Below are 228,300 nucleotides of genomic sequence, written 5' to 3' on the forward strand. Positions count from 1 at the left end.
AACTCTATGATCCAACCGAATGCTGGAACTACTTCAAGGCTGCCGGGTATGCCTCAAGTTAATTTAGAAACGCTTTAAATTTTTGCCGATTAACTGTGGCGGCGCAAAGGCGGATCGGTGAAAAAAGCTTGGAAAATCGCGAATCTAGGCGTGCTACAGGAAATCCGGTTGGGGCATGCCAAGGATGTGATACCCGCCGTCCACGCGGATAATCTCGCCTGTCGTGCAGGCACCTGCATCGGAAGCCAGATAGACTGCGGTACCGCCGACGGCCTCGAGCGTTGCGTTGCTGCGCAGGGGGGCATTCTGATCAGTATGCTTGTAGGTCTTGCGCGCCCCGCCAATGGCGGCGCCGGCGAGAGTTTTCATCGGGCCGGGGCTGATGGCGTTGACGCGAATGCCTTCTGGGCCGAGATCGTTCGCGAGATAACGTGTCGCCGCCTCAAGAGCGGCCTTGGCGACCCCCATCACGTTATAGTTCGGGACGACGCGGTTCGACCCTTGGTAGGTCAGGGTCATCAGCGTGCCGCCATTGTCCTTCATGAGAGGATAGGCGCGGCGCGCAACCTCGATGAAGGAATAGGCCGAGATATCCATCGAATTCTTGAAGTTAGCGCGGCTGGTGTTGAGGAACCGCCCGGTCAGCTCCGACTTGTCGGAGAAGGCGATAGCGTGGACAAGAAAGTCAATGGTCGGCCATTTGCTGGCAAGCTGTTCAAAGGCCGCATCAAGCGAAGCGTCATCGGTCACATCGACATCGACCATAAAGTCCGAGCCGACGCTTTGCGCCAGTGGTTCCAGCCGTTTGCCGAATGCCTCTCCCTGATAGGAAAAGGCCAGTTCAGCGCCTGCTTCGGCCATGGCCTTTGCGATGCCCCAAGCGATTGAGCGGTCATTAGCGACCCCCATGACCAGACCGCGTTTTCCCGACAATTGCTTTGACATTCTCAGCTCACCCAACCGTTTATCGTTTTTTATCCATTGTACCTGGAGAGGATCATCGACCCGTTCGTGCCGCCGAACCCGAATGAGTTGGTCATCACGCTGTCCAAGCCGGCATTTTCCACCAGTTCCGTCGCGATTTCCCGGGCATTCAGCTTGGGATCGAGCGTTTCGACATTGATCGAGCGGGCAATAAAGTCATTTTCCAGCATAAGCAGGCTGAAAATCGCTTCAAGAGCCCCGGCGGCGCCCTGTGCGTGGCCCGTCATCGACTTGGTCGAGCTGATCGGGGGCGTGGTGCCTTCGCCAAACACACGTCGCACCGCTTCGACTTCGCCGACGTCGCCGACCGGGGTCGAGGTGCCGTGGGCATTGATGTAGCCGACTTTCCGGTCCTCCGGGAGCGTTTGCAACGCAAGACGCATGGCCCGTTCGCCGCCTTCACCCGAGGGTGCCACCATGTCGTGCCCGTCGCTGGTTGCCGCGAAACCGGTCACTTCGGCATAGATCTTGGCGCCACGCGCCTTGGCATGTTCGAGCTCTTCCAGAACGACGATGCCACCGCCGCCGGTAATCACGAAACCGTCGCGATTTGCATCGAAAGCGCGCGAGGCCTTTTCAGGTGTGTCGTTGAACTTGGAAGACATCGCGCCCATTGCGTCGAACAGGCAGGACAGGGTCCAGTCGAGTTCTTCGCCGCCACCAGCAAACATGACGTCTTGCTTGCCCATCATGATCTGTTCAGACGCGCTGCCAATGCAATGCAGCGAGGTCGAGCAGGCGGAGGTGATCGAGTAGTTAATGCCCTTGATCTTGTAGGCCGTCGACAGATTGGCGCTGATCGTTGAGGACATGCATTTCGGCACGGCGAAGGGACCAATGCGCTTGGTCGCGCCGGATTTCAGCACGGTCTGGTGCGCGCTCAGCATGGCCGAAGTGCTCGGCCCGCCAGAGCCTGCGATAAGGCCCGTGCGCGGATTGACGATGTCGCCTTCTTCCAGTCCCGCGTCGGCAATGGCCTCGGCCATCGCTATATGCGCATAGGCGGCACCCGGCCCCATGAAACGCAATGTACGCTTGTCCACATGTTCGGACACATCGATTTTCAGCGTCCCGGCGATCTGGCTGCGAAAGCCATGTTCGGCCATTTCCGCACTGGATTCGATCCCGCTTTTCCCGGATTTCAGGGCGGCGAGAACCTCGTCCCGATTGTTTCCGATGGACGAGACGATGCCCAGCCCTGTGACGACGACGCGGCGCATTGGCGGTCTCCTTTTTGGTGATGTCCCGTACAGGAACTCAGGCCTGGGCTGTCGCCAGACCCACCTTCATATCTGTTACGGAATAAATCTCTTCCCCGTCCGCGACAACCCGTCCATTGGCGACGCCAATCTTGAGCTTGCGGTCGATGACGCGGGTCATATCCACGTAATATGTCAGCATCTTGCGATCGGGCTTGACCATGCCGGTCAGCTTGACCTCACCGACACCAAGCGCCATGCCCTGACCCTGCATGCCGCGCCAGCCAAGGTTGAACCCGGTGAGCTGCCACAGGCCATCGAGGCCAAGACAACCGGGCATGATCGGGTTGCCGGGGAAATGGCAGTCAAAGAACCAGAGGTCCGGGGTGATGTCGAATTCGGCGATCACATGGCCTTTACCCGCACTGCCGCCATCATCGCTGATCTCGGTAATCCGGTCCATCATCAGCATCGGCGGAAGCGGCAATTGAGCGTTCCCGGGGCCGAAGAGTTCGCCACGGGCGCATTTCAGTAAGCCTTCTTTGTCAAAGCTGCTTGGGTATTGGGCCATTCTGGCGCGTCTCCTGCTCCTTGTATGGTGAACCCTCTAGCACCCGTCCCGCCGGTCCTGCAAGCCTGCGGCATAGTCGCCTCTGGCCGGGTCGCAAACGGCGGTTGCAAGGAATTTTGTTTGAATGTTCACCTCTGCGACCCTTATATATCATGTAAATCTGTGAGACGAGGATTGGGATGACACCGGACGTTACGGAAACCGCAACCAAATGGTTGGGCACCGCAGGTCTGAGACCGACGCGGCAGCGCGTGGCGCTGGCCGAGTTGCTGATTGGCGACGGCAAGCATCGCCATGTGACCGCCGAAAGCCTCTTTGAATCCGCACGCGCATCCGAGGCACCGGTATCCTTGGCGACCGTGTACAACACGCTGCGGGCCTTTTGTGACGCGGGTTTGCTACAGGAAGTTACCGTGGACGGATCGAAGAGCTATTTCGACACGAATACGATAGATCACCCGCATTTCTTCTGGGAAGACGAAGGTCACCTGACTGACGCGCCCTCGGATCAGCTTGTCATCTCACGGGTGCCCGATGCGCCCGAAGGTGCCGAAATCGCTTCAGTTGATGTGGTGATCCGTCTCCGCCGCCGTTAGGTCGGCAGGTATCCACAGTTCCACAGTGATTCGCCTTTGGCGGGGTAGTTCTGCGGTAGGAACCTACCAAGTGGTTCACAGGCCGCAACTTCAAAGAGACAAAGATGCGCCCGATGAATTTCTGAGCATTTGCTGAAATTTCATCGAACAGCCTGCGTTCATGACGCTCAATCAGCGCCACGGTAAAGGTGGACACCGGTAATGCCCAGCGGGTGGTTGCAATCCTCCCTCGATAGGGCGCATCCAGAACCTGCACTGTTTGCGGTCGACACTGCCCGCGCACGGGTATTTGTGGTAAGTACCCGACGCGACGCTTCTCACGGCGTCGCAGCGGCGGGCCGAGGAAAACGTCAGTGCTGCCGCTTCAAGAGAGCTAGGATAGGATATGAAGAAAGACATTCGCCCCGACCACATGACAGAGATCGAGTGGAAGACGCGTCAGGATCTGGCGGCTTGCTACCGCCTTGCTGCGCTGCACCGCATGACCGACCTGATCTATACCCATATCACGGCACGGGTCCCTGACGAGGATGATGCCTTTCTGATCAACCCCTATGGCTGGCGCTGGGAAGAGATCACAGCGTCTTCGCTCGTCAAGATCGATACAGACGGGAACAAGCTGGACGACAGCCCCCATGACGTCAATCCGGCCGGTTTCACCATCCATTCAGCCGTTCACCGCGCCCGCCACGATGCATCTTGGGTGATGCATACGCATACGCGCGCCGGCGTCGCTGTTTCCTGTCTTGAGGAGGGGCTGCTGCCGCTGAACCAGATCGCGCTGCAGTTTTACGGTCGCGTGGGTTACCATGATTTTCAAGGCATCGCACTGGATCTGGCCGAACGGGACAGCATTGTCGAAGACCTTGGCGACAATCCTGTGCTGATCCTCAGAAACCACGGTCTGCTGACCGTCGGCGGCAGCGCTGCCGAAATGTACAGCAACATGTTTTATCTGGAACGTTCCTGCGAAATTCAGATGTCCGCGCTGTCGGCAGGTCGAAAAATTCAGGAGATACCCAAAGCTGTCTGCGACCACACTGTAGGTCAATATTCGCAAGGCTCCGACTCTGCTGGTCTTAATCTCGAATGGCAGGCCCATCTGCGCAGCATCGAGGCGATTGACCCGACCTATCGCACCTGAACGATCCAAACAGTGGTTCCGTGTTCACTGGCGCGGGGCCGCTATACGCCTCGCATCTGAGGCTCGATCTCTCTCGCCTCAGATATCTGGGTTCCGGAAAAGCGCGTTGCGCCCGCTCAGAACCACTGTCCGGGTTCAATTAATCCCAGTTCCAGCAATTGCCGGGAATGCCATTCGAATTCGATCGAATTGCGCCAGTTGAAGGTGCTGATATCGAAGGAAGAGCCCGGATTGCGCTTCAGCGCCTTGGCGGTGCGGAATGAACAGATCGCTGCCGTCAGGTTGTTGTGCCACGGACAGGCGTAGGTATTGAACTCTTCTTCGCTGAGCGTGTGATCCGCCCGTAGCGTCAGCCCCGGTTTCGCCCGGAACAGGCCGATGCGGTCGATGCGGCGCTTGCCGGCCGGAACGTGTTCCTCGAACCGCCATCGCAGCCCGCCAAAAAAGTCCAGTTGGCGGTCAAAGGGTTTGCCGGTGTCCGGATTCGTGCGGGCCAGCGCGTAATAACCGGACTTGTCCAGATATGCATGATCCAGAGAGACCGCGCCCGGGCTGGTCGTGAGATCGCCCGCGTAAAGGTCGATTACGTAGGTCAACATCGCCTCGCGGCGCTCCTCGCGGTGAAACCGCAGCATCTCATTGACCGAACGCGTTTCACAGAACGGATAAAACAGGTATTCCGAGTTGAAGCAGTAGTAGAGCCATTGCTCGGGTGCGGCGGCGATCAGGTGGTTCATGGCGTCGATGACCGCCATGGCGGGCAGAGGGTCAAAATCGATCCGTTGCACGCGCGACGCGACATCCGGTGCAAGAAGAAAGGTCTCTGGCATCAGTGCCAGAACGGTTTCGAACCCGCATTCCAGATGATGACGGAGGGTCGTGTCGATTTCGACCGTGTCCTCGACAAAGATCGCAGCAATGGGACCGGCGGGTTTGCTGCCGCTCCCGAGATACGCGTCGAGAGAGGGATATCTGCGCTCCGCCCCGTTCATGCTTTCCCTCTGCTGGCAACTTTGCGCAGAATCCGCTAATCGCCCCAACATTGCAAGCCATCAGCGATGCGTCTAGATGATGGCGTTTACCGCGAATCCGGAGGCCCGACATGACTGAGCCGAAAAAGCTGTTTCTCAAGACCTATGGCTGTCAGATGAATGTCTATGACAGCGAACGCATGGCCGAAGCGCTGGGCGGCGAAGGCTATGTCGAAACGGACCGACCGGAAGACGCAGATATGATCCTGCTGAACACCTGTCACATCCGGGAAAAGGCGGCCGAGAAAGTCTATTCAGAACTGGGCCGTTTCCGGGGGCTGAAAGCGGACAAGCCAGATCTCAAGATCGGTGTCGCAGGCTGTGTCGCTCAGGCCGAGGGGGCCGAGATCATGCGCCGACAGCCGCTGGTCGATCTGGTGGTCGGTCCGCAAAGCTATCACCGGCTTCCCGAGATGGAAGCAAAGGTGCGCGGCGGCGAGCGGGCGCTCGACACGGATTTCCCCGAAGAGGACAAGTTCGAAAAGCTCAAATCGCGTCCCAAGGCCAAGCGCGGGCCGACCGCATTTCTCACCGTGCAGGAAGGCTGCGACAAGTTCTGCGCCTTCTGCGTGGTTCCCTATACGCGCGGCGCCGAAGTCAGCCGTCCGGTTGATCGCATCCTGACCGAAGCGCGCGATCTGGTTGAGCGGGGCGTGCGGGAAATCACCTTGTTGGGTCAAAACGTCAACGCCTATCACGGCGAGGCGGCAGATGGCGACTGGACGCTGGCAAAACTGATCTGGGCGCTGGACAAGATCGACGGTCTGGAGCGCATTCGTTTCACCACCTCGCACCCCAACGACATGGGCGAGGACCTGATCGAGGCCCATGGCGAATGCGCCAAGCTGATGCCCTACCTTCATCTGCCGGTGCAGTCCGGATCGGACAAGATCCTGAAACGGATGAACCGTAGCCACACGGCAGAGAGCTACCTGCGCCTGATCGAGCGTATTCGCGCCGCACGTCCCGATATCCTGATGTCGGGCGATTTCATCGTCGGTTTTCCCGAAGAGACCGAAGAGGATTTTCAGGCCACGCTCGATCTGATCGAAGAGGTGCGGTACGGTTATGCTTATTCTTTCAAGTATTCGACCCGCCCGGGGACGCCCGCCGCTGAGCGCGCGCAGCTTGACGAAGATACCAAGAATGAACGCTTGCAGCGACTGCAGGGACTGATCTCTCGCCAGCAACGCGAAATTCAGGACGAGATGGTCGGTCGTGTCGTGAACGTGCTGTTCGAGAGGGAAGGGCGCATTCCGGGGCAGATGGCGGGGAAGTCCGAGTATCTGCATGCTGTGCACGTCAAGGACGCTGGGCTCGATATCGGTGAAATGGCCCCGATCCGGATCGTGGAGTCCGGTGCGAACTCCCTTGCCGGCGTCCGCGTCGATTAAACACTTCGTTAATCGTAGCCAAATTAAATCAATTGAAAGCGATTCGCTGCTGCTGGCGAGTGCTTGCAAATTGAGTTAACGGCAGTTCGTTTCCAATTCAGGGGCAATGCCGCTTGCGCGCGATGACTGTGTCTGGTCTGTCGCGGCTTGCACGCGATTTGCCGCAATTTTGCCCCATTTGGATTCTGATCGCCTAGGGTCGCGTCTGCGGGCTGTCGCGCCAAGTCGGCGGCATCTCGTGTGCCCGGAGAAGTCGGGATGAAGGAAGGGTTCGGAAGTGAAATTCAATGCAAGGTCGGCTGCGGGCTTTATGGGGGCTCTCTTCGCCGCAATCGTCGTGACCCTGACCCCGGTCGCGGCTTTCGCTCAAAGTCAAAGCAAGGGTGAACGCTACATCCCTTCGATCTGGGTCGACCCCGATGGATGTGAGCACTGGGTCATGGACGATGGCGCTGAAGGATACATGACGCCGCATGTCAATCGCGAGGGTCATCCGATCTGTCGGCGCGGCAAGGTCTGCGGCATCATGCCGACCGATCAGTTCTTTGCAACTGACCAATACGCCATCAGCCGCGCAGGTCAGCAGCGCCTGAAAGAGTTCTTTGCGAAAGCCAGCGCGCCATCGGGATTTATCATCACCGGGCATACGGATAACCGCGCTTCGGACGAATACAACATGCGGTTGAGCGAGCGTCGCGCCGCCTCGGTCGCACGCGTTGCAAAGGCGGTCGGCGTGCGCATCAACGACGTACGGGGCTATGGCGAACGGCAGCCAAGGGCAAGCAACGACACGGCCAAGGGCAAGGCGCAGAACCGGCGCGTCGAAATCATTTGCCTGCAATAGGAATGCGATCATGAAATACGCAAGAGTTGCCCTCGCATTGCTAGCGACCGCGAGCTTAACCGCATGCGGCGCCAACCTCGGCGAAATGGGCGCGGACCGTGGCATCGATTCCAAAGGTCTCGGGACTTTGCAGGCGGGTGTATGGGTCGATCCTACGGGGTGCGATCACTGGATCATCGATGACGGTCTCGAAGGCTATCTGAGCCAGCGACTCGACCCCTATGGGCGTCCGGTCTGTTCGGGTATCGCGCCGCCGAATACGGCTGTCGGCCCCTTCAAGGCAGGTACGGCCATTCCCGACACGATCTGATACGCGCCAGCCTACGAGGCGTGCGTCGCCAGGGTATGCGGTCAGCCTTTTTGATTCAAATTTACGAAATCGCTTGATCTGCGCTTGCGCGGTCGTGGCGAAGTTGGCACCCTTGAACCAGACGTCCAATACAGGAGAGCGGATTGGCCATAGGTGCCCTGAACCCACCGCAGACAACCAACGCAGCTCATGAGGCGTTGATTGAATTTCCCGACAACCGGTTGCTCATCGATTTGTGTGGTGAATACGACCGGAACCTTGCCGAGATTGAAAAGAAGCTGAGCGTACAGATCCTGAGGCGTGGCAACCAGCTCGCCGTGCTTGGTGAAGACGAGATGCGCCGTCAGGCCGTCGACGTATTGCAGTCTCTTTACTCCAGGCTTGAAGCCGGCCGACAGGTCGAACCGGGCGACATCGACCGCGAACTGCGGATGAGTCCTCCGGAGGCAGATGCCTCTACCGGAACGCAGCTCGAGATGTTCCGAGGTGGCAAAGTCGAGATCAAGACCCGCAAGAAGATGATCGAACCGCGCACCGATGCGCAAAAAGCCTATGTCCAGTCGCTCTTTGAAAATGAGCTGGCTTTCGGCATTGGTCCCGCAGGTACGGGTAAAACGTATCTTGCAGTCGCGGTTGGGGTGAACATGTTCATCAACGGGCTGGTCGACAAGATCATCCTGTCGCGCCCCGCAGTCGAAGCCGGTGAAAAGCTTGGCTTTCTTCCCGGCGCGATGGAGGACAAGGTCGATCCTTACATGCAGCCTCTCTATGATGCGCTGAACGATTTTCTTCCGGGGAAACAGCTTGCCAAGCTGCGAGAGGAAAAGACCGTCGAGATTGCGCCACTGGCATTCATGCGGGGCCGGACGCTTTCCAACGCTTTTGTTGTTCTGGACGAGGCGCAGAACGCGACCACCATGCAGATGAAGATGTTCCTGACCCGTCTGGGTGAAGGATCGCGCATGGTTATCACAGGCGACCGGACCCAGATCGACCTTCCGCGTGGAACCGCATCGGGTCTTGCGGATGCCGAGCGGTTGTTGAAATCCATTCCGAACATCAGCTTCAACTATTTCACCTCCAAGGATGTGGTGCGTCACCCGCTGGTTGCCGCGATCATCGAAGCCTACGAATCCGATCCCGGACCGAGTTGATCCTGCCCTTGCAACCGGGGCCTTCCCTGCCTAGCTGCACATCACGGTCGGACGTGAAAGGGTTTGGATGCCGGTAGAGGTGGTGACGGAAGATTCGCGTTGGGATGATCTCGGTCTGGAGGATATTGCGGAGAAAGTGAGCGCCGAGGCGCTGGCGTATCTGGGCCTCGACCCGGATATCTGCGACATCACGCTGCTGGCTTGCAACGATGCGCGCATCGCCGTGCTAAATGCCGATTTTCGCGACAAGGGCCAGCCGACCAACGTGTTGAGTTGGCCGAATGCGGAACTGGCACCCGAGCGCGAGGGTGAAAAACCTGATTTGCCCGATCCTGACATTATGGGGGAGCTGGCGCTCGGCGACATCGCGATTGCCTATGAAACTTGTGCGCGCGAGGCTGCGGAAAGCGGAAAATCGCTGAATGACCACAGTACGCATCTGGTTCTTCACGGACTTTTGCATTTGTTGGGCTATGATCACATCCGTGACGGGGATGCCACGTTGATGGAAGGCCTCGAAACAACTATACTTGGCAGATTGGGGTTGGATGACCCATATAGCGATTAATTGGGCTTTTACGGCCTTTTTCGGATAAGGACAGATGGGCGACATAGAAGGCAGTTCTAACGCGGCGCAACGCGCGCTTCCCGAGACAGATGAAGACCACCACACCGAGGACCAGCCCGAGGAACGGACAGGATTTTTCGGTCGTATTCTCGAGGTTTTTTCACCATCCGAAGAAGAGGAGTCCCTGCTTCTTGCAGGGCGAGGACCGCTTTCCGAGGCGCCACGCGGGCTGATGAATCTCCGCCGGATGCGCGTCGAGGATGTGGCTATCCCAACGGCTGAAATCGTTGCCGTGCCGAATACCATATCCAAGGACGATCTGGTCAGCATCTTTCGCGATACCGGCATGACACGGATCCCGGTCTATGAAGGCACGCTGGATACACCGACCGGTTTCGTCCATCTCAAGGACTTTGCCTTGATCCACGGCTTTAACGGCGGGACGACAGAGTTCGATCTCGACTCCATGCTGCGGCCTCTGCTCTTTGTGCCTCCCTCAATGCCTATTGGCGTCCTTCTGACCAAGATGCAGACGGAACGGCGCCACATGGCGCTTGTGATCGACGAATATGGCGGTGTGGATGGGCTCGTCACCATCGAAGACCTGATCGAACAGGTCGTTGGCGAGATCGAGGATGAGCACGATACCGATGAAGACAAGACCTGGGTCAAGGAAAAGCCCGGTCAGTACATCGCGCTTGCCAAGACTCCGCTTGAGGAATTCGAGGCCGAGATAGGCCAGTCGCTGACCGATCACGAAGAGGTGGACGAGGAAGAGATCGATACGCTTGGCGGTCTCGTATTCATGCTCTCGGGTCGTGTGCCGACGCGGGGCGAAGTCGTGTCGCATCCCGACGGTCCCGAGTTCGAAGTGGTCGACGCTGACCCGCGCCGTATCAAGCGTCTCCGAGTACGGTTGCCCGGCAAGACTGCATGACAATTCTGAAATCGTCGCCTCTGCTGCTGCGCATGGCTTTGGCGGCGATGCTCGGTCTCGTCGCGGCGCTGGGGCTTGCACCCTATGAAATCTGGCCCCTGACGCTTGTTTCTCTCGCTGCGGTGCCGCTCCTGATTCATCACAGCGCTGGATTCTGGCGCGCAGCTTGGATCGGCTGGGCCTACGGCACAGGCTACTTCGCGCTCGCGCTTTCGTGGATTGTCGAGCCATTCTTTGTAGATGCGGCCCGTGACGCATGGCTCGCCCCTTTCGCGCTGATTTCCATGGCTGGGGGGCTTTCTTTGTTCTGGGCGCTCGCTTTCGGCCTTGCGCAGCTTTTCTCGGGTCGCGGGCCGACCCGGACAGTCTTGTTGATCCTGTTCTGGACACTGGCAGAAATGGCGCGCGGCTATGTCCTAACCGGGTTTCCATGGGCCGCACCCGCGCAAATCTGGGTAAGCACACCCGTGCTGCCGCTGCTGGCTTGGACCGGTCCACAGGGTCTTACGCTAATCACGCTGTTCGTTGCGCTGTCGTTAAGCCTGATTGCCGCACCGGGGCCGCGACGCTTCCTCGGGTTGCTGCCCGGTCTGGCCCTGCTGGTTGCGACCTTGATCGTCGCGCCGCCGCAGGAAACCAAAATGACCGGCAAGACCGTGCGTCTTGTGCAGCCGAATGCGCCGCAGGACCAGAAATGGGATCCCGACTTCATGCCGGTGTTTTTCAACCGGCAGATTGAATACACCGCTGCTAGGCCTCGCCCCGATCTGATCGTCTGGCCCGAGGCATCGCTAAGCAGTTATGTCTATGGTGTCGAAGATCCGCTTGCCGAACTCGAACAGGCAGCGGCGGGTGTGCCGCTTGCCATCGGGCTGTTGCGGCCGGACGAGGTGGGGTTCTACAATTCGCTGGCCTACTTCGATCAGGCCGGCGACATTACGCAGGTGTATGACAAGCATCATCTGGTGCCATTCGGGGAATATATACCGTTCGGCGGGCTGCTTGACGGTCTCGGGATTCAGGCCATTGCCGACATCTCGGCTGGCGGCATGAAGTCGGGCCCGGGTCCCGAACTGCTCGATTTCGGCAGCTTGGGCAAAGCGCTCCCCCTGATCTGCTACGAAGCAGTATTTCCCCAAGACGTGAACCGCGCAGAGGGCAGGGCGAGTTTCCTTTTGCAGGTCACGAATGACGCGTGGTTCGGGTCCGGATCCGGTCCTTATCAGCATCTCGCGCAGGCGCGCATGCGGGCCGCCGAACAGGGTTTGCCGATGATCCGTGTGGCCAATACCGGCGTTTCTGCCATGATCGACCCCTACGGAAGGATAATCGGAAGCCTCCCACTGGGAACAGCCGGTTACATCGACCTGCCGCTTCCAAACCCTCTTCAGCCCAGTTTTTACAGCAGGACCGGAGACTTACTGGCGCTTTTTGTGACGCTTTTGGGGATTGTCGGGGTTTCTATACGAAGTGTCTTTATAAAAGCGCTCAAGAAAGATTGACCGCGCGCTCGCAGCCGCGTAACCCTCTCAAAGCCCATCACAACGGCTTCCTGACGTGATGGTGAATGATCAATGGAGCGCTTTCATGGCACGCGATAACTATATTTTCACTTCGGAATCCGTTTCCGAGGGACACCCTGACAAGGTTTGTGACCGTATCTCCGATGCGGTGCTCGACGCATTCCTCTCCGAGGAGGCCGAAGCGAGAGTCGCGGCCGAAACTTTTGCCACCACGAACCGGGTCGTGATCGGTGGCGAAGTGGGGCTGTCCGATCAGGACAAGCTCAAGGACTACATGGAACGGATCGAGGGCATCGCCCGCGACTGTATCAAGGACATCGGCTACGAGCAGGACAAGTTCCACTGGGAAACCTGCGAAATCACCAACCTTTTGCATGAGCAGTCCGCGCATATCGCGCAGGGCGTCGATGCGTCCGACAACAAGGACGAAGGTGCTGGCGACCAGGGCATCATGTTCGGGTTCGCGACCAATGAGACCGATGCTCTCATGCCCGCGCCGATCCAGTTCAGCCACGCGATTTTGCGCCGGCTGGCCGAGGTCCGCAAGAACGGCACCGAACCGGCGCTTGGCCCCGACGCCAAAAGCCAGTTGTCCGTTCGCTACGAAAACGGCAAGCCGGTTGGCATTCATTCTCTCGTTCTGTCGACCCAGCATCTGGATCCCGACCTGAACTCTGACGACATCCGCGCGATTGTCGAACCCTACATCACCGAAGTCCTGCCCGATGGCTGGCTGACCGATGAAACGATCTGGCATGTCAATCCGACGGGCAAGTTCGTGATCGGCGGTCCCGATGGCGACGCCGGTCTGACAGGGCGCAAGATCATCGTCGACACCTATGGCGGCGCTGCGCCGCATGGTGGCGGTGCGTTCTCCGGCAAGGATCCGACCAAGGTGGACCGATCCGCCGCTTATGCCGCGCGTTATCTCGCCAAGAACGTCGTCGCCGCAGGCATGGCCGACAAATGCACGATCCAGCTTTCCTACGCGATCGGGGTTTCCGAACCGCTTTCGATCTACGCGGAAACGCATGGTACGGGTGAGGTTGCTCCGGCGGATATCGAAAAAGCCGTCCGTAAGGTCATGAGCCTGACGCCGCGCGGCATTCGCGAAAAGCTGCAGCTTAACAAGCCGATCTACCAGCGCACCGCCGCATATGGTCACTTTGGCCGCGAACCGGATGCGGATGGCGGTTTCTCTTGGGAGAAAACCGATCTGGTCGACGCTCTCAAGAGTGCGATCTGACATTGATAAAAAGGTTCGGGCGGGAGATCTGCCCGAACCTCCTCTGAGGTTTTCGCCATGTTGTACCTCGCGCAAATCGCGGTCACGGTCTTCGCGCTCTGGCTTGGCGCGCATCCCGTGTTGGCGGAACAGGCAGAACCAAGTTTCCCGTCCAAATTCACGCTCTCCGACGTAACGCTTGTTTATGATACCGAATCCACAGGCGCGGATGAGCCTGCAGGCATCACCTCGGATGACGTAGAGACCCTCCTCAAGATCCTGCGTTCAGATGAATCCATCCGCCGTTTGCAGATCAATTCCTCTGGCGGGTCGGTCTATGCGGCGCAGCAGATCAGCGACATCATCATCGATTTCGGCCTCGATACGCATGTTCACGGCGATTGCGACAGTTCCTGTGTTACGATCTTTCTTGCCGGCAAAAACCGGACCATGTCGCGCGGATCGCGGATCGGCTTTCACCAGATTTTCTGGTCGGCCGAGAACATCGCTTCTTACTACGACCGCGAAAGGGGCGAGCAAGGCTGGGCCACGCCCTATGATTTCGCGGCCTGGATGTATCTCGACACGCAGGATGAGATGTACGCGCATCTCAAATACATCACCTCGCGCGGGGTGGACCCGGCCTTTGCCATTGAAACCATCCGCAACCCGCAGGCTGAAATGTGGCGCCCCTACCGGGCGGAACTGCTCGAGGCCGGTGTTCTGACCGAATAACCCGTCATTGCCCTGCGCCTGCACCTCGGCTAGAGCAGCGCGCATGACGCATCCCGATCGCCCCCGCCGAAACTTTTATGGTCGCCTGAAAGGCAAGTCTCTCAAGAAGAGTCAAAAGTCCTATCTGGACGAAGACCTCTCTGCCCTGTCACCCGGGTCGGTTGGATGGGATGAGAACCCGTCGCGGGACAACCTTGATCTTTCAGCGCTTTTCAATGGCAAACCCGTCTGGCTCGAGGTCGGCTTTGGCGGTGGCGAACACCTCGTCCATCAGGCCAGCGAAAATTGCGATATCGGGATCATCGGGGCAGAACCTTATATCAACGGTGTCGCGATGCTCTTGGGCAAAATTCGCCGCGCAGGTGTCGAAAATCTTGCCGTGCATCCCGGTGATGTGCGCGACCTTTTCGATGTCTTGCCGGATCAGAGCATCTCCAAGGCGTTCCTTCTTTATCCCGACCCCTGGCCCAAGGCACGGCATCATCGCCGTCGCTTTGTCACGCAGGAACATCTTGTCCCGCTTGCGCGCGTACTCAAGCCCGGCGCGGAATTCAGGGTGGCGACCGATATCCCCGATTACGTGCGCCAGACACTCGAGGAAGTACCGCAGGCCGGGTTCGAATGGCTGGCGGAATCGCCGGGCGACTGGCGAAACCCTTGGACGGATTGGCATTCCACGCGGTACGAACAAAAAGCCCTGCGCGAAGGCCGGACGCCGCATTATCTGACCTTCCGCAAAACCTGAGCGCCGTCGCTTTTCCGGACGTACCGGTCATCTGGGTCAAACTCAGATTTCGGTCTCCTAACATCCCTGACTTCCAGCGATGGACGCTGGATCAAGGGTGGTTTACAACCGCGCCGACAAAACAGGCGAGGTAGGCATGTCCGCACACGGCACCCCCATTCCCATGACATCGATCCCCTGCGGTCCGCTGGCTGGCACGGCTGATGTGCCGGGCGACAAGTCGATCTCACACCGGTCATTGATCCTTGGCGCAATGGCGGTTGGTGAAACGAAGATCACCGGCCTTCTCGAAGGCGAAGATGTGCTCGACACGGCCAAGGCCATGCGGGCCTTCGGTGCCGAGGTGACCCGCCACGACGATGGCAGCTGGAGCGTGTTCGGCGTGGGTGTAGGTGGTTTTGCCGAACCGGATCAGGTCATCGACTGCGGCAATTCGGGCACCGGTGTCCGGCTGATCATGGGCGCCATGGCGACCTCTCCTATTTCGGCGACCTTCACCGGCGACGCGAGCTTGAACAAGAGGCCTATGGCCCGCATCACAGATCCGATCTCGCTGTTCGGTGCGCAATCCGTCGGCCGGGCAGGGGGGCGGTTGCCGATGACGATCGTCGGCGCGGCGGACCCCGTACCGGTGAATTACACCGTGCCGATGCCCTCAGCCCAGGTGAAATCGGCCGTGCTTCTAGCCGGTCTGAACGCCCCGGGCAAAACGGTTGTCATTGAAAAGGAAGCAACCCGAGACCATACGGAACGGATGCTGGCCGGTTTCGGCGCAGAGGTAACCACCGAGGAAACAGAAGAAGGCCGCGTGATCACCCTCACCGGTCAGCCGGAACTAAAGCCCCAGACCATTGTCGTGCCTCGCGACCCGTCGAGCGCCGCCTTCCCGGTCTGTGCGGCGCTGATCGTTCCCGGCTCTGACGTGCTGGTCCCCGGTATCGGTCTGAACCCGACCCGCGCCGGGCTGTTCACCACCTTGCGCGAAATGGGGGCAAACCTGACCTATGAAAACGAACGCGAAGAAGGCGGCGAGCCGGTTGCCGATCTCCGCGCGCGTTTTTCGCCCGAAATGAAGGGGATCGACGTCCCGCCGGAACGGGCCGCCAGCATGATCGACGAATACCCGATCCTTTCCGTTGTTGCGGCCAATGCCAGCGGTATCACCATGATGCGGGGCGTAAAGGAATTGCGAGTCAAGGAAAGCGACCGGATCGACGCGATGGCGACGGGGTTGCGGGACTGCGGAGTCGATGTCGAAGAGGGCGACGATTGGTGGTCGGTCACCGGAATGGGGCCGGGCATGGTCACCGGTGGCGCAACCTGCCAGAGCCATCTGGATCACCGGATCGCCATGTCCTTTCTTGTTCTCGGCATGGCCGCAAAAGCTGCGGTTTCGGTCGATGACGGCGCGCCGATTGCCACGTCCTTCCCGATTTTCGAGCCGCTGATGTCGGACCTTGGCGCGTCGATCCACCGTGTAAATAAGGATGCGGCATGATCTTTACCGTCGCAATCGATGGCCCCGCCGCCGCGGGCAAGGGCACGATCTCAAAGGCAATTGCCGCACGTTTCGGACTGGCGCATCTGGACACAGGGCTGTTGTACCGAGCAGTAGGCGCGCGCACGCTTCGCGGTTTCGGCGCCGTGGAGGCAGCGGAGAAATTGCAACCCGATGATCTGCAGGCCAGCAACCTGCGGACCGCCGAGGTCGCGCAAGCGGCCAGCAGGGTCGCGGTCATTGCCGACGTCCGCTCGGCGCTAACCCAGTTCCAGCGCGATTTCGCGCGGCGCGAAGGTGGCGCTGTTCTGGACGGGCGGGATATCGGCACCGTGATCTGCCCCGAAGCCGAGGTGAAGCTTTTTGTCACCGCAAGTGCCGAGGTACGGGCGCAGCGGCGTTTCGCGGAATTGCAGGATGGCGGCAGCGAAACGACCTATGAACAGGTCCTCGCGGATGTGAAGGCCCGCGATGAGCGGGACATGAACCGCGCCGAGGCGCCTCTGAAACCCGCCGCAGATGCGCTTTTGATCGATACCAGTACGCTCAGCATCGAGGATGCAGTCGCAGCAGCGGCAGCGCAGGTGGAACAGCGTCTCTGACGCGTTTGACCTGACCAAACGCAAATTCTCCGGCAGTTTTCGCCGATAAGGGGGCCGCATGCAGCTGGCCCTTGCCAAAACCCGCTAGCATCCTGTATAGCGCGCGGGTCACAAAAGGCGAAATCACGCCGCAGAGCAGAAATACAGGCAGGGTCGGAGACTACCGGCCCTATTTCTCTTTGTGGACCGTCCGACCAATCCCAAGACCGGCGGAGACAACCGCGCGGCCAGTCAAAACCGAAGAAAAGGAAACCTGAGACCACATGGCTCAAGATACATCGATGGAGGAATTCGAAGCCCTCCTTAACGAAAGCTTCGAAATGGACACGCCGGACGAGGGTTCGGTTGTCAAAGGCAAGGTCATCGCGATCGAAGCGGGCCAAGCCATCATCGACGTAGGCTACAAGATGGAAGGCCGCGTCGAACTCAAAGAATTCGCAAATCCCGGTGAAGCACCCGACATCAGCGTAGGCGACGAAGTCGAAGTCTTCCTGCGTCAGGTCGAAAACGCCAAGGGCGAAGCGGTCATCAGCCGCGAAATGGCCCGCCGCGAAGAAGCCTGGGATCGTCTCGAAAAAGCCTATGCAAACGAAGAGCGTGTCGAAGGTGCGATCTTTGGCCGCGTCAAAGGCGGTTTCACCGTCGATCTGGGTGGTGCCGTTGCATTCCTGCCCGGTTCGCAGGTCGATGTGCGCCCCGTGCGCGACGCTGGCCCGCTGATGGGTCTCAAGCAGCCGTTCCAGGTTCTCAAGATGGACCGTCGCCGTGGCAACATCGTTGTGTCGCGCCGCGCGATCCTCGAAGAGTCCCGTGCCGAACAGCGCGCCGAAGTCATCGGCAACCTCACCGAGGGTCAGGCAGTCGACGGCGTGGTCAAGAACATCACCGAATACGGTGCGTTTGTTGACCTTGGCGGCGTAGACGGCCTGCTGCACGTGACCGACATGGCATGGCGCCGTGTGAACCATCCTTCCGAGATCCTGCAGATCGGCGAAACCGTCAAGGTTCAGGTCATCAAGATCAACAAGGACACGCACCGCATCAGCCTCGGCATGAAGCAGCTTCAGGAAGATCCGTGGGATCTGGTCGGCGCCAAGTACCCGCTGTCCTCTGTCCACATGGGCCGCGTCACGAACATCACCGATTACGGTGCGTTCGTCGAACTGGAGCCGGGCGTCGAAGGTCTGGTCCACGTTTCCGAAATGTCCTGGACCAAGAAGAACGTCCATCCGGGCAAAATCGTGTCCACCTCGCAAGAGGTTGAGGTCATGGTTCTGGAAATCGATCCGTCCAAGCGCCGTGTCAGCCTTGGTCTCAAGCAGACCATGCGCAACCCGTGGGAAGTGTTTGCAGAGACCCATCCCGAGGGCACCGAAGTCGAAGGCGAAGTCAAGAACATCACCGAATTTGGTCTGTTCATCGGCCTCGAAGGCGACATCGACGGCATGGTTCACCTCTCCGACCTGTCCTGGGACGAGCGTGGCGAAGACGCGATCCAGAACTACCGCAAGGGCGACATGGTTCAGGCCGTTGTCTCCGAAGTCGACGTTGAGAAAGAGCGTATCTCGCTCTCGATCAAGAACCTCGGCGGTGACAAGTTCGCCGAAGCGGTTGGCGGCGTAAAGCGTGGCTCGATCGTGACCGTGAACGTCACCTCGATCGAAGACGGTGGCATCGAAGTGGAATATGAAGGCATGAAATCCTTCATCCGCCGCTCCGACCTGTCCCGTGACCGTGCCGAACAACGCCCCGAGCGTTTCTCGGTTGGCGACAAGGTCGATGTGCGCGTGACCAACGTGGACAGCAAGACCCGTCGTCTGGGCCTGTCGATCAAGGCACGCGAGATCGCGGAAGAGAAAGAAGCCGTCGAACAGTACGGTTCGTCCGACTCCGGCGCGTCGCTCGGCGACATTCTCGGCGCAGCGCTCAAGGGCGACGAGTAAGCCTCACACGAAAGCACAAGCTTTCGCTGACAAAATCGAACCCCGCTGCCGAAAGGTGGCGGGGTTTTTCTTTGCGCGCCTGCCGTCCTTTCCGGATCGGAAAGGTGTAAATTGGTTAACTGGGTCAAGTATCGCCGCTGCCGAATCGTCTGAACATGGTTCGTGGAAACGCTGAAATTTCAGAACAACCTGTGCGGAATCGGTCGACGGACCAGCCTCCGCAGGCATCCATTGGTGTTAACCCGCCGAAAATTTCTTTCATATTCTGATAGTTCTGGTCTAAATACATATTCAATGCTCCAATAGATCTTGCGAATCCGACTGCTCGAAAAAGATGCCTTGGGAGGGGCGCAAAAATGATCCGGTCAGAATTGATACAGAAAATCGCTGATGAGAATCCGCACCTCTATCAGCGCGACGTGGAGCGGATTGTGAACACGGTCTTCGAAGAGGTCACCGAGGCGATGGCCCGGGGCGATCGGGTGGAACTTCGCGGTTTTGGCGCATTTTCTGTCAAAAAACGGGATTCAAGGGTTGGCCGCAACCCGAGAACAGGCGAAACGGTTCATGTAGAAGAGAAGCACGTGCCCTTTTTCAAAACGGGCAAGTTGCTTCGCGACCGTCTGAACGGAAAGTAAATAAATGCGTTACGTCCGCTATATCGTGCTTGCCGCGATTGCGATTCTTCTGATTTCTGTTTCCCTCGCCAACCGCGGGCTGGTCGAGTTGAAACTCGTGCCCGACGAACTCGCGACCTTCCTTGGTCTCGAATGGTCGATCACGCTGCCGCTGTTCGTCGTCGTTCTTGGCGGTGTGGTGGCCGGTCTGGTCATCGGTTTCATCTGGGAATGGCTGCGCGAGCACAAGCATCGCCGCGAGGCAAGCGTGAAATCGCGCGAAGCCCAGAAGCTGGCGCGCGAGGTCGACCGGCTCAAGAAAGACAAGCACAAGGAAAAGGACGAAGTTCTGGCCCTGCTGGAATAGCGCCTTTCGACCGCTTTCAAATCCCGCCCGGCGCGGATAAGCACGTATCATGAATACCCGAATGAAATTCTGCGGGCTGCGCACGCCCGCCGACGTCAGCGCGGCCGTCGAGGCCGGGGCCGCTTACGTCGGCTTTGTCTTTTTCCCGCCGTCTCCGCGCTATCTGAAGCCCGAGGATGCAGCACCGATTGCGGCGCAGGTTCCCGAAGGGATTGCCAAGGTGGCGCTTGTGGTTAACGCGGATGACGAGCTGCTGGACCAGATCACCGAAACCGTGCCCATCGATATGTTGCAACTGCACGGCAAAGAGACGCCCAAGCGTCTCGCCGAGATCAAGCAGCGCTATGGCCTGCCGGTGATGAAGGCCGTGGGCGTCGCAGGTCCTGAAGACCTTGAAAAGCTCGACACCTACCTCCGTGTCGCCGATCAGGTTCTCGTGGATGCCAAACCACCCAAAGACGCGACGCTGCCAGGTGGCAACGGGCTTGCTTTCGACTGGCGTCTAATTGCTGGCCGCCGCTGGCCGGTGCCGTGGATGCTGGCCGGAGGGCTGACCGACGCAAATGTCGCCGAGGCGATGCGTCTGACCGGGGCGCGTCAGGTCGATGTTTCTTCGGGCATCGAAACCGCCCCGGGCATCAAGGATTCCGTCCTGATGCAGTCCTTTGCAGAAGCCGTCCGCACAGCTTGAACGGCCGATTCCCGCTGGCAATGCCGGGGCACGGCGTTTATGTGGAACAAAGCATAGAAATGAGGGTCCGCAAATGCCTGACGATCTTTTCAATTCCTTCATGACCGGCCCTGACGAAAATGGCCGTTTCGGCAAGTTCGGTGGCCGTTTCGTCTCGGAAACCCTGATGCCGCTTATCCTGAGCCTTGAAGCGGAATACGAAAAAGCCAAGACGGACCAGTCGTTCTGGGACGAGATGGACGACCTCTGGACCCATTATGTCGGGCGTCCCAGCCCGCTCTATCACGCCGAGCGCCTGACCGAACATCTGGGCGGCGCCAAGATCTATATGAAGCGGGACGAGCTGAATCATACCGGCGCGCACAAAATCAACAATGTGCTGGGGCAGATCATCCTTGCCCGCCGCATGGGAAAGACCCGGATCATCGCTGAAACCGGCGCAGGTCAGCATGGCGTCGCGACCGCGACCGTCTGCGCCAAGTTCGGTCTGAAATGCGTGGTCTACATGGGTGCGCATGACGTGGAACGGCAAAAGCCCAACGTCTTCCGCATGCGTCTGTTGGGCGCCGAAGTGATCCCGGTCACATCCGGCCGCGGCACGCTCAAGGACGCGATGAACGACGCGCTGCGCGACTGGGTGACCAATGTGCGCGATACCTTTTATTGCATCGGCACCGTGGCCGGTCCGCACCCCTATCCGGCGATGGTCCGCGATTTCCAGTCGATTATCGGCAAGGAAGTTCGCTGGCAACTGGCCGAGGCCGAGGGAGAAGGCCGACTGCCCGATACGGTTGTCGCCGCGATTGGCGGTGGCTCCAACGCGATGGGCCTGTTCTATCCGTTTCTCGACGATGACGAGGTCAATATCATCGGTGTCGAAGCCGGTGGTAAAGGCGTGAACGACAAGATGGAGCATTGCGCCTCGCTGACCGGCGGGCGTCCCGGCGTGCTTCACGGCAACCGTACTTACCTCTTGCAGGACGACGATGGCCAGATCCTCGAAGGCTTTTCGATCTCTGCGGGGCTCGACTATCCCGGTATCGGCCCCGAGCACTCTTGGCTGCATGATGTAGGGCGCGCGCAATACGTCTCGATCACTGACAAGGAAGCGCTTGAGGCGTTCCAGCTTTGCTGCACGCTCGAAGGCATCATTCCCGCGCTGGAACCCAGCCATGCGCTGGCCCACGTGACCAAGATCGCACCGGATCTGCCTGCTGACCATGTCATCGTGATGAACATGTGCGGTCGTGGCGACAAGGACATCTTTACCGTCGCTGCCGCGCTTGGTTTCGAGATGGAAGAAAAGGACTGATACCCAAGTCCTGTTCCTGAGCAATTTATAGCCCGGCACGCCTGTTGCCGGGCTTTGTTGTTCGTGCCACTTGCTTCGCACGTAGGGAAAAGCCAGACTCGCCCTCGAATTGCATTTGGCAGAGGAAGTGAAGGCCGGTTAACCTGACCCCGACAGCGGGAGGCGAACCATGCGTTTCAATGTTTTCATTCTGTTTCTCTGGGCAACGGTTATTGCTGCCGGATCTGTCGCCGCGCAAAGCCCCGTGGATACCGTCCGCTGGATCTATACCTCGCTATCCCAGTCGGGACCGGCTGATCAGAAAGGGCTGGCGTATATCCGGGCACCTGAGCGACGCGCGCAGTACATGACCAATCGCATGGTCACCCTGTTCAATGCGAACGATACATACGGCGACGATCTCGCCAGCGCCTGTATCGATTTCGCGCCCGAGATTCCCGGCAATGATTTCGACGCGGCCGAAATCGCCCGCACTCTCCAAACCACGGCCGAGGGTGATGACCAGGCTCTAAGCGTGACGGCTCAGTTCAGCAATTTCGGAACACCGGCCGAGATCGTCTATGACTTTATCCCCGAGGATGGTTTCTGGAAGATCGACGATATCGAGGGACCGGGATGGCGTCTGTCGCAAATACCCTGCACCGCCGCTTCTGCCCCGTCAGGCGGTGCCCTGACCGGGTATTGCTATGTTACGGACAACGCCTCGCTCCGGCTTCGCGTCGATAATGCGGGACATGGCGAGTTCGAATTCGACAGCCTTGGCGCAAACGGTCATTTCTGTGGGGCGCTCGGTCCGGTTGGTCCGATGCCCGGCGGCTGGGTTTACCAGGAAGATTTTCAGGGCGCGCAATGCCGGATTGAAATTACCGTGACGCCCGAAAGCGGATTGCGCCTGATTGACGTGGATGGCGGTTGCAAGATGTCATTATGCGGCCAGCGGGCGGTTATCGGGGAGAGGGTATTTTCCCGCGCTGATCAATTGGATTGCGCACAAATTCCCCAGTAATGAATCCTGTTATTTAGATTTTTCGGAACTGTGCATTTCCAGCACTTCCATTGAAACAACCTCCAGCGTACGCTTGTGCGTGGCCGACAGATTCACATTTGGTGCGCAGCCTTCGTCGGCCGCTTGCAGGAAGCGCCCGGCGCAAAGACACCACTGATCTCCGGGTTTAAGCCCCTCGAAACGGAATTCCGGACGTGGTGTGGACAGGTCGTTGCCAACATATTTGGAATAGGCGAGAAATTCCTCGGTCATCTCGGCGCAGACCGTATGAATCCCCTGATCTTCCGCACATGTATTGCAATGCCCGTCCCGAAAGAAACCGGTCACTGGCTTGAAGGAACATGGCGTAAGAGCCTCGCCCAATACGTTCAGTTTCTCGTCCGGTTCCATTTCCGCCACCCTCTCAATGAAACAATGCAGCTCGTACCGAGACATCATAATACCAGCATTAAGTGGCTTCTTAAAGCCGCCCCGCCGAGCGAGAGAAAGAATCAATTAGGGCTTATTTCGAAACATTAATAATAGTGCGGCCAAGTTTTGCCGATCTATTGGTATAAAGTCAGGTTTCAATCGGATCCCAGTCAATCCAGCGCCCGTGAAAATCGGCGCGCCCAAGGGTGAGGTGCTTGTCGCCTGGCCAGAGGCGAAGCGACAGCAACGCACCACCACGCCCTTCCGGATCACTGTCACTCTCCATTCGAAACCATGCGAGCGGTTTCGACTCGGTTGCGACTGCACCCGCCGCCTCGATCATCGCGCGACCCCGCGCCTGAGCCGCTGCCGGGAAATACTGCCAAGCCACCGTGTGGTAAATCAGGTGGAGACACCCCTCCGGCTGGGCATCCAGCCGGTCGCTCAGCCAGTCAATCGCATCGCCACGAGCAACGGTCCCCGACTGCACGCCAATGGCGGCGCGGGTAAATTCGGCGCGGTGCGGCTGGTCCGGCCAGAGATAGGCCAGCAACCGTGTCACCTGCTCGGGGTCCTTTACATCAAGCGGATTGAGATCGACGCCCGCGCGATCCGTAACCTCGATATTCGCGGCTGCGGGAAGGTCTCCGTTCCAGTCGGGTGATAGCGTCAGCGCAGATTCGACAGGCCCAAGCCGCCCTTCCGTCACCTCGAGCGCATAGTGATCCCACATCAGGTTCAGCCCCGCGCTTGCGCCCAGCTCGCTTGTCATCAGGGGCAGGGGGTGTTTGCCTGCCACCCAATGCGCGGCGGCAATTATTGCGGCTGAGCGGCGAACTTCGTTGGTCTGGGGCGCGCTCTGCATCCAATCGATGAGAAAACCCTCGTGCCGTTTCATCGCGGAAAGCACTGCGTCCAGCAGCGCCTGGTCGGATACATTGTTAGGCGGATAGGCAGCGCGCAAGGCGTCATCTGCCGAGGTCAGCACCAGCGCATGCAGACCGCCCGCAAGCCGCAGCGGCAGCGAGGCAGCATTCGGTCCAAGATCATCCGGCCACCTCTCACAAAGCTCGGCGATCTTCCTCTGATTGGGCCAGTTATCGGCAAGCAGGACCAGCATCCGACCCATGAAAACCGACCCCAGCGCATGGCAGGACCGGGCCTGCGCGCGCAGTGCCGCAGGCATCCTCACCTGAATTTTTCCATAAGCTTCTGCAACGGCGTTTTCTCGGGCGTCGTATCCTCGGGTTCGGGTGCTTTCTTGGGGGGCGCGGATTCGACCTTTGGCGTGGCACTCTTGGATGACCGGGGCGGTGCGACCCGTAGGGAAACCGCGTTCATGAACTTGCCGAAATCTCCGTCCGCCAGCGACGCCGCGCCATCCGAGATTCCGCGCAGAACATCGTCGAGCCAGTCTTCATCGGCCTTGGCAAAGTCTTGCAGCACATAGGCGGGCACAAGTTCCTTGCGGCCCGGGTGGCCTACGCCAAGCCTGACCCGCGCGTATTCGGCGCCAATATGGGCATGGATCGACCGCAACCCGTTGTGGCCCGCATGGCCACCGCCCTGCTTGACCCGCACCTTTGCCGGGGCAAGGTCGATCTCGTCATGCAAGACGATCACATCGTCAGGCGTCAGCTTGAAAAAACGCATCGCCTCTCCGACCGACTGGCCCGAATTGTTCATGTATGTTTCGGGCTTGAGAAGCAGAGCCTTGTCGCTGCCCAGCCGACCTTCGGCGATTGCGCCCTGAAATTTGGGCTTCCACGGAGAAAACCCCTGATCCTCGGCAATCCGGTCAACGGCCATGAACCCGATGTTATGGCGGTTGCGAGCGTATTTCGCGCCGGGATTGCCCAGCCCCACGATCAGTTTCATCGCTGTCTCCGTTGACGTTCCACGACCAGTTAATGCCCGGAATTGCCCGGATGTTCCAGCCATTGGGTCAAAGTCTACCATGCGTCTAAATGAAAAAGGGGCCCCCGATGGGAGCCCCGTGATCGTCCTTACTGTCCCTCGAAAGGATCAATCGTCGTTGACTTCGATCGCTTCGACTTCGTCTGCTGCAACTTCTTCTTCTTCGTCATCCGCGGCGCGCAGGCCCGATGGTGCCGAGATGTTTGCAATCACAAAGTCACGGTCGATGGTCGGCTTCGCGCCTTGCGGCAGGTCGACCGAAGAGATGGTGATCGAGTCGCCGATGTTGAGCCCGGAGACGTCGATGGTGATGTGATCCGGGATATCGCCCGCGGTCACGACCAGTTCGACTTCGGGGCGGACCAGCGAAAGAACGCCGCCCTTGCGCAGTCCGGGGCAGTTCTCTTCGCCCACAACTTCAACCGGGATGAACAGGTTGATCTTGGTGGTCCGGCGCAGACGCATGAAATCGACATGTGTCGGCAGGTCTTTGACGATGTCCCGCTGAACGTCGCGGCAGATGACGCGAACGTCGTCATGGCCTTCAACTTTCATGTTGAACAGGGTCGCCTTGAAACGTCCGGCTTTGAGCTTGTGAAACAGCTCGTTGAAAGGAATGTTGATGGGAAGCGGGTCGTTGTCGCCACCGAATACAATCCCGGGAACCATGCCATCACGGCGTGCCTGACGAGCGGCGCCCTTGCCTGTCCCCGTCCGTTCCTGGGCTACGAGATCAGGAATCTCTCCAGCCATATCAATTCTCCAATTTGTAAGGGCAGGGTGCCTCCAAGGCTGTCACCCCGCGTGAAGCCGCGCGTATAGACCAGAGTCGCTGTCTTGAAAAGAGCTTTTCCTTGCGCCGCGCCGAGCCGCGTGACAAGTGGCAGAACATGGGACTTGTAGAAGATATCCGGATCAGCCGCGCGCCCGCGCTTGGATTTGTGGCAATGGCGCTGGTCTGGGGCTGTTTCGCAGCGCAGGTGCCGGTGATCAAGGCCCAGATCGGGGCGAGCGACGCTGCCTATGGTGCTTCTTTTCTTGTCTCCAGCATCGGCGCGATCAGCGCCATGTGGCTGGCGCCGCTGGTGGATCGCCGGTTGGGTGCCCTTTCTCTCGCGCTCAGCAGCGCGGCGATGATCGCCTGCATGCTGTTCGTGTCCTTCAGCAGCCTGATCGCGGTCTTCACTTTCGGCATGTTCCTGACCGCCGCCGCCTCGGGGATTGCCGATATCCTGCTGAACACGCGCATCGCCGAATCAGAGGCACAGCGCGGGCGACCGCTGATGAATCTCAACCACGCGGTCTATTCCTTTTCCTTTGCCGGGGCCGCGCTGGTAACCGGCATGGCGCGAGAGGCGGGTTTCACGCCCGTGCAGGTTTTCTGCATCGTCGCCGCCGTGATCTGGAGCCTGTGCTTCCTGATGGTCGCGCCGCATCGCCACACCGCCGGAGAACCCGCGCTGTCGGCGGCAGCGGGCCGGGTGATCGTCTGGCTTGCGGGTCTGGTCTTCCTTGTCGGTTTCATGGCCGAACAGGCGGTCGAGGGCTGGTCTGCGCTGCATCTTGAACGCACGCTGGGCGGCGGAGCCGCGCAAGGGGCGCTTGGACCGGCCGTACTGGGCGTGACGATGGGGATCGGTCGGATCATCGGCCAATCCGTGGCGGCGCGTCTGTCGGAAACGGTGATCATCGCCGCCGCCTGCACCATTGCGGCCATCGGAACCGCGACGGCGGCGCTCGCGCCGACGCTCATCGTCGCCTATATCGGCTTTTCGATCCTCGGTCTTGGCGTCTCGGTGGTCGTGCCGATCTCCATGGCGCTCATCGGGCGGGTCGTCCCGCAATCCGACCGGGTGGCCGCGATTGGCCGGGCCTCGGTCGTCGGCTATGGCGCGTTTCTCTTCGGTCCCAGCATGATGGGGCTGACCGCAGATCTCTACGGTCTTCGCGCCTCTTTCCTGCTGCTGGCGATAATGCTTTTGCTGGTCGCTGCCGTGCTGGTCCCGGTGATGAACCGGCGGCTCAGGGCAGGGCGCTCTTCAGGTGCCCACCCGCATCCATGACCCGCGCGTAAAGGTCGAACTCCGCCGCCCGCGCGGCACGTAGTTTACGCCGTGTGGCCTCTTCTAGCTCCGCCGGTACGTCGGGCGAGACGTTCTTGACGCCCGGCTTTACCGGTTCGCCGAACCGCTCGGCGAGAAAGTTCAACAACCCGACCGGCTTTTCATGGGCAAAGAGATCGGTGATCAACACGCGACCCTTCAGCGAGGTCAGCATCGCGAACTGGCTGCCAATCCCAGCATATTCGGGCGGATCGTCCGAAATCACCTCGCGCACGAACTGGTCAAAGCTGATCCCCTCCGTGCTGAATGCGCTGCCCTTCTTCGCCTGTCGAGCGCGATAGCGATACCAGCTTCGGATCTGCTCCTCCGGCTCGCGGATGACCGCGAACCGGTCCGGGCGCATGCCGAATTCGGTCTCGAGAAACGGTGCGATCCGCGCATGGAACCGCTGCGCCGAGATATGCTTGCGCCGCTTGGTAAAGATGATGTCGGCCTTCGGCTTCAGCGCCATCTCAATCGCCGTGGTGCCGGTTTTCGGCACCGCGATGAAAGCCAGCGACTGAGGCGAGAAGACCAGCAACGGATCAGTCCTGCCAGCGCCCTTCGAACCCTTCCGGAATAAGCAGGTTATGGCGGCCCAGATTGGCGACATTGGTTTCACCGCAGAGCGCCATGGTCATGTCCAGTTCCTTCCGGATGATCTCAAGCGCCGTGGTCACGCCCTTTTGCCCCATCGCGCCAAGGCCGTAGATATACGACCGCCCGATCATCGTGCCGTTTGCCCCCATCGCGAGCGCCTTGAGCACGTCCTGACCTGACCGGATACCGCTGTCGAGGATCACTTCGATATCACCGCCGACCGCGTCGAGGATCGGCGTCAGCATCCGGATCGAACTCAGCGCGCCGTCAAGCTGCCGCCCGCCGTGGTTGGACACCACGATGGCATCGGCACCCACTTTGACCGCCATCTTGGCATCTTCGGGATCGAGAATGCCCTTGAGGATGACCTTGCCGCCCCATTGCTCCATCAGCTTGCTGATCTTGTCCCAATCAAGCGTCAGATCGAACTGTTCAGCGGTCCACGCCCCCAGCGAGGCCGGATCGTCGATGCCGTCCACATGGCCGACGATATTCCCAAAGGAACGCCGTTTGGCGCTCAGCATCTCGATTCCCCAGCCCCATTTCGTCGCAAGGTTGGCAATTGTCCTCGGCGTCAGTTTCGGCGGGGCGGACAGACCGTTCTTGAGATCTTTGTGCCGTTGCCCCAATAACTGCAGGTCCAGCGTGATGACGAGCGCGGAACAACCCGCGTCCTTGGCCCGCTGGATCAGGCGCGAGGTGTAATCCGTGTCCTTCATCGTATAAAGCTGAAACCAGAAGGGCCCCGAGATATGCTCGGCCACGTCCTCGATCGAATTGATCGACATGGTCGACAGCGTATAGGGCACGCCGAATTTCTGCGCCGCCCGGGCCGCCTTCATCTCGCCATCGGCGTGCTGCATGCCCGTCAGTCCAACCGGCGCAAGCGCCACCGGCATGGTCATCTTCTGGCCAATCACCGTGCCGGCTGTCGACCGGTTCGACATGTCCACGGCGACTTTCTGGCGCAGCCGGATCTGCTCAAAGTCCGAGGAATTCTCGCGGAAAGTCTGCTCGGTCCAGCTGCCGCTTTCGGTGTAGTCAAAGAACATCCGCGGAACCCGGCGTTCATAGATCCGCTTCAGATCCTGAATATTCGTAATGACCGGCATTTTCGCGCCCTCCTTGCTAAGCACTCGGAAGCAGTAGCAACGCGCCGGGGCTTACTCAAGCTGCCAAACGAACTGGTCGAACGATGCGCACTGCGCCATAGTCGCGCAGAACAGGAAGCAGGAGAGTCAGATGTTCTTCGACGATATGCCGCTGGGCAAACGTTACACCACTGGATCCAAAACGCTCACGGCCGAGGAAATCATCGAATTCGCGAAGCAATGGGACAACCAGCCCTTCCATGTTGATGAAGAGGCTGCGAAGAAATCGGTCTATGGCGGTCTGATCGCCAGCGGTTTCCACACGATACTCACGGCCTTCAACCTGACGCTCGAGGCAAGCGACTGGTCGGAAAGCTCTATGGGGTCGCCCGGTATGTCCGAAGTGCGCTGGATCAAACCCGTCTACGCGGGCGATACCCTGCGGGTCGAGGCCGAAGTCACCGCGTCGAAAGCGTCCAAGTCAAAGCCCGACCGGGGGTTCGTCGACGTGCAGTACAATATTCTCAACCAGAACGACGATCTGGTCTCGTCCTATCATTCGACCCATATGCTCAAGCGGCGCAGTTAGGGCTCAGCCCAGAAAACGCTCGCTGCACCAGTTATAATATCGGATCGATTCCTCGATCAGCTCGCCCTCGGCGCGCGGCAGTTGCGACAGCACCGCCACAAAGGCTTTGCGCTTTTGCGAATAGGTGCCGCTCACGTGCCGCCCAAGGATCGTCGTGGCCTGTAACGCGCCTTCTTGAGCGCGGCGTTGCGTGATCAGCCCGCGCCTTTCAAGCACTAGCGACGTATAGGAAAAATAGGCCGCGCATTGCAGGGCCTGTGCCTCTTCACCGAAATAGGTGCGGGTCTGGGCCGAAGCCGGGGCAAGCCCCGCAAGGGTGAGCAATCCGACAAGCCAGGCAACTTTGAACATAGGCATTCCGATCCGGAAACTGTGCAAGTTTCCGCAACAGTGCCGGGGCCGAATGGCTTACCGTTGACCCTAAGCGGGTAATTTCAGGGCAATATTCAGGCCGAATGGGCCCCGTCGGCCAAGGACTTAACAAAAGCCAGCACTTCGTTAACGGGCTTGCCCTTTTCGATCTGGTCGACGATGGCCGACCCCACGACCGAGCCATCGGCCACTTCGGCAATCGCTCGCGATTGTTCCGGTGTCTTGATCCCGAAACCCACTATGACCGGCAGGTTGGTCCCCGCCTTGATCCGTGCGACTTCTGGTCCGACATCGGCGGACTGCGCCTCGGCCGAGCCGGTGATCCCGGTAATCGACACGTAATAGACAAACCCCGATGTGTTCTCGAGCACCTTGGGCAGGCGTGCATCATCGGTGGTTGGCGTGGCAAGCCGGATAAAGTTGAGACCGGCCTTCTGCGCGGGCAGGCACAGCTCGTCATCTTCCTCGGGCGGCAGGTCCACGATGATCAGCCCGTCGATCCCTGCCTCTTTGGCCTGTTCCAGAAAGGTGCTCACGCCGCGCGAATAGATCGGGTTGTAATAGCCCATCATCACGATCGGGGTCGTGTCATCGTCTTCCCGAAATTTGCGGGCAAGCTCAAGAGTTCGATTGAGTGTCATGCCGCCTTCAAGCGCGCGCTGCCCGGCAAGCTGGATTGTCGGGCCGTCCGCCATCGGGTCGGTAAAGGGCAGGCCCAGCTCGATGATGTCCACACCGGCACCCGGCAGGCCCTTCACGATCTCCAGCGAGGTTTCAAAGTCCGGATCGCCCGCCATCACATAGGCCACGAATGCTTTCTTCCCCGTGTCGCGGAGCGTGGCGAATTTGGCGTCGATACGGGTCATGGGCGCGTTCCTTTATCTGTCGGTCTGCCATGCCAAAACTGCAGGGGGAAATCAATGCACCATGTCCCCGTCCGACACCGCCGCGTCAGAATGCAACCGTGTAGCGCAGGCTAAGCGTATTCACACCGGGGTTGAAATCGCGGATCGAGGCATTGGAGATATGCGACAGCCCAAGGGACATGCTGTTGCCTGACTCGAACCGTTTGCCGACACCGATAAGCGAGCGGAAAAAGAAATGCCCGCCAAGCTGGTTCACCGGCATGTCCTCGTCATAGTACCCCGGCATAAGGCTGCCTTCGATGAACCAGTCGTTCGCCAGCGACCAGTTGGCGACGATCCCCGCCCCGACAAAGAAATCGCCCGCACCCGTAATCCGGGCGTTGCCACCCCATGAATAGCTGGCGACTTCACCTTCGTAAAACGGGGTGTGGTGGTATTCGAGATCGACGGTTGCCGTATCTCTCGAGATTTCATTGCTGAAATCCGAATAGCCTAGACCGAATGTCAAGGATTGGGCGCTGGCCATCGGGGCAAAAAGGATCATGACCGGCAAAGCAAGGCCGGATACTCTCAGAACGTTCTTCATTTTCTTGACTTCAATTTGAGTGTTGCGGTGAAAGAGCTCCGATCTTGCATCTGACGGCTATCACCGGCGCTTCCAAAACTCTTAACGCGGTAACGAACCAATTGGTTCAATCTCGTCTTTCGCGCAGCCCTGCTTGCGCTTGCGGCTTGGGCTGCTAGAAGCGGCGCAAATCTGACAGGAGAACGTCAATGGGATTCAAGATGGGTATCGTCGGATTGCCGAATGTCGGCAAATCCACGTTGTTCAATGCGCTGACGCGGACGGCGGCGGCGCAGGCGGCGAACTTCCCGTTTTGCACGATCGAGCCGAACGTGGGCGAGGTCGCCGTACCGGATGCGCGGCTCGACAAGCTCGCGGAGATTGCCAAGTCGAAATCGATTATCCCGACGCGGATGACCTTTGTCGACATCGCCGGTCTGGTGAAAGGCGCGTCCAAGGGCGAAGGGCTCGGCAACCAGTTTCTCGCGAACATCCGCGAAACCGACGCCATCGCGCATGTGCTGCGTTGTTTCGAAGACGGTGACGTTACCCATGTCGAAGGCCGTGTCGATCCGGTCGCCGATGCCGAGACCATCGAAACCGAACTGATGCTGGCCGATCTGGAATCCATCGAAAAGCGGTTGCAGAACATCGTGCGCAAGGTGCGCGGCGGCGACAAGGAAGCCGTTCAGCAGCAGCGCCTGATGGAAGCCGCCAAGGCCGCGCTCGAAGAAGGCAAGCCCGCGCGCACTGTCGCGGTCGACGAAGAAGACGCCAAGGCCTGGAAAATGCTGCAGCTTCTGACCGCCAAGCCGGTGCTCTACGTCTGTAACGTCTCCGAGGAAGAAGCCGCCGAAGGCAACGAACATTCCGCCCGCGTTGCCGAAATGGCAGCGGCACAGGGCAACTCGCACGTGGTTATTTCGGCCCGGATCGAGGAAGAGATCAGCCAGCTCGAAGACGAGGAAGCGCAGATGTTCCTCGAAGAGATGGGGCTCGAGGAGGCCGGGCTCGACCGCCTGATCCGCGCGGGCTACGAGCTCCTGCACCTTGAGACATATTTCACCGTCGGTCCGAAAGAGGCGCGCGCCTGGACGATCCGCAAGGGAACCATGGCGCCGCAGGCTGCCGGTGTGATCCACGGGGATTTCGAAAAGGGTTTCATCCGGGCCGAGACCATTGCCTATGACGATTTCGTCTCGCTCGGTGGGGAACAGCCCGCAAAAGAAGCGGGCAAGATGCGCGCTGAAGGCAAGGGATATACCGTCAAGGACGGCGACGTCCTGCACTTCCTTTTCAATAATTGAAAAAATTATGCACACAGCCCGTAGGGGCTATGTGCATGCCTGTGGATGGGGCCGCAATTACCGGGGGCCGTATTCCACGGGGTTACGGGTGGTGTCGATCTCCAGAGCGGAGTCGGACTGGTCGAGCCCGCGACGGAACGGCTGCTGGGATTCGGGAACTTGCACCCGGGTCGCATCTTCGATCGAATTCCGCATAGCGCTGTCACTTTCGTACGAGCGGTCCTGATCGTGGCTCTGCCCAGCTGCAGCCGGATCACCAGCATTGTAACGCGAATGTTCCGCGATAGCGTCTGCCTGTACGATACCGGTCGACGCTGCGATTGCAGTGATACCTGCGAGGGCGGCAATTTTCAGATTCGGTTTCATCTTCGTTTCCTTTCAATTCGTCTGCCAGCGTGTGCTGCATCAGCCCCGCTGGCAGGAAATGAACGGATTCCAGTAGCAAAAGTTTCACATTTCATGTTCACATAAATTTGCCCAAGCATTTACTATAAAACATAAATTTTCGCGTGAGCGCCTATTGAATTCGAACGCGGAGCCCTTAAAGGACGTGTGCGATGCAATCGTGATTGATGTTTCCGGGCGTCATTCTGCCGCACAGCGGAGATGAAAAAATTCGCTCCGGGGTTGCGTCATCTGCTCAACGGGCGAAAAATGATGCATCCGCAGCAGGGAATGTCATATGACGCCGACACAGGATATCGTCACGCCGCTCTACCACCAGATCACGCTGGTGCTCCGGCAGCGCATCGAGGCGGGCTATTACGGTCCCGACGGCCGGATCCCGTCCGAGCAGGACCTCGCCCGCGAATTCAATGTCTCCCGTATTACCGTGGCCCGCGCGATCAACGATCTCGCGCAGGCCGGTCTGGTCGAACGACGTCGCGGTGCGGGCACCCGAGTTGTTGGCGGCGCGCTAAGCCGCCCTGTGACCGCGGGCATCGGGTCGCTGTTGCAAAGTCTTAACGACATGGGCAGCCGCACTCAGGTCAAGGTTCTGGAATTCGGATTCACGGCCCCATCCCCAGAAGTGCGGGCGGCGCTGGAGCTGGACGCCGATGCGCGAGTGCAGCGAGCCGTTCGCGTGCGCAGCTACAAGAAAGAGCCGTTTTCCCACCTCACATCTTTCCTGCCGGATGACATAGGCAGCCAGTTCGATGCGGAGGACATGGGAAAGCACCCCATCATGGATCTCTTAAAGCGCGCGGGTATCAATGTCGGCAGCGCCGAACAAAGCTTTTCGGCTGCCCTGGCGGACCCGCAAACCGGCGCCGCGCTCGACGTGGTCGTGGGAACGCCTCTGCTGGCAATCGACAGGGTCATCCGCGATGACAGTGGCCGCGGCGTGGAGTTCCTCAAGATTCTCTACCGCACGGATCGTTATCAATATCAGATGACGCTCGACGCGGCGGGCGAGAATGGCGCGAATACATGGTCCACCACCGAAAACTGATCCTCCCGGTCTGATCAAACGGCAGGCATTCAATGCCGGTTGATCGCGTTCCTTCCGGCCCGGGGTTTACCTTCGGGCATCTTTGCGTATTGCTATATCAATAGATCAAACCCTGCGCCGCCCCGGCTGCGCGAAACGGAGCGCTCAATGGCTGTCCATCGCATCGCTGCCGCACATGCGGCCTCCATCCTGCTCGACAAGGCCGCGTCCATCGCGCTCGCCTGTGACATGATCGAAGAGGCGGGGAGCAAAGGCGTCGAACTGCTTTGCTTTCCGGAAACCTTCGTGCCGGGGTTCCCCTACTGGATCAACCTCTACCCGCCGGGGAACCAACATGGCGTCCACCTGAAATACCTCGCGCAGTCTGTCGATATCGCGACGGGCGATCTCGATCCTGTTTGTGCGGCGGCAGGCAAGGCGGGGGTCTCGGTCGTGCTCGGCATCAGCGAACGCGACGGCGGAACTATATATAATGCACAGGCCTTCATCGGGCCCGAAGGCGCTCTGCTTGGGGTGCATCGCAAGCTGCAGCCCACCTTTGCGGAACGTATGCTCTGGGGGCAGGGCGATGGCGCCGGGCTGATCGTTGCGGAAATGCCCGTGGGCCGGGTTGGCGGGCTGATCTGTTACGAACACATGATGAACCTTGCCCGGCAGGCGCTGATTTCCGACCGGATGCAGATCCACTGCGCCAGCTGGCCTACCTTTGCAACTCTCGCAAAACGCGGTGGCACCTATGACGAAACCGTCGAAATTCTCATGCGCTCGCACGCCATCACCGGTCAGTGCTTTGTCATCCTCGCCGAAAACTTCGTAACCCAACAATATCTCGACGTGATGGAAGAGGAGCTTGGACCGCAAGCCGAAATCACGGCAGGCGGCGGCTGTTCCGCGATCTATGCGCCCTCCGGCGCTGTTCTTGCCGGCCCACACAAAGGCGCGACCCAGGCGATCATCCACGCGGATGTCGAACTGGACGATATCTATCGCTCCAAGGTGCTCGCCGATACTGCCGGACACTCCTCCCGGCCTGAAATACTGCAACTGCAGGTCAACCGCAGCCCGGCGCAAACGCTGGTAGAGACAGGCCGCGCCAAATGACCTTGCCTGCGGGCAATCAATATGACATATTGATATAGCATTATACTAAATCGGATGGCCGGACAGTGACCCAAAGAGACTATGGCGCAATCGACGCAGTTGCGAATATCTGGACCGCCGAGGCACTCGCCGGGCGGCCCGACCGCGAGGATTTCTACACTGGCAAGATGAAGGTCGATCAGCAGACCTTTGAGGGCATCTCCCTCGAGGAAATGCTGGGCCGCATGGACAGGGCCGGGATCGAAAAGGCCTTTCTCATTGCTGCCAAGGTCGGGCCCCGTTTGCACCGCTCCTGCTACCATGTGCCTTACAAGCTGGTGGTCGACGCGGTGCAGAAATACCCCGACCGTTTTCTTGGCCTCGCGGGCATCGATCCGACCGAGGGGATGAACGGCGTCCGTGCGCTGGAATCGGCGGTGCGCGATGACGGTTTCATCGGCGCGCATCTCTACCCGCACTGGTTCGAACTGGCCCCCGATCACGCCCGCAACTACCCGTTCTACGCCAAGTGCATCGAACTCGACGTGCCGATCCAGCTGCAAGTGGGCCAGTCGATGGTCTATGACAAAAGTTACCCCCGTCGCAGCGTAGGCCGCCCGATCACGCTCGACGCGGTGGCCTGCGACCTGCCCGAGTTGAAGCTGATCGGCATCCATGTCGGCATCCCCTGGACGGATGAGATGATCGCGATGGCGTGGAAACACGAAAACGTCTTTATCGGCTCTGACGCGCATTCCCCGAAATACTGGCCCGAAGCCTTTGTGAAATACATCAACTCCTACGGGCAGGACAAAGTCATCTTCGGCACCGATTTCCCGGTTCTGGATTTCGAACGCACCATGCGCGAGATCGACGATCTCAACCTGCGCCCCGGTCCCGAACGCAAGTTCCTGCGCGACAACGTGCTGCGGATCTACGGGCTGGAGGGCTGACATGAACCTCGCCGAGTCGCTGGAAATCCATGCCGTCGCACGGCCCGACCACCCGGCTGTCATTTCCGGCGACACGGTGCTGACCCACGCCGAATTCGCCGCCCATGTCCGCGCCCTCGCGGCAGGGCTGGCCGCTCAGGGCATTGTGACGGGTGATCTCGTCGGTGTCTGTCTCAAGGATACGATCGACCATCTCGCTGCGAATTACGCCGTGGTCCGGCTGGGCGCGATTCTGCTGCCGATGGATTGCCGTTGGACGCAGGAAGAAAAGGAACGGCTCGCCGAACATTTCGGCACCCGGCTCGTCCTGATCGAGCATGACGCCGCCACGCTGTCGTCGGGTATCACGGCCACGGTTGCCGAAACCCTCTCGACAGACGATGCACCGGCCATCGCGCCGGGTGGCGCGGCCGGGCTTTTGTTGTCGCTGTCCTCAGGCACCACCGGGCGGCCCAAAGGCCCCTGTATCACGCACGATCACATGCTGCGCCGGTTCTGGACGCATTGGATCAATCTCGGCCTGAACGCCTCGGATCGCTATGTTTCGGCCACGCCGCTCTATTTCGGCGGCGGTCGGACTTTTGCGATGTCCGTCCTCTTTGCGGGCGGCACGGTTATCCTCTTTCCGCCGCCGTTCAAGCCAGACCAGTTGGTCGATGAAATCGCGCGGGTGGATGCAACCAGCACCTTCCTTGTCCCGACCCAACTGCGCAAGCTGATGGAGATGGACGACGCCGCGCTCGCGCCGGCCCGCAACTTGCGCACGCTGATTTCCAGCGGCGCCCCACTTGACCCGGATGAGCGCATCAGTCTCTGCAGCCGCGTCTGCGCGAATTTCATCGAATATTACGCCTCGACCGAAGGCGGCGGCGTATCCATTTCCACACCCGAAACCCGCCTGCGCGCGCCTGATTCCGTGGGCCGTCCGGTATTCGCGGTCGAAGTGCAGGTCGTTGATGAAGATCACACTCCTTTGCCTGCCGGTTCTGTCGGACGGTTCCGCTATCGCGGGCCCGGTGTCGCAGACAGCTATTACAAGGATGACGCCGCCAGCGCGGACGCCTTCCGCGACGGCTGGTTCTATCCCGGCGATTTGGCCGAGATCGACGAAGGCGGTCATATCCACCTGCGTGGCCGCACCAAGGATCTGATCATCCGAGGCGGTGTAAACATACACCCCGGCGAGATCGAAACGATCCTGCGCGAACACCCTTCGGTTTCCGAAGCCGCCGTGCTCGGTCGTCCCTCCAAACGCCTCGGCGAAGAAGTCGTGGCCTTCGTCACGGCAAACCCGCTGGACGAGGACGCGCTGACCGCATGGTGCAAAGAAAAACTCGCGCCCTATAAGTGTCCGGTCGCCTTTATCGGTATCGACGACATGCCCCGCAACAGCGCCGGCAAGATACTCAAGACCGAACTCGCCGCGCAATTGCCTCAGGATGCGGCCTGACCTGATGACCCGTTTCGCCCCTGTCTTCAGCGCCCTGAGCGCAGCAGTCGAGAGGGGCGAAATACCTGGCGCGCATCTTCTTATCTCGCACCGGGGCGAAAACTTTGACTGGATGGGCGGTTTTCGCGACCGTCAGTCAGGCGATCCGCTGACCGCCGACACGATTTACCGGCTCGCCTCGCTGTCCAAGATCATGACTTCGGTTGTCGCGCTGACCTATGTGCAGGAGGGGCGTCTGGACCTCTCCGATGAAGTCTCACACTATTTTCCCGCGCTTGCCGATATGAAGGTGGCCATCGAACGCGAAACCATCAGCGGCGAGCGGGCGATCAACCTTGTCGACCCCGAACGCCCGATGCTGGTGCATGACCTGTTCCGCCATACCTCGGGTCTCACCTACGGCCAGTTTTCCGATTCGCCGGTGCAGGCCGCTTACCGCGCGGCGGGCATGTCAGATCACGACCAGAGCCGCGACGACATCATTGCCAAACTGGCGACGCTGCCGCTCGCCCATCACCCCGGCACGACATTTGCCTATGGCATGTCGACGGATGTGCTCGGCTGGATACTCGAGGAAATCGAAGACAAATCGCTCGAGGACATCTTTCGCGCCCGCCTCTTCGCGCCGCTGGGCATGGAGGAGGCCGCCTTTCGCCCCGCGCCCGACCGGATCGGTCATATCGCCCAGCCTCAACCCGACCCCGAAACCGGTGAGATCCCGGTGCTGGGGTCGCGCAATTTTTACGAGGCCGGGTGGCTCTCCGGCGGCCACGGCCTCTTTGTCACTGCCGGGGATATGAAACGCTTCATGGCGATTCTCGCCGGGCGGGGCAGTCATGGTCAGGCGCGCATCCTCTCCCCGGCGATCTTTGACTGGATGACCTCGAACCATCTGCCCCCGGGTGTGCATTTCGATCCCGATTGCGACCTGCTCGGTCCGATGGCCCCTTATCCGTATCAGGGTAACGGCTTCGGTCTTGGTGTGCTCGTGCGCACCGCGCCGGGACTGGCATGCCTGCCGGGAACGCCCGGCGATTTTTCATGGTCTGGCCTCTCGGGGACCTATGCCTGGGTCGATCCCGAACGGGACCTCTCCTGCGCGTTTCTCATGCAGTCCCCGACCAACCGGCGCGAATTCATCAGCCTGCTGCGGCGCCTCGTCTATGGCTGCCTGTAAAGCTCGCAAAATGATCAATCGGCAAGGGCATGAGAGGATTGTCGCAAGAATCTATTGATCGACAGGCAAACTTAGATCTAATGTTATATTGATATGACAAATAGCCTAACCGACTCGGCGAGAATCCATAAGAGACACCGGGCACGGAAGATCACCCAGAACCTGCGACGGGAAACGCAGGCATCCAGCAAAACGCAAATAGGGAAGATACAATGTCGAAACTAATCATGAACCGCCGGTCTTTCGTTGCCGGTATGCAGGGTCTCGCGCTCGGGACCGCGCTTACCGGTCTGCCGCGTCTCGGTAATGCACAGGACCTCAAGAATGTCACCTACCTGACGCCCTTCGGCTACCTGATCAACTTTGCCGCCGCTATGTACGGCGACACCAGCGGCATCTTTGAAAAGCACGGCCTCAACGTCACCGTCGAAGGCGGTCGCGGTTCCTCGATGGCGGTTCAGCAGGTGACCGCAGGCCGCGCACTGGTCTCGCGGACCGGCGGTACCGACCTGATCAAGGCCTATGCCAAGGATCCTTCGGTCGTTGCGATTGCCGAAATCTACGAACGCGATCTTTTCTACGTCATCAGCGCCGAAGATGGCGCTATCAATTCGCCCGAAGACATGGAAGGCAAGACCATCGGCATCGTCTCTCCCTCGGGCGCGACGGAAAACATCCTCGACATGATGCTCGCCGCCAAGGATATCCCCGCCGACGCGGTCAGCCGTGAAGTCGTTGGTAACGCGCCTGCCGCCTTTGAGCTGGTGAAACAAGGTCGGATCTCTGCCTTCATCGCCACTAGCGATACCGATTTCCAGCTCCGTCAGGCAGGTGAACCGATCGTTTCCTGGTCGACCGACGACGTCGCGCTTTGCCCGGGTCAGGTTTACATGACCTCCAAGGCACAGCTCGAGGAAAGCAAGGAAGAACTCGCAGCCTTCCTCTCGGGTATTCAGGAATGTCTCGGCGTCATGCTCGAAACTCAGGACAAGATGGAAATCATCAATTCGATGGGTGCCAAGTACGACCTCGCCGAAAAAGGACGCCCCGATGGCGGTCTGGCCGTGCTTGAATTCGGTATGCCGAACTACCAGCGTGCCTATGACGAGAAAATGGCCTCGGAACAGGAAAGCTGGGACAGCGCCTATAAGCTGATGGTCAAGGCTGGTCTGATCGAGGAACTCGAAGACCGCGACTTCTTTGACGACTCCGTTCGTCAGCTTGCCTTCTCGTGACAATCGACCCCCATAAGACCGCTCTGATCGTGATCGACCCTCAGGTGTCGTTCTGCGATCCGGGCGGGTCCATGGACAGGCAGGGGCGCGATCTAGCGCCCCTGCAACTTGCCGTGACGCAATGTGTGCTGGTCGCCGACCGCGCCCGCGCCGCCGGAGCCACCATCATCTGGACCCGCATGGTTTTTGCCCCCGGCTACACCGATGGCGGAGAGCTGACCAACCGCATCCGTCCCAATCTCGTAAAGATCGGCGCGCTGGAACGCGGCAGCGGAGACGAGGAACTGTCGATGCTGGTCTCCCCGGCGCCAGAGGACGTAATCATAGACAAGCCCCGGTTCTCCGCGCTCATCAACACCGGATTGGAACAGGTTCTGAAAGACCGCGGCATCAATACGGTGATTGTCGGCGGAGTCACGACCTCGATGTGCGTCGAAAGCACCGTGCGCGATATCGGCCAGCGCGACTATCAGACCTTTGTGCTCACCGATGCCTGCGCCGATTTCGACACCAAGGTGCACGAGGCGTCCCTTGCCGCGATGCAGTTTGGTTTTGCCAAGGAACTCAGCGTGGATGACGCCCTGACGCTTCTGAAAGGATGAATGTAATGACCCCAGCCAAGGCCGAAATGAACCCGGCGCCAGAGCATCAACCGGCCGACCTGTCGGTGTCGGCCGCAAAAGACGCGATGATCCGCCTTACCGGCGTCGAGCAGCGTTACAAGACGAAAGACCACGATGTTCTAGCCCTGACGGACGTGAACCTGAACATCGGCAAGGGTGAGTTTCTCGTGCTGCTGGGGCCATCGGGCTGCGGCAAGACAACCCTGCTCCGCATCATCGCCGGGCTGCTGCAATCCACCTCCGGCACGGTCGAGATCGACAACAAGCCGCTCTGGAACAAGAAGGCCCGCAACGATGACGCGATGGACGAACTCGGTGTCGTCTTTCAGGAAGCGAACATGTTCCCGTGGATGACCATCGAGGACAATATCGCGCTGCCGCTGAAACTGCGCGGCGTGCCCAAGGCAGAACGCCGCGCCCGTGCGGCTGAGCTCTGCAAGATGGTCGGCATTGAAGGTTTTGAGAAACGCTGGCCGCGTCAGCTTTCGGGCGGTATGCGCCAGCGCGCCGCCATCGCCCGTGCGCTTTCAACCAAACCGCAGATCCTTTTGATGGACGAACCCTTTGGTGCGCTCGACGCGATGACCCGCGACGCGATGAACCTCGAGCTTCAGCGCATCTGGATGGAAAGCGGCTGCACCATCGTGCTGGTCACCCACTCGATCCGCGAAGCGGTCTTCCTCGCCGACCGCATCCTCCTTTTGTCGCCGCGACCGGGCCGCATGGACACGATCACCGATATCGAGATCGAACGCCCCCGCGACACCTATGTTCAATCCACCCAAGGCTTCCAGGACTACGAGCTCAGCCTCCGTCAGCGCCTGGATTCCTTCGCCTGATCCCGCAAGGAGCCGATAAGATGGGAAAATACGCCGCCTGGGTCGCCACCCCTCTGGTTCTCGCCCTGCTGGTCCTGATCTGGCAGTTCTACGTTGTCGTTTTCGAGGTCTCGCCTTTCATCCTGCCGCCCCCGCTCGCCGTCTGGCACGCGACGGTGGAACTGCTCTCGGAACCCAAGACCTATTCACATATCGCGATCACCGTTTATGAAACCGTCGCCGGTTTCCTCATAGCGGTTATCATCGGCATCGTCTTTGGCGGGCTGCTCGGCAAGATCCGCTGGCTCGAGCGTACCCTCAACCCGCTGATCGTCGGGCTTCAGGTCATGCCCAAAGTGGCGCTGATCCCGCTGTTTATCGTCTGGTTCGGTTTTGGCCCCACCTCCAAGGTCGTCCTTGCGGCGGTGATCTCCTTCTTCCCGATCATGACCAATACGATCCTTGGCATGAAATCCGTTGAAACCGGCCATCGCGACGTGATGCTCGCCCTGAACGCCTCGCGCTGGCAGACCTTCAAAGAGGTCGAGCTACAGAACGCGCTGCCCTTCATCCTTACCGGCATGGAAGTTGGCATCGTGCTTGCCACCATCGGCGCGATCGTCGGCGAATATCTCGGCGGCAGTCAGGGGCTTGGTTACATGGCCGTTGCCACGCTCAACGCCTTTGACGTGACCTCGATGTTCGGCGTGATCTTCCTGCTGACCATCCTCGGTCTTGTTCTCTACTTCTTCGTCGTCATGCTGCGCCGCTTCGTCACCCCGTGGCACGAAGCCGTCACCTCGACCCGCGACTGATCCACCCAGACTGCCGATCAAGGAAATACACTCAGGAAAGGACCACATTCATGGGCCGCATCATCGACATCAGCACCAATTTCAAACCGCATACCGAGCTGAAACTTTATGACGTGCTAGGCATCGACAAGGAAAACGCCAAGGCCATCGACCCCGAGGCCTACATCGCCGAGATGGACCAAAACGGCGTTTCGATGACGGGTATCATCTCGAACACGGTGCAGAACGGCGTCAAGGGCGAGCTGCTGATGACCCACGCGGATGAGGTCTATCCGGTGCTGCAGAAATACCCCGACCGGTTCTTCGGCTGGGTCGGGATCAACCCGCTCGGCGGGATGGAGACGCTGCGCTACATCGAATACGCGGTCAAGGAGCTTGGCTTCAAAGGCGTCCACGTCTACCCGCACTGGTTCGGCGTACCGATCAATGACCGCACCTACTGGCCGATCTATGCGAAATGCTGCGAGCTCGACGTGCCGATCACACTTCAGGTGGGCCGCCAGTCGCCCCGCTCCGGCGGTAAACTCTGCGCGCGGCCCGAATGGATCGAGGATGCGGCTTTCGATTTCCCGGAACTGACCCTGATCGGTCTCCACATCGGCGTGCCTTACGACTTTGAAATGACAAGCGCCGCCATGTGTCACGAAAACGTCTACATCATCGCTGACGCTCATCCGCCCAGCACATGGACCCAGCACTTCATCGACTACTGCGCCGGTCGCGGCTTTGCCACGATGGATGGCGACAAAAAGGTGATGTGGGGCACGGACTGGCCGGTGCAGACCATCACCCAGTCGCTCAAAGAGTTGCGCAAGCTGGATATTCCGCCTGCCGCAATGGAAAACCTGATGGGCGAAACCGCCATCAAGGTTCTCAAGCTCGACGTACCGGCAGCCTGAACAGGCACGCGCTTCCGGCCCCCACGGGGGCCGGATCAAGACTAGGATCTGGGAGACATATTAATGGTAAACGATGTCGTCACGCCGCTCTATCACCAGATCACCCTGATCCTGCGCCAGCGGATCGAGGCGGGCTTTTACGGGGCAGGGGGCCGCATCCCGTCCGAGCTTGAACTTGCCGGGGAATTCAACGTCTCGCGCATCACCGTTTCCCGCGCGATCAACGATCTGGCGCAAGCCGGACTGGTCGAACGGCGCCGCGGTGCCGGCACGCGGGTCATCGGCAGCGCCCTGAACCGCCCTGTCGTGGCCGGGATCGGCGACCTGCTGCAAAGCCTCAACGACATGGGCAGCCGTACCCAGGTCAAGGTGCTCGAATACGGCTTTGTCTCCCCCGCGCCCGATGTGCAGGCCGCGCTCGACATTGCCGCCGACACAAAGGTGCAGCGCGCCGTCCGGGTGCGGAGCTTCAAGGACGAACCCTTTTCCTATCTCACCTCTTTCCTGCCCGAAGAGATCGGCGCGCAATTCGACGAAAAGGCGATGGGCCGTCATTCCATGATGGAGCTTTTGCGCATGGCCGGTGTCCGCGTCGGGAGTGCCGAGCAAAGCTTTTCCGCCGCGCTCGCCGATCCCCAGACCAGCGCCGCGCTGGATGTCGTCGTCGGCACGCCGCTTCTCGCGATCAACCGCGTCGTGCGTGACGACGCCGACCGCCCGGTCGAATACCTGCGCATCCTCTATCGCACCGACCGCTACCAGTACCGCATGACAATGGATGGCGAGGCCGAAGGTGCCGCGCAATCCTGGTCCACGACCGAAAATTGACCCGGGCCGCGCCCCGGAACAGCACGACCGGGCCAACCCGCGCCCGCCAAGACAAAGGAACCTCACATGTCGGCTTCCCTCGCTGAAACCGCCCTGCTGATCGTCGATCTGCAAAACGACTTCATCCACCCCGATGGTGCCTATGGCCGCGCCGGTCAGTCGAGCGCAGACATCGCCGCGCTCCCCGAGCGTATCGCGCCGCTTGCCAAGGCGCTGCGCGCCGCCGGTGGCTCGGTCGTTTCAACCCAATTCACCCTTGTTCCCGGCCGCCATGGCGAGCCGCTCATCGCGCCGCATCTCAAGAAATTGCGCCCCTTCCTCGGCGCGGGCGATTTTGAACCGGGCAGCTGGGGCAACGCCCTTGTCGACACCCTGCAACCGGCGGATTTCGCGGTGGAAAAGGTCGCCTATTCGGCCTTTTACATGTCGCGGCTCGAACTGGTGCTGAACCGCGCCGGTCTCAAACGGCTGATCGTCTGCGGCATCGTCACCAATGGCGGAGTAGCGGCCACGCTTCGCGACGCCCATGTGCGCGATTTCGAAACGATTCTGCTCAGCGATGGCTGCGGCGCGTTCAAGCGCGAAACCCATGACGTAACCATTGCCTCCCTTTCCACCGTCAGCCCCGTGAAGACCTGCGCCGAAGCGCTCGACATGGTGGAAAGCGAGGCCGGTGCTTGACAATTGTATGAATGACATATCAATATAACATTTAAGACAAGCAAGGTACCAAATGACCGCTCCCGCCACCCTCACCGAAAAGATCATGGCCCGCGCCGCCGGCAAGGATCGCGTCAGCGCCGGAGAGATCGTCACGGTGGACGTCGATCTTGCGATGATCCACGATTCCGGTGGACCGCGCCGGGTGAAACCGATGCTCGAACAGCTCGGGGCAACGGTCTGGGACCCGGAAAAGGTCGTGGTCGTTTCCGATCACTTCGTGCCAGCCGTCGATGTGGAAAGCGCGCAAATCCTTGATCTGACGCGCAAATGGGCGCGCGAAACCCAAGTGCGCCGGTTCTTTGACATGAAGGGCATCTGCCATGTCGTCCTGCCGGAAAACGGGCTGATCCAGCCCGGTATGATGGCGGTCGGCGGCGACAGCCATTCCTGCACCGGCGGCGCATGGGGCGCGGTCATGGTCGGCATCGGCGCGACCGACATGCTCGGCGTCCTCGTCACGGGCGAAATCTGGCTGCGTGTGCCTTCGACCGTGCGCTATTCCTGCACCGGGAGCCTGCCGCCCGGCGTCAGCGCAAAGGACATCATGCTGCACCTCTGCGCCACAGTTGATCCGGTTTCGATGAACTACCGGGTTGCGGAATATGCCGGCCCGGCGGTCGAGGCGATGGAAATGTCCGAACGCATGACGCTCTGCAACATGTCCGCCGAACTCGGGGCCAAGACCGGGATCATTGCCCCCGATTCCACCACCCATGAATGGCTGGAACGGGTCGGCGCTGGTGTCGGAGAGCGCGAGCTGCAAGGCGACCCTGACGCCGAGATCGAAAGCGAAGTGGTGATCGATACGCCCAACCTCGCCCCGCAGGTGGCCGCGCCGCATTCCCCTGCGAACACCCATGATGTCACCGACAGTATCGGCACGCGGGTATCGCAGGCCTATATCGGAGCCTGCACCGGGGCCAAGTTGAACGACCTTCACATGGCCGCGCGCGTGCTCAAGGGTCGCAAGGTCGCCGACGACGTGCGCTTGCTGCTCGCCCCAGCCTCCACCAAGATCACCGCCGAGGCAACCCGCGACGGCACTCTCGAAATCCTGACCGAGGCGGGGGCGATCCTTTTGCCTTCGGGCTGCGGCGCCTGCGCCGGTATGGGTGCGGGCATCCTTGCCGATGGCGAGGTTTGCATCGCCTCGACCTCGCGCAACTTTCAGGGCCGCATGGGCTCGGCCAATGCCGAAGTCTGGCTCGCCTCGCCCTATACGGTGGCCGCTGCCGCCGTCGCCGGAGAAATCGCAGACCCACGGGACATGCTGACATGAAGATCGACGGCAAAACCCACGCCTTCGGCGACAAGATCGACACCGACCTGCTGTCGCCCGGCGCCTATATGAAGGGCCCGATCAACGAGATGGCGAAACACTGTCTCGAAGCGGTCGACCCCGATTTCACCAACCGCGCCGAACCGGGCGACATCGTGACCGCCGGTTTCGAATTCGGCACCGGATCGTCGCGCGAACAGGCCGCAAGCTGCCTGATCCTGAACGGCATCGGCTGCGTTCTGGCCCGGTCCTTCGCGCGGATCTTCTATCGCAATGCGCTGAACCTTGGCCTGCCGGTCATGGTCTGCCCCACTGCCCATGAAATCGCCCCCGGCACCCGGCTGACTGTCGATCCGCTGGCCGGCACAGCCACCGAAGAAGGCGGCCGCGTCCACTACTGCGAACCGATCCCGGAACGGCTGATGGACATGGTCGCCGCCGGTGGCCTTATCCCCTATCTAGAAAAGACGAGGATTACATGAACCTGCGCGAACGGCTGCAACAGCCGGAAATCCTCGTGGCTCCGGGGTGTTATGACGGGCTGTCGGCCATGCTGATCGAGCAGGCCGGGTTCGAGGCGGCCTATGTCTCGGGCGCTTCGGTCTCCTACACCCGCTTTGGCCTCCCCGATATCGGCCTCGTCGGCATGTCGGAAATGGCCGATACGGTGCGCGCGCTGTCGCAACGTATCACCCTGCCGCTGATCGTCGACGGTGACACCGGTTTCGGGAACGCGCTCAACGTCCAGCGCACCGTGCATGCCTATGGCGATGCCGGGGCCTCGGCGATCCAGCTCGAAGACCAGACATTCCCGAAACGCTGCGGGCATCTTGATAGCAAGACGCTGATCTCGACCGATGCGATGGCAGGCAAGATACGCGCCGCCGTCGATGCGCGCCGGGACGAAAACATGCTGGTGATCGCCCGCACCGACGCGGTCGCGGTCGAAGGTCTCTCTGCCGCGCTCGACCGGGCCGAGGCCTATGTCGAAGCCGGGGCAGACATGCTCTTTGTCGAAGCCCCGCCAACAACCGACGCCCTGCGCGAAGTGGGCGAGAAACTGGGGAGCCGCATCCCGCTCATGGCCAATATGGTCGAAGGCGGCAAGACACCGCTCTCCTCGGCCGCCGATCTTCAGGCCCTGGGCTATTCGATGGTGATCTTCCCCGGCGCCTTCGTGCGCGCGCTGGCGTGGATGGGGCAGGAATTCTTCAAATCCCTGCGCGACAACGGCACCACCCGGCCTTTCGCCGACCGGATGCACGATTTCAACTCGCTGAACGATGTGCTTGGCACGCCCGGTTTCATCGCGCGCGGCCACAGCTATGACGAATAGGATCTACGCATGAGCGATATGGACCCGATCACGCTGGCGGTTCTCAAGGGCCGCCTCGAACAGATCGCCGACGAGATGGACGCCACCCTGTTCCGCTCGGCCTTCAACCCGATCATCGCCGAGGCACATGACGCCAGCCACGGTCTCTACCATGCCGAAACCGGCGAGACCCTCATCCAGGGCAAATCCGGCCTGCCGATCTTTGTCGGCGCGATGGCCTATGCCACCAAGGCCGTCATCGACAAGGCCCGCGAAGACGGCAACCTGTCGGACGGCGACGTATATATCTTCAACGATCCTTATGACGGCGGCACGCACTTGTCGGATTTCAAGCTGATCCGCCCCTATTTCCGCGACGGAGAGCTGTTCTGTTGGATCGCCTCGGTCGGTCACTGGCATGACGTGGGCGGTAACGTGCCCGGCAACTACAACCCCGTCGCCACCGAGAGCTTCCAGGAGGGGATGCTGATCCCGCCGGTCAAGCTCTACTCGGGCGGCAAGCTGAACCCCGATATCGTGACCATCCTCAGCGCCAACAGCCGCCTGCCGCGCAGCGTCTATGGCGACATGAATGGGCAGGTGAACGCGCTGCAACTGGGCATCCGCCGCCTCGACGCGCTGCTTGATGAATACTCAGGACCCACGGTGCAGCAGGCGCTCACCACCCTGCGCGACCGTGGCGCGGTGCTGATGCGCGCCCGGATCGCGGGCCTGCCAGATGGCACGTGGAGCGCGACCGATTACCTCGACAACGACGGCATAACCGACGAGCAGATGCAAATCACGCTCAAGGTCACGGTCAAGGACGAGGAACTGACCCTCGATTTCACCGGCACCTCCGCGCAATGCATGGGCCCGCTCAACATCTCGCGCTCGACGGCCGAGGCCGCCTGTTACGTGGCGCTGAAACATGTCTTCCCAGACGTTCCCGCCAATGGCGGCGTGCTCGAACCGGTGCAGATCGACCTGCCCGAGGAAAGCCTGCTCTGCGCCAAGGCCCCGCGCCCCGTCGGCGGCTATACGGAAACCATCCTGCGCCTGATCGACGTTGTGTTTCAGTGCTTTGCGCAGGCCACGCCGGAAATCGCACCGGCCCCCGCCTATGGTACGATCAACGCGCTCTCGATCTCGGGGCATAACCCCGGCGGTCAGCGCTGGGTCATGTTCTCCTTCTTCGGCGGTGGTCACGGCGGCCATAGCGACGGCGACGGTCTGAACCACGGCAACGCGCCGATCTCCACCGCGACCATCCCGCCGCTGGAAATCCTCGAATCCGCCTACCCGGTGAAATTCACCCAATGGGCGCTGCGCCCCAATTCCGGCGGCGAGGGAGAATATCGTGGCGGTCTCGGCGCGATCTATGAAATCGAGCTGCTGGCCGATGACGCGCAGGCGTTCCTGTTTGGCGAACGCGGCCGCACCCCGCCCCCGGGCGTCAACGGCGGCGGCGCAGCCCTGCGCAACCGCTTCACCTTCCCCGACGGGCAGGGCGGCTGGGCCGAACCGCCGATGACTTCCAAGATGACCGGGCTGAAACTCACCAAAGGCCAGCGGGTCCGCTTAGAGACGCCCGGCGGCGGCGGCTGGGGCGACCCAGGCAAACGCGCGCCCGCCCTGACCGAGCAGGATCAGCGGCTGGGCTATGTCGAGACGAAAGATAAGGCGTAACAATCATGACGGATAAATCGACCGTAATCGGCGTCGATGTCGGCGGCACGTTCACCGATCTCTTTTTCCTCGACGAATCCACCGGTGCCATCGACGTGGTCAAGGTGCCTTCGACCCGCGGCCGCGAGGCTGACGGTTTCCTCGACGGGCTGTCGCGCAACAACACAAAACTGGCCGAGGTCGGCACGATCGTGCACGGCACCACGGTCGGCACCAATGCGCTTCTTGAACGCAAGGGCGCGAAGTGCGGGCTCATCACCAGCGAAGGTTTCCGCGACGTGCTCGAAATGCGGCGCCGCGACCGCCCCGCCACATGGGGGCTGCGCGGCGAATATACGCCCGTGATCCCGCGCGACATGCGCATGGAGGTGCCCGAACGCATCCTCGCTGATGGCACCATCGACACCCCGCTCGATCACGACGCGCTCCGCGCCGCCGCGCAAACCCTGCTCGATCAGGGGGCCGAGGCGGTCGTCGTGGCCTTTGTGAACGCCTATGCGAATACCGCGCATGAGGAAGAGGCGTTGAAGGTATTAGCCGAAATCTGGCCGAACGAACACCTGACCGCCGCCACGCGCCTGCTTCCGGAAATCCGCGAGTTTGAACGGACCTCCACCGCCGCGCTGAACGGCTATCTGCAACCGGTCGTGGCCTCCTATCTCGACCGACTCAACACCCGCCTGGGCGAAGAGGGCTTTGGCGGCGATCTCCTGATCGTGCAGTCGAACGGCGGCGTGATGACCGTGGACACGGCGCGTCAGCTGCCCGTGCGCACCGCGCTCTCCGGCCCTGCCGCCGGGGTGATTGCCTCGGCCGAAATCGCTGCTGCCGCTGGCTTTGAAAACGTGATTACCTGCGACATGGGCGGTACGTCCTTTGACGTCTCCCTGATCGCGGGCGGCGAAACCCACCTCGCCGCGCAGACCTCCATTGACTTTGGCATGGTGGTGCGCTCGCCGATGATCGAGATCTCGACCATCGGCGCGGGTGGCGGTTCCATCGCCTGGGTCGACGATGCGGGTATCCTTCAGATCGGTCCTGAAAGCGCGGGCTCGATCCCCGGCCCGGTTGCTTATGGGCAGGGTAATGACCGTCCCACCGTGACTGACGCCAACGTGGTACTGGGCCGGATCAACGCCGACCGCCCCATCGGCGGCAAGCTCGACCGGCTGGATGTCGAGGCCGCCAAGGCCGCAATCCTGAAACATGTCGGCGAACCGCTCGGCCTCGATGCAATCGAAGCTGCCGCCGCGATCCTCAAGGTCGCCAATGCGCGGCTTGCCGGTGCTCTGCGTCTCGTCTCCATCGAACGCGGCTATGACCCGCGCGATTTCTCGGCACTGCCCTTCGGCGGCGGCGGCGCGCTGCATGCGGGCGCTCTGATCGGCGAGGTTGGTCTGAAAAGCGCTCTTGTCCCGCGTTATCCCGGTGTCGCCTCGGCGCTGGGCTGTGTGATCGCCGACATGCGCCATGATCAGGTGCGCACGGTCAACGGTATCCTCGGCGCGCTCGATACAGACGCGCTCGCCGCACAGGCCCGCGCCATAGGCGACGAAGGTCTTGCCCTGCTCGGCGATGGCGGCATCAGCTTTACCGGGCGCGATCTGCTGGTCGAACTCGACATGTCCTATCTCGGCCAGACCCACACGGTCGCCGTTCCCGTCGCGCTTGACGCGCTGTCGGACCGTGACCAGATCAAGGCCGCCTTCGAGGCGACCTATGACACCGCCTTTGGCAGCCACCTCGAAAACGTCGCGATCCGGGTGCTGAACCTGCGGGTCTCGGCCATCGGGCGGCGGCCGAAATTCGATCTCCGGGTGCTGGCCCCCACGACCGACACCAAACCCGAAGACGCCATCGCCTCGCGCCGCCAGATGTATGCCGACGGCGGCTGGCATGACACGCCGGTCTATGACCGGCTCGCGCTCGCCGTCGGCAGCGTTGTCGCCGGGCCCGCCATCCTCGAACAACTCGATACGACCATCATCGTCGAGTTGGGGCAGACCGCCCGCGTGGATGATTTCGGCAATATCGTTCTGGCCGCAGACTAGGCCACGCAAACGAAGGGCCGGAAAATATCCGGCCCTTCATATTAATCAAAAAGAATACTATGCGCCTCCGAGCGCCGCCGTCTCTTGTATTCAGAGCGGGCGGAGTCATGGCTAAGCCCCACATCCTGCCGAAGATGATCGGGCAGGATCTGGTAGTCCCTGTTGCGTCGGCGTCCAACCGGGCTAAAGCGGTTACGCTCCTTGCGGACCTGATCAACACCGCGGCTGGCGGGAAGGCGAATGATGCTGGGCATTTCAATGATTGCCCGAAAGAAACTATCAGTAAACATTTAATGAATTCCTCGAATAAAAGGGTACTGGTCAATTTGAATAGGTGGTCTGAATAAATATTCATGGCGCCGAACGGGTGTTGAAATTTCCGTTCATCCGGTCATGGCAAGGGCCATCACATGTTTGGCCTTGGGCTTCCCGCAGCGCCGCGACGCGGGTGCTACACCCTGTTTCCAGGCCGTCCTAGTCAGGAATTCCACCAGCGAAACAGCCATCGGATCGGACATGGCAACAAGCTGCTGCTCCACTACCGGACGTGTCTCTTCGACGGTCGTTCCCAACGGACGGATATGCAGCAGGTGGCGGTATCCAAGCGATTTGAGAAAGGTCTCGCAGGTGGCATTGGCCCCGACGACACACAACTCGCCGCCCGTCTGTTGCAGCAGCTTTCCGGCGACGATGATGCCTCGGCACCCGGCGCGGGTCAGTCCCTGCAGGCCGGTCAGATCCAGCGTGATATGTTGCCAGCCCGCCCGGACCTGCTCGACAAGCGTGTCGAACAAAAGGCCGGACGAACTGGAGTTTATCTTGCCCTCAATCGTAACAAACAACTGATCATCATGGGCGATACTTGTTACATGCACAGCTAAAGTCCTTTCGATAATGGATATGACTTGGTCGCCGGAATGGCGGTCTTGGTTCAAAAAAATGTTCAAATTAAATTATTGTTGTGGGCATTGGTGTTACCCGTCGCAGTCCGCCATAGCCGACCAGCTCCGGCATCTTTTCCAACCGAAGGGTCGGCGCCGCGTCCAGAAGGGCGGCCAGCCCCTCTTCCATTTCGATCCGGGCCAGCATCTCGCCGATGCAGCGATGCGGGCCGCGCCCGAACACCATGTGCAATTTCGGGTGGTCGTTCCGGCGGATATCGAACCGGGTCGGATCGCGATAGATTGCCGGGTCGCGCATCGCTGACATGGTCGACAGCCGCAGCATGGACCCGGTAGGCAGAACCGAGTCCCCGATGGTCACCGGGACCGAGGCGAAACGCGGAATCGACCCGACCGCCGGTTCATACCGCAGCGACTCGTTGACCGCGCCGGGGATCAGTGCGGGATCGGCCCGCACCTCTGACCAGTCCCCGCTCTCAAGCAGCAGTGCCACCAGCATCGCGAACCCCGACCGTGTCGTATCGCTGGCCGCGACGATCATCCCGAGCACCTGAAAGATCAGGCTCTCAAAGTTCAGCTTCGGCTCTTCCTGCCAGTTCGATACAAGCATCGACAGCAGATCCTCGCGCGGACGGGTCAAACGCGCTTTCAACTGGTCATCGACATAGTCGAACAGTTCGCCCGTCGCATTCTCGATCCTGTCATGCAGATGATGCGGATAGACAGGATCGACCGCTTGCGAAATGTCATAGACGCAGCGCGTGAAATACCGGGTATCGACACGCGGCAGGCCAAGGATCGCCGCGATCATATGCGCCGGCACCAGCGAGGCCATGTGTTCGACAAAATCGAATGTCTCGCCCCGGGGGAGATCGGCCACGATCCTGTTCGCCACGTCACGCACGATCGGCCGCGATTGCTGCATCAGCCGATGGCCAAAGCTGCGCGCGAACATGCCACGTTTCTGGCGATGCACCTCGCCGTTCGACAGCAGGAAGAAATCGCGCAGCAGCCGGGCGGTAAAACCCTCGGGCACCCTTTTCATCTCGACATAATCCGGACCCGGGCATTGCAGGATCGACGGATCGCCCAGCAGGGAAACAACATCCTCTCCGCGCAGCACAAGATACTGGCGCGGTGCCGTCTGAACCGCCGCATGGTCTTTCCGCAATCCAGCCAATACGCCATGCGGATCACCGCCGAAGATGTCAGTGTCGATTTGCACGGGGGCACGGGGGCTCGGGGTAACTTGTTCGGTCATGGCGCGGGCTTTCGATCGACTGTCTTGTTCCCCGATGCTTCGGGATACCGCCCTTTTTCGCGCCTTCTCGTTGTGACAAGCGTGGTAACGAGTGTTGTATTCGTACTCTTTTGCCGTGGTTTCCGCATTCTTGCTCTCGCACAGGCAGCAGAATTGACCTAGGGGAAGGCGCGGAACGACTCACCTCAAGGCCGCATTCCCTGGCTCGGTTGGAGAGCACAGAATTTGTGCTGCCGGACCGCCTTGAAACCGAAAACGAACTCAAACGGCATGGCTTTCCTCCATGGCCGAGTGAAACTGTCAGGGGTAATCGATATGGTTTTTAGCAGACCGGGTTCTCCGACCTGCGGCGACAAGATGATCGACGGAATTGAAATAACGCTTCTGGGTGAGCTGAAGGTGGTGCGGGACGGGCAGGAGATGGCTCTGCCGTCGTCGCGCAAGGCGCGCGCGCTTCTTGCCTTTCTGATTACCACCCAACGTCCCCACCGTCGCGAGCGGCTGTGCGAGCTGTTCTGGGATCTGCCCGACGACCCAAAGGCGGCGTTGCGCTGGTCGCTCAGCAAGCTGCGCAAGGTGGTCGACAGCGCCGGTCACCCCCGGATCATCGCCGACCGGGAAAGGGTCTCTATCGATACCTCCGGTATGGATGTCGATGTCCACCGACTGAGCGCCCGGATGCGCGACTCGCAGTGCGCCATCCCGCTTGCCGATCTCGAAACCATGGCACGCCAGCTCAACGCGGTCTTTCTCGACGGACTCGACAGCGCCGGGGACGAGGCATTTACCTCGTGGCTGATCGCAGAGCGTGAAGATATGCTGGCCCTTCAGGCCAATGTGCTTCGGCAGCTTGCCACCCATCCCGAAGCAGGGATTTCCGCCCGCAAATGGCTCCGCCTCTGGCACGAGATCGACCCCGAAGGCGCCGAGAATTACGAGGCCGGGCAGGGTGATACGGATACGCCCGCGCCACTGGCCCGCGCTCCGGAACCCCCCGAGACCAAGGCCCTGCGAACCCAGCGGATCGGCTTTTGCAACGTACCGGACGGGACGAAAATCGCCTTTGCGACATTGGGCGAGGGTCCGCCCCTGCTCAAGGCCGCGAACTGGCTGACCCACCTGGAATTCGACTGGGGCACCCCGATCTGGGGCATGTGTTTCGGCGAACTGGCCCGCTCGCGTAGTTTCATCCGTTATGATGAACGCGGCTGCGGCCTCTCGGACTGGGAGGTCGAAGATCTCAGCTTTGACGCCTTTGTCGAAGATCTCGAGACCGTCGCCGACAAGCTGTCACTTGAGCGCTTTCCGCTGCTCGGAATCTCGCAGGGGGCCGCCGTCTGTATCGAATACGCGGTGCGCCATCCTGAACGGGTTTCGGGCCTTATCCTTGTCGGCGGCTACGCGGCCGGCTGGCGCCATCTTTCCAGCCCCGAGGAACAGGCCCGCCGAGAGGCAGTGCGCAGCCTGACCGAGGTCGGCTGGGGGACGGATAACCCCGCCTACCGACACATCTTTTCGCAGACCTTCATGCCTGACGCCCACCCCGAGGATCTCGCATGGTTCGACGACTTTCAGCGTCGCACCACCTCGGCGGAAAATGCCGCGCGGTTCCAAGATGCCTTTGGCTATATCGACGTGCGTCACCAGCTCTCCAAGGTGCAGGCCCCGACCATCGTGTTGCACTCGCGCCACGACCAGCGCATCCCCTACGAGGTCGGCCGCGCCATGGCCTCGGACATTCCCGACGCCCGCTTTGTCACGCTGGAAAGCCGCAATCATGTGCTTGTGGACTATGAACCGGCCTGGGGGGTCTGCATGAACGCGATCCAGGATTTCCTTGTGGAGCAAGGTATTTAGGGACAGTACAAAACCCCGAAAACACGCATTCGGGGAAAAAATGCCGCGCGGCAGATATGCAAGTTGACTCACCCTTCCGTCGCGGAAAGACTGCGCGCGGATACGGCGGCGCGTCAATTTTTCCGCCTTATCAAGCCTTTTTAAGACCGCGGGAGGACTGTTGGTATGTCGGATCTGTCTTTGGTGCAGCTCAAATTTCTGGCCACCTACCTGCACGTGGTACCTAATCCAAAGATTTTCAAAGGCAAGAAAAAGAAGGAAATCGATTACAACAACCGGGTCACGGCCGAATACGAGGCCTATCTCGAAAAGAAGGCCGAGGCCGATGCTCTTCTGGCAGAAATCGCCGCCAGCCTCGAGACTTCCCGCCAGCTTCAGCGCAGCTCTCCCAAGGACGGGCTGACCGACGCGGCCAAGCTGTTCTTCGACCGGGTCTCGCGGGCGGGCAAGGAATATGACGCCTATAACCGCGAATGCGTGCAGATCAACGTGACCGTGGTCAGCGCCGATGCGAACAACCCGGGTTTTGTCACCGGACGCAACGCGCTCGATGTCCTGATTTTCAATCTGAACCAGCTGAAAAAACGTGTGCCCGACACCCCGCCCAGCTTGCAAAGCGGCGCGGTCGGCGTGCTTTTTACCCGCAAGCGCGACATCGGCGCGCTGTCGCAGTTCAAAAGCGCGGGCATGCTGAATGACAAGGTGGTCAAGATGCCTCTGCCCGATGATGGCGAGGACCAGAAACGCATCAACCTCCTTAAGCAGCATGGCGATGCCTGCAAGTCCGCGATGACCCAGCTTGACGACCTGCTGACCGAAGCCAAAAAGCCGGAAAACGCGGGCAACAGCGCGACGTATGTGGACCGCTCCGATGCCATCGTGTCCGATCTGCGTAACGATCTGGGCGATATCGAAAAAGACCTGCTCGCGGTCATTGGCGGGAGCGCCCGCGAAAAGCTGTCCGAACTCGTCACCGGCAATGACGACATCGCCAAGCGCGAGGTCGAGCGTCTCAACATCATCACCGACAGCACCGCCCGGCTCGACACGCTGCTCACCGCGCTCAAGGTCAAGGTGGACGAACTGAAAGACGCGCATGCAAACGCCGAGACCCCCTCGGCCAAGCGCAAGGCCGCCAAGGAATACCGTGAAGTCAAAGAGCGGATGGAGCAGCTCGAAACCCGCAAGAGCCAGCTGAAGGCCTACGAAGACCAGCTTGTTCTGCGCACCGCCAAGATCGACGAGGCCCGAAGCGAGCTTCTGGTATGGTCCGACGATCCCGCGCAGGCCATGCAGGACAACATGCCAAACCCGCTGACAGACCTGTCGCGCGACCCGAGCGAGATTCTGATCCTTGGTGGCAAGGACAAGAATGACCCCACCAAGATGCTGCCGGGCCAGATCGACAACCTGCGCGCGCAATACGACAACGAACGCCATCGCCTGCGCCTCGACGCCAAGCTGTTCCCGAATGAAACCGATCTTACCTATCTGAACGAAACCCAGCATGTGACGCTCAAGGCGATGCTCGACGAGGCCGAGAAATTCGCCCGCGCCGGGGCACTGGACAAGGCGCAATATGCGATCGACCGCACCGTCGCGCTGCATGCCAAGATTGACAATGCCGCCCGCTCCGCGCTGCCCGAACCCGTCGCCAAGGTCCCCTCGGACGAGGAAAAGATCGCGCGGCGTCTCACCGAGCTATCCGTGAAACTCGACCGTTTCTGGGGGCAGGGCGGCGATGCGGACAACGCGCTGCGCACGCTGCTGAACCGGGTGCAGGGAGTTTATGACAAGGAACTGGCCAAGGACGCGCCGCTGCGCGATTTCACCCGTATCGGCGAAGCGGTCGATGCCTATGAAAAGAAACTGAACGCAGAGATTTCCGCCTTCAACCCGCAGGTCGGCGACATGCTCACACGGGACAAGGCCAAGGATACCCGCAACAAGCTGATCGGCGGTCTGCTCGACGTCTATAACACCAAGGAACTGCAGGAATCCCAGCTCGATTCCGTCCCCGAGGACAAGCTGCTGATCCTCGAAAAGGACGGCACGACCCATTACTACGAAATCCAGACCAAGCATGATGGCACTGTGGACCGGCGCGGCGACCACAAGATCCCACGCGAGGCGATGGAAAACCTGCTGCAACAGGCCAACATGCTGGAAATGCTAGCAAACAGTTCGGCGCCCGATTGCGTCGAGGCAATCAACGATGCAACCGCCAAGGCCGAGGCCGATTTCGCCGCAATCTCGGCGGGCAGCGAGGACTACGAGCACGTCAGAAAGACGGTCATCAAATGCGATACGCTGATCGCCGACAAGCTTTTCGCCACGTGGATTCCCGACGGTTTCTTTGATACCCGCACCAAGTTCGACAGTTTCAAGGACAGCTACAAACGCGATCTTCTGCCCGCCGAGGCAAAGCGCCGGGTTGATATTTTCCACACCGATCTGACCAATCACAAAACCAGCGCGGAAAAGCTCAAGAAGGACTTTGAAGAGGTCGAGAAGCTCGTAGAACAAGTGGAATCGACCCTGCGCAACGGCCGCCGGGGCGACAAGCCGAACCTCGTCCAGAAACTTCAGGAAATCGTCGACGGCGCACCCGGCTCGCTTCAGGGGACCTATGTTGCCGCGCCGGGGGATACGGCCGAACTTGCCCCGCTGATCGCGGAGATGAAGACCAACCTCGACAAGATCTCGCCCGCGCTGAAAAAGGACGGGCTCGAAGGTCTGTTCAAGGACCGCATCAAGACCGCCCGTGCCAAGCTGGAAACCAAATCCGGCACCGGGATCGAAGGCGCACGCGCCGATGTGACCAAGATCAAGCAGGATATGCAGGACAAGCTGACCGAACTGGGCAAGCTCGACAGCAAGGAAGCCATCAAGAAACTCGCCGCTTTCCTCAAGAGCGAAGGCGCGGGACAGGACAAGATCACCACCGCCAAGACAGCTGTCGAGACCGACACCAAGGCAATCGACGACGATCTGGACAAGGTGAAAAAGATCCTCAAGGACAGCAAGCGCACGCTGGCCACCTATGAAGAATACATGGATGTGGAAAAGGCGCTGAAATCCCAGCTCGACGTACTGAAAAAGAACAAGGATCCCGTCGATGCCGCCGACCAGCTCCGCCAGCTCAAGGTGCAGGCCGCCCAGCTTAAGGAAGAGGTAAGCAACCTTAGCAATATCGCGGCCGGCAAGGGCGAAGGGGTCGATTTCGCCAAGTGGGAAAGCGCGCTGAAATCGAAATTTGCCGATGTCAGCAAAGAGGCCGCCGCCGTCGCGGCCGAAATCCGCAAAAAGGCGGCCGAGACTACGGTCGAACCCCAAGACGGGATGGATCAGACTGAGGCCGACCGCCAGACGACCGAAATACGCGACGCCGCCGAGGCCGCCGCCAAGACGCTCGATCTCATCACCACGGGCAATTTCGACCAGATCCTGACGCTCGACACCAGCCTCCCGCAAGAGGCCACCAATGCTCTGCGGATCACGGATGATGCCGCCGCCCGCAAGGCGGCGCTGGCCACGGTACGCGAAAAGGCGCTCGCTGAAATCAGGCGTATCCGCCAGCAGATAGACAGCCACCCCGCGCTGGGCGTCTATCGCAACAATCCCTTCTCCATCAAGAGCTGGGCTCCCTTCCTTGGGGCGATGCACAGCTTTGACGTGATGGTCCTGACGAAACTCAAGCCGGTCTGATCGACCCGGGCGACAACCAGTTAAGCGAGGAAAACAGATGGCTTTGAGTGAACAGCAGATCGAATGGGTAGGTTGGGTCGCAGGCAAGAAGATCGACGCAAATACCGTATCCGCACAGGCGGTACAGGACGAGAAAAAGCAGGCGATCCTGAACGACACGATCCGCAAAGCGCTGGGCGACCTGCATGACGACATCGACGAGGCGCAAAAGATTGTCATCCAGCAACAGGACGATCCCAACGCGGTCAAGGCGCTCTGGCGCAAGATCGCGGGCACCAGCAACACGCAGGATCTGATCTGGCGGGCCACTGACGAGGATACGAACAAGAGCATCCTGTCGAAATACGAACTCCGCGCCGATGTCGAGGTCGATACGGTCGACGATATCGACGACTCCGTCCTGAACATCGACCCGGGCCAGCTGAAAAAGCTACACGACAGCTTTACCCAGATCCTGAACCTTCAGAAATCCATGCAGATGCAACTGGATGAAAACGGCGAACGGCTTTTCTCTGACGAGGAGATCCGCAACGAACTCTGGACGCCGATGGTCCGCTCGGGGCTGATCCCCGACAACATGGTGCCCGACGATTTCTCGGAACATGCGATTGCCTTCAAGGGTGCGCAAAAACTCTATGCCGACCGGATCGACGCCTATAGCAAGACTCACACCAAGACCCAGGACGCCTGGGCCTTTGGCCTGCGCATCGCCAAGGAAACCGTAACCGTGACCGGCGCTATCGTCTCCGGGTCTTTTACCATGGCCAATTCCGTCGAAGTCGCTGGCAAGCAACAGGAAATGAACGATCTCAAGCTGGAAAAAGAACAGCTGCTCAAGGCGGATCCCAACGCCGATACCTCGGCGCTCCAGACCCAGATCGACGCCAAGGACCAGCAGGTCCGTGAATTGCAGAACATCCCTAAATACATCGACGCGGGCACCGCGCTGTTGAACGGCGGTATCTCCCTCGTCGAACTTGGGGTCGAACACCACTACGCTCCCAAGGATCAGGACAACTGGACAAAATGGACCAAGACAGTAGGCAAGGGGCTGGAAATCGCGCAGGGCATGGCGATTTCGGCTGCCTCCACCTCGATCCTCGCCGGTTCCAGCGATAACGGCAAGTCCGAGGCTGGTCTGATCACCTGCGTCACCTGTTCGCTTCAGGCCGGATTCACCGCCGCGCGTCTGGTGCCGGCGGTACACGCGATCTGGAAAGAACCGGACGAGGCCAAACGCGCCCTGATGATTGCGAAGGCGGTCGGGGACCTTGCCACCTGCGTTGCCAGCTCTATTACCGCCGCGGCCTCGCAGATCAACACGGTCGACAAGAACGCCAGCGAAGAGGAGCAGAAAGCTCAGAAACAGGCCGACACGGATGCCAAGGCCGAATTCGCGCAGCTTGCCAGCGCGTTGAAACTGGCGATTTCGCAGGCGGGTAACGGTGTTGCGATCTACGAGGCAGTCAAGCGCGGCGACATGAAAACAGTCGGGATGCTGCTTGGCGGCATGGCCGTCGCCACCGTCTTTGGTACCACCTCAGAGGTCATCTATGACGCGGTCCGCGAAGACGTGGACAGCCTCGAAGGCGCTCGCCGCGCAAGCGAGGAGGCCCCGGTCGTCGGCTCCCATACGGAAACCACCGGCAGCAATCAGGAGTCGGGTCAGGACAAGGGATCTGCGGCCGCGCTCGAGGCGCTGCAGAAATCCATCGGCTCCACCGAAGGCGTCGCTATCGGCCAGATGAAGGCCAAGGTCCCGCCGATGAGCGAGGAAAGCCAGAAACTGCTGGAAAGCATGATCAGCACCGAGGTCGAAGGCGCGCAGCAGAAACAGGCCGAGGAAGAGCTTGAAAAGGCAATGGACCCCGAAGTCATCAAGGCGATGATGGAGGATATCGACGGCGCGATGGGCGATTTCGAGGCCCAGTATTCCAAGGCCTTCCCCGATCCGGGCCTGACCGACCGTACTCCCGAAGAGGTGATCGAGGCACAGGCCGCAATCGACCGGGCGATGGCCAACACGGCCGCGCTCCGGGCCAAGGTCGCGCTGATCAACAGCCTGTCGGGCGGCGCGGCTGGTGTTATCTCTGCCCTCGTGCCAGGGGCAAGCGCCGCCGCATCCGCGCAGGCGCTCGCCCGTGACATCTATCTCCTCGTTAAATGTGTCGAGGTTCACAACACATGGTGCGACAGCATGGATGTGGCGATGGCCGGGCAGGGCGGGGCGGCGGCGGCGATCCATAATGCCGTGCGCAATGCCCGCATCCATCTTTCGCAGGCAGCGATTGTCGCGATTCTCTCGGCACTCAAGGCCTCTGCCGAAGTGGCCAAGATGTTCGACCCGACCGGGACAGCCGCCGGTGTGTCTGCCGGTGCCAGCATGGCCTCGGCCGTGGTGAACTACGGCTACAAGATGCAGAAAGAGGCCGACATCAAGAACGGCTGGAAGGTCTATAAAGAGGCCCGTTCCAATCCCGGCAACCGCAAAAAGGCCCGCAAGGCGCTGCGGCTGAACTCGACTCTGGCCAAGTGCTGCATCGCCTATGGTGCGGCCATGATGAACGATACCGCCGCGAAACAGGCGATCAAGGCAACCGGTCTGACCGTCGCCGCGATCCAGAACGACCAGGACATCTGCGTCCGTCTCGTCGCCTATCTCGAAAACGAACTCGCCGACGATCCGGTGGTCATGGCCGTCGAATACAAGAAAGACAACAAATGGGCTCCCGGCGATCCGGCGCTCGATCTCTCCGTCTGGACCAGCTTCAAGGCCGCTGCCGCCAAGTCAGCCCAGCCGCCGCTCGCCGAAGGCAGCCTTGCAACCCCGGCTATCGACCGGCTGCTCGGGGTAATTGCGCAGAACCCCGGCTGGGATGACACCTCGGCCTTCAAGGCTGCCCGCGAAAAAGCCGCGAGCGACGATCCTCAGGATGATAACGCGCCGGTGCCGCAGATCCCGGACGATGTGCAGCGGATTCTCGACAAGCAGCTCGAGATCAACGATTACCTCGACCGCCTTGGAGAGGCCTTTGCCGCCTACCAGCCGATGGCGGCCACGGGCAGCTCGGCGCACAAGCCGATGGCCGACGCCGCCGCGATCTTTGCCACGATGGCGCGCGCCGGGGCGAGGGTTACGAGCGACAATATCAAGGTGATTCGCAGCTATCCCGCGTTGGTCGCCTGAGCGTAATCCCCTCGGGCGGTGCCCATCCGATGCACGGGGGGTGTACAGGGGGTGTACAGCAGGTGCCCCCCGTTTTCGGCGGGTCATTGCTGTTTAGGAATGCCGCCGCAGGGGCATGATGCCCCGCCTGCCGCAAGGTTCGCATTGCTTTCCGGAAGCCTATTCAATAGACGTGGCTGGCTGCAATACGGTTAAATAACAGCACGTTAGATGGTACGTATCCGGCTTGCGGCCCCAGCCCGCACGCCAAGGAAATCCCAAATTAACCGACGCGCGATAGACCCTCCGCGCGCCGAAATCTGCGTCTCACTTTTCCGAGTTCGCCCAGTCCCAGTACATCTCGCGCACTTTTCGTGTGATCGGTCCGATCTGGTACTGGCGATCGTCAAAGGCGCTGACCGGCGTGACCTTGTTCATGTTGCCGGAAAGGAAAACCTCGTCCGCCGTGTCGAAATCTTCGAATGTCAGCACGGTTTCATGCACCACCATCCCCTCGGCCCGCATGTTCGACATATGCCGCGCACGGGTGATCCCGGCCAGAAATGTGCCATTCGCAATCGGAGTGAAAACCTCTCCATCCCGCGCCATGAAGACATTGGCCGTGGCGGTTTCCGCGACATTGCCCATCGCATCGGCCACCAGCGCGTTGCTGAACCCCTTGCGCCGCGCTTCGGCCAGCATCCGGGCGTTGTTCGGGTAAAGGCAGCCCGCCTTTGCATTGACCACCGCGTCCTCTTGCACAGGGCGGCGGAACCGGGTCCGGGTCAGGGTGGCACTGGCGGTCTCGGGGGCCATCGGGATCTCTTCGAGGCAGAGCGCAAAGCCCGTTTCGCCCTGCGGGATGATCGCGGTCTCGTCCCCGTCGATGCCCCAGTACATCGGGCGGATATAGACAGCGCTGCCCTTGTCATAGGCGGCAAGACCCTCGTGGGTGATCGCCATCATCTCCTCGACCGAGACACTCGGGGTCAGCATCAGCGCCTCGGCTGAGCGGTTCACCCGCGCGCAATGGGGTTCAAGATCGGGGGTCAGCCCATTGACGTAACGCGCGCCGTCAAAGACCGAAGAGCCAAGCCAGGCGCCATGATCCGCCGCGCGCATGATCGGCGCGTTCCCGTCATGCCATGTGCCGTTGAAATAGGTGCGGATGTTCTTGCCGGTGGCCATCTTGCTCTCTCCCGTCTGCTTTGGCCGGACTGTACGGGCGAAGCGGGGGCAAGGTCCAGAGCGCGGGGCCAGACCGATGGCGCAAAAAGAAAGAGCCCCGAAAACGGGGCTCTTTCAGAAATTCTTGTCTGATCGGAAAGATCAGGCGGCTTTGCGACGACGACGTGCAGCTGCCAGACCGCCCAGACCGGTGATCAGCATCAGGCCAGCGGCCGGAACCGGGACCGGAGTGGTCGTGGTCGAGGAGAACGATACGAGAGTTTGACCGTTCTGCGTGGTGAACTGCATGAAGCCAGCACCGTCTTCCAGCACACCATCGGTGTCCGAGATGGTGCCAACAGCGGTGAAAGCGTTTTCAGCCGTGTCGATGGCAAAGGAGGTTGCCGTGAAGACAAAGTTTGCCACTTCCCAGATCACGCCGGGTGCATCGAAGTCGATGTCAAACAGCGAAACCGACTGGCCAAGGGTCAGGCCAGCAAAGGACTCGGTGCCGATTACGACGAAACCCGGGTCGTTCAGGTCGACGTCTGCAACGCCAGCATCGCCGGCCATGAAGTCAGAGTTGTCGAGGTTCACGGTGCCGCCGATATCGATTTGGCCCGAAATAGTCGCTGCGGATGCCGCGAGGGGCGCCGCAACGGCGAAAGCTGTGGCGAGGCCCAGCATTTTAATTTTTTCGATCATATCTATTTTCCCATTTCCTTGTTACCCGACCTACCAGATACAACACAGCGCAGATCGTCGTACTCTGTTAACAAATTAGGCAGGGGCGCTTCAACGATTTTATCGCAAAAAACCGCCTATTCGCCAAGATTTTGCCACTTTTCCTGCAATACAACGGTGGCTAACACGTTTAAATTGTTTCTAAATACTGTGAACAACTCTTTGCTTTGCGTTATAATTGACGAAATAGAAACAAACGTGGCGTAAACTCCGGATTTTCCCGGTTTTTGGACAGGTGATTCTCTCCGCCCAAATGTGGCGAAAACCTGAAATGTGGCGAAATTTTGGCTACTTATGGTTGTGTAATGCAACGCAAGCGGGTGGCCGCGCGTGGTCGAAACCACCGCGTTAACCAGTTAAAAGCTTTCGGTTTGACAGGACGATACGGTCGTGCGTCAGGCGCCGACCATACCCACGATGTCATAGGTTTTCTGCAGGATCGGGCTGGCAATCGCCCGCGCCCGCTCGGCCCCCTGGGCAAGGATGCGGTCGATCTCGGACTGGTCGTCCATCAGCCGCGACATCTCGGTCGTGATCGGCGAAAGCCGCGCCACGGCCAGTTCCGCCAGCATCGGTTTGAAGGTGCCGAACTGCATCCCGCCAACCTCGGCCAGCACCTGATCGACGCTCTGATCGGACAGGCCCGCATAGATGTTCACGAGGTTGCGCGCATCCGGGCGGTTCTCCAGCCCCGCTGCCTCGGAGGGCAGCACCTCGGGGTCGGTCTTGGCCTTGCGGATCTTCTTGGCGATGGTGTCCGCATCGTCGGTCAGGTTGATCCGGCTGGCGTCCGACGGGTCCGATTTGCTCATCTTCTTGGTGCCGTCGCGGAGGGACATGACCCGCGTCGCAGCGCCTTCGATGACCGGCTCGGTGATCGGGAAGAAGTCCACCTCATAGTCATGGTTGAACTTGGTGGCGATGTCGCGGGTCAGCTCGATATGCTGTTTCTGGTCCTCGCCGACCGGCACATGGGTCGCGTGGTAGATCAGGATGTCCGCTGCCATCAGCGCGGGGTAGGCGAACAGCCCAAGCGAGGCCGCCTCGGCATTCTTGCCCGCCTTGTCTTTCCACTGGGTCATGCGGCCCATCCAGCCCATCCGCGCGACACAGTTGAAGATCCACGCAAGCTGAGCATGCTCCGGCACTTGGCTCTGGTTGATGAGGATGGATTTCGTCGGGTCGATCCCGGCGGCGATGAAACCGGCGCAAAGCTCACGCGTCTGACGCTTGAGATCCGCCGGGGATTGCCAGACCGTGATTGCGTGCAGATCGACCATGCAATAAACCGTCTCGGCGCTGCCTGCGTTCTGGGTATCGACGAACCGCTTGAGCGCGCCCAGATAATTGCCCAGATGCAGGTTGCCCGATGGCTGGATCCCGGAGAAAACCCGTGGCGTAAAGGTCGTTTCGCTCATGTCTTTGACACTCCCGGCTGGAAAACTCGGCCTGCCTCGCTTACCCATGCACCAAAGCGGCGTCAAGAAGCCGGACAGGAGCCTTACCCATGACCCCATCCAATCCCAACAATGCGGTCAATCCGCTGCCACCGGTCGTGGTTGCGCTGTTCCTCATCCTTCTGGCAATCGAGCTGTATTTTCAGGCCGGGAGCAACGGGCTGGCCGGCGGACCCTCGGCCGTTGGCTGGCGGCTGACCGCGCTGCAACGCTATGGGTTCTCGGGCGAAATCCTGCGCTGGATGTGGGACACCGGACAATGGCCTGCGGAACACCTGATCCGCTTTATCAGCTACCCCTTCATCCATGTGAGTTTCACGCAGACGATCTTTGCCGGGGTCATGATGCTGGCGATGGGCAAGATGGTCGCCGAAGTCTTTGGCCCCGTTGCCTTTCTCGCGGTCTATTTCATTTCGGCCATCGTCGGCGCGCTGGCCTATGCCGTGCTGACCGACGGGGCGCTGCCGCTGATCGGGTCGTTTCCGCCGGTTTACGGGCTAATCGGGGCCTTTACATGGCTGCTCTGGCGCAAGATGTCGCTGGTCGGGGAAAACCAGTTCCGGGCCTTTACGCTGATCGGGTTTCTGATGGGAATCCAGTTGATCTTCGCCCTGGTCTTCGAGGTTTCCAAGGATTGGGTCGCCGATCTGGCGGGCTTTGCCACGGGCTTCATGCTGTCCTTCCTGCTGGTGCCCGGCGGCTGGGCAAAGATCCTCGCGAAACTGCGGCAGGAAAAGTAAAACCGCCGCATTCCAGGAGGAAGCGGCGGCGAACTGATTAACTTGAGCGTATGATAACTCGAGGGGTACTAAACTATTGGTATCCGAGCCAGATCAGGCCAGTCCGATAAAGGACAAAATGGCCAGAACTACGACGACAAGCCCGACGATATAGATGATGGAACGCATGTAATCTCTCCTTTTGGGGCCGGGCAGGTGTGTCGCCGCAGCCATGATTTGACCACTAACGCCCGCGTGATCAAAAAGGTTCCAGCGCATTAGCGTCTTGTAAGCGTTCGCTTGAAATCCGAGAGTTTCACGCCGCCAATTGCCTGTGCGATGGCAAAGAACAGGATGATGCCAAACACCACCAGCCCCGCCAGCGCGAGATAGCGCCAGCCAGCGGCGAACAGATAGGGTTCCAGCAGTTCGGCCCCGCCCCAAAGCGCCGCGCCCATCAGCGCGGCAGCAAGGCAGATCCGCCAGAGCCGCGTGTGAAACCGTGCGTCGAACCGCGCCACGTCACCCATGTCTCGCGCGCCTCGCATCAGGAGCACAACCATCGCCCAGCCCGCCAGCGTCGTGGCAATGGCAGGCGCCAGCCAGCCGACAACCGGCGCCAGCCCAAGAGCTGCCACCGCGTTTATCACCATAGAAACAACGGCATAGCGAAAAGGCGAGCGGGTATCTTCGCGCGCGAAATAGAGCGGTTGCAGGATCTTTTGCAGAACGAAAGCGGGAAGGCCCAGACCATAGATCGCAACCGCGCTGGCAATGGCGACGCTGTCCGCATAGGTCGCCTCGCCCCGCTGGAACAGGACCGACACGAGCGGCAGCGGGATCACAATCAGCGCCACGGCCGAGGGGATGGTGAGCGCCAGCGACACTTCGGCAGCCCGGCTGAGCGCGGCCCGCCCGCCGGCATCGTCCTTGGCGGCAAGGCGGCGGGAAAGGTCGGGCAAAAGCACCACGCCGATGGCAATGCCCACCACGCCCAGTGGCAGCTGGTAGAGCCTGTCCGCCGCATACAGCCAGCCCACGGCCCGGTCGAAATAGCTGGCCACCTGTTGTCCGACGAGCAGGTTCACTTGCACGACGCCCCCGGCCAGCGCGGCTGGCACGGCGACCCGCACCAGCCGTCCCAGCTCGGGCGAGAGGCGCGGCCGGCGCAGGCGCAGCGGAAAACCGGCGCGGCGGGCGGCGACCCAGACCAGCACCATCTGCGCGACGCCCGCGACGGGAATACCCCAGATCAGGGCGCGGGCCACATCGGCCCCGGCCCATGCGGTCAGGGCCATGGCGGTGATGAGGATGACATTCAGCAGCACCGGCGCGGCGGCAGCGGCAGCGAAGCGCCCGGTGGCGTTCAGCACGCCCGAGAGCAGCGCGGCGATCGAGACGAACAGGATGTAGGGAAAGGTGATCCGCGCGAATTCCACCGACAGATCAAAGGTTTCCTCTCCGGCAAAGCCGCTGGCCAGCGCAAGGATCAGCCAAGGCATCGCTGCTTGGGCGATCAGCGTCAGTACGATCAGAACGCTGGCTAGACCGGCCAGGGCCTGCTCTGCGAAATCCTGCGCGTCGCCGCCCGACTCCAGCCGCTTGGAGAACATCGGCACAAAGGCCATGTTGAACGCGCCCTCGGCAAAGAAGCGGCGGAACATGTTGGGCAGGCGAAAGGCCACCACATAGGCCTCATAGAGCGGTCCCGTGCCCAGAAAGGCAAGGATCATCGCATCGCGCACAAAGCCGAGGATACGGCTGAGCAGGGTCCAGACGCCGACGGTCAGAAAGCCGGACATCAAGCGGATCGGTTTCATGGTTTGCCTGTAGAAAAGGGCGCCCCTTGCGGAGTCTGTTCGGGCCAGATTACCGGCTTTCCGGACTCAGGGAAAGCCGGTCTCTCGTAAGGGCTGCGTTACTTGTCGGCCCGTTCGACGCCTTCGATGATCGCATGGCGCAGCTTGGCCTCAAGCGAACGCTGCTTGGATTCAGAATGGTATTTCAGGCCAAACATGTCCTTGACATAGAAGGTGTCCACCACCTGCTCACCAAAGGTCGCGATGACCGCATTGGCGATATAGACATTCGCCCCGGCCAGCGTACGCGCCAGATCGTAGAGCAGGCCTGGCCGGTCGCGGGTGTCGACCTCGATGATCGTATAGATATCCGAGCCCTCGTTGTCGAAGGTGATATGGGTCGGCACGTCAAAGGCCTTTTCACGCTTTTTGATCTTGTCCTTGGACTTGAGCGCTTCGCGGGCGAGAACCTCGCCGCGCAGGGTCTTTTCGATCATCTGGGTCAGGCGCGGCAGGCGCGATGTCTCATAGGGTTTGCCGTCGCTGTCCTGTATCCAGTAGGCATCGGTGACGTAACCGTCCTTGGTCGTATAGCTGCGCGCATCGACCACGTTGGCCCCGACCAGTGCCAGCGCCCCGGCCAGCCGGGCGAAGATGCCCGGGTGATCGGCCATCACGAAACAGGCCCGGGTCGCATCGCGATCTTCGTCCGGGTGCAGGTTGATGAGGATTTTGCTCGGATCGTGCAGCGATTCCAGTTCGCGCAGCATACGCGCGAAATCCACATGCGCCGTCGTATGCAGCCCCTGCCAGTAGGGCGGGTAGTGACGGCTGGTTGCCAGTTTGAGCGCCGATTTCGACCAGTCGGGCAGGGCCTCGCGCAGCGCCTTGCGCGCCTCGGCACCGCGGTTCTCGCGGTTGAGATCCTCCATCCCGGTTTCCAGCGCGCGGCGGGTCTGGCGATAGAGGCTGCGGATCAGCGTCGCTTTCCAGTTGTTCCAGACGTTCGGCCCGACGCCCCTGATATCGCAGACCGTGAGCACGGTCAGCAGGTCGAGCCGTTTGACGGTCTGCACCGCCTTCGCGAAGTCGCGCACCGTGCGCGGGTCGGCGATATCGCGTTTCTGGGCCATGTCCGACATCAGCAGGTGATAGCGCACAAGCCATTCCACCGTTTCACTGTCCTGCTTGTTTAGCCCCAGTCGCGGCGCGACCTTGCGCGCAATCTGCGCGCCAAGGATCGAATGATCCTCGGGGCGGCCCTTGCCGATGTCATGCAGCAGCAGAGCCGTATAGAGGATCTTGCGGTTCACCCCGTCCTTGAGAATGCCGGTGACGATCGGCAGGCTTTCGACCAGCTCGCCCTTTTCGATCTGGGCAAGGTTGGCGATGCACTGGATGGTATGCTCGTCCACTGTATAGCTGTGATACATGTTGAACTGCATCATCGCGACGATGGGTTCAAATTCGGGGAGGAAAGCAGAGAGCACGCCAAGTTCGTTCATCCGGCGCAGCGCGCGCTCCGGATTTCCGTGGCGCAGAAGCAGGCCCAAAAAGATCTGCCGCGCTTCCTTGTTGTTGCGCATCTCGTCGTCAATCAGGTCGAGATTGGCCGTCACCAGCCGCATCGCGTCCGGATGGATCAGCATGCCGGTGCGCAGCGCTTCCTCGAACAGACGCAGCAGGTTCAACTTGTCGGTCAGGAATTCATCCGGGTCTTCGACCGCCAGCCGGTTGTTGATCATCACATAGCCGGGCTTGACCTTGCGCTTGCGCCGGAAGATCCGCTCGAGCAGGGGTTCGGACTTGACGTGCAGCGCCTCGAGCTTGGTCAGGAAGATGCGGGTCAGGTCGCCCACAGCCGTGGCATGGCGGAAATATTCCTGCATGAAAATTTCGACACCGCGCCGCCCGGCCTTGTCCTTGTAGCCCATCCGCTCGGCCACATCGACCTGAAGGTCAAAGGTAAGCTGCTCGGTCGCGCGCCCGGTCACCAGATGCATATGCGAGCGCACTGCCCAGAGGAAATCTTCCGCCCGGATGAAACGGTCATATTCGCTGGGGCGGAACATGCCGAGAGAAACCAAATCTGAACTGCGTTCCACATTGTGGAGGTACTTGGCGATCCAAAACAGCGATTGCAGGTCGCGCAGCCCGCCCTTGCCCTCTTTGACATTGGGTTCGACCATATAGCGTTCACCCTGCCGCAGGTGGCGCCTGTCGCGCTCTTCCAGCTTGGCTTCGGTGAATTCCCGCTCTCCTGAGGAAAACAGGTCTTTTTTCAGCCGACGGTCGAGATTGTCGTAAAGCGCCCGGTCTCCCGCAAGGAAGCGATGTTCGAGCAGCGCCGTGCGGATGGTGAAATCATCGGAGCCGAGGCGGATGCAGTCGCGGATCGTGCGGCTGGAATGACCGACCTTCAGCTTGAGATCCCAGAGGATATAGAGCATCGATTCAATGACGCTCTCGGCCCAGGCGGTGATCTTGTAGGGCGTCAGGAAGAGCAGGTCGACATCCGAGAACGGCGCCATTTCGCCCCGTCCATAGCCGCCGACTCCGATCAGCGCGATCTTTTCGCCCGAGGTCGGGTTGGAGATCGGATGCAGATGGGTCTGCGCCACGTAGAGCGCCGTAGTCACCAGACCGTCGGTCAGATGGGAATAGGATCGGGTGAGGGGGCGCGCCTCGAACGGGCTGGCCTCGAAAGCGGTGGCGATGGCGGCGCGGCCGGTTTCATTCGCGTCACGCAGGATACGCACAACCTCGTTACGGAATTTGCCCGGCTCAAGACCATTGCCCGCGATCTTGTCGATGCGGGCAATGATGCTGTCTCTGTCGAAGATATTCTTGGGGTCGCAGATCAGCGCCCCGGTTTCAACGGGGGCCGAATTTGCGACCTGCGCGGCGCTAGAGGCCAGCGCCTGAGAAACTTGCCGGGGCTGGGTCAACTACAACAACCTGTCTGTTCTGAATCGTCGCGACCGCCAGGCCGCGCTGGTTCGTACCATCAGGCAATAGTCTGAAGATACCGCCAACACCTTGGAAACCCGCGCCCTGTGTCAGGCTTGCACCGCTCAGCGCATTCGGGTTGCCGGAACCGACGAGCGCACCGATGGCGGCGATCCCGTCATAGGCAAGGCTGCCGATCGGGTGCGGAGCATTGCCGAAAGAGGACGTATAGCGGGCGCGGAACTGATCGGATTTCACCGGATCGGGCAGCGCGAACCAGCCCCCCTGCACACCGGGCAGTTCCAGCGTCTGCGATGGAATATCCCAGCGGGTCAGACCGATGAACTGGGTCGCTGGGCTGGAGACGCCTGCCTCGGGCAGAAGCTGCGTCAGAAGCGGCAACGCCCCCGCGGTATTGGCCGTTAGAAACATCGCATCCGCGCCGGTGCTCTCGATCTCGCTCTTGATGCGCGGGATCGCCGCAATCACGCCCTGCTGCGACTGTTCGTAGGCAACGGTGCCGACCGAGGACGCGGCCGACCGCGAAAGCGCTCTTTGTACCGCGTCACGCCCGGCCTGCTCGGCAAGGTCGCTGCCATGCACCACAAGCACGTTGCGCTTACCCTGACGGGCCGCGTAATTGGCCAGCCGCGAGGCCGTGTTGTCGAAGGTCGGCCCGAGGATGAACACGTTGCCGCCCGCGATTGTCGGGTTGTTCGAAAAGCTGAGCACGTTGACGTCGCGATTGGCAACCGCAAGACCAACCGCGTTGGCGGATTCCGCATAGACCGGCCCGAGGATGATCTTGGCGCCGTCGTCCACCGCCTGATTGGCGACATTCGCCGCGGTCGCCGCATTTCCGGCGGTATCATAGACCCGCAGGTCAACCTGCACGCCGTTCAGGTCCGAAATCGCAAGACGTGCCGCGTTTTCAAGGCTTTGCGCAAGGATCGCATCGCCCGACTGGGCCGACCCGCGCGGCACGAGCAGCGCGACGGGCACCGGGGCCGAGGTATCGATCCGCGGACCGCCAGAGCCGACACCGGCGGTGTCACAAGCGGAAAGAACAAGGCCGGCAGCCAAGGTTACACAAAGAAGGGCTGCCTTGCGGGCCCCGGCAAAAACGGCGAACATGGTCTTGTCTCTCCCTCGAAACGGCGGATTGGCTCCGCACCTCACTTGGTGGGGATAATAGACTTCATCCAAGGCGGGTCCAGAGTTGAATTACAGAACGATCAGTTTGGCGCCAGGGTTGTATTTTGTCGCCACCCCCATCGGCACGGCCCGCGACATCACGCTGCGGGCGCTGGACGTGCTGGCCTCGGCCGATGTGATCGCCGCCGAAGACACCCGCAGCCTGCGTCATCTGATGGAAATCCACGGCGTGCCGCTGAACGGGCGCCGGATCATCGCCTATCACGATCACAGCGGCAAAGGCGTGGAGGAGCGGCTCTTGAGCGAGCTGGCCGAGGGCCGGTCGCTTGCCTATTCCTCGGAGGCGGGCATGCCATTGATCGCCGATCCCGGCTACGAGTTGAGCCGGGCCGCCGCCGAAGCCGGGCACCTTGTGACGACCGCACCGGGGCCATCGGCATTGCTGAGCGCGCTGACGCTTGGTGGCCTGCCGACGGATGCTTTCTTCTTTGGCGGTTTCCTGCCCAATAGCTCTACGGCCCGGAAGAAACGGCTCGAAGCGCTGAAGAATATCCCCGGCACGCTGGTGTTTTATGAATCGCCCAAGCGGGTTTCGGCAAGCCTTGCCGACATGGTCGAAGAACTCGGCAGCGAACGACCGGCCGCCATGTGCCGGGAATTGACCAAGAAATTCGAGGAAGTGCGCCGCGCCACCCTCGGCGAACTCGCGACCGAACTGGCCGGGGCAAGCCTGAAAGGCGAGGTGGTTCTGCTGGTGGACCGGGCGCGTTCGGAGAAAATTAGTGAAACTGACATAGAAGAGGATCTGCAAAGGGCGCTCGGAGAACATTCGGTCCGCGACGCGGCGGATCTGGTGGCCCGATTGCACGATGTCCCGCGTCGCAAGGTCTACCAGATGGCGCTCAACATGGGAAAGAAGTGACATGAACCAGTTGCAGATTCGGGGACAGGTCGCTCATGCCGCGGGGGTATCAGCGGAAAACAGGATCGCGCAGGATTACGAGCGCCGTGGTTTCGCGCTCGCCCGGCGCCGCTGGCGCGGCAAGGCCGGCGAAATCGACCTGATCGCGCAGCGTGGCGATGAAATCATCTTTGTCGAAGTCAAGAAATCCTGCACGATTGCCCGTGCCGCCGAGCGGCTCAGCCGCCGCCAGATGGAACGGATCTATGCCAGCGCGGCGCAGTTTCTCGGCACCCAGCCTCTCGGGCAGCTGACGCCGTCGCGCTTTGACGTGGCGCTTGTAGATGCGCAGGGTCAGTTTGAAATCATCGAAAACGCCTTTGGCGCGTTCTGAACGCCATTGCACCTCCTGCTGAGACGCGCCATGTATTCGGAGCAGTCTAACAGGGGAAGTGCCCATGAAAATCGCGTTCCAGATGGACCCGATCACCGAGGTCAACATCAACGCCGACAGCAGTTTTCGCCTTGCCGAAGAGGCACAGGCGCGCGGGCATGAGCTTTTTTACTACAGCCCCGATCACCTCGCGTTCGAAGAGGGCCGGGTAACCGCCCGGGGCCATGACATGACCGTGCAGCGGGTCGAAGGCGACCCGGCTGTGCTGGGCGAGCGCCGGACCGTGGATCTGGGCGATTTCGACGTGGTCTGGCTGCGTCAGGATCCGCCTTTTGACATGCATTACATCACCGCGACCCATCTGCTGGATCGGCTGAAGGGCGAAACGCTGGTGGTGAATGACCCGTTCTGGGTGCGCAACTATCCCGAAAAGCTGCTGGTGCTGGATTTCCCCGACCTTACGCCGCCGACGACCATCGCGCGGGATCTTGAAGTCATCAAGGCATTCAAGGCGAAACACGGGGACATCATCCTAAAGCCGCTCTACGGCAACGGTGGCGCCGGGGTGTTCCGGCTGGACGAGAATGATCGTAACCTGTCGTCGCTGCACGAGCTGTTCACCGGCTTTTCACGCGAACCTTTGATCGTGCAGAAATTCCTGCCCGATGTAAGCAATGGCGACAAGCGCGTTATCCTTGTGGACGGTGAGCCGGTGGGCGCGATCAATCGGGTACCCGCCAAGGGCGAGACAAGGTCGAACATGCATGTGGGTGGACGTCCGGAAAAGATCGCGCTGAGCGACCGCGAGCGTGAAATCTGCGCGGCGATCGGACCGCTTTTGCGCGAGAAGGGGCAGATTTTCGTCGGAATCGACGTGATCGGCAATTACCTGACCGAGATCAATGTGACCTCGCCGACCGGAATTCAGGAACTGGAAAGGTTCGACGGGATCAATGTGGCCGCCACGATTTGGGAAGCTATCGAGGCGCGCTGCGCCTAGGTTTTTGTGGAGAGCCGAAAACTGATGGCTTCGGCGACGTGGTCACGTTTCACTTCGGGCTCTTGCGCAAGGTCGGCGATCGTTCTGGCCGTACGCAGAACCCGGTGATAGCCGCGCGCTGACAGGCCGAAACGTTCGGCCACGCGGGTTAAAAGCGCGCGGCCCTCGGCATCGGGTGTTGCCACGCTCTCCAGCAGATCGCCCTGTATATCCGCGTTCTGGCGGATTGTGGGGTGATCGGCATAGCGCTGGCCCTGAATTTCCCGCGCCGCCTTTACGCGAGCGGCGACAGTCGCAGAACTTTCACCGTTGGCAGGCAGGTCGAGGTCGGTGAAACGCACCGGCGGCACCTCGACCCGAAGATCGAAGCGGTCCATCAGCGGTCCGGAAATCCGGCCAAGATAGTCTTCGCCACATTGCGGCACACGCGAACAAGCGCGCTCGGGATCGCTCAGATAGCCGCATTTGCAGGGGTTCGCGGCGGCGACCAGCATGAATTTGCAGGGGTACTTCACATGGGCGTTGGCGCGCGAGACGATCACCTCTCCGGTCTCGATCGGCTGGCGCAGGGTTTCCAGCACGGACCGGGGGAATTCGGGGAACTCGTCCATGAACAGCACGCCGTTATGAGCAAGGCTGATTTCGCCGGGCCGCGCATTGCGGCCGCCGCCGACAATTGCGGCCATCGAGGCGGTGTGATGCGGATCGCGGAAAGGGCGGGCGCGGTTGATACCGCCCGCGTCCAGCATGCCGCAGAGCGACTGGATCATTGAGGTTTCCAGCGCTTCGCCCGGGGTAAGCGGAGGCAGGATGCCGGGTATCCTTGCCGCCAGCATCGATTTCCCCGATCCGGGTGTGCCGACCATAATAAGGTGGTGACGCCCGGCGGCGGCGATTTCGAGCGCACGTTTGGCACGTTCCTGGCCTTTCACCTCTTTCAGGTCAGGCCCAACGGCGGTCTGCGATACTTCGCCCGGCTCGGCAGGGTCGAGCGGGCGCTGACCGGTCAGATGGCGCACGACCTCACCAAGACTATCGGCGGCGATGACGCGGGTCGCGCTTACCCATGCTGCTTCGGCTCCTGAGGCGCGGGGGCACAGCAGGGTGCGGTTTTCCTCGGCGGCGGTGAGCGCCGCAGGCAGGGCGCCTATAACCGGCACCAGCGTCGCATCGAGTGACAGCTCTCCTAGGGCCACGATATCTTCGACCGCATCGGCGGGCAGGATCTGCAGGGCAACCAGCAGGGCCAGCGCGATGGGCAGGTCGAAATGGCTGCCTTCCTTTGGCAGATCGGCGGGCGACAGGTTTACCGTGATACGCTTGGACGGCAGGGCGATGGCCATTGCACTGAGCGCGCTGCGGACGCGGTCGCGCGCCTCTGAGATTGCCTTGTCCGGCAGGCCGACAATGGAAAAGGCGGGCAAGCCGGGCACGACAGCGCACTGAACCTCGACCAGTTTGGCGTCGATGCCCTGAAATGCGACCGAATAGGCTTGCGCCACCATGAGTTTGTCCCGGATTGGTTAACAACTCATGGCTAACGGCGCACCGGTTTAGGAAGTGTTAACTTGCCGAAGCTTCCGTCAGGAAGGGGCTGCTTGGCAGATCGAGCTTATAGGGTTCAGGGTCGTATGATACCTGTGCACCTTCTGTACACCACCTATGCACGGAATCGTCGCCGACCAGCGCCTCGCAATAGGCGTTTGCAGCGGCGCTGACAGGCAGGCCATAGCCAAGGATGCGCGCGGCTACCGGCGTGTAGAACACATCTGCGAGCGAATAGGTGCCAACGAGCCAGCCGGTCTTAGCACCCGAAACTGTCCGCGCGTGGTCCCACAGGGTCTCGATCCGAGACAGATCGGCAAGCACCTTGTCCGATGGCTGGAACCCCTGATAGCGGCGCAAAAGCTGCATCGGGCAATCGCCGCGCAGGGCGGAGAATCCGCCCACCATCTCGGCGCAGAGCCAGCGGGCCGTGGCGCGCTGGGCAGGATCGGTCGGCCAGAGACCGGCGTCCGGGTGGCGCTCGGCCAGGGTTTCGGCCATCGCGAGGCTTTCGCCGACCACTGTGCCATCGGGGGTGCGCATTGCTGGGACGAGCCGCGCGGGGGCAAGCGGGGCCATGTCCTGTGCCATGGTGCCGGAATAAAGCCCGATCATATGCGGGTGGACGGGGATTGCGAACTTGTCGAACATCAGCCAGCCGCGCAGAGACCAGCTGGAAAAGGAACGGTCGCCAATATAAAGGTCATATGTCATGTCGGTGAAGCTATGCGGATCCGGGAAATCCAGTAAAGCGACCTTTTGTGTCCGGGGGCATCACGGCAGGTGATTGATCGCGCCTACGGACCATTGCCCGTCGTGACGGGCGATTTCGGTGACGGACAGGTTGTCAATGCGCTGGCCGAGCACCTCGTAGGCCGAGATGCCATTTGCCCGCTGAAGCTGGGTCAGGATAACGCCGAAATGGACTACGACAACAAGATCGCGGCCCGTATGTTCGGCGATGAGGCGGTCGATGCCCGGGTCTATGCGCGCACGCGCGTCATTCCAGCTTTCGCCGCCAGGCGGTCGGATATCGCCGGGGGTTTCCCAATAGGCGCGGGCGAGCGCGGCATCTTCGGCTTCGATCTCAGCGGCGCTGCGCAACTCCCATTGGCCGAAATGGATTTCGCGTAGTTCCGGGCGGTGATTCAGCCGTTCGCGACCGCCCTGAATGGCATCTGCCGTCGCGGTGGAGCGCAGCAGATCGGAGGAAACGACAAGCGCGTCGTCTGGCAGGTAGCCGGACAGACGGTCAATCTGGGCCAGATCGCTGAGATCGGCGGGCAGGTCGGACCATCCCACCATCGATTTGGCATGGGTCGGGCCGTGCCGGACCAGAAACAAGCGTGTCACAGGGCGTCGCCTTTAATTGTGCGGGGGATGCCCGCAACCACGTGGATGACCCGGGCGGCCTGCGCCGCGAGGGCGATGTTCAGCCGCCCCTGAGCCTCGCGAAAGCGACGGCCAAGCGGGGTTTCGGGGACGATGCCCTGTCCAACCTCATTGCTGACGATGACGACCGGCACGGGGGAGGTTTTGAGGGCGGCCAGCAGTCTTTCCTGTTCAAGCGCGATGTCGTTGTCGGCAAGTATGTGGTTGCTGAGCCAGAGGGTGGCGCAGTCGAACAGGCAGGTCTGGCCCGGCTCAAGCTCGGCGATGACGTCGGCAGCGGCCAGAGGTTCCTCGATCGTGGTCCAGCGCGGGCCGCGCCGGGCGATGTGAATGTTAACCTTCTCGCGCATCTCGTCATCGTAGCATTCAGCCGATGCCAAATAGATTAGTTCTTCAGGGCATTGATTTAAAAGGGTTTCTGCATGCGATGATTTTCCGGAAGCGGCGCCTCCTAGCACGAGAGTGTTTCCTGACAACATTTTTTTAACCCTTTGAGGAAACCAAATCGCCGGTTGCTGCGTATTTAATACAAGCCCGCCTTACAAGTCTTTCACTGGGGTTGCTTCGTTGGGCAAATGTAATTTTTCAGGGGAAAATTCACATGCCGTTGGATATCTCGAACGACCGAGCGATGTCACGCCGCGCTATGAAAGCAGAGCTTTTGGACGCGGAAACCGAACTGAGACTGGCCTATGCCTGGCGGGACCAACGGGACGAAGAGGCGCTTCACCGATTAATTAACGCCTATATGCGTCTGGCGATCTCGATGGCGTCCAAGTTCCGTCGTTACGGCGCCCCGATGAACGATCTGATCCAGGAAGCCGGGCTGGGACTGATGAAAGCGGCAGAGAAATTCGACCCGGATCGCGGGGTTCGGTTTTCGACCTACGCGGTCTGGTGGATCAAGGCCTCTATCCAGGATTTCGTGATGCGCAACTGGTCGATGGTTCGCACCGGCTCGACCTCTTCCCAGAAATCGCTGTTTTTCAACATGCGCCGTATTCAGGCACGGCTGGAGCGTGAGGCATCGGCGCGGGGCGAAACCCTGCCGCGTCATGAGATGCACCAGCTGATCGCAGGTGAAATGGGTGTGCCAATTCATGACGTTGAAATGATGGAGGGCCGTCTGTCGGGGTCCGATTTCTCTCTGAACGCGGTGCAGTCTGCGGATGAGGATGGGCGCGAGTGGATTGATGCGCTGGAAGACGACAGTGCGCAGGCGTCTGAAACGGTTGAGGATCGTCTGGACACAGCGCAGTTGCGGGAATGGTTGCTGATCGCGATGAATGCGCTGAACGATCGCGAACGCTTTATCGTTACAGAGCGCAAACTGAAACCTTCGTCCCGGACGCTGGAAAGCCTTGGAGATGAGTTGCACCTGTCCAAGGAGCGGGTGCGCCAGCTCGAGGCGGCAGCGTTCCAGAAGATGCGCAAGACGCTGTCCACGCAAAGTCAGGAAGTGTTTGAGTTTCTCAACTGAGCCGGTCCAAGACCTTCTTGATGAAACATTTGCTGATGATGGTCCTGCTCTGCGCCGGGACGGCGAACGCGCAGGAGATTTTACCGCATCCCCCGGCCTCGGCGGATGTGGTTTTTCTTGGTGAGGTCCACGATAATCCCCGCCATCACGAGGTGCAGGCCACGCTTGTTGCTCAGATCGCGCCCGATGCGCTGGTTTTCGAAATGCTGACGCCGGAGCAGGCAGCAGCGGTGACCCCGGAAAATCGACAGACGCAGGCAGAACTTGATGCGGCGCTGGGCTGGTCCGAGTCCGGTTGGCCGGATTTTGCGATGTATTACCCGATCTTTGCCGCCGCACCCGATGCGGTTGTGATCGGCGCGGCGGTTCCGCGCGATCGTGCGCGGGCGGCGATGGAGACCGGCATTGCCGAGAGTTTTGGTGCCGGGGCGGAATTATACGGGCTGGCCGCGCCGCTTGCCGGTGATCAGCAGGAGGCGCGCGAAGCCCTGCAAATGGCCGCCCATTGCGATGCGATGCCCGAAGACATGCTGCCAGTCATGGTCGACCTCCAGCGGTTGCGGGATGCGGTTCTGGCTCGGGCGGCGGTCGACGCGGTGATGCAGACCGGCGGCAAGGTTGCTGTCATCACCGGCAATGGCCATGCGCGGCTGGACTGGGGCGCGCCGAGCCTGATTGCGCTGGCCCGGCCCGATCTGCATGTGTGGTCGCTGGGACAGGCCGAAGCCGACAATCTTTCGGGCAATTTCGACGCGGTCGTGTCTGCAGAGCCCGTAGACCGCAGCGACCCCTGCGCCGAGTTCAAGTAAGGCGCTGTCGGGTAACAACTATTCCGCTATGGCAGATCCTGCGCCGGACGCTTATGGTCGGGACGGATCGGAACAAAGGGCACGCCCATGCTGGCCTCGAAAAATATCCTTCTCATCATCGGCGGCGGGATCGCGGCCTATAAGACGCTCGATCTCATCAGGCGGTTGCAGGATCGCGGCGCCAGCGTGACGCCAGTGCTGACCAAGGCGAGCGAGGAGTTCGTGACACCGCTTTCGGTTTCGGCGCTGGCCGGACGCAAGGTCTATCGGGACCTGTTCGATCTGACGGACGAGGCCGAGATGGGCCATATTCAACTCTCGCGCTCTGCCGATCTGGTCGTGGTCGCACCGGCAACGGCGGATATGGTGGCCAAGATGGTCGCGGGACTGGCGAACGATCTGGCCTCGACCCTGCTTATGGCGACGGATACGCCGGTTCTGATCGCACCCGCGATGAACGTCCGCATGTGGCATCACCCGGCGATGCAGCGCAATCTGGCGCAATTGAAAGCGGATGGTATTGCGGTTGTAGGCCCGGATGAGGGCGGCATGGCTTGCGGTGAATACGGGCTGGGGCGCATGTCGGAAGTACCTGACATCATTGACGCAATCGAAGCGCGGCTGTCGGATGGTCCGCTGAAAGGCAAACGGGTGCTGGTGACCTCGGGGCCGACGCATGAGCCGATTGATCCGGTGCGCTATATCGCGAACCGGTCCTCCGGTGCGCAGGGAACGGCGATTGCCCGGGCGCTGGTGGCGCTGGGGGCCGAAGTTGTATTTGTCTCAGGTCCTGCCGATGTGCCGCCGCCGGAAGGGGTGGAACTGGTACGGGTCGAAACCGCGCAGCAAATGTCAGACGCGGTGGACGCGGCGCTGCCCGTCGATGCGGGCGTCTTTGCGGCGGCGGTGGCCGACTGGCGGGTGGCCTCAGCCTCGGATCGCAAGCTGAAGAAGACGCGCGACGGGATGCCGACGCTGGAATTTACTGAAAACCCCGACATCCTTGCGCGGGTGTCGAAGATGACTAATGGCCGCCCCGGGCTCGTCGTGGGCTTTGCGGCGGAAACCGACGATGTGGTCGAACATGCCACCGCGAAACGGGCGCGCAAAGGCTGTGACTGGATCGTGGCGAATGACGTAAGCCCGGCGACGGGGATCATGGGGGGCAGCGAGAATGCGGTCATCCTGATTTCGGATGATGGGGCAGAGGAGTGGCCGCGACTGGGCAAGGCCGAGGTCGCCACACGTCTGGCGGCGCGGATCGCGGATGCCCTAGGCACTCAGGATAAGGAATAACGCATTGGTTCAGATTCAGGTAACGCGCGATCCGGATTTCGATGAAACGGTCGCTTTGCCCAGCTATGAAACCGCCGGATCGGCGGGCGCGGACTTACGCGCGAACTTTCCTACGCGGGGTGAGGTTGTGCTGGCGCCGGGGGAACGGGTGCTGGTACCGACGGGCCTGCGGGTTGGGATTCCCGAGGGGTATGAGATCCAGATCAGGCCACGCTCGGGCCTTGCGCTGAAGCATGGGATTACTCTGCCGAACAGCCCCGGCACCATCGACAGCGATTATCGCGGGCCTTTAGGCGTGATCGTGATGAACGCGGGGCAGGAGCCTTTCACCATCGCGCATGGGGATCGCATCGCGCAGATGGTCGTGGCGCCGGTTGTTGTGGCGCAGTTCGATCTTGTCGAAACGCTTGATGAAACCGACCGTGGATCGGGTGGTTTCGGGTCGACCGGGCGCGGCTGATGCTTTTCGTGCTGATCCTTGCCGGGGCGCTCTGGGGGATCGGGGCCGTAGCCGGCGCGCCGAAATCGCGACGGCTGCTTATGCTTGGCGTGCTTTTCGCGGGCGTATTGGCTGTGCAATTGATACTGCCAGATGGTCATCCTCTGCGTGAAACCACGGGCGGGTCTCCGGCGCTCTGGCTGATCTTGGGCGGCTTCCTTGTGATCGCGGCAGGCTATGGACGGTTGGTGCAGATGCTCAAGCGGCGTGCGGCGCTGGACGAGCCTGCCGAGATGGTTCCGTCGGGTAGAACCTTTAGCGAGACAGAGCTTGAGCGTTACGCGCGCCATATCGTGCTGCGTGAGCTTGGCGGGCCGGGGCAGAAACGCCTGAAACAGGCGCGGGTGCTGGTGATCGGTGCCGGGGGATTGGGCGCGTCGGCCCTGCAATATCTGGCGGCGGCGGGCGTGGGCACGATTGGCGTAATCGACGATGACGTGGTGGAGAACGCCAACCTGCAACGGCAGGTGATCCATTGCGACGCGGATATCGGGATGCCCAAGGTATTCTCGGCAGAGGCGGCGATGAAAGCGCAGAACCCTGCGATAGAGGTGCGACCCTACCACCGGCGGCTGGAAGAGGGGATCGCGGCCGACCTGTTCGCCGATTATGACGTGATCCTTGAGGGCAGCGACAATTTCGATACGCGGTACCTTGCGAACCGGGTGGCAGTTGCTCAGGGCAAGCCGCTGATCTCCGGGGCCCTGTCGCAATGGGAAGGACAACTGAGCGTGTTTCATCCCAAGGCGGGCGGGCCGTGCTACCAATGCATTTTCCCCAAGGCACCGGCGCCGGGGCTTGCGCCGTCTTGCGCCGAGGCGGGGGTTGTCGGGCCGTTGCCGGGGGTTGTCGGGTCGATGATGGCGGTTGAGGCCGTCAAGCAGATCACCGGGGCCGGACAGGTGCTCCGCGGCGAGATGCTCATCTATGACGCGCTCTACGGCGAGAACCGTAAGATCGCGCTGAAAAAGCGCGCGGATTGTCCCATATGCGGGGCTTCCGACCTGGCCTAACCTGTCGAGAGATTGAACCGGGTCGCGGGCGTAATTAGGTCGCACCTAAAGGAGATCCTGAATGACCAACACCCTTCTAAGCGATTGGAATACCCCGTTTGAGCTGGCCCCGTTCGATGCAATTTCGGACGAGGATTTCGCCCCCGCGCTGGACGAGGCACTGGCGGCGCATGAGGCCGAGATTGCCTCTATTGCCGGGAATGACGCGGCACCGTCTTTCGCCAATACGATCGAGGCGCTGGAAGCGGCGGGTGAGGCGCTCGACAAGGTGCTGTCGGTGTTTTTTACCGTGGCCGGTGCGGATAGCAATCCGAAGCGTGAGGAGTTGCAACGGGAATTCTCGCCCAAGCTGTCCGCGCATTTTTCCGAAATTTCGTCGAACAAGGCGTTGTTCCGGCGGGTGGCGGAGCTGTGGGATAAACGCGACGATCTGGGGCTGAGCGATGAGCAGGCGCGGGTGTTGATGCTGACCCATCGCGGGTTCGTGCGGTCCGGCGCGGCCCTCGAGGGGGCGGAAGAGGCACGTATGAAAGAGATCAAGTCCCGGCTGGCGAGTTTGGGGACAGAGTTTACGCAGAACCTGCTTGCGGATGAGCGCGAGTGGTACATGGAATTGGCTGAGGCCGATCTTGAAGGTCTGCCGCGATTCGTCGTGGATGCGGCGCGTAGCGCGGGCGAAGAGAAGGGTGCGAAGGGGCCGGTCGTGACGCTGTCACGGTCGATCATCACGCCGTTCCTGCAATTCTCGCCGCGCCGGGATCTGCGTGAAAAAGCCTATGCCGCATGGGCCGCGCGCGGGGCGAACGGGGGCAAGACCGATAACCGGGCAATTGCGGCGGAAATCCTGAATCTTCGGGAAGAACGGGCCAAGCTGCTCGGCTATGAGAATTTCGCCGCCTACAAGCTGGAAACGGAAATGGCGAAGACGCCGGAAAAGGTGCGAGAGCTGCTGATGGCGGTCTGGGGGCCGGCCAAGGCGCAGGCCGAGGCGGATGCGGAAATGCTGACGGCGATGATGCGTGCGGATGGCGTGAACGGAGCGCTGGAGCCTTGGGACTGGCGCTATTACGCGGAGAAGCGACGCAAGGCCGAGCATGATCTCGATGAAGCGGCGTTGAAGCCCTATCTGCAGCTTGAGCGGATGATCGAAGCCGCATTTGCCTGTGCCAACCGGTTGTTCGGGCTGGAGTTCAAGCCGCTGGACCTCCCTCTGTACCATCCGGATTGCCGGGCCTGGGAGGTGACACGCGAAGGGAAGCACATCGCGGTGTTCATCGGGGATTACTTTGCGCGCGGGTCGAAGCGGTCGGGCGCCTGGTGTTCGGCGATGCGGTCACAGGCGAAATTCCCGGAAGAACAGCGCCCGGTGGTCATCAACGTGTGCAATTTCGCCAAGGGTGATCCGGCGCTTTTGTCTTATGACGACGCGCGCACCCTGTTCCATGAATTCGGTCATGCGCTGCACCAGATGCTGTCGGACGTTACCTATGAATCGGTGTCGGGTACATCGGTCGCGCGGGATTTCGTGGAATTGCCGAGCCAGCTTTACGAACACTGGCTGGAAGTGCCGAGCGTGTTGCAGGAGTTCGCGACCCATGCGGAAACCGGCGCGCCGATGCCCAAGGCGATGCTGGACAAGGTGCTGGAAGCCGCGAATTTCGACCAGGGGTTCCAGACGGTGGAATATGTCGCCTCGGCGTTTGTCGATCTGGAGTTCCACGATGGGGCGGCACCGGCGGATCCGATGGCGCGGCAGGAAGAGATTCTGAAAGGGCTCGGAATGCCCCATGCTATCGGGATGCGCCATGCGACACCGCATTTCGCGCATGTGTTCTCGGAGGACGGCTATAGCTCGGGCTATTACAGCTATATGTGGTCGGAAGTGATGGATGCTGATGCGTTCGAAGCCTTTGAAGAGGCGGGCGATGCGTTTGATGCGGCGCAGGCGAAGGCACTAGAAGAGAATATCCTGTCCACCGGCGGGTCGCGCGATGCGGCGGAGCTTTACGTGGCGTTCCGTGGGCGGCTGCCGGGGGTTGAGGCGCTTTTGAAAGGGCGCGGTCTGGCGGCGTGACTTGAATGCGCCTTTGGCGCATGCCTCCGGCGGGGATATTTTAAGACCCAAAGAAGGGCGGATTGCCGGATTTAGAGAAGGCCCGGTGTGTTGCCGGGCCTTCTCTTGTTTCAGTAGCCGCGGCTGCGGTCGACCAGATGCAGGAAAGGCTCGCCCGCCTCGCCGCGCCGGATGTTTTCCGCGATGACTTCGCTGGCGGTGTCGGGCCGGGTTTCCGAGGCGATATGCGGGGTGACCGTGACCTTTGGGTGAGTCCAGTAGGCGTGATCGGCGGGCAGCGGTTCGACCCGGAAGACGTCGAGCGTTGCGTGGCCCACTTGCCCGGTATCGAGGGCCGAAAGCAGGGCGGCGTCATCGATCAGCGGGCCGCGGCCGGGGTTCAGGATGATGGCACCGCGGGGCAGTTGGGCGATGGTATCCGCGTTCAGTGTGTTTTCGGTTTCCGGCGTGTTCGGCATCAGCAGGATGGTGATTTCGCCATGTGCGAGGGCTTCCTTGAGGCCCTCGGGGCCGTGGTGGCAGGTGACGCCAGGGATGGATTTGGCGCTCCGGCTCCACCCTGCGACGTCGAAGCCCAAGGACGCGAGCGTCTTGGCGCAGGCCGAGCCGAGCGCGCCAAGGCCCAGCACGGTGACGCGGCGGTTCTTTGCGAGCGGCGGGGCAACGGGGTGCCATTCGCCCGGTTTGGCGAGGATGTGCCTGTCCATGCCGAGGTGGTGGCGCAGGGTGTGGCCGGTGACCCATTCGACCATGCCGCTGGTCATGCCGGTGTCGACCATGCGCGCGAGCGGGACGGTGAGAGATTTATTGCCGACGATGCCTTCGACCCCGGCCCAGAGGTTCAGCACTGCCTTGAGGTTCTTGTAGGGGGTGAAGTCCTGCAGCGGACTGTTGGAGGCATAGACGATGTAATCGACGGCTTCGGGTTCGAATTCATTGCGCAGGTCGAAATCGAGACCAGTGGCTTGCAGGGCTTTCTTCAAGGTCGGCTGGTAGGTTTCCCATTTACCGGGCGTGGCGGCGTAGAGGATATTGACGGGCATTTTTTAACGGGATCTCCCTCGGGGACGGTGGATATGGGCGCTTTGGACTAGGCCGAAGGCGACCATGAGGACCAGCATGGCGGAGCCGCCATAGCTGACCATGGGCAGAGGCACGCCGACCACGGGGGCAAGCCCCATGACCATGGACATGTTGACGGCGAAGAACAGGAAAAAGGTGATCGCGACGCCCAGCGTGAGCAGCGAGGAAAAGCGGTCGCGGGTGGCAAGCGCGCTGGCCACGCAGAAGAGGATGATCAGCGCATAGACCGACAGCAGCGAGATGCCGCCGACAAAGCCGAATTCCTCGGCCAAGGTGGTGAAGATGAAATCGGTATGTTTTTCGGGCAAGAAGTTCAGCCGGCTTTGGGTGCCCTGCATGAAGCCGCGCCCGGTCCAGCCGCCCGAACCGAGCGCGATCTTGGACTGCGTGATGTGATAGCCTGCGCCGAGCGGGTCCGATGCCGGGTCGAGGAAAGTGTCGATCCGTCGGTACTGGTAGTCCTTGATCAGCTGCCAAGGGGTGCCGCGGCTTTCGAAAACGGCGGTGACGAGGCCGACGCCCGAGGCGATGACGGCGGCGAAATAGGCCCAGTGCACACCGGCGAGGAACATCAGCCCGCCGCCTGCGGTGACCAGCAGGATCGAGGTGCCGAGATCGGGCTGACGCAGCACGAGGTAGGTTGGAAAAAGGATCATCATTACCGGCACCAGCACCCAGAAGGGATGCGAGGTGCGACGGGCGGGCAGCCAGTCGTAATAGGCGGCGAGCAGCATGATCAGCGTGATTTTCATCAACTCAGAGGGCTGCAGGCGCATGAAACCGATATCGATCCATCGCTGGGCGCCCTTGCCCTCGATCCCGACGAGTTCCACCGCGATCAGCAGCACCACTGACAGCAGGTAGGCGACCACGGACATGTTGCGCCAGAACCAGATCGGGACCATCGCGACGACAAGCATCGCGGTCATGCCGAGCGCAAAACGTTTCATCTGCGGTTCGGCCCATGGCGAGAGCGACCCGCCGGCCACCGAGTAGAGTTGCAGGAAGCCGACGCTGGCGACGGTGATCAGCAGAAGCGTCAGCGGCCAGTTCAGATACAGAATCTTGCGCAGCCCGGTGGGCGTCGATTTGACGTTATACTCAAGATAGCTCATGCGCGGTCACTCTGGCTGATCTCACGTTCATCCTGGTCGCGCTGAAGCTCCTCCTGCTGGGCCTGAATGCGGTCGCGGTCGCCCGTGGGATAGGCTTCGAGCGGGGGCGTGCCGTCGTAAAGCGCCTGAAGCATCACGTCGCGAACGATGGGCGCTGCCGCGGATGAACCGCCGCCGCCATGTTCGACGACAACGGCAACCGCGTATTTCGGGTTGTCTGCCGGGGCGTAGGCGACATAGAGCGCATGGTCGCGCCGCTCCCACGGGAGGTCGGCGTTGCTGATGACACCGGCAGCGCGTTCGGCCTTGGTGATGTTGCGAACCTGGCTGGTGCCGGATTTACCGGCCATGCGCATGGTTTCCTCGATGATGCGCGAGCGATAGCCGGTGCCGCGCCGGTCATTGGCTACGGCGAACATGCCCTTGCGCACCTGACGCAGGTTGTTTTCATTCAGGCCGAGCGGTTCTGTCGAGAGGTTGGGTTGTTCGACCCCGTCGATGGATTTGACCAGCCGTGGCGTAACCTTGCGCCCGGTCGCGATGCGGGCAGACATGACCGCTAGTTGCAGCGGCGAGGCGAGGATATAGCCCTGCCCGATAGAGGCGTTGGCGGTGTCGCCGATCTGCCAGTTTTGGCCGTAGGTTTCCTGTTTCCACGCCTTGTCGGCGGCGAGACCGCGCGCCACGGCGGACATGGGGATATCATGGCGCACGCCGATGCCCAGCTTGCGGGCCATTTCGGCGATGCGGTCGATGCCGACCTTGATTGCCACGTCGTAATAATAGACGTCGCAGCTTTGCTTGAGCGAGTTCAGCAGGTCCATGTGACCGTGCCCGCCCCGTTTCCAGCAGTGGAACCGGCGGCCCGAGATTTCCATGTGACCGGGGCACCAGACCGTATCGTTTGGGGAAACCGAGCCCGCTTCGAGCGCGGCAAGGGCGGTAACCATCTTGAAGGTCGAGCCGGGCGGATAGACGCCCTGCACCGATTTATTGGCGAGCGGGCGATACTTGTCATCGCGCAGGCGACTGTAATCGGCGACCGAGATACCCTGAACGAAGAGGTTCGGATCGAAACTGGGCGAAGACACGATGGCCCGCAGGTCGCCTGTCTCGCAGTCAATGACCACGGCGCTGGCGCTTTCACCCTTGAGCCGGGCCTGCGTATAGGCCTGTAGTTCAGCGTCGATCGTCAGCTGGATATCGGCGCCTTCTTGACCTTCTTGCCGATCGAGTTCGCGCATGACGCGGCCCGTGGCATTAACCTCGACCCTTTTGGCGCCCGCCTTCCCGCGCAAGAGGTCCTCTTGCTTGGCTTCGAGACCGACCTTGCCGATGTGAAATCGGGGGATGCGCAGGACCGGTTCCGGATCCTCGATCTTTTCGAGATCGTAATCGCTGACCGGGCCGACGTAGCCGACCACATGCGCGAGGTCGGGGCCGCGCGGGTAGACACGGGTCAGGCCGACCTCGGGCGTGATGCCGGGCAGGGCGGGGGCGTTGACCGCGACGCGGCTCAGATCCTCCCACGTGACGCGGTCGGCGAGGGTTATGGGCAGGAAGGGCGGGCTGCGCCGCATTTCCACCATCGCCTGTTCCAGCTCGCCCGGGTCAAGCCGGACAAGCTTGGACAGGTTGGCGATGACCTGATCCACGTCGCCTGCATCCTCGCGTACGATGATGAGCCGGTAGCTCTGGACGTTGCGGGCCAGTACCTTGCCGTTGCGATCGAACAGTTCGCCGCGCGTCGGGGCGATCAGGCGGATGTTGATGCGGTTTTCCTCGGCGAGCAGACGGAACTGATCCGCCTGATCCACCTGGAGGTGCCGCATCCGCAGGCCGAGCGCGCCGACAAAGGCCAGCTGCAAGCCGCCCATTACCGCCGTGCGGCGGGTCAGCTTGCCCTGCGAATGGCCCTGATCCTTGACTTTGCGTTTCATGCGCGGCCCCCTAGCGTTCCCGCATCATTCGGGGCCGGTCGCCGCACGCCCAGAAGGAATTGGGAAACGAGAACGATGAGCGGATAGATCATCACGGTTAAGATCATCTGTATCAGGCTGGGGGTCAATGCCGGTGGCGGCACCAGCACCAGCCCGAGGATCAGGCGGTTGAGCAGCGTCACGCCCACCACGACGATGCAGACCGCGGCCCATTCGCCGAGGAAACTGGCATCGCTGAGGACCTGCGTCCGGTATTTCAGATATTCACCCCCCAGCACGACGAGTAGCGCAAACAGACCCGGCGGGCGCTGGAACATAAGGTCGGCCATCAGCATTACGCCCGCCATCAGCAGCAACGGCACGTAATCCGGGCGGCGCAGCGCCCATGCATAGGTAAAGGCCAGCAACAAGTCCGGCGGCGCCCAGCGGCGCGGCTGGGTATCGAGCGGCAGCAGGTGAAAGAAGATGATCACCAGCGCCAGCGCCACATAGGCAATCCGCATCGTCCAGATATGGGGAGTGTTCCGCTCAGCCATCGGCGGGGTTTCTCGGCTCGGGCAGCATGAGTGGGTTCGTATCGGTCGAGAGCATTGGTGCAACCACGTCGCCGGGGTTCTCGACACGTTCGGTGCCGTGATGGCGCAGGACACGCAGGAATTCGAGACGTTCGTAATCGGCGGCAAGGCGCACGCGCAGCCGGCCCGACGGGGCAGCGGCGACCTGTCCGATCAGGAGCCCGGCGGGAAAGACGCCACCATCGCCCGAGCTTACCACCCGGTCGCCGGGCCGTACGAGATCGGGGTTCTCAAGAAAATCAACAACGGGCGCGACCGTGTTGTCGCCGCGGATGAGCGCGGTCTGGCCCGAGGGCTGGATTACGGCCGGGATCGAGCTTGCCGCGTCGGTCAGAAGGATCACCCGGCTGGTTGTGTCGCCGGTGCCGGAAATGCGACCGACGAGGCCAATGCCGTCCATTGCCGCCCAGCCATCCATGATGCCGTCGCGCGCGCCGACGTTCAGCAGAACCGACTGACGGAAAGGCGAGCCGGAATCGGCCATCACGACGCCGGTCACGTAGGTCAGGCGCGGGTCGAGACGGACGTTGTTGAGATCGAGCAGGCGGGCGTTTTCCTGTTCAAGCTGAAGCGCCGCCTCTTTCCATGCCTGCATCTGACGGAGCTCGCTGCGCAATTCGCGGTTCTGTTCGGCAAGACGCCGGTAGCTTTGGAAATTGCGGAACAGGTTGATCGTGCCGGTGACCGGAACCATCGCCCATTCCATGTTGGGCACCACCATTTCCGTTACCTGTGCGCGAAAACGTTCGACGCGCGGGCTGTCGATGCGCCAGACGAGGAAGATCGCGAGCAGGCACAGGCAGACAACGCCGAGCAGCATGCGCCGCAGCGGGCCTACGTAGTCATCGCGTTGTGACCGGTCCTTGGCCAAGTCTCGCCCTTCGTGTCGGTTGCGCCGGGGCAAGCGACCCCTTTGCCTGTGAGCCGGGGCAGGGGAATGCCCTCTGGTCAATGGATCGGGGACGTCTTGGCGCCCCTGAGATGCGATCCTGATCTTTCACTGACAACCGGCGGGGCCGGGATGTCAGACGGTGTCAGCTGTCGTAATCGATCGCGTGACGCAGCTGTTTTTCGTATTCCAGTGCCTTGCCGGTGCCAAGCGCCACGCAGTTCAGCGATTCATCTGCTATGGAAACCGCCAGCCCGGTCTGCTCGCGCAGCGCCAGGTCGAGATCGCCGAGCAGTGCACCACCACCGGTGAGCATCACGCCCCTGTCGACGATGTCGGCGGCGAGATCGGGCGGCGTTGCCTCGAGCGCGGCCATCACTGCCTCGCAGATCTGCTGTACCGGTTCGGCCAGCGCTTCGGCTACCTGGGCCTGGCTGATTTCGATTTCCTTCGGCACGCCGTTGAGCAGGTCGCGCCCCCGGATCTGGATCGAGCTGCCGCGCCCGTCATCGGGCATGCGCGCCGTGCCGATCGAGGTTTTGATGCGCTCGGCGGTCGATTCACCGACAAGCAGGTTCTGCTGGCGGCGCAGGTAAGAGATGATCGCCTCGTCCATGCGGTCGCCGCCGACGCGGACCGATCGGGCGTAAACGATATCGCCGAGCGAAAGGACCGCCACTTCGGTGGTCCCGCCACCGATATCCACAACCATGTTGCCGGTCGGGTCGGTGATCGGCATCCCCGCGCCGATGGCGGCGGCGATGGGCTCGGCAATCAGGCCGGCGCGGCGCGCACCTGCCGACAGAACCGACTGGCGGATCGCGCGCTTTTCAACCGGGGTCGCGCCGTGGGGCACACAGACGATGATCTTGGGTTTGGAGAAGGTCGAGCGCTTATGCACCTTGCGGATGAAGTGCTTGATCATCTCTTCGGCGGTGTCGAAATCGGCGATGACGCCTTCGCGCATGGGGCGGATCGCTTCGATGGAACCGGGGGTGCGACCAAGCATCAGCTTGGCGTCCTCGCCTACGGCCAGAACCTTTTTTACACCGTCCTTGACGTGATAGGCGACCACGGAGGGCTCGCTTAGGATGACCCCCCTGCCTTTGACATATACGAGCGTATTCGCAGTGCCGAGGTCGATTGCCATGTCCGACGTGAACAGGCCACCGAATATGTCAAAGATTCCCATGAAGTCTGGATCCTGTAAAAATCTACTGCCTATTGGCCCTCGACTCGTGTGAGACGACAGGCGTGGTTGTTATAGGCTTGGTGAACGATGTGTGAAAGGGTCGTTTCAGCGCTACCTAGCGCCAATCCGCCAAATTTGCGGGGTCTGCTTAGCCGGTGTGCCTATTTCCACGCTGTGAACCTGCGTCGAAGCAAGCGGGTCATAAGGCGAGTCTAGAGATATTCATTTGACTTGGGAAGCGGTCGTTTGATGCCGCACCAGCGATTTTCGGGGCGCGATCAGCCGACCGCGCCCCTTTCGTCTCAGGACACGTCCTTGTAGCTGATTTCGCGCTTGTCCTCGCCGGGGGCGGATTTTTCGCGCCGGACGATGAGGCGGTTGAGCGCGTTCACATAGGCCTTGGCCGAAGCGACAACGGTGTCGGTATCCGCCGACTGGCCGGTGACGACGCGGCCGTCTTCCTCCATGCGGACAGAGACCGTTGCCTGCGCGTCGGTGCCTTCGGTCACGGCGTGCACCTGATAGAGCTGCAGCCGCGCGGAATGCGGGAAGAGCGCCTTGACCGCGTTGAATGTCGCATCCACCGGGCCGTCACCGGATTGGGTTGTGGATTGCGGCGCGCCGTCGATGATCATGGTCAGCTCGGCTGTCTGAGGACCGTGCATGCCGCAGACGACCTTGAGGTCGGTGACCTTGAGGCGGTCGTTCTCGGGGTCTTCGCCTACGCGCATCAGTGCGATGAGGTCTTCGTCATAGACCTCTTTCTTGCGGTCGGCGAGTTCCTTGAACCGGACGAAGACGTCCTTGAGCTGGTTGTCCCCGACCTCGAACCCGAGGTTCTTGAGTTTATCGCGCAGCGCGGCTCGGCCCGAGTGCTTGCCCATGACGAGGTTGGATTCCGTCAGGCCTACATCGGCCGGGCGCATGATCTCGAAGGTTTCGACGTTCTTGAGCATGCCGTCCTGATGGATGCCGGATTCATGCGCAAAGGCGTTCTTGCCGACGATGGCCTTGTTGAACTGCACCGGAAAGCCCGACACGGTCGCGACCCGGCGCGAGATGTTCATGATCTTGGTGGTATCGACGCCAGTGGTCCACGGCATGATGTCATGGCGGACCTTGAGCGCCATCACGACTTCTTCGAGCGCGGTGTTGCCTGCGCGTTCGCCAAGGCCGTTGATGGTGCATTCGATCTGGCGCGCGCCGCCCGCAACTGCGGCCAGCGAGTTCGCCGTCGCCATGCCAAGGTCATTGTGGCAGTGCGTGGCAAAGACAACGTCTTCGGCCCCGGGGACTTCGGCAATCAGGCGCTTGATCAGATCGGCGGATTCGGCGGGCGCCGTGTAACCGACGGTGTCGGGAATGTTGATCGTGGTCGCCCCGGCCTTGATCGCGATTTCCACAACGCGGGCAAGGTAATCCCATTCGGTCCGGGTGGCATCCATCGGTGACCATTGCACGTTGTCGCAGAGGTTGCGCGCATGGCTCACGGTTTCATGGATGCGCTCGGCCATCTGGTCCTGCGTGAGGTTCGGGATGGCGCGATGCAGCGGCGAGGTGCCGATGAAGGTGTGGATGCGCGGTTGGGCGGCGTGCTTGACGGCCTCCCAGCAGCGGTCGATGTCAGGGAACTGGGCGCGGGCAAGGCCGCAGATCACGCTGTTCTTGGAGTTCTGCGCGATTTCGCTGACTGCCTTGAAGTCGCCTTCGGAGGCGATGGGAAACCCGGCCTCGATAATGTCGACGCCCATTTCATCCAGCAGCCCGGCAATTTCGAGCTTTTCGGCGTGGGTCATGGTCGCGCCGGGCGATTGCTCGCCGTCACGAAGGGTCGTGTCGAAGATCAGAACGCGATCTTTGTCAGTTGCATATGTCATTTGGGTTTCTTTCCGTATCTGTCCTAAAGCCAATGGCGCGCGGGCTGCCTCCTCTGAGCGGGCGCGCCGGATGGCACGCTCAGAGGCGGGTTAGGATCAGTAGTCCACGCAGGACGGCGCCGCATGAAGCGGACAGGGTCGCGATATGTGCGTGGCGTGTCATGGCTGCGATTTATATCGCCATCTTGGTAAATGGAAACCCCTGAATTTCCCTGTGCACTTACTTTTGGCGGGAACTGCAGAGCCTTGAGAGGCTAAGATCAGTGCCAACGGGACTTTCGATAATCCTTTAAGAGTAGTAGATTTTCCCGCTTGCCGCATTCGGTCAGGGAACGGCGAAGTAATTTTAGTTACAAAATATATTCTGAAGGCCTCAATACCTGCGCTAAAAGTGAGACATTAACATTCTTCTTTTCTGATTTTCTTCGCGCACGGGTGGATTCTTTATATTCGTTAAAGTACCCAATCCAAAAATCAGGGTACTGTTCCCGGTCACTCCGGGCAAAAAATGCCCGGGGCAGTCGGTAATGGGTACTAAGGTTCAATTGAATTGAGACAGTCTTGCCTGCAGCTGAACGTCAGCGACCCGGCGGTTATTGTCCTTTTGGTGACCTGCGGTTTTGTCGCCTGGGTGTTGGTCGCGCTCAACCGCTATCCGAACACGCGCGGGCATAAATGGGCCAGGCTGGCGCTTTACGGCTGCTTTTTCTGGCTGATCTGCCCGATGTTCGAAGCGTCGAGCCACACCGCCGAATGCGCCCGGTTCTGGGGCGAAGCGGCTTGGCCGCCCATCGTCGTGACCATTTCGGCCTGGTCTTTCTTTATCTACGAATACGCGACGCGCAAATCCGTGCCTTTGCTGGTCTGGGTGAAATGTATCTTGATCACGCCAGTTGTGGTGTTCGTCGCCGCGAGTGTTTCTCCGTCGGCGGAGCATTTCTATACGTATGTTCGCCCGATCCAATCCGGTGCCGAGCGTGGCTATGAATTCGGCCATGGGGCAGTTTTCTACTTTTTCATGGTTTTCATCAATGCCGTGTTGTTTGCGTCGTTGTTCCTTGCGGTACGCGCCGCGCTAAAAGCACCGGTCGTTGTGCGGCGTTTCGTAGAGAAATTGCTGATCGCGACGGCATTTCCCTGGCTGGGGAACGCTGTTTACCTCACGTCGGACGTGACGATCCTGGGGCTTGATCCCACACCGATGCTTATTTCGCTATCGGCCGGCGTGGTCATCTGGCTGATGCTGGACAAACGCTGGATGGACATGAAATCCATCGGGCGGGATTATCTTTATCTCAATTCCCGCGATCCGATACTGTTCATCACCGATGAAGGCAAGCTTTTGGATGCGAACCCCGATGCAAAACGGGTTTTCCACCTTGAGGGCCTGTCTGGCAGTCAGAGTGTCGTCAATCATCCGCAGCTTGGCACAATGGTGTCACAGCTTGGCGAAAACGGGGATGATGGCGATATGCGCATCATCGAGGCCGGCGGGCGGAAATTTGCGCCACGTGTGAACCCGCTGGTGCTGCCGCATGTGGGCAAGCGCTTTGGCTGGCTTCTGACCCTGATGGACGTGACCGCACGTGAAGAGGCGGCTGCGAGGACGAGGGCGGCCGATCTTGCCAAGAGCCAATTTCTTTCGACCATCACGCATGAATTGCGGACGCCTCTGACAGTAATCAAGGGATCGGTCCAGCTGATGTCCCGGATCAAGGACAAGGGGGACGTTGAAAGTTTTGAGCGCCTCCTGACTCTCGCTGAAACCAACGCCGAGACCCTGTCGCGGCTGGTGAACGACTTGCTCGCGGTTCAGAGGTTCGAGAATTCCGAAGAGGACATGAAATTCGACCGGATCGTTCTGGACGATCTGGTCAAACGCGTGGCCGACCGGGTGAAGCAAGAACGCCGCAGCAAGACTGTCACGATCGAAACGCATCTGCCCGATCTGCCGCTGGCTGTAGAAGGTGAAAAGCAAGCGCTGGAACAGGTTGTGGAAAACATCCTTTCCAATTCGATCAAGTTTTCGGGGGACCCTGTAAAGATCGTCGTCACGCTGGACAGCGACGAGGACAATGCCCGGATCCGTGTGAGCGATAATGGTCATGGCATTCCCGAAGGGTCCGAAGAGCAGGTCTTTGGCATGTTCACCCAGCTAGATTCCTCGGATACGCGCATGGGCGGCGGTTCGGGGATTGGCATGCATATCAGCCGCCGCATCGTCCAACGCCATTCCGGCAGACTTTCATACGAAAGCGTGCTGGGCGAAGGGACGACCTTCACGGTGACGTTGCCACTGGCGGCGAAGTAGCCGTTCAGAATCGTGTTCCGCGTCTTCCTGTTCTGATTTAACGGTGTTGGGCTGGGTCCAGTCGGAGAGCAGGGCTTGATGGCCGCCCGACGGGTGATGTGACGCCACTGCCCCGGCCAGGTCAGTACGCTCCTTGGCCGTGGCAGATGCTTACCGCTTCAGCCGTCCTGCTTGCTCAGCGCGCCATTTTCCCATGTGCCCGATGCTTCCTGTCCCGAGGAATAGCGCATCGTTCCCTGACCCTGCCGCTTGCCGTCGACAAAGGCGCCTTCGTAGACATCGCCATTGGCGTAGGTCGCGACGCCTTCGCCGTTGATTTCGCCGTCTTCCCAGTTGCCTCGGTAGACAAAACCACCCGTCATGGTGATCGAGCCTTCGCCCTGACGTTTGCCGTTCACGAATTGGCCGGTGTAGACCGAGCCATCGACATAGGTAGCGGTTCCCTGACCGTGCCGCTGCCCGTCCTGCCATTCGCCTTCGTAGCGATAACCGTCGGGGTAGGTCATGACGCCCTGTCCGTGGTTGCGAGCGTTCTTGAATTCGCCTTCGTAGACCGTTCCATTGGCGAAATGCGCGATGCCTTCGCCCTCGATCACGCCGGCAACCCAGTCGCCCTCGTAGGTCGAGCCATCGGGATAGGTGATCTTGCCCTTTCCGTCGGCGAGGTCCGAGCGGAACTGGCCTTCATAGACGGAACCGTCGGGGTAGGTGACCTTGCCGTCTCCTTCGATCTGACCGGCTACCCATGAGCCGGTGTAAACATAGCCATCGGTGCCGGTGAACGTCCCCTGACCGTTGCGACGGTCATCAACGAATTCGCCCTCGTACACATCGCCGTTGGCATATTCGACGCGGCCCTTGCCCTGACGGCGGCCGGCAACCAGTTCGCCTGTGTAGACATCGCCGTTGGGCTGGGTCAGCGTGCCGGTGCCGTCGATCTGGCCGTCTTTCCACGATCCGACGTAGGTGAGACCGTCGGGCAGGGTCAGCTTGCCCTGACCGTTGCGCTCGCCTTCACTTACCTCGCCCTCATAGACCGCGCCATCGGGGTAGGTGATGGTGCCTTCGCCCTGTTTCTGTCCCTTGTCCCAGCCGCCCTTGTATTCATAGCCGCCGGGGCTTTGCATGGTGCCGGTGCCGTGGTGCTGGGCATCGACGAAATCGCCCTCGTAGCGCACGCCGTTGGCATAGATCGCAATGCCCTTCCCGTTGATCTTGCCATCTTTCCATTCGCCCTCGTAGGTGCCGCCGTCCGAGAGGATGATCTTGCCGATCCCCTCGGGCTTGCCCTTGGCGAATTCGCCTTCATAGACGGACCCGTTGGGAAAATGGGCCGTGCCGACGCCCTTCATTTCGCCATCGACCCATTCGCCGGTGTATTCATAACCGTTGGGAAGCGTGTAGGTACCGGTGCCGTGCTGCAAACCGTTGCGGAACGTGCCTTCGTAGACCCCGCCTATATCGTCCTGGGTCACCATGACCTCGGAGGATTGAGCGTTGAGCGCGCCTGCCAGAGAAATCGCTACGACCGTGGCGAGTGATAATCTGGTTCGTTTCATAATTTGTCCTGTCAGCCCGTTGTGCCGCCGGTATTCAGTGCGGTCACAGGTGAAATTAGGCGAGGTGGTCCCTTGGGGCAATGTCTTTTGCCGCAAAGCGCTTTTCCCCGGCGGGTGATCTGGTAAAGACGTCAAAGCACTGAAATGGCAGGGGGCCGTATGAGCGACCGTTTCCGCATAACCTTGGCGCAACTCAATCCGACCGTCGGCGATCTGGCGGGCAATGCCGCGATGACGCGCGACGCATGGGAAAAAGGGCGAGAGGCCGGGGCCGACCTTGTGGCGATGACCGAGATGTTCATTACCGGCTACAACGCGCAGGATCTGGTGCGTAAACCTGCCTTTTATACCGCGGCCATCGAAGAAGTTCGAAAGTTGGCAGTGGATTGCGCGGAAGGCCCGGCGCTGGCCGTTGGCGGGCCTTGGGTTGAGGGCACCGAGCTCTACAATGCCTATTTCATCCTCAAGGGCGGCAAGATCGCCAGCACGGTTCTGAAGCATCACCTGCCCAATGAGACGGTGTTCGACGAGGTTCGGATTTTCGACTCCGGCCCTCTCGGCGGTCCCTATTCGGTCGGAAATACCCGTATCGGCTCGCCAATTTGTGAAGATGCGTGGCACGAGGACGTGGCCGAAACACTGGCGGAAACCGGGGCCGAGTTCCTGCTCGTGCCGAACGGGTCGCCCTATTACCGGGGCAAATTCGAAACACGACTGAACAAGATGGTGGCGCGTGTGGTCGAGACCGGCCTGCCGCTCATCTATCTGAACATGGTTGGTGGGCAGGACGACCAAGTCTTTGACGGCGGCACCTTTGGTCTCAATCCCGGCGGTCGGCTCGCGTTCCAGATGCCTCTCTTCGATGAAGAAATCACGCATGTCGATCTTGAGCGCGGATCTGAGGGTTGGCGCATTGTCGAGGGCAAGGAACACCCGCACCCGGACGATTACGAACAGGATTACCGTGTCATGGTGCAGTCACTGCGCGATTATATGGGGAAAACGGGTTTCAAGAAGGTTCTGCTGGGCCTGTCTGGCGGCGTGGATTCTGCGATTGTTGCCGCGATTGCGTCGGATGCGCTGGGTCCGGAAAACGTGCGCTGCGTGATGCTGCCCTCGGAATATACTTCGCCGGAGTCCTTGGAAGATGCCGAGGCGGTCGCCAAGGCGTTGGGCTGCCATTACGATTATGTGCCGATCAGCAAGGGCAGGGCGGCGATCACCGAAACGCTCGCGCCGCTGTTTGAGGGGCGAGAACCCGATCTGACCGAAGAGAACATCCAGTCGCGCTTGCGGGGGCTGTTGCTGATGGCGATGTCGAACAAGTTCGGCGAGATGCTTCTCACCACCGGCAACAAGTCCGAGGTCGCCGTGGGCTATGCCACGATCTATGGCGACATGGCGGGGGGCTATAATCCGATCAAGGATCTCTACAAGACGCGGGTCTTTGAGACTTGTCGCTGGCGCAACGCCAATCATCGCGACTGGATGATGGGGCCCGAAGGCGAGGTCATACCTGTCCGCGTGATCGAGAAACCGCCTTCGGCCGAGCTTCGCGCCGACCAGAAGGACAGCGACAGCCTGCCCGATTACCCGGAACTTGATGCTATTCTTGAAATCCTTGTGGATCAGAATGGATCGATCGCAGATGTCGTTGCGGCGGGCTTTCAGCGCGAGGTCGCGAGAAAGGTCGAAAAACTGATTTATATCAGTGAATACAAGCGGTTCCAGTCCGCTCCCGGGGCCCGGTTGACCAAGGGGGCTTTCTGGCTCGACCGGCGCTATCCGATCGCGAACCAGTGGCGCGATCCGTCGTGATTTCAGGCATGTTGTCGAAAAAATACCGCCCGACAATTATGTCGGGCGGTTTCGTTTCTGCTCGACTGCTTTCTCGCGCTGAACTTCGCAATGAAATCCTGCTAACCCATTATAATTTCACGGCTAACCCCAAATAGCGCGTGATTGGTTCGCAAGTCGATTGGTCCCGGCGAGTCCTTTGTGAGTGGCTTTCATCTCAGTTGAGTTTGCCTGTTTTATGCTATTGAGCGGCGAGTTATTCTGTCAACCATTAACTCGTGCAGTTTTTTGTTCTAGGCGGAGATTCATGGCTATATATTCAATATCAAAGGAAAAGTTTTTTCCCCAAGAATTGGCAATTTCAGGTAGATCAATTTCCAGGCCCTGCTCCCTTCAAGCATGAGCGCTCGGAGTCGGCTACTAGGGTAAAACTGGCCAGTGTTGTCAGGTTGGTGGCCGTCTCGGGTGAGATCTGCACGGTTCCATAAGCGGGTATTTTGCTTGTTGGGTGTGCCGAAACACTTTGGCTTTCGATAACAAATTTGTCGGGCTGCATGTCGGCCTCGGAGTTTTTCATGATGACAGCGCCGTCACACGTCGTACCGATCACCTGACCATCTGGCTGCCTTATCGCATAGATCTTGCCGCTGGCACGGGTACAATACGCGATCGCCGCGAGCAGCCAGCGGGCGTCATCGGGCGTGCTACCTTCGATGCGTCGCCCGTCGCCTCCGGCAAGCCAATACGCCGCGCCTATACCGGAGGCAAAAGTCGAAAGCGGCTTGTCAGCAGCCAAGAACAGGGTCTTTCCAACGATCCTGTGATCTGCTTTTACAGAAGCTCCGGTCGCAAAACTCGTGAGAACATGGGCGGCAATTTCCGCAGCTGGAAGACCGGCGGTGAGAAGGGGGGCGACGAGAGCGGCGTTCTGTCGGGCGAGGCCGTCCGGAAGCCCCACGCCGCGCGCGGCCTTGGTTAGCAGGGCGGCGAATTCCGAATGGGCGAGCTCCATCAGTGCTCTTGCCCGATATGCGCAAAGATCCAGTCGTCAGGTGTCTCTTGCAGGTCGGCGATGGAACTGGGTGCCCCCTGAAACAGCGTCACGCGGAGCCATTTGTCGGAAAGCGGGTCAAACTTGGCGGCGCCGAAAAAGGCCAGCTTGCAGCGTAGCAGTGCAAGCGGCACAAGATCCGGACCCACAAGGTTTTCGCGAATTTCGGCAAACGGCTTGGACTGCTGAATCTCCAGCCTTTCGATAAGGTCGAGCAGCTCCGGGTGGTGCAGGATCAGGCTGCCCAGATCCGCATCCGGTGGAAGGCTGTCGATGGCCGCCAGCAGAGATCGGGCCTGAAACGCGTAGTCGAAGGCAAAGGCCTTGTCGTCGCCTTCGTCCTCTCCGATTTCACCAAGACGGGGTTCCTGCTTGGCGGCGGAGACATACCAGAAGTGACGCCGCCGCTCTTGCGACAAGTCTGGCCCCAACGCCCAGCCGTAGGTCGCCACGAGACGGCGGCGCAGGTCCGAGAGGGTCTGATCTGCACGGATCGGGGTGCCATCGTGTAACGACATGCTCTCTTCCAGATCGTCGATCAGATCGCCGTAGGGTTCGAGGATCAGGCTCAGCGTCATTTCTGCGCCGTCGGGTGAGAATTTGGCCAAGGCATGGCATGCGATTTGATCCCACAGGTAGGTCGGATCGGTGATCGATCTTAGCCAAGTGATCATGCCTTCGATTTCATGGATCGTGGTTCGGATGCGAAAGGCGTATCCGCTATCCTCGACCGGCCATTCGCCAAGATACGACAGGGCGCGTTCGGCGCATCGAAGGAACGTCCCGATCTCGGTTCGCGTGGGTTTGGCGATGCCGCGGACCCGTGCGATGGCGGTTTCGCGCGCTTCGATCCAGCGACCGATCAGTTCAGGGTGATTGATGAGGAAGGGCGCCATACCCAGCCCGGTTGCATTTCCGATCCCGATGAACCGGCGGATACGTATGGCAAGGGGCACCGCCGATGCGCCACCGCGATGCCGCGCGACATGTTCGACAAGGTCGAGCGTGAAGAGACGGATCAGCCAGACGGTCAGCATTTCCGCCTGAAAGGGGGCCTGAAATTCCGCGCGATCCGCGATCCGGCTGCGATCTGCGATGCCGAACTTACCATTGCCGTAAACGGCGGTGGTTCGCATCAGATAGCCCACGCGGCGCAGATCAGCGAGCGCGGGTTGTTGCCCGCTGGCGAGTTTATTCGCAACGTGATCGAACATCCGGAGACTTTTGTTGGCGCGCGACAGAACCAGTTCGCGTGGCGTGAAACGGCCTGCCTCTTGCAGCGGGACGCAGTTTGACAGCCGGTCCATTTCGGCCTGATCGGGAATGCCGTCGTAGAGCACATAGGTAGTGTCCCAGACCTCGGCGATGACCCGATCGGTACGACGCTCATCGGGGATTTCTTGAGAGAATGCTACGAGGCTATAGGCGCGTTGAGGTGTCCGGATGGTGTAGATCGCCGTGCCGTAACCCTGCGCATCAAGAGAAAGCCGGGGCGGATCCATCTTCCATTTTTCGCGGGCCATGCAGCGCAGCAGGAGCCGCATGAAGCTGAGGCGTGTGGGAAACATCGCGCCGAGCGTTCTGAAGGTCATGACCTCATCAGGGGTGCGCCGTTTCAATGCTGGACTTGCGCTGTCCATGCGTCCGCTACCCCTGTGATACGGCGGGTTGGAAGGCACGCTCGAAGAACCTCATCCAATTGCCACCCATTATACCGTTCGTTTCGGCATCGGAAAACCCGGCGTTGCGCAGCCCGTCGGCGATGCCGGGAAAGTCGCTGATCCTGCTGAACCATGCCGGCTGTTCGGGGAAGGCGACCGGCTGCCTGTCCTTGCGCCACATGCCGTTGCGCATCCAGGCCACTGCGTTATCGGGGCGGTTCTGACAGAGATCGCTGCCGATGCCGATGTTTTCAGGGCCTATGATCTCGGCGGTTTTCGCGACCATTTCGCAGAAATCGCTAAGCGTGCAATCGGCGCCGTTGCGCAGGTGGTGGGCGTAGAGAGACAATCCAAGCATGCCGCCAGTCTGTCCGAGCGCGCGCAGGATGTCATTGCTCTTGCCACGAGCGGAGTCGCGCCAGAACAAGGGATTGGCATGGGTGATAGAAATAGGGCGCTGCGATAGGTCGATGGCCTGCAGGGTCGAGATCGGGCCGCTGTGGCTCATGTCGATCAGCATCCCGAGCCGGTTCATTTCGGCGATGGCTTCGCGACCCATGAGAGAGATGCCGTTATCGGTGGGTTCGAAACAGCCAGAGCCATATGCGCTTTGCGTGTTGTAGGTCAGCTGCATGACGCGCAGACCCATGTCATGGGCAACCTCGAAAAGCCCAAGGTTGTCCTCCATTGGCGACGGGTTCTGCGACCCGAGAAAGACGGCCGTTTTGCCAGAGGCCTTGGCCGTGAGGATGTCTGCGGCGCTGCGGCCTTTGATGATGTATTGCGGATAGGTTTCGAATAGCCGGTTCCAGTCGATCACGTCCTGCACAAACATCTGGAAATTGCCGTGGTAGGTGACAGTGGCGTGGATCGCGGTCATGCCGGTTTCCACCATCTCTCGAAATACGTCTTCGGACCAGTCGCAATATTGAAGCCCGTCGATCAGAAGCGATGGAGTTTCGGCTGTGTCCTGCATGATCGCGTCCCGGGATGACAAAGGTTGCGTCCTCAGTTGACGCCATGGGTTTACTTGAGGCAAATCGAAACTTCTGGCATTTGTTTCAGGGAAATTGAAGTGGATATGGCTGGCCATGATCAAGCACGAAGCGCTTAAAATGTTCGTCGCGGTGGCCGAGGCGGGCAATATCCTGCACGCGGCAGAGCGGCGCGGTCGTTCCCCGGCGGCGGTTTCCATGAGCCTGAAGCAGCTTGAAGAGAACATCGGCGGTACCCTGTTCGACGGCGACCGCAAGGCAAAGCTGAGCAATCTGGGGGAACACGTCTATGCCATCGCGCGTGCCGAGATCGACTCTTTCGAGCGGGCGACGGAGTCTATCCGGGCCTTTGCGCGTAACGAGTTAGGTCGCGTGAACCTTGCCACGGTGCCGTCCATTGGCTACCGGATCATGCCGCTGGCAATCTCCAGTTTTCTGGAAACGCGCCCCGAGGTTGAACTGGACCTGATGGATGGAGATACGAAAAGTGTCGTGTCGCTGGTTGAAACCGGGGCCATCGATTTTGGAGTGGGCGGACGACCGCGTCAGGGGGCGCAGGTAGAGTTCGAGAGGCTGATTTCGGATCGGTTCGTGGTTCTGTGCGGTGAGAGGCACAGGCTGGCCGAGTTGTACAAGCCTATAACCGTCGCGGATCTAAAGCACGAAACGGTGATCGCGAACGGGTCCACGGCCGTCATTCCGGGCAGTGATCTTTTGGCGGCCCGTACCGGCGCCCGATTGATGGTTCGGAACATGACATCGCTGATCGCGCTGGTGAGACAGGGGATCGGCGTGACGATCCTGCCGGAACTGGCGGTATCGCTGGAAACGGGGCTGACCAGCCTACCGTTTCATGGCGCGGAGGGTGCGATTTGGCGGGATATCGGTTTGCTGCAAAAGCGCGGCGCCTATCTGGCGCCAGCGGCTGTCGCGTTTCGGGATCATCTGAAAGAGATTGTCCTGAGCGACGCGGTGGCCTTTGATATGGGCGAAGTGGCGCCGTAAGCGCCACCCGCTAGTGTTCAGAGGGGATCGCGGATCAGCGGGCCGGTCGAGCAGTGCAGACCGCCGCCGCCTTGGGCGACCTTGTCGTATTCGACGTAACGGGTCGAAATACCTGCCTTTTCCAGCTTTTCCTGCGTGCGCTCGGAAATGCCGTGACCGACGATCACGCGGCCGGGGCGGGTTGCCAACACGTTCAGAACACCAGGGTGATCGTCGGGGCTGACATCGACCATTTTGATGCCCAGTTCTTCCAGCGTTTCGAGAAAGGTAAAGGGCAGCAGCGTGGGGTTCAGGAAAGCTGTATGCGTGTCGACCATGACGAAATTACCATCGATGTGCAGACGGTAACCGGTCAGTTGGACTCGGTGCAGGGTTACGCCCTGCGGGGCGAGTATTTCCTCGACCTGCCGCGCGCCTTCCTCGTTAACGCGCGAGGAGATGCCGACAACCGCATTGGTTGGATTGAGGAAGGCAAAGCTGCCGCCTTCCATCAGGCCGGTGCCGGATATGGTGCGCAGGATCGGCATGCCGAGATTGGCGAGCGTCCGCGTGACGGGCAGTTCTTCGCCCCGGCGGATCGGCGGGCCCATGCGGGTGACGATCGCGCCGCCATCGACGGCAATCACGCTGTCGCGGCAATAGACCGACTTCATCTTACCCTCGGCGCATTTATCGAGATAGACGACCTCGGCGCCTTCCTCGCGCAGCACCTTGACGTATTCGTCATGCTGGGAGCGCATTTCGTCGAAATCGGGAAGTTCCGGCCCGCGCCAGTACCAGCCCGCCTTGACGTCGCCCCACGCGCCGATGTCATTCAGTTTCTTCGACGGGTCGACGATGTTCATCTCGTCGCCCGGGCGGTGCATGAGCACCATGCGAAGCTGGCCGACATCGTTGTTGCAGCCCCAGCGGCGGCCCCAGACGTTGACCTGTTCCTCTTCGCTTTCAAAGGCCGGTTCGGCCTTTGATCCGAATTCCTTGATCAGGTTGTTATACCGATACTCGTGTTCGGTGATGATCGACATGTGTGTCTCCGTGCGTGTCTAGGGGTCAGCTGAAAGTGTAGGGAATGGACCATTCCTCGCCGCGAACTGTTTCGACGTATTCGGGCCATTTGTAGAAGACCGGCGGTTCGTAATCGGCGGGCAGCAGGGGCGCGACCCATTTGTCGCCGCCGATCCCGCCTCCGGTGCGCTCGCGGAATTCGGCCTGCGCCTTGTCGAGTGTTTCACCGTCGGTGAGCAGGTCGATGATGGTGGCACCGATCACCTTGCCGGCGGTGATCCACATCGGGTCGATGCAATCGGCAACCCCGCCCATCGCAAGCCGCGCCCATTCCGGGCAGCGCGCACCATCGGGCATCTGAAGCGTCGGGCGACCGATGTAAAGGCGGACGGTTGGCGCGTGCCATGTGTAGTCGACGTAATCGTCCGCTGCGAGATGCATCTGCCACGATGGAAGCTGCTTGCGGAAGACGGCCTCGCCATCCTGCGGGCTGGTGAGTTTCTGGATCTCGGGGACGAAGGGGTCTTCGACGTTTTCATAGCCAAGGCCCGACAGGATCTCGCGGGCAAAGTCACGGGCCTTTTCGTTCCATTGTGGCGCGCCGACCTTTTGCAGGTTTTCCCATGTGACGCTGGCCATCGCATGGTTGGGAAGACCGGCACGGGTCCGGGTTACCCATGCCTTTTCGACGGTGCAATGTGCCATCGCGGCGCAATGCTCGGCATTGCGGTCGAGCACTTCGAAAACGCTTTCGCACATGTCGAGTAGCGGCGCGCGCAACGAATACTGGATCTGCGAAAAGCCCGGCGCGATGTTGTCGGCGGTGGCCTGACCGGCTTGGACGATGAATTCGTTAAGGCTCCAGCTGCCTTGGTGGGGAAGCATGGATTCCTTCATGTACTTGCCGGAGGTGTACATCATGCAAACCGCGTCGATGGCGCCGGGGGCTCGGGCAGTGAAGTGTTTATGCGCAAGCCCACCGTCGGCCTTGCTGGATTGCCATGTTTCCGGCTCGTCGCAGCGGAAGGTGTAGATGCGGCTCCAATAGGGGGCGCTGTGGGTGTCCCAGAAGCAGCTGTTGCCCATGTTGGCAAAGCTGTGGGGGTGAAAGCTGATCGCGGCGTCGAGATCGTTGTAATAGCCCTTGGTCGCGTGGACCGGTTTCGAGCCGCACATCTTTTCCGCCGGTTCGCCGAAGAACTTCAGGCGGCCCTTGATGTCGTGCTTTTCCATCGCATGCTTGGCCGCGAGGAAACCCGCGAACGACCCGATGCCAAGGCCGGAGTGCGGATCGGTATGGCCTGCCGCATAGCGGTTGGTGCCGGGACGCGGCGCGCGATAGGGGACCGCGTCCTGCGACATGCCGGGCACCGCGTCATATTCAGCGTAGCCCCCGATGGTCGGGCCTTCTCCATTGGACCATTCCGCGCAAAAGGCGGTGGGCATCCCGCCTGAACCTTCCTCGACCGTGAAACCCTCGGCGCGCAGGCGTTCCACGTACCATTTGGCGGATTTGTATTCGCGCCAAGACGGTTCGTGAAAATCAAAGATCGTCTTGTGATCCTGTGACAGCTGGGGTGTGTTTTCTTCTACCCAGTCGACGGCTGTCTGTTTCTGCGGCGTATCCATGGACATCGGGGTCTTTCCTGTCAGTTACTTCTTGGCCCGGCCACGCAGGAGCAATTCCAGCGTCAGCAGGGCGACGGTGATCACGACCAGAACTGCGGCGACGGCGGCCATCGTGGGGTCGAGCGCTTCGTTGATGCCGTCCCACATGCGGCGGGGCAGGGTAAACACGGCGCGCCCGGCAATGAAAAGCGTGATGACCAGTTCGTCCCAGCTGTGGATGAAGGCAAAGATCAGCCCCGAAACGACGCCGGGCATGATGTTGGGCAGGATTACGAGGCGCAGGGTCTGGCCCATACTGGCCCCAAGGCCAAGAGCGGCGCGTTCGAGCTTGCCGTCGAATCCGGCGAGCGAGGTGGAAACCGTGATCACCACATAAGGAAGGCCGGTGACGGCATGGGCGATGATCAGCCCGAGATAGGTGTCGAGCAGGCGCAGTTCGGCAAAGAACTGATAGATGCCAAGCGCATAGACGATGGTGGGCACCATGACCGGCAGCAGCATGAAAACCCGGACCAGTTCACTCAGCCGGTTGGAAATGCGCCAGCATCCGATGGCGCAGAGCGTGCCGAGCAGACCGGCGATGGCGGTCGATACAAAGGCGATGACAAAGCTTTGCCAGATGCTGTGGAGCCATTCGGGCGAGGTGAACAGGTTGGCGTAGTGTTGAAAAGAGATCTCGTCGACCGGCATGGCGAGGTAGTCGCGGTCGGTAACGGCGACGGCAAAGACGATGGTGATCGGTAGGACCAGAAAGGCGATGATGGCCCATGCGGTCGTACGGGTTGCCGGTGAGATCGGTTGAGAGCTGAAACCGTCCATCTCATTTGCCTCCGAACAGACCGCGCAGGTCGATGATGCGGCTCATCACGCCAAGCAGCAGCAGGATCGTGACAAGCAACGTGGTGGCGAGCATCGCGCCGCGTCCCCAGTTCACGAGGTCCATGATCTGAAGCTGGATGTATTCGGCGATCATCAGTGTCTTACCGCCGCCAAGCAGGGCAGGCGTGACGTAAAAGCCGAGCGAATAGATGAATACGAGGATCCCTGCGCCGATGACGCCGGGCATGGAGAGGGGCAGGAAGACCTTGCGGAAGGCCACGCCACGCGAGGCACCCAGGCCCCGGGCGGCGGCGACGCAGCGCGTGTCGATATTGCGCATATTCGCGTAGATCGGCAGCACGCCGAGCGGCAGCATGTAGTGGACCATTCCGATGACCACGCCCAACTCGTTCCAGATCAGGTCAAGCGGCGTGTCGATGATGCCGGTACCGATCAGCACATCGTTGATGGTGCCTTCTCGGCGCAGCAGGATGAACCATGAAAAGCCGCGCACCAGTGCCGAGATCCAAAGCGGGATCAGCACGCCAAGGAACATGATGCGTTCGACCTTGGGCTTGGCATGTACCAGCACGTAGCTGATCAGATAGGCGAATATCAACGTCAGGCCGGTGGTGATCACGCCGATGCGTGCGGTGGTGATCAGGGTCCGGTGCACCGAGGCATTGTCGATCAGGTCCTCGTAATTGCCAAGGCCGGGGGTTGGAAAGGTGAAGCTCATCCAGAGGACGCGGGCGAGCGGATAGAAGTAGAACCCGAGCATCAGAAGGACGGCAGGTGCAATCAACAGCCAATAGCGGCCTTCGCTTCCCATTATGCTGTTAACAGTCAGCCTGCCGGGGGAATTTTGCGCATGTGCCGCCGAGGTGCCGGTCGTTGCCATCGTCAAGCGGTATCCTGTGTTGAGGCCGGGTTCTGCCGGAAAAGAAAAGCACCCCCGGTTAAGGGGGTGAAGGTAGAGCCGGGCACCGGGAAGCGCCCGACGGGGGAGTGTCAGGAGGTGATGAAATCCAGGTATTCCTGCATCGCATCCGCATAGTGTTCGGCGTACCAGTCGGCCGAGATACGGGCTTGCTTAGAGACGTTTTCAGCCGAAGCCGGGTTGGACGCGGCCAGGCCTTCGGGAACGAGTTCCGAAGCGGCTGGGTTTGCCGGGCCGTTGCCCATGGCTTCGAGAACCATGACCTGACCTTCGGGCGCCTGCATCGAAGCGATAGCTTCCATCGCGGTCTGCTTTCCGGCGGGGTTGCCTTTTGGAACGGCCCAGAGACCGGGCTGGAGCAGGCCACCCTCAAACGTGTACTTGATGCGGCCGTCGGTTTCCTTTTCCAGCACGTTGGCGCGCGTGTTCCAGATCATGCCCATGACGCATTCGCCTTCGCGCAGGAGGCTCTGGCTTTCCGAGCCGGAGCCCCAGAACAGCAACTCGTCCTTGATCGTGGCCAGCTTGGCCAACGCGCGTTCGACGTCGAGCGGGTAGAGATCCTCGATCGCGACGCCATCGGCGAGCAGGGTCAGTTCCAGCATTGCCTGCGCATCCTTGCGGAGCAGGCGGCGACCCGGGTATTTCTCTAGATCGAAGAAGTCTGCCAGTGTCGGCGTGCCGTCGACCTTTTCGCTGTCCCATGCTAGAACGCTGGAGAACATGTAGTTCACAACGCCATAGTCATAAGCAAACTCAGGGATGACCTTGGATTTGTCGACGATGGAATAGTCGATTTCTTCCAGCGCGCCCTGCGGCCCAAGTTGGGTCAGTCCGACGATACCGGAGTCGACGATGTCCCAGGTGACGTTATTGGCCATGACCATGTTGAGGATCTTGCCGGTGCCCGGGCCGGAACCGTCGATAACCATTCTGCCGCCCTTCGCCTCGTAGGGTTCGGCAAAGGCTTTCTCGAATACTTCGAGTGCCACACCGCCCCAGTTGCAAAGCACGACTTCTTTCGCGTCGGCCGCAAGGGCCTTGCGGGTCATACCCGGAACAAGTGCCATCGGGATGCCGATGCTGGCTGCGAATTTCAGCAGGTCCCGGCGGGACATGCCTTTCTTTTCTTCGATGCCGATCAGATCGGCGCAGTCTTCTTCGAAACTTTGTGTCACTTTTCTTCCTTCCTGTTGCAGTTGTTGTTTATTCATCGTCTTCCACGATCACGCCCGCCGAGGCGGACCAGCCAAGGCGGATCCTGCTGCCGGCAGCGAGGTCATGAGAAAGCTGGGCGGCGGGCTTCGTGAGTTCGAACGTGCCGAAGTGATCGGTTTTGGCCGTGATGGAGAAATTCGATCCGAAGTAGTTTGAATCGCTGACGGTCGCCTCGATCACATTATCGGCCTGCACATCGCCTTCGATCAGGCTGACAGCCTCGGGGCGCAGCGCGATGAGCACCGTGTTGCCGGGTTCAAGCGTGGCCGCGCCTGCATGTTGGCGCAGCGTAATGTCACCATTCCTGATCGTAAGCTCTTCGCCCTCACGAGAGATGACGTCGCCGCGCAGGAAATTGCTCCGGCCAAGGAAACCGGCAACGAAACTGGTGCGCGGGGTCTTGTAGAGCTCATCGGGGCGGCCCTCCTGCACAATGACACCGTTGCGCATGACTACGACCCGGTCCGACATTGACAGGGCTTCGTCCTGATCGTGTGTGATGTAGATGAAGGTGAGGCCAACCTTACGGTGCAGACGTTTCAGCTCTTCCTGCATCTCCGCGCGCAGCTTCTTGTCCAGCGCGCTGAGGGGTTCGTCGAGCAGCAGCAGGTTGGGGCGGAATACCATGGCGCGGGCAAGGGCGACGCGCTGCTGCTGGCCGCCCGAAAGCTGTTTCGGCATCCGGTCGCGCAGGTTGCCAAGCTGCACCAGGTCGAGCGCTTCTTCTACGTGCCGGGCGATCTTGTCCGACGACCATTTGCGTACTTTTAGCGGAAAAGCGACGTTGTCGAAAACCGACAGGTGCGGGAACAGGGCGTATCCCTGAAAGACCATGCCAAAGTCGCGGGTTTCCGGTGGCAGGTGGGTTATGTCGCGATCACCCAGGGTCATGGTGCCACCATCGCAGTCCAAGAACCCGGCAACCAAGTTCAGAAAGGTCGTCTTTCCCGAACCCGAAGGGCCGAGGATCGTCAGGAACTCACCTGCCCGGATCGTCAGCGAGATGCTGTTGATTGCGCGGAAATCGCCGAAGGATTTCTCGAGGTTCGTGACGAGCAGATCGCGATTGGTCGTGTTCATTCCGGTTCCGTTCTGTCCCGCCATTGGCGGGGTTGGGGGCAGTGGTTCCTTCATGGTTGAGCGCGTTGAGACCAACTTGGGGATACAGACGCCGAACCAACCAGATGGCAGTGATATGGAATTGGTATGGCGTTGGTATGCCAAAGGTCAACCCAAAGCATATAGTTGGTTCGGAGCTGGACCGAACGCTGCGTAAATTTCAGGCGGGATTTATCGGAGTAGATTCGGCCGCTGCAGGAAGAATGACTTCGCCATAGCAGCGAGGTGTTGATTTGAAATGATTAGTTTGAAAACGGTTTCAGGGTGGCAGTTGGATCGAGTGGCCAAAAAAATCAGCGGGACGCCAATGTCTGCAAGATGCTGCCCTGAACGTTGTCGAGGTGATTCCGCATCGCCTCGGAGGCTTTCTGGGCATCGCCCTCCATCAGCGCATCGATAATTGCAAGATGCTCGGCACAGGTTTCGTCGAACCGTTGAGGGATTGAGCGCAGATCGAATATCTGCGTGCGGCGGCGGACCGTCCTAATGATATCAGCCAGTTGCGGGTTGCCTGCGGCCTCGGCGAGGCTTCCGTGCAAAAGGTCATCCACTGCGCGCACCTTTTCGCGGTCAGGACGTTCGCCGGTCGAGGGCCTGGAGGCGACCAGTTCGACAAGCTGATCGCGGATTGCTTGCAGGTCCTCGCGGCTGATTCGACCCTGAGCCAGTCGGGCCACTTCGGGTTCGAGAATCTGGCGGATGTGCAGCGCATCCATGTACTCTTCGATCCGCATCTGGCGAATCTGGAGGCCGCGCGTTCCCTGCCGTACAAGAAGTCCTTCGGCTTCGAGCATGAGCAGGGCATCACGGACAGGCGTGCGGGAAATGCCGAGCATGTCGGCAAGGCGGCGTTCATTTATCATCTGACCGTGCGCCGCTTCGCCCGACAGGACCATCTGGAGGATCTGTTCATAGGCGTTGAGCGCCAGCCGCTCTTCGGACGTTTTCAACATGATTGTGTCTCTCCCTAACCCGCCCGGTATTGTTGTATTCCTTGGGTGTGTCGCTGGTATACATAACAGGCACAATGCTGAACCCCAATAACCAAGGCGGCTGGACTTCGATGTTTCAAGGTGGTTTGCCTTGAAAACAGGCTTGGCCCAGATCTGGCCTTAATGAACCGACAGGAGCGACAGGATGAGCCATCGTATCGATCTCAATTGCGACATGGGGGAAAGCTTCGGTGCCTGGACGATGGGCGACGACGCGGCGATGTTGGATCTGGTGAGCTCTGCAAATATCGCCTGCGGCTTTCATGCGGGCGACCCGGACGTGATCGCGCGGACCATCGAGGCCGCGCAGGCACGCGGCGTCGCGATTGGCGCGCACCCTTCCTTTATGGACCTTTATGGATTTGGCAGGCGTCGGATCACCGGGGACACGCCGCAAGCGCTCAGGGCGCAGCTGATCTATCAGATCGGAGCGGTCAAGACGATGGCCGAAGCCGCCGGGGCCAAGATGACCCATGTCAAAACCCATGGCGCGCTGGGCAACATGGCGGCCGAAGATATCGAACTGGCACGCGTTTGTGTAGACGCGGTCGAATCCGTCGACCCGTCCTTGTTCTTCGTGGCTTTACCCTACAGCGAAACCATGCGGGCCGCGGAAGAGGTGGGGCTGTCCGTGGCCTGCGAAATCTACGCGGACCGCAGCTATACGGATCAGGGGCACCTGACGCCCCGCAGCCAGCCCGGCGCCGTCATCCACGATCCGGAGGAAAGCCTGAAACAAGTTCTGCACATGGTGGTGGACGGATATATTCCGACGACCGGCGGCAAGAAGCTATCGGTGAAGCCGGATACGCTTTGCATTCACGGAGATACGCCTACGGCGGTTCAGATCGCTGCGCGCCTGCGAGATGCGCTTGAATGTGAAGGCGTGACAATCGGGCCGTTTCACATCCGTTGACCTGTCAGGTCGGGGTGGCCTCAACGTTGCTCGGACTGATAAACATCGGGTTTTCAGTAAGGGTCGCGGCGATACAGCGCACGGCTTCGGCAAGATCTTTCGGATCCATGCCTTCGTCAGGCGTATGGCTGCCGTTCCAGTTGCGCAGGAAAACCATGGCGGATTGCCATCCGGCATCGGCGAAAGCGGCGGCATCATGCCCGCCGCCCGAGGCCAGCGTCGGGACATCCAGGCCACGGGCTTTGGCCTGAGCATGAAACGCATCGCGCATTTCGCCGTCCAGCCGCGCAGGGCGGCTGCGCGACTGCGGGCCGAAATCGAAGCGCACGCCTCTTTCCTGTGTGATCTGCGCGGCGAAGCCCTTTAGTCTGGCGTCCATGTGTTCAAGTAGCGCGGTCGAATCGCTTCTCAGGTCAAGACAGAACTCGACCTGTCCGGGGACCTTTGCAAAGGCGTGGTCGGGGGTGGCGGCATCTATGCGACCTACGGTGATGGCGAGATCTCTGCCTTCTGCTTCAATGTCGGCCCATTCCCTGTCCAGCATTCCGATGAGGTCGGCAAGCGCAAAGACCGTGTCCGATCTGAGGTGACGCGGGACGCCTCCTGAATGGCCCCACGCACCTTCGATCCGGGCAAAGCGGTAGCGGAGGCTGCCGCGAATTCCGTCGACAGTGGCAAAGGCCTGACCGGCTTCGTGAAGGACCGGACCCTGTTCGATGTGCATCTCGAGGAATCGCGCAGGCTTAAGGCCGCGATGGCCGATCACGGCGTCTGGGTCGCCCCCCTGTTCGCGCATGTGGTCCGCAAGCGTACGGCCGCTATCGGCCCGGCAAATGGAGAGCTCGGGCTTCTCAAGTCGCGCAAGCGCCGCGCGCGATCCTATGTAGGAGGCCGGGAACCAGACGCTTTCTTCGGCCCTTATGACCGATACGACCAGATCGAAAGGGAGGGTTTTGCCGCGTTCCACGAAATGGGCGGCAAGCGCCATCGCTCCGGCCACTCCGGCGACACCGTCAAAGGCGCCTCCGCTTGGGACCGTGTCTAGATGGGAACCGCTGTACAGGTCAGGCAGTCTCTTTTTAGCGCCGGGCAGGCGGGCGAAGAGGTTTCCGCCAGCATCGCGGAAAACATGTAGGCCGAGGCGGTCGGCTTCATCGGCGATAACGTCGTGGGCCTGCGTTTCTCCAGCGCTGTAGCTCGGGCGGGTCCAGCCGGGGTTTGACGCGCCGATCCGGTTCACCCGGTCCAGCACGCGAGCAATCATATCGCTGACGGAATCCGTCATTCCTGTGTGCTTCCGGGATTGTTAACGGTCGCTTCCGGGCGTTGGTTGCGGCACAGCACGTCAAGCAAGTTCTCGACCGCCATGTCGGCGACACGGATCATCGATTCTTCGGTGGCGCCGCCGAGGTGCGGGGTCAGTATCACGTTGTCCATCTGGCCAAGCGGACCTTCAGGCGCCATATCTGAATAAACATCAAGGGCCGCGCTGTGGAGCTTGCCTGTCTGCAATGCCTGAACCAATGCCTCTTCATCGACAAGACCGGCACGGGCGACGTTGACGAAAATCGCGCCTGGTTTCACACAGTCTAGGATTTCGGTTGAGACCAGGTGCCGCGTTTCCGGACGTAGATTGGTGTGCAGAGAGATGAGATCGGCCTGGGCCGCGGCTTTGCCGAGGTCGGTGCCGCGGTGAAAACCCGATTCAATCTCGGGGGAGCGGGGAGAGTAGACGGTGACCGCCATGTCAAAACTGTCCCGCAGGATCTTACCGACCCCTTTGCCAGTAGCGCCCCAGCCAACGACAAGGGCGTTCTTGCCAAAGAGTTCGCGGGTCAGGGACCGATCCCTGAAGCCTTCGTCATGCAGGCGGGCGGCCCGATCTGCGGGCAGGATCAGTCGCGCAGCTGCGAGAGCCAGCCCAATTGTTAATTCGCTGACCGACCGTGCGTTGGCACCCGGGGCATTGCAGACAATGATGCCAGCCTTGTCGGCGGCGGGTTTGTCCACCTGTTCGTGCCCGGCGCCATGCACAGAGATGACGCGCAGGCGTGGCGCCGCGCTTATAAGGTTGGCAGGAAGGCCAAAGTTCCGGGTGATGACACCATCGCAATCGGCGATCAGGTCGCGCAGCGCCTCGGCTTGGGTTGTGCGGGCAACAATCGGTTCGATCCCTGCCAATCGCAGCTTTGCCAGGCCGGATTCATGAATGGGCTGCGTGACGAGGCATTTCATCGGGGGTACCGTGTCTTGAGGCCCTGAGTTCACTTGGCAAAAACGGAGTCGAAATCCGCAAATCCCTTGATTTCAATAGGGTTTCCCGAAGGGTCGAAAAAGAACATGGTGCGCTGTTCGCCGGGTTCACCTTCGAAACGAATGACCGGAGGAATGTCGAATTCGATGCCTGCCGCGCCAAGTCGGTCAGCGACAGCTTTCCATTCGTCCAGCGGCAGGACGAGCCCGAGATGGGGCATCATCACCATGTGATCGCCGACTTTGCCGGTGCGGGTCGTTTTGAACGGCTCCCCGAGATGTAGGGAAATCTGGTGCCCGAAAAAGTCGAAATCGACCCATGTCTCGGTGCTGCGGCCCTCGGTGCATCCCAGGATGTCGCCGTAAAACCGGCGGGCAGCATCCAGATCCGTTACGTGATAGGCGAGGTGAAACAGTGAAGGCATAATCTCTCCTGCCGCTGGCAAGGCGTGGGACATCACCGGGGGTGACATGGTTTCGATCTTGGTATACCAATGGTATCCGGCTGGTTTCAAGGTTTTAGGGTGCCTAGGAGCCAATTCTTTGCCCAGGTGCTTAAACATTGGTTGCGGCTGACACCTCAAGACGTTTTTCTGATGGTCGCTGCGCGCCTTTAGCGGATCTGAGGGCAGCGCAAGACTGAAATGAAACCGGGGAACGTTTTGGGCAAAGCTAAAAGGAGCTGTTATTGATTTCGGATATGCTGCGCGATGCCCGGTTCTTGAACTGTGGCGACAGCGCGATTTGTGTCGAGTTCTCACGCGATGTGGATGAGCGGGCGAACACAGTCGCGCTGGCGCTCGCATCGGCCTTGGATGCCGAGCCGCCGGAAGGAATGCAGGAGGCGCTGCCGACATATCGTTCGGTGCTGGTGGCCTATGATCCGCTTGTGACCTCTGCGCGGGAGATGACCGCTCATATTCGGACTTGTCTGACCCGGATCAGACCCTCGGATCAACTGGGACGCAGGATCGAAATACCGGTCTATTACGGTGGCGATGCTTGCCTAGATCTGGACGACCTGGTCAAGACCAAGGGTATGGATCGCGAAGAACTGATCGCACTGCATATGTCGGTTGAATATCGAGTTTACATGATCGGCTTCGCCCCGGGGTTCGCCTATCTCGGCGGCTTGCCCCAGCAGCTTGCAATGCCGCGCAAGCCGGTGCCCCGCCAACTCGTTCCGGCAGGGGCCATCGGAATTGGTGGCGAACAAGCAAGTGTCAATTCGGTTGCCGGACCGAGCGCGTGGCATTTTATTGGCCAGACGCCGCTTCGGCTCTTTGACCCTCGGCGATCGGACCCCTTTCTGCTGGACGCGGGCGACAGTCTCTGGTTTCGCCGCATAGACGAGGTCGAGTTCGAAGATCTGAGCGCCCGGGTGTCCCGGGGAGAGAGCCCGGACGTGATCCGGGAGACCACCGTATGAGCAGGACCATGCGCATCTTGAACGCGGGTCCCATGATGACGGTTCAGGATGGTGGCCGACGCGGTTTCTTGCGTTTCGGCGTGTCCGGATCTGGGCCGATGGACCGCGACGCCTTCGAGGCCGCAAATGCGCTTGTCGGAAATGTGCCCGATGCAGCCGGGGTGGAATTCGCTTTGATCGGCGGCCGGTTATCTTTAGCTGATGAATGCTTGATCGCGGTTACCGGAGGCGACGTGCCGGTTGCGCTGAATGGCAAGCCGATCTCACCTTGGTCTTCATGGCGCGCGCCTGCGGGAAGCGAACTTGAGATCGGTGCGATGCGCAGTGGGGTCTGGGGCTATATCGCCATAGGTGGAGGCGTGACCTGCCCGCCCGTCATGGGGAGCCGTTCTACTCATCTGCGCAGCGGTGTTGGCGGCCTTGAGGGGCGGGTCTTGCGAACCGGTGATGTCTTGCCGCTTGGCTCCGACACCGGGGCCGAGCCGAAAAAGCTAATCAAACCGATAAGGCTGCGGGGCGGACCGATCTCGCTGGTTCCGGGGCCGCAGGACGATCATTTCGACGAAGACGCTTTTTCGTGCCTCTTCGGTCGAGAGTTCCAGGTTTCGCAACAGCGGGACCGGATGGCGATGATGCTCGACGGGCCGGAAATTCACGCCGCCGGTGGTCATGATATCGTGTCTGACGGAACGCTTATGGGATCGATACAGGTGCCGCCATCTGGCCGGTTGATCGTGTTGATGGCGGATCGACAGACAACCGGCGGCTTCCCAAAGATCGCCACCGTTGCCAGCGCCGATCTGGGTCGTCTGGTCCAAACGCCTTCGGGCAAGGCTGTCAGGTTCCGGGCTGCTACGGTCGAGCAAGCCGAGGAAATGGTGCGCGAAGCGACCGAAATGCGCCGTTCGGCGCTGGAAAACCTCGCGCCGAACGATCCCTTGACGGGTTAACTCGGGGTAAAACGCAGAGACAGGCAGGACATGCCGCCGTCGATCTTGGCGCACTCGCTGTTGGCAATTTCCCGGACTTTGTAGCCAGCCTCGCGGACAGTTTCTGCCGTGCGCGGGAAGCCTGCGGGCATGACAACTAGGTCGTTGAACCGGATCGCATTGGCAGCGGCTTCTTCGCCTTCGGCAACGTAAATGACGCTATAGCCCTCAAAGCAGCCGGAGTCCGCCAGCCGCCGGGTTGCCAGCACAGTTTCTGCGTCGAGCAGGGAGCAGTCGGTTTTGAAGTGGAGTACGCCTTCGGGCGTGAAGACTTCCCGCAGGGAATGGCCCCAGTCCGACAGGATCGCGCGCAGTTCGGCAACGCCTTCGGCATCGGTTCGGGCCGAGCGTCCTACGAGCACTTCGCGTCCGGTGACGAGGATGTCGCCACCTTCGATATGCCCCGGACCCTTGATTTCGCGGATGTCGGAGTAGAGGTCGCGCAGGGTGGGGGCCATTTCGGACACTTCGCCCATGCGCGATGGCGCGCCGGGCCGCATCAGGATCGCGCCCTGCGGCAGGCAAAGGGCAGTGTCCTCGACGAACAGTGCATCGGGGTAGTCCTTCAGCGCACCGAGTTCGATTACGGTTGCACCGGTGGATTTCAGCGTCGCTACATAGTCGGCATGGGCCGCGAGCATGTTTTCGAGATCGGGCGTGCCGGTGTCTTCGGCGCGCAGACCGTTCACAACGCTTTGCGCGGGACGGCGGGTGATGGCGTGGGTAAATTCGGTCGAAGGGCTTAGCATACGGTATGTACTCTTGCTGGGTTCTAGGGAAAGGCGTCAGGCGCTGACGGCCTCGAATTGCCGGGCAAAGGCGATCAGTCTTTCGACGCCTTCGTAGAAACGCTCATCCTCAACGGTCAGTGCGATGCGGATCCAGTCACGGACGGTGTCACCAAAGGAGCTTCCGGGCATGACGGCCAGCCCGGCCTCGTCCAGCAGGCGCTGGGCAAAAACATCGCTGGGAATGCCGGTGGCGGCGATATTGACCATGATGAACATTCCGGCCTGTGGTGGATGTGCCCAGAGTGCGGTTTCATCCGAAAGACGGCTTGCAAGCGTGCGGGCGCGTGAGGCATAGCGATTGCGCATGCCTTCGGCCACGGTGGAACCCTGACGGATGCCAAGTTCTGTCATGTCGGCAATGAATGGCTGGCTGCCAAACAGCATCGTTTCGGCAAGCGGAAGCAGGGTTTCGACGAATTCCGGGGACCCTACGCACCAGCCGCTCCGAAAACCGGGCGCGGCGTGGCTTTTCGAGATCGAGGATACGACGATCACGCGTTCTGCCAGTTCCAGGAGCGAGAGTGGCGAGCAGAAGGTGGCATCGTCAAAGACCAGATCTTCATAAACTTCGTCCGATATGATCCAGAGATCATGCGCGCGGGCGACCTCGCCAATGGCGGCGATGTCCGCGGCGGTCAGGATCGCACCCGTCGGATTGTGCGGCGTGTTCAGCAGGATGACGCGGGAGCGCGGGGTGATGCGCGTCTCGATATCGCTGGCTTGCAGGCGAAAGCCGTTTTCAGCCAGCAATGGAACTTTCACCAGGTCGGCGCCGCTGGAGCGGATGACTCCTTCATAGGTGGCATAGTAGGGATCGCCGACCAGCACCTCGTCGCCTTCCTGCGCCAGTCCGAGCAGCGCAAGGTAAAGAGCGGTCTGGGTGCCGGGCAGGCAGATCATTTGATCGGGCGTGATTTTGCGTCCGGAGGTGCGGGAATATCTTTCGGCCAGTGCTGCCGTCAGGCCCGGTTCGCCGCGACCGTTCGAATAGGTGTAGCGACCGGACCGCATCGACCGCACGGCTTCTTCTATCATGTCATCCGCAACCGGCACGTCCGGTTCGCCGATGCAAAGCTCGACAATATCCTCGCCTTTGGTCACGCGGGCGCGGGCCTGCCGGTGAATGGCCCATTTCGCACCGCCAAGGTTGGCGAGCCGGTCGTTGATCGCTGCGTATTTCATGTGTCTATCGCCTTTCTGTGCAGGTCCAGCCCCGTCAAGGCTGCAACCGAATCGAGTCCTATTTTTGCGAGTTCGCCGGTTGCGAATTCCTGTGGCAGCGCGCCGCCTTCCAGCCAGAGTCCGTCGATCACCCCGTTGCTCGCTATAGCAAGTTGGCGCAGGCGTTCCGGGGGCGCGGGCTGATCTGTCTCGCGCAGCGCTTCTGCAATCAGCGCCTCAAGCTGGTCGCGGAAGTGGTGGTAGGTGCGCTGGTGGATCTTGTTGAGATCGGCATCATGCAGTGCCTCGTTCAAAAAACCGGACCAGAGCGCAACCCAGCCCGGGTTCACCACAGGGGGCGAGAGCGACGCCATGACGAAACCGGCTAGCCTGTCGCGGGCAGTGCCTGCCGTGACATCCTTGGCTGTCGCGACCGCATCGGTCATCTGCGTCATGTGATGTTCATAGGCCGCGGCGATCAGGTCTTCCTTGCTCGAGAAGTAATGGCGGATCAGCCCCTGCGTCACCTCGGCCCTTTCGGCGATGGTGCGCACGGTCGCCGCCCTGACGCCCGATTCGGAAATCACCTGCAAGGTGGCCGCAATAAGATCGTCCTTGCGCTGCGACGCAGTTTCACGCCTGAATTTTCGGCGGGGAGGGGAAGACATGGTGGCAGCTCGCGGCGAAAATAATTATACGCTTGAATAATTACTGGACTGTGTGCCTACTACAAGAAAAATCGGACAGGGAAAGAATGGATTCTTTTTCAGGGGGTGATCCGGCTTCTGCGTCTTCGGGGCGCGATAAGGAAGCCGTTCGCATCGAAGAACTGCACAAGTCTTTCGGAGAGCTGGAAGTACTCAAGGGCGTGAACCTAACGGCGCGCAAGGGGGACGTGGTCGCGATCATCGGCGGCAGCGGGTCGGGCAAGTCCACGATGCTGCGGTGTATCAACTTCCTCGAGGCACCAACCTCCGGCCGGATTTATGTTGGCGGCGAGCATATCGCGATGCGGGACGACGGCACGCCGTCGAACCGCCGCCAGCTTGAACGTATCCGCACCCGTCTGGGCATGGTTTTCCAGTCTTTCAATCTATGGACGCACCGGACGCTGCTGGAAAACGTGATCGAAGTGCCGGTGCACGTGCTCAAGCAACCCCGCGCCGAGGCAATCGAAAAGGCGCAGAGCCTGCTGAAGCGTGTCGGGCTGGGGGACAAGGCCGATGTCTATCCAGCCTATCTGTCGGGCGGACAACAGCAGCGCGCCGCAATTGCCCGTGCGCTGGCGGTTGACCCAGATGTCATGCTTTTCGACGAACCAACAAGTGCGCTTGACCCTGAACTGGTCGGTGAGGTTTTGACCGTAATCCGCGACCTTGCCGCCGAAGGGCGTACCATGCTGCTGGTTACACACGAGATGAAATTTGCCCGCGAGGTGGCCGACCACGTGGTTTATCTCTACCAAGGCCGTATTGAGGAACAGGGTGCGCCGGAGCAGATTTTTGACGCGCCCAAGTCCGAACGGCTTCAACAATTTCTCATGTCAATCAACTAACCAACTAAGGGAGACTACCGATGACATTCCTGAAAACCCTCGCCGCAACTGCGGCTGCGGCGCTGCTGACCGCCGGTGCTGTTGCGGCTGACCCGATCAAGGTCGGCGTTGCGGCTGAACCCTACCCACCGTTTTCTTCGGTCAACAGCGCCGGTGAATGGGAAGGCTGGGAGATCGAAATCATCAAAGCAGTCTGTGATGCGGCCGAGCTCGAATGCGAAATCACGCCCACCGCGTGGGACGGGATCATTCCCGCACTGACCGGCAAGCAGATCGACGTGATCATGACCTCAATGTCCATCACCGAAGAGCGCCAGAAAACGATCGATTTTTCGGACCCGTATTACAACACGCCGACCGTGATCGTGGCCGACAAGTCGATGGATATCGAACCGACGCCTGAATCGCTGGCCGGCAAGATCCTTGGTGTCCAGGCATCGACCATCCACCAGAACTATGCGCAGAAGTATTTCACCGACGCAGCCGAAATCCGCATCTACCAGACGCAGGATGAAGCCAACCAGGATCTCGTTTCGGGCCGTATCGACGCAACTCAGGCTGACAGCATCGCGATGAGCGCATTCATCGAATCCGATGCTGGTGCGTGCTGCGAAATCAAGGGTGCGGTGGCTGATGATCCGTCGATCCTTGGTCTCGGCGTCGGCGCGGGTGTGCGCAAGGGCGAAGACGAACTGCGTGAAAAGCTGAACGCGGGGATCGCCAAAATCCTCGAAGACGGGACGCATGAGGAAATCACCTCCAAGTACTTCTCCACGAGCATCTACGGCGGCTGATACGTGTCTGATCTCCTGAACATGCTTGGTCTGGCCCAGAGTGCGGAGCTGCTTTCGTTGTCTCCGCCGGGCTGGGGCGGCAATCTGCTACGCGGTCTGCTAAATTCCCTCCAGATCGCCTTTGGCGCCTTTGGCATGGGGCTGGTGATCGGGCTGTTCGGGGCCTATGGAAAACTGTACGGCGGGCCGATCCTTCGCGATCTGCTTGCCGTATATACAACCGTGATCCGGGCCGTTCCGGAGTTGGTGCTGATCCTGATCCTTTATTATCTGGGGAGCGACCTGATCAACAAGGTCTCGGAGGCGATGGGCTATGGCCGTGTCGAGATTTCCGGGGTCGTTGCGGGGATCTGGGTGCTGGGCGTCGTTCAGGGCGCCTATTCCATCGAAGTTTTACGCGGTGCCATTCAGGCGGTGCCGCCTGGGCAGATTGAGGCCGCGCGCGCCTTTGGGATGCCCCCGCTGATGCTGATGCGGCGGGTGACCATTCCGGCCATGATGTCCTTTGCGACGCCGGGTCTGGCCAATCTCTGGCTGATCGCGACCAAGGATACGGCTCTGCTGGCTATCGTCGGCTTTAGCGAATTGACGCTTGAAACCCGTCAGGCCGCGGCAAGTACGCGGGCCTATTTCACCTTTTTCCTCGCGGCGGGTGCGCTTTACCTCATCGTGACGCTGTTTTCACAGGTCATTTTTGGCCGTATCGAGCGCTGGGCAAGACGCGGGCAACCCTCGCTCAGAGGGGGACCACGATGATCGGGCTGCGTGATCTTCTCAAACCGCATCGGATCGTGCTGATCCTTCTGTTTCTGGCCTTTGTCGTTTGGTGCGCTTTGTCGCTGCGCTGGGACTGGCTGCCAAAGTATGCGCCGCTCGCACTGGAAGGGTTGTGGCGTACCATCTGGCTGTTGGTCGTTACAACGATACTGGGGTTTCTCCTCGCGATTCCGCTGGGTTTGGCGCAGGCGGTCGGGCCTTGGTATCTGGCGGCACCGGCCCGCGTCTTTTGTACCGTGATCCGTGGCACACCGCTGCTTTTGCAAATCTGGCTGCTGTATTACGGACTGGGGTCGCTCTTTCCGCAATTCCCGGCGATCCGGCAGAGCGAACTCTGGCCTTATCTGCGGCAGGCTTGGCCCTATGCGGTTCTGGCGCTGACGCTGTCCTATGCCGGTTACGAAGGCGAAGTGATGCGGGGTGCCTTTTCCGGCGTCGGCAAGGGACAGCTTGAGGCGGCCAAATCCTATGGCATGCGTCCGTTTGCCGTGTTCCGGCGCATCTGGCTGCCGCAGGCCATTCGCAACGTGTTGCCTACGCTGGGGGGCGAAACGATACTGCAGCTCAAGGCGACACCGCTGGTGGCCACGATCACCGTCATCGACATCTACGCAGTTTCTTCCCGTGTCAGGGCCGATACGCTGATCGTCTACGAACCGCTGCTGTTGCTGGCGCTGGTCTATCTTGTGATTGCCGGGATCATTGCCTTTTTCTTCCGGCGGATCGAACAGCAAGTGCCAAGCGCCATTCAGCGTGGATAACCTGCGAAAGCCGCGCGCTTTGCTTGCATTGCGCGGGGCTTTCCTTTCAGTCGCTGGGAGGCGGCACGGGCACCGGTAGCGGATTGGCATCCTCGGTCGATGGCTGCCTGGCCGGAGGGGCTGCAGAAGTTTGATCGCTATCGGCAGCGGGTGCCTCTTGCATCGCCTCGACAGGAGGCGTGGTTTCAGCAGCTTCAGGCGATGCTGCCGGGACGTTGGTGGGGGCTGCCGGAGAGCTGTATCCCAGAGCGGCGGCGGTTGCCGGATCGACAAAGCCAGTCGTGTCCAGCCCGTTATCGTACTGGAACCATTGCAGCGCCGTTTCCGTCCCGCTGCCAAAAATCCCGTCTGCGCCGCCCGTGTCATACCCATAGTCGGTGAGCAGCAATTGCAGGTCGCGCACGACTTCGCCGCGCGTCATCGGCGAAGTCAGGGCAAGCCCGATCACACTCTGGGGTTCCGTAGGGGCTGCTGTCTCACCGGGGGGATCGGAAACGATCTCGTATACCTGTTCATCCTTGTAGTAGGTCGAGCGGTAGAGCTTGCCGTCGCATTCATAGAGCGTCTCGCCACTGTCCGAGACCTTGTTGCAGTCGTCATCCGGCAGCGATGAGACAAAGGCCATCGTTCCGCCCACCATCGCGGCGGTAAAGAACCATCCCCAGCCATCGTTGTAATGATAGTCGCCCCAGTAGTTATGCGGCGGTCGGTAGTAGGGCGGTTTCACATAGGGCGGCCGCCAGCCGGGCGGATGGTGATGCGGTGGGTGCCAGCCCGGCGGACGCGGACGGTTGGCGATGGGAGGTCGGTTGCCGGGAGGACGTGGGCGCGCACCAGGAGGGCGGTTGCCCGGCGGACGTGCGGCTATCGGTGGGCGGTTGCCGCCCGGGCGTGTAACCGGCGGCCGGTTGCCGGGCCGGTTCGAGGCAATCGGACGGTTGCCCGGCGGTTTGGCAATCGGCGGACGGTTCCCGGGTGGCTTCAGCCCCTGCGGCTTGTTCGCGGGGCGCGCAAGGTTGCCGCCAGGCGCGATTGCGGGCCGCGTGGCAGGTTTCGATGCTGGTCGTGTCGAGGGCCGGTTGGGGAGCTTGATCGCTGGTTTGCTGGCAGGACGTTGTACAGACGGGCGAGGTCGGGGCGCACTTGCGCCGGCTCTCGCGGGGCGGGTTTTCGCGCCTCCGCCCCTTTTCGGCGCGCCATGAAATCCGCCCGCTCGGCCATTGCCCCTCGCCTCGGCGCGATCAAGGCTGAAGTCGAACCGGATGACGGCATCCGGAGAGGTCATGAACGCCAATTGGAATGACAGCAGCCCCACGATAAACCGTCTCATCACTGATCTCCCCGATTTGGGTCCGCGTCGGGATCATCCGATGGCAGGCTGTCGGCCTCACCAAGAATCTCACTGTTGATTTTGGGCCAGACCATGCGGTCACTGTTTTCACCCGGCAAATATTGGAAACTCTCGGCTTCCACCTCGGGCGCAAAGTTCCAGTCCATGAAATAGGCCCGGTACTGCGGCCAACCCTGCGCGTAAGGGTCGGTGCCGACGATCATCATCAAAACGGGCAGTTCCGGGTCGGTTGATATCCAGATCTGCCAGTCCCTGTCGTAGCTCGCAAACGCAAGATGGTGAGCGGGGTGACCCGCAATCGAAGTTGTGCCCAGATAGGCTGCGGTGCTTGCATCGCGAAGCAATGCCGCGCCCGGATCTCGGCTCATGATTTCCCAGATCGGCAAGTGCAGATCGTATTCCAGCGCGATACGGTCGACCAGCGCGTCGAAACCACCGTCAAATGGTGCCATGACATAGGCATCCTCTTCGACATCGGCGATCACCAACTTTGACCCGTCAAAGTAATATTCGCGCGTGTCCTCTCCGGTCTGTGAGAAAGAATAGAACCCTTCGTCACGCAATATCAGGTTGGAACCGCTTCGCGTGAAAGTCAGCTTTTCCCTTCCGTCGATCACGTCGTCGTAGGATACGAACCAGTCAAAGGAAAACGCGGGCTGCGCTGCAAGGAAGTCGGCGGCATTAGTCAAAAGCTCCACCGCCTGCGGCTCTATCGGCGGTACCGTTTCATCCACCTCGGTCTGCGCCGAAGTGGCCTGTGCAAGAAAGACACTGATGATCACTGTAAAGAGTCGAAATGGCGACACGGTAGGGTTCACTCCGTCATCGGCCCGCGTATTAAAGCTCGGGAAATTCGATTCGTGTCAAAAGGTTAGCACAACCTTAGATTGAAGTCTCTAAGTGCGGTGATCTTCGAAGGGGTGCGCTGGCGTGCGGAGAATTGAGCCGATGCCGTCGTTCCGATCAGCTCGCTGGGCGCAGTACGCGCATGATATGATCCGCGGCTTTTTCCGTGCCAAGATCCGATTTCATTCGGGACGAGATAGCGGCAAGGCGGGCGTGCATTTCCTGATCCGAAAAGAGCTTAGTCATGGCGGTCGACAATTCCGCATCGTCCCATTTCGAGCGGTTCATATGGATGCCCGCCGCGGTTTCGGCGGCCCGAGCCGCGTTATCGTGACCATCCCAGCAATAGGGCATGACCAGCGAAGGAACGCCAAAGTACAGCGCCTCGCAGAAGCTGTTGTTGCCGCCGTGATGGATAAAGAGATCGGCCTGCTCGACAATCGAAGGCTGCGGGAACCAGCTGCCGAGGTACACGTTGTCGGGCACTTTGGTGTAATATTCAAGAAATCCGCCGACATTCACGAAGAACCGGGCCGGGATCGCAGAAAAGACCGAAATCATGCGGCTTATCAGATCGGTGTCAATTGCGCCGAGGCTTCCGAAGCTGACATAGACAAGCGGGCCGTCGTTGACTGGCAGGGGCGGCGTGTCAAAGCGCGCTTCTTCTCTGACGCAGCCTTCGAGGAAAACGAAGAGGTCATCGGGCAGCGGATTTGCGCGGTCGTACCTCACTGCCGATGGCGAAAGAAGCAGGTTCAGATAGGGCGAGGTTTCAAGAAACAGCCCGTCCTCGACAGCTGGCAGGCCACGTTTCTTTCGGAAACTATTATATCGCCGATGCGCCGCCGCCGTGGCTCTCAGATATTCTTCGTGAAATGGCGCGCAGGCCGGATCGCTGGCGGTCAGGCCGGACAGGTAGGGCGGCACATTGACGTCTGGCAATTCTGTTTCAGCGCAGGATACAACCCTGATCCAAGGCACGCCCGCGTTCGCGATGGCTGGGAACATGATGACATTGTCAAGCACGATGCCATCGGGCTGGATGCGCTTCAGCAGTCTTTGCAGCCCGTCTTCGGCCTGAATCGCGGTGTCGACAATCGCTTCCCAAGTTGGAGCGACGTAGGTCGTCAACTGCGCCTTAGGGTCGAGATCGAAGTGCTCCAGGTGGGTCGTCACGAAGGATTGCCAGGTTTCTTCGGTCTGCTGGCTCGTCGCCGCGCCCTGCGTCAGGTGGTATTCCTTGAACCCGTATTCGGCAAAAACACCGGTGAAACCCGGGTGACAGATGAACACCGGCACGGCACCTGATCGCTGCAACTGTTGCGCGATGCCGACGCAATTCAACGCAGAGCCAAAGCTTGCTTCGGGGAAAAAGGCGATTACCGGCGCTTCCGTCATCTCAGCGCTCCGCGTCCCAAAGGCATGATACCCCTATTGGCCGCTTTGGGCCGACGGATCTGGGATCGGCGCAGGTGTAACACCATCTGATCGGCAGCAAGATCCAGTTGCATCCGCTCAAGACTGTCCAGAATGTCGAGGTGTTCTTCTAGTGACTGACGCAGGCGGTATTCCGGCAGGGCCATGTCTTTTTGCGTCGTCTGGCGAAGTCTTTGATGCGCCAGAAGCGCGCCGCGAACGAACCTGTTCCCAGAACTTTCCGCGATAAACGCGTGAAAGTCGCAATCGAGCTTCAGAAAGCCTGCCGAACTCATCCGACCGTTGGGCCGATCAAGGAAATCCTGCATCTTTTGGCGCACAAGTCCGACCTTCTGGCTGTCCATCGAAAATCCCGGAGCCAGGATGGCCTGCGGTTCCAGCATCAGCCGGAAGTCGAGACTTTCGCCGATTGCATTGGGGGTATCAAGCATCGGCTGGAAAGCCCATGTCCGACCAGGCAATTGTGCAACTACCCCCTCCGAAGTCAGTATTTTTAGCGCATTTAGTACCGCTGAGCGCGGAGCCGAATAGCGCCGCACGAAAGCGCTGACAGATTGAACATCTCCGATGCGGCGTTCTGCCCGATCAGACAGTATTCTTGCCGCCAGAGAATCTTCGACCTCTCCAATCCGCGACGGTTGTTCCGCAAGCCCCTGTTCTGGGCCTACAACAAGAAAGAAACCTTCTTCCTCGCGTCTTGTGACAATTTCTTTTTCTTCTAGTATCTTGAGGGCTGACCGGATGGGCGTTCGAGAAACGCCGCAGGCCTCGGAGAACACCTTTTCCGGCAGGTGATCGCCCGCACTCATACCCTTTTCAAGAGCGACCTCAATAATCTGACGGGCAAGCAGCAGGTGGTTGCGTCTCGTGTTGCTGCGGGTCCGGGGCATGGCTTGGTCTCTTGTCCGGGGATTTCATAAGCAATTTCGGTTCATCCGGCATCCATTTGTAAAAGGACAGCAAATACAAATTGACGTTTTTTTGGACGTATTAATACTGACCCTACCGCGATCAGTAAGAATCGCAAGACGAAATCGGCCGGACCATCAGGAACCGGCGCTGACAATAAAACGACATGGAGGTCTGTTTATGACACAACGTATTATCGGTGCCAGCCTGTGCCTGAGCGCCGCGCTGGCCACGCTCGGCTCTACCGCATTTGCCGAGCCGCTGACGGTTTCGAACTGGGATGGCTACATGGCAGCGGACGCCATCGACAATTTTAACGAGGCAACCGGAAACGAAGCTGAACTGGTTCTGCACGCCACCAACGAAGAGATCATGGGCAAGCTGATCGCCTCGGGCGGTGAGGGATATGATGTGGTCTTCGTATCCTCGCCTTTCGCCGAAGTGCTTAACAAGCTGGGCCTTGCCGAAGAGCTTGACCATTCCAAGCTGCCCAACCTTTCGAACCTTTACACCGAGGCAACCGAACTGCCGCATGATCCGGGCAACACGTTCTCGGTGCCTTACGCATGGGGCACTACGGGGCTTTGCTATCGTTCCGATCTCGTTTCTGAGCCGACGTCCTGGAATGATCTACTGAAACCGTCTGACGACGTTTCCGGCAAGACGACCATGCTGGCAACCGACCGCTGGTTGCTTGCTGCGGGTCAGCTTGCGCTTGGTTATTCGGTGAACGAAACCGATGCCGACAAGATGGCCGAGGTGCGCGATCTTCTCATCGACGCTAAGGGCACGCTGCTCGCCTATGATGACACAACCTTCTACGCGAAGCTGGTTTCCGGCGAGGCCGAATTGGTGCAGGCATGGGACGGCTGGTGCAACTATGGCATCGCCGAAAATGCCGAGATCAAGTACACGGTGCCCAAAGAGGGTTCGGACCTTTGGGTCGATACGATGGTCATCATGAAAGCGTCCGAGAACAAGGATGCGGCCTATGCCTTTGTCGATTACATCCTCGACGCGGACAACCATCGCTGGGCCGCCGAGAATATTCTCTACAAAGTGCCCAATCAGGCGGCGATGGAAGGTCTCGACGCCAGCCTGATCGAAACATTCCCCAACATGGGCATGAAACCTGCCGACATGATGGAATACGAACAGCTGCGCGACGTGGGCGAAGCCCAGCGTGACTACTCGCGCGTCGTGTCCGAAATCAAGGCTGCCAACTAAGCCTTTCACTCCCCCGGCCGTATCGTGCCGGGGGAGCCATCCCCTCCAATTCGAACTGACCGCAGAACCGGGCGCACCCGGGAATGACAGGACCCATGACCACAGACCGAAGACCCATATTGCTGATGTCCCCGGCCCTGCTGTGGCTGTTCGGCCTGATGGTGGTGCCCTGCCTGCTAATCCTCGTGCTCGCCTTCTTCCGGCGCGGGATGTACGGCGGTATCGAATATACCTTTACGCTCGAAAACATTGCGCTGGTTTTCGACCCGCTCTATGCCCAGATCTTCCTGAAATCCGCGTGGATCGCCGGACTGGCCGCCGGGATCGCCTCTATCCTCGGATACGCGGCTGCCTATGCCATCGCGGCTATGCCGCGCCATCGTCAGTCGGCCCTGCTGTTCTTCGCCGTACTGCCATTCTGGTCCAACTATCTTGTGCGGACCTACGCGTGGATCGTACTGCTGAACCGCGAAGGATTGATCGTCAACCTTGCCCGATGGGTCGGGTTCGAAGGTGAATTGCCTAGCATGCTCTATACCGAACAGGCCGTGGTGATCGGTTTGATCTATAACTACCTGCCGTTCGTGATCCTTAGCTGCTACGCACCTCTGTCCCGGCTGAACCCGGAAATTTCCGAGGCTTCGCGCGATCTTGGCGCTTCGGGCTGGACCACGTTCCGACGCGTCGTGCTGCCGATGACCGTGCCGGGCATCGCAACGGGTTTCGTCTTTGTCTTCGTTCTGTCGATCGGGAATTTCGTCACCCCGGCGCTACTGGGCGGAGGCCAGTTCCAGATGATCGGTAATCTCGTCTACGCGCAGTTCCTGACCGCGAACGACTGGCCCTTTGGCGCCGCGCTTTCGATGGTTCTGATAATGGTCATGCTAGGGCTTTTGATGGCACAGGCGACGGTTGCTGACCGTGCCTCGGGCGGAAAGGCAGGCGACAATGGCTGACCGGAACACCTTTCGCCTGATGCTGCTGATCCTCGGACTGGTTTTTGCCTTTCTCTACCTGCCGATCTCGGTGCTGGTCGGACTTTCCTTCAACGAAGGTGGTCTGCCAACCGCATGGACCGGCTTTTCGGTGAAATGGTATGGCGAGTTGCTGGCCAACAAGGACATCCTTCGGGCCGCCGGTAACACCTTGATCGTGGCAATTTTTTCGACCCTCCTGTCAACGATCCTTGGCAGCTTGCTGGCCGTCGGCGTCGAGATACGCCGCCGCAACGGCAAATGGCTGGAAACTATGATTTTCGCGCCGATGATCATCCCCGACATTGTGCTTGCCATCGCGTTGCTCAGTTTTTTCTCACTGCTTGGCGTAAAGATGGGGCTGCATACAATCATCGTGAGCCACGTGGTGTTCAACCTTGCGTTTGTCAGCGCGGTGGTCCGCGCCCGGTTGAAAAGCTTCGACTGGTCCATTGTCGAGGCGTCCAATGATCTTGGCGCGACGACCGCGACGACGATGCGTCGGGTTGTTCTGCCGGTGTTGATGCCTGCGATCCTTGCGGGTGCGCTTCTCGCCTTCACCCTGTCGGTCGATGAATTCATCATCGCCTTTTTCACAGCCGGGGCAGGGCGGTCTTCGATCACGCTCCCGATGCAGATCTTTTCGATGATCCGATTTGGCGTGACCCCTGAAATCAATGCGCTGGCAACAGTGGTGATGGCGGTTTCCGTTGTCGCGCTGGCCCTGTCGCAACGGCTCAACCGCGGAGGTCTGCCGGGACAATGACCACTCCCCTTCTTTCACTTCGGGATATCAAGAAAAACTTCGGCTCGGCGCAGGCGGTGGCCGGGGTCACGATGGACATCCATCGCAACGAGTTCTTTGCGCTTCTTGGCGCATCTGGCAGCGGCAAGACGACCCTTTTGCGCATGCTGGCCGGTTTCGAGGCACCAAGCGGCGGTGATATTCTGCTTGAAGGCTCGTCGATCGCCGCGATGCCACCGAACAAGCGACCGGTGAATCTGATGTTCCAGTCCTATGCGCTTTTCCCACATATGACCGTAGCGCAGAACATCGCCTATGGGCTGGAAATGGATCGGCTTGCCAAGGCCGAGATTAAATCCCGCGTATCGGAAATTCTTGAGGTTATCCAGCTGGGCCATCTGGGCGGGCGCAAACCTGATCAGCTTTCCGGCGGGCAACGTCAGCGGGTGGCCCTTGCGCGCGCGCTGGTGAAACGGCCCAAGGTCCTGCTGCTCGACGAACCGCTCGGTGCGCTGGACAAGAAGCTGCGCAGCGAGATGCAGCTTGAACTGAAGCGGCTTCAGCACGAGTTCGGCATTACCTTTATTGTCGTGACGCATGACCAGGAAGAAGCGCTGGTCATGGCCGACCGCGTCGCCATCATGAAGGATGGGGCGCTGCTTCAGGTCGGGACGCCGCGTGAGATTTACGAATACCCCGAAACCCGCTTTGCGGCAGATTTTATCGGGGTCATGAACTTCCTGCCGGTGTCGGTGGCATCCGGTGGGTATCAGGGCAAGGAGGGGCCGCTGATCCGCGCCGCCGACGCACCCGAACTGGCCGCGGGAAGCGCGGCTGTCGCCGCCATTCGTTCGGAACGTCTGGGGGTCGAAACCCAAGGCGAAAACAGCCTTGCGGGCGAGATTACGGATATCGCCTATCACGGGCTGGATCTGCTTTTGCATGTCAAAACGCCCCTTGCCGAAACGCCAGTCATTTCACGTCTGACGGCGGACGTTGCCGAACGGCTTGCGCCCGAAGTCGGGCAGACGATCACGCTGGGTTGGTCTGCCCGCGACACGCGCATTTTCCCTGCATAAAACACAGCGCCGCAAACGGCGCCTTTCCAACAGGAGAACACATGGAACAGAAGACTTTCGCCCTTTTCCCCGAAGCCGCCTTTGGACCGGCGCTCAACTCTGTTGGTATCGCTCAGGCCCTGACCGCGATGGGTCACAAGGTGGTATTCCTGTCGGACCCGGGTTTCGTCGAAGTCTACGAAGGCTACGGTTTTGAAGCGTATCCTGTTGCGCTCTCCGAGCCGATGCCGCCCGAGCAGATGGCCAAGTTCTGGGAAGACTTTATCAACGGGCACATCCCCAACTTCCGCAAGGAGCCGATCGACCAGATCGACAACTACGTCAAGGAATGCTGGGAAGCGATCGTCGACAGCGCCAAGTGGGCGCAAAAAGACCTGCCGGGCGTCCTCGACAAGATCAAGCCGGACCTGATTGCGGTAGATAACGTCATCCTCTTTCCGGCAATCAAGCAATACGGTGTTCCATGGGTGCGGATTATTTCCTGCTCCGAGAATGAAATCGAAGACCCCGCCATTCCGCCGCACCTGTCGGGCATGGCCGAGAACGACACCGAAGGCCACGCGGCGTTCCGTGCCCGTTTCGAAGAAGTCATCAAGCCAATCCACGACGATTTTAACGCCTTCCTCGCCGAATGCGGCGAAGATGCCTACAAGATCGGTGAGTTCTTCGAGGCTTCGCCCTACCTGAACCTGATGCTCTATCCGGAGCCGCTGACCTACAAGCGGGACAACCCGCTCGACCCGGCGCGTTTCCAGTACCTCGAAGGCTGCGTGCGCGAAGATGCGCCTTATGAGGTGCCAGAGTTCAAAGCCAACAATGACGGCCCGCTGCTCTACGTGTCCTTCGGCTCCCTCGGTTCGGGCGATACCGACCTGCTCAAGCGGTTGATCACCCTGATCGGCAAGACCCGTTACCGGGCACTTGTGAACGTTGGCGATTACAAGGAAGAATATTCGGATATTCCGCCCAACGTCATCATAGACAGCTGGTATCCGCAGCCCTCAGTCATCCCGCAGGTCGATGCCGTCATCCATCATGGTGGCAACAACTCGTTCACGGAATGCCTCTACTTCGGCAAGCCCGCGATCATCATGCCTTATGTCTGGGACGGCCATGACAACGCGATGCGCGTGCAGGAAACTGGCTATGGTTTCAAATCGCACCGCTATGACTGGGAAGACGAGGAACTGATCGCCAAGATCGAAACCTGCCTGACCGATGCGGACATGCAGGCGCGGCTCGAAAAGATCTCGACCCATATGCAAGGGTGCGAAGGCCCGGTTAAGGCCGCACGCCTGCTGACCGGCCTGCTGGACGGTGACAAATGACAGACTTGAACGCCTCGGCCCCTCATATTCATCAGGCCTGCACCTATGACGACCTCGTGGATTGGGGCCCCCAGCCCGACGCGCTTGACGGCGCGTCACACTCCACTGGCCGACTTTTGCACAAGGGACCGAACAACAGCCCGGAATCCGGGATCTGGGTCTGCACGCCCGGTCGCTGGCGCATCTCTGTCCCGCGTGACGAATTCTGCCATTTCGTTTCGGGGCGGGCCCAATACCGCTCTGACGATGGCGAGGTGATCGATGTGACGCCGGGCACCTGCGTCCTCTTTACGGCCGGTTGGGAAGGCGAAGCCGAGATCTTCGAGACCATCCGCAATATTTACATGCTCAGCTAAGGAAGCGATGTGATGAAAACGCCTGTGATGAACAAACCTCTCGAGGTGACGGATACGGTCGACTGGGGCGTGATCCCGACGATGATCGAAGGTGAATCCCGCACCAGCGGCAAGGTTCTGCACAAAGGGCCGGACGGCCAGTCGGAGTGCGGCCTGTGGATCTGCACGCCGGGAAAATGGGAATGCCACGTCACCAAGGACGAATTCTGCCATTTCCTCGAAGGACGTTGTACTTATGTGCATGAAAGTGGCGACGTTATCGAGATCACGCCGGATACTGCGGCCTTTTTCCCGCAGGACTGGAAGGGCGTCTGCACGGTCCATGAGACCGTCAAAAAGGTCTACATGATCCGATGAACCTCGCTCTGGCCCCTTTACAGCTGGAACCGCCTGTGGCGACTTTTCTGGCGCGGCACGGACATGCCCGGGCAAGCATTGCTGCGCTGCCGGGTGATGCCTCGGCGCGCCGCTATCTGCGGCTTGAAGGGGCCGAGCTACTGCTTATGGAAGATCGCACCGATCCAGTCGGCTTCGCGGCCTTCCTGCGCATCGCGCGGCATCTGAATACGCTGGGTCTAAGCGCTCCGCGCGTGATCGGGGCGGACCCGGCAGTCGGTCTTGCCCTGATCGAGGATTTCGGCCTGACGACCTACAGCGCCCAACTGGCGCGCGGCGTTGACGAGGAAAAGCTCTATCGTCTTGCCACGGATGCGCTTCTGCATCTGCACGGGCACCCTTTAGCCGCCGATGTTACCGCACCTGAATACGATCTGGCGACCCTGCTGGACGAGCTTTCTATCTTTTCCCAATGGTTTCTTGGGGCGCTAAGGCCGGATGAGGACGTGGCTGGTTTCGATCAAGAATTTCGGACGCTCTGGGCCAAAGCGCTCGAGCCGCTGAAAAACGCTCCGCAAACCCTCGTTTTGCGTGATTTTCACGTGGATAACCTGATGGAACTTGAAGGGCGCGGAGGTATTCAACGCTGCGGTCTGCTCGACTTTCAGGATGCGGTGCTTGGCCCAGCGGAATACGATCTGGTTTCCCTCTTGCAGGACGCACGCCGCGATCTTTCAGATGGGCTCGAAGCGAAAATGCTGGCGCATTACATCGAATGTGCTCCGGAACACGCGGGTGGCGCTGACGCGATAGCCCATCGCTATCATTTGCTGGGCGCGCAGCGTCACACGCGGATCGCCGGAGTGTTCATGCGACTCGCAAAGCGTGACGGAAAGCCCGGTTATCTCACTTTCATGCCGCGCGTCCTGCGCCAGATGCAGGCGGCTTTCGCTGCGGCACAGCTGCACGAAATAAAAGAACTTATCGACAAGACAATCCCCGAATGGCGCGATGCCGGTGCGGCGATTGCCAAGCATACCTAAGGATACCAGATGTCTGATCTGAACATCGCCCGTTACTTTCTTTTGCCCGGATTCCATGAGAGCCGGGGCAGTACGCATGAAGTGATCGACCCCGCGACGTTGGAACCCGTTGGCACCCGCGTAGAGGTGACGGGTGACGAAATGCAAACGGTTCTCGAGGCTGTCACCAAAGCGCAGGTTGGATGGAAAATGGTCGATGCGAAATCGCGGGCCAAGCATCTTCACGATCTGGCCAACCGGATCGAGAATGCCGACCTTACCGAATGTTCGATCATCATGAGCCGTGAAATGGGCAAGCCCTATCCCGAAGCCATCGGGGAACTGGCCAATTGCGCGCCCATCTTCCGCTATTACGCCGAAATGGCGCGGGACGAGGCAGGCAAGGTCGCTGGAACCACGCAGCTGGGCTCGTTCCAGTTTGCCAAGTACGAACCGCTTGGCGTTTCGGTCCATATCATGCCGTTCAATTTCCCTGTCCTGCTGATGTGCTGGACCGTTGCCGCATCGCTTGCAGCCGGCAACGGCTGCGTTATCAAACCGGCCGAAGCGACAACCCTGTCGACGCTGGAATTCATGAAAGTCTTCGAGGGGCTGCCCGAAGGTCTCGTCGCCTGTCTTCCGGGCGGTGCCGAGGTTGGCAAAGCACTGGTGGAGAGTCCGATGACCCATGCGGTGGCCTTTACCGGTTCGGTCAGGGCCGGGCAGGCCGTGGCCGCCGCTGCCGCCGCCAAGATGAAACCGGCGGTCATCGAGGCGGGCGGATCCGACCCGATGATTATCACCGCGCACGCACCCATCGAAGTTGCCGCTGCCGGCGCCGTCACTGGTGCGTTCCACATGTCCGGGCAAGTCTGCACCTCGACCGAACGCATGTATGTGGTCGACAGCGTCCATGACGACTTTGTCAAAGCCTTTGCTGTCGAAACGGCCCGGCTGAGGATAGGTAACGGGTTGGACAAATCCGAAATCGGTCCGCTGGTCAGCAAGGCAGCCCGTGACAAGGTCGAACGCCTCGTCGCCGATGCTGTCGCCAAAGGCGCGAGTGTGGTTTGCGGCGGTCGCATTCCCCCGGTCCAGACGAAAGGCTGGTACTACGAACCCACCATCCTGACCGAGTGCACCGAGGACATGGATATCCTGCACGAGGAATGTTTTGGACCGGTTGCTGCCATCGTCCGCGTGCCCGATTTCGACGCGGCCATCAATGGCGCGAACAACTCAGAATTTGGACTCGGCGCTTCGGTCTTCACGACCTCGCTGGAGGAAGCACACGAAGCGCATGAAAGGCTCGATTCGGGCATGGTCTGGATTAACAACCCGATGATCGACAATGACGCATTGCCCTTTGGCGGCTGGAAGAGCTCCGGTATAGGGCGTGAGCTTGGGCGGCAGGGGCTCGACGCTTTCCGCCGGTCCAAGATGGTCATCATGGATCATAAGCCGGTGCGTCAGGACTGGTGGTATCCGTATCCGGACGACTGGTTCCTGGAAGCTGGCGGGCGGAAGCCGTCGTAAGAGAGGTCAGACCATGAAGATCACAGAGCTTTATATCGACGGTTCCTTTGCCGCGCCTGTCGCCGGCGGCAGTTTTGAGGCCGTGAACCCCGCAACCGAAAAGGTCTTTGCGCATATCGCGTCAGGGCAGGCGGAGGACGTCGACAAGGCCGTGCGTGCCGCGCGGCGCGCTTTCGACGAAGGACCATGGCCGCGTATGTCTGCAGCCGAGCGTGCCTCGGCGCTGCGGCGGATCTCGAAGGGCATATCGGATCGCCTTGCCGAGATTTCCGCTTTGGAGACAGCCGACAACGGCAAGCCGCTCCCCGAGGCGGAATGGGACATCGGCGATGCGGCTTTCGTATTCGAATATTACGCCGATCTCGCTGAGACCGACGCGGCCAACGGCCCGACTCTAGTCGACGTAGGCGATGCGCGGTTCAAAAGCACCGTCAGCACCGAACCGCTCGGGGTCGTGGGCGCAATCACTCCGTGGAATTTCCCGCTGCTTATGGCGGTCTGGAAAGTCGCGCCCGCGCTCGCGGCGGGCTGCTGCATTGTTCTGAAACCGTCCGAACATTGCTCCGTGACCTGCGCGATCCTTGCAGAAATTATCGATGCCGCAGAACTTCCGGCAGGTGTTTTCAACCTGATCACAGGGACGGGCCCAGAAGCCGGACAGGCGTTGACGGATCATCCACTTGTGGACAAGCTGGCCTTTACTGGTTCGGTTGCCACCGGTCGCAAGGTGATGACAGCAGCGGCAGAGGGCATCCGTACCGTATCGCTGGAACTTGGCGGTAAATCGCCCTTTATCGTTTTTGACGACTGTGACATCGACAAGGCGGTCGAATGGATCGTTTTCGGGATATTCTGGAACAAGGGCGAGGTCTGCTCGGCCACGTCCCGCATTCTCGTCCAAAAGAATCTCTACCCGCAGTTGTTAACGCGCCTGACCGAAGTCACGGAAGCAATCAAGATCGGCGCAGGCGACGAGGAGGGCGTCAAGCTGGGACCGATCGTGAACAAGCTGCAATACGACAAGGTCATGGCAGCAATCGAGTCCGGCAAGTCCAGCGGTGCAAAGCTGGTAACCGGAGGCGGTCGTCCCGAAGGGATGAACACGGGCTACTTTATCGCGCCAACGATCTTTGCCGATGTGCCGACCGATGCTGAGATCTGGCGCGAAGAAATCTTTGGCCCGGTTGTCTGCATCAACGCCTTTGATACCGAAGACGAAGCGCTGAAACTAGCCAATGAAAGTGCCTATGGCCTTGCCGGAGCTGTGATGTCGGATGATCTCGATCGCTGCGAACGCGTCGCGGCCAAGCTGCGGGCGGGGATCATCTGGATCAACTGCTCACAGCCGACGTTCACGCAGGTGCCATGGGGCGGGTACAAATCCTCTGGCATCGGGCGCGAATTGGGCACAGCCGGTTTCGCTGCCTTCCGCGAAACCAAACAGATTACCCGCTTTGACCATACCGAAAGCTGGGGCTGGTACATAGAGCCGGAATCTGCCGAATGACGCAGGAACAACCGATTGCCGCCGTCGTTCTGGCGGCGGGCAAGGGCACGCGGATGAAATCCGATCTTCACAAGGTTCTGCATCCGCTGGCCGGGCGCCCTATGCTGGCACATCTGCTTGAAAGCCTCGACGCGCTGGGCGCTACACGATCAGTTCTGGTCGTCGGGGCTGGGCGCGAACAGATCCGCGCCGCCTTTCCCGATCTCGAAACCGTGGTGCAGGAGCCGCAACTGGGAACCGGGCACGCAGTGCGCATGTCTGAACCGGCACTTGATGGCTTCGCTGGTGTCGTTCTTGTCCTGTACGGTGACGTCCCGCTGGTCAGCGCGACAACAATGCGTCGGCTGGCCGAGGGCGTCCAAGGCAGCGACGCGCTTGCCGTGCTTGGTTTCCGACCGGAAGATACTCGCAGTTACGGTCGCTTGGTCACAGATGCGAACGGACGGCTTGAGCGGATCGTTGAACACGCGGACGCAAGCCCCGAAGAGAAGGCCATCGATCTTTGCAATTCCGGCATCTTGGCCGCACGGGCGGAGTTGTTGTTTCCCTTGCTGACGCAAGTTGGTAACGACAATGCCAAAGGCGAATATTACCTCACCGACATCGTTGCCCTGGCGCGAGCGGCATCGCACGGCATCGCCGTCGTTGAAACTCAGCCCGACGAGGTCGCGGGCGTGAACTCGCCCGAAGAACTGGCCGAGCTTGAAAATCGTTTTGAGGCCGCCCGGTGACAACGTCATGGAAGTAAAAGAGAAACTTGCAGGAGCGGCCACGACACCCTTCTGGCTGTCCACGGTCGAGCAAGGCCCGGCCTGCCCGGCGCTGACCGGCAGCGTTGACTGCGATCTGGCCGTCATCGGCGGCGGCTTTACCGGGTTGTGGAGCGCGCTCAAGGCCCGGGAACGCGATCCGGGTGCGCGTATAGTCCTTGTTGAAGCCGCGCGCTGCGGTGGTGAGGCGTCGGGACGCAACGGTGGCTTTTGCGCTCCGTCAATATCGCATGGTGTGTCCAACGCGCTCAATCGCTGGCCCGACGAAGCCGACCGGCTGATCCGGCTCGGACAGGAAAATCTCGACGAACTGGCCCGTGATCTGGATGACTATCACATCGATGGCGGGTTCGAACGCAGCGGTAAGCTGAACATCGCGGCTACGCCCTGGCAGGCGGACGGGCTGAAATCCGTGGCCCGGAACTATGACCGGTTCGGGATTGAGTGCAGTCTGCTCGAAGGCGACGCCCTGCGTGAGAAATTTGACAGCCCTGTCTATAGCACGGGCCTTTTCGAGCCGAACTACGCGCTGGTGAACCCGGCCAGGTTGGTCGCGGGGCTGCGCGATTGCTGTATCAACCGGGGCGTAATGCTTCACGAAGATACGCCGGTGACAGCCCTGAAACAGGAGAGCGGCGGGATCAGCCTGCAAACCGCAGGTGGGCAGATCCGTGCCTCGAAGGTCATTCTCGCCACGAACGCAGCCGTGCCGCTTATCCGGCGTCTGCGACCGACGATCATCCCGATTTTTGATTACTCGCTGGTGACCGAACCGCTGAGCAACGCTCAGCTGGCTGGGATCGGCTGGACCGGCCGCTATGGCGTTGCCGACAGCGGCAACCAATTTCACTACCTGCGCAAGACGGCGGATAACCGGATGCTCTGGGCAGGGTTCGATGCCATTTATCACTATGGCAGCAGCCGTGAAAGAAACCTGTTGAACCGGGAAAAGACGTTTGACCTTTTGGCGCATCAGTTTGCCGAGGCTTTCCCCTCCCTGTCTGACGTGAAATTCGACTATGCATGGGGCGGCATCATCGACACTTCGGCCCGGTCGACCTTTTTCACCGGTACGGCCTGTAGCGGTCGCGTGGCCTATGCGCTTGGCTTCACCGGGCAGGGCGTATCCGCGAGCCGTTTCGCAGGTCTGACCATGCTGGATATGCTCGACGGTCAGGAAACCGAACGTACCAGCCTCTCGTTGCATCGCCGGATGCCCGTACCTTTCCCGCCCGAGCCGTTCCGTAGTCTTGCGGTCAGCATGATGCAAAAGCGGCTGGCCAAGGAAGACGCGACCGGCAAGCGCGCCCTACTGCTGCGCGGATTTGATGCCTTTGGCATCGGCTTTGATTCATAAGGAAACCTCAACACCATGCCCGCCCACGTAATCGCATTTGACACGACCACCGACCCGCGCGAAACCGTTACCGACGACCCGGCAGCCGTCGATACACCCTATACCAGCAAGAGCTGGCGCTGTTTCGAGGCGACGGAAAAGGGAGCGATCAGCGGCATCTGGCAGGCCGGCCCACATCTGGAACGCTGCACCTGCGACTATGACGAGATGTGTCACATCCTCGAAGGGAAGGTTCGTCTGACGGATGCCGACGGTCAATCTGAGGAATTCGGACCGGGAGACAGCTTTGTCGTGGCTGCCGGGTTCTCGGGGACATGGGAAAACCTGACCCATGTCCGCAAGGTGTTCTTCATCCTGAGCTGACGGGACCACCAGTTCTGTCTTTACCATGCGAGAACGCGTCTTTTCGGGGCAAACAGTACGTACTCCGCCCATCCTCTGCCAAGTGCAAAGGCCCCTAGCCGGTATCCTAAGCGCAACTGTCACGGACCCAGTCCCAATAAGTTTGCGCGGCGCGTTTCGTCAGCGGGCCGGGTTTACCATCCCCGATCACATGCCCGTCGATTTTGGTCACAGGGGTAATCCCGCCAAGCGTGCCGGTCACAAAAGCCTCATCTGCGGAATAGGTTTGCGCCAGCGGAAAATCCTTCATATGGGCCGCCCCGATCTTTTCGCCCCAGAGGTCGAAAACATGCTGACGCGTGATACCGTTGAAGGAATAGAGTCCCGGCGAGGTCCAGAGTTCGCCCTTGCGGATGATGAAGAAGTTGGTGGAGTTGCAGCTTGCCACCATGCCGCGTTGGTCGAGCATCAGTGCTTCGTCCGCGCCCGCAGCAATGGCCTGTATCAGCGCCTGAATTAGGTTCAGACGGCTGTGCGAGTTAAGACGCAGATCGAACACGTCGGGTGTCGAGCACCGATAGGTCGAGGTGAACAGCGACAACCCGGTTTCTGCAAAGCTTGCGCGTGGCTTCTTGAGCTCGGCCACGATCACCACCGTTGCGGATGAGGCCATGAAACGCGGGTCCTGATTGGGCGTGGTCTTGCGGCCGCGCGTGATCATCAGGCGGATATGTGTGTTGTCGGTGAACCCGTTCTTGGCGCAGGTATCCATAATTGCCTGTATGACCTCTTCGCGGGTCATGCCGATTTCCATAGATATTGCCTTGGCGCCTTCGAAGAGCCGGTCCATATGCAGGTCGATGGACAGCAGCTTGCCGTTGACCAGCCGGACACCTTCCCAGATGCCGTCACCAAGCACAAAGCCGGCATCGAAGACGGAGACGCTGGCCTTGTCACGGTGCACGAAATCGCCGTTCACATAGACAAGCACATCGTCATTGCGGGGATCGCCGTCATAGGCCTGTGCGCTGGAAGCGGAAGTCATTATTGTCCCTTTCTAAGAGGTATTTAAAAAAGAGAATTCGGAGAAACGCGCTATAAAGGCGCAAGTTTTCTCTTTTTTGCGGATCGCGGAATATCTGCTCGGCAACGCCGGTCGCAAGTGCGTAGCCGTCATAGAGACAGATGACATAGGGGGCAAAGCGGTGAGTAAAGCCGAATTCAGGAGTCACGAGAAACATGGTGCACTCTCATTGATCGGCTGCAAGAGTTTTCCGACTTGCTTCCAGCGGTCCAACTGACTGATAGCAGGTTAATTACCATCAGCTAGGTGTAAAGCTTCGTCGATATGATGCGAAATCATCTTTCGGAGTAAGAGCTTGAATTTGTCAGGATTCCCGGCTGGTAGGTGGCGATTGCCAAGAGCGAGATGGCTAAAAGAAAGACCTTCGGACAATAAGGGCAGCGGCAGCCACGCCCGAACATGAATTCGAGCACTGCCCGCCAGTGAAGCAGGCGGCCAAGTCCCCTTTTCGGCGGCCATGCTGGTCGCGATAAGGTGCGCATATCTATTGCAACGATCGTTTGCTCGACGTCGCTTCGCGGCGTTGCGCGATTTGCTCAAGGCGAACAGGTTCTGGAACGCTCGTGTCACGGGCACCAGCAGATCATCGAGATGATTGCGCAAGATCACTAGACGACGCCTGATATACTCTTCGGGATAATATTCAGAACGGCAAGAACCGGTTCATGCACAGCCTGACGAGGGCGGACGCCCAGAGATGATTACGGATCCGCGTTGCACGGCTGGCGCTATTGGCCGCGTTTGCAGCCCGTTGGAATCGCAAGCGCCGCTCGGTCCGCAATTGTCATAGCAATATCGCTGGCAACACCTTCTTGCAGCCGATGACATTGGTAGGCATCAAACGGCAAACTCTGTGTTCCATGGCAGCGTAAATCCAAAGCGCAAACGAACGAAAAATGGCATACTTCGTGCTTGGGAGATTGGCGGTAAAGGCGAGCCTACATCGTAGACACTCGCAAATAGCCAAGGCGCGCTTGCCCGGTGAATTTGACTTCGAGCTTGACCCCCAAACCTCATTGGAATATCTCGGGCAGCGCAGAGCGGGCGTTGTGTAGTGGTAAGACCTTAGCCTTCCAAGCTAATGACGCGGGTTCGATTCCCGCCGCCCGCTCCAGAAAATCTCTTATAAAACTGTTGTTCTGCCGTTATGCGCTGCGATTGGTGCCTTGCTGTGCCGACGACTCGTTGACGGCAAATCATTTGTCTGTGCATCGGCGCAGGATTCATGTGCTTTCCTCGGCATGGCGGGATGAAACCTATGCCCCACATCATGGGTTGAGTGTCTTTGAAAAGGAGCATCCTATGAGCACCGTGAAACTTGTCATCCCGTTCTATACGACCTACGGCACTAACCATCAGATGGCGCAGATCGCAGAGGAAGCCGCAAAAGAAGCTGGCGCCGAAACCCGGCTGCGTCGCTTCGCTGAAACCGCGCCTGACGAGGTGGTTAACGGTCAGGATGCGTGGAAAGAGCAGCTTGAAAAGATGCAGGGCATTCCCGAAGTGTCTCATGACGACATGAAATGGGCGAACGCCTATCTGATCTCCGTGCCCACGCGTTATGGCAATATGCCAAGCCAGGCGGCGGCGTTTATCGACACCCTTGGGCCGCTTTGGCAAAACGGTGATCTCGCAAACAAAGCTTTCAGCGCGATGACCTCGACCAGCACGATGCACGGCGGGCGTGAGACCACGTTGCAGGCGATGTACGTTATGGCGATGCACTGGGGTTCGGTTCTTGTTGCGCCGGGTTACACTGGTGAGATCATGTTCGAAACCGGTATGCCCTACGGCATTGCGCCGACCGGTGGCGACATCAAAGATGCCGAGGAAAAAGCCATTCAGCACCAAGCCAAGCGCCTTGTGGAGATGGCCGCCAAACTGGCCGCCTGATCGGTCAAGTGTGTGCGAAATGTCGTGGTTTCCCGCGACGTTTCATTTAAGGGCTTTCCTCACTGGACCGGGTATGAATGCGTTGTCTAGATACGCGCATGCCCGGTCCTACGCTGCCCCCGTTTGAAAGTGATCATCGCCTGCCCGAAAGGGTTGATGTCGTCGTTATTGGCGGCGGCATAGTTGGCGCGTCGACTGCCCTTGAACTTGCCGAGAGCGGGGTCTCCGTTCTCTTGTGCGAAAAGGGTCAGATCGGCGGAGAACAATCCAGCCGCAACTGGGGCTGGGTGCGCATGGCCCAGCGTGACCGGCGCGAAATTCCACTCATGCTCGAGGCGATTCGCCAGTGGGAGAGCTTCGAGACCCGGCTGAAGGACAAGACCGGCTATACAAAATCCGGTATCTTGTTCACTTCGTCTTCGGCCAAAAGCATGGCGGCAAACGAAAACTGGGCCAAGCATCTCGACAGTTACGACTTCGAGCACCGGTTGGTATCCGGTCGGGAGCTGGATGACATGCTGCCCGGCCATCGCATGAAGCTGAAAGGCGCGCTGTACACGCCGACGGACGGGCGGGCCGAGCCGCAATGGGCGGCTCCTGCGATCGCCGAAGGGGCGCGTGCAGCGGGCGCGACTGTCATAACGAGCTGCGTGGTGCGCAGCCTCGATCTCGAAGCCGGAAAAGTCGCCGGTGTGATTACCGAAAAGGGCCGAGTCAAATGCGGTGCCGTGGTGCTGGCCGGGGGCGCCTGGTCGCGGCTCTTTGCTGGCAATGCCGGGGTCGGTCTGCCGCAGCTCAAGGTTCTGAACACCGTGCTTCGTACGACGGTGGTGGACGGGCCGACGACATCGCTCTGGACAGACAGCGTGTCGATGCGCAAACGGGTTGACGGCGGGTATACGATTGCCACCGGCACGCAGAACGTTGTCGATCTTGTGCCAGACAGTTTTCGGCTGGCCTGGGCGTTCCTGCCCGCCTTCCGCGCCGAATGGCGGTCTCTGCGCTTTCGCCTGTCAGATCGCTGGCGGACAGAGTCGGCGCAGTTGCGGCGTTGGCGGCCGGATCAGCAGACCGCTTTCGAAGAATGTCGCGTGCTTGATCCGGCCCCGTCCCAGCGCCTTTTACGCAAGGCATGGGCCGATGCGCAGCGTCTTTTCCCGGTATTCGAAAAGGCCGATATCGTGCAAAGCTGGGCAGGTATGATCGACGTGACGCCAGATGCCGTTCCGGTGATTTCGCCAGTGGACGCCATCCCGGGTTTTCACATCGCGACCGGCTTTTCCGGTCATGGCTTTGGTATCGGTCCGGGGGCAGGGCGGTTGATGGCCGATCTGGTCACCGGTCGGACACCGGTTGTCGATCCAAGCGACTTCCGCCTGAGCCGGTTCAGCGATGGCAGCAAAATCACCCTCGACAGCGGTTATTGAGCCCGTCTCGGGGCTTCTCCAACTGGACAAAGCGTATCTTGTGTGACAAGTCAGCGCCCTGACTGGAGACGCTTATGACCACCACCCGTTTTGCACCGTCGCCCACGGGCTATATCCATATTGGCAACCTGCGCACGGCGCTGATGAACTTTCTCATCGCGCGACAGTCGGGTGGAGAATTCATCCTGCGGATCGACGACACCGACCCGGTGCGCTCCAAGGAGGAATATGTCGAGGCGATCAAGGAAGACCTGACATGGCTGGGCCTGCGCTGGGACCGGATCGAGCGTCAGTCGCTGCGGCTTGACCGCTATGCCGAGGCTGCCGACAAGTTGCGCGATATGGGACGGTTCTACGAGGCGTTCGAGACGCCGACCGAACTGGACCTGAAGCGCAAGAAGCAGCTGAACATGGGCAAGCCGCCGGTCTACGACCGTGCCGCGCTGAGCCTGAGCGATGCAGAAAGGGATGCCCTGCGTGCCGAACGGGGCGACGGGGTCTGGCGTTTCAAACTCGATCAGGAACGGATCGAGTGGAAAGACGGCATCCTAGGCGATATTTCCATCGATGCTGCAAGCGTGTCCGACCCGGTGCTGATCCGGGGTGACGGTCAGGTGCTTTACACGCTTGCGTCCGTTGTCGATGACACGGAGATGGGTGTGACCAATGTGGTGCGCGGCTCGGACCACGTAACCAACACCGCCACGCAGATCCAGATCATCAATGCGCTGGACGGCAACGTCCCCGAATTTGCGCATCACTCACTGCTGACCGGGCCGCAGGGGGAATCCCTGTCCAAGCGGCTCGGAACCTTGTCGCTTCGTGATCTCCGGGCCAAGGGCGTCGAGCCGATGGCACTGCTAAGCCTGATGGCGCGTCTCGGCTCTGCCGATCCGGTCGAATTGCAGACCCAGATGGCGCAGTTGATCGATGGTTTCGACATCTCGCGCTTTGGCGCGGCACCAACCAAGTTCGACGAGGCGGATCTCTATCCGCTGACGGCACATTACCTGCAGTCGCTGCCGCTCGAGTCGGTGCGTGATCGCGTCGATGCGCTCGGCGTACCCGCAGAACTGGCCGAGCCCTTCTGGCTGATGGCGCGGGACAATATCACCACGCTGGAAGACCTCGGCGGTTGGTGGGCGCTGTGCCAAGACGGGGCGGAACCGCTAATCGCGCCGGAGGACGAGGAATTCGTGGCGCAGGCCATGTCGATGCTGCCCGCAATGCCATTCGATGAATCCAGCTGGAGCACTTGGACCGGGACGGTCAAGGATGCCACCGGGCGCAAGGGCAAGGGGCTGTTCATGCCGCTGCGCAAGGCGCTGACAGGGCAGGAACGCGGGCCTGAAATGGCAGCGCTCATGCCGCTTTTGCAGGTGGTTCGGGGCCGCTAACGAACGACGTGCACCGCGCAGGAGGCGTGGCGCACGACCTGCGTAGCCGTCGATCCCATGATGACTTCCTGCATACCGGGACGGTGCGATGCGATGATGATCAGATCAGGGTTGTGCTCGCTGGTCCAGTCAAGAATGCTGCGCCCCGAGTGACCCTCGATCACTTCGCCAACCGCGTTTGGCAAGGCGGCGGCCATCTCGTTCAATTGCGCCTCGATCGCCCTGCGCGTTTCGTTGGCGTAATCGGGGGGCATATAGGAAATCGCATAGGCTGGGACATGTTCGATCACATGCAACAGCGTTATCCGAGCGTCGGGTGTCGCAAGCATCCGGGCCAGTTTCAATGGCGCGGTCGTGTCATGGTCGGTGTCGAAAGCGATCGGAACAAGAATATTGTGATACATGGGCGACCTACCTTTCCTGATCTTCACGGCGATCTTGCCGTGGGTGCATCAGGCCCGCCTTGATTCAGATCACGCCGTTCCCTGACGCCATCCGATTAAATGACGCAAATTACCGGCTCGGCAAGAGGTTTAACGCTATAGCGCGTCAAGCGCCGCCTGGATTTCTTCAACGAGGTCGGCAACTTCCTTATGCGCGGGGCCCTTCCGCGCCTCGATTGCGGCTTTGCCCTGACCAAGCGTTTCCGCATAGACGATCCGGTTGGCCATCGTGGTCTTGGCAACGGCCGCGTCCATTTCAGCGACTTTTTCGGCCACATCCTGCGCCAACCGCGTTCCGGCGCGGGCACGGGTCATCACCATCATCGTCGGTTTGCTTTCCCGGTCTGCAAGGTAGAGCACGACCTCGACCGCCCACAAGTCGAGATGAGAGGTCGCCACGGGAATGAGGACGAGATCCGCCGCGCGCAAGGCCGGACGCAGATCGCTGTCGGCTTTGGGCGGCGTGTCGATGATGACGATGTCGTGGTTGTCTGACAGCTTGCGGCATTCATAGGGAACACCCCAAGCCGAAGCGGTTGAAAAATCGATGCCCGGGTCTTCCAGCGCCTCGACTCTGGTCATGAACCATCGACCCGCGCTGCCCTGCGGATCGGTGTCCATAAGGGCAACTGATTTCCCCGCTTTTGCAAAACCGATTGCCAGGTTGACGGCCAACGTCGTTTTACCGGCGCCACCCTTTTGCTGCGCTATGCTGATGACGTGTCCCATTCAGGTCCCCTGCCTCGCTGCAATGCAGCATAGCAGGCGCGTATCCCATTACAACGGAGAATTAAGAACGGAGCAGAGCGGCGGTAACGTCGCCTTAACCATGATTAACCAGTTTGGGTGGCGCAAAAGGAGTGCCAATGTGCGTGTCGAACTGGTCTTGATTGGCATCATGCTTGCGCCGACCCCGGCGAGTGCTGGCGCGTGGCTAAGAGAGAAGGGGACCGGATTCGTGTCTGTGCAGACCAATCTGCGACGTGACGCGCTTGGCACCGCGCTTGAGACCGACAGCTACGGTGACTACGGGCTGACCCCGAACCTTTCCCTTGGCTTCAGTATCTTTTCATCGGGGCGGCAGGCTGGCAACGCGACTGTATTCTTGCGCTTTCCGCTGGGCGATCAGGGGGCCGAAAACAAGTGGTCGGTGGAAACTGGCATCGGCGCATGGTGGGCGCCAGATATGGTTAACGGCTTGGTTAAGCTGACCGTGTCCTATGGGCGCAACCTTGCCTGGGGCGAGGCAAATGGATGGCTCAGCGTTGAAAACACTGTCGAAAAGCGGCTGGGGATTTCGTCCATGGTCTGGAAACTGGATGCAACGGTCGGGCAATCGACAGGCAGAGGAGGGCACGCTCCAGTCATCAGGCCCATGGTGAAACTGAACACGACGAAAATCACTGGCCAGCCGCTGATCTGGTCGGTATCGGCAAACATGCTGATCGACAGCAAGAACGGCACGACATGGCTCGTGGGGGTGGAGCGCAAACAACTGCGCGAGCCGAGTTACGCGTTGACCGTGGGCTTATGGCGCAGGTTCTGACAGTCAGGTCACAGACGCCAATAAACGATCCCCGCGACCTGCAAGATCACTCGTCGATGCGCACAGACAAAAGCACGTCGCCCTTCACGTCTTCTGCCCAGAACAGGTCGATCCGGTCATTGTTGCCACCCTGCCGGGTTTTCACATAAGGCATGCCATAAACGGTCTGATTGCTGCCGTTCTTGATCGGTCCGACCGCGACGATGGAATCGACCTGTCGCGCCTCGCCAGAAAACACCAGTTCTCCACCCAGATCGACTCGCCAGCTTTGACTGGTGGAATTCTCGCTGTGCAGTATCGGCATCGGGTTGGATACCTGTTTCGAGACTTGATGATAGGTATTACCGGTGAATGTGACGTTCTTGTTCCGGCTGAGGTCGAGCGGCGCAAAGCTGTCATCGACCCGTTCGGCCCGCTCTATCGTGCCGTTGATCGAACGGAACTTGTTGCCGGTTATCGTCACGCCGTTCAGGAAATGCCCGCTGCCGCAGGGTTTCACGACAATATAGCTGAACCAGCTCGCTGTATCGCTGCAAAGGCAGATATTGTCCGTGATGCTCAGCGCGCTGAAGGAAAAGCCGCTGACGAAATTCGGCTTGGCATCATGCTCGTTGGTCCATTCTATCGAACAGTTATCGATGTAATTCGCGGTGATCGTGCTGCTGTTGTAGCCGCTGGTAAGCACGATTCCGGCGCTGCGGACGCCGTTCGCCACGGTGTCACCCTGAAAGAAGTGATTGCCCGAGATGATATGGTTCGAACCGCCGAATACGGCGAAATGGCGGAAACGCGTGGCCCTGTTGTTCCGCAGCTTGATATCGTTGGAATTGCCGTTAAGTGCGATGGAAACCCGATCTTCGACATCCTTGGAATCCTCATCCGACAGGAATTGGCAATTGTCGATCAGCATTCCCTGACACCCGTCGCCAATTGATGTGATCCCCCGATCCTTGGGACGGGTGACAAAGCTGTTATGGATCAAGAAAGCAGTACCGCTGGGCGCAAGCCGGATACCGCTGGCAAGCCCGTTACATTGAAGTTCGAGTTCCGAAAGCTCGAACTTGCTCAGTTTCTCGAACCGGGAAAAATCGAGTATGTATTTGAAATCATGAAAACTATATGTTTGAGTTCCTTCGGCCGCATAGAGTTGCGCGCTTAAGGTAACCTCTTCGGCGCCGATGTTCTTGTCCTTGACATAGATTTCGCGCCCGACCCCGTTGCCCTCGACCAGCGCGCCCACCGGAATATTGGCGATATTGGTGACATTGGTCAGTTTCGTCGGGTTGTTCGAATCGTAATGGGCCTGCGATGTCACCGTGTCAGTATCCCATGCCGAAGACCCATGGGCGTTGAGCTGACCATTTCGAATGACGCGGCGGGTGGCATAGCTCGACTTGTTCGGGACAGCGCCCTGCATGTCGATCGGGCCATCGATGTTAACCTTTCGCCCGCCAAGGTCGAGCGAGTCATGGTCTGCATTGTTCAGCAGCGCCTGAAACGCTTTGCGAAAAGCCAGGTCCTCGTCGCCGAAGGCCGCGATATAGCTTGGCAGATCGTAGTTCTTTGTCAGCAGTAGCTGTCGACCGTTCGGCATGGTCACAGTGCCTTCGAAATGCACAGGCACGTCAAAAGTCACGTCGTCCTCAAGTCGGTAAGTACCGGATGGCACCAGCACCCTGCGCCCGGCAGCGGCGTCGTTCGCAGCGGCGAAGGCAGGCGAATCGTCGGTGATCCCGTCACCCACCGCACCGAAGTCGCGCACATCCACAAGGCTCAGCATGTCGCGAATGAAATATGACGTCACATCCTCGATCTGGATGTCATCGATCCGCACGACGCCGCCATTCGGGCCGGTCAGATCGATACCGAAGTGACCGTAGAGCGCCTCGGTTCCCCATGGCATATCGACACCGCCCCGTTCCCCGGCACCGACGATGGCGCGGACTTCGACCACGCTCCCGTAGGTGGTCAGGTTTGCCGAATTTCCTGTTTCGGTCAGGCCGTTGACGTGATTGCCGCCCGCACCACCTGCCCAGGCGGCGATCCGCACGTTGGGAAGGTTCCCGCTGATCGCTTTTACCCGCGCCCGGATTTCCAGATAGCAGCCTGGCAACAGCGGGGTTTCCCCCATATAGCGCAGCTTTTGCGTCGCATTGGTTTTGACCAATTCAAGACAACCGGCGAAATCCGGATCCGACGGGACAAATGCCGCGTTTGCATCGTTGTCATAGGTGTCCGAACTTGGTGTGCCGTTGCCGCTGGACCAGACATCCAGCCCGCTCTCGAAAGCTGGCGGCGTGAGCAGAACGCCGTCGGTAATCGCCTTGTTCATCGAGTTCCCTTTCCCGAAAGAGTCGGCCCCGGGATCATGGTCATTGCCATGTGGCATGCAGGCCGGTTCCGATTGCGGGACCGGACCTAGGGAAAAAGAATTAAAGGCGGTTCACAGCACCGTTACGGTACCGCAGTCTCAGGCACTGGCTTGGGGCAGTTTCACAAGTTCTACCGCGTTGATCTTCCAGCCGTTTTCCTGCTGGATCATCTGGTAGTCCAGCATATGCAGGCGGCCTTCACCATCTCTCACCTGAACCCTCTGCCAAAGCGCACCGTTTTCTTCGTGCAGATCAAGGAAGCGGATATCGGCCGGTCGATGCACCATCGGATAACCGTTGGTGACCATGCGGCCAAAATTCTCGGGCGTGCGAAAGATGTCTTGGATGCCGGGGCTGGCATAGGAAAAAGCCCTGTTGAAATCATCGGCCTTGAAGGCATCGAGCTGGGCACCGATGGTGGCCTCGATGTCCTTGCTCTGGGCGGCCAGGGGGCTGGCAAGCCCGATGACAAACCCTATCAGTATCAGGAAATAGCGCATATTGTCCTCCTTGTCGGTAAGGAGGGTACGTCCGGCGGCAGAACATGGATCAGAATCCGATGCGCGATGCCGCCGGTACCTTTGCCAGATCAGGCCAATTCGCCAGCCAGTGCCTTGTCGATCAGCGCGATGGTTTCATCGACACCGTACAGCGCGATGAAACCGCCAAAGCGCGGTCCCTGGCTCGCACCCAACAGTACTTCGTAAAGCGCCGTGAACCAGCCGCGCATCGGATCGAACCTCTCGCGACCGACGGCATAGACGATCGACTGCAGCGCCTCGTCATCCTGCGGACCTTCGTAGGCGGCCAGTTCGGACCGAAGCGCTTCAAGCGCCTCGCGTTCCTGATCTGTCGGCGCGCGGTACTTGCGCGTGGGTTTTACGAAGTCATTGAAATAGCGAATGGCAAATCCGGCGGCATTATCCAGATCCGGATGGCTTTCGGCGGAGGCCTCAGGCGCATAGCGGTTGATAAAGCCCCAGAGCTGAGCCTTGTCCTGCGCCCCGGAAACCGAAGCAAGGTTAAGCAGCATGGCAAACGGCACGACCAGCGTCGATTCCGGGACATTACCGCCATGGATGTGCCAGACCGGGTTATTCAACTGCGCCTTAAGATCCTGCGTCGGGTAGGCCCGCAACTGCTGGTGATATTCGTCCACCGCTTTCGGGATCACGTCGAAATACATGCGCTTGGCCGTCTTGGGCTTTTGGTACATGAAATAGGACAGGGATTCCGTGCTCGCGTAGGTCAGCCATTCGTCGATGCTGACGCCGTTGCCCGAAGACTTCGAAATCTTCTGGCCGTTTTCGTCAAGGAACAGCTCGTAAGTGAAATGCTCAGGTGCCTTAGCGCCCAGCGTCCGGCAGATGCCATCATAGATCGGCGTATTGGTCGAGTGATCCTTGCCATACATCTCGAAATCGACGCCAAGCGCGGCCCATCGGGCACCGAAATCCGGCTTCCATTGCAGTTTCACATTGCCGCCAGTGACGGGCAGGGTCCATTCGCGCCCTTCCTCGTCGTCAAAGGTGATCGTGCCGTTCTTGGCGTTCACCTCTTTCATCGGCACGTAAAGCACCCGGCCGGTTTCCGGATGGATCGGCAGGAAGATCGAATAGGTCTGCTGACGCTCCTCGCGCAGCGACTTCAGCATGATTTTCATCAGGTCTTCATAGCGCTCTGCCGCAAGCAGCAGCACCTCGTCGAACTGACCAGAGCGATAGAATTCGGTGGCTGAAATGAATTCGTATTCGAACCCGAAAGTATCGAGGAACCGCCGCAGCATCGCGTTGTTATGATGGCCAAAGCTTTCGTATTCGCCGAACGGATCGGGGACCGTGGTCAGGGGTTCCTGCAGGTGTTCCTTCAGCTTTTCCTGATTGGGCACGTTGCCCGGCACCTTGCGCATCCCGTCGAGGTCGTCGGAAAAACAGATCAGCTTGGTCGGGATGTCGGAAATCTCTTCAAAGGCGCGCTTGATCATTGTCGTCCGCGCGACTTCGCCAAAGGTGCCGATATGGGGCAGACCGCTTGGGCCATAGCCTGTTTCAAAAAGCACATAGCCCTTTTCGGGTGGCGCTTTTTCATACCGTTTGAGCACCCGGCGTGCCTCTTCAAAAGGCCAGGCTTTCGAGGCAAGTGCCGCGTCGCGTGTCTCAGACATGGTGCTCTCCGGGTTCTGCGGTCGCACACCCCGCGCGACCTGACGCCGCTACCTATTGTGCTGGACCAATGGCGTCAATATTCTGCATCACAGCGAAAACCGCGTAACAAGGAATGCATCATCGTGGACAATTCTGAAAACCACCCGCTCAGTTCGCAGGACTGTCTGCTCGCCCTGATGATCGCAGTCTCAGCGTCGGACGGGAACATTAGAACGGCAGAACTGGTCAAAATCCAGTCTGCGGTGAACCTCTTGCCGGTCTTTTCGGGCTATGACGATGACCGGATCAATTCGATCACCCAGATCGTCTTTGACCTCTTCGAGCAGGAAGACGGGCTTGATGCCCTGTTTGGCCTGATCCGCGACAACCTGCCGGAACGCCTGTTCGAAACCGGTTACGCGCTGGCTTGCGATGTGGCGGCGGCAGACGGCACCCTTGCTGAACCGGAACTGCGCCTGCTTGAGGAAATGCGTTATGAACTCAATATCGATCGGCTGCACGCGGCGGCCATCGAACGCGGTGCGCGTGCCCGTCACCTGACCTAAAGTCAGCTGCTCCCGTAGAGAGCGCCCCAGCGGGCGATCAGCTTTTGCTGGAACATGCGCGCGCGACCGTTCCAATGGCGCGCGCCTCTGGGCCTTTCACGCTCTTCCCGCGACAGACTCGCACGTATCTTGCTGTCTGCGGCAAAGATTGCGAATGCCAGCTCGGTGCCGTCAGCCGCGGTAATGAACCCGCCCAGTCCCGAGACGAAGTTCAGTGTGCCGGTCTTGGCCTGCACCTTGATCGGGGAGGATTTGACCAGCCGCCCCTTGGAATCGAGCACCGGTATCGACTTCAGCAGCGGAAGCAGAATCCCCGTGCGCCGCGCCTCGACCAAAGCGGCAACAAGATCCTCGGGCGTCATGCGTGAATCGTCACCCAGGCCCGAATGATCCTCGAGCATCGTGTTCTTCATGCCGAAACGCTCAGAGGCCCATCGGCTCATCTTCTCGGCAGAAGCTTTCATCGAGGCAGGCGGTTTGCCCAGTAACTGCGCACTCGTCGTCATCCCGATCATTTCGGCGGTCAGATTGTTGGAATACTTGAGCATGTTGCGCAGCAACAGCGGCAGGGGGGCGCTGCTGTTCTCGGCCAGAACTTCCGTGCCTTCCAAGCCGATTCCCGCGATCCGCGCAGGTGGCAGGACAATGCCATTGGCGCGGGCGAGTGTGCGGAACACATCCCCGGCATAGGCGCCCGGTCGACGAACCGGCAGCCAGCGCGCACCGCCGTTGCCAAGCGCCCCGCGCGCTACGGTCCAGCTGTCTTTGCCGCCGCTGTCGGCATAGGTGTAAACAGGAATGGAACGGTCGACCACTTTCATGACCGCCATCTGAACATCGGGACGATAGCGCTCGGTTCGGGCATCCATCGTGACGTTGTATCCGCCCGACACCGCTTTCCATTCGAAATGCACCCGGTTGAAATTCAGTGCGATCCCCGACACGGCAGGGCTGTACCCCACCTGATCGGGCTGTCCTTCGTCTATGCTGCGTGTATAGGGCAGGGCGGCGTCATCGACGATGAACTCGCCCCGTACCTCGCGCAGCCCCAGCTTTTTGAGATCGGCCGCAAGACGGGCCAGCGCATCGGTCGTCAATGTCGGATCACCGCCGCCGCGCAGCACCAGATCACCGGCCAGAACGCCGTTCTCAAGCCTGCCCCGGGCGAGAACCTGCGTTTTGAACCGATATTCGGGGCCAAGCGTTTCCAGCGCGTAAAGTGTCGTCAGCGCCTTGGCGACGCTGGCTGGCGGCAACCCGGTGCTGCCCTGCACCGATTCAAGGATCAAACCGCTTTTCACATCCGCAACGGACCACGCCAGATCGCCGCTGATCCCAGCGGTTTCCAGCAAATCCTCGGGGCGTTCGAAATAGGGCAGCCGATCTTTCTGACCGCGCAGATGCGGGCGAAGCGAGCGCGCCGGGGCACCGGCAAAAGCCTGTCCGGTCGCTGCCACGGCGCCAAGACCGGCAAGAAGGGATCGACGCGAAATATTCCTCAGCATGCCGATACTTAACCTCACCATTTGTTCCGGGACAAGCAGGATATGTTTGCTTTTTTAACGGCTGTGACCCGCGGTCATCGCCACCGCCGAGCGCTGTGGGTAAACGTCCTGACATCCAGCTTGCCTCAAAGCTTTAAACTATTGACGCGAAAAGCTTAAATTCCAAATCACTAAAGGCTAAGATGCCGACGACCAGTCGCCTCTTGCACGGATCGCGCTGGAACTAAGCGCCATCATCGGCACGTTCACGAAACACCAGGCTGGCGGCAGCGAATGGGCAAGCAAATGGCTTGCCGCCGGGCTGATCCGATACTGCGCATAGATGCGCGCGGCGGGCGACATCCGGGCCGAAATCCGGTCACCGGGTCGGGCGAGCACACCCACTGGCACCGTATCCATGATCTGCCGCCAATCCTGCCAAAGGTGAAACTGCGCCAGATTATCCGCCCCCATCAGCCAGACAAAGCGCACGCCCCGATACTGGCTGCGCAGGGCGGTCACGGTCTCGGCGGTTGCGCGGGTGCCCAGCTTTGCTTCGATATCGGTGATATCGACGCGGGGGTGTTTCATGATCGCCCGACAGGCGGCCATTCTGCGATCCAGCGGTGCAGGACCGCGCGGCTTGAGAGGGTTGCCCGGCGAGACAAGCCACCAGACCCGATCCAGCCCAAAGCGCGTCAGGGCCTGCCGCGTGATATGCACATGGCCTTCGTGCGGCGGATCAAAAGATCCGCCGAACAGGCCGATGGTCTGGCCCGGTCTCGCGAAAGGTATCGATGTGGACACGGCGTTCCCCGGATGAACGTCCCTTGTTCTGGCGTGGCGCGTAGGATTGTCAATGGGTTGAAAGCGGTATTGCTACCGCCCGGCAAAATTCCGAAACGCTTCCAGCGGCTGAATTTGGGGTTTTGACGCCTCGCCATGATCCCGGTAAACTCCCGGTACGCAATGAGTGTGGCGCGAGACCGCCCAGACCGGAGCCCGAAATGGACACTGCAGCCGACAATTCCGCCGCCCTCGCGATACGAGATTCCGCCTGCGATGACCTGATCGCCAGGCTGGAGGACGAGGCTGCGGCGTCCGATGCGACCACCGCTGAAATCGCACCTTTCGTAAAAGAACTCTTTGCGCGCTATTTCGATGCCAGCCAGAAAAAGAACGAACCCGCCGAGGTCGCAAGCGCCAAGATATCCAAGATGGTCGGCAAACAGGCGCGAAAGAAATTCGCGATCTCCTCGGAACCCGCGCCGACGCCCGAACCCGAGGCCGAAACCGCCTTTGCCGGGCAGGTGGCGGGCAAAACCTCTGGCATAGACCGTAAGATCCTGAACATCCTTACAGAGGTCTCGGCGCATTTCGGCGAACCTATCACCATTCTGTCGGGCCAGCGCAGCAAGCCGCAACAGGTTCAAGCCCTGTACACCAACTGGCAAAGCCATCTGCGACGCGGCAAGGACAACGCCTATCTCGCCAAGAACGAGAAATTGCGCGAACAGCTCGACATCCTGAAACAGGAAAAGAACAAGGAAAAGTTCGTCGCCCTGCTAAACAAAAGCGCGGATTTCTCGGCGCTCAGCCGGCATATCGAGGGAAACGAAGTCGATCTGGCAGCAAATACGGATCCTGATATCGTCGCGGCGCTGGCGACTTGTCTCAACCACAGTGCAGGGCGCAATTCCGAAGGGGCGCGGTGTCACCACTTTGACAACAGCAAAGCAGTCTGGCCGATCACCGAAAGCACCCGCGCCAAGTGGAAGACCCCGTAGCAAGCCGCGTTGCAGGGGCGCACGATATCCACTAGAAGCGCGCGAAACCTCATTCAAACGAACGGAATCCAGTCATGGCAGCCTATCAATATGTCTACCACATGGAAGGCGTATCAAAGACCTATCCGGGTGGGAAAAAGTGTTTTGAAAACATCCATCTGAGCTTCCTTCCGGGCGTCAAGATCGGTGTTGTCGGCGTCAACGGCGCCGGTAAGTCCACCCTGATGAAGATCATGGCCGGGATTGACAAGGATTTCACCGGCGAAGCCTGGGCCGCCAAGGGCGCCAAGGTCGGCTACCTGCCGCAGGAACCTCAGCTCGACGAGAGCCTGAACGTGCGCGAAAACGTCATGCTGGGCGTCAAGGAAAAGAAAGACATCCTCGAGCGTTACAACGAACTGGCGATGAACTACTCGGACGAGACCGCCGAGGAAATGGCAGAGCTGCAGGACAAGATCGACGCCGAGAACCTCTGGGATCTCGACGCCCAGATCGACGTTTCTCTCGAAGCGCTGCGCTGCCCGCCGGACGACGCGGATGTGAAATCGCTCTCGGGCGGTGAACGTCGTCGTGTGGCGCTCTGCAAGCTGCTCCTTGAAGCGCCTGACATGCTGCTGCTCGACGAACCGACCAACCACCTCGACGCCGAAACCATCGCGTGGCTGCAACAGCACCTGATCGACTATAAGGGGACGATCCTGATCGTCACCCACGACCGGTATTTCCTTGACGATATCACCGGCTGGATCCTCGAACTCGACCGGGGACGCGGCATTCCCTACGAGGGCAACTACTCCGCTTGGCTCGAACAGAAAGCCAAGCGGCTGGAACAGGAAGCCCGCGAGGACAAGTCGAAGCAGAAAACCCTGGAACGCGAACTGGAATGGATGCGTCAGGGTCAAAAGGCTCGTCAGGCGAAATCCAAGGCGCGTATCCAGGCCTATAACGAACTCGCCGATCAGTCAGAGCGCGAAAAACTGACGCGCGCTCAGATTGTCATCCCGAACGGTCCGCGCCTTGGCAGCAAGGTGATCGAGATTGAAGGGCTCAAAAAAGCGATGGGCGACAAGCTTCTTATCGAGGATCTGAGCCTTGCCCTGCCGCCCGGCGGGATCGTCGGTGTGATCGGCCCGAACGGTGCCGGTAAGTCGACCTTCTTCAAGATGCTGACCGGGCAGGAAAAGCCGGATGCGGGGAGCATCGAATACGGCGATACGGTCGACCTGTCCTATGTCGATCAGTCGCGCGATGACCTGAACGCGACCGATACCGTCTGGGAGGCCATCTCGGGCGGGGCCGAAGTGATCGAACTGGGCGATGCTTCGGTGAACTCGCGCGCCTATTGTTCCTCGTTCAACTTCAAGGGCGGCGACCAGCAGAAAAAGGTCGGCCAGCTTTCGGGGGGGGAGCGCAACCGTGTGCACATGGCGCGGCTTCTAAAAGAAGGCGGCAACGTTCTGCTCCTTGACGAACCGACCAACGACCTCGACGTCGAAACGCTCCGCGCACTCGAAGACGCGCTGGTCGATTTCGCCGGGTGCGCGGTGGTCATTTCGCACGACCGTTTCTTCCTCGACCGTATCTGTACCCACATCCTCGCCTTCGAAGGCGAAGCGCATGTGGAATGGTTCGAAGGCAACTTCGAAGATTATGAAGAAGACAAGAAGCGCCGCCTTGGCGATGACGCGCTGGAACCCAAGCGTCTCAAACATAAGAAATTCGCCCGATAAAGCGAATGCGGGATGGCGGAAACGCCGTCCCGCCCTAACTGGAGGGCTGAGCGCTGGTCGGCCCGCCGCGCAGCCCAATCCAGAGGTTCTTTTCATTGATTTCTTTTTTGCGCGACATTTTCCACCGCTTCGAAGCCGTCACTCTTGCTTCCCTTGTGATCATCGCTGGCGCCATCTGGGCCTTTGGCGCACTGGCATCCGAAATGATCGAGGGCGACCTCGAAGCGTTCGACCGCACGATACTGGTCGCGTTGCGCAACCCTGCTGATCTGTCCGATCCCATCGGCCCTCGCGCGGTCGAGGTGATGATGCGCGATCTGACCGCGCTCGGCGGCATCACCGTGCTCAGCATCCTCACGATCTCCGTCATCCTGTTTCTGGCGCTCAAGGGCAACCGGCGTTCAGCCGGTATCGTCGCGGTAGCGATCGCTGGCGGTCAGGGGTTGTCACATCTGTCAAAGATGCTGTTCAGCCGCCCGCGTCCCGATCTGGTGCCTCACGGGGTCGAGGTCGCGACCGCTTCCTTCCCATCGGGCCATTCGATGATGGCGGCAGTGACCTATCTGACGCTGGCCGTGATGTTGGCGCGGGTGGAACCCCGACCCAGGATCAAGGTGCTCTACGTGGCGCTGGCCGTGTGCCTCACTGCGGCGGTCGGATGCAGCCGCGTCTATCTGGGGGTGCACTGGCCCTCCGACGTGCTTGCCGGGTGGGCCGCTGGCGCAGGCTGGGCGCTTGCCTGGCTTATGCTGGCAAGCTGGTTGGCGTCCAAAGGCGAAATCGAACCGGACCGGAAAGCCGCCTGAGAACGCGGCCCCGTTTCAGGCCGCCATCTGCGCTTCGGCATCTTCGCGGTGGATGGAGGAATACGCCCAACCCTCGGGTGTGACGGCAAGATCCCGCTCAACTGGTGCAAACCAGCAACGACGCACGGCATCGGCATAATCGACGATGCTGGTGAGTTCCTGCATGTTAGCGCCCGGAGTCCAGATGTTTCGTGTCTCGGTCTCGATATCCAGAACGGCCGAGGCAAAGCGGTTCTTGATGGTCTGCCAGCGGATCGCAAAATTGCTGTCATCAGCGGGCAAGGTCCAGACGCAGAGCAATTGATCGGGCAGCGCAACGCAAGCATCTGAATAAAATGGCATTTTCTGCCCGGTAAAGCGGATGGCTGCGCGCAGCGCGTCATACTTGTCGGTCAGTGTGAAGCCAGCGTCGCCCCGCAAGGTGAACGTCAGGGAGGCCGTTTTACCGGCGGGGGAGGGGCGCGTAAGCTGCATCATCACTAGAATCGTCCATGTTGATAGTTAAAGATAGGTTAATTTTTCACTCAGCCCGGCAGGAACATGCGCTTTCGCATCGCCGCAAACAGGTTCGCCTCTTCGGCATGATCGACTGTTGGTACCCTTTTCCGCTTGTCGAGATAGGCCTTGAGCGTGTCGCTTGCGGCCAGACCCGACCAGAGACGGTTCGTCGATATCTCGACCGTGCGCAGATGCGGCGCGCCGCGCGCCGTGTCACTGAGCGGATGCCAGATAGTCTCAAGGTTGCGGGCAATCTCGGTTTCGAGCGCCTTTACGTCGACTCGTTTGCGGCCGTGCTGGATAGCGATAAATACGCCGCGACCGGCATAGGCGATGCGGGTACGATCCGCCGGCATGCTCTCGACAAGGGCGCTGCCGACAGACTGGATGTCATGCCGGAACTGCGCCGGGCTGACCGAATTGAAGTGGATCTGCGCGCCGGTCATTTCGACCGCGATCAGGCTCATGGCATAGCATGCACCGGTACTGCGCAGCAGCTGGTTCTCGATTTCCAGCATGTCGAGGAAACCGTCGACATTTCCAAGCGCGAGCCGATCCTCGAACTCGATCCGGGTCAGGCGGTTGAGTTCCTCAAGCTGACGCTGGCTGCGCTTGTCGCGCTGCATTGTCTCGTTCAGCATCGCCGCGAGCTTCACCCGCGTGCTCAGTTCAAGACTGTCGAAGGGCTTGGTCACGTAATCCGTGGCACCGGCATCAAAAGCGCGTTGCATCTGTTCCGGCTGACGGCTTGCGGTGATCATGATGATCGGCGTCGTGCGATGTTCATCAAGCGCCCGAATATCGCGGCAAAGCTCGATGCCGTCGGTGCCCGGTAGCAGAATATCAAGTAGGAATGTGTCAAAAGGCTTTTCGGCGCCCTGCAGTACCTCAAGCGCATCTTCGGCGCTCTCGACGCAGGTCAGATCGATGTTACTCTGTGACGCCAGCCCGTCCCTGAGCAGGTCGTGGATGATCGGATCGTCATCAACTGCGAGAATACGCATTCTTTTGCCCAAGGCTCCTGTGGTCCCGACGTGCTTTCGCGGCGGGATTTCTCAATTCTGTTAACCATGTGCCCGGGAAAAGGGGCCGGAATTGGACAGGAAGTTGACCTTTTGCGGCGGCGAGCAGATGGGGAAGACATTAGAGCTTCCCGCTCTGACTTCTCTCCGGGATATGCCGGTTCTGAGCCGTCCGATCTGTGAACTCGGACACAGGACTGTGCTTATCATCCACCAAATCGGCTGTAGTTCGCTATAAGAATGGCTTTTCGAAAAATAACTTGCCAGAAATCAACGGCTCTGCCATATGCGGGCCGCTAACGTTTTTCTATATCGACCCACTGTCTCCCCTAATTCGGTTTTCAGTCTTCGATCCAGACCGACTACGCCGAGTTGCCGCATCAAGCGGGCAGCATATCAAAAGGAGACACGGATATGGCTACTGGCACCGTGAAATGGTTCAACACCACTAAAGGCTTCGGCTTCATCGCACCCGATGGCGGCAGCAAGGACGTTTTCGTCCACATTTCTGCCGTTGAGCGCGCTGGCCTGACCGGCCTGAAGGACGACCAGAAGGTTACCTTCGATATCGAAGCAGGCCGCGACGGTCGCGAGAGCGCGACCAACCTGGCACTGGCCTAAGATATATCTGCCGGGCGTGTGCATTGCACGCCCGGCACCTACGCAAACTTGCGTAGCTGCGGACCGTTACAGTGTCTGCCCCCTGATCTGCACGTCGAACAGCTGTTTCTACCGTGCCGTTCCCATCGCTTTCGCCCAATATGTTCGTGACCGACCCTCAGCGTCGGGAAATCTTTCGCATTCGTGGAAAGACTTCGCAGGACCCTGACCCACACTCACATTTTTGCGAGGCGATTGACCGCTTGGCCGGGCCGCCGCAACAATAATGATTGTTAAGGTATGGCGATTAATGGGACCCGCGATGTTTTCAAGACGCACCTTCCTGTCCGCTCTCGCAGCCACTGCCGCCGCGCCTCACGCCATTCAGGCACAAACCGGAGAAGCGTTTGATCCGACACCGCAAGAGGTCCGCATCAAGAAGCTTTATGTACCGGGGCAATTACTGGTGCTGCCGAGGTCCTTTTATCTCTACCTGGTGACCGAGGAGCGAAAGGCAATCAGGTACGGCGTCGGTGTCGGCAAGGCCGGGCTTGAATTCACCGGCACCGCCGTAATTCAGGTCAAGAAGGAATGGCCGACCTGGCGACCGACGCAGGAAATGATCGAACGCAGCCCGCGCGAATACGCGAAGTTTGCGGATAACGACTATGTGCAGCCGGGTGGTCCCGACAATCCGCTGGGTGCCCGCGCGCTCTACCTGTTCCAGAATGGCGCCGATACCTATTTCCGGATCCACGGCACAACCCAGCCATCGACCATCGGGCACGCTGTTTCCAACGGCTGTATCCGCATGCTGAACGAACACGTGGTGGATCTATATAATCGGGTGCCGATCGGAACCGTGGTCACGGTGCTTTGATGTGGGCGATATCTCTGCAAAACGACGTCTCGATCAAATCCGGTTCGCGGGCGTAGGTCTGATGGTGCTGGTCATGCTGGCACTTATGGCGGTCGGTATGATCGACTATCCCGACAGGCGTCCGGTCGACCCTGACCCCGATGAACTGGCGCGCGTCCTCGCCGCTTTCGCCCAGCCGCAGCTCCGATCATTCGAGACAGACCGCGAATATTGCGGGTATCTCATGCAATACCGCAATGGCGAGCTTGGCTTCACCGAAATGATCCAGGGCGGTTACGACGGATGCACGCCCTACCTGCCCATGGGAGATTCCTTTCCAATCGCGTCGATGCATACCCATGGCGCCTATTCGAAAGATGTCCCTGCCGAGTTTCCGACCGTGCTGGATATGGACAGCGACCGGATCGAAAACGTGAACGGCTACGTGGCTACGCCGGGCGGACGTCTCTGGTATATCGACTCGCGCGCCGGAACGGCCCGGCAGCTCTGCGGCATCGGTTGTCTGCCGCAGGATCCCGATTTCCGCCCGGGTGACGATGGTTTGATCGCGGAATCCTATACATATGAAGAACTTGTGAAACTTGAGGCGCGACCGTAATGGGCAATACGAATCCCTTGCATTAAAAACGGGTTTCGCTTTTTACTGAGGGTGCGACGTTATGCTATCGACCTCACTGCTCCTTAATACGGCTCAGTTCTCGATCTGGTGACTTTGCCGACCTGCCACATACCGTGGGCAGACTGACTATAGGAGAAACGACGATGGCTACTGGCACCGTCAAGTGGTTCAACACCACCAAAGGCTTCGGCTTCATCGCCCCCGATGGCGGCAGCAAGGACGTTTTCGTCCATATTTCCGCGGTCGAACGCGCGGGTCTGACCGGACTGGCCGACAATCAGAAAGTGACTTTTGATGTCGAACCCGGTCGCGACGGCCGCGAAGCTGCGGTTAATATCGCGCTGGCCGACTAAGCCAGACTCAAGAAATTTGCTCTTCAAAAGAGCGTTGAAAGCCGGGCACAAATGTCCGGCTTTTTTTATTTGGACTCGGTCAATCCGTACTGATGCGTTCGATCAGCTGGAGAACTTCGGGTCCAATGGCCGCCACGATACGTGAAACGCCTTGGGCATTCGGGTGAATCCCATCGGTCTGCATATAGGCGCCAAGGCTTGCCGGATCGGCACCCTTACCCGCCAGGCCGCCTAAAAAACTCGGTATAAAAAGCGTACCATAGGCGTCTGCCAGCTCTGCGTAATTGCTCTCGAATTGCTCCTTGTAGGCGGCGCCGAAATTGCCCGGCGCTTCCATCCCGATCAAAAGCACCTCGACCCGCGCCTCGTCGGCCGCCTGAAGGATGGTCTCGAGGTTGCCGCGTGTCACTGCTGGATCGATCCCGCGTAAGAGGTCGTTGCCGCCAAGTGTGACGATCATGCCATCCACTTCCGGCGTGAGGGTCCAGTTTACCCGCGCGGCCCCGCCCGCGCTTGTATCGCCCGAAACGCCCGCGTTGATCAGCTTCACCTCGGCGCCCTGATCGGCAAGCCATTTCTCAAGCTGGGGCACAAGCCCGTCGCCCTGCGCCAGCCCATAGCCTTGCGTCAGGCTGTCGCCCAATGCCGCGATTGTGACCGGCTCGGCACGGGCGAGTAGGGCGTGGCAAATAAAAACAATGCTCAGCAGTATCTTGTGCATCGCGCTATCCACTCCATATCAATTGGAACCGACTTGAATCGATCCGAGGCTCATGACCGAAGCAGTCCTTTCCCTCCAAGATGCGGCTTTGTCGCTGAATGGCAATGCCGGTCGGGTGGATATCCTGCATGGTATAACCCTTGATGTTCTTCGTGGCGAAACGCTGGGCCTGATTGGTCCGTCCGGCTCGGGCAAGTCCTCGCTCTTGATGTTGATGGGCGGTCTGGAACAGGCGACCGGCGGGACAATCACCGCGCTGGGCCGGGACCTGACCTCGATGAACGAGGACGCGCTGGCACGGTTCCGCCGCGATCACATGGGCGTCGTGTTCCAGTCATTTCACCTGATCCCCACGATGACCGCGCTGGAAAACGTGGCAACGCCTCTGGAACTCGCCGGCAAGCGCGACGCTTTCGACCGCGCCAAGGCCGAGCTTGAGGCCGTGGGGCTGGCGCATCGCGCCGATCATTACCCGGCGCAGATGTCCGGTGGCGAACAGCAGCGCGTGGCGCTTGCGCGCGCTTCGGCGCCGCGTCCCGACATCCTTCTGGCCGATGAGCCTACTGGAAACCTCGACGAAACCAACGGGGCGGCGATCATGGAGATGCTCTTTGGTCTGCGCGACCGCCACGGCGCGACGCTGGTCCTTGTCACCCATTCAGGCGACCTTGCCCGCCGTTGCGACCGTGTCATCCGTCTTCGTGACGGTCAGATCGCGCCAGAACACCAGCAGGACGCCGCGGAATGAGCCTGCGGACGGCGCGGGTCTTCGCCCGGCGAGAGCTGCGCGGCGGTCTGCACGGGTTTCGCATCTTTCTTGCCTGTCTCGCCCTTGGCGTGGCCGCCATCGCGGCGGTCGGCACCGTGCGGTCGAGCATCGAAGGTGGCCTGAAACGCGAAGGCGCGGCGCTGCTCGGCGGCGATGCCGAGATGGAATTCACCTACCGCTTTGCGTCCGACGCCGAAATGGCGTGGATGGAGCAGAACGCGCTCGCAATCTCGCAAGTCGTCGATTTCCGGTCGATGGCCGTGGTTGGCGAAGGCGATAACACCGAACGCGCGCTGACGCAGGTCAAGGCAGTCGATGATGCCTATCCCTTGATCGGCACGCTGGAACTGACCCCCGACATGCCGGTGGAGCAGGCGCTGGCCGGAGAAAATGGGACGCCCGGCGGCGTCATGGAACGTGTCTTGGCCGACCGGCTCGGACTCTCCGCCGGAGACCGGTTCAGGCTGGGGGAGCAGGAATTCATCCTCTCGGCCCTGATTGTGCGCGAGCCCGACAATGCCTCGGCCGGTTTCGGTCTTGGGCCGCGTACCATTGTGGCGACCCGCGCGCTTGACGCATCCGGGCTTCTGGCGCCGGGCACCCTTTATGAGACCAACTATCGCCTTGACCTGCCGCCGGATACGGATCTGACCGCTATCGCCAGCGATGCCCAATCCCGGTTTGGTGAAACCGGTTTGCGCTGGCGGGATTCCCGCAACGGTGCACCCGGTACCGCGCGTTTCGTCGAACGCATGGGGGCCTTCCTCGTGCTGGTCGGTCTTTCGGGGCTGGCCGTGGGCGGGGTCGGCGTGGCCTCGGCGGTTCGGGCCTATCTCAACGGCAAGACCAGCGTGATCGCGACCTTGCGGACGCTGGGCGCGGAACGCTCCACGATCTTCCTGACGTATTTCATCCAGATCGGCGTGCTGTCGCTGATCGGCATCGGCCTCGGGCTTGCGCTCGGATCGATGGTGCCGCTTTTGCTTGGCCCACTGGTCGAGGCGCAGCTGCCGGTTCCCGTGGAATTCGCGATTTACCCCAGACCGCTGATCGAGGCCGCGATCTATGGTCTTTTGACCGCACTTATTTTTACCCTCTGGCCGCTCGCCCGTGCCGAGGAGATCCGCGCCGCAACCCTGTTTCGCGATGCGTTATCCTCGGCCCGGCTCTTGCCGCCGATGCGCTACCTGATCGCGATCCTGCTGGGTATAGCGGCGCTCATCGGTGTCGCGATCTGGTTCAGCGGCACGGCATTTCTGACGCTCTGGACGGCGGGCGGGCTAGTCGGAGCGCTGATGCTGCTGACCTGCGCCGCGCTGTTGATCCGCTTTCTGGCTCGTAACGCAAGCGGGCTGGCCCGGGGCAGACCCGCCCTGCGCTGGGCGCTTTCGGCGATTTCCGGCACCCGCGAAGGAGCGGTTTCGGTCGTGCTCTCCCTTGGGCTCGGTCTTTCGGTGCTCGCGGCCATTGGCCAGATCGACGGCAATCTGCGCAACGCGATCTCGGGCGAATTGCCGGATATCGCGCCGTCCTATTTCTTTGTCGATATCCAGCAGGACCAGATGCCCGGCTTTATGGAGCGGCTGGAATCCGACCCGGCGGTGTCGCGGATCGATACGGCACCGATGATGCGGGGCGTCATCACCCAGATCAATGGCCGTCCCGCAAGCGAAGTCGCCGGATCACACTGGGTCGTGCGGGGGGATCGCGGTATCACCTATGCCGGTGAACTGCCCGACCGGACCCGTGTCACGGAGGGCACTTGGTGGGGTGGCGATTATGACGGACCGCCGCAGATCAGCTTTGCCGCCGAAGAGGCGGCCGAGATCGGTCTGAACCTTGGCGATACCCTGACGGTCAACATTCTTGGCCGGGACATCACCGCGACGATCACCAGCTTTCGCGAGGTCGATTTCTCGAACGCGGGCATGGGCTTTGTGCTGACGATGAACCCCGGTGCCGTTGCCGGAGCGCCGCATACTTTCATCTCTACCGTCTATGCCGAGGAAGAAGCCGAAGCGCAGATCCTGCGCGACCTTGCCACCGCCTATCCCAACATCACCGCGATCCGGGTGCGCGATGCAATCACGCGTGTCTCCGAAGTGCTGGGCAGTCTCGCCGCTGCAACATCCTATGGCGCGGGTGCGACTCTGCTGACCGGTTTCCTCGTGCTGATCGGTGCGGCGGCGGCGGGTGAAACCGCCCGTACCTACGAGGCCGCAGTGCTCAAGACATTGGGGGCAGGCCGGTCGCGGATCATGGCCAGCTTCGCCTTGCGCTCGGCCCTGCTCGGTCTGGCGGCGGGGGTGGTGGCGCTGGCCGCCGGGATCATCGGAGGCTGGGCTGTCAGCCGGTTCATCTTTGACACGGGCTATACGGTGATCTGGGGCTCGGCACTGGGCGTCATTCTTGGCGGCGTGCTAGCAACATTGCTGGCCGGGCTCTTGTTTGCATGGCGACCGCTTGCCGCCCGCCCGGCACAAGTGCTTCGCGCGCGCGAATGACCTGCCTCAGACCGGGCAGGCCTGTCGCCGCTCGGAAAGATGCTCAAGCGGACGCAGCATGTCCTGCAAGGGCGCGTTCCCATCGATCAGCTGGCTGAGCTTTATCGTATCGAGGTGGGAAAAGAACGCCTCAGTCGCGTCCCGCAGGGCGGTTCTCAGCCAGCAAGCATCGAACAACGGGCAATTCTCATCCTGACCCGCAAGGCACACCATCGGTGAGCTTTCGCCCTCAATCTGGCGAAACACCTCGCCCACGGTGATCTCGTCCGGGTCACGCGACAGCGTAAAGCCCCCATTGCGCCCGCGCCGGGTATCCAGAAAATCAAGCTGGCTCAGCTGGTTGACGATCTGCGCCAGATGGTTTTCGGACACGTGGCAGCAAGAGGCCGTTTCGTGTTTCGTTACAAGGCGTCCCGGATTAGCCGCGCAATGCATCAAGACGCGCATGGCGATATTGGTTCTTTTTGTAATACGCACGTGATTCAACCTTTCTCCAATACGGCTCATGGTTGCACATCGGGCGAAAACATTATTTGACATGCATCAATTGAGAACAGGACAGGCAGGAATTTATGGCAGGTGCAGACCCCTATTTCTTTGGTTACGGCAGTCTCGTGAACTGTGCGACGCATGACTACCCCCATCCCGCCCCGGCACGTCTGAAAGGCTGGCGGCGCGCATGGGGGCAAACGGAGCTGCGCAAGGTGGCGTTTCTTACAGCGGTGTCCGATCCGGACTGCGAGATCGAGGGGCTGATCGCCCGCGTGCCCGGTAGCGACTGGGAGGCGCTGGACGAACGCGAATGGGCCTATGATCGGGTCGACGCCAGCGATTCCGTCACCCATGAGGTCACGGATGTTGCCGAAATTTCGGTCTATGCGGTGCCGGATGACCGACAGTCGAAATCAGCCGACCGGTTTCCGATCTGGCTTAGCTATATCGACGTGGTGGTACAGGGCTATCTGAAGGTATTCGGGCCTGACGGGGCTGACCGGTTCTTTGAGACCACCTCGGGCTGGGACACGCCGATCTATGACGATCGGGCAGCACCGCGTTACCCGCGTCACCAGCAGCTAAGCGAGGAAGAGCGTGAATTCGTGGATTCCCGGCTGAAACGGATCGGGGTAAACTGGGCGCAGGAGCCTGACTAACTCCGCGCCAGTACGGCAATCTGCTTATAGATCATGGCACCCGCGACCCGGAACGCTTGCGGCGCGCCAAGCAGGGCAGAACGCAACAGCACCTTGTTGGTGTTTATCGCCTGCGCAATGCGGGCGAAATGCGCGTCCCCGTCATCGGGCGACCTGAGCAGCTTGGTTTCGGCATCGTCCAGCGCCGAGAGGAATTCCCGCTTCGCCTGCGCAACCGACTCCTTGCGGATCGCGCGATAGGTCTGACCCTGCTGGCGAATCTGCGGTTTCGAGCTGTCCACGTTGCGGTCGATGGTTTCGTTCAAACGGGTTTCGACGTCTCGCAGCGCCTGTGCTGCGTCTGCATAGGCCGAATTTCGATCAAGATCACGGGCCACATTGCCGTAAGTCTTGCTGTAGCAGTCATAGCGATAGGCCCATCCAAGCTTATGGCAGGTCGCGACACCTTCGGTCAGGTTGCGCACGGCTTGCGATGTGGTTGACCGTGAAAAACCCTTGTTGGCGCCGAAGGTCTGGCCGCCGGCACCCCATGCAAGAACGTTCATCGGCGTCGCGACAACTAGCGCGAGAACAAGAGAAAACAACAACCGCATTTGACGTCTCAGTTTCCGAAGCAAGAAGAATTAGAGGGCCACTCTATCACCCAGCTCGGTCAGAACAATGAACTAGGTCACACAGATGACCGGGCCAAGGCATAAAGGTGATATTCCTTGTTCCCTAATGACTTGGCCCGAAACTGCGCTAGATTGTCCATCAAATGAAGCAGCTATACCGGTTCGTCCGGACGAGAGGGCAAGATGGAAGGTTTCCTTGATACGGTCGGCGCGATGACATTGATCATCCTCGCGATCATCGGGTTGGTGGCGGGCTGGATCGCCGGACGGCTGGCCGGGCGCAACACGGGCGCCTATATGGCGCTTGGCGTTGCGGGCGCAGTGCTGTTGCCATTCATTCTGGCAGCACTGGGCGTTACGATCCTTGCAACTGGTGGGCTGCTCGCCATCATCGCGGTGGCGGTGCTGGGCGCGATTATCCTGTTGGTGCTCGGCAAGATGATCTTTCGCTGACCCGGCCTAGCGCTTGCGCCGTTTGACATTGCCGCCGTGCTGGCCGGGCCGGCCGGCGGTGGAACGGCCCTTGCTCTTTACCGCAGCCTCGCTGGCCTGTTCCACGGCGGATTGCCGGGCCAGCGGATCGTCATGCACGGCGAGGTCGACAGCTTCAAGCCGCTTGACCTCGTCCCGCAGCCGCGCGGCTTCTTCGAATTCGAGATTTTCGGCCGCCTTGCGCATGTCCGTGCGAAGACCGTCGAGAACCGCCTGAAGATTGCCACCTGCGAGCTTGTTGTCGATCTTGGTGGTGACGCGGTTCATGTCCACATCGCCCTGATAGAGACCGGCCATGATGTCATCGACATTCTTGCGCACGGTTTCCGGCGTGATCCCGTGTTCCTCGTTATAGGCGATCTGCTTGGCGCGGCGGCGATCGGTTTCAGACAGCGCCCGTTCCATCGAACCGGTAATGCGGTCGGCATACATGATGACGCGCCCGTCGGCATTCCGCGCCGCCCGGCCGATGGTCTGGATCAGCGAGGTTTCCGAGCGCAGGAACCCTTCCTTGTCGGCATCGAGAATGGCAACCAGCCCGCATTCTGGGATATCGAGCCCCTCGCGCAAAAGGTTGATCCCGATCAGCACGTCGAAAGCACCCAGGCGCAGGTCACGCAGGATTTCGATCCGCTCAAGGGTGTCGATATCCGAATGCATGTAGCGGACCTTTATGCCCTGTTCGTGCAGGTATTCGGTCAGATCCTCTGCCATGCGCTTGGTCAGCGTGGTTACCAGCGTGCGATAACCCCGTTCCGTCACCTTGCGGATTTCGTCGAGCAGATCGTCAACCTGCGTTTCAACGGGCCGGATTTCGACCTGCGGATCCAAAAGACCGGTCGGGCGGATCACCTGTTCCGTGAATACACCACCGGTCTGTTCGATCTCCCATTTCGACGGGGTGGCCGAAACAAAGACCGACTGCGGCCGCATCGCGTCCCATTCCTCGAACTTGAGCGGACGGTTATCCATGCACGAGGGCAGGCGGAACCCGTGTTCGGCCAGCGTGAACTTGCGGCGATAGTCGCCCCGGTACATGCCGCCGATCTGCGGCACCGAGACATGGGATTCATCGGCAAAGACGATCGCGTTGTCGGGAATGAATTCGAACAGGGTTGGGGGCGGCTCGCCCGGCGCGCGGCCCGTCAGATAGCGCGAATAGTTCTCGATCCCGTTGCAGACGCCGGTCGCCTCAAGCATCTCCATGTCGAAATTGGTGCGCTGTTCCAGCCGCTGCGCCTCGAGCAGTTTGCCTTCGCCGACAAGCTGATCCAGCCGCTGGCGCAGTTCCTTCTTGATCTCGACAATCGCCTGCTGAAGCGTGGGCTTGGGTGTCACGTAGTGCGAATTAGCGTAAACCCGGATCTGGTCGAAATTACCGGTCTTCTCCCCGGTCAGGGGATCGAATTCGGTAATCGCCTCAAGCTCTTCGCCAAAGAACGACAGCTTCCATGCACGGTCTTCAAGGTGGGCGGGAAAGATTTCAAGACTGTCGCCGCGCACCCGGAACGACCCGCGCTGGAACGCCTGATCGTTGCGCTTGTACTGCTGGGTCACCAGATCGGCCATCACCTGCCGCTGGTCGTAATTCGAGCCGACCTTGAGATCCTGTGTCATCGCGCCGTAGGTCTCGACCGAGCCGATACCATAGATGCAGGACACCGAGGCGACGATGATCACATCGTCCCGCTCCAAAAGCGCCCGCGTGGCCGAGTGGCGCATCCGGTCGATCTGGTCGTTTATCTGGCTTTCCTTCTCGATATAGGTGTCGCTGCGCGGCACATAGGCCTCGGGCTGGTAGTAGTCGTAGAAGGACACGAAATATTCGACCGAGTTCTCGGGGAAGAACCCTTTGAACTCCCCGTAAAGCTGCGCGGCGAGCGTCTTGTTCGGGGCAAGGATGATCGCCGGGCGCTGGGTTTCCTCGATGATCTTGGCCATCGTGTAGGTCTTGCCGGTGCCCGTGGCGCCCAGAAGAACCTGGTCCTTTTCGCCTGATTTGATCCCCTGCGTCAGCTCCGCAATCGCGGTCGGCTGGTCGCCCGCCGGTGCGAATTCGCTGTGCATGACGATCTTCTTGCCGCCTTCAAGCTTTTCACGCCGCCGCACGTCGGCCTGCGGCGTGTTCATCAACGGCATGGATTTGTCGGAATTTGCAAAGGGCATCGCGGCAGCTCGCTCTGAGGGGCAGAGTTCCAGATTTGTTCTCTTTTGTCCGGGTTTCAACCCCGGATCATGGCATGTCTCAGCTTTTCTTGCTGCTCTCCCTGACCTCGCAGGCCTGTCGGTAAAGCGCCTCCAGCCCGACATCCCTGATGCCCAGCTCGTCGAGATGCTCCATCAGCGATTCGAGATATTCGAAATTGGGCCCTAGATTGCCCTCGGCGGTGGCAATCCGTTTTGCAGCTTCCTGCAGCCCGAGCGAGGGACAGTAGCGTTCGTTGTCGCGGTCCATCACGAAGGTCAGCGCCTCGATATCGCCCTGCGGCGTCGATACGTCGAGGAACACCGGGCAATAAGAGCCCGAGAACATCTCGCGCATCCACATCAGCTCGGTTTCCTGATCGACCAGCCGGGCAGGGATACGAAAAGCAAGCGCGTCGCAGCGTCCGCCTTCGTCCAGCGCCGCCATCAGGCCGGGGCAGTCATAGGTGCCGCGTCCGCTTGTCAGGTTCATACAGAACCGGCGCGACCACCCGATCAGCGTCGCCCGTCGGATTTCATCGAAATAGACCGCCGGGTTCCAGATCAGCGAGCCATAGGCAAACACCCAGAGATCCTGGTCCAGCCGGTCTTTGAGCACTTCGCGCCGGTTCGCCTCGCGGTCCTCGTGGCTCATCCGCCAGCCCGGTGGCCAGGCTTCGATCCGCGCCTGTTCGTCCAGCTCTGCAAAGCGGTCATAGCTGAATCGCATCGGCGAGGTTTCTGGTGGCATGATCCGGTCCCGAAGTGATGGGACATGCTGAAAGGCGTTGGCCCCGAAGGACATATAGCTGCTCCTGTCGTCTTGACGTCCGCATAATGTGGGACAGCCGCGGCGCGGCTTCAATGGCCGTTTCAGGATCGGCCGGGGCAGGGCGATCAAATCTTTCCCCGGCCAGCGCCCTGCGCCACGCATTTACGCAGATGCCCGCGTCATGGCGCCGCCCGGGCCGAGCAAGAGCTTGCCCCGGCGCGTGAAATCCACGATAAAGCCAGCGATCAGACGGAGTCATGCAATGCGCGCACGCATCTACAAACCTGCCCGAAACGCGATGCAGTCGGGAACCGCCAGAACCCGCAACTGGGTGCTTGAATTCGCGCCCGACAGCGCCCGTTCGGTCGATCCCCTGATGGGCTGGACGTCCTCCGGCGACACGCAGAGTCAGGTCAAGCTGCGCTTTGACACCAAGGAAGCGGCGCTTGATTATGCCGAGGATCATGGCCTCGAGGTGCTGGTGATCGAGCCGAAGACCCGCAAACCCAATATCCGCAAGGGCGGTTACGGCGAAAATTTCGCGACCAACCGCCGTGGTGCCTGGACCCACTAGGCGATCCGGCCGAATTCAGATGCGCTTGGCTCTTGAACCCGGGGCCAAACCGCGCAAGAACAGGCCCAGCGGTCCCGTAGCTCAACTGGATAGAGCACCTGACTTCTAATCAGGATGTTGGGGGTTCGAGTCCTCCCGGGATCGCCAGTTTTCAGACACAACCAGCCTGTCAAAGGTCCAGCACGATGACGCCGTTCGGCGCGGCGGCGCGGGACTTGCAGGTCACGATTTCATGCGCGCGCTGGGCTTTTGACAGGACGAAATCGCGATGCTCGACCTCACCCTCGAGCAGCCCGCATTTGCACACCCCGCAGATCCCGTCCGAGCATTTGACGTCGAGCTTCACACCGGCGTCCTGAAGCGCGTCGGACAGGCTCTGCTGGGCGGGAACCGCGATTTCGCGTCCCGTACGTGCCAGTCGCGCGGTAAAGTCGTGGTTCACGTACTCCGGCTCTTCGGGGACCGAGAAATATTCCAGATGCCGGGCAGCGTCGGGGAAACCCAGATGCGTCGCGGCCTCCATCACGTTGTCCATATAGCGGACCGGGCCACAGGCATAGACGTGCCGTCCCGTGCGGTAGGGTCCGAGGATCGTCGCAAGGTCCGCGCGGTTGCCCTCATCCGAGAAATAGGTGCTGACCCGGGCAGACCAGGGGACTTCTCGCAGATCGCTAAGGAAACCGGCATCGGCCTTTCGGCTGGCCGAGTAATGCAGTTCAAAGTCGCGGCCCAAGGCGTGCAACCGGTGGGCAAAGGCGATCATCGGCGTGACCCCGATCCCACCGCCCATCAGAAAGGTCTTTTCCGCCTCTTCGACAAGGTCGAAGTGATTGATCGGTTTCGAAATAAAAACCCGGCGGCCTTCGCTGAAGATCCGGTGCAGCATCCGCGATCCGCCGCGCCCCGTGTCTTCGCGCAGCACGCCGATCTGGTAGCTGTCGGTATTCTCCGGATCGCCTGACATGGAATACTGGCGCAGGTATTCAGGTGTGACCACGACATCCAGATGCGCCCCCGCCGTCCAGCCTGGCAGCGGGCTGCCGTCCCATGCGGTGAATTCGTATTTCGTCACGCCCGCCGACATCTGCTCGACCCGCGATACCCGCGCCATGATCACGGGCGCGTCGGGGAATTCCTGCCGTTCATGGGCCAGACCATCCGTCTCGCCGCGTGCCAGCCGGTCGCGGTATTCTGATGCAGAGATCATCTCGCGATAGGCTTTGATTCCGGCCTCGCGGTCCATCGGAAAGGGATAGGGCCATGGCCAGGGCGCAAGGTTCGCTGGGTAGACGGCAAGCGTCTGATCCTCGTATTTCAGATCGAGATCACGTTGCAGATCGCGCCGGTTCACAGGCTGTTCCGGCGCGCGATAGCCGCCGTCGGGTTTCAGCTCGAGATCCCACCACCATTTTTTCGTATCATTCAGCCCGCCATTCCCGACCATGTCGTCCAGCCGCGCCAGCGCGGGGGCGGCGGCAGGTACGTTGGAAGCCACCCAGCGAAAGGGTTTCTCGGCGAACAGCCCTTCGAGGTTCCACGGGCAGGTTTTCATGCAGCGACCGCACATGGCACCGTTCTCGGTGGTGACCCGGTAAGTGGTGCATTTCTGGCTGTCGGATTTCCAGATCTCGTAACCGTTGAACATACGCTTGGGCCCGGCGGTGATCGCGCCCGCCGGGCATTCACGCGCGCATTTGTTGCAGTTCTCGCAGAAGTTCTGCAGGCCGAAATCGATGGGCTTGTCATGGGCCAGCGGCATGTCGGTGGTTACCACGCCGGATTTCAGGCGCGGCCCGAGAAGAGGGTTAAGGATCACCTCACCGATGCGGCTGACCTCGCCCAGCCCCGACAGGAGAAGAAGCGGCGGTTGCAGCACTTCGCCATCCAGCACGCTATGCGCCTTGGCGGAATAGCCGAGGTTGCGGATCTGCTTGGCGATGACCCCGCCGAGCAGGGAAAACCGCAGGTAGGCCCGCATCGATTGGGATACGGCGATCCAGTCGTCGCCGCTCGCGCCTTCCATCGTCTCGTAGCCCTGATCGATGATCATCGAAATCGCCTGATCGTGCGGCGGGACGATCTCGGCCCCGGTCGCGTCGTGGCTGTACCATGTCCAGTCCGGGCAACGGGAAATGCCGACCGCATCGACGCCAAGGAAATACGAGGCCGCCTTGACGTTGGCGGCATTGCGCTCGGCCTCTGACGGGCGAGGCGCATTCGCAGCAGGGTCACCGTCCTGAAGCAGGACAAACGCGCCAAGCACCCGCCGCTGCGCAAAGGAATGGGCGCTCTTGCGGGCGTACCAGCCGCCAGCGGCCTGAGATTGGACCTTTTTGCCAAGATCGCCGAACTGGGACCGTGCGAACATGTCCGTCCGCTTGGGTACGCGGGCAACCCGCGCCTCGTCGATGAAGGTTGTCGGTTCCTCGACACGTTTCAATTTCTCAAACGGCAGGGCACCGTCGGCATAGTTGCGCCGCGCATAAGGGTCGCGGTTCATCGCGCTTTTGACGGTGCCCTTGCCGAGCCACCACGCGGGCCCGTTGGTGCGAAACCAAGGTTGGTCGCGCAGGGCGGCCAGTGGCCTGTCCGGCGCGATTTCCATGTCGGTGCTGATCGCAGCAAGGCCAAAACCTGCCCCCAACCAAGGAGCAATCACCCCATCGTCTTCCATCGTGGCCAGTCCGGCTGCGACGGCCAGCCGGTTGAGATCGACGTCAGAAGAGGTCGCGGTATGCGCGCGCGCCTGAAAGCCCAGCAATTGCAGGTAGTTGCTCAGGATTACGGCGGTCTCTGCCGCGCGCAGGGCCACCCGGTGGTCCTGCGCGTCCGTGATCCACTCCGCGCCCGGTTCATCCGCCCTTGGCGGCCGGTTGTGTTCCACCAGCACGACGATCGCATGGCTGTGTCCTTTGAGCGAACCAGAGGGCCGCTCGATGGAATCCTTCAGGCCCGCCATGATTTCATCAATGCCCGAGGCCAGCGTCTTGGTTTGCTTGTTGCGGATGTCATCAGCCAGCCGGTCGATATCGGGGTTCCGGCGTGGTTCCGCCAGCAAGGCGGCGCTGGGCAACCGACAGGCCCCCATCATCGACGCGTCCTGAAAATAGCCAAAGGCCTTCATGTGCCGCGCCCGTTCTTCCGGGTCGGTCGGCGCCCCGGACAGGGCCGGGTTCACCAGCCCGTCGCGGATCACGTCGAGCATGGCCTGATATTCGCCCATCGCGTTGACGAGGGAATGCGGCGTTTCGAGATTTCGGAAATCCAGCGGGGCATCCGGTTCTACCCTGCTCAGATCCGGCAGCGCGTCGATCCGCGACAGGCGTTCCAACGGGTAGGGCCCAAGGTGCATCTCCCGGTTCTTCGTTGAAAACAATCGAATGCCCATGCGCTACCTTTCTTACGACTGGCTGCCCAAGACAAAGGGCAGCGCAAGCTTGCCACCGGCTGATCGTTGCTGAATTGCTGGGCGGCGGCAACCTGTATCCACCTGCATATAAAGCCCGCATGGTCTGAACTCCGGACAGCGTGGTGCGGAATGGCCGAGTCAGGCGGCGGAGAGAGTAAATGCATGACCGCATCGCCAATGGCCCTGCCGCCGGTCCTGCGCCAACAGATGGTTTCGGATGGCAGCGTGCTTCCATTGTCAATCCAAACGCTTCGTTGTTCCGCCCGCCCTCTCAAATCGTGAGAGGGTAGCTCTCTTATTGAGGGTATCCTTTCCGGAATTGAGCGTTCCTAGCTTTGGGGTTCAACACAACTTCAAAGGAGAACACCATGTCCCGTATCCCGACCCCCGCCACCATCAACGACGCCCCCGAAGCATCGAGACCGCTGCTGGAGCGGGTTTCCAAGCAATTGGGCAGCGTCCCCAACATGTTCCGGCTCGAAGCGCAAAGCGCCGCCGCGCTTGAAGGGCATCTTGGCCTGTCCGGCGCGCTTGCCAAGGGCCGGTTGCCTGCCGCAACGCGGGAACGCATCGCGCTGGCGATCGCCGAATACAATGGCTGCGGCTACTGTCTTTCCGCCCATAGCTACATTGCGGCAAATCTTGCCAAGCTTTCTCCGGAAGAAATCGCCGCCAATCGCAGCGGTCGCTCGACCGATGCAAAGGCCGATGCCGCGGTGGCTTTCGCGCTGAAAGTCGCGCAGCTGCGTGGGCGCGTGGGTGACGCCGATTTCGCCGCTGTACGTGAGGCTGGCTATGACGATGGGCAGATCGTCGAGATCGTTCAGCATATCGCACTGAACGTTTACACGAACTACCTCAACGAGGTCGCTCGGACAGAAATCGATTTCCCCGTCGCGACAGATGTCGCGGCCTGATTCAGCCAATCGCGGCGGCGGCCCCGGGCTGCCGCTGCACCCTCTCAAGGAGATCGATATGACCCGACCGCCGCTTCCCCCATTCACCGCCGACACCGCCGCGCTCAAGGTCCGCAAGGCCGAGGACGGCTGGAATTCCCGCGATCCGCGCGCCGTCTCGCTGGCCTACACGCCCGACAGCCGCTGGCGTAACCGCGACAGCTTTCTCACCGGGCGTGAAGCCATCGTCGCCTTTCTTACCGCGAAATGGGATCGCGAACACGACTACCTGCTCGTCAAGGAGTTATGGGCCTTTTCAGGGGACCGCATCGCTGTCCGTTTTGCCTATGAATGGCATGATACGGCGGGGCAGTGGTTCCGGTCGCACGGCAATGAGAACTGGAGGTTCGACAACGACGGGCTGATGGCCGAGCGCCACGCCAGCATCAATGACCAGCTGATCAGCGAGAACGATCGTCTGTTTCGCTGGCCGCAGGGCAGGCGTCCGAACGACCACCCGTCATTGAGCGAGATGGGACTGTAAGGTTCTGTTATTCGGATGCGTCTAACCAACGCGTTCCGAGATAGTCGATCCGCTGTCGAGGTCAGGTGCGATACCGAAACGGGTGCGCGACGCTATCGCTGGTCCGTCTTGATCAAAGAACTGTCGCCCGGCGCCTCATGGGACTGTCAGCGCCGGGCAGGGGATCAGGCAGAAAGGGGGCGGCCCGCCTGATCGACTCCCATGAGTTTCATGTCCTGAAAACGGTCGCCGATGCGGGGATGCGGGCGACCGCCGCTCGACGCCCCGAGCGCCACGACGATTTCGTCATGGGCGGGCGCATCGGGGATCGAGAATTCCAGCGTCACGAAATGCGTTCTGGCACCTTTGTTTTCCAGCGACTTATGGGTCATCGGGAGGGTGATGGCCGTGCCCGCCCCGGCGCGCTTGTTGGTAAAGGGGAGGAAGGAATCCGCTTCGGCAGCGATTCGGTAGGCATTGCCGAAATGCAGCGTGTGGATCAGACCGGCGGCGTGTTCCACCTCGCCCGAGGTGCCGGTGACGGCGGCCTTGCCGAAGGCCTCGATCCGGTCGGGTCCGCCCATCAGCGCGATCAGGCGCGGCACCAGCGCATCGGCAAGTGCGACCGCATGTGCCATGATCTGCGTCTGAAGATCCTCGACATATTCGTTGCCCCACGGGTTACGGATGATCGCGGCACAAGCGGCCATGCGGATCGGGGTCTCGACTTCGCGGCCGCCTTCAATCAGTGTGTCTTCGGTATAGTCGACGATCTTGCGGATATGGACGTCACTCATATTTCGTCGCCCTGCTCGGCAAGCACGCGGTTGGCGATGCGGTGACATTCGACGCCCACGGGCACACCGCAATAGATGGTGATCTGGGTGATCATCGCCTTCATTTCATCCAGCGTCACGCCATTGCGCAGCGCGCCACGGAAGTGCAGCTCCCATTCGTGCATCCGGTTCAGCGCCGCGATCATAACGATGTTCAGCATGCTCCGTGTCTTGGGCGGCAGGGTTTCATCGCCCCAGCCCGCACCCCAGCAGTATTCGGTGATGAAGCTTTGGAAATCCTTGGAGAACTCGGTCGCGTTGTTCAGCGACTTTTCCACGTATTCTGCCCCAAGCGTGGCCTTTCGCTGTGCCAGTCCCTTGTCGTAGAGCGCCTTGTCCATTGGCGTTCCTTTCTTGTGTCAGAGTGGTTTATTGAGGAACGCGACAATGCGTTCCGCGATCAGGTCGGAGGCTTCGAGCAATACGCTGTGTTTGAGCCCAGGCAAGATCTCAAGCTCTGATCCGTCGATCAATTCGTGCATGGTCCGCGCCATGCGCGGGTTCGAGCCCTGATCGAATTCCCCGGTCATGATAAGCGCCGGATGTGTGATCCGGTGCAGGGTATCGACCAGTTCGGTCTGCCCGAACACGCGGTATGCTTCGAGGTATGAGGGCACATGGGCGGCCTCCATCTCGGCGATACGGCGGGTGATGAGATCGGGATTGTCGCGGGCGAATTCTTCGGTGAACCAGCGTTCGCGCGCGGCGCCGGTGATCGCTTTCATGCCGCCGTCGCGGATCATGCCGAGCCGGTCGGTCACCTTGGCGCGTTCCTCGGGCGTGCGGCCCGCGACCGCCGAAAGGATCACGATCCGCCGGAACCGGTCGGGCCAGCCCACGGCCAGCCTTTGCGCGATCAGCCCGCCCAGGGAAAATCCGGCGAGATGCGCGCTCTCGACACCCTGTTCGTCCATCACCCGCAGAATGTCTTCGGCAAAGGTATCGATGGTGATCGGGCTGTCGATGCGGGCGGAGTCTCCGTGCCCGCGCAGGTCGGACCGCAGGATGTCGAACTCACCCCTCAGCCTTTCGGCAACCCCGTCCCAGCTTGCCAGATTGGCCCCCACGCCATGAACAAGCACCAGCGGATCGCCAGTGCCTTCGCGCGTGTAATGTATCAGGTCGTCGGTTGTCCGCACCCTTGTCTCCTTGTCAGGGCAAAGGCCGGGGCCTCACGGCTCCGGCCCGTCTGCCTTTTATTTCGCGCCTGCCATTTCGGGGCTGGCGACATTTTCTTGCTTGCGGAAGTGCGGGATCACCTTGTCGCAGAACAGCTCCAGCGAGCGGCGCGCATTCTGGTGCGGCACGAAGAAAGACGCGCCGTAGATGAACTGATCGACACCCGCCGCCTTGTAGCGTTCGAGCTTTTCGATCACCTGATCCGGGCTGCCCAGCATCATGTTTTCCAACAGGTTCTCGCGGTCGTACTCGTCGCGGTTGGCAACCGTTTCAAAATCCACCGCCTCGGGATAGCCGTCCTTGACCTCGCCGATGCCCTTGAAGAGGTTCTCGAAAGCGCGGCCATAGTTGATGACGGATTCATAGGCAGTATCCTCACCGGCCTTGTCCTCGAAGAGGCAGGTGCTGCGCAGGGTCGCGTGCTGCAACTGGCCCTTGGGCAGATCCTTGGTCACCGCGTCGAACTTGCGTTGCAGGTCCACGACCTCGGCAAAGGGTTTGCGCAGCGCGGTGGACATGATGTTGCAGCCATTGTCGGCGGCGAACTGGAAGGTATTTTCATCCCGCGCGGCGATCCACATGGGCACTGATTTCTGAAGCGGTTTCGGTACGCTCGTGGTGGCCGGGAAATTCCACAGCTCGCCCTCATGCGCGTATTCCCCAGCCCAGAGGGCTTTAACCACGGGGATGATCTCGCGCAGGTGCTTGCCGCCTTCCTGCTGCGGCATGCCGCCCGCCATCCGGTCGAATTCATACTGATAAGCGCCACGGCCAAGCCCCAGCTCAAGGCGGCCGTCCGTCAGGATGTCGCAAAGCGCGGCCTCACCGGCCAGCCGGATCGGGTTCCAGTAGGGCGCGGCGACAACGGCCGTGCCGAGGCGGATGTTCTTGGTATGCGCGCCCCAGTGGCTGAGCAACTGGAACGGGTTGGGCGAAACGGTCAGCTCTATCGTGTGGTGTTCGGCGGTCCAGACGATGTCGAACCCGCCCTGATCGGCGATCTTCACCAGTTCCAGCGCTTCGTCCGCGATCTGGCGCATATCCGTCGTCGGGTCGAGTCGACCCATGTTCACTGCGATGGAAAACCTCATCACCTGCTCCTGTCCTGAAATTCTGTACCTGTCCGACTGATCACTTCTGGACCCGCATCACGAAAGGATCGTGGGTCTTGCCGGAGTAGTCGATCACCACGGTCTTGATCCGGGTAAATTCATTGATCGCGGCAAAGCCGTTGTGCTTGCCATAGCCCGAGTCCTTGTAGCCGCCCGAAGGGGCCATGACCGAGGGGCTGCGATAGGTGTTGACCCAGACCATCCCGGCATTGATCCGACCCATGAAGCGCATTGCGCGCTCCATGTCATTGGTCCAGAGACCGGCGGCCAGCCCATAGCGGGTGTCATTGGCCTTGGCGATCATGTCCTCGTCGTCGCTGTAGCGCATCACACCGAGAACGGGGCCAAAGATTTCGTTGCGTGCGATGTCCATTTCGTTGGTGACATTGCCGAAAATCGTCGGCTGCACGTACCAGCCGTCTCCCATGCCGGGCACCCTGTCACCGCCCGCCAGCAGCTCTGCGCCGCCGGTCTTGGCGCCTTCAACGAAGCGGCCGACCTTTTCGACCTGCGACCAGAGCGCAAGCGGCCCAAGCTGGGTCGCGTCTTCGTCCGGCGCGCCGATCCGGATTTCGGCGGTGCGGGCGACAAGACGGTCGATCACCTCGTCATAGATGCTGTCATGTACAAGGCAGCGTGAGCCTGCCACGCAGGTCTGGCCCCCGGCGGCGAAAATGCCCGAAATCACCCCGGTCACGGCGCGATCAAGATCGGCATCGGCGCATATGATATTGGGCGATTTCCCCCCAAGCTCGAGGATCGAGGGCGTCAGGTTCGCCGCAGCGCTTCCGGCGATGATGCGGCCCGTCTCCGGCCCGCCGGTAAAGTCGATCTTGTCGACGTCGGGATGACGCACCAGCGCGTCGCCGACGCTTTGACCGTGCCCGGTGACCACGTTGAAGACGCCGGCGGGAAAACCCGCTTCGGCCACCAGTTCGGCAAAGGCCAGAAGCGAGGCCGAGGCGTGTTCCGACGGCTTGACCACCATCGCATTGCCTGCCGCGATGGCCGGGGAAAAGGCGCGGTTCAGCAGCAACAGAGGCGAGTTCCATGGCACGATGGCAGCGATCACGCCGATCGGTTCGCGCAGGGTGAAATTGAGCATATCGGGCTTGTTGACCGGGATCGTGGTGCCCTCGATCTTGTCGGCCATGCCCGCGAAATAGCGCATCCCCGTCGCAACAGCCTGCGTGAGCGCCGTCATTTCCTTGAGTAGCTTGCCGTTGTCGCGGGTTTCAAGCCGCGACAGGCGATCCGTGTCGCGCTGGACCAGTTCCGAGAGCTTGTACAGAAGCGCTCCCCGGTCGCTTTGGGACATGTTGCGCCATGCCGGGTTTTCCATCGCGCGGCGGGAGGAACGCACGGCACGGTCGACCTCATCGCTGGTGGCGTCCGCGATTTCCGACCATTGCTGGCCGGTCGCCGGATCGTAGCTGGCAAACGGCTTGCCCTGAGAGACGACAAATTCGTTGTCGATAAAGATCGGAAGGCAGGTGTTTTCCAGCGCCTCGGGGGTGAACTGCGTCATTGTACGATTTCCTTGTCCTGAATATTGCGGGCATAGGGGGCAGGGCGCAGCGCAAGCGGCTGCACGGTGCCACGGGGGCCGGGGGAATCGACGTAGATCCCGAAACGTTGCTGCCGGTGTTCATCGACATAGCGGCGCAGCATGGCGCGATGGGCCGAGATCGGGACGTCCTCCATCGGCAGCTCATCCATCGGAAACAGGCGGCACTGGCTTGGAAGCTCTTCGCCTGCCTCGAGTGCGCCGTGGAAAAAGGCGAGCGTATCGGCATCGCCCGGCACCGCGTCGCTGTCGCCATCGAAGATCGCAAACAGGAAACCCCAATCGACGCTGGCCCCTCCGGCGGCGAAGAACCCGTCAAGGTCGGCCCGTGCGCTGCGCAGGCCCGGTTTCGCGCCGGAAAGAGGTAGGTGCCAGTTTCCTTTGCCGTCGGACCGCAGCAGGATCTCTTCATCATGGGTGATGATCGCGCCCAACCGGACCGAGCCGCGCACCTGCGGTGTATCGAGGTCAATCGGCGCGAGATAGCGCCCCTCGGCGAAGATCAGCGGGTGGCGTTCGTGGCTGTCGAACCGTTCGATCCGGCCCATCAGGATCACGTGATCGCCGGCGTCGATACATTCGTGCACGCTACAGTCGAACCGCGCCGCGCAGCCTTCGATCAGCGGCGCGCCGTCCGGCGCGGCCTGCCAGTCGATCCCGGCAAAGCGGTCCTTGAGACCCCGGGTCGCGAAACGGGTCGAGATATCGGTCTGATCGGACGACAGGATATTCACCCCGAACCGGTCGGCGGAGGTGAATGTCTCGTAATTCGATGACGTTTTGCCAAGGCAGACCAGCAGGATCGCCGGGTCGAGTGAGACGGAGGTGAAGGAATTGGCCGTGAAACCGACCGCCCGGCCCGATTTATCATAGGTGGTCACAACCGTGACCCCGGTGGCAAAGCTGCCAAAGGCGGCGCGCAGGGCCTTTGGGTCGAAAGGGACGGCGTCGATGGGGCTCACGGGGGACCTTCGGTCTGATTGCACATTGGACATGGATCGACCTTAGGGGCGGTCGCCTCGGCCGGTCCTCCCGTGAAAGCTGCGAGGCCGCAGGAAATGTTTCCTACTTTTGATAGGAAATTCTGAACTTGTGGATGCGCAGGGCCAGTTCCAGCTCGAAACATTCGTCCGGATCGTTCAGGTCGATGCCTGATTTCTCGGCGATGCGGCCCAGCCGATAGCGCAGGGTAGAGACATGGATGCCCAGAACATCCGCCGTTTCCTGCGGTCGCCGCCCGGTGGCAAGATAGGCTTCGAGCGTTTCCAGCACCGTGTCGCCCTTGCCGGACCCGGTTTCGGCCACACGGGCAATGGTGTCGTTCAGGAACTGGTCCGCGACCCGGTGGCTGACCGAGGCCATGAGCGACGGAAACGATCCCACCGTGCGCCGGGTTACCCAGTCCCGTGCCCCCATCGCCTCGGCCACCTGCAGGTTCCAGCGGCAGGCTTCGCGGGCAGGGGCGACGTCTTGCAGGCGGTCGATCCGGTCGGACATGACAGCCACGGTCTCCGGCATGATCGGGCGGATACGTTGCAGGAACCGGTCGCGGAGCTTGCCATCGCGGATCGCGTCGTCATCCAGCACCAGCAGATAGACCTCGCGCCCGTCCTTGTAGGACAGCACCTGTCCGAAAAGCGTTTGCGCACTGCGCTGCACGAAACTGTGCGAATCCTCTTCTACAGGAGCCTCGCCGAGGCTGCGCAGGCCGATCAGGTACATCGGACGGTCGAGGTCAAAGCCAAGAAGGCGGGCTTCTTCGCGCAGCTCTCCCAGATCCCGAAGGTCACCCTGGCAGAGCTGCCCTATCAACCGGCGCGAGGCATGTTCGCGGGTCTTGAAGGCCATGTAGTTACGCAAGATGAGTGACGACAGCGCCAGCCGCCCGGCATCGGCGGCGACCTGTTCGCTCGCGGCGAGTCTTTCCACGTTCAGCAGGAACAGCGCTCCGACGCGGGTGCCGTCGATCACCAGCGGGCGCATCAGGGCCGAGACGGTTTCGTCCTCGACCAGCAGGCGTACGGTCTGATCGCCCCGCGCAGCGTCGGCCCTCATCGCCGTGCGCACCACGGATTCGGGCAGGCGGTCATACATCTTTTTCAGCAGGGGCGATGCCCCGGCACGGTCGAACAGCATCTGCCCGGTGGTTAGGTCGATGGCGAACCAGCCGGTCGTGAACAGTCGCGATAAACCGCCATAAAGATCGCTGGCATGGTCCGGGTCGAGCGTGGTGGTCAGAGCCGAGGTGAGGCTTACGGTGATCTCGCGCAGCCGCTCCGCCTCGGCCGTTTCGTGCCGCAGGATCTGCATTCGGCGCACCGCGATATCGGCGAGATCGGCGAGACATTGCAGAAAGCTCAGCTCGGTTTCCGAGACTTCCACCACCTCGTCCGCCAGCACGCAGAACACGATGGGGCGCCCCTGTTCGTCGGGAAACCGCAGGGGCACGAGGACAACGGTCCGATAGCCGCGCAGCCGAGCGTCTTTCTGGAAGGCCGGATATTTATCCTGCTCTGACGCATCCGGCATGATCATCGGCCGCCCCTTGGAGACGATCTCGATAATGGGGCTGCCCATCAGATCCCATTCGAATCCCGCGCCTTGGCGCTTGAAGGTCAAAAGCGGATCGTAGCGCGCCGCCGAGACCGACATCTGCCGCGCCTCGTCCATCACCAGAACACTACTGATCGACCAGTCGGAATGGCGGCAGACGGCCTCGGTCAGGCGGGTCAGCAAGTCATTGAGGTCGATGCCTTCGTTGATCAGTTTCGAGATTTCCGAGATCTGGCGGAACCGGTCGAGCCCCTGCATCATTTCGCTGTCGGACTGTAGACTCTCGGTCATCCTGTCATTCCCCGGCAACGGGCGTTTGCAACTTGTTCTTCATGTCATCCGCCCTCGCGACCCAGCCGAAGTTCTTGTCGAACGCCGCCAGCGTGGCAGTCGCGGCCTGAGGATCGCTGCTGGCGACAAGGTCTTTCAGGATCGCCGTCGGATAGCCGTGATGGACCGCGTGGCGGGCGGTGTCCTCGACGCACATCTCGGTGATAAGGCCGGTGATGCACAAGGATTGAACACCGGCTTTCTGCAAACGTGTGTGCAGGTCGGTTTCGTGAAAGCCGCTGTAATAGGTCTTGTCGATCACAATCTCGCCCGCCGCCGGGGTAAGGTTTTCGACGATGGCAAACCCTTCGCGTTCCACCCCGTCGGCAAAGCGGCGGAGATGACCGGGTTCGCAGGCCCGCACAGGGGGCGCCATTGTGGTGATCCAGCCGAATTTTTCGGCCAGGTGATCATAGCGCCGGTTCCCCATGTAACGCAGGAAAACAACGGGCCTGCGTGCGGCGCGAAAGGCGGCAATCAACCGGCCAAGACCGGGCAGGATATCGCGGGCACCGGCGACCTCCATCGGCGCACCGGGATGGACGAAATCGTTCTGCATATCCACCACGATCAGGGCGGGATCAGGCAGCGGGGGTAGGGGGGTGGGGGGTGTTGTCATCTGTTCTCGCTACCGGCGCATTCTACGCCGATCATGGTGCAAAAAGCCGGAGAATACCAACCGGCTTTCCTTCGAAACATAGGAAGACAGAAAAGACGCACCTCGCATTAATCAAATGCAGTATCCGCGATGAACTGAACTGACAGGGGTTAATGCAGCGTGACCAACAGGATCGAAATCAGGGATCTGTACAAGATCTTCGGCAGCCATCCGCAAGAGGCGCTCAAGCTGGTCCGCGAGGGCAAAAGCAAGGCCGAGATACTTGAGGAAGCCGGTGCGGTTCTTGGAGTAAACAACGTATCGCTGAGCATCCCCAAGGGGTCGATCTCGGTGATCATGGGCCTGTCCGGGTCCGGCAAATCGACGCTGGCGCGTTGCGTCAATCGTATCCTCGAACCCGATGCGGGCCACGTCCTGCTGGATGGCGAGGATATCACCAAATGCGACCAGAGCACGCTGCGCGAAATCCGTCGTCGGCGCATGTCGATGGTGTTCCAGAACTTTGGCCTGCTGCCCAACCAGACGGTGATCGACAACGTGTCCTTTGGACTCAAGCTGCGCAAGGTGCCGCAGGCCGAGCGTTACAGAAAAGCGGGAGAGATGCTCGAAACCGTCGGGCTGTCGTCCTGGGCGTCGCACCTGCCGGGAGAGCTTTCGGGGGGGATGCGCCAGCGGGTCGGGCTGGCCCGGGCGCTGGCGACCGAGGCGGATGTGCTGATCATGGACGAAGCGTTCAGCGCGCTCGATCCGCTGATCCGTACTGACATGCAGGACGAACTGCTGCGGCTTCAGCATTCGCTGCACAAGACGGTGCTTTTCATCACCCATGATTTTCAGGAAGCGCTGCGGCTGGGAAGCAAGATCGCGATCATGGCCGATGGCGCGGTGATCCGTGACGGCACCCCGCAGGAGATCGTGCTTGATCCGCAGCATGAATACGTGGCCGCCTTTACCCGCAATGTCGATCGGGCAAGGCTCTTCGATGCAAGTTCGGTGATGACGGCGGAGCCTGTCGATCATCCGGGCGGGGCCGGTTTCGTCATCGACGGTGACGGGCGGGTGACGGGCTGGCGCGGGGCCGAGAGCGATCCGCCGTCACCGGATTTCATCAGCGTCAGCCCGGACACGGTGCTGCTGGACATCGCGGCCAAGGCGGCAGGTCGCAAAGGCCCGGTGGCCGTCGTCGACGATAGCGGCCGTTTCCAAGGAAAAATCACGGAATCCGCGTTGCTTGCGGGGATCGCCGGTACGTCGGAACCCCAGAATAAGGGCCGCGCTCATGCTTGATGCCGACACCGTTTACATCCCGCTCGACCGGTGGATTCAGACCGCCATCGAATGGATCGCGCTGCATTTCCGTCCGGCCTTTCGCACCGTGCGCTGGCCGATTGACGAGCTTCTAAATCTGATCGAAGGCGGCTTGCAGGCAACGCCGCCGCTGCTGTTCATCCTGATCTTTGCGCTGCTCTCGCTGTGGCTGGCGGGGCGACGTACCGGGATTTTCACTGTCGTCGCTCTCTTCGTGATCCTGCTGCTTGGCATCTGGGAGCCGACGATGACGACGCTGGCACTGATCGCGACGGCCATCGTGATCTGCGTGATCATCGGTATTCCCATCGGGATCCTTTGTGCCCGAAGCGACAAGGCATGGCGCATTGTACGACCGATCCTTGACGTGATGCAGACCACGCCCAGCTTTGTCTACCTGATCCCGGTGGTGATGCTGTTCGGCGTTGGCACCGTGCCGGGCGCAGTGGCGGTGATCGTGGTTGCCGTGCCGCCGCTGATCCGGTTCACCAATATCGGCATCCGCGGCGTCGACCGTGAGCTGATCGAGGCAGGGATCGCCTTTGGCGCGACGGACCGGCAGTTGTTGTGGGAGATCCAGTTGCCGCAGGCGCTGCCGACCATCCTTGGCGGTCTTAACCAGACGGTTCTGATGGCGATGGTGATGTCGGTGATCGTTGCGATGATCGGGGCCGAAGGTCTGGGGCTAGTGGTGCTTCAGGGGCTCGGCCGGCTTGACGTGGGCCGCGCCGCTATCGGGGGCATCGGCATCGTGCTGATGGCGATCATCCTCGACCGGCTGACACAGGCCGTGGCCGAGCGTGATCCCAAGAAAGCCTCGCCCTTTGCCCGCCTTGCCGGGGCCGGGCGGATGGTCATGGGCGGCAGGTCCCGGGGTGCGGACACCGCGACAGCCACGCCTGCCGACAGCAAGAACTAACGGAAAACCAAATGCCCTGCCGCATCGGCGGCAGGGAAGAAAAGCGGCCGCGTCCCTCCATGGCCGCATCGAACCAACAGAAGGAGAACCATGAAATGAAACGGAAATTCCTCTTATCCCTTGGCGCCGCCTGCATGGCTGCTGCACCTGTCCTTGGCCAGTCCCTGCCGGGCGAAGGCACCACGGTACGCTTTTCGCGCAGTGACAGCCTTGGCGCGCAATACATTCAGGACGCGATCCTGATGCAGGCGCTGACCGATCTTGGATACGACGTCGAACTGACCACTGTCGGCACGGCCGCCTTCCTTCAGGCGGCGATGCAGGGAGATCTTGATGTCTCGGGCGATGTGAACATGCCGCAGCGCCAGCTGCAATATGTCACCGTCGAGGACGATGTCGCGCTTCTGGGAGAAGGCACCATCGAGGGTGGTGGCATCAACGGCTACATGATCGACAAGGCGACCGCCGAGGAATACGGCATTACCGATGTCGGCCAGTTGAAAGATCCCGAAATCGCGGCGCTGTTCGACTCGGATGGCGACGGCAAGGCGAACCTCATGAACTGCGACCCGGGCTGGAGCTGCGGCGATGTGGTGGACTACCAGCTTGAAGATTTCGGCCTGATGGACACGGTCCAGTCGGTGCGCGCCAAGTACGAACCGCTGCTGGCCGAGACCTTCAGCCGCTATCGTCAGGGCGAGCCGATCCTGTTCTACACGTGGAGCCCGTCTTTCGTGACGCAGGTTCTGGTGCCGGGCGAAGACGTGGTCTGGCTGCCGATCCCGCGCGACTCCGCGCCCGATAGCGTGAGCGTGCCGAACGGCCACGTGGTCGAGGGTGTTGTTGGCTGTGCCGGGGACGCGCCGTCCTGCCGCATGGCGACCGGCTCGTGGAACTGGGAGATCGCCGCGAACCGTGAATTCCTTGCCGAAAACCCAGTTGTCGAAACGCTGGTTTCCACCGTTCAGTGGCCGCTTCAGACGTGGTCGAACTGGGAAGGCGCAATGAAGGAAGACAATTCCGACCGTGCCATCGAGCGCATCGCCGCCACCTGGATCGAAGAGAACCGCGAGACCTATGAGGGTTGGCTTGAGACGGCAAAGGCTGCCGCGGGCGAGTAAGCCATTTATAGAATGACGGACCTGGCCGCGCCTGTCGCGGCCCGGTTTTTTCATGCCGGTTCTTTGTCCGATTTCTGTTTCAATCGCTCGGCTACGCCTCTGGCCCAGCGGTTGGCGGCCTCGCCAAAGCAGTCGTGCAGGGAATCCGCTGCGATTACGCTGCCCAGCGACATCCGGCCCAGAAGGCAGAGATGCGGGATGGGGGTGCCGTCGACGTCGATCACGGTGCCGTCGGGTGCGGTGCGGGCGCCCATGCCCTTGGTGATTTCAGTCAGCTTGCCATTTTCCATGAGTCCGCAGATTAGCGGATCGGTGGTGATCGACAGATTGGGCGAGGGCAGGACAGAGTCCACCATGACCAAGACCTCGGTTTGCCGGTTACCCGACGTGAGCTGCCATCCCGACGGGGTGAGGTCGAGCTGCGGGTCGGCCGCATGGCCAAGATCGACGATTCCGGCCTCGATCAGCGCCTCCATTTCGCGGGCCGAGCTGATCGGCTGACCGTAGGAATAGCGTTTGAGTCCTTCGTCGAAACCGACGATTTGCTCGGCCGTGTCGGGGGGCGTTTCAACGGGGTTGTAGGCGGCGCGGATCTCGTCCTGCCACTTGCGCCAGATCTGCCCGAAGGCAAAGCCGATATCGGGGGCGCGCTGGCCCGAGGCGAGCTCTATGCCCGCCTGAAGGGTCTCACGCGGGCCGTCCGAAGATTGCGACCCGGGGACGTCCCATTCCTTGTCGAGCCAGTCGGCGATGTCCTTGTCGGATACCGTCACGGCGTGGTGCTCGAGGACGTGCCGGACGGCGGGGATGATCGCCGCGTTGAGCAGTTCTCTCGCCTTGTCGGGGGCGGAGCATGAAGCTTGTGCCATCGCCTTGCAGAAGGCTTCGGTATCCGCTTTCGGCGGGGTGAAGGGCGCGTCGAGCTCGCCTGTTTCGGGCTTGGGGAAGGGCGGTTTCCCGTCGAGTGAAAACAGCAGGATGCGGGCCGGTTCACGACCCGAGGCGATGTATTTACCATGCTCGAAACGCCCACCGAGTCCGAGTGTCAGCACCCGCAGAACGTCGAAGACCGAAAGGCCCATGCCCCGGATCGCGACGGTTTTGTCGCCCCATTGTTCGGCCGCGCGGGCAAGGTTGCGGGCGGGGTAGGCATTGGCGAGGATCGCCCCGCTTCGTGCGGCGTGGTTCTGCCAGTGGGAGAGCTGGTCGTCGGGGGTGCTGGCGGGTTGTCCGGGCGTCAGCAGAACCTCATCATAGGGGCCAAGCCATTGGCCGTGAAGACTGATTTCCCATCCGTCGCCATTAGGGCGCAGGTCGTCCGCCCGGCCAAAGACCCGGGTGATCGTCGGGTGGCCCTGTGCGGCGAGATCGGTGTGTCGCGCTTCGAGATAGCGCCCCAGATCGGCACGGAGCGGAAAGCTGTCAAGGTCGGGATCATGGGCGAGCCAGTCGGCGAATGCGCCACATTTGGAGCTTCGCGGCGCGCGGATGTCGATGTCGCGCATGGCCGTGTTTAGCAGGCAGAGCGGGCTTTCCTCGGGGTCGAAATTCGGGCCGGCGGCATTGGCCGGGAATGGGTCGAACGTGTCGATCTGCACCGCGCGCTGTTCCTCGCGCAGGTCGGCGGCAAGGGCTTCGAGTGCGCCAAGGCTGCGAGGGCCTGCGCCGATGACCGCGATGCGCAGGGCGGGGTGGTCGGTTTTCATATTGTTGCTTTCATTGATACCCGGTTCACCATTCGTTTACGTGTAATGGGGGGAAAAGTTCCCCTTTTGCCGTTTTGAGAGCCGGTCGCGCGGGCGGTGCGGGCTGCGGTTGTACTGCGGTTCGCAGTGCTGCGATTTTTTCAGAGGAGTTATGTTATCTTTGCGTGGCGGGCGGTGACTCGGTGGATTTTATATCCTTTATTTCCATTAGCTTGCGTCCATTTTTGGTGCGATTGAGGTCAGTCCACAGGGGAGGCACAGGCTGTACACCCCCTGTACACCCCCCGTGCATCGGAGCGTGCATCTCCGCGGGAAAATCGTTCCGGAGCGCGGCGGGCAGGGCTTGCGGGCAACCGGGCAATATGCCGGGAAAAGGTTGACGAAAGGTTTCCTGTGCGAACGGGGCAAAGCTGTCGCCGCCGCGGTAATCAACGGGACGGCATGTGTCTGTTTTCCGCGCAGCGCCGGTGCCTTTGCGGTTTCCAGTGCGGGAGGATTTCGCCTAGGTTCGGCGCGAATGAATACCTGAAAGGACAGGCGCATGTCAGACATCACCATCTATCCGGCGCGCAAGATCATCACGATGAACCCCGCGCGGCCGGAGGTGAGCCACGTGGCCGTGCGTGACGGGCGCATCCTTGGTGCGGGCACGCTGGAAGAGCTGGAGGGCTGGGGCGCTTATGAGCTTGACGCGCGCTTTGCCGACAAGGTGCTGATGCCCGGCATGGTCGAGGGGCATGCGCATACGATGGAGGGCACGCTCTGGGGCAACGTCTACGTGGGCTATTTCGACCGGATGGACCCGGATGGCACGGTCTGGCCGGGGCTGACATCCATCGACGCGGTTTTGGCGCGGCTGACCGAGGCCGAGGCGGCGCTGAGCGATCCGGATGCGCCCCTGTCGGCGTGGCAGTTCGATCCGATCTACATGGACAACCAGCGGGTCAATCGCGCACAGCTGGATGCGGTATCGGCGACGCGCCCCATTGGCGTGCTGCATGCCTCGGTCCATATCATGAACGTGAACACCCGCGCGCTGGAACTGGCCGGGCTGATGCGGCAGGGCATCGAGCATCCCGGCATTCCGCTGGGCGAGGACGGCTATCCCACAGGTGAGCTGAAGGGGCCCGAGGTGATGGGGCAGGTCGGGGCGCATGTAGGGTATGCGCAGGCGCTGACCGATTGCGACGAACCGGGCTTGCACGCCTTTGCGAAGCTTTGCGTGCGGCAGGGGGTGACGACGGTGACCGATCTGGCCGCCGGGTTGTCGCCGGAGTCGGTCGAGATGATGCTGCGGGTCACCGGAGAGGCGCGCTTTCCGGCGCGGGTGGTGCCCTTGCGTTATTTCATGGGGCTGTCGCCCGCCGATCTGGTGGCCGAAGTGGTTCGGCTGCGCGACATGTCCACGGACCGGCTGCGGATGGGGCGGATCAAGGTGGTGGCCGATGGCTCGATCCAAGGGTTCTCGGCGCGGATGCGCTGGCCGGGCTATTACAACGGCGCGCCCAACGGCATGTGGTACATCGCGCCCGAGCAGATGGAAGAGATTTACGAGCGCGCGCTGGAAGCCGGGGTGCAGATCCACACCCATACCAATGGCGATCAGGCGACGGAACTTGCGCTGGAGAAGATGGAGGCGGCGCTGGCGCGCCATCCCCGTCGCGATCACCGGTTTACGCTGCAGCATTGTCAGCTTGCGGATGCTGCGCAGTTCCGCAAGATCGCGGCGCTGGGCATGTGCGTGAACCTGTTTGCGAACCATCATTTCTACTGGGGGGACGCGCATTTCAATCTGACGGTCGGGCCGGAACGGGCGGAGCGGATGAACGCCTGCCGCACGGCGCTGGCGTCCGGCGTGCCGATGGCGATGCATTCGGATGCGCCGATCACCCCGCTTGCGCCGCTGTTTACCGCCTGGTGCGCGGTGAACCGGTTGACCGCCTCGGGCCGGGTGCAGGGAGAGGCAGAGCGGATTTCCGTGAGCGAGGCGCTTTACGCGGTGACTTTGGGCGCGGCCTATACGCTGCATCTGGATGGAGAGATCGGGTCGATCGAAACCGGCAAGCGGGCGGATTTCGCGGTGTTGGAGGAGGACCCGACCACTGTGGATGCCATGGCGCTGAAGGATGTGTCGGTCTGGGGGACGGTGCAGGGCGGTCGCGTCTTTGCCGCGGGGGATCTGTGAGCGCGGCGCTGCCCGTCACGGTCATCGGTGGTTACCTTGGGGCAGGCAAGACGACGCTGGTGAACCATCTGCTGCGCCATGCAGAGGGGCGGCGGCTTGCGGTGCTGGTCAATGAATTCGGCGAATTGCCCATCGATACGGACCTGATCGAGGCCGAGGGGGAAGAGCTGATTTCAATCTCGGGCGGTTGCGTCTGCTGTTCCTTTGGCAGCGATCTGACGGCGGCGCTGCTGCGGCTGGCGGCGCTGGAGCCGCGTCCCGATCACGTGGTGATCGAAGCCTCGGGCGTGGCGATACCGGGGGCGATCCTGTCGAGCGTGTCGCTGCTGGCGGGGTATCGCGCGGATGGGGTGGTGATCCTGGCGGATGCGGTCGGTCTGCGGGGCAGTCTCGACGATCCATACGTGGGCGATACGGTGCGCGCGCAGGTGGCGGGGGCGGATATCATCGTTTTGAACAAGATGGACCTTGTGTCGGAGGCGGCGCGGGGAGGCTTGGTGGACTGGGTGGCGGGTGGATGGCCGGGCGCGGCGCTGCTGCCGGTCACCGGCGGCGCCGCGCCGGTCGATCTAGTGCTGGGTGTCGGCGGGACCCGAGGGGGTGGTTCCGCGGTGGGGCATGCGGACGGTTTGTTCGAGAGCATCGTGCTGGAGGTATCGGCGGAGGTCGATGCGGCGGCTCTTGCCGAGGCGATCGCCACCGGCAGCTATGGGGTTGTGCGGGCCAAGGGTTGGGTTGGCGGGCAGCTTCTCCACGTGGTGGGCCAGCGCTGGGCGGTGACGCCGGGACGCGGGGCAATGGGACTGGTCTGTATAGGTGTGAAGGGGAAGTTGCAGCGGGACGGGCTGGCGGCGCTGGTCGGGTGATTGGGGTTTATGGGGTTTTAGGGGCGCTGCCCCCGTCGGCCTTTGGGCCGACTCCCCCGGAGTATTTTGGGCAAGAGGAAAAGGGGCGGCGGCGCTTTTGAGGTGGGGTGGCTGGTGGGGCTGGTCAGAGGCGTTTGCCGGCCTCGTCGAAGTCGAGTTCGCGGCTGTCGGGCCAGTCGATACCGCAGGCGGTGCCCTCAGTTGGGACCGGGGCAGTGCCGTCCTGCCGGATGGTGAAGCTTTCGCCAGTGTCGAGGCGCAGGTGGAGCAGGGTTTCGGCGCCGAGCGCCTCGGTAAAGACGATTTTGGCCGGGAGGCGGCCGCTGCCTGCTGTCGTGAGAGTGGCGTGTTCGGGGCGGATGCCGATGGTCTTGATGCGGGCGTCGCGGGGGGAGAACAGGCGCGCGGGCAGGAAGTTCGTGGCCGGTGAGCCGATGAAGCCCGCGACGAATTCGGTGGCCGGGTTTTCGTAGACCTCGAGTGGGGCGCCGATCTGGTCGGCGACGCCGCCGTTCATCACGATCATGCGGTCGGCGAGGGTCATCGCCTCGACCTGATCGTGGGTGACGTAGAGCGAGGTGATGCCGAGCTGTTTCTGCAGGTCCTTGATTTCGAGCCGCATCTGCACGCGCAGCTTGGCATCGAGGTTGGAGAGCGGTTCGTCGAAGAGGAACAGGCTTGGTTTGCGCACGATGGCGCGGCCCATGGCGACGCGCTGGCGCTGGCCGCCGGAGAGTTCGCGCGGCTTGCGGGCGAGGTAGGGTTCGAGCTGGAGCATTTTCGCGGCGGTGGCGACGCGGTCCTCGATTTCGGATTTTGGTGTTTTGGCGATCTTAAGACCGTAGGCCATGTTGTCGAAGACGGTCATATGCGGGTAGAGCGCGTAGTTCTGGAACACCATCGCGATGTCGCGGTCCATCGGTTCCTCTTCGTTGACCCGGCGGTCATCGATCAGGATTTCGCCCGAGGTGACAGTTTCCAGACCGGCGACCATGCGCAGCAAGGTGGATTTGCCGCAGCCCGAGGGGCCGACGATGACGATGAATTCACCGTCCCTCACGTCGATATCGACCCCGTGGATGACCTCTGTCTTGCCGAAGGTCTTGCGGATCTGGTTCAGGGTCAGGGTTGCCATTGGGTCGGTTCACATTCTTGAAGTCTGATGGTTTGCGGATCGGTCGGAGCAGGGAGGGTGCGGGGCATTATTTCTCGCTGTCCACGAGGCCGCGGATGAAGAGTTTCTGCATCGAGATGACCACGATCACCGGGGGAATCATCGCGAGGATCGAGGTGGCCATGATCACCGGCCAGTCGGCGATGTCGTCGCCGCTGGGGAACATCTGTTTCAGCCCCATGACGATGGTGTTCATCGACGGGTCGGTGGTGATCAGCAGCGGCCAGAGATATTGGTTCCAGCCGTAGATGAAGAGGATGACGAAGAGCGCGGCCATGTTGGTGCGGCTCATCGGCAGAAGGATGTCCCAGAAAAACCGCATCGGGCGGGCGCCGTCGACGCGGGCGGCCTCGGCCAGTTCGTCCGGCACGGTCATGAAGAACTGGCGGAACAGGAAGGTGGCGGTGGCCGAGGCGATCAGGGGAAAGATCAGGCCGGAATAGCTGTTGAGCATGCCGAAACTGGCGATGACCTCGTAGGTGGGAACGATGCGCACCTCGACCGGGAGCATCAGGGTGAGGAAGATCAGCCAGAAGAACAGCTTGCGCCCCGGGAAGCGGAAATAGACGATGGCAAAGGCCGAGAGCAGCGAGATCACGATCTTGCCGAGGGAAATGCCAAGCGCCATGACCAGCGAGTTGAAGAGCATCCAGGCGACCGGCGCATTGACGCCGGAAAACAGTGCCTTGGTATAGTTCTCGAGAAACTGGTCGCCGGGCAGCAGGGGCATCGGCGGGCGCACGATTTCGGGCTGGCTGACCGTGGAGGCGACAAAGGCGAGCCAGATCGGAAAGAAAATCACGATCACGCCGAGGATCAGTCCGGCATGGGTGAACCAGAGGCCGATGCCGCGTTTCTCGACCATACCCTCGGCGGGAATACGGGCAGAATTCACCGGGGCGGTTTCAGCGGCGAGCGCGTCACGGGCGGTCAATAGTGCACCCTCCGTTCGATGTATTTGAACTGGATGACGGTGAGCAGGCCGACGACCAGCAGGAGCACGACCGACTGGGCGGCGGAGCTGCCGAGGTCCTGCCCGACAAAGCCGTCCTTGTAGACCTTGTAGACGAGGATCGTGGTGGCCTGCTGCGGGCCGCCCGAGGTGATCGTGTGGATCACGCCAAAGGTTTCAAAAAAGGCGTAGACGATGTTCACCACCAGCAGAAAGAAGGTGGTGGGCGAGAGCAGCGGGAAGACGATGGTGCGGAAACGGGTCCAGAACCGGGCGCCGTCGATGGCGGCGGCTTCGATCACCGATCGCGGGATCGCCTGAAGCCCGGCGAGGAAAAACAGAAAGTTGTAGCTGACGCGGCCCCAGCTTGACGCGACCACGACGAGCCCCATCGCCTCGGTTTCGTTCAGCACGTGGTTCCAGTCATAGCCCAAGAGGCCGAGGTACCACGAGATCACGCCGACGCGGGTGTTGAACATGAAGAGCCAGAGCACGCCGGCCACGGCGGGGGCAACCGCGTAGGGCCAGATCAGCAGGGTGCGATAGGTGCCCGAGCCCTTGATCAGTCGGTCGGCGAGGACGGCGAGATACAGCGCCATGCCCATCGAGACCACGGTGACAAGGCCGGAGAAAACGGCGGTGGTGACGAAGGAGGCGCGGTAATACGGGTCCTTGGCGAGATATTCGAAATTGCCAAGCCCGACATATTGCATCGAGAGCCCGAACGGGTCCGGGATGAACAGCGACTGGTAGATCGCCTGTCCGGCGGGGTAAAAGAAAAAGGCAGCCGTGATGAAGACCTGCGGCAGCAGGAGCAGCATCGGCAGCAGCCAGCCTTTGAACGTGACGCGTTTTTCCATGAAACAAGGCGGCCGGCAGCCTAGGCTCCCGGCCTTGGTCTTTCAGTCTTAGTTCGCGGCTTCGAAGCGGCGCAGCAACTGGTCGCCCCGCTCTTTCGCGCTGTCGAGCGCGGCCTGGGCCGATTTGTCACCGGACCATACGGCTTCGAGCTCTTCGTCGATGATGCCGCGGATCTGGTCGAAGGAGCCAAGGCGCAGACCCTTGGAGTTGGCGGTCGGCTCGTTGGTGGTCATCTGCTTGACGGCCACGTCGGTGCCCGGGTTTTCTTCGTAGAAACCCTGTTCGCGGGTCAGTTCACCGGCGGCGGCGGTGATCGGCAGATAGCCGGTGTCCTGGTGCCATTTCGCCTGGATTTCCGGCGATGACAGGAAGTTCAGGAATTCGGCGACGCCTTTGTATTCCTCGTCCGACTGGCCTTCCATGACCCAGAGCGACGCGCCACCGATTATGGTGTTCTGCGGAGCGCCTTCGACACCTTCCCAATAGGGCAGCGGGCGCACATCGAATTCAAAGCTGGCTTCGGACTTGATGCCCGCGTAGCCGGCAGAGCTTTCGGTGAAGAGCGCGCATTCACCGGCGCGGAAGTTGGCGCCGCCTTCGTTGCGGCGCCCGGCATAGATGAATTTGCCGTCCTTGGCCCATTCACCCATGGTTTCGATATGCTTGACCTGCACCGGGCCGTTCAGCGCCAGTTCGGTGTCAAAACCGGCAAAGCCGTTGTCCTGCGTCGCGAAGGGCACATTGTGATAGGCCGAGAGGTTCTCGAGATGGATCCAGCTTTGCCAAGCAGTGGTCAGCGGGCATTCATTGCCGGCATCTTTCAGCTGGTCGAGCACGTCACCGACGTTCTGCCAGGTGGAAAGATCTGTGTCGGGGTCGATGCCGGCCTCGGACAGCGCGTCGCGGTTGACCCAGAGCACCGGGGTCGAAGAGTTAAAGGGCATCGAGAGCATCTCGCCCTCGGTTGTGGTGTAATAGCCTTTGACCGCGCCGATGAAGGCATCGGCGTCAAAATCGGCGCCCGCGTCGGCCATAACTTCGTAGACCGGCTTGATCGCGCCCTTGGCGGCCATCATCGTGGCGGTGCCGACCTCGAAGACCATCAGGATGTCGGGTTGTTCACCGGCCCGGAATGCGGCGATCCCGGCGTTCAGCGTTTCAGAGTAGTTGCCCTTGTGCGTGGCGACAACGGTGTAGTCTGACTGGGAACCATTGAAGGTTTCGACCTGCTCGGCAACGAGTTCGCCAAGGCGTCCGGTAAAGGCATGCCAGAACTGGATTTCCGTTTGCGCGTAAGCGCTTGTGCCAAGTGCCAGCGACAGCGCCGCACCGCCCAGAAGGGTTCTGATTGTCATGTTCATCTCCGATTCACATTCTGCTGAATTATTAAGCATAGGCATGGCTATGCGATTCTCGCAAACTGTATGGGTTCTGTGACAGGCCGGTGACAAATCAGGGCTGTCCACAGGATTATTTCATCAAGCAAATATCTTTGGTATCTTGTTGTTTGCAAACGCATTTGCCGGATTGTGGCGGCTGTTCGCCGGGCGGCGCGCGCCTTGGGTGTGGGTGATTGTCTGGGGATTTTTGAAACTGCCGGGGGATTTTCTCGATGGATGAAATGCGGGACGGCGCGATAGGGTGGCGCGGAACAGCACCCGAGCGGAGAAACACATGCTTGACCTAGCCATTACCTGGGAGTGGATCGCCTTTGCCGTACGCTGGCTGCATGTGATCACGGCCATCGCGTGGATCGGGTCTTCTTTCTATTTCATCGCGCTGGATCTGGGGCTGCAAAAGGCACCGCATCTGCCCAAGGGCGCACATGGGGAGGAATGGCAGGTACACGGGGGCGGATTCTACCACATCCAGAAATACCTCGTCGCGCCTGAGATGATGCCCGAGCACCTCACATGGTTCAAATGGGAGAGCTATGCCACGTGGCTCTCGGGCGCGGCGATGCTGATGATTGTCTACTGGGTCGGCGGAGAGCTTTACCTGATCGACGCGACCAAGGCGGATCTGGCGCTCTGGCAGGGGGTGCTGATCTCGGCCGCGTCGCTGAGCATTGGCTGGCTGGTTTACGACGCCTTGTGCAAATCGCCGCTGGGCGAACGGCCCACCGTGCTGATGGTGCTGTTGTTCGTGCTGCTGGTGGTGATGGGCTGGGGGTATAACCAGATCTTTACCGGCCGCGCGATGATGCTGCACCTTGGCGCGTTTACGGCGACGATCATGACGGCGAACGTGTTCTTCATCATCATGCCGAACCAGCGCATCGTTGTGGCGGACCTCAAGGCCGGGCGCACGCCCGATCCGAAGTACGGCAAGATCGCCAAGCTGCGGTCGACCCATAACAACTACCTGACCTTGCCGGTCATCTTCCTGATGCTGTCGAACCACTATCCGCTGGCCTTTGGCACCCAGTACAACTGGCTGATCGCGGCGCTGGTGTTCCTGATGGGGGTGACGATCCGGCATTATTTCAACACGACGCATGCGCGCAAACCGGCACCGCACTGGACGTGGTGCGTGACCGCGCTGCTCTTTATCGGGATCATCTGGCTGTCGAGCGCGGGCTACACCCGCGAAGTGCCCGAAGAGGAGGCGGCGCTGAGCCAGAGCCAGCAGGTCTTTGCCAGCGCCGAGGGCTATGACGACGTGCGAGATATCGTGCTGGGGCGCTGTTCCATGTGCCATTCGCGCGAACCCTTTTGGGAAGGCATGCTCTGGGCACCGAAACATGTTTACCTTGAGACTGACGCGGACATCACGGCGCACGCACGGATGATCTATGTGCAGGCAGGGATATCCTCGGCAATGCCGCCTGCGAACGTGTCCTTTATCACCGAAGAAGAGCGCGACAAGATCGCCGCTTGGTTCCGGTCGGCGCGTGAGGCGGGAGGCATCGCGCTCGCACTGCAGTGAAGCGCGACGGGTTGACGGCGGCGGCAGGGCGCATAGCTTGAGCGGCAACGCGTGACCATTGGGTGCGCGGCCTCAGCACAAAGAGAGAGCCTATGACCGATACCTATACGCCGCCGAAGAAATGGACATGGAACAAGGAAAGCGGGGGCAAGTTCGCCAGCATCAACCGCCCCATCGCCGGTCCGTCCCATGACAAGGACCTGCCGGTCGGCAAGCATCCGCACCAGCTTTATTCGCTGGCCACGCCCAACGGCGTAAAGGTCACGGTGCTGTTTGAAGAGCTTCTGGCCGCCGGTCATCCGGACGCGGAATACGACGCCTGGCTGATCAACATCGGCGAGGGCGACCAGTTCGGCAGCGGGTTTGTCGATGTGAACCCGAATTCGAAGATCCCGGCGCTGATGGACCATTCGACCGGCGCGCCGACGCGGGTGTTCGAATCCGGGGCGATCCTGTTGTACCTCGCGGAAAAGTTCGGATCTTTCCTGCCCACCGATGCCAGCGCCCGGCCCGAGATGCTGTCGTGGCTGTTCTGGCAGATGGGCAGCGCGCCCTATCTGGGCGGCGGGTTCGGCCATTTCTACGCCTATGCGCCGGAGAAATGGGAATACCCGATCGACCGTTTCGCAATGGAGGTGAAGCGCCAGCTTGACGTGCTGGACCGTCGCCTGTCCGAGAACACCTACCTCGTGGGCGAGGAATACACGATTGCCGATATGGCGAACTGGGCGTGGTACGGCCAGCTTGCGTTGGGCCGTCTGTACGAGGCGGGCGAGTTCCTTGACGTGGAAAGCTATGAGAACGTGCAGCGCTGGGCCAAGGAAATCGACGCGCGCGAACCCGTCAAGCGCGGCCGCATGGTCAACCGGACCTTTGGCGATGCGAAGTTCCAACTGCACGAACGCCACGATGCGGGAGATTTCGAGACCAAGACGCAGGACAAGCTGGAACCCGAAAAAGGGTGACGCTGAGAAAGGCGGCCTGCGGGCCGCCTTTTTTGTTTGTGGGGTGTTCAGCGGTGATGCGCGCGATGGCATCGGGCGAAATATTCCCGTCCGTGCCGCTTGTAGAGACGGCTTGGCCACGCCACTTCTCCTCTGACGCGCTGGATGCAGCGCGCGAGGAGTATCTTTCATGATCGAAACATGGTTGCCGCTTTTGGGTGGCCTGATCCTGCTGGTGGCAGGGGGCGAATTGCTGGTGCGCGGGTCGGTTGAGGCGGCCGAAAGACTTGGGGTTTCGCCCCTGGTGATTGGTCTGACCCTTGTGGGGTTCGGCACTTCGATGCCCGAGCTTGTCACCTCGGTTCAGGCGGGGCTCAAGGGGTCGCCGGGGATCGCATATGGTAATGTCGTCGGGTCGAACATTGCCAATATCCTGTTGATCGCCGGAGTCTCGGCGCTGATCTGCCCCGTTGTCGTGGCCCGGTCGGCGCTGCGCCGGGATGCTGCGGTGATGTTGTCGGTCGCGGTGATGTTTGCCCTGATGGCGATGTTCGTACCGATGGGGCAGGCCGTGGGCGTTGGATTTCTTGCCTTGCTGATCGGCTATATCCTGTTCGTGATCCGGCAGGAGCGAAACGCCGGGGCTACAGGTGCCTTGCATGACAAGAGTCTTGCCCTTGCAGAGGTTGACCCTGCGCTTTCCCAGCCGCACGGTCACCGGCATATCGCCATTCCTTTTCTCATAGCCCTTGCCGGTCTGGCGCTTGTGATCGCGGGAGGCTCCTTGCTGGTCAGCGGGGCTGTGGCGCTGGCGCGGGGTTTTGGTATTTCGGAAACGATCATCGGCCTGACGATTGTCGCTGTGGGTACATCCATGCCCGAGCTTGTTACCTCGGTGGTTGCCGCGGTGAAGCGGCAGGGGGACGTGGCATTCGGCAATGTCATCGGGTCCAACATCTACAACATTCTCGGCATCGGGGGCGCCACGGCGCTTATCGCGCCATCGCAGGTGCCGGATGAAATCGCGCGGTTTGATGCGCCGGTGATGGTGGGCGTTTCCCTGCTCCTTGTCCTGTTCGCTGCAACCGGGTTTCGGATCGCGCGTTGGGAGGGGGCAGTGCTTGTTGCCGGGTATGCTGGTTATTTCTGGTCGATATGGCCCTGATCGAGGGTGCGGTCTGGATCACGCAGCATTCCCAAACCGCGCAACCCATTCCTCGCGCGTGATTTCGAAACCGCTGCAATTATCCTCGGCATAGGCGCGGCGGGGGCCGGTGGAGCGAAGGCCGCATTTTTGCAGGACATGCTGGGAGTTGGCGTTGTCGGGGTCGGTAACGGCGGTGATACGGGGGAGGGTGGTTTCCTCGAAGGCAAAGCGCAACAGGCGGGCGCAGAGTTCGGTGGCAAAGCCCTGTCCCCAGGCGGCGGGCACCAGTAGATAGCCGACTTCGATTTCGTCGCTCGGGTAGCTGTCGGGGGTGAGTTGATCCCAGTCGACCTGATCCGACTCGATGGGCAGCGGGGTCAGAACGCAATCGCCGATCTTTTCGCCGGTGTCCTTGCGGATGACGCACCAGATGCCGATGCGCCCGCCCGCGCCGCGGCGGGTGGCGTTGGCCATGTGATCCTCAACCTCTTGAGCGGTGATCGGGTCACCGACATAGCGCATGACCTCGGGGTCTTCGAGAAGCCGGTGGGCGATGTCGGCATCTGCCGGGGAAAAGGGGAGGAGCCGCAGGCGGTCGGTTTCGAGGATCAGGGACTCGTCTGGCAGGGGGGTGATCATGGGGGCCTCGGCGGGTGTTACACTGTTTTGCATGCTAACCGGTTTTCGCCGGAACCTGCCACAACCGCCTGTCATAATGGTATCACATTTCGGAAAGAATGGACCCGTGCAAAGGCCGTAAACCTGTTTTAGATGGGCCGCTACAAAACAAGATTTTATCGGTGGCAGACATGCAGGGCGCGACAGCGGATTATATCATCATCGGGGCCGGATCGGCGGGCTGCGTGCTGGCCAATCGCCTTTCGGCGGATGCGCGCAACAAGGTGGCCGTGCTTGAGGCCGGGGGATCGGATTTCAACTTTTGGGTGCGGATGCCGATTGGCTATGGCGGGGCGTTCTACCACCCGCGTCTGAACTGGCGCTACCAGTCAGAGATCGATGCCGGAACCGGCCGGGCTCATTACTGGCCGCGCGGGAAGGTGGTGGGCGGGTCAAGCTCGATCAACGCGATGGTATTTATCCGCGGGCAGAAAGAGGATTACGACGGCTGGGCGGCAATGGGCAACGCGGGCTGGTCGCATGACGATCTGCTGCCCTATTTCAAGAAGCTGGAGAACAACCTTGCCGGGGCGGATGAATGGCGCGGGACGGGCGGGCCGATCACCGTGTCGCGGATTGATGACGGGGTGCATCCGTTAAGCCATGACTATGTCAAATCTGCCGTGGCGGCGGGCTGGCCGGCTAACCCGGATTTCAACGGGGCGACGCAGGAAGGCGTGGGGCTTTACCAGATCAATACGCGTAACGGTTTCCGCTGTTCGGCAGCGACGGGCTATCTGAACCCGGCGATGAACCGGCCGAACCTTGAGCTGCACAGGAACGCGCAGGTGATCCGGCTGATCTTTGAGGGCCGTCGTGCGGTGGGCGTGGAATACCGTCAGGGCGGCGCTCTCAAGCGGATGATGGCGAAGCGTGAGGTGATCCTGTCGGCGGGGGCGGTGAATTCACCGCAGATCCTGCAACTGTCGGGGATCGGCGACGGGGCGATGCTGCGCGACAAGGGGATCGAGGTGCTGCATGACGCACCCGAAGTGGGGCGCAACCTTCAGGACCATATCGGCTGGGATTTGATTTATGAGACCACCTGCCCGACGCTGAACAACGTGCTGGGGCCGTGGATGAGCCGGATCCGGCTGGGGATGACCTATGCGATGACCCGCAAGGGGCCGCTGTCGCTGAGCGTCAATCAGGGCGGCGGGTTCATCCGCACCTCGCCCGAGCGCGACCGGCCGAACCTGCAGCTTTATTTCTCGCCGATGAGCTATACCAAGGCGACACCCGGAAAACGGCGGCTGATGTCGCCGGACACCTTCCCCGGTGTGCTGATCGGGTTGTCGAACTGCCACCCCAAGAGCCGGGGCCATATCGAGCTGCGCTCGGGCGATCCGATGGACACGCCGGAGATCCATCCGGGCTATCTGAGCGCGCCGGAGGACCTTGAGGAACTGGTCGACGGGGTGCAGATCCTGCGCGATATCATGGCGCAAGAGCCGATTGCCTCGTCGGTCAAGCGCGAGGTCTTGCCGGGGGCGGCGGTGACGGATCGCGATGCGCTGCGCGAAGATATGCGAAAGCGTTGCGGTACGATCTTCCACGCTTGCGGCACCTGCGCGATGGGGCCGGAGGACAGCGCCGTGGTCGATGAGCGGCTGAGGGTCAAAGGGGTCGAGGGGCTGCGCGTCGTGGATGCTTCGATTTTTCCGCGTATCACCTCGGGCAATCTCAACGCGCCAGTGATGATGGTGGGAGAGAAAGCCTCGGACATGATCCTTGAGGATGCGAAGGCCTAGATCGACCTGATGCACTCGGCGAGCGCTGCGACGCTGCGCGAGATCTGTGCCGGGGGAACGGCGCTGAAGCCGAGGGTGATGGCCTGCCGCTGGACCGGGTCGATGGTGAAACGGCTGAGCGGTTCGGTGGCGATGCCCGCCGCCTTGGCCGCAAGTGCAAGCGTGGTGTCTTTCAGGTCCGGGTTCAGCAGGTCTGCCACCGTGTGAAACCCGGTATCGGTGGGTTCAACGGCAAGCAGCCCGTCGAGATGGCGCGCGGATTCACTCATCAGGCAGTCGCGCCGTTCGGTATAGACATCGCGCATCCGGCGGATATGGGCGGCGAAGTGGCCCTCGTTGATGAAATCCGCCATGATCGCCTGCATTGAGGTCGGCGCGCCCTGCATGGTGGCCCCGGCGATGCGGTGGAACATGGGCGCGAGTTTCGGCGGCGCGACGACATAGCCAAGCCGCAGGGCAGGAAACATGGATTTCGAGAAGGTGCCGACATAGATCACGCGGCCCGAGGTATCCATGCTCTTGAGCGGCGGCGGGGCGTGGGCGCCATAGTGGAATTCGCCCACGTAATCGTCTTCGATGATCCAGGCGCTGGCGTTCTCGGCTGCCTGCAAAAGGTCGAAACGGCGCGAGACGCTCATGGTCGTGCCGAGCGGGTGCTGGTGCGCGGGCGTGACGAAGGCGAGCCGGAAATCGGGGGCGCGGTTCAACCCGGCCTGCACGTCCATGCCCTGGGCGTCGACCGGGACGGGCACGAGTTTCGCGCCGCTGGAAATCAGGCTGTTGCGCGCGCCGATGGCGCCGGGGTTTTCGAACCATACGAGGTTGCCCGGGTCGATCAGTGTGGCGCCGATCCGGTTGAAGGCATCCTGCGCGCCGTTGAAGATGAAAACCTCGTCCGCGGTGCAGCGCAGGCCCCGGTTGGCGCGCAGGTGTTGCGCGACGGCCTGGCGCAGTTCGAGCAGGCCCGAGGGGTCGGGATAGCGCATCACATCGGCGCGCGAATTGCGCCAGTGGCGCGCGGCGAGCCGCGACCAGAGCGCCATCGGAAAGACGTCGAACGCGGGCATTCCGGTGACAAAGGCGCGGGGCGCGTCCGGGTGGGCGAGACGTGTGAAATACTGGTCCGAGGCGCTGCTGGAGAGGTTCGCAAGGCGCGGCATCGGCACGTCCTCGCGCGGCTCTGGCGGGGTTGGGGCGGGGATGGGGACGGTTTCACTCACATAGGTGCCGGAGCCGACCTGACTGTGGATCAGACCCTCGGCGGTGAGTTGTTCATAGGCGTTGATCGCGGTGGTGCGTGACACCGCCTGATCCTGCGCCAGCGTGCGCGAGGCAGGCAGGCGTTCGCCGGCGCGCAACTGTCCCGACAGGATCAATTCGCGTAAGGATGTAACAAGCTGGACAGTGATGGTGGCGCTGTCCTTGCGGTCGATACTGAGCGTCGGGATCAGAGCGCCGCCCGCATATTTGGTCAAATTCCGCGACTCCGTTGATTGGTCTGCCAGACATAACATAGTGGACCTTATCAACGGACCACTTTGCAATCACTTTTATCCCAAACACTCACGGATCAGGGGCGCCGCGCGCATGAAACTCAGAAGCATCGAAACCTTCAGCAATGCCTTTGTCGGGTTCGTCCGCATTACGGACGACTCCGGCGCACAGGGGTGGGGGCAGATGTCGACCTATCATTCGGATATCACCGCGCAGGTGCTGCACCGGCAGGTGGCACCCTGGACGCTGGGGCGCGAGATCGAGGACATGGACGATCACCTGAATTTCATTCAGGAGCGCGAGCATAAATTCCCCGGCTCTTACGTCTGTCGCGCGATGGGGGGACTTGAAACCGCGGTCTGGGACATGCGGGGCAAGCTGGCGGGCAAGCCGGTGGTCGAGCTGCTGGGCGGGACACCCGGCAAGATCCGCGCCTATGCGTCCTCGATGAAGCGCGACATCACCCCCAAGGACGAGGCCGAGCGGTTCCGCAAGCTGCGTGGTGAGTTCGGGTTTGACGCGTTCAAGTTCCGTATCGGGTCTGAGGCCGGGCGCGGCAAGGACGAATGGGAGGGTCGCACCGAAGAGATCGTGCCGACCATTGCCAACGCCTTCAAATCGGAGGATGTGGCGCTGCTGGTCGATGCCAATTCCTGCTATGCGCCGCAGCAGGCGATCGAGGTCGGGCGGATGCTCGAGGCGAACGGGATCAGCCATTACGAAGAGCCTTGCCCCTATTGGGAGCTGGAGCAAACCCGGGAGGTTACCGAGGCGCTGGATATCGACGTGACCGGCGGCGAGCAGGATTGCCAGATTCCGATCTGGAAGCGAATGATCGACATACGCGCGGTCGATATCGTGCAGCCCGACGTGATGTACATGGGGGGCATCGGACGCACGATGGAAGTGGCGCGGCTGGCCGAGGCGGCCGGGCTTCCGGTGACGCCGCATTGCGCGAATCTTTCGCTGGTGACGCTTTTCACGATGCATGTGCTGCGTGCGATCCCGAATGCGGGCAAATATCTTGAATTCGCCATCGAAGGAGATGACTACTATCCGTGGCAGCGCGATCTGTTCGTGAACGACCCTTATACCATCACCGACGGTCAGGCCGAAGTGACCGATGCGCCGGGATGGGGTGTCGAGGTCAATCCCGAATGGCTGGCAAAATCAATATACCAGATCAGCGAGATCGACCGCTGATCTGAAAGACCACGGATCATAAGACCATGAGCGACATCTTCACGACGGATTTCAAAGCGGCATCCTACTGGTGGGATCGCTCACCTCTGGCGGACGATCCGGTGCCCGATCTTCCGGCCAAGGCCGATGCGGTGGTGATCGGCGCGGGCTATACCGGGTTGCACGCGGCGCTGCGGATCGCGCGTGGCGGACGTTCGGTCGTGGTGGTCGAGGCCGGAGCGCTGGGGCAGGGATGCTCGACCAAGAATGGCGGGCAGGTCAGCCAGTCGATCAAGCCGGGATTTGATGCACTGGTGCGCAAATACGGCACGGACATCGCACAGCGTATTCTGGGCGATGGTCATGCCTCGCGCGCGTATGTCGAGGATTTCGTCCGCACCGAGGGGATGGAATGCGATTTCCGGGTCAGTGGACGGTTCCACGCGGCCCATAGCGACAAGGCTTTTGCCGAGCTGGAGCACGATGCGGCCAACCAGCCGGCCGGGTTGGAAGTGCCGGTGCGGATCGTGCCACGGTCCGAGCAACGGAGCGAGCTGGGATCGGATTTCTATCATGGCGGTGCTGTTTTCGAGGATCACGCGGTGCTTGATCCGGGGAGGTATCATGCGGGACTGCTGAAGCTGGTGCGCGAGGCGGGGGCGGTGCTGGTGCCGCAGACGCGCGCGACAGGGATCAGTTCAGATGCGAACGGGGCGACGGTGAAGACCTCGCGCGGGACAATTAAGTGTCGCGACGTGGTGATGGCGACGAATGGCTACACGGATGCGGCCTCGCCTTGGCACCAGCGGCGGATCATTCCCATCGGCAGCTATATCATCGCGACCGAGGAATTGCCCGAGGCGCTGATGGACGAGCTGTTCCCGACCGACCGGATCGCGTCGGACAGCCGCAAGGTGGTTTATTATTATCGCACCTCGCCCGACCGGAAGCGCATCCTGTTCGGCGGTCGGGTCAGCGCGGGTGAAACGGACACGACCTTTAGCGCCAAACGGCTTTACGAGGATCTGGTGCGGATCTTTCCTCAGATCGAAGGCCATAAAGTCAGCCATTCGTGGATGGGTTTCGTCGGCTATACGTTCAACCAGCTGGCCCATACCGGGCAGCGCGACCGGGTGCATCACGCGATGGGCTATTGCGGTTCGGGCGTTGGCATGGCGAGCTATCTTGGCATGAAAACCGGCCTGCGGGTGATCGGCGATGCGGGCTCGGCCACGGGGCTGGAGCACGGGGATTTCAGCACGCGTCCGATGTACCGGGGCAAGCCGTGGTTTTTGCCCGCAGCGGTTGAGTTTTATCGTATGAAAGACCGCATGGGCCTGTGATTGGGCCCTAATTGGCTTTCTATTCGTACGGAAATGGACCTTTCTGGCAAACCAAATGAGGGTTGTAATCGAACTGCCATAAAACAAACATAACAGAGCAAGAATAAATTCACCCAAGGGAGACGACACATGAAAACTTCGTTGAAACTGATGCTTGCGGGCACGGCGATGGGCCTGACCGCGGGCTCGATGGCCTCGGCGGAAACGCTGCGCCTGCTCACATGGGGCAGCTACGCGCCCGATGAGCTGATCCAGAAGTTCGAGGAAGAATACCCAGACATCGACGTCGAAGTGACCTTTTCCAACAACGAGGAAATGATCGCCAAGTTGCGCGCCACCGGCGGGTCGGGCTATGATCTCGCCCAGCCGAGCCATGACCGTATCTACGCGGCGCAGCTTGAATACGACATCTACAAGCCGCTCGATCTGAGCCAGATCAACACCGATGCGATGTCGGCGAACCTGCTGGATGGCGTCAAGGCAAACACCACCATCGACGGAGAAGTCTATGCCGTGCCGCACCAGTGGGGCACCTCGGGCATCATGGCCAATATCAAGGAAGCGCCCGATGCCAGCGGCTGGGCCGATCTTTGCGACCCGGCCTATCAGGGCAAGACCTCGATGCGTCTGCGCCGTACGATCCTGCTGGGTACCGCCTTTGGCATGGGGATGAACCCGTTCGAGCTTTATGCCGACAAGGACGCCTATCAGGATATGCTGGATAAGGTGACCGCCAAGCTGATCGAGTGCAAATCCAACATCAAGACCTATTGGAGCGGCGGCGACGACCTGTCGGGCCTGATGCTGTCGGGCGAAGTCGTGCTGTCGGAAACATGGGATTCGACCGCGTATAAGCTCTATAACGAGAACCCGGACATCGTGTTTGTGCCGCCAGAAACCGGCGCGCTCGCGTGGATCGACACCTTTGCCATCCCGAAGGGCGGCGAGGCGGATGACGCTGCTTACAAGTGGATCAACTTTGTGCTGCGCCCCGAGAACGTGACGATCATGTCCGCGTCGACCGGTGCGATTGCTGCCGTGCCGAACGGCATCGAGCTGCTGCCCGACGACAAGCGTTCGGCCGTACAGGCGGCGTTCGACCAGAGCGATCTGGACAACCTGAAGTTCTTTGCCAACATCCCGCCGGGTCTGGAAGACATGGAAGGTCTGGCGCTCGAGCGGATCAAGGCCGCAACCGAATAGGCACTCTCGCCTTGGCAGGTTGACCGAGCAGAGACAAAGGCAGGGGCGTGCACGACACGGCCCTGCCCAAGAAAACAAGTGTACTGGGGGCAGAGCGTGTACGATCTTGAGAGCAAAAGCGTAACCAAGCGGTTCGGCAGTTTCACCGCGGTGGATTCGGTGTCATTCGGGGTGCCGAGCGGGTCGTTCTTTTCGATCCTCGGGCCGTCGGGCTGCGGCAAGACCACGCTGATGCGCATGATCGCGGGATTCGAGAACCCGAGCGAGGGTGACATCCTGATCAAGGATCGTTCCGTGCTGAATGACGCGCCGAACAAGCGTAACGTCAAAATGGTTTTCCAGCATCTCGCGCTGTTCCCGATGATGAACGTGGGCGAGAACATCGCCTATGGGCTGCGCTGCCGGGGCGACGCAAAATCCTCGATCGGGGACAAGGTGAAGGCGGTGCTGGATCGCGTCGGCCTGCCGGGGGTCGAGGAAAAGCAGGTGTCGCAGTTGTCGGGCGGGCAGAAACAGCGGATCGCGATTGCGCGCTGCATGGTGCTTGAGCCGGATGTGCTCTTGCTGGACGAACCGCTTGGCGCACTGGACCTGAAGCTGCGCGAGCATATGAAGATCGAGCTGAAGCAATTGCAGCACCAGTTCGAGACGACATTCCTTTACATCACCCACGACCAGTCCGAGGCGCTTGTCATGTCCGACAACGTGGCGGTGATGAATGCGGGCCGGTTCGAACAGATCGGCTCTCCGAAAGAACTGTATGACCGGCCGGTGTCCGGATTCGTTGCCGGGTTCGTGGGCGATGCGAACCGCTGGGCGGGGCGGATCGACCGGGTGTCGGATGGTATGGCGCGGGTGCAGCTTGAGGGCGGCGATGTGGTCGTCGCCACTTCGGAGGGTGCCGGAGATGGCAGCTCGGTCGAGGTTTTCGTGCGCCCCGAGGTCATCAAGATCGGCGCGGGCCCCGAGGGATCGACTCTGAGCGGCAAGGTGGACAGCCTGCTGTTCAACGGGGCGAACAGCCGGGTGCTGGTAAAGACGCCGTCCGGGAAGCTTGTCGAAGTGGCGGATCCGTCGGGTGCGAGCACGCTTGCCGAAGGGGACGAGGTGCAGATCCATTGGGATCCGAAACGCGCGCTGGCCTTTCCCGGCGAGGCGGCCTGATGCGCAGCGATACAGGCAAGCTGTCGCTGATCCTGTTGATGACGCCATTCGCGTTGTGGATCGTGCTGCTGATCATCCTGCCGCAGGCGGGGATCGGCTATGTCTCGCTTCAGGAAAAGGTTGGGCCGCGCCAGTACGAGTTCGGCTTCAAGAACTACATGGATTTCCTGGGCGAGCCGATCTACTGGAACACGCTGCTTCGCACCGCGTGGATGTCCATTTTGGTGACGATCCTTGCGCTGCTGATCGGGTTTCCGGTTGCCTATTACATCGCCAAGATCGCCAAGAAACAATCGCGGGCAGGGCTGTTCCTATTATGCCTGATCCCTTTGTGGGTGAGCGACCTTGTGCGCGCCTTTGGATGGATCGTGCTGCTGCGCGAGACCGGTATCATCTCCGGCGCGTTGCAATGGCTGGGCATCATCGGCGAACCGGTCGAGCTGCTTTATAACGACATGACGGTGATCATCGGGCTGGTCTATACGGTTGTACTGTTCATGATCGTTCCGCTGGTGTCGACGCTGGACGGGATGGACGATGCGCTGCTTGAGGCCGGGTATAACCTTGGCGGCAGCCGGTTCACCGTGTTCCGCCGGATCATCGTGCCATACGCCATGCCGGGGATCGTGTCGGGCTGCATCATCACCTTCATGCTGACGGCGGGGAGCTACCTGACGCCGATACTGCTGGGCGGCAAGAATTCGAGCTGGTTCACCGAGCAGATCTATAACCAGTTCATCACCCGCTATAACTGGGAGGCGGGCGCGACATTTGGCGTGCTTCTGCTCTTGTTTACCTCATTCGTGGTCTGGGCCGGGCTGCGCCTGACGGGGCAAAGCCTCGCGACCACCGTGGCAAAGGAGTAGGCGCGATGAATTCTGGCAACCGCTCTCCATTCCTTGGGTTCGTGTATCGTGCCTATGTGGTGATCTTTTTCATCTATCTGGTCGCGCCGCTGCTGGCGGCGGGTGTCTTTGCCTTCAACGACTCCATGTTCCCGTCGCTGCCGTGGCAGGGATTTACGCTCGACTGGTTCTTTAACGATACCGAGCCGAAGCTGGGCATGTTTCACGATGACCGGCTGATGCGGGGATTGGGTAATTCGCTTTACATCGGGGTGATCGTGTCGGCGCTGGCGGTGCTTGCGGGGACCTGCAATGCGTTTCTGTTCGTACGCAAGGAGTTTCCGTTCAAGAACGCGCTGTACGTGCTGATGGTGGTGCCGCTGGTGATCCCCGGCGTGATCGTCGGCATCGCGATCCTTGTCTTTGCGAGCATGATCGCGAACGGGATCGACAACGTGTTCGATTTCAACCCGACGTGGCTGCGCCCCGGTATTCCGCTGATCGTTCTGGGACAGTTTTCCTTTTTGACGACGATCACTTCGCTGGTCATTGCCGCGCGGCTTCAGAAATTTGATGAATCGCTGGAAGAGGCGGCGCTGAACCTTGGGGCGAGCCGGGGGCGGGTGCTGGCCACGGTGACGTTGCCCTATCTGGTGCCGGCGTTGTTCTCGGCATTTGTGGTCGCGTTCCTTGTATCTTTCGAGAACTTCAACACGACGCTGATGCTGGTGGGGTCGGATGCGCCGCTCACGATCACCATGTATGACCGCATGGTCAAGGTCGGCTCGACCCCGGTGCTGAACGCGGTGTCGGTGTTCCTGATGATCGGGTCCGGGCTGCTGGCGCTGCTGAGCGTCGTGGCGCAGCGCAACAAGGAAGACGCCTAGGGTGCGGGCGCCGGGCTGACCGAGACCATGTCGACCTCGTGCCGGGTGGTCTGTCGGCCAAAGGCGCGCATCGAGCCCTTGACCGGCGAGACATCGGCATAGTCGCGTCCGATGGCGACAATCACGTGGTCGTTGCCTGCCATCATGTTATTGGTGGGGTCGATCTGGACCCAGCCCGCGTCGGCGCCGCACCATGCCCTGACCCAGGCGTGCATAGCATCTGCCCCTTCGAGTCGTTCCTTGCCCTCGGGCGGGATTGTCCGGATGAAGCCGCTGACATAGCCCGCCGGAATATCGACAGCGCGAAGGGCGGCGATCATGATATGGGTGAAATCCTGACAGACGCCGCGCCGTTTTCGGAAGGCATCGAGCGGGTTGGTCGAGACCTCGGTCGACTCCGGGTCGAATGTCATCGTGCGATGCAGGGCATGGGAAATGGCCTGCACGGCGGCCAGCGTCGACATGTCGGAACGCACGGTGTCGCGGGCGAAATCGGAAATCTCGGCGCCGGGGGTGACCCGTTCGCTCGCCCCGAGGAAATGATGCGGCGAGGTCGGTTGGATCGAGCGGATCGCGTCGGTTTCCTGCCGGATCGCCGAAAGCCCGCGCGACAGATCGAAAGAGACCAGATCGGCGCTGCGCCGCACCCGCCCGTCAAAGCGGAAGGTGATCCGCGAGAGTGACCGGTCATGGGCAAGTTCGGTCGTGCGGTTGCCAAAGAAATCGGCGGAATCTCGGCGGAAATCGCTGGGCGGATCGCAGGAAACGGCGCCTGAGATCAGCTGCTGGTCGGGCAGGTTCAGCGGCATGATGCGCAGCAGGCTGCGGCCCGCGGCGGCGGGGTATTCGTAGCGGTAGCTGATCTTGAGCTTGATGTCGTAAAGGGTGCTCATCTAGTTCAGGTACTCTGTGGTCATCGCGTCGGAAATGCCGATGATTTTCTTGCGGATGGCTTCAAGTCTCTTGCGGTCGATTTCCTCGGGGATGGCGGTGGTGATTTCCGTATGCAGCCGCAGGATGCGGCGTGATAGGGTGGTCATCTGATCGGTGTTGTCGGGCGCGCGGACCTCGGCCTCTTGCTCGCAGAGCTGTTCCAGCTGGGCAAGTATTGAGCGGGGGTTGGCCTTGTCGAGCACCATCATGTCGATCACCGTATTCCGGTTCGAACTGACCGAATAGCGGCGGCGATGGGTCATGGTGCTGTCGCCAACCTCGACCGCGATGTCGAAACTGCCCGCCGGGGCGCGGGCGTCGGCGAAATCTATCAGGAGAGCGGCGATATTCTCGGCCCGTTCGATGGCGCGGCCCATGGTGAGAAAACGCCATCCGGCAGAGCGGAACATGTTTTCATGCACGAGTCCCGAGAATCCGGCGAGCTTGCGCAGCAATACTGTCATGGCGCGGACGGTCTCGTCGCCCGCCTGTTGCAGATCGCTCATCTCGCGCACCGAGGTTTCGAGATCGGCGACGGCGTGCCAGCCATCGGTCGAGAACCGGTCGCGCACCTTGCCCGCGCAGCCGCGCGCAAGCTGGAACAGGCTTAGCAACTGACGCGGAACGGGGTGATCCACATCCAGGCCCTGCCGTCCGATGAAATCGCCAAGGTAAGCCACCAGCGGGTTTGTCTTGTCGCCGGCGTCTTCGAGCCGCAGGTGATAGGCGCGCAGCTTGCGGACCTGGCTTTCGGCGCGTTCCACATAGCGGCCAAGCCAGAACAGGTTGTCGGCGGCGCGGGTCGGCAGCTCTCCCGGGGTGCGGCGCACAAAGGGGCCTGCGGCCTGCTTGGTCAGGCTGTCGGCGACCACGGGTTCGTCGCCGATGACCCAGACATCTGCCACCGATCCGCCGCTTTGCATGGCGAGCGCGGTCGGATCCTCGGTGCGGCCGATCCGGGCATAGCCGCCAGGCATCACCGTCCAGCCATCGGCCGTGCGGGCGGCAAAGACGCGCACCACCATCGGGCGCGGGACAAGCTGGCCGTCGATCATCGCGGGCGTGGTCGAGAGCGACACGGCCTCTTGCCCGACGAGATTTGCGGCGTCCTCTTTCAGCCAGTCCTCGACCGGCCCCTGCGCGCCGTCGCGGAACGATCCGCCCAGTGCCGTGGCGGCATCCATGTCGAAGGGCAGGCTGGTCGAGAGCGCCCGGCCGATCATCATGTCCGAGAGGTTGTTACGCACGTGGTTCAGCTCGTTCGGCTGCCCGCACCACCAGGTCGCGATATTGGGCAGCTTGAGCGGCTCGCCCGTCCAGGTGCGGGCGATACGGGGCAGAAAGGCCATCAGCGCGCGTGCCTCGAGCACGCCGGAGCCGAGGCAGTTCAGCATGGTCAGCGCCTCGTTCCGGAGCGCGGCGACCATGCCCGGCGTGCCGAGCGCCGAACCTTCATCGAGTTCGAGCGGATCGGAGAACCGGCTGTCGAGCCGCCGCCAGATCACGCTTACCGGTTGGGGACCGTGGATCGTGCGCACCATCAGCTCGCCTTTTTCGACGCGAAGATCCTCGCTTTCGAGCAGCATGAGGCCGAGATAACGGGCGATGTAGGCGTGTTCGAAGTACGTGTCAGTGTGCTGGCCGGGGGTGAGGATCGCGACGCGACCTTCGCTGGTGCCGCGCAACTCATTCAGCGCGTCGCGGAAACCCCGGAAGAAACTGGCGAGGCGGGCCACGTTCGCGGTCGGGAAGTGATCGAAGAAGACCCGACTGGTGGCCATCCGGTTTTCCAACGCGAAGCCGGGGCCGGAGGGCGCCTGTGCGCGGTCGCCGAGGACGAACCAGCTGCCATCGGGCGAGCGGCCGATTTCAAAGGCGAGCAGGTGTAGAAAATGTCCTGAGCGGGGTTTGGTGCCGACGACGGGGCGGAGCCATTCTGGATTGCGGGTGATCAGCTCGGGCGGCAGGAGGCCGGAGCTGACCAGTTCGCCGGGGCCATAAAGATCGGCCATCACCCGTTCGAGCAGCTCGGCGCGCTGCACGATGCCTTCGCTCAGGGTTTTCCATTCGTCGGGGCCGATGACCACCGGGATATGGCTGAGCGGCCAGTTGCGTTCGGTCGAGCCGGTATCGGTGTATTGACGGAAATAGACGCCCGCATCCTGAAGATACTGATCGCCCCGCGCAAAACGCCGCGCAAGATCCTGTGGCCCAAGCCCGGCAAGGAAATTGATGAATGGTTCCCAGACCGGACGAATCCGGCCATCGGCCTGCATCAGCTCATCGGCGATGCCGTCTTGCGGGTGATACCCGGCGAGGAGATCTCCTGTCTTGCGGGAATGGGCGGCGTTGTTCATGCATCAAAGTCCGGGAGGCCGCCTGAGGTCGAGGGTCAGGGGGAATTCAGGATGGGGATGTTCCGGCTCGGGCCAGTAGCTGCCGGGGGTGTGCCCCATCTTTTCGAACCGCGCAAGGCGGCGTGCTTCGGCCTCGTTGCCGTTGACCGGGAAGGTTTCGTAATTCCGACCGCCCGGGTGGGCCACGTGATAGGTGCAGCCGCCAAGCGCATGGCCTGTCCAGGTGTCGAAGATGTCAAAGGTCAGGGGCGCGTTGACCGGCAGCACCGGATGCATGGACTCCGCCGCCTGCCATGCCTTGAAACGCACGCCCGCGACGCTGACACCGTTTGTGCCGGTCGCCGTGAGGGGCACGGCGCGCTTGTTGCAGGTCACGATATATCTGGACGGATCGCCGCCCGAGAGCTTGACCTGCATCCGTTCCACTGAGCTGTCAGTGTAGCGCACTGTGCCGCCGATCGCGCCGCGTTCGCCCATCACATGCCAAGGTTCGAGCGCCTGACGCAGTTCGAGATGAACGCCTTCGTATTCTACCTCGCCGCAGAAGGGGAAGCGAAACTCAGCCTGCGCCTCGAACCATTCGGGCCGGAAGGTGAACCCGTGATCACCCAGATCGCGCAGCACGTCCATCAGGTCCTCCCAGACGAAATGCGGCAGCATGAAACGGTCGTGGAGCGTCGTGCCCCAGCGCACCGGTTTGCCTTTCACGGGCGATTTCCAGAACCGGGCAATCAGGGCGCGGATCAGTACCTGCTGGGCAAGGCTCATCTGGGCGTCGGGCGGCATCTCGAAGCCTCGGAATTCGACAAGGCCAAGTCGGCCGGTCGGGCCATCGGGCGAGAACATCTTGTCGATGCAGATCTCGGCCCGGTGGGTGTTACCGGTGACGTCGACGAGGATGTTGCGCAGCAGGCGGTCGGTGAGCCATGGCGCGGGGGGCGTGCCTTCGCCCGGCGCGTGGATCTGGTTCAGTGCGATTTCAAGTTCGTAGAGGCTGTCATGGCGAGCCTCGTCGACGCGTGGTGCCTGGCTGGTGGGGCCGATGAAGAGGCCGGAGAACAGGTAGGAGAGCGAGGGGTGGCGCAGCCAGTAAAGCACCAGCGAGCGCATCAGGTCGGGTCGGCGCAGGAACGGCGAGTCATTCGGGGTCTCGCCGCCGACAACCACGTGGTTGCCGCCGCCGGTGCCGGTGTGTTTGCCGTCGATCATGAACTTGTCGGCCCCGAGGCGGCAGAGCTTGGCTTCTTCGTAGACGGCCTTAGTGGTGGCGACGCAATCGTCCCAGTTGTCGGCAGGATGGATGTTCACCTCGATCACGCCCGGGTCGGGCGCGACGCGGATCACGTTCATGCGGGGGTCGTGTGGCGGGGCGTAGCCTTCGATGTGGACGGGGAGGTCTAGTTTCTTGGCCGCTGCTTCGGCGACATGGATCAGATCGAGATATTGCTCGAGCGATTCAACCGGTGGCATGAAGACGCAAAGCCGCCCGTCGCGGGGTTCAACCGAGAGCGCGGTACGCACGGCGCCGCCGACCGCGTGCAGTTCTTGCGGGATCAGATCTTGCGTGGCGCCGGTCGCATTTGGCGCGCTGACCGGCTGGCTGCGGCCTTCGGTGGCTTCGGGTCCCCCGAAATCGGAGGCTTCCTCGGCGAATTCGGGCAGAGGGCCGCGCGGCTCTGTGGGATCGGTCGGGTAGGTATAGGGGAATTGAGCAGGCGGCACATAAGGCAGCGTGCCGAGCGGGATGCGGTAGCCGACCGGGCTGTCGCCAGGCACAAGGTAGACGTGGCCGCGCCGGAGCTTCCATTTCTCCGACCGCCAGCGGTGACCGCTGGCCTTGGACTGCCATGCCTGCACCGGCAGGATATACCCCGAGGGTTCGGTCAGCCCGCGCTCAAAGACGCGGGCAATGCGGTGGCGTTCCTCGGGGTCTTTCAGCTTGGAGTTTTCAGGGGTGACGTTTTCGGGCAGGTTGCCTTCCTTGATGATCCATTCGGCTGGATCCTCATAGGCCGGCACCACGTAGTCGGGCTCGATGCCGAGACCGCTGGCGATTTCGCCAAGCAGCTTGCTGGCGTCTTCCTTGCTGGCACCGGTTTTGGCGCCTTCGCGTGCGATCAGGGCGTCGTCTTTCCAGATCGGCTTGCCGTCCTTGCGCCAGTAGAGCGAGAAGGTCCAGCGCGGCAGGGTTTCGCCCGGGTACCATTTACCCTGACCGTAATGCAAAAATCCGCCGGGCGCGAAACGCTCGCGCAGGCGTCGGATCAGGTCGTCGGCAAGGCCGCGTTTCATTGGCCCGACGGCGGCGGTGTTCCATTCGGGGGATTCGAAATCGTCGATAGAGACGAATGTCGGCTCGCCGCCCATTGTCAGGCGTACGTCTTCTTCCTTGAGCACCGCGTCGACGTTGTGGCCGAGCTCGTCCAGCGCCTCCCATGCCTCATCCGAGAAGGGTTTGGTGATGCGCGGGTGTTCGGCGGTGCGCGTGACGGTCATGTCGAAATCAAAATCGACCTGAGGCGCGCCTGCGGAGGAAAAACCGCCGACGATGGGTGCGGCGTTAGAGTAATGCGGGGTCGCGGCGAGCGGTATATGGCTTTCCCCGGTCAGAAGGCCCGAGGTCGGGTCAAGCCCGATCCAGCCTGCGCCGGGCAGGTAAACTTCGCACCAGGCGTGGAGATCGGTGAAGTCGTGATCGGTGCCAGCAGGGCCGTCAAGCGCGACCAGATCGGGTTTCAGCTGGATCAGGTAGCCCGAGACAAAACGCGCGGCAAAGCCGAGGTTGCGCAGGATCTGTACCAGCAGCCAGCTTGTATCTCGGCAGGAGCCGCGTACGGTGCCAAGAGTTTCCTCGGGCGTTTGCACGCCCGGCTCCATCCGGATGACATAGTTGATTTCATTCGAGAGCCGCGCGTTCAGACCGACGAGGAAGTCGACGGTGCCGGTCTTGTCGCGGGGGATCGATTTCATGAAATCCGCCAGCAGTGGCCCGGGCGTTTCGGTCTTGCGGTAGATCGAAAGGTCTTCAACGAGTTCGGCGGGGTAGTCGAAGGGCCACTCTTGCGCGGTTTCATCGACGAAGAAATCGAACGGGTTGTAGACGGTCATATCCGCGACGAGATCGACCTCGATGCGGAATTCGGTGACGGGTTCGGGAAAGACAAAGCGCGACAGCCAGTTGCCGTAGGGATCTTGCTGGTGATTGACGAAGTGGTTTTCCGGGCTGACCTTGAGCGAATGCGAAATCACCCTTGTCCGGCTGTGCGGTGCGGGCCGCAGCCGGATGACCTGCGGGCCCAGCGTCACGGGCCGGTCGTACTTGTAATGGGTCAGGTGACGGATGCTTGCGGTGATTGCCATGTAACTGTCTTTTCCTTCTTGGAAAGCTGCGATGCAGCAAAGACGGTTTGCGATCACATGTAAAGGGAAAGGCCCGAAGCGGGCTTGGCACGGCCTCGGCTTGCGGGTCGGATGCGCGGGAAAACGGCGCGGCGGATTGCGCCGTTCACCGGGGTGCCGTGCCCGTATTTGCGGGCACGGCGAAGGTCTTTATCAGCTGAGGACGGCTTCGACCGCGCGCTGGGTCGCACCGACGATCTTGTCCGCCTCTTCGCGGGTCAGGCAGAAGGGCGGAGCAAAGCCGATGATGTCGCCCTGCGGCATGGCGCGGGCGATGACCCGGTCCTGTTCCAGCATCTTGGTCGACACCTGCGGGCCGATCTTCTTGGCGGGATCGAAGAATTTGCGCCCGTCGCGGTCTTCGACGAATTCCACGGCGCAGAGCATACCTTCGCCCCGGATGTCGCCGACATTGGGGTGATCGCCAAGCGCGGCCTTCATCTGCTGGTTCAGGTAGGTGCCGACATTGCCCGCGTTCGCCACCAGACCCAGCTTGTCGAGCAGGTTGAGGTTGGCCACGCCCGCAGCCGCGCCGATCGGGTGGGCGGAATAGGTCCAGCCGTGGCCGATGGGGCCGTTTTCGTCGGTGCCCTGTTCCAGAACCTTCCACATCTTTTCACCGACGATAGAGCCGGAGAGCGGCGCGTAGGCCGAGGTGAGACCCTTGGCGATGGTTATGAGATCGGGTTTCAGACCGTAATGATCGGAGCCAAACATGGAGCCGAGTCGACCGAAACCGGTCACGACCTCATCCGCGATGAGCAGGATGTCATGCTTGTTCAGAACAGCCTGAATGGCTTCCCAATACCCGGCGGGGGGCGGAACGATGCCGCCGGTGCCAAGGACCGGTTCACCGATGAAGGCGGCGATGGTGTCCGCGCCTTCACGCTCGATCAGCGCTTCGAGCTCAGACGCGCAATGGGCGACGAATTCGGATTCGCTCTGGCTGAGGTCTTCGCGGCGGAAATAGTCCGGGGCGATGGTATGGGTGACCTGTTCGACCGGCAGGTCGAATTTCTTGTGGAACAGTTCCAGTCCGGTCAGCGAGCCGGTCACCAGCCCCGAGCCGTGATAACCGCGCCAGCGCGAGATGATCTTTTTCTTTTTCGGCAGGCCGCGGATGTTGTTGTAGTACCAGACCAGCTTGACGTTGGTTTCGTTCGCATCCGACCCGCCGAGGCCGAAATAGACTTTGGACATGTTATCGGGCGCGCGATCGAGGATCATCTTGGAGAGGGTGATCGACGCTTCGGTGCCGTGGCCGACGTATGAATGGTAATAGGCCAGTTCGCTCGCCTGATCGGAAATGGCCTGAGCAATTTCCTGACGGCCGTAGCCGACGTTCACGCAGTAAAGCCCGGCAAAGGCGTCGAGCAGCTTCGTGCCGTCGCGATCTTCGATATGGACACCCGATGCCGTCCGGATCACCCGGTTGGCGCTTTCCCCGCGCGCGTGCTGGGCAAGATGAGTCGAGGGGTGAAAAAAGTTTTCTCTATCCCATTGATCCAGTTGATCGTTCTTCAGCATGTCGGGTCCTTTTCTTGCGAATTCTGGGTGACACCTACGGGATTCGCGGCCGATCAACCATCCCTTTGCCGGGATTTCCTGTGCCCAAAGCCCCCTGCAATGACCGCTATTAGCGCAATAATCGTATCGGCGGCACTTGGCCGAGCGCCAAAAAATTTCGCGACTTTCGCAAACCTAAAGGAACCGGAAGCCCCGCTAGGCTGTTTGATATCCGAGAGCCAGACGGAAACTCTGGCCGAGTAATTGGTAGGAGAGAAATGATGAAACGCCTTTTGATGACTACTGCCCTGATTGCGGCGAGCGCAACCGGTGTATACGCCCAGACCAACACCGAAGCCGCTGCTGAATCCGACGCTGCCGCACCGATGCATAACGGTTCCGACAGCATGTTCCGCAGCGAACCGGGCCCGATGGAAATCCACGCGTCGAACTTTATCGGCATGCGTGTCTACACCAGCGAAAACGAAGTTGACCAGGAAGGCTACGAAGGTCTTCAGGACAACTGGGAAGACATCGGTGAGATCAACGACGTGGTGCTGAACCGTGATGGCAGCGTAGACGCCGTTCTGGTCGATATCGGCGGGTTCCTCGGTATTGGCGAGCGCCAGATTTCCGTCGACATGAACGCCATCAAGTTCGTTTCCGATGACGCGACTGCCGAAGACGAGGGCGATTTCTTCCTCGTGATAAATGCCAGCCGTGCGAACCTTGAAGAAGCGCCCGAATATAGCTGGGACCGCGCCGAGAACGACGCTGAAATGGCTATGAACGACGCTGAGAACGCTGCCGAAAACACCGCCGACGACGTTGTCGTTGCTGCTGACAATGCAGGCGACAAGATGGAGAACGCTGCGGAAGAAACCGGCGATGCGATCGAGAACACCGCTGAAAACGCTGCACAGGAAACCGACGAAGCGATCGATAACGCTCAGGGCGAGCTTCAGCCGATGACCGATGACGTCGCAAGCGACGAAGCTGCCAATCCGGCTGCAACCGGTGCCGCGACTGGCATGGCCGCAAACGAGACCATGAACTCCGACTCGGAGATGGCCAATAGCGACGCCGCGACCAACGAGATGGTTGCCGACGAAGGTTACACGATGGTTCGTGCTGACGAACTCACTGCGGACGACCTGACCGGCGCGCGCGTTTATGACTCGACCGATCAGTGGATCGGTGAAGTTTCCGAGCTGCTGTTGGACGGTTCGTCGAAGATTGACCGTGCGGTTGTTGACGTAGGCGGCTTCCTCGGCATTGGCGAAAAGCCGGTTGCCCTGGCATCGGACGAGCTGAACATTCAGCGTCAGAACGATGGCGACGACATCCGTGTCCGCGTCAACATGACGAAGGAACAACTCGAGTCGCTGCCCGAATACGAAGATTAATTCGTAACCGAGTACACTCCAAACTTTGGCCCGCCCTTCAGGCGGGCCATTTTTTATGTGCGCAGGTTACGCGGCGTGCTGTCGAGCCTTGAATGGAATTGACGGAGCGTTTCGCGGTCTTGTTCATTCTCGAGATCTTTCTGCATCCGGCTCAGGAGTTTGTGAACATGTGCGTCGCAAAGCGCATCCGTTTCCGTATAGGGCCGCGAGTTGCCAAAACCCTGTTCCAGCACGTCAAGAAAGGTGAGACTGCCAGTTCTCACACGGCCGCTTCGATCCTCGCGCAGACCTGATTTGTAATTCGCGGCGGTCAGGCTGGCAGCGAACATCCAGTTCAGGCAGTTGATCGCGGTGAACGGGTCATTCACTCCCGGCGAGAGAGCACGGGCCGACATTTCGACCAGTTCATCGACGAGGAACAGGAGGTTCTGATCCTCGGTGCGGCTGTGGCCGATGGCAAAACAGCCGCGCAGTTTGCCAGAGGTTTCCTCGTCAGGTTTTTCGCCCCAGATGTGAAGGGCGGGGGTCTCTTCACTCACAAAATCGCCGGGCGGGGCGACCACGTAGATCAATAGATCATTTTTCTTTGAAATTTCTGTCATCAGCGACTTGTCGAAGGCCTGAACATAGCCGCTGGTGCCGAGATACAGGATGGTATCCGGGTCTCGCTCGGGCCAGTCGTGGTCTTTATCGTCATCCTTTTCATCGTCTTCGATAAGGCTCTTGATAGCAGCGACCAGCTTGTTGCCGAGATCCGCCGTGATGTTGCCCACGTTGATGGTTTCGGGAATGTGATGGACAAAAAAGATCACGGTAAAGACCGAGACGCCCATCAAGCCCATGGAAACCATGATCGACAGATGCGGCACATAGGCCTCGATCGGATCTTCGCCGCCCGCATCGGCCGGGTCCTGAATGGCGCGGGCGACCATTACGGCAAAGACGAAAGTGGCAATCAAAATGCCGAGGCTGAGTTGGTTGCCCCGGTCGCGCATGAAATTTCCGATCAGGCGCGGGCCGAAATTGCCCGACGCAAAGGACACGGCGACCATCGTCATGGAGAACATGACGCCGGCGACCCCGAATGCAGACTGGGAAATGATGCTCATCAGCGAGCGCGCACCGTCGACCTGGGTGTTCGAGAATGTCTCGGGCAGGGAGAACGGCATGTCATCCATGTGCCGATCGACATAAAGCGTTGCGAGCGCCAACAGGACCGACAGCAGAACCAGCGAGGTTGGAAGAAACCAGTAGCTGGCCCGGATGTCCTGAAGCAGTTTGGCGATTTTTGCGCCTGAATCCAAAATCTTGCCCTTTCCAGATATTGAGGGCAGCCCGGTTTTGCCCCGTCCCAGACTTAAGCCACGTGGGGCGCAAAGCAAATGCAAAGGCACGATTCGGGAACCTGAGACGTCTTCAGGCGTTAATTGGCAGACGCCCCGCAACGGTTAGAACGTATCGGAACGGGACAAGTAAATTGCCAAAACAAGGAGCGTTGAAATGCTGGAAGGACTTGGCGGACTAATTATTCTCGTGCTGGACATCTGGGCGATCATCTCGATCATCGGGTCGGCCGCAAGCACGGGTAAAAAAGTATTGTGGGTTCTGCTCGTGCTGATCCTGCCTGTCATCGGCTTTATCATCTGGCTTGTCGCCGGGCCGAGATCGGGACAGAAGATCGCGTGACGAGACAAGGAAAACGGGCCATCGGGCCCGTTTTTCGTTTCTAAAGCAAGGGGCGCGGCTTGGGCAGCGATGCTTCCGATCTGGCCATCTCGGCGAGCTTTTCGAGGTCATAGACCTTGAGGCTGTCGTTCGACCAGTTGGCCAGCTGACTCGCCCGCAATTTCGCCAGCGTCTTATTCGTGTGAACGAGCGACAGCCCCAGCGCATCGGCGAGATCTTGCTGGCGATAAGGGAGATCCATCGCCCTGTTTTCCACCAGACCAAGGGTTTTTCCACGAAGAAAAATTTTGAGAAGCGCCCATGCGATGGCCTGTGAGGCCGAGCGCTGGCCGAGAGAAAGCAATGTTTCACCAAGGAAATGCTCCTCGACAGCGGCGAGCCAGGTCAGATCGAATGCGCGCTCTGGTTGAGATTTGAAAAGTGTCCATATACCTGAGCGATCAAAGACGCACAGGGTCATTTTCGTGGTCGCTTCGACGGAATGGCCCATTTCCCGCATGATGCCTGCCTGCAAGCCTATGAAATCACCGGGAAAAATAAAGTTTATAACCTGTCGTCTGCCGTCTTCGGTGGTTTTGTAGCGCAGGCCAAGGCCGCGCAGCACCGTAAAGAGCTGCGGACTGTTCGAGCCTTCCATGAGGATGGGCGCGCCGGCGTCGACGGTGAGTTCGCCAACCTTGAAACGCTCCATGAACTTGATCTCCTCCGGGGTGAGATCGATGTAGGCGTCCTTGTTTCGCAGGGGGCATCTTTGACACTTGATTGGCATGCTGCGGTCTTAACCTTGTATGTCATAGTTTAATGCGAAGAATTCGCAGCGTCGTTAAATGTCTCCTAAAATACGGAGCTTTTCCTCGATGCCAAATCTTTTCGTAGTCGATCCTGACCCTGTGATCGCTTTGGACCTGTCCGAAGCGCTCGCAGAGTTTGTGCCCGACGGCGTCGTACATGTTTTTTCGTCGATTGCAGATGCACATGACGCGTTGGTGCGCATCGCCAAGCCATGGCTTACCATTGTCAGCGTTCCCTCGTCGGAGCTACGTAGCCCGCGGGTGAAGGAAACCCTGCACGTTCTTTCGGAGCGCACTGTCGTGGTGGCCGAACAGCCAGAGTACAATAACCTCGCCGTTCCGAACTCGATCCTTGTTCAACGGCCATTCACAACAGACATGATCTCGAGCGCGATCGTCAATCTCGGCGCGCCCCGGCGTTGAGCCCAGCCTGCATTCCATAGAGAAACGCCTGCACAAGCGGCGGAGATTTCGGTGGCAAGGATGAGGCTGCTGCCTGAACCCGTTGTTGCTGACGCACTGCGTGACGTCGACTGCTGCCGTTGCTCATCAGCGCGACCGCGATGAATATCAGGCCTACGCCAGCGTAACAGCATCCGATGATCAGCGAAGCCGTAAGCGCGTCATATGTGATGGAAAGATAGATCCAGGCCGCGAGCGTTAAAAAGCCTAGGCCAATGAGTAAAATCAGCAGTCCCACAGAAAGCAGGGCTGCTGTTCGGGCGGCATCTGCCGCCGCTTGCTTTACACCATTAAGCATATTAGCGGCGGCTGGTCAGGCAACCGATAAGAAAGCCGATACCGGCGGCGATGCCGAGGGCGGTGGCGGGTTGCGCCGATACGAACTCTGTCGCCTGATCGCGCGCGTCGCGTGCTTGGGTCGAAATATAATCTTCGGCTTCGGCTTTCTTGCGGCGAGCGGTGTTCGTCAGCTCGGATTTCTTTTCGCGGCCGATTTCGGTGATCGTTTCCGTCAGCGACGACAGGTCTTTGCGGAGCGTTTCAATCTGCGCGCTGAGTTCGTCGACAGTTTTCTGCTGAGTGCTATCGGAAGCGCCGGGGTTCAGTTTCGTCGTAGTATTGGCCATTTCGGTCTCCTTTAAGGAATTTCTGTGGGAGCTTGGTGGGCTAACGCGCCGACTGGATTAAAGTTTCGCAATCATTAAGCAAGCTGACCAGAAAAATTGAAACATGCATTTCATCCACATGTTTTGAAGGGCATCGGCTAGGGATTGAAATGAAAAACCCGGCTGGAGGAGCCGGGTTTCTCGAAAGCGTTTTGCCGGTTAATTCACGCGTTTTTCAGCGTTTCGGTCGAGGCAAAGAACATTGCCTGGCTGACCGCCGATTTAACCTGATCTTCCTTGTAGGGTTTGGAAATCAGGAAGGCCGGTTCGGGACGTTCGCCGGTAAGCAGACGCTCCGGGAATGCGGTGATGAAGATAACAGGAACATCACCGATTGCCTTGAGCAGGTCGTTCACCGCGTCGATTCCAGAGGAATTGTCAGCGAGCTGGATGTCCGCGAGGATCAGGTCCGGCTTTGTTTGCTTGCCCAGTTCAACAGCGCTTGTCCGGGTGCGACCGACGCCGGTGACCTCGTGGCCAAGATCGGTCACGATGGCGCTGATATCCGCTGCGATGATCGGTTCATCCTCGATGACGAGAACCCGTCCGGAGATCGCACTCTGCATGTCCATACGGGCCACGTTGATCAGGTGACGCACCTCGTCACGGCTGATCTGCATGATCGTGCTGATGTCCGCGATGGAAAACTCCTCAACGGTCGAAAGCAGCAGCGCCTCGCGCGTGTTTTTCTCAAGATTGCCAAGATAGGCCTGAGCCTTTGCGAAAGTGGATTCCTGCTCGATCTCGGCCATGGGAGCACCGCTGCTCGACCAGATGGCATGGAAGCATTTGAACAGTCCGACCCGGACGGAAACGTCGTCGGTAAAGACGGAACGATCCTGTAGAATCGTTTCGAGCGTCGCAACCGCATATTTGTCACCGCTCGATTGAGCGCCCGTCAGAGCACGTGCATATCTTCTCAGATATGGAAGCTCCCCGGCTATCTGGTCGGAGAGGTCAGGTGTCGTGTCACCATCTGACATATTATTTCGCCTTTTTTTCATATCAGTCGGAACCGAACGTCTGATCATTGCGTTTGGTTCCTGATGTAGCATAGGTTTTTTGAACGGCAGTGGGAATAGCAGAGAATTATGATGGCGACAGAGAACAATAAAGGATCGGATCGGGTTGCAGCGATAATCGATCAAAATCTGAAGCTGGTCTATTCGGATCTCGTGCAAGAAGACCTGCCGGACAGGTTCAAGGATTTGCTCGCAGTACTGAAAGCTCAGGAAGCGGAAGAGAAGTCCAAGAAATGAACAAAACTGATCCTCGCGACGGTTTGGTCGACCATCTTCCTGCGCTTCGTGCCTTTGCGCTCAGCTTGACCCGGAACGGTGCCACGGCGGACGACATGGTGCAGGATACCGTGGTCAAGGCCTGGACCAACATAGACAAGTTCAAGGAAGGCACCAACATGCGTGCCTGGCTGTTCACTATCCTTCGCAACACTTACTATTCGAGCCGTCGCAAGCTGAACCGCGAAGTCGCCGATGTCGACGGTGCGTTCACGTCGACACTGTCCGTGAAGCCCGACCACGACGGTCGCATGCAGCTGACGGACTTCAAGAAGGCATTCGAGACCCTGCCGGACGAACAGCGCGAGGCGCTGATTCTGGTCGGGGCCTCGGGTTTTTCCTACGAGGAAGCCGCGTCTATGTGTAAGGTGGCCGTCGGCACGATTAAAAGCCGAGCCAACCGGGGCCGGGCCAAGCTGGCTGAAATACTGCAATTGGAAGATGATGGACCGATGGAACTGACCGATCAGGCGACGATGGCTGTCGTTGCTGGCGCCGGTTCCACCACTAGATGAGTTCAGAAGTGCCCAAAGAGCATCGTTGGTGGAATAGTCTTCGCGCCAGGTTGATCGTAATGATCTCCCTGGCGCTTCTGCCTGTTGGGCTGATGGCTATTCTCCAAACGCGAAACGTAACCGAAAAGGCGCGGCGTAATGCCGAGCTTGCGCTGCTGGCGATGGTCGAGCAGTCGGCGTTGCAGGAGCGGCTGGTGATCCAGCGGGCGTTCGGCGTTGCCGATGGGATCGCCGAGATTGCACCGGAAATCGAGGGCGATGTAGATCAGTGCACGGCGCAACTTGCAGGCATCGCGGAACGCTCTCAACGCTTCAGTTTCATCGGCATTGTAGACACCGAAGGTAACATGGAATGCTCTTCGACCGGTACCCAGATGAATGTCAAGGAGAGCGAAAACTACTACGGTTTTCTCGGCTCTCGCGAACCCTCGATCAGCGTCGTATCCCGCCCGTCGGTCACGCGCTCTCCGGTCATTTCGGTTGCGGTGCCCATCCTGAGCGGAGATCAGCTTGACGGGCATGTGCTGATTTCGATCCCGCACCATACGCTTTCGCCGCCCGAGCAAGACGACAAGGAAGCGGCGATGGCCTTGAAGGACATCGTTACTTTCAACAGCAAGGGCGATGTTCTGTCGTTTCGCGGGGGGGAGGAGTTCCGCCCCGAACGGCTTCCGGCGGGTCTGAACCTTGCGGCCCTGACGACAGATACCTCGAACGCGTTTTCAAGCCTGAACCGTCTGGGACAGGACCGTATTTATAGCGTCGTACCGATACAGAACGGCCAACTGTTCGTGTTGGGGATATGGGATGCGCAGTCGGGGCTCGCCGAACAGATCGTCGGGCGCTATCCACAGCTTATCTTTCCGATCCTTATGTGGCTGGTTAGCCTTGCCGTTGTTATCGGGGCCATCCATCACCTTGTTTTGCGCCATGTGCGCAGCCTGCGTCGCCAGATGGTCCGCTTTGCGCGCGACCGTGCTTTGCAGGAGCCGAAGACAGTAAATGAAATGCCGACGGAACTGAGAGAGATCCAAACAAGTTTCAGTACCATGGCTTATTCAATCATGCAGGACGAGGCTAATCTCGAAGATGCAGTGCGTGAGAAAAACGTGCTGATCCGAGAAATTCACCATCGGGTGAAGAACAACCTCCAGCTCATTTCGTCGATCGTGAACATGCAGATCCGGAATGTAGAGAGCCCGGAGGCAAAAGAGATCCTTCGGCGGGTGCAGGATCGCGTCCTGAGCCTCGCAACCATTCACCGCGATCTTTACCAGTCCAACTCGGCCGGGCTGGTGAATGTCGGGAACCTCATCAACGAGGTCATCGAGAAAAGCGTCCACATAGGCTCGGACCA

The 228,300-nt window shown here is 60.6% G+C and carries 213 protein-coding genes, 2 tRNA genes and 1 riboswitch (1 of these 216 only partly in view); of the genes, 118 read left to right on the forward strand and 97 right to left on the reverse strand.

Annotation, left to right across the window (positions count from 1 at the left end; genetic code table 11):
* Positions 1-153: 153 nt before the first annotated feature.
* The 3 genes from MF268_RS09880 to fabA are packed head-to-tail and all read right to left on the reverse strand — an operon-like array spanning position 154 to position 2,754.
* On the reverse strand, positions 154-945 hold the full coding sequence (locus MF268_RS09880) for an enoyl-ACP reductase FabI (protein WP_238370709.1): 792 nt from the start codon (positions 943-945) through the stop codon (positions 154-156).
* A gap of 29 nt (positions 946-974) precedes the next feature.
* Positions 975-2,204 carry a beta-ketoacyl-ACP synthase I gene (fabB, locus tag MF268_RS09885; protein WP_238370710.1) on the reverse strand — a complete coding sequence of 410 codons (1,230 nt, stop codon included), beginning with the start codon at positions 2,202-2,204 and terminating at the stop codon, positions 975-977.
* A 37-nt stretch (positions 2,205-2,241) separates the two neighbouring features.
* Positions 2,242-2,754: a bifunctional 3-hydroxydecanoyl-ACP dehydratase/trans-2-decenoyl-ACP isomerase gene (gene fabA / locus MF268_RS09890; protein WP_238370711.1), complete on the reverse strand. Its 513-nt coding sequence runs from the start codon at positions 2,752-2,754 to the stop codon at positions 2,242-2,244.
* Positions 2,755-2,933: 179 nt separating this feature from the next.
* Here fabA and irrA point away from each other — a divergent pair, with 179 nt between their 5' ends.
* Positions 2,934-3,350, forward strand: coding sequence for an iron response transcriptional regulator IrrA (gene irrA, locus MF268_RS09895; RefSeq protein WP_088632143.1), 417 nt, complete (start codon positions 2,934-2,936; stop codon positions 3,348-3,350).
* A 385-nt stretch (positions 3,351-3,735) separates the two neighbouring features.
* The gene (locus MF268_RS09900) at positions 3,736-4,494 is read left to right on the forward strand and encodes a class II aldolase/adducin family protein (RefSeq protein ID WP_238370712.1); all 759 of its coding nucleotides are present in this window, start codon (positions 3,736-3,738) and stop codon (positions 4,492-4,494) included.
* A gap of 116 nt (positions 4,495-4,610) precedes the next feature.
* Here MF268_RS09900 and MF268_RS09905 read toward each other — a convergent pair whose 3' ends face one another.
* On the reverse strand, positions 4,611-5,486 hold the full coding sequence (locus tag MF268_RS09905; RefSeq protein WP_238370713.1) for a hypothetical protein: 876 nt from the start codon (positions 5,484-5,486) through the stop codon (positions 4,611-4,613).
* A gap of 110 nt (positions 5,487-5,596) precedes the next feature.
* On the opposite strand from MF268_RS09905, the gene miaB reads away from it, so the two are divergent.
* From miaB to MF268_RS09995, 18 genes are all read left to right on the forward strand, one after another.
* A complete protein-coding gene (gene miaB, locus MF268_RS09910; protein ID WP_238370714.1) occupies positions 5,597-6,919 on the forward strand; it encodes a tRNA (N6-isopentenyl adenosine(37)-C2)-methylthiotransferase MiaB in 1,323 nt (440 codons plus the stop codon).
* Positions 6,920-7,229: 310 nt separating this feature from the next.
* On the forward strand, positions 7,230-7,763 hold the full coding sequence (locus tag MF268_RS09915) for an OmpA family protein (RefSeq protein WP_273544991.1): 534 nt from the start codon (positions 7,230-7,232) through the stop codon (positions 7,761-7,763).
* Between the two features lie 10 nt (positions 7,764-7,773).
* Positions 7,774-8,073 carry a hypothetical protein gene (locus MF268_RS09920; RefSeq protein ID WP_238370716.1) on the forward strand — a complete coding sequence of 100 codons (300 nt, stop codon included), beginning with the start codon at positions 7,774-7,776 and terminating at the stop codon, positions 8,071-8,073.
* Between the two features lie 143 nt (positions 8,074-8,216).
* Complete coding sequence (locus MF268_RS09925) at positions 8,217-9,227, forward strand: PhoH family protein (RefSeq protein WP_238370717.1); 1,011 nt, start codon at positions 8,217-8,219, stop codon at positions 9,225-9,227.
* Positions 9,228-9,294: 67 nt separating this feature from the next.
* The gene (gene ybeY, locus MF268_RS09930; protein WP_238370718.1) at positions 9,295-9,795 is read left to right on the forward strand and encodes an rRNA maturation RNase YbeY; all 501 of its coding nucleotides are present in this window, start codon (positions 9,295-9,297) and stop codon (positions 9,793-9,795) included.
* Between the two features lie 34 nt (positions 9,796-9,829).
* Positions 9,830-10,732: a hemolysin family protein gene (locus MF268_RS09935; RefSeq protein ID WP_238370719.1), complete on the forward strand. Its 903-nt coding sequence runs from the start codon at positions 9,830-9,832 to the stop codon at positions 10,730-10,732.
* Positions 10,729-12,234 carry an apolipoprotein N-acyltransferase gene (lnt, locus tag MF268_RS09940; protein WP_238370720.1) on the forward strand — a complete coding sequence of 502 codons (1,506 nt, stop codon included), beginning with the start codon at positions 10,729-10,731 and terminating at the stop codon, positions 12,232-12,234. Before MF268_RS09935 ends, lnt begins: the two co-directional genes overlap by 4 nt.
* A 31-nt stretch (positions 12,235-12,265) precedes the next feature.
* A riboswitch (SAM-SAH riboswitch) is annotated at positions 12,266-12,314 on the forward strand.
* Positions 12,315-12,319: 5 nt separating this feature from the next.
* A complete protein-coding gene (gene metK / locus MF268_RS09945; protein WP_238370721.1) occupies positions 12,320-13,501 on the forward strand; it encodes a methionine adenosyltransferase in 1,182 nt (393 codons plus the stop codon).
* Between the two features lie 57 nt (positions 13,502-13,558).
* On the forward strand, positions 13,559-14,215 hold the full coding sequence (locus MF268_RS09950) for a COG3904 family protein (protein ID WP_238370722.1): 657 nt from the start codon (positions 13,559-13,561) through the stop codon (positions 14,213-14,215).
* Positions 14,216-14,258: 43 nt separating this feature from the next.
* On the forward strand, positions 14,259-14,960 hold the full coding sequence (trmB, locus tag MF268_RS09955; protein ID WP_238370723.1) for a tRNA (guanine(46)-N(7))-methyltransferase TrmB: 702 nt from the start codon (positions 14,259-14,261) through the stop codon (positions 14,958-14,960).
* Between the two features lie 136 nt (positions 14,961-15,096).
* A complete protein-coding gene (aroA, locus tag MF268_RS09960) occupies positions 15,097-16,458 on the forward strand; it encodes a 3-phosphoshikimate 1-carboxyvinyltransferase (protein WP_238370724.1) in 1,362 nt (453 codons plus the stop codon).
* Positions 16,455-17,060, forward strand: a complete 606-nt coding sequence (gene cmk, locus MF268_RS09965) for a (d)CMP kinase (protein WP_238370725.1) — start codon at positions 16,455-16,457, stop codon at positions 17,058-17,060. Before aroA ends, cmk begins: the two co-directional genes overlap by 4 nt.
* A gap of 263 nt (positions 17,061-17,323) precedes the next feature.
* Positions 17,324-19,003 (forward strand): 30S ribosomal protein S1, encoded by a 1,680-nt coding sequence (rpsA, locus tag MF268_RS09970; protein ID WP_198952215.1) that lies wholly within the window; start codon positions 17,324-17,326, stop codon positions 19,001-19,003.
* A 356-nt stretch (positions 19,004-19,359) separates the two neighbouring features.
* Positions 19,360-19,641 carry an integration host factor subunit beta gene (gene ihfB, locus MF268_RS09975; protein ID WP_088632130.1) on the forward strand — a complete coding sequence of 94 codons (282 nt, stop codon included), beginning with the start codon at positions 19,360-19,362 and terminating at the stop codon, positions 19,639-19,641.
* 4 nt (positions 19,642-19,645) lie between these two features.
* On the forward strand, positions 19,646-19,987 hold the full coding sequence (locus MF268_RS09980; protein ID WP_238370726.1) for a lipopolysaccharide assembly protein LapA domain-containing protein: 342 nt from the start codon (positions 19,646-19,648) through the stop codon (positions 19,985-19,987).
* A 49-nt stretch (positions 19,988-20,036) separates the two neighbouring features.
* A complete protein-coding gene (locus MF268_RS09985) occupies positions 20,037-20,678 on the forward strand; it encodes a phosphoribosylanthranilate isomerase (protein WP_238370727.1) in 642 nt (213 codons plus the stop codon).
* Positions 20,679-20,751: 73 nt separating this feature from the next.
* Positions 20,752-21,990, forward strand: a complete 1,239-nt coding sequence (gene trpB / locus MF268_RS09990) for a tryptophan synthase subunit beta (RefSeq protein WP_238370728.1) — start codon at positions 20,752-20,754, stop codon at positions 21,988-21,990.
* 169 nt (positions 21,991-22,159) lie between these two features.
* Positions 22,160-22,996: a hypothetical protein gene (locus MF268_RS09995; RefSeq protein WP_238370729.1), complete on the forward strand. Its 837-nt coding sequence runs from the start codon at positions 22,160-22,162 to the stop codon at positions 22,994-22,996.
* 9 nt (positions 22,997-23,005) lie between these two features.
* Here the strand turns inward: MF268_RS09995 and MF268_RS10000 are convergent, their stop codons facing one another.
* The 4 genes from MF268_RS10000 to MF268_RS10015 all read right to left on the reverse strand — a co-directional run bounded on the left by MF268_RS10000 (position 23,006) and on the right by MF268_RS10015 (position 26,077).
* Positions 23,006-23,386 (reverse strand): DUF2237 family protein, encoded by a 381-nt coding sequence (locus MF268_RS10000; RefSeq protein WP_238371125.1) that lies wholly within the window; start codon positions 23,384-23,386, stop codon positions 23,006-23,008.
* A 169-nt stretch (positions 23,387-23,555) separates the two neighbouring features.
* Positions 23,556-24,593 carry a DUF2332 domain-containing protein gene (locus tag MF268_RS10005; protein ID WP_238371126.1) on the reverse strand — a complete coding sequence of 346 codons (1,038 nt, stop codon included), beginning with the start codon at positions 24,591-24,593 and terminating at the stop codon, positions 23,556-23,558.
* 2 nt (positions 24,594-24,595) lie between these two features.
* On the reverse strand, positions 24,596-25,285 hold the full coding sequence (pth, locus tag MF268_RS10010; RefSeq protein ID WP_238370730.1) for an aminoacyl-tRNA hydrolase: 690 nt from the start codon (positions 25,283-25,285) through the stop codon (positions 24,596-24,598).
* A gap of 147 nt (positions 25,286-25,432) precedes the next feature.
* On the reverse strand, positions 25,433-26,077 hold the full coding sequence (locus MF268_RS10015; protein WP_238370731.1) for a 50S ribosomal protein L25/general stress protein Ctc: 645 nt from the start codon (positions 26,075-26,077) through the stop codon (positions 25,433-25,435).
* 101 nt (positions 26,078-26,178) lie between these two features.
* On the opposite strand from MF268_RS10015, the gene MF268_RS10020 reads away from it, so the two are divergent.
* A complete protein-coding gene (locus tag MF268_RS10020) occupies positions 26,179-27,387 on the forward strand; it encodes an MFS transporter (RefSeq protein WP_238370732.1) in 1,209 nt (402 codons plus the stop codon).
* Here the strand turns inward: MF268_RS10020 and MF268_RS10025 are convergent.
* Together MF268_RS10025 and MF268_RS10030 are read right to left on the reverse strand one after the other, a co-directional pair.
* Positions 27,347-27,967, reverse strand: coding sequence for a hypothetical protein (locus MF268_RS10025; RefSeq protein WP_238370733.1), 621 nt, complete (start codon positions 27,965-27,967; stop codon positions 27,347-27,349). The genes MF268_RS10020 and MF268_RS10025 overlap by 41 nt on opposite strands.
* A 4-nt stretch (positions 27,968-27,971) precedes the next feature.
* A complete protein-coding gene (locus tag MF268_RS10030) occupies positions 27,972-29,138 on the reverse strand; it encodes an alpha-hydroxy acid oxidase (protein ID WP_238370734.1) in 1,167 nt (388 codons plus the stop codon).
* A gap of 130 nt (positions 29,139-29,268) precedes the next feature.
* Here MF268_RS10030 and MF268_RS10035 point away from each other — a divergent pair, with 130 nt between their 5' ends.
* A complete protein-coding gene (locus MF268_RS10035) occupies positions 29,269-29,706 on the forward strand; it encodes a MaoC family dehydratase (protein ID WP_238370735.1) in 438 nt (145 codons plus the stop codon).
* A gap of 3 nt (positions 29,707-29,709) precedes the next feature.
* Here MF268_RS10035 and MF268_RS10040 read toward each other — a convergent pair whose 3' ends face one another.
* The 3 genes from MF268_RS10040 to MF268_RS10050 all read right to left on the reverse strand — a co-directional run bounded on the left by MF268_RS10040 (position 29,710) and on the right by MF268_RS10050 (position 31,530).
* Complete coding sequence (locus MF268_RS10040; RefSeq protein WP_238370736.1) at positions 29,710-30,057, reverse strand: hypothetical protein; 348 nt, start codon at positions 30,055-30,057, stop codon at positions 29,710-29,712.
* 95 nt (positions 30,058-30,152) lie between these two features.
* Positions 30,153-30,944 (reverse strand): tryptophan synthase subunit alpha, encoded by a 792-nt coding sequence (gene trpA, locus MF268_RS10045; protein ID WP_238370737.1) that lies wholly within the window; start codon positions 30,942-30,944, stop codon positions 30,153-30,155.
* Between the two features lie 85 nt (positions 30,945-31,029).
* Positions 31,030-31,530 (reverse strand): acyloxyacyl hydrolase, encoded by a 501-nt coding sequence (locus tag MF268_RS10050; protein WP_238370738.1) that lies wholly within the window; start codon positions 31,528-31,530, stop codon positions 31,030-31,032.
* Between the two features lie 188 nt (positions 31,531-31,718).
* On the opposite strand from MF268_RS10050, the gene ychF reads away from it, so the two are divergent.
* Positions 31,719-32,816, forward strand: coding sequence for a redox-regulated ATPase YchF (ychF, locus tag MF268_RS10055; RefSeq protein WP_238370739.1), 1,098 nt, complete (start codon positions 31,719-31,721; stop codon positions 32,814-32,816).
* Between the two features lie 57 nt (positions 32,817-32,873).
* Here the strand turns inward: ychF and MF268_RS10060 are convergent, their stop codons facing one another.
* Entirely contained in the window at positions 32,874-33,182 is a 309-nt protein-coding gene (locus MF268_RS10060; RefSeq protein WP_238370740.1) for a hypothetical protein, read from the reverse strand.
* A gap of 316 nt (positions 33,183-33,498) precedes the next feature.
* Between MF268_RS10060 and MF268_RS10065 the strand changes: the two genes are divergently transcribed.
* The 17 genes from MF268_RS10065 to MF268_RS10145 all read left to right on the forward strand — a co-directional run bounded on the left by MF268_RS10065 (position 33,499) and on the right by MF268_RS10145 (position 51,204).
* Positions 33,499-34,269: a GntR family transcriptional regulator gene (locus MF268_RS10065; RefSeq protein WP_238370741.1), complete on the forward strand. Its 771-nt coding sequence runs from the start codon at positions 33,499-33,501 to the stop codon at positions 34,267-34,269.
* 147 nt (positions 34,270-34,416) lie between these two features.
* A complete protein-coding gene (locus MF268_RS10070) occupies positions 34,417-35,370 on the forward strand; it encodes a carbon-nitrogen hydrolase family protein (RefSeq protein ID WP_238370742.1) in 954 nt (317 codons plus the stop codon).
* A gap of 65 nt (positions 35,371-35,435) precedes the next feature.
* On the forward strand, positions 35,436-36,302 hold the full coding sequence (locus tag MF268_RS10075; RefSeq protein WP_238370743.1) for an amidohydrolase family protein: 867 nt from the start codon (positions 35,436-35,438) through the stop codon (positions 36,300-36,302).
* A 1-nt stretch (position 36,303) separates the two neighbouring features.
* A complete protein-coding gene (locus MF268_RS10080) occupies positions 36,304-37,752 on the forward strand; it encodes a class I adenylate-forming enzyme family protein (protein WP_238370744.1) in 1,449 nt (482 codons plus the stop codon).
* A 4-nt stretch (positions 37,753-37,756) separates the two neighbouring features.
* Positions 37,757-38,929 carry a serine hydrolase domain-containing protein gene (locus MF268_RS10085; RefSeq protein ID WP_238370745.1) on the forward strand — a complete coding sequence of 391 codons (1,173 nt, stop codon included), beginning with the start codon at positions 37,757-37,759 and terminating at the stop codon, positions 38,927-38,929.
* 212 nt (positions 38,930-39,141) lie between these two features.
* The gene (locus MF268_RS10090; protein ID WP_238370746.1) at positions 39,142-40,164 is read left to right on the forward strand and encodes an ABC transporter substrate-binding protein; all 1,023 of its coding nucleotides are present in this window, start codon (positions 39,142-39,144) and stop codon (positions 40,162-40,164) included.
* Complete coding sequence (locus MF268_RS10095; protein WP_238370747.1) at positions 40,161-40,766, forward strand: cysteine hydrolase family protein; 606 nt, start codon at positions 40,161-40,163, stop codon at positions 40,764-40,766. Before MF268_RS10090 ends, MF268_RS10095 begins: the two co-directional genes overlap by 4 nt.
* Before the next feature lie 5 nt (positions 40,767-40,771).
* Positions 40,772-41,626: an ABC transporter ATP-binding protein gene (locus tag MF268_RS10100; RefSeq protein ID WP_238370748.1), complete on the forward strand. Its 855-nt coding sequence runs from the start codon at positions 40,772-40,774 to the stop codon at positions 41,624-41,626.
* A gap of 20 nt (positions 41,627-41,646) precedes the next feature.
* Positions 41,647-42,420, forward strand: coding sequence for an ABC transporter permease (locus MF268_RS10105; RefSeq protein ID WP_238370749.1), 774 nt, complete (start codon positions 41,647-41,649; stop codon positions 42,418-42,420).
* Positions 42,421-42,470: 50 nt separating this feature from the next.
* The gene (locus MF268_RS10110; RefSeq protein ID WP_238370750.1) at positions 42,471-43,319 is read left to right on the forward strand and encodes an amidohydrolase family protein; all 849 of its coding nucleotides are present in this window, start codon (positions 42,471-42,473) and stop codon (positions 43,317-43,319) included.
* Between the two features lie 63 nt (positions 43,320-43,382).
* Positions 43,383-44,147 carry a GntR family transcriptional regulator gene (locus MF268_RS10115; protein WP_238370751.1) on the forward strand — a complete coding sequence of 255 codons (765 nt, stop codon included), beginning with the start codon at positions 43,383-43,385 and terminating at the stop codon, positions 44,145-44,147.
* A gap of 66 nt (positions 44,148-44,213) precedes the next feature.
* Positions 44,214-44,828, forward strand: coding sequence for a cysteine hydrolase family protein (locus MF268_RS10120; protein WP_238370752.1), 615 nt, complete (start codon positions 44,214-44,216; stop codon positions 44,826-44,828).
* Positions 44,829-44,880: 52 nt separating this feature from the next.
* The gene (locus MF268_RS10125) at positions 44,881-46,149 is read left to right on the forward strand and encodes a 3-isopropylmalate dehydratase large subunit (RefSeq protein WP_238370753.1); all 1,269 of its coding nucleotides are present in this window, start codon (positions 44,881-44,883) and stop codon (positions 46,147-46,149) included.
* Positions 46,146-46,631, forward strand: a complete 486-nt coding sequence (locus tag MF268_RS10130) for a LeuD/DmdB family oxidoreductase small subunit (RefSeq protein WP_238370754.1) — start codon at positions 46,146-46,148, stop codon at positions 46,629-46,631. Before MF268_RS10125 ends, MF268_RS10130 begins: the two co-directional genes overlap by 4 nt.
* Positions 46,628-47,485, forward strand: coding sequence for an isocitrate lyase/PEP mutase family protein (locus MF268_RS10135; protein WP_238370755.1), 858 nt, complete (start codon positions 46,628-46,630; stop codon positions 47,483-47,485). The genes MF268_RS10130 and MF268_RS10135 overlap by 4 nt, the downstream gene beginning before the upstream one ends.
* A gap of 9 nt (positions 47,486-47,494) precedes the next feature.
* Positions 47,495-49,153 carry a hydantoinase B/oxoprolinase family protein gene (locus MF268_RS10140; protein ID WP_238370756.1) on the forward strand — a complete coding sequence of 553 codons (1,659 nt, stop codon included), beginning with the start codon at positions 47,495-47,497 and terminating at the stop codon, positions 49,151-49,153.
* 5 nt (positions 49,154-49,158) lie between these two features.
* Positions 49,159-51,204, forward strand: coding sequence for a hydantoinase/oxoprolinase family protein (locus tag MF268_RS10145; protein ID WP_238370757.1), 2,046 nt, complete (start codon positions 49,159-49,161; stop codon positions 51,202-51,204).
* A 41-nt stretch (positions 51,205-51,245) separates the two neighbouring features.
* On the opposite strand, the gene MF268_RS10150 is transcribed toward MF268_RS10145, so the two are convergent.
* The 3 genes from MF268_RS10150 to MF268_RS10160 all read right to left on the reverse strand — a co-directional run bounded on the left by MF268_RS10150 (position 51,246) and on the right by MF268_RS10160 (position 53,367).
* Positions 51,246-51,494 (reverse strand): hypothetical protein, encoded by a 249-nt coding sequence (locus tag MF268_RS10150; protein ID WP_238370758.1) that lies wholly within the window; start codon positions 51,492-51,494, stop codon positions 51,246-51,248.
* Positions 51,495-51,587: 93 nt separating this feature from the next.
* Positions 51,588-52,079 carry an STAS domain-containing protein gene (locus MF268_RS10155; protein WP_238370759.1) on the reverse strand — a complete coding sequence of 164 codons (492 nt, stop codon included), beginning with the start codon at positions 52,077-52,079 and terminating at the stop codon, positions 51,588-51,590.
* Positions 52,080-52,152: 73 nt separating this feature from the next.
* Positions 52,153-53,367, reverse strand: coding sequence for a cytochrome P450 (locus MF268_RS10160; protein WP_238370760.1), 1,215 nt, complete (start codon positions 53,365-53,367; stop codon positions 52,153-52,155).
* A 315-nt stretch (positions 53,368-53,682) separates the two neighbouring features.
* On the opposite strand from MF268_RS10160, the gene MF268_RS10165 reads away from it, so the two are divergent.
* The 3 genes from MF268_RS10165 to MF268_RS10175 all read left to right on the forward strand — a co-directional run bounded on the left by MF268_RS10165 (position 53,683) and on the right by MF268_RS10175 (position 62,119).
* Complete coding sequence (locus MF268_RS10165; RefSeq protein WP_238370761.1) at positions 53,683-55,224, forward strand: bifunctional AfsR/SARP family transcriptional regulator/alpha/beta hydrolase; 1,542 nt, start codon at positions 53,683-53,685, stop codon at positions 55,222-55,224.
* 165 nt (positions 55,225-55,389) lie between these two features.
* The gene (locus MF268_RS10170) at positions 55,390-58,932 is read left to right on the forward strand and encodes a coiled-coil domain-containing protein (RefSeq protein ID WP_238370762.1); all 3,543 of its coding nucleotides are present in this window, start codon (positions 55,390-55,392) and stop codon (positions 58,930-58,932) included.
* A gap of 37 nt (positions 58,933-58,969) precedes the next feature.
* Positions 58,970-62,119, forward strand: a complete 3,150-nt coding sequence (locus MF268_RS10175; RefSeq protein ID WP_238370763.1) for a hypothetical protein — start codon at positions 58,970-58,972, stop codon at positions 62,117-62,119.
* 306 nt (positions 62,120-62,425) lie between these two features.
* Here the strand turns inward: MF268_RS10175 and MF268_RS10180 are convergent, their stop codons facing one another.
* The 3 genes from MF268_RS10180 to trpS all read right to left on the reverse strand — a co-directional run bounded on the left by MF268_RS10180 (position 62,426) and on the right by trpS (position 65,427).
* Complete coding sequence (locus tag MF268_RS10180) at positions 62,426-63,286, reverse strand: branched-chain amino acid aminotransferase (RefSeq protein WP_238370764.1); 861 nt, start codon at positions 63,284-63,286, stop codon at positions 62,426-62,428.
* Positions 63,287-63,427: 141 nt separating this feature from the next.
* A complete protein-coding gene (locus MF268_RS10185) occupies positions 63,428-63,970 on the reverse strand; it encodes a VPLPA-CTERM sorting domain-containing protein (protein WP_238370765.1) in 543 nt (180 codons plus the stop codon).
* 434 nt (positions 63,971-64,404) lie between these two features.
* Positions 64,405-65,427, reverse strand: a complete 1,023-nt coding sequence (gene trpS, locus MF268_RS10190) for a tryptophan--tRNA ligase (RefSeq protein WP_238370766.1) — start codon at positions 65,425-65,427, stop codon at positions 64,405-64,407.
* 89 nt (positions 65,428-65,516) lie between these two features.
* On the opposite strand from trpS, the gene MF268_RS10195 reads away from it, so the two are divergent.
* A complete protein-coding gene (locus MF268_RS10195; RefSeq protein WP_238370767.1) occupies positions 65,517-66,206 on the forward strand; it encodes a rhomboid family intramembrane serine protease in 690 nt (229 codons plus the stop codon).
* Positions 66,207-66,463: 257 nt separating this feature from the next.
* Here MF268_RS10195 and murJ read toward each other — a convergent pair whose 3' ends face one another.
* The 3 genes from murJ to MF268_RS10210 all read right to left on the reverse strand — a co-directional run bounded on the left by murJ (position 66,464) and on the right by MF268_RS10210 (position 72,067).
* Positions 66,464-68,005, reverse strand: coding sequence for a murein biosynthesis integral membrane protein MurJ (murJ, locus tag MF268_RS10200; protein WP_238370768.1), 1,542 nt, complete (start codon positions 68,003-68,005; stop codon positions 66,464-66,466).
* Between the two features lie 98 nt (positions 68,006-68,103).
* Positions 68,104-70,932: a [protein-PII] uridylyltransferase gene (locus MF268_RS10205; protein ID WP_420485427.1), complete on the reverse strand. Its 2,829-nt coding sequence runs from the start codon at positions 70,930-70,932 to the stop codon at positions 68,104-68,106.
* Complete coding sequence (locus tag MF268_RS10210; protein WP_238370769.1) at positions 70,892-72,067, reverse strand: penicillin-binding protein activator; 1,176 nt, start codon at positions 72,065-72,067, stop codon at positions 70,892-70,894. Before MF268_RS10210 ends, MF268_RS10205 begins: the two co-directional genes overlap by 41 nt.
* Before the next feature lie 85 nt (positions 72,068-72,152).
* Here MF268_RS10210 and rsmI point away from each other — a divergent pair, with 85 nt between their 5' ends.
* From rsmI to gshB, 3 genes are all read left to right on the forward strand, one after another.
* Positions 72,153-73,010, forward strand: a complete 858-nt coding sequence (gene rsmI, locus MF268_RS10215; protein WP_238370770.1) for a 16S rRNA (cytidine(1402)-2'-O)-methyltransferase — start codon at positions 72,153-72,155, stop codon at positions 73,008-73,010.
* A gap of 1 nt (position 73,011) precedes the next feature.
* On the forward strand, positions 73,012-73,383 hold the full coding sequence (locus MF268_RS10220) for a YraN family protein (RefSeq protein ID WP_273544984.1): 372 nt from the start codon (positions 73,012-73,014) through the stop codon (positions 73,381-73,383).
* Positions 73,384-73,447: 64 nt separating this feature from the next.
* Positions 73,448-74,383, forward strand: coding sequence for a glutathione synthase (gene gshB, locus MF268_RS10225; protein ID WP_238370771.1), 936 nt, complete (start codon positions 73,448-73,450; stop codon positions 74,381-74,383).
* Here gshB and MF268_RS10230 read toward each other — a convergent pair.
* Genes MF268_RS10230 through cobU form a run of 4 tightly spaced genes read right to left on the reverse strand, consistent with a single transcriptional unit; the run spans position 74,380 to position 77,799 of the window.
* The gene (locus MF268_RS10230; RefSeq protein ID WP_238370772.1) at positions 74,380-75,888 is read right to left on the reverse strand and encodes a YifB family Mg chelatase-like AAA ATPase; all 1,509 of its coding nucleotides are present in this window, start codon (positions 75,886-75,888) and stop codon (positions 74,380-74,382) included. The two genes, gshB and MF268_RS10230, sit on opposite strands and share 4 nt — an antisense overlap.
* Before the next feature lie 58 nt (positions 75,889-75,946).
* Positions 75,947-76,642, reverse strand: coding sequence for a glutathione S-transferase (locus tag MF268_RS10235; protein WP_238370773.1), 696 nt, complete (start codon positions 76,640-76,642; stop codon positions 75,947-75,949).
* Positions 76,643-76,702: 60 nt separating this feature from the next.
* Complete coding sequence (locus MF268_RS10240) at positions 76,703-77,281, reverse strand: histidine phosphatase family protein (RefSeq protein WP_238370774.1); 579 nt, start codon at positions 77,279-77,281, stop codon at positions 76,703-76,705.
* Positions 77,278-77,799: a bifunctional adenosylcobinamide kinase/adenosylcobinamide-phosphate guanylyltransferase gene (gene cobU / locus MF268_RS10245; RefSeq protein ID WP_238370775.1), complete on the reverse strand. Its 522-nt coding sequence runs from the start codon at positions 77,797-77,799 to the stop codon at positions 77,278-77,280. Before cobU ends, MF268_RS10240 begins: the two co-directional genes overlap by 4 nt.
* 122 nt (positions 77,800-77,921) lie before the next feature.
* Between cobU and MF268_RS10250 the strand changes: the two genes are divergently transcribed.
* The 6 genes from MF268_RS10250 (at position 77,922) to MF268_RS10275 (ending at position 84,491) form a co-directional block, all read left to right on the forward strand.
* Positions 77,922-78,800, forward strand: a complete 879-nt coding sequence (locus MF268_RS10250; RefSeq protein WP_238370776.1) for an RNA polymerase factor sigma-32 — start codon at positions 77,922-77,924, stop codon at positions 78,798-78,800.
* 20 nt (positions 78,801-78,820) lie between these two features.
* Positions 78,821-79,609: a ChaN family lipoprotein gene (locus tag MF268_RS10255; RefSeq protein WP_238370777.1), complete on the forward strand. Its 789-nt coding sequence runs from the start codon at positions 78,821-78,823 to the stop codon at positions 79,607-79,609.
* An 87-nt stretch (positions 79,610-79,696) separates the two neighbouring features.
* A complete protein-coding gene (gene coaBC / locus MF268_RS10260; protein ID WP_238370778.1) occupies positions 79,697-80,905 on the forward strand; it encodes a bifunctional phosphopantothenoylcysteine decarboxylase/phosphopantothenate--cysteine ligase CoaBC in 1,209 nt (402 codons plus the stop codon).
* 4 nt (positions 80,906-80,909) lie between these two features.
* Positions 80,910-81,365 carry a dUTP diphosphatase gene (gene dut, locus MF268_RS10265; RefSeq protein ID WP_238370779.1) on the forward strand — a complete coding sequence of 152 codons (456 nt, stop codon included), beginning with the start codon at positions 80,910-80,912 and terminating at the stop codon, positions 81,363-81,365.
* Positions 81,365-82,417: a HesA/MoeB/ThiF family protein gene (locus MF268_RS10270; RefSeq protein WP_238370780.1), complete on the forward strand. Its 1,053-nt coding sequence runs from the start codon at positions 81,365-81,367 to the stop codon at positions 82,415-82,417. The genes dut and MF268_RS10270 overlap by 1 nt, the downstream gene beginning before the upstream one ends.
* A 61-nt stretch (positions 82,418-82,478) precedes the next feature.
* Complete coding sequence (locus tag MF268_RS10275) at positions 82,479-84,491, forward strand: M3 family metallopeptidase (protein WP_238370781.1); 2,013 nt, start codon at positions 82,479-82,481, stop codon at positions 84,489-84,491.
* A 110-nt stretch (positions 84,492-84,601) separates the two neighbouring features.
* Here the strand turns inward: MF268_RS10275 and MF268_RS10280 are convergent, their stop codons facing one another.
* The 7 genes from MF268_RS10280 to MF268_RS10310 all read right to left on the reverse strand — a co-directional run bounded on the left by MF268_RS10280 (position 84,602) and on the right by MF268_RS10310 (position 93,162).
* Positions 84,602-85,534 (reverse strand): 2-hydroxyacid dehydrogenase, encoded by a 933-nt coding sequence (locus MF268_RS10280; RefSeq protein ID WP_238370782.1) that lies wholly within the window; start codon positions 85,532-85,534, stop codon positions 84,602-84,604.
* A gap of 3 nt (positions 85,535-85,537) precedes the next feature.
* On the reverse strand, positions 85,538-86,689 hold the full coding sequence (gene rodA, locus MF268_RS10285) for a rod shape-determining protein RodA (protein WP_238370783.1): 1,152 nt from the start codon (positions 86,687-86,689) through the stop codon (positions 85,538-85,540).
* Positions 86,686-88,629, reverse strand: a complete 1,944-nt coding sequence (mrdA, locus tag MF268_RS10290; RefSeq protein WP_238370784.1) for a penicillin-binding protein 2 — start codon at positions 88,627-88,629, stop codon at positions 86,686-86,688. The genes rodA and mrdA overlap by 4 nt, the downstream gene beginning before the upstream one ends.
* Complete coding sequence (locus tag MF268_RS10295) at positions 88,626-89,165, reverse strand: rod shape-determining protein MreD (protein ID WP_238370785.1); 540 nt, start codon at positions 89,163-89,165, stop codon at positions 88,626-88,628. Before MF268_RS10295 ends, mrdA begins: the two co-directional genes overlap by 4 nt.
* Complete coding sequence (mreC, locus tag MF268_RS10300) at positions 89,158-90,075, reverse strand: rod shape-determining protein MreC (protein WP_088632067.1); 918 nt, start codon at positions 90,073-90,075, stop codon at positions 89,158-89,160. Before mreC ends, MF268_RS10295 begins: the two co-directional genes overlap by 8 nt.
* Positions 90,076-90,238: 163 nt before the next feature.
* Complete coding sequence (locus tag MF268_RS10305) at positions 90,239-91,285, reverse strand: rod shape-determining protein (RefSeq protein WP_273544985.1); 1,047 nt, start codon at positions 91,283-91,285, stop codon at positions 90,239-90,241.
* Positions 91,286-91,587: 302 nt separating this feature from the next.
* A complete protein-coding gene (locus MF268_RS10310) occupies positions 91,588-93,162 on the reverse strand; it encodes a 2-isopropylmalate synthase (RefSeq protein ID WP_238370786.1) in 1,575 nt (524 codons plus the stop codon).
* A 550-nt stretch (positions 93,163-93,712) separates the two neighbouring features.
* On the opposite strand from MF268_RS10310, the gene MF268_RS10315 reads away from it, so the two are divergent.
* Entirely contained in the window at positions 93,713-95,473 is a 1,761-nt protein-coding gene (locus MF268_RS10315; protein ID WP_238370787.1) for a sensor histidine kinase, read from the forward strand.
* Between the two features lie 158 nt (positions 95,474-95,631).
* Here MF268_RS10315 and MF268_RS10320 read toward each other — a convergent pair whose 3' ends face one another.
* Positions 95,632-97,032 (reverse strand): MORN repeat-containing protein, encoded by a 1,401-nt coding sequence (locus MF268_RS10320; RefSeq protein ID WP_238370788.1) that lies wholly within the window; start codon positions 97,030-97,032, stop codon positions 95,632-95,634.
* A 159-nt stretch (positions 97,033-97,191) separates the two neighbouring features.
* Between MF268_RS10320 and MF268_RS10325 the strand changes: the two genes are divergently transcribed.
* A complete protein-coding gene (locus tag MF268_RS10325; RefSeq protein WP_238370789.1) occupies positions 97,192-98,850 on the forward strand; it encodes an NAD+ synthase in 1,659 nt (552 codons plus the stop codon).
* 349 nt (positions 98,851-99,199) lie between these two features.
* On the opposite strand, the gene MF268_RS10330 is transcribed toward MF268_RS10325, so the two are convergent.
* The 3 genes from MF268_RS10330 to MF268_RS10340 are packed head-to-tail and all read right to left on the reverse strand — an operon-like array spanning position 99,200 to position 102,517.
* The gene (locus MF268_RS10330; RefSeq protein WP_238370790.1) at positions 99,200-99,841 is read right to left on the reverse strand and encodes a DUF3726 domain-containing protein; all 642 of its coding nucleotides are present in this window, start codon (positions 99,839-99,841) and stop codon (positions 99,200-99,202) included.
* On the reverse strand, positions 99,841-101,520 hold the full coding sequence (locus MF268_RS10335) for a hypothetical protein (protein ID WP_238370791.1): 1,680 nt from the start codon (positions 101,518-101,520) through the stop codon (positions 99,841-99,843). The genes MF268_RS10330 and MF268_RS10335 overlap by 1 nt, the downstream gene beginning before the upstream one ends.
* A 7-nt stretch (positions 101,521-101,527) precedes the next feature.
* On the reverse strand, positions 101,528-102,517 hold the full coding sequence (locus MF268_RS10340) for a membrane dipeptidase (protein ID WP_238370792.1): 990 nt from the start codon (positions 102,515-102,517) through the stop codon (positions 101,528-101,530).
* 115 nt (positions 102,518-102,632) lie between these two features.
* Between MF268_RS10340 and MF268_RS10345 the strand changes: the two genes are divergently transcribed.
* Complete coding sequence (locus MF268_RS10345) at positions 102,633-103,541, forward strand: LysR family transcriptional regulator (RefSeq protein ID WP_238370793.1); 909 nt, start codon at positions 102,633-102,635, stop codon at positions 103,539-103,541.
* Positions 103,542-103,558: 17 nt separating this feature from the next.
* On the opposite strand, the gene MF268_RS10350 is transcribed toward MF268_RS10345, so the two are convergent.
* The 7 genes from MF268_RS10350 to MF268_RS10380 all read right to left on the reverse strand — a co-directional run bounded on the left by MF268_RS10350 (position 103,559) and on the right by MF268_RS10380 (position 111,224).
* Positions 103,559-104,566 carry a dimethylarginine dimethylaminohydrolase family protein gene (locus MF268_RS10350; RefSeq protein WP_238370794.1) on the reverse strand — a complete coding sequence of 336 codons (1,008 nt, stop codon included), beginning with the start codon at positions 104,564-104,566 and terminating at the stop codon, positions 103,559-103,561.
* Between the two features lie 25 nt (positions 104,567-104,591).
* Positions 104,592-106,181, reverse strand: coding sequence for a zinc-binding metallopeptidase family protein (locus MF268_RS10355; RefSeq protein ID WP_238370795.1), 1,590 nt, complete (start codon positions 106,179-106,181; stop codon positions 104,592-104,594).
* An 18-nt stretch (positions 106,182-106,199) separates the two neighbouring features.
* On the reverse strand, positions 106,200-106,994 hold the full coding sequence (locus MF268_RS10360; protein WP_088632056.1) for an ABC transporter permease: 795 nt from the start codon (positions 106,992-106,994) through the stop codon (positions 106,200-106,202).
* A 1-nt stretch (position 106,995) separates the two neighbouring features.
* A complete protein-coding gene (locus MF268_RS10365) occupies positions 106,996-107,895 on the reverse strand; it encodes an ABC transporter permease (RefSeq protein WP_238371130.1) in 900 nt (299 codons plus the stop codon).
* Between the two features lie 110 nt (positions 107,896-108,005).
* Positions 108,006-109,112 carry an ABC transporter substrate-binding protein gene (locus MF268_RS10370; RefSeq protein WP_238370796.1) on the reverse strand — a complete coding sequence of 369 codons (1,107 nt, stop codon included), beginning with the start codon at positions 109,110-109,112 and terminating at the stop codon, positions 108,006-108,008.
* 28 nt (positions 109,113-109,140) lie between these two features.
* Positions 109,141-110,232 (reverse strand): ABC transporter ATP-binding protein, encoded by a 1,092-nt coding sequence (locus tag MF268_RS10375; protein WP_238370797.1) that lies wholly within the window; start codon positions 110,230-110,232, stop codon positions 109,141-109,143.
* A 332-nt stretch (positions 110,233-110,564) separates the two neighbouring features.
* Positions 110,565-111,224 (reverse strand): GntR family transcriptional regulator, encoded by a 660-nt coding sequence (locus MF268_RS10380; RefSeq protein ID WP_238370798.1) that lies wholly within the window; start codon positions 111,222-111,224, stop codon positions 110,565-110,567.
* A gap of 184 nt (positions 111,225-111,408) precedes the next feature.
* Between MF268_RS10380 and MF268_RS10385 the strand changes: the two genes are divergently transcribed.
* Complete coding sequence (locus MF268_RS10385) at positions 111,409-112,179, forward strand: LamB/YcsF family protein (RefSeq protein WP_238370799.1); 771 nt, start codon at positions 111,409-111,411, stop codon at positions 112,177-112,179.
* Positions 112,180-112,183: 4 nt separating this feature from the next.
* Here the strand turns inward: MF268_RS10385 and MF268_RS10390 are convergent, their stop codons facing one another.
* Genes MF268_RS10390 through MF268_RS10400 form a run of 3 tightly spaced genes read right to left on the reverse strand, consistent with a single transcriptional unit; the run spans position 112,184 to position 114,857 of the window.
* Entirely contained in the window at positions 112,184-113,464 is a 1,281-nt protein-coding gene (locus tag MF268_RS10390; protein ID WP_238370800.1) for a hydantoinase/carbamoylase family amidase, read from the reverse strand.
* A complete protein-coding gene (locus MF268_RS10395) occupies positions 113,461-114,414 on the reverse strand; it encodes an NAD(P)-dependent oxidoreductase (RefSeq protein ID WP_238370801.1) in 954 nt (317 codons plus the stop codon). The genes MF268_RS10390 and MF268_RS10395 overlap by 4 nt, the downstream gene beginning before the upstream one ends.
* A 29-nt stretch (positions 114,415-114,443) precedes the next feature.
* Entirely contained in the window at positions 114,444-114,857 is a 414-nt protein-coding gene (locus MF268_RS10400; protein ID WP_238370802.1) for a VOC family protein, read from the reverse strand.
* Positions 114,858-115,120: 263 nt separating this feature from the next.
* On the opposite strand from MF268_RS10400, the gene pxpB reads away from it, so the two are divergent.
* Both pxpB and MF268_RS10410 read left to right on the forward strand, forming a co-directional pair.
* Positions 115,121-115,861, forward strand: a complete 741-nt coding sequence (pxpB, locus tag MF268_RS10405; RefSeq protein WP_238370803.1) for a 5-oxoprolinase subunit PxpB — start codon at positions 115,121-115,123, stop codon at positions 115,859-115,861.
* A complete protein-coding gene (locus MF268_RS10410) occupies positions 115,858-116,811 on the forward strand; it encodes a 5-oxoprolinase subunit C family protein (RefSeq protein WP_238370804.1) in 954 nt (317 codons plus the stop codon). Before pxpB ends, MF268_RS10410 begins: the two co-directional genes overlap by 4 nt.
* Here the strand turns inward: MF268_RS10410 and MF268_RS10415 are convergent.
* From MF268_RS10415 to MF268_RS10425, 3 genes are read right to left on the reverse strand one after another with little or no spacing between them, the layout of a single operon-like run.
* Complete coding sequence (locus MF268_RS10415) at positions 116,808-117,599, reverse strand: dimethylarginine dimethylaminohydrolase family protein (protein ID WP_238370805.1); 792 nt, start codon at positions 117,597-117,599, stop codon at positions 116,808-116,810. The two genes, MF268_RS10410 and MF268_RS10415, sit on opposite strands and share 4 nt — an antisense overlap.
* A 36-nt stretch (positions 117,600-117,635) precedes the next feature.
* On the reverse strand, positions 117,636-118,823 hold the full coding sequence (locus MF268_RS10420) for a pyridoxal phosphate-dependent aminotransferase (RefSeq protein WP_238370806.1): 1,188 nt from the start codon (positions 118,821-118,823) through the stop codon (positions 117,636-117,638).
* Positions 118,820-119,470 carry a TetR family transcriptional regulator C-terminal domain-containing protein gene (locus MF268_RS10425; protein ID WP_238370807.1) on the reverse strand — a complete coding sequence of 217 codons (651 nt, stop codon included), beginning with the start codon at positions 119,468-119,470 and terminating at the stop codon, positions 118,820-118,822. The genes MF268_RS10420 and MF268_RS10425 overlap by 4 nt, the downstream gene beginning before the upstream one ends.
* Before the next feature lie 86 nt (positions 119,471-119,556).
* Here MF268_RS10425 and MF268_RS10430 point away from each other — a divergent pair, with 86 nt between their 5' ends.
* Genes MF268_RS10430 through MF268_RS10445 form a run of 4 tightly spaced genes read left to right on the forward strand, consistent with a single transcriptional unit; the run spans position 119,557 to position 122,689 of the window.
* Positions 119,557-120,357 carry an ABC transporter ATP-binding protein gene (locus MF268_RS10430; RefSeq protein WP_238370808.1) on the forward strand — a complete coding sequence of 267 codons (801 nt, stop codon included), beginning with the start codon at positions 119,557-119,559 and terminating at the stop codon, positions 120,355-120,357.
* A gap of 20 nt (positions 120,358-120,377) precedes the next feature.
* Positions 120,378-121,151 carry a transporter substrate-binding domain-containing protein gene (locus MF268_RS10435; protein ID WP_238370809.1) on the forward strand — a complete coding sequence of 258 codons (774 nt, stop codon included), beginning with the start codon at positions 120,378-120,380 and terminating at the stop codon, positions 121,149-121,151.
* Between the two features lie 21 nt (positions 121,152-121,172).
* On the forward strand, positions 121,173-121,907 hold the full coding sequence (locus tag MF268_RS10440; protein WP_273544997.1) for an ABC transporter permease: 735 nt from the start codon (positions 121,173-121,175) through the stop codon (positions 121,905-121,907).
* A complete protein-coding gene (locus MF268_RS10445) occupies positions 121,904-122,689 on the forward strand; it encodes an ABC transporter permease (RefSeq protein ID WP_238370811.1) in 786 nt (261 codons plus the stop codon). Before MF268_RS10440 ends, MF268_RS10445 begins: the two co-directional genes overlap by 4 nt.
* Positions 122,690-122,735: 46 nt before the next feature.
* Here MF268_RS10445 and MF268_RS10450 read toward each other — a convergent pair whose 3' ends face one another.
* The 4 genes from MF268_RS10450 to MF268_RS10465 all read right to left on the reverse strand — a co-directional run bounded on the left by MF268_RS10450 (position 122,736) and on the right by MF268_RS10465 (position 127,213).
* The gene (locus MF268_RS10450; RefSeq protein ID WP_238370812.1) at positions 122,736-124,019 is read right to left on the reverse strand and encodes a peptidoglycan-binding domain-containing protein; all 1,284 of its coding nucleotides are present in this window, start codon (positions 124,017-124,019) and stop codon (positions 122,736-122,738) included.
* Positions 124,019-124,846 carry a DUF2092 domain-containing protein gene (locus tag MF268_RS10455; RefSeq protein WP_238370813.1) on the reverse strand — a complete coding sequence of 276 codons (828 nt, stop codon included), beginning with the start codon at positions 124,844-124,846 and terminating at the stop codon, positions 124,019-124,021. The genes MF268_RS10450 and MF268_RS10455 overlap by 1 nt, the downstream gene beginning before the upstream one ends.
* Positions 124,847-125,003: 157 nt before the next feature.
* On the reverse strand, positions 125,004-126,284 hold the full coding sequence (locus MF268_RS10460; RefSeq protein ID WP_238370814.1) for a glycosyltransferase: 1,281 nt from the start codon (positions 126,282-126,284) through the stop codon (positions 125,004-125,006).
* Complete coding sequence (locus tag MF268_RS10465) at positions 126,281-127,213, reverse strand: FCD domain-containing protein (protein WP_238370815.1); 933 nt, start codon at positions 127,211-127,213, stop codon at positions 126,281-126,283. The genes MF268_RS10460 and MF268_RS10465 overlap by 4 nt, the downstream gene beginning before the upstream one ends.
* Positions 127,214-127,412: 199 nt before the next feature.
* Here MF268_RS10465 and MF268_RS10470 point away from each other — a divergent pair, with 199 nt between their 5' ends.
* The 13 genes from MF268_RS10470 (at position 127,413) to MF268_RS10530 (ending at position 139,832) form a co-directional block, all read left to right on the forward strand.
* Complete coding sequence (locus tag MF268_RS10470) at positions 127,413-128,459, forward strand: polyamine ABC transporter substrate-binding protein (protein WP_238370816.1); 1,047 nt, start codon at positions 127,413-127,415, stop codon at positions 128,457-128,459.
* A gap of 95 nt (positions 128,460-128,554) precedes the next feature.
* Entirely contained in the window at positions 128,555-129,415 is an 861-nt protein-coding gene (locus tag MF268_RS10475; protein ID WP_238370817.1) for an ABC transporter permease, read from the forward strand.
* A complete protein-coding gene (locus MF268_RS10480) occupies positions 129,408-130,199 on the forward strand; it encodes an ABC transporter permease (RefSeq protein WP_238370818.1) in 792 nt (263 codons plus the stop codon). The genes MF268_RS10475 and MF268_RS10480 overlap by 8 nt, the downstream gene beginning before the upstream one ends.
* Entirely contained in the window at positions 130,196-131,257 is a 1,062-nt protein-coding gene (locus MF268_RS10485; protein WP_238370819.1) for an ABC transporter ATP-binding protein, read from the forward strand. Before MF268_RS10480 ends, MF268_RS10485 begins: the two co-directional genes overlap by 4 nt.
* Before the next feature lie 41 nt (positions 131,258-131,298).
* Positions 131,299-132,585: a glycosyltransferase gene (locus MF268_RS10490; protein WP_238370820.1), complete on the forward strand. Its 1,287-nt coding sequence runs from the start codon at positions 131,299-131,301 to the stop codon at positions 132,583-132,585.
* Complete coding sequence (locus tag MF268_RS10495; protein ID WP_238370821.1) at positions 132,582-132,941, forward strand: cupin domain-containing protein; 360 nt, start codon at positions 132,582-132,584, stop codon at positions 132,939-132,941. The genes MF268_RS10490 and MF268_RS10495 overlap by 4 nt, the downstream gene beginning before the upstream one ends.
* A gap of 12 nt (positions 132,942-132,953) precedes the next feature.
* Positions 132,954-133,298, forward strand: coding sequence for a cupin domain-containing protein (locus MF268_RS10500; RefSeq protein ID WP_088632030.1), 345 nt, complete (start codon positions 132,954-132,956; stop codon positions 133,296-133,298).
* A gap of 35 nt (positions 133,299-133,333) precedes the next feature.
* Positions 133,334-134,320, forward strand: a complete 987-nt coding sequence (locus MF268_RS10505) for an aminoglycoside phosphotransferase family protein (protein WP_238370822.1) — start codon at positions 133,334-133,336, stop codon at positions 134,318-134,320.
* A 9-nt stretch (positions 134,321-134,329) separates the two neighbouring features.
* Complete coding sequence (locus MF268_RS10510; protein WP_238370823.1) at positions 134,330-135,835, forward strand: aldehyde dehydrogenase family protein; 1,506 nt, start codon at positions 134,330-134,332, stop codon at positions 135,833-135,835.
* A gap of 13 nt (positions 135,836-135,848) precedes the next feature.
* The gene (locus MF268_RS10515; RefSeq protein ID WP_238370824.1) at positions 135,849-137,342 is read left to right on the forward strand and encodes an aldehyde dehydrogenase family protein; all 1,494 of its coding nucleotides are present in this window, start codon (positions 135,849-135,851) and stop codon (positions 137,340-137,342) included.
* A complete protein-coding gene (locus MF268_RS10520; protein WP_238370825.1) occupies positions 137,339-138,073 on the forward strand; it encodes an NTP transferase domain-containing protein in 735 nt (244 codons plus the stop codon). Before MF268_RS10515 ends, MF268_RS10520 begins: the two co-directional genes overlap by 4 nt.
* A 7-nt stretch (positions 138,074-138,080) precedes the next feature.
* Positions 138,081-139,469 (forward strand): NAD(P)/FAD-dependent oxidoreductase, encoded by a 1,389-nt coding sequence (locus MF268_RS10525; protein ID WP_238370826.1) that lies wholly within the window; start codon positions 138,081-138,083, stop codon positions 139,467-139,469.
* Positions 139,470-139,484: 15 nt separating this feature from the next.
* Positions 139,485-139,832, forward strand: a complete 348-nt coding sequence (locus tag MF268_RS10530; protein ID WP_238370827.1) for a cupin domain-containing protein — start codon at positions 139,485-139,487, stop codon at positions 139,830-139,832.
* Positions 139,833-139,938: 106 nt separating this feature from the next.
* Here the strand turns inward: MF268_RS10530 and MF268_RS10535 are convergent, their stop codons facing one another.
* The 3 genes from MF268_RS10535 to MF268_RS10545 form a co-directional block, all read right to left on the reverse strand.
* On the reverse strand, positions 139,939-140,856 hold the full coding sequence (locus MF268_RS10535; protein WP_238370828.1) for an aminotransferase class IV: 918 nt from the start codon (positions 140,854-140,856) through the stop codon (positions 139,939-139,941).
* The gene (locus tag MF268_RS10540) at positions 140,825-141,052 is read right to left on the reverse strand and encodes a hypothetical protein (RefSeq protein ID WP_238370829.1); all 228 of its coding nucleotides are present in this window, start codon (positions 141,050-141,052) and stop codon (positions 140,825-140,827) included. The genes MF268_RS10535 and MF268_RS10540 overlap by 32 nt, the downstream gene beginning before the upstream one ends.
* Positions 141,053-141,123: 71 nt before the next feature.
* On the reverse strand, positions 141,124-141,504 hold the full coding sequence (locus MF268_RS10545; protein ID WP_238370830.1) for a hypothetical protein: 381 nt from the start codon (positions 141,502-141,504) through the stop codon (positions 141,124-141,126).
* Between the two features lie 431 nt (positions 141,505-141,935).
* Here MF268_RS10545 and MF268_RS10550 point away from each other — a divergent pair.
* The 4 genes from MF268_RS10550 to gltX all read left to right on the forward strand — a co-directional run bounded on the left by MF268_RS10550 (position 141,936) and on the right by gltX (position 145,612).
* A tRNA-Gly gene (locus MF268_RS10550) sits at positions 141,936-142,009 on the forward strand.
* 188 nt (positions 142,010-142,197) lie between these two features.
* Positions 142,198-142,788, forward strand: a complete 591-nt coding sequence (locus tag MF268_RS10555; RefSeq protein ID WP_238370831.1) for a flavodoxin family protein — start codon at positions 142,198-142,200, stop codon at positions 142,786-142,788.
* A gap of 98 nt (positions 142,789-142,886) precedes the next feature.
* The gene (locus tag MF268_RS10560; protein WP_238370832.1) at positions 142,887-144,215 is read left to right on the forward strand and encodes an NAD(P)/FAD-dependent oxidoreductase; all 1,329 of its coding nucleotides are present in this window, start codon (positions 142,887-142,889) and stop codon (positions 144,213-144,215) included.
* Positions 144,216-144,289: 74 nt separating this feature from the next.
* On the forward strand, positions 144,290-145,612 hold the full coding sequence (gene gltX, locus MF268_RS10565) for a glutamate--tRNA ligase (protein WP_238370833.1): 1,323 nt from the start codon (positions 144,290-144,292) through the stop codon (positions 145,610-145,612).
* Here the strand turns inward: gltX and MF268_RS10570 are convergent.
* Positions 145,609-146,016 (reverse strand): universal stress protein, encoded by a 408-nt coding sequence (locus MF268_RS10570; RefSeq protein WP_238370834.1) that lies wholly within the window; start codon positions 146,014-146,016, stop codon positions 145,609-145,611. The two genes, gltX and MF268_RS10570, sit on opposite strands and share 4 nt — an antisense overlap.
* Positions 146,017-146,151: 135 nt before the next feature.
* Positions 146,152-146,784 carry a ParA family partition ATPase gene (gene parA, locus MF268_RS10575; RefSeq protein ID WP_238370835.1) on the reverse strand — a complete coding sequence of 211 codons (633 nt, stop codon included), beginning with the start codon at positions 146,782-146,784 and terminating at the stop codon, positions 146,152-146,154.
* A 139-nt stretch (positions 146,785-146,923) separates the two neighbouring features.
* Between parA and MF268_RS10580 the strand changes: the two genes are divergently transcribed.
* Positions 146,924-147,601 carry a hypothetical protein gene (locus MF268_RS10580; protein WP_238370836.1) on the forward strand — a complete coding sequence of 226 codons (678 nt, stop codon included), beginning with the start codon at positions 146,924-146,926 and terminating at the stop codon, positions 147,599-147,601.
* Between the two features lie 46 nt (positions 147,602-147,647).
* Here MF268_RS10580 and MF268_RS10585 read toward each other — a convergent pair whose 3' ends face one another.
* From MF268_RS10585 to MF268_RS10595, 3 genes are all read right to left on the reverse strand, one after another.
* Positions 147,648-149,933: a glycosyl hydrolase family 28-related protein gene (locus tag MF268_RS10585; protein ID WP_238370837.1), complete on the reverse strand. Its 2,286-nt coding sequence runs from the start codon at positions 149,931-149,933 to the stop codon at positions 147,648-147,650.
* A 138-nt stretch (positions 149,934-150,071) separates the two neighbouring features.
* Positions 150,072-150,473, reverse strand: coding sequence for a DUF4864 domain-containing protein (locus MF268_RS10590; RefSeq protein WP_238370838.1), 402 nt, complete (start codon positions 150,471-150,473; stop codon positions 150,072-150,074).
* A gap of 89 nt (positions 150,474-150,562) precedes the next feature.
* Entirely contained in the window at positions 150,563-152,137 is a 1,575-nt protein-coding gene (locus MF268_RS10595) for a lysine--tRNA ligase (RefSeq protein ID WP_238370839.1), read from the reverse strand.
* 177 nt (positions 152,138-152,314) lie between these two features.
* Between MF268_RS10595 and MF268_RS10600 the strand changes: the two genes are divergently transcribed.
* Entirely contained in the window at positions 152,315-152,683 is a 369-nt protein-coding gene (locus tag MF268_RS10600; protein WP_088632377.1) for a tellurite resistance TerB family protein, read from the forward strand.
* Between the two features lie 2 nt (positions 152,684-152,685).
* Here MF268_RS10600 and dacB read toward each other — a convergent pair whose 3' ends face one another.
* Positions 152,686-154,188, reverse strand: a complete 1,503-nt coding sequence (gene dacB / locus MF268_RS10605) for a D-alanyl-D-alanine carboxypeptidase/D-alanyl-D-alanine endopeptidase (protein ID WP_238370840.1) — start codon at positions 154,186-154,188, stop codon at positions 152,686-152,688.
* Positions 154,189-154,365: 177 nt separating this feature from the next.
* Entirely contained in the window at positions 154,366-154,974 is a 609-nt protein-coding gene (locus tag MF268_RS10610) for a nicotinate-nucleotide adenylyltransferase (RefSeq protein WP_238370841.1), read from the reverse strand.
* Positions 154,975-155,174: 200 nt separating this feature from the next.
* Between MF268_RS10610 and MF268_RS10615 the strand changes: the two genes are divergently transcribed.
* The 3 genes from MF268_RS10615 (at position 155,175) to MF268_RS10625 (ending at position 158,490) form a co-directional block, all read left to right on the forward strand.
* Positions 155,175-155,954, forward strand: a complete 780-nt coding sequence (locus MF268_RS10615; protein ID WP_238370842.1) for a hypothetical protein — start codon at positions 155,175-155,177, stop codon at positions 155,952-155,954.
* Between the two features lie 74 nt (positions 155,955-156,028).
* Positions 156,029-157,684, forward strand: coding sequence for an energy-dependent translational throttle protein EttA (gene ettA, locus MF268_RS10620; protein WP_238370843.1), 1,656 nt, complete (start codon positions 156,029-156,031; stop codon positions 157,682-157,684).
* Positions 157,685-157,779: 95 nt separating this feature from the next.
* On the forward strand, positions 157,780-158,490 hold the full coding sequence (locus MF268_RS10625; protein ID WP_238370844.1) for a phosphatase PAP2 family protein: 711 nt from the start codon (positions 157,780-157,782) through the stop codon (positions 158,488-158,490).
* 15 nt (positions 158,491-158,505) lie between these two features.
* On the opposite strand, the gene MF268_RS10630 is transcribed toward MF268_RS10625, so the two are convergent.
* Positions 158,506-158,967 (reverse strand): transposase, encoded by a 462-nt coding sequence (locus MF268_RS10630; protein ID WP_238370845.1) that lies wholly within the window; start codon positions 158,965-158,967, stop codon positions 158,506-158,508.
* Between the two features lie 47 nt (positions 158,968-159,014).
* Entirely contained in the window at positions 159,015-159,992 is a 978-nt protein-coding gene (locus MF268_RS10635) for a response regulator (RefSeq protein WP_238370846.1), read from the reverse strand.
* A gap of 432 nt (positions 159,993-160,424) precedes the next feature.
* Here MF268_RS10635 and MF268_RS10640 point away from each other — a divergent pair, with 432 nt between their 5' ends.
* The 4 genes from MF268_RS10640 to MF268_RS10655 all read left to right on the forward strand — a co-directional run bounded on the left by MF268_RS10640 (position 160,425) and on the right by MF268_RS10655 (position 162,462).
* The gene (locus MF268_RS10640; RefSeq protein WP_238370847.1) at positions 160,425-160,631 is read left to right on the forward strand and encodes a cold-shock protein; all 207 of its coding nucleotides are present in this window, start codon (positions 160,425-160,427) and stop codon (positions 160,629-160,631) included.
* A 301-nt stretch (positions 160,632-160,932) separates the two neighbouring features.
* On the forward strand, positions 160,933-161,490 hold the full coding sequence (locus MF268_RS10645; protein ID WP_238370848.1) for a L,D-transpeptidase: 558 nt from the start codon (positions 160,933-160,935) through the stop codon (positions 161,488-161,490).
* A 1-nt stretch (position 161,491) separates the two neighbouring features.
* Entirely contained in the window at positions 161,492-162,088 is a 597-nt protein-coding gene (locus MF268_RS10650; protein ID WP_238370849.1) for a DUF4329 domain-containing protein, read from the forward strand.
* A 164-nt stretch (positions 162,089-162,252) separates the two neighbouring features.
* Positions 162,253-162,462: a cold-shock protein gene (locus MF268_RS10655; protein ID WP_088631995.1), complete on the forward strand. Its 210-nt coding sequence runs from the start codon at positions 162,253-162,255 to the stop codon at positions 162,460-162,462.
* Positions 162,463-162,541: 79 nt separating this feature from the next.
* Here MF268_RS10655 and MF268_RS10660 read toward each other — a convergent pair whose 3' ends face one another.
* A complete protein-coding gene (locus MF268_RS10660; RefSeq protein WP_238370850.1) occupies positions 162,542-163,183 on the reverse strand; it encodes an arylesterase in 642 nt (213 codons plus the stop codon).
* 52 nt (positions 163,184-163,235) lie between these two features.
* On the opposite strand from MF268_RS10660, the gene MF268_RS10665 reads away from it, so the two are divergent.
* Positions 163,236-163,931: an ABC transporter ATP-binding protein gene (locus MF268_RS10665; protein WP_238370851.1), complete on the forward strand. Its 696-nt coding sequence runs from the start codon at positions 163,236-163,238 to the stop codon at positions 163,929-163,931.
* Positions 163,928-166,456, forward strand: a complete 2,529-nt coding sequence (locus MF268_RS10670; protein WP_238370852.1) for an ABC transporter permease — start codon at positions 163,928-163,930, stop codon at positions 166,454-166,456. The genes MF268_RS10665 and MF268_RS10670 overlap by 4 nt, the downstream gene beginning before the upstream one ends.
* Positions 166,457-166,462: 6 nt before the next feature.
* Here the strand turns inward: MF268_RS10670 and MF268_RS10675 are convergent, their stop codons facing one another.
* Complete coding sequence (locus MF268_RS10675; protein ID WP_238370853.1) at positions 166,463-166,933, reverse strand: RrF2 family transcriptional regulator; 471 nt, start codon at positions 166,931-166,933, stop codon at positions 166,463-166,465.
* A gap of 95 nt (positions 166,934-167,028) precedes the next feature.
* Between MF268_RS10675 and MF268_RS10680 the strand changes: the two genes are divergently transcribed.
* Positions 167,029-167,607, forward strand: a complete 579-nt coding sequence (locus MF268_RS10680; RefSeq protein ID WP_238370854.1) for a gamma-glutamylcyclotransferase family protein — start codon at positions 167,029-167,031, stop codon at positions 167,605-167,607.
* Here MF268_RS10680 and MF268_RS10685 read toward each other — a convergent pair.
* Complete coding sequence (locus MF268_RS10685) at positions 167,604-168,200, reverse strand: hypothetical protein (RefSeq protein ID WP_238370855.1); 597 nt, start codon at positions 168,198-168,200, stop codon at positions 167,604-167,606. The genes MF268_RS10680 and MF268_RS10685 overlap by 4 nt on opposite strands.
* Before the next feature lie 204 nt (positions 168,201-168,404).
* Here MF268_RS10685 and MF268_RS10690 point away from each other — a divergent pair, with 204 nt between their 5' ends.
* On the forward strand, positions 168,405-168,674 hold the full coding sequence (locus MF268_RS10690; RefSeq protein ID WP_238370856.1) for a GlsB/YeaQ/YmgE family stress response membrane protein: 270 nt from the start codon (positions 168,405-168,407) through the stop codon (positions 168,672-168,674).
* A gap of 6 nt (positions 168,675-168,680) precedes the next feature.
* Here the strand turns inward: MF268_RS10690 and uvrB are convergent, their stop codons facing one another.
* Both uvrB and MF268_RS10700 read right to left on the reverse strand, forming a co-directional pair.
* A complete protein-coding gene (uvrB, locus tag MF268_RS10695; protein WP_273544987.1) occupies positions 168,681-170,879 on the reverse strand; it encodes an excinuclease ABC subunit UvrB in 2,199 nt (732 codons plus the stop codon).
* 79 nt (positions 170,880-170,958) lie between these two features.
* Positions 170,959-171,702 carry a gamma-glutamylcyclotransferase gene (locus MF268_RS10700; RefSeq protein ID WP_238370857.1) on the reverse strand — a complete coding sequence of 248 codons (744 nt, stop codon included), beginning with the start codon at positions 171,700-171,702 and terminating at the stop codon, positions 170,959-170,961.
* A gap of 229 nt (positions 171,703-171,931) precedes the next feature.
* Between MF268_RS10700 and MF268_RS10705 the strand changes: the two genes are divergently transcribed.
* Together MF268_RS10705 and MF268_RS10710 are read left to right on the forward strand one after the other, a co-directional pair.
* The gene (locus MF268_RS10705) at positions 171,932-172,243 is read left to right on the forward strand and encodes an ETC complex I subunit (RefSeq protein WP_238370858.1); all 312 of its coding nucleotides are present in this window, start codon (positions 171,932-171,934) and stop codon (positions 172,241-172,243) included.
* 70 nt (positions 172,244-172,313) lie between these two features.
* Positions 172,314-172,390, forward strand: a tRNA-Arg gene (locus MF268_RS10710).
* A 22-nt stretch (positions 172,391-172,412) separates the two neighbouring features.
* On the opposite strand, the gene MF268_RS10715 is transcribed toward MF268_RS10710, so the two are convergent.
* Positions 172,413-175,631, reverse strand: coding sequence for a reductive dehalogenase (locus MF268_RS10715; protein ID WP_238370859.1), 3,219 nt, complete (start codon positions 175,629-175,631; stop codon positions 172,413-172,415).
* 389 nt (positions 175,632-176,020) lie between these two features.
* Between MF268_RS10715 and MF268_RS10720 the strand changes: the two genes are divergently transcribed.
* Both MF268_RS10720 and MF268_RS10725 read left to right on the forward strand, forming a co-directional pair.
* Entirely contained in the window at positions 176,021-176,569 is a 549-nt protein-coding gene (locus MF268_RS10720; RefSeq protein WP_238370860.1) for a carboxymuconolactone decarboxylase family protein, read from the forward strand.
* A gap of 58 nt (positions 176,570-176,627) precedes the next feature.
* The gene (locus MF268_RS10725) at positions 176,628-177,092 is read left to right on the forward strand and encodes a nuclear transport factor 2 family protein (protein WP_238370861.1); all 465 of its coding nucleotides are present in this window, start codon (positions 176,628-176,630) and stop codon (positions 177,090-177,092) included.
* 164 nt (positions 177,093-177,256) lie between these two features.
* Here MF268_RS10725 and MF268_RS10730 read toward each other — a convergent pair whose 3' ends face one another.
* The 8 genes from MF268_RS10730 to MF268_RS10765 all read right to left on the reverse strand — a co-directional run bounded on the left by MF268_RS10730 (position 177,257) and on the right by MF268_RS10765 (position 185,267).
* Complete coding sequence (locus MF268_RS10730) at positions 177,257-177,868, reverse strand: amino acid synthesis family protein (RefSeq protein WP_238370862.1); 612 nt, start codon at positions 177,866-177,868, stop codon at positions 177,257-177,259.
* A complete protein-coding gene (locus tag MF268_RS10735; protein WP_238370863.1) occupies positions 177,865-178,248 on the reverse strand; it encodes a carboxymuconolactone decarboxylase family protein in 384 nt (127 codons plus the stop codon). Before MF268_RS10735 ends, MF268_RS10730 begins: the two co-directional genes overlap by 4 nt.
* Positions 178,249-178,266: 18 nt before the next feature.
* Entirely contained in the window at positions 178,267-179,046 is a 780-nt protein-coding gene (locus tag MF268_RS10740) for an alpha/beta fold hydrolase (protein WP_238370864.1), read from the reverse strand.
* 57 nt (positions 179,047-179,103) lie between these two features.
* The gene (locus MF268_RS10745) at positions 179,104-180,177 is read right to left on the reverse strand and encodes an LLM class flavin-dependent oxidoreductase (protein WP_238370865.1); all 1,074 of its coding nucleotides are present in this window, start codon (positions 180,175-180,177) and stop codon (positions 179,104-179,106) included.
* 40 nt (positions 180,178-180,217) lie between these two features.
* Positions 180,218-181,726: an aldehyde dehydrogenase gene (locus MF268_RS10750; RefSeq protein WP_238370866.1), complete on the reverse strand. Its 1,509-nt coding sequence runs from the start codon at positions 181,724-181,726 to the stop codon at positions 180,218-180,220.
* Entirely contained in the window at positions 181,723-182,727 is a 1,005-nt protein-coding gene (locus tag MF268_RS10755) for a flavin reductase (RefSeq protein WP_238370867.1), read from the reverse strand. The genes MF268_RS10750 and MF268_RS10755 overlap by 4 nt, the downstream gene beginning before the upstream one ends.
* Before the next feature lie 103 nt (positions 182,728-182,830).
* Positions 182,831-184,609 carry a helix-turn-helix domain-containing protein gene (locus MF268_RS10760; protein ID WP_238370868.1) on the reverse strand — a complete coding sequence of 593 codons (1,779 nt, stop codon included), beginning with the start codon at positions 184,607-184,609 and terminating at the stop codon, positions 182,831-182,833.
* Positions 184,610-184,613: 4 nt separating this feature from the next.
* Entirely contained in the window at positions 184,614-185,267 is a 654-nt protein-coding gene (locus tag MF268_RS10765) for a cysteine hydrolase family protein (RefSeq protein WP_238370869.1), read from the reverse strand.
* A gap of 159 nt (positions 185,268-185,426) precedes the next feature.
* On the opposite strand from MF268_RS10765, the gene MF268_RS10770 reads away from it, so the two are divergent.
* From MF268_RS10770 to proX, 3 genes are all read left to right on the forward strand, one after another.
* The gene (locus tag MF268_RS10770; protein WP_238370870.1) at positions 185,427-186,554 is read left to right on the forward strand and encodes a quaternary amine ABC transporter ATP-binding protein; all 1,128 of its coding nucleotides are present in this window, start codon (positions 185,427-185,429) and stop codon (positions 186,552-186,554) included.
* Positions 186,547-187,494, forward strand: coding sequence for an ABC transporter permease (locus MF268_RS10775; RefSeq protein ID WP_238370871.1), 948 nt, complete (start codon positions 186,547-186,549; stop codon positions 187,492-187,494). The genes MF268_RS10770 and MF268_RS10775 overlap by 8 nt, the downstream gene beginning before the upstream one ends.
* Before the next feature lie 95 nt (positions 187,495-187,589).
* Positions 187,590-188,615 carry a glycine betaine/L-proline ABC transporter substrate-binding protein ProX gene (proX, locus tag MF268_RS10780; RefSeq protein ID WP_238370872.1) on the forward strand — a complete coding sequence of 342 codons (1,026 nt, stop codon included), beginning with the start codon at positions 187,590-187,592 and terminating at the stop codon, positions 188,613-188,615.
* A 50-nt stretch (positions 188,616-188,665) separates the two neighbouring features.
* On the opposite strand, the gene MF268_RS10785 is transcribed toward proX, so the two are convergent.
* Complete coding sequence (locus tag MF268_RS10785) at positions 188,666-190,321, reverse strand: FAD/NAD(P)-binding protein (RefSeq protein ID WP_238370873.1); 1,656 nt, start codon at positions 190,319-190,321, stop codon at positions 188,666-188,668.
* 541 nt (positions 190,322-190,862) lie between these two features.
* Here MF268_RS10785 and MF268_RS10790 point away from each other — a divergent pair.
* Together MF268_RS10790 and MF268_RS10795 are read left to right on the forward strand one after the other, a co-directional pair.
* The gene (locus tag MF268_RS10790; protein ID WP_238370874.1) at positions 190,863-192,506 is read left to right on the forward strand and encodes an amidohydrolase; all 1,644 of its coding nucleotides are present in this window, start codon (positions 190,863-190,865) and stop codon (positions 192,504-192,506) included.
* A complete protein-coding gene (locus MF268_RS10795; RefSeq protein WP_238370875.1) occupies positions 192,503-193,372 on the forward strand; it encodes a CobW family GTP-binding protein in 870 nt (289 codons plus the stop codon). Before MF268_RS10790 ends, MF268_RS10795 begins: the two co-directional genes overlap by 4 nt.
* Positions 193,373-193,496: 124 nt before the next feature.
* Here MF268_RS10795 and ugpC read toward each other — a convergent pair whose 3' ends face one another.
* The 4 genes from ugpC to ugpB form a co-directional block, all read right to left on the reverse strand.
* Complete coding sequence (ugpC, locus tag MF268_RS10800; protein ID WP_238370876.1) at positions 193,497-194,507, reverse strand: sn-glycerol-3-phosphate ABC transporter ATP-binding protein UgpC; 1,011 nt, start codon at positions 194,505-194,507, stop codon at positions 193,497-193,499.
* Positions 194,508-194,574: 67 nt separating this feature from the next.
* Positions 194,575-195,411 carry a sn-glycerol-3-phosphate ABC transporter permease UgpE gene (gene ugpE, locus MF268_RS10805; protein WP_238371132.1) on the reverse strand — a complete coding sequence of 279 codons (837 nt, stop codon included), beginning with the start codon at positions 195,409-195,411 and terminating at the stop codon, positions 194,575-194,577.
* A 65-nt stretch (positions 195,412-195,476) separates the two neighbouring features.
* Positions 195,477-196,358, reverse strand: coding sequence for a sn-glycerol-3-phosphate ABC transporter permease UgpA (gene ugpA, locus MF268_RS10810; RefSeq protein ID WP_238370877.1), 882 nt, complete (start codon positions 196,356-196,358; stop codon positions 195,477-195,479).
* Between the two features lie 48 nt (positions 196,359-196,406).
* Positions 196,407-197,714, reverse strand: a complete 1,308-nt coding sequence (gene ugpB / locus MF268_RS10815; RefSeq protein ID WP_420485428.1) for a sn-glycerol-3-phosphate ABC transporter substrate-binding protein UgpB — start codon at positions 197,712-197,714, stop codon at positions 196,407-196,409.
* Between the two features lie 319 nt (positions 197,715-198,033).
* Between ugpB and MF268_RS10820 the strand changes: the two genes are divergently transcribed.
* The 3 genes from MF268_RS10820 to MF268_RS10830 all read left to right on the forward strand — a co-directional run bounded on the left by MF268_RS10820 (position 198,034) and on the right by MF268_RS10830 (position 201,396).
* Positions 198,034-199,287: a urate hydroxylase PuuD gene (locus tag MF268_RS10820; protein WP_238370879.1), complete on the forward strand. Its 1,254-nt coding sequence runs from the start codon at positions 198,034-198,036 to the stop codon at positions 199,285-199,287.
* A gap of 92 nt (positions 199,288-199,379) precedes the next feature.
* Positions 199,380-200,252: a glutathione-dependent disulfide-bond oxidoreductase gene (gene yghU, locus MF268_RS10825; RefSeq protein ID WP_238370880.1), complete on the forward strand. Its 873-nt coding sequence runs from the start codon at positions 199,380-199,382 to the stop codon at positions 200,250-200,252.
* 169 nt (positions 200,253-200,421) lie between these two features.
* On the forward strand, positions 200,422-201,396 hold the full coding sequence (locus tag MF268_RS10830) for a calcium/sodium antiporter (protein ID WP_238370881.1): 975 nt from the start codon (positions 200,422-200,424) through the stop codon (positions 201,394-201,396).
* Positions 201,397-201,414: 18 nt separating this feature from the next.
* On the opposite strand, the gene MF268_RS10835 is transcribed toward MF268_RS10830, so the two are convergent.
* A complete protein-coding gene (locus MF268_RS10835; protein WP_238370882.1) occupies positions 201,415-202,017 on the reverse strand; it encodes a GNAT family N-acetyltransferase in 603 nt (200 codons plus the stop codon).
* 170 nt (positions 202,018-202,187) lie between these two features.
* On the opposite strand from MF268_RS10835, the gene MF268_RS10840 reads away from it, so the two are divergent.
* Positions 202,188-203,807 (forward strand): GMC family oxidoreductase, encoded by a 1,620-nt coding sequence (locus tag MF268_RS10840; RefSeq protein ID WP_238371133.1) that lies wholly within the window; start codon positions 202,188-202,190, stop codon positions 203,805-203,807.
* On the opposite strand, the gene pdxR is transcribed toward MF268_RS10840, so the two are convergent.
* The gene (pdxR, locus tag MF268_RS10845) at positions 203,804-205,282 is read right to left on the reverse strand and encodes a MocR-like pyridoxine biosynthesis transcription factor PdxR (RefSeq protein WP_238370883.1); all 1,479 of its coding nucleotides are present in this window, start codon (positions 205,280-205,282) and stop codon (positions 203,804-203,806) included. The genes MF268_RS10840 and pdxR overlap by 4 nt on opposite strands.
* 112 nt (positions 205,283-205,394) lie before the next feature.
* Between pdxR and MF268_RS10850 the strand changes: the two genes are divergently transcribed.
* From MF268_RS10850 to MF268_RS10875, 6 genes are all read left to right on the forward strand, one after another.
* On the forward strand, positions 205,395-206,504 hold the full coding sequence (locus tag MF268_RS10850) for a mandelate racemase/muconate lactonizing enzyme family protein (RefSeq protein ID WP_238370884.1): 1,110 nt from the start codon (positions 205,395-205,397) through the stop codon (positions 206,502-206,504).
* 26 nt (positions 206,505-206,530) lie between these two features.
* Entirely contained in the window at positions 206,531-207,826 is a 1,296-nt protein-coding gene (locus MF268_RS10855) for an NAD(P)/FAD-dependent oxidoreductase (protein WP_238370885.1), read from the forward strand.
* Between the two features lie 129 nt (positions 207,827-207,955).
* Positions 207,956-209,029: an extracellular solute-binding protein gene (locus MF268_RS10860; protein ID WP_238370886.1), complete on the forward strand. Its 1,074-nt coding sequence runs from the start codon at positions 207,956-207,958 to the stop codon at positions 209,027-209,029.
* A 96-nt stretch (positions 209,030-209,125) separates the two neighbouring features.
* On the forward strand, positions 209,126-210,193 hold the full coding sequence (locus MF268_RS10865; RefSeq protein ID WP_238370887.1) for an ABC transporter ATP-binding protein: 1,068 nt from the start codon (positions 209,126-209,128) through the stop codon (positions 210,191-210,193).
* Positions 210,193-211,059, forward strand: a complete 867-nt coding sequence (locus MF268_RS10870) for an ABC transporter permease (RefSeq protein WP_238370888.1) — start codon at positions 210,193-210,195, stop codon at positions 211,057-211,059. The genes MF268_RS10865 and MF268_RS10870 overlap by 1 nt, the downstream gene beginning before the upstream one ends.
* 5 nt (positions 211,060-211,064) lie before the next feature.
* Positions 211,065-211,925, forward strand: a complete 861-nt coding sequence (locus MF268_RS10875; RefSeq protein ID WP_238370889.1) for an ABC transporter permease — start codon at positions 211,065-211,067, stop codon at positions 211,923-211,925.
* Here the strand turns inward: MF268_RS10875 and MF268_RS10880 are convergent.
* The 4 genes from MF268_RS10880 to MF268_RS10895 all read right to left on the reverse strand — a co-directional run bounded on the left by MF268_RS10880 (position 211,922) and on the right by MF268_RS10895 (position 220,141).
* Positions 211,922-212,818, reverse strand: a complete 897-nt coding sequence (locus tag MF268_RS10880; RefSeq protein ID WP_238370890.1) for a transglutaminase family protein — start codon at positions 212,816-212,818, stop codon at positions 211,922-211,924. The two genes, MF268_RS10875 and MF268_RS10880, sit on opposite strands and share 4 nt — an antisense overlap.
* Positions 212,819-215,215 (reverse strand): circularly permuted type 2 ATP-grasp protein, encoded by a 2,397-nt coding sequence (locus MF268_RS10885; RefSeq protein ID WP_238370891.1) that lies wholly within the window; start codon positions 215,213-215,215, stop codon positions 212,819-212,821.
* A 3-nt stretch (positions 215,216-215,218) separates the two neighbouring features.
* Positions 215,219-218,575 carry a transglutaminase family protein gene (locus MF268_RS10890; RefSeq protein WP_238370892.1) on the reverse strand — a complete coding sequence of 1,119 codons (3,357 nt, stop codon included), beginning with the start codon at positions 218,573-218,575 and terminating at the stop codon, positions 215,219-215,221.
* A gap of 192 nt (positions 218,576-218,767) precedes the next feature.
* A complete protein-coding gene (locus tag MF268_RS10895) occupies positions 218,768-220,141 on the reverse strand; it encodes an aspartate aminotransferase family protein (RefSeq protein WP_238370893.1) in 1,374 nt (457 codons plus the stop codon).
* A 260-nt stretch (positions 220,142-220,401) separates the two neighbouring features.
* On the opposite strand from MF268_RS10895, the gene MF268_RS10900 reads away from it, so the two are divergent.
* Entirely contained in the window at positions 220,402-221,526 is a 1,125-nt protein-coding gene (locus MF268_RS10900) for a PRC-barrel domain-containing protein (RefSeq protein ID WP_238370894.1), read from the forward strand.
* Between the two features lie 53 nt (positions 221,527-221,579).
* Here the strand turns inward: MF268_RS10900 and MF268_RS10905 are convergent, their stop codons facing one another.
* The gene (locus MF268_RS10905; protein WP_238370895.1) at positions 221,580-222,830 is read right to left on the reverse strand and encodes a DUF2254 domain-containing protein; all 1,251 of its coding nucleotides are present in this window, start codon (positions 222,828-222,830) and stop codon (positions 221,580-221,582) included.
* A gap of 196 nt (positions 222,831-223,026) precedes the next feature.
* On the opposite strand from MF268_RS10905, the gene MF268_RS10910 reads away from it, so the two are divergent.
* Positions 223,027-223,212, forward strand: a complete 186-nt coding sequence (locus MF268_RS10910; RefSeq protein ID WP_238370896.1) for a PLDc N-terminal domain-containing protein — start codon at positions 223,027-223,029, stop codon at positions 223,210-223,212.
* Between the two features lie 40 nt (positions 223,213-223,252).
* Here the strand turns inward: MF268_RS10910 and MF268_RS10915 are convergent, their stop codons facing one another.
* Positions 223,253-223,981, reverse strand: coding sequence for a Crp/Fnr family transcriptional regulator (locus MF268_RS10915; RefSeq protein WP_238370897.1), 729 nt, complete (start codon positions 223,979-223,981; stop codon positions 223,253-223,255).
* An 88-nt stretch (positions 223,982-224,069) separates the two neighbouring features.
* Here MF268_RS10915 and MF268_RS10920 point away from each other — a divergent pair, with 88 nt between their 5' ends.
* A complete protein-coding gene (locus MF268_RS10920; RefSeq protein ID WP_238370898.1) occupies positions 224,070-224,426 on the forward strand; it encodes a response regulator in 357 nt (118 codons plus the stop codon).
* On the opposite strand, the gene MF268_RS10925 is transcribed toward MF268_RS10920, so the two are convergent.
* The 3 genes from MF268_RS10925 to MF268_RS10935 form a co-directional block, all read right to left on the reverse strand.
* Entirely contained in the window at positions 224,401-224,763 is a 363-nt protein-coding gene (locus MF268_RS10925; protein ID WP_238370899.1) for a phage holin family protein, read from the reverse strand. The genes MF268_RS10920 and MF268_RS10925 overlap by 26 nt on opposite strands.
* A gap of 1 nt (position 224,764) precedes the next feature.
* The gene (locus tag MF268_RS10930) at positions 224,765-225,091 is read right to left on the reverse strand and encodes an ElaB/YgaM/YqjD family protein (protein WP_238370900.1); all 327 of its coding nucleotides are present in this window, start codon (positions 225,089-225,091) and stop codon (positions 224,765-224,767) included.
* Positions 225,092-225,294: 203 nt separating this feature from the next.
* Positions 225,295-226,113, reverse strand: a complete 819-nt coding sequence (locus MF268_RS10935) for a response regulator (RefSeq protein ID WP_238370901.1) — start codon at positions 226,111-226,113, stop codon at positions 225,295-225,297.
* Between the two features lie 108 nt (positions 226,114-226,221).
* Here MF268_RS10935 and MF268_RS10940 point away from each other — a divergent pair, with 108 nt between their 5' ends.
* The 3 genes in view from MF268_RS10940 to MF268_RS10950 are tightly spaced (at most 59 nt apart) and all read left to right on the forward strand, a layout consistent with a single transcriptional unit that may run on beyond the window.
* Positions 226,222-226,389, forward strand: coding sequence for a NepR family anti-sigma factor (locus tag MF268_RS10940; RefSeq protein ID WP_337926797.1), 168 nt, complete (start codon positions 226,222-226,224; stop codon positions 226,387-226,389).
* On the forward strand, positions 226,386-226,943 hold the full coding sequence (locus MF268_RS10945; RefSeq protein WP_238370902.1) for an RNA polymerase sigma factor: 558 nt from the start codon (positions 226,386-226,388) through the stop codon (positions 226,941-226,943). Before MF268_RS10940 ends, MF268_RS10945 begins: the two co-directional genes overlap by 4 nt.
* A 59-nt stretch (positions 226,944-227,002) precedes the next feature.
* On the forward strand, positions 227,003-228,300 hold the 5' portion of the coding sequence (locus MF268_RS10950; protein WP_238370903.1) for a histidine kinase dimerization/phosphoacceptor domain -containing protein. It continues 370 nt past the right edge of the window; only the first 1,298 of its 1,668 coding nucleotides appear in the window; the start codon lies at positions 227,003-227,005; its stop codon lies off the right edge, out of view.

Origin of the sequence: Heliomarina baculiformis (assembly GCF_019966545.1) — a bacterium.
Lineage (GTDB): Bacteria > Pseudomonadota > Alphaproteobacteria > Rhodobacterales > Rhodobacteraceae > Heliomarina > Heliomarina baculiformis.

What these genes read in the sequence shown, in the direction of transcription:
- MF268_RS10940 (WP_337926797.1), top strand. Translation starts at nt 226,222, where the DNA reads ATGATGGCGACAGAGAACAATAAAGGATCGGATCGGGTTGCAGCGATA.
- rpsA (WP_198952215.1), top strand. Translation starts at nt 17,324, where the DNA reads ATGGCTCAAGATACATCGATGGAGGAATTCGAAGCCCTCCTTAACGAA.
- MF268_RS10000 (WP_238371125.1), bottom strand. Translation starts at nt 23,386, where the DNA reads ATGGAACCGGACGAGAAACTGAACGTATTGGGCGAGGCTCTTACGCCA.
- MF268_RS10840 (WP_238371133.1), top strand. Translation starts at nt 202,188, where the DNA reads ATGCAGGGCGCGACAGCGGATTATATCATCATCGGGGCCGGATCGGCG.
- MF268_RS10445 (WP_238370811.1), top strand. Translation starts at nt 121,904, where the DNA reads ATGATCGGGCTGCGTGATCTTCTCAAACCGCATCGGATCGTGCTGATC.
- MF268_RS10085 (WP_238370745.1), top strand. Translation starts at nt 37,757, where the DNA reads ATGACCCGTTTCGCCCCTGTCTTCAGCGCCCTGAGCGCAGCAGTCGAG.
- uvrB (WP_273544987.1), bottom strand. Translation starts at nt 170,879, where the DNA reads ATGCCCTTTGCAAATTCCGACAAATCCATGCCGTTGATGAACACGCCG.
- MF268_RS10310 (WP_238370786.1), bottom strand. Translation starts at nt 93,162, where the DNA reads ATGACATATGCAACTGACAAAGATCGCGTTCTGATCTTCGACACGACC.
- MF268_RS10720 (WP_238370860.1), top strand. Translation starts at nt 176,021, where the DNA reads ATGTCCCGTATCCCGACCCCCGCCACCATCAACGACGCCCCCGAAGCA.
- MF268_RS10375 (WP_238370797.1), bottom strand. Translation starts at nt 110,232, where the DNA reads ATGAACACGACCAATCGCGATCTGCTCGTCACGAACCTCGAGAAATCC.
- MF268_RS10060 (WP_238370740.1), bottom strand. Translation starts at nt 33,182, where the DNA reads ATGAAACCGAATCTGAAAATTGCCGCCCTCGCAGGTATCACTGCAATC.
- MF268_RS10495 (WP_238370821.1), top strand. Translation starts at nt 132,582, where the DNA reads ATGACAGACTTGAACGCCTCGGCCCCTCATATTCATCAGGCCTGCACC.
- MF268_RS10400 (WP_238370802.1), bottom strand. Translation starts at nt 114,857, where the DNA reads ATGCCTTCACTGTTTCACCTCGCCTATCACGTAACGGATCTGGATGCT.
- MF268_RS10395 (WP_238370801.1), bottom strand. Translation starts at nt 114,414, where the DNA reads ATGAAATGCCTCGTCACGCAGCCCATTCATGAATCCGGCCTGGCAAAG.
- MF268_RS10435 (WP_238370809.1), top strand. Translation starts at nt 120,378, where the DNA reads ATGACATTCCTGAAAACCCTCGCCGCAACTGCGGCTGCGGCGCTGCTG.
- MF268_RS09950 (WP_238370722.1), top strand. Translation starts at nt 13,559, where the DNA reads ATGTTGTACCTCGCGCAAATCGCGGTCACGGTCTTCGCGCTCTGGCTT.
- MF268_RS10745 (WP_238370865.1), bottom strand. Translation starts at nt 180,177, where the DNA reads ATGAGGTTTTCCATCGCAGTGAACATGGGTCGACTCGACCCGACGACG.
- MF268_RS10520 (WP_238370825.1), top strand. Translation starts at nt 137,339, where the DNA reads ATGACGCAGGAACAACCGATTGCCGCCGTCGTTCTGGCGGCGGGCAAG.
- MF268_RS10885 (WP_238370891.1), bottom strand. Translation starts at nt 215,215, where the DNA reads ATGAACAACGCCGCCCATTCCCGCAAGACAGGAGATCTCCTCGCCGGG.
- MF268_RS09985 (WP_238370727.1), top strand. Translation starts at nt 20,037, where the DNA reads ATGAATACCCGAATGAAATTCTGCGGGCTGCGCACGCCCGCCGACGTC.
- MF268_RS10475 (WP_238370817.1), top strand. Translation starts at nt 128,555, where the DNA reads ATGACCACAGACCGAAGACCCATATTGCTGATGTCCCCGGCCCTGCTG.
- MF268_RS10530 (WP_238370827.1), top strand. Translation starts at nt 139,485, where the DNA reads ATGCCCGCCCACGTAATCGCATTTGACACGACCACCGACCCGCGCGAA.
- fabB (WP_238370710.1), bottom strand. Translation starts at nt 2,204, where the DNA reads ATGCGCCGCGTCGTCGTCACAGGGCTGGGCATCGTCTCGTCCATCGGA.
- gltX (WP_238370833.1), top strand. Translation starts at nt 144,290, where the DNA reads ATGACCACCACCCGTTTTGCACCGTCGCCCACGGGCTATATCCATATT.
- MF268_RS10390 (WP_238370800.1), bottom strand. Translation starts at nt 113,464, where the DNA reads ATGACGGATTCCGTCAGCGATATGATTGCTCGCGTGCTGGACCGGGTG.
- MF268_RS10705 (WP_238370858.1), top strand. Translation starts at nt 171,932, where the DNA reads ATGCGCGCACGCATCTACAAACCTGCCCGAAACGCGATGCAGTCGGGA.
- MF268_RS10210 (WP_238370769.1), bottom strand. Translation starts at nt 72,067, where the DNA reads ATGTTCGCCGTTTTTGCCGGGGCCCGCAAGGCAGCCCTTCTTTGTGTA.
- MF268_RS10515 (WP_238370824.1), top strand. Translation starts at nt 135,849, where the DNA reads ATGAAGATCACAGAGCTTTATATCGACGGTTCCTTTGCCGCGCCTGTC.
- MF268_RS10185 (WP_238370765.1), bottom strand. Translation starts at nt 63,970, where the DNA reads ATGATCGAAAAAATTAAAATGCTGGGCCTCGCCACAGCTTTCGCCGTT.
- MF268_RS10525 (WP_238370826.1), top strand. Translation starts at nt 138,081, where the DNA reads ATGGAAGTAAAAGAGAAACTTGCAGGAGCGGCCACGACACCCTTCTGG.
- MF268_RS10765 (WP_238370869.1), bottom strand. Translation starts at nt 185,267, where the DNA reads ATGACAACACCCCCCACCCCCCTACCCCCGCTGCCTGATCCCGCCCTG.
- MF268_RS10790 (WP_238370874.1), top strand. Translation starts at nt 190,863, where the DNA reads ATGTCAGACATCACCATCTATCCGGCGCGCAAGATCATCACGATGAAC.
- MF268_RS10065 (WP_238370741.1), top strand. Translation starts at nt 33,499, where the DNA reads ATGACGCCGACACAGGATATCGTCACGCCGCTCTACCACCAGATCACG.
- MF268_RS10340 (WP_238370792.1), bottom strand. Translation starts at nt 102,517, where the DNA reads ATGCAGGACACAGCCGAAACTCCATCGCTTCTGATCGACGGGCTTCAA.
- ugpE (WP_238371132.1), bottom strand. Translation starts at nt 195,411, where the DNA reads ATGGTCGAGAAACGCGGCATCGGCCTCTGGTTCACCCATGCCGGACTG.
- MF268_RS10735 (WP_238370863.1), bottom strand. Translation starts at nt 178,248, where the DNA reads ATGGACAAGGCGCTCTACGACAAGGGACTGGCACAGCGAAAGGCCACG.
- MF268_RS10715 (WP_238370859.1), bottom strand. Translation starts at nt 175,631, where the DNA reads ATGGGCATTCGATTGTTTTCAACGAAGAACCGGGAGATGCACCTTGGG.
- trpB (WP_238370728.1), top strand. Translation starts at nt 20,752, where the DNA reads ATGCCTGACGATCTTTTCAATTCCTTCATGACCGGCCCTGACGAAAAT.
- dacB (WP_238370840.1), bottom strand. Translation starts at nt 154,188, where the DNA reads ATGCTGAGGAATATTTCGCGTCGATCCCTTCTTGCCGGTCTTGGCGCC.
- MF268_RS10915 (WP_238370897.1), bottom strand. Translation starts at nt 223,981, where the DNA reads ATGCCAATCAAGTGTCAAAGATGCCCCCTGCGAAACAAGGACGCCTAC.
- MF268_RS09935 (WP_238370719.1), top strand. Translation starts at nt 9,830, where the DNA reads ATGGGCGACATAGAAGGCAGTTCTAACGCGGCGCAACGCGCGCTTCCC.
- MF268_RS10330 (WP_238370790.1), bottom strand. Translation starts at nt 99,841, where the DNA reads ATGGAGCTCGCCCATTCGGAATTCGCCGCCCTGCTAACCAAGGCCGCG.
- MF268_RS10590 (WP_238370838.1), bottom strand. Translation starts at nt 150,473, where the DNA reads ATGCGCTATTTCCTGATACTGATAGGGTTTGTCATCGGGCTTGCCAGC.
- MF268_RS10255 (WP_238370777.1), top strand. Translation starts at nt 78,821, where the DNA reads ATGAAACATTTGCTGATGATGGTCCTGCTCTGCGCCGGGACGGCGAAC.
- ybeY (WP_238370718.1), top strand. Translation starts at nt 9,295, where the DNA reads ATGCCGGTAGAGGTGGTGACGGAAGATTCGCGTTGGGATGATCTCGGT.
- MF268_RS10115 (WP_238370751.1), top strand. Translation starts at nt 43,383, where the DNA reads ATGGTAAACGATGTCGTCACGCCGCTCTATCACCAGATCACCCTGATC.
- rodA (WP_238370783.1), bottom strand. Translation starts at nt 86,689, where the DNA reads ATGAGCTATCTTGAGTATAACGTCAAATCGACGCCCACCGGGCTGCGC.
- MF268_RS10335 (WP_238370791.1), bottom strand. Translation starts at nt 101,520, where the DNA reads ATGGACAGCGCAAGTCCAGCATTGAAACGGCGCACCCCTGATGAGGTC.
- MF268_RS10385 (WP_238370799.1), top strand. Translation starts at nt 111,409, where the DNA reads ATGAGCCATCGTATCGATCTCAATTGCGACATGGGGGAAAGCTTCGGT.
- MF268_RS10585 (WP_238370837.1), bottom strand. Translation starts at nt 149,933, where the DNA reads ATGAACAAGGCGATTACCGACGGCGTTCTGCTCACGCCGCCAGCTTTC.
- cobU (WP_238370775.1), bottom strand. Translation starts at nt 77,799, where the DNA reads ATGTTGTCAGGAAACACTCTCGTGCTAGGAGGCGCCGCTTCCGGAAAA.
- MF268_RS10090 (WP_238370746.1), top strand. Translation starts at nt 39,142, where the DNA reads ATGTCGAAACTAATCATGAACCGCCGGTCTTTCGTTGCCGGTATGCAG.
- MF268_RS10760 (WP_238370868.1), bottom strand. Translation starts at nt 184,609, where the DNA reads ATGACCGAGAGTCTACAGTCCGACAGCGAAATGATGCAGGGGCTCGAC.
- MF268_RS10110 (WP_238370750.1), top strand. Translation starts at nt 42,471, where the DNA reads ATGGGCCGCATCATCGACATCAGCACCAATTTCAAACCGCATACCGAG.
- coaBC (WP_238370778.1), top strand. Translation starts at nt 79,697, where the DNA reads ATGCTGGCCTCGAAAAATATCCTTCTCATCATCGGCGGCGGGATCGCG.
- pth (WP_238370730.1), bottom strand. Translation starts at nt 25,285, where the DNA reads ATGAAACTGATCGTGGGGCTGGGCAATCCCGGCGCGAAATACGCTCGC.
- MF268_RS10490 (WP_238370820.1), top strand. Translation starts at nt 131,299, where the DNA reads ATGGAACAGAAGACTTTCGCCCTTTTCCCCGAAGCCGCCTTTGGACCG.
- miaB (WP_238370714.1), top strand. Translation starts at nt 5,597, where the DNA reads ATGACTGAGCCGAAAAAGCTGTTTCTCAAGACCTATGGCTGTCAGATG.
- MF268_RS10750 (WP_238370866.1), bottom strand. Translation starts at nt 181,726, where the DNA reads ATGACGCAGTTCACCCCCGAGGCGCTGGAAAACACCTGCCTTCCGATC.
- MF268_RS10450 (WP_238370812.1), bottom strand. Translation starts at nt 124,019, where the DNA reads ATGAGACGGTTTATCGTGGGGCTGCTGTCATTCCAATTGGCGTTCATG.
- MF268_RS10640 (WP_238370847.1), top strand. Translation starts at nt 160,425, where the DNA reads ATGGCTACTGGCACCGTGAAATGGTTCAACACCACTAAAGGCTTCGGC.
- MF268_RS10730 (WP_238370862.1), bottom strand. Translation starts at nt 177,868, where the DNA reads ATGAGTGACGTCCATATCCGCAAGATCGTCGACTATACCGAAGACACA.
- MF268_RS10280 (WP_238370782.1), bottom strand. Translation starts at nt 85,534, where the DNA reads ATGCCCGTCAATATCCTCTACGCCGCCACGCCCGGTAAATGGGAAACC.
- MF268_RS10140 (WP_238370756.1), top strand. Translation starts at nt 47,495, where the DNA reads ATGAGCGATATGGACCCGATCACGCTGGCGGTTCTCAAGGGCCGCCTC.
- MF268_RS10535 (WP_238370828.1), bottom strand. Translation starts at nt 140,856, where the DNA reads ATGACTTCCGCTTCCAGCGCACAGGCCTATGACGGCGATCCCCGCAAT.
- MF268_RS10595 (WP_238370839.1), bottom strand. Translation starts at nt 152,137, where the DNA reads ATGTCTGAGACACGCGACGCGGCACTTGCCTCGAAAGCCTGGCCTTTT.
- MF268_RS09900 (WP_238370712.1), top strand. Translation starts at nt 3,736, where the DNA reads ATGAAGAAAGACATTCGCCCCGACCACATGACAGAGATCGAGTGGAAG.
- MF268_RS09980 (WP_238370726.1), top strand. Translation starts at nt 19,646, where the DNA reads ATGCGTTACGTCCGCTATATCGTGCTTGCCGCGATTGCGATTCTTCTG.
- cmk (WP_238370725.1), top strand. Translation starts at nt 16,455, where the DNA reads ATGATCTTTACCGTCGCAATCGATGGCCCCGCCGCCGCGGGCAAGGGC.
- MF268_RS10080 (WP_238370744.1), top strand. Translation starts at nt 36,304, where the DNA reads ATGAACCTCGCCGAGTCGCTGGAAATCCATGCCGTCGCACGGCCCGAC.
- MF268_RS10900 (WP_238370894.1), top strand. Translation starts at nt 220,402, where the DNA reads ATGAAACGCCTTTTGATGACTACTGCCCTGATTGCGGCGAGCGCAACC.
- MF268_RS10220 (WP_273544984.1), top strand. Translation starts at nt 73,012, where the DNA reads ATGAACCAGTTGCAGATTCGGGGACAGGTCGCTCATGCCGCGGGGGTA.
- trpS (WP_238370766.1), bottom strand. Translation starts at nt 65,427, where the DNA reads ATGAGCGAAACGACCTTTACGCCACGGGTTTTCTCCGGGATCCAGCCA.
- MF268_RS10555 (WP_238370831.1), top strand. Translation starts at nt 142,198, where the DNA reads ATGAGCACCGTGAAACTTGTCATCCCGTTCTATACGACCTACGGCACT.
- MF268_RS10510 (WP_238370823.1), top strand. Translation starts at nt 134,330, where the DNA reads ATGTCTGATCTGAACATCGCCCGTTACTTTCTTTTGCCCGGATTCCAT.
- MF268_RS10700 (WP_238370857.1), bottom strand. Translation starts at nt 171,702, where the DNA reads ATGTCCTTCGGGGCCAACGCCTTTCAGCATGTCCCATCACTTCGGGAC.
- MF268_RS10615 (WP_238370842.1), top strand. Translation starts at nt 155,175, where the DNA reads ATGGACACTGCAGCCGACAATTCCGCCGCCCTCGCGATACGAGATTCC.
- MF268_RS10105 (WP_238370749.1), top strand. Translation starts at nt 41,647, where the DNA reads ATGGGAAAATACGCCGCCTGGGTCGCCACCCCTCTGGTTCTCGCCCTG.
- MF268_RS10420 (WP_238370806.1), bottom strand. Translation starts at nt 118,823, where the DNA reads ATGAAATACGCAGCGATCAACGACCGGCTCGCCAACCTTGGCGGTGCG.
- ettA (WP_238370843.1), top strand. Translation starts at nt 156,029, where the DNA reads ATGGCAGCCTATCAATATGTCTACCACATGGAAGGCGTATCAAAGACC.
- irrA (WP_088632143.1), top strand. Translation starts at nt 2,934, where the DNA reads ATGACACCGGACGTTACGGAAACCGCAACCAAATGGTTGGGCACCGCA.
- MF268_RS10180 (WP_238370764.1), bottom strand. Translation starts at nt 63,286, where the DNA reads ATGGCCACCGGCAAGAACATCCGCACCTATTTCAACGGCACATGGCAT.
- MF268_RS09915 (WP_273544991.1), top strand. Translation starts at nt 7,230, where the DNA reads ATGGGGGCTCTCTTCGCCGCAATCGTCGTGACCCTGACCCCGGTCGCG.
- MF268_RS10855 (WP_238370885.1), top strand. Translation starts at nt 206,531, where the DNA reads ATGAGCGACATCTTCACGACGGATTTCAAAGCGGCATCCTACTGGTGG.
- MF268_RS10820 (WP_238370879.1), top strand. Translation starts at nt 198,034, where the DNA reads ATGCTTGACCTAGCCATTACCTGGGAGTGGATCGCCTTTGCCGTACGC.
- MF268_RS10035 (WP_238370735.1), top strand. Translation starts at nt 29,269, where the DNA reads ATGTTCTTCGACGATATGCCGCTGGGCAAACGTTACACCACTGGATCC.
- parA (WP_238370835.1), bottom strand. Translation starts at nt 146,784, where the DNA reads ATGGGACACGTCATCAGCATAGCGCAGCAAAAGGGTGGCGCCGGTAAA.
- MF268_RS10485 (WP_238370819.1), top strand. Translation starts at nt 130,196, where the DNA reads ATGACCACTCCCCTTCTTTCACTTCGGGATATCAAGAAAAACTTCGGC.
- MF268_RS10920 (WP_238370898.1), top strand. Translation starts at nt 224,070, where the DNA reads ATGCCAAATCTTTTCGTAGTCGATCCTGACCCTGTGATCGCTTTGGAC.
- MF268_RS10275 (WP_238370781.1), top strand. Translation starts at nt 82,479, where the DNA reads ATGACCAACACCCTTCTAAGCGATTGGAATACCCCGTTTGAGCTGGCC.
- MF268_RS10945 (WP_238370902.1), top strand. Translation starts at nt 226,386, where the DNA reads ATGAACAAAACTGATCCTCGCGACGGTTTGGTCGACCATCTTCCTGCG.
- MF268_RS10145 (WP_238370757.1), top strand. Translation starts at nt 49,159, where the DNA reads ATGACGGATAAATCGACCGTAATCGGCGTCGATGTCGGCGGCACGTTC.
- yghU (WP_238370880.1), top strand. Translation starts at nt 199,380, where the DNA reads ATGACCGATACCTATACGCCGCCGAAGAAATGGACATGGAACAAGGAA.
- MF268_RS10670 (WP_238370852.1), top strand. Translation starts at nt 163,928, where the DNA reads ATGAGCCTGCGGACGGCGCGGGTCTTCGCCCGGCGAGAGCTGCGCGGC.
- MF268_RS10070 (WP_238370742.1), top strand. Translation starts at nt 34,417, where the DNA reads ATGGCTGTCCATCGCATCGCTGCCGCACATGCGGCCTCCATCCTGCTC.
- MF268_RS10890 (WP_238370892.1), bottom strand. Translation starts at nt 218,575, where the DNA reads ATGGCAATCACCGCAAGCATCCGTCACCTGACCCATTACAAGTACGAC.
- MF268_RS10195 (WP_238370767.1), top strand. Translation starts at nt 65,517, where the DNA reads ATGACCCCATCCAATCCCAACAATGCGGTCAATCCGCTGCCACCGGTC.
- MF268_RS10460 (WP_238370814.1), bottom strand. Translation starts at nt 126,284, where the DNA reads ATGACGGAAGCGCCGGTAATCGCCTTTTTCCCCGAAGCAAGCTTTGGC.
- MF268_RS10685 (WP_238370855.1), bottom strand. Translation starts at nt 168,200, where the DNA reads ATGCGGTTGTTGTTTTCTCTTGTTCTCGCGCTAGTTGTCGCGACGCCG.
- ychF (WP_238370739.1), top strand. Translation starts at nt 31,719, where the DNA reads ATGGGATTCAAGATGGGTATCGTCGGATTGCCGAATGTCGGCAAATCC.
- MF268_RS10785 (WP_238370873.1), bottom strand. Translation starts at nt 190,321, where the DNA reads ATGAAAACCGACCACCCCGCCCTGCGCATCGCGGTCATCGGCGCAGGC.
- MF268_RS10875 (WP_238370889.1), top strand. Translation starts at nt 211,065, where the DNA reads ATGAATTCTGGCAACCGCTCTCCATTCCTTGGGTTCGTGTATCGTGCC.
- MF268_RS10635 (WP_238370846.1), bottom strand. Translation starts at nt 159,992, where the DNA reads ATGCGTATTCTCGCAGTTGATGACGATCCGATCATCCACGACCTGCTC.
- MF268_RS10570 (WP_238370834.1), bottom strand. Translation starts at nt 146,016, where the DNA reads ATGTATCACAATATTCTTGTTCCGATCGCTTTCGACACCGACCATGAC.
- MF268_RS10630 (WP_238370845.1), bottom strand. Translation starts at nt 158,967, where the DNA reads ATGATGCAGCTTACGCGCCCCTCCCCCGCCGGTAAAACGGCCTCCCTG.
- MF268_RS10165 (WP_238370761.1), top strand. Translation starts at nt 53,683, where the DNA reads ATGGTTTTTAGCAGACCGGGTTCTCCGACCTGCGGCGACAAGATGATC.
- MF268_RS10040 (WP_238370736.1), bottom strand. Translation starts at nt 30,057, where the DNA reads ATGTTCAAAGTTGCCTGGCTTGTCGGATTGCTCACCCTTGCGGGGCTT.
- MF268_RS10130 (WP_238370754.1), top strand. Translation starts at nt 46,146, where the DNA reads ATGAAGATCGACGGCAAAACCCACGCCTTCGGCGACAAGATCGACACC.
- MF268_RS10470 (WP_238370816.1), top strand. Translation starts at nt 127,413, where the DNA reads ATGACACAACGTATTATCGGTGCCAGCCTGTGCCTGAGCGCCGCGCTG.
- MF268_RS09880 (WP_238370709.1), bottom strand. Translation starts at nt 945, where the DNA reads ATGTCAAAGCAATTGTCGGGAAAACGCGGTCTGGTCATGGGGGTCGCT.
- ugpA (WP_238370877.1), bottom strand. Translation starts at nt 196,358, where the DNA reads ATGGAAAAACGCGTCACGTTCAAAGGCTGGCTGCTGCCGATGCTGCTC.
- MF268_RS10295 (WP_238370785.1), bottom strand. Translation starts at nt 89,165, where the DNA reads ATGGCTGAGCGGAACACTCCCCATATCTGGACGATGCGGATTGCCTAT.
- MF268_RS10100 (WP_238370748.1), top strand. Translation starts at nt 40,772, where the DNA reads ATGACCCCAGCCAAGGCCGAAATGAACCCGGCGCCAGAGCATCAACCG.
- MF268_RS10660 (WP_238370850.1), bottom strand. Translation starts at nt 163,183, where the DNA reads ATGCACAAGATACTGCTGAGCATTGTTTTTATTTGCCACGCCCTACTC.
- MF268_RS10305 (WP_273544985.1), bottom strand. Translation starts at nt 91,285, where the DNA reads ATGGGAATCTTTGACATATTCGGTGGCCTGTTCACGTCGGACATGGCA.
- MF268_RS10355 (WP_238370795.1), bottom strand. Translation starts at nt 106,181, where the DNA reads ATGTCCATGGATACGCCGCAGAAACAGACAGCCGTCGACTGGGTAGAA.
- MF268_RS09905 (WP_238370713.1), bottom strand. Translation starts at nt 5,486, where the DNA reads ATGAACGGGGCGGAGCGCAGATATCCCTCTCTCGACGCGTATCTCGGG.
- MF268_RS10655 (WP_088631995.1), top strand. Translation starts at nt 162,253, where the DNA reads ATGGCTACTGGCACCGTCAAGTGGTTCAACACCACCAAAGGCTTCGGC.
- MF268_RS10170 (WP_238370762.1), top strand. Translation starts at nt 55,390, where the DNA reads ATGTCGGATCTGTCTTTGGTGCAGCTCAAATTTCTGGCCACCTACCTG.
- ihfB (WP_088632130.1), top strand. Translation starts at nt 19,360, where the DNA reads ATGATCCGGTCAGAATTGATACAGAAAATCGCTGATGAGAATCCGCAC.
- MF268_RS10430 (WP_238370808.1), top strand. Translation starts at nt 119,557, where the DNA reads ATGGATTCTTTTTCAGGGGGTGATCCGGCTTCTGCGTCTTCGGGGCGC.
- MF268_RS10725 (WP_238370861.1), top strand. Translation starts at nt 176,628, where the DNA reads ATGACCCGACCGCCGCTTCCCCCATTCACCGCCGACACCGCCGCGCTC.
- MF268_RS10250 (WP_238370776.1), top strand. Translation starts at nt 77,922, where the DNA reads ATGCCGTTGGATATCTCGAACGACCGAGCGATGTCACGCCGCGCTATG.
- MF268_RS10850 (WP_238370884.1), top strand. Translation starts at nt 205,395, where the DNA reads ATGAAACTCAGAAGCATCGAAACCTTCAGCAATGCCTTTGTCGGGTTC.
- MF268_RS10135 (WP_238370755.1), top strand. Translation starts at nt 46,628, where the DNA reads ATGAACCTGCGCGAACGGCTGCAACAGCCGGAAATCCTCGTGGCTCCG.
- MF268_RS10830 (WP_238370881.1), top strand. Translation starts at nt 200,422, where the DNA reads ATGATCGAAACATGGTTGCCGCTTTTGGGTGGCCTGATCCTGCTGGTG.
- lnt (WP_238370720.1), top strand. Translation starts at nt 10,729, where the DNA reads ATGACAATTCTGAAATCGTCGCCTCTGCTGCTGCGCATGGCTTTGGCG.
- MF268_RS10160 (WP_238370760.1), bottom strand. Translation starts at nt 53,367, where the DNA reads ATGACCGAACAAGTTACCCCGAGCCCCCGTGCCCCCGTGCAAATCGAC.
- MF268_RS10925 (WP_238370899.1), bottom strand. Translation starts at nt 224,763, where the DNA reads ATGCTTAATGGTGTAAAGCAAGCGGCGGCAGATGCCGCCCGAACAGCA.
- MF268_RS10600 (WP_088632377.1), top strand. Translation starts at nt 152,315, where the DNA reads ATGATCGCAGTCTCAGCGTCGGACGGGAACATTAGAACGGCAGAACTG.
- MF268_RS10120 (WP_238370752.1), top strand. Translation starts at nt 44,214, where the DNA reads ATGTCGGCTTCCCTCGCTGAAACCGCCCTGCTGATCGTCGATCTGCAA.
- MF268_RS10175 (WP_238370763.1), top strand. Translation starts at nt 58,970, where the DNA reads ATGGCTTTGAGTGAACAGCAGATCGAATGGGTAGGTTGGGTCGCAGGC.
- MF268_RS10860 (WP_238370886.1), top strand. Translation starts at nt 207,956, where the DNA reads ATGAAAACTTCGTTGAAACTGATGCTTGCGGGCACGGCGATGGGCCTG.
- MF268_RS10125 (WP_238370753.1), top strand. Translation starts at nt 44,881, where the DNA reads ATGACCGCTCCCGCCACCCTCACCGAAAAGATCATGGCCCGCGCCGCC.
- MF268_RS10365 (WP_238371130.1), bottom strand. Translation starts at nt 107,895, where the DNA reads ATGGCAACGACCGGCACCTCGGCGGCACATGCGCAAAATTCCCCCGGC.
- MF268_RS10480 (WP_238370818.1), top strand. Translation starts at nt 129,408, where the DNA reads ATGGCTGACCGGAACACCTTTCGCCTGATGCTGCTGATCCTCGGACTG.
- MF268_RS10935 (WP_238370901.1), bottom strand. Translation starts at nt 226,113, where the DNA reads ATGTCAGATGGTGACACGACACCTGACCTCTCCGACCAGATAGCCGGG.
- MF268_RS09920 (WP_238370716.1), top strand. Translation starts at nt 7,774, where the DNA reads ATGAAATACGCAAGAGTTGCCCTCGCATTGCTAGCGACCGCGAGCTTA.
- MF268_RS10500 (WP_088632030.1), top strand. Translation starts at nt 132,954, where the DNA reads ATGAAAACGCCTGTGATGAACAAACCTCTCGAGGTGACGGATACGGTC.
- MF268_RS10030 (WP_238370734.1), bottom strand. Translation starts at nt 29,138, where the DNA reads ATGCCGGTCATTACGAATATTCAGGATCTGAAGCGGATCTATGAACGC.
- MF268_RS10150 (WP_238370758.1), bottom strand. Translation starts at nt 51,494, where the DNA reads ATGTTTACTGATAGTTTCTTTCGGGCAATCATTGAAATGCCCAGCATC.
- ugpC (WP_238370876.1), bottom strand. Translation starts at nt 194,507, where the DNA reads ATGGCAACCCTGACCCTGAACCAGATCCGCAAGACCTTCGGCAAGACA.
- MF268_RS10930 (WP_238370900.1), bottom strand. Translation starts at nt 225,091, where the DNA reads ATGGCCAATACTACGACGAAACTGAACCCCGGCGCTTCCGATAGCACT.
- MF268_RS10425 (WP_238370807.1), bottom strand. Translation starts at nt 119,470, where the DNA reads ATGTCTTCCCCTCCCCGCCGAAAATTCAGGCGTGAAACTGCGTCGCAG.
- MF268_RS10350 (WP_238370794.1), bottom strand. Translation starts at nt 104,566, where the DNA reads ATGTCGATCATCACCGAACACGAGTATCGGTATAACAACCTGATCAAG.
- MF268_RS10050 (WP_238370738.1), bottom strand. Translation starts at nt 31,530, where the DNA reads ATGAAGAACGTTCTGAGAGTATCCGGCCTTGCTTTGCCGGTCATGATC.
- MF268_RS10870 (WP_238370888.1), top strand. Translation starts at nt 210,193, where the DNA reads ATGCGCAGCGATACAGGCAAGCTGTCGCTGATCCTGTTGATGACGCCA.
- MF268_RS10360 (WP_088632056.1), bottom strand. Translation starts at nt 106,994, where the DNA reads ATGGACGGTTTCAGCTCTCAACCGATCTCACCGGCAACCCGTACGACC.
- fabA (WP_238370711.1), bottom strand. Translation starts at nt 2,754, where the DNA reads ATGGCCCAATACCCAAGCAGCTTTGACAAAGAAGGCTTACTGAAATGC.
- murJ (WP_238370768.1), bottom strand. Translation starts at nt 68,005, where the DNA reads ATGAAACCGATCCGCTTGATGTCCGGCTTTCTGACCGTCGGCGTCTGG.
- aroA (WP_238370724.1), top strand. Translation starts at nt 15,097, where the DNA reads ATGTCCGCACACGGCACCCCCATTCCCATGACATCGATCCCCTGCGGT.
- ugpB (WP_420485428.1), bottom strand. Translation starts at nt 197,714, where the DNA reads ATGACAATCAGAACCCTTCTGGGCGGTGCGGCGCTGTCGCTGGCACTT.
- MF268_RS10270 (WP_238370780.1), top strand. Translation starts at nt 81,365, where the DNA reads ATGCTTTTCGTGCTGATCCTTGCCGGGGCGCTCTGGGGGATCGGGGCC.
- MF268_RS10320 (WP_238370788.1), bottom strand. Translation starts at nt 97,032, where the DNA reads ATGAAACGAACCAGATTATCACTCGCCACGGTCGTAGCGATTTCTCTG.
- MF268_RS10680 (WP_238370854.1), top strand. Translation starts at nt 167,029, where the DNA reads ATGGCAGGTGCAGACCCCTATTTCTTTGGTTACGGCAGTCTCGTGAAC.
- MF268_RS10665 (WP_238370851.1), top strand. Translation starts at nt 163,236, where the DNA reads ATGACCGAAGCAGTCCTTTCCCTCCAAGATGCGGCTTTGTCGCTGAAT.
- MF268_RS10910 (WP_238370896.1), top strand. Translation starts at nt 223,027, where the DNA reads ATGCTGGAAGGACTTGGCGGACTAATTATTCTCGTGCTGGACATCTGG.
- trmB (WP_238370723.1), top strand. Translation starts at nt 14,259, where the DNA reads ATGACGCATCCCGATCGCCCCCGCCGAAACTTTTATGGTCGCCTGAAA.
- proX (WP_238370872.1), top strand. Translation starts at nt 187,590, where the DNA reads ATGAAACGGAAATTCCTCTTATCCCTTGGCGCCGCCTGCATGGCTGCT.
- MF268_RS10345 (WP_238370793.1), top strand. Translation starts at nt 102,633, where the DNA reads ATGATCAAGCACGAAGCGCTTAAAATGTTCGTCGCGGTGGCCGAGGCG.
- MF268_RS10540 (WP_238370829.1), bottom strand. Translation starts at nt 141,052, where the DNA reads ATGTTTCTCGTGACTCCTGAATTCGGCTTTACTCACCGCTTTGCCCCC.
- trpA (WP_238370737.1), bottom strand. Translation starts at nt 30,944, where the DNA reads ATGACCCGTATCGACGCCAAATTCGCCACGCTCCGCGACACGGGGAAG.
- MF268_RS10005 (WP_238371126.1), bottom strand. Translation starts at nt 24,593, where the DNA reads ATGCCTGCGGCACTGCGCGCGCAGGCCCGGTCCTGCCATGCGCTGGGG.
- MF268_RS10230 (WP_238370772.1), bottom strand. Translation starts at nt 75,888, where the DNA reads ATGGTGGCGCAAGCCTATTCGGTCGCATTTCAGGGCATCGACGCCAAA.
- MF268_RS10325 (WP_238370789.1), top strand. Translation starts at nt 97,192, where the DNA reads ATGAGCGACCGTTTCCGCATAACCTTGGCGCAACTCAATCCGACCGTC.
- MF268_RS10465 (WP_238370815.1), bottom strand. Translation starts at nt 127,213, where the DNA reads ATGCCCCGGACCCGCAGCAACACGAGACGCAACCACCTGCTGCTTGCC.
- MF268_RS10380 (WP_238370798.1), bottom strand. Translation starts at nt 111,224, where the DNA reads ATGTTGAAAACGTCCGAAGAGCGGCTGGCGCTCAACGCCTATGAACAG.
- MF268_RS10895 (WP_238370893.1), bottom strand. Translation starts at nt 220,141, where the DNA reads ATGCTGAAGAACGATCAACTGGATCAATGGGATAGAGAAAACTTTTTT.
- gshB (WP_238370771.1), top strand. Translation starts at nt 73,448, where the DNA reads ATGAAAATCGCGTTCCAGATGGACCCGATCACCGAGGTCAACATCAAC.
- MF268_RS10415 (WP_238370805.1), bottom strand. Translation starts at nt 117,599, where the DNA reads ATGCTAAGCCCTTCGACCGAATTTACCCACGCCATCACCCGCCGTCCC.
- MF268_RS10015 (WP_238370731.1), bottom strand. Translation starts at nt 26,077, where the DNA reads ATGGCTGGAGAGATTCCTGATCTCGTAGCCCAGGAACGGACGGGGACA.
- MF268_RS10775 (WP_238370871.1), top strand. Translation starts at nt 186,547, where the DNA reads ATGCTTGATGCCGACACCGTTTACATCCCGCTCGACCGGTGGATTCAG.
- metK (WP_238370721.1), top strand. Translation starts at nt 12,320, where the DNA reads ATGGCACGCGATAACTATATTTTCACTTCGGAATCCGTTTCCGAGGGA.
- MF268_RS10880 (WP_238370890.1), bottom strand. Translation starts at nt 212,818, where the DNA reads ATGAGCACCCTTTACGACATCAAGCTCAAGATCAGCTACCGCTACGAA.
- MF268_RS10560 (WP_238370832.1), top strand. Translation starts at nt 142,887, where the DNA reads ATGCCCGGTCCTACGCTGCCCCCGTTTGAAAGTGATCATCGCCTGCCC.
- MF268_RS10645 (WP_238370848.1), top strand. Translation starts at nt 160,933, where the DNA reads ATGTTTTCAAGACGCACCTTCCTGTCCGCTCTCGCAGCCACTGCCGCC.
- MF268_RS09995 (WP_238370729.1), top strand. Translation starts at nt 22,160, where the DNA reads ATGCGTTTCAATGTTTTCATTCTGTTTCTCTGGGCAACGGTTATTGCT.
- MF268_RS10440 (WP_273544997.1), top strand. Translation starts at nt 121,173, where the DNA reads ATGCTTGGTCTGGCCCAGAGTGCGGAGCTGCTTTCGTTGTCTCCGCCG.
- MF268_RS10235 (WP_238370773.1), bottom strand. Translation starts at nt 76,642, where the DNA reads ATGACATATGACCTTTATATTGGCGACCGTTCCTTTTCCAGCTGGTCT.
- MF268_RS10410 (WP_238370804.1), top strand. Translation starts at nt 115,858, where the DNA reads ATGAGCAGGACCATGCGCATCTTGAACGCGGGTCCCATGATGACGGTT.
- MF268_RS10835 (WP_238370882.1), bottom strand. Translation starts at nt 202,017, where the DNA reads ATGATCACCCCCCTGCCAGACGAGTCCCTGATCCTCGAAACCGACCGC.
- MF268_RS10690 (WP_238370856.1), top strand. Translation starts at nt 168,405, where the DNA reads ATGGAAGGTTTCCTTGATACGGTCGGCGCGATGACATTGATCATCCTC.
- mrdA (WP_238370784.1), bottom strand. Translation starts at nt 88,629, where the DNA reads ATGAAACGCAAAGTCAAGGATCAGGGCCATTCGCAGGGCAAGCTGACC.